This is a genomic window from Shewanella sp. 10N.286.52.A9, assembly GCF_041468985.1.
GTDB lineage: Bacteria > Pseudomonadota > Gammaproteobacteria > Enterobacterales > Shewanellaceae > Shewanella > Shewanella japonica.
In genome coordinates, this window is record NZ_JBFRJQ010000005.1 from 66,884 (window position 1) to 252,517 (window position 185,634).

Consider the following 185,634-nt stretch of genomic DNA (forward strand, 5'->3'; position numbering starts at 1 on the left):
GACATGGTTTTTTTATGTGCGAATGTCATTGAAAACATGCGACGTCATAGGCTGATGATGAGATGAGCCGTGAGTGATACAGGTTTAATAGCGCTCAGTTAATCTGAATTGAAACCATGTCTAATGACATGGTTTTTTTATGTGCTAATGTCATTGAAAACATGCGACGTCAGAGGCTGATGATGAGATGAGCCGTGAGTGATACTGGCTTAATAAAGCTCAGTTAATCTGAATTGAAACCATGTCTAATGACATTTTTTATGTGCTAATGTCATTGAAAACATGCGAAGTCAGAGGCTGATGATGAGATGAGTCGTGAGTGATACTGGCTTAATAAAGCTCAGTTAATCTGAATTGAAACCATGTCTAATGACATTTTTTATGTGCTAATGTCATTGAAAATATGAGGTGTCAGAGACTGGTAACGACACTACTCGTGAGTGATACAGTTGAGATCAGCTTGCTCAAACTGACTGAAAATGGCTTCCCCTTGGTGAGTCCAAAAACTAAAATTTTGTCCTTGGTATTTGGCACCTGATGCGGTGCGAGTTAACAAAGCAAAATTGGTCGTTTTAAGGTATTGGCTCTTGGGGGAAACCGTCAGCATCGCTGCTGGTATTGCGGTGTCATTATAAAAATAAGCGGTAATTTTGGTAAGGTTGCCATTGGCTGTTTCGCCACATAGATATTGAATTGGCTCAGGTATTTCAAACTCGCCAGCAGCAATTTGTAGCTCTGTGAGTCGAGACTCATAAGAATCTTGCACGCATGACTTTATATTCTCTGCTTTCCAACAATCGTTACGGCCTTTAATCCAACCTCGCTGAAAGGCTTTTAACTGAGATAATTCATCATTACTGGTTTGAGATTTAAGTTTGGTAAACATCTCGTTAATTTCAACATCTAAACTGGCTAAGTGACTATCTTGGCAGATGAGTTCTTCAACTTGGCCTTGAGCTTGTTGGCAATCAAATGATGGCATGACAGGCTCTTCAGCTAGAGCTGACTGATATGGGAGTAATAATAAGAGGCAAATGATCGAAGCTGAAATCTGAATACGCATAATGATAAACATCCTGTTTTATAAGGTCGTATAAATCAAATCATAGCGTATTCAGTTTAAATATGAAGCGTTTTTAGCCGTTGTTCAACGTTGGCTGAACTATCGAATTAAGCTTTTGTGCTAATAATATGACCGCTATTACCTACTGGCTGTGGTGCTGATTGCTGTGGTAATGCAGCTTCAATTAGCTGTAAAGCCATTTGGCCTTCAACTTTTTGCTGATCTTTTGCCATTACGGCGACTTTTAAACTAGTACCAGAATCAATATTAGTAGGCATTGCTGATGGTGAATTAATAGATAAAGACATAGTTTCTCACTTTATTGACGTTACGGCTTAAAATACGACGTTGATACCCTTGCTCGGTATCGGTGATATGTCATTATCGGCTTCTCATTAGCAAACTTTAATTATTTGATATAAAAGTTCTTCAAACTAAACGGCCTATGAAGCGATTAACTTGTGCGCAATTAAAGTGTGGTAAGATGGGCCAAATTATAGTTAATCATAGTGTTATATTGCCAAAAAACATGGAGCATTTGCCATGAGTAAATTACCTGCAACCGAAACCCTAGACCCATTAGCACTAGAAAACCAAGTCTGTTTTGCAATGTATAGTGCCACCAATGCGTTAATTCGTGCTTATAGACCGCTACTTGATGAACTTTCACTGACCTACCCGCAATACCTTGTGATGATGGTACTTTGGAAAGAGTCTGGCATTAGCGTAAAAATTCTAGGCGAAAAGCTACATTTAGATTCAGGCACATTAACCCCGCTATTAAAACGACTTGAAACCAAGGGGTTGGTTATCCGTGATCGTAATAAAGATGATGAGCGAGTTAGAGTGTTGCACCTTACTGGGGACGGCAAAGCTTTGCAGCAGAAGGCCAAAAAAATACCAGAATTAATGCGTTGTAAGGTCGGCGGTGATAGTGAAGAGTTACGTGAATTAAAGCGCTTGAGTGAAAAGGCTTTAACGCATTTACAGGGATAAACTAATTTCACAGCTTGTCATAAAAGTTAAATTAAACTGTCATATACTCAAAAGTTAACATACCCATCAATTTCAACATTGGGTTGAGCACTATTGATGTGAGCACTATTGGTTGAGTCAATCGATTTGAGTGCAATCGGTTTGAGTACAATCGATTTAAGTACAATCCTTATATAAATGGAATTGGAAGTCGTTTGATTATGTGGCAAATTTTTACTCGCTTTTTGGCATTAGGCTTTATTAGTTTTGGTGGGCCAGCAGCGCACATTGGTTATTTCAGACAAACCTTTGTGAACGAACTAAACTGGCTTGATGATAAACGTTATGGCAGTTTGGTTGCATTAAGCCAATTCATGCCTGGCCCTGGCTCTAGTCAAGTTGGCTTTGCCATTGGGTATCACCGTGGCGGTTTAATGGGCGCAATTGCTGCGTTTGTTGGTTTTACCTTACCTTCATTTTTCTTGCTGTTCTTATTAGCAGTGACCAGTGCTCACTGGCTTGAAACCACAGCGGTATCGGGCGCTATACATGGATTAAAGTTACTCGCTGTTGTCGTCGTTGCTGATGCCACATTGGCGATGTTTGGTCAATTTTGTCAACGTAAAACCGCACGGGTATTAATGGTTGCAACCGCAGCAAGTATAATGTTGTTTCCATCTTTACTGACCCAAATAGTTGTTTTGTTACTTGCTGCAATTGTTGGCTTTGTCGTACTGACAAAAGGGGAAAATATTACCCCAGAAAATACGCCAATAACCTTGAGTTATGGCTGGCTTGCGGTATTTATCCTAGGTTTGCTCAGTAGTTTTTATTTGATTAATCAAACCGGCACATTAGGTCAAGTTTTTGCTCAGTTCTATCAAGTGGGTAGTTTAGTTTTTGGTGGCGGTCATGTGGTACTGCCACTGCTTGAAGCTAATGTTGGTGAGTTGGTAGATTCAGATCGATTCTTAACGGGTTATGCGTTAGCGCAAGCTGTGCCAGGTCCTATGTTCACCCTAGCCACATTCTTAGGGGCAGATTTGTGGCTGGAGCAACCGATTTTAGGTGCTATTGTGGCAACACTTGCTATCTTCATTCCAGGATTTTTATTGATGCTGGTGGGGCTTAAAAGCTGGCATGCTATCAGTGAACGCCCAGCTATATCAGGTGCTATTGCTGGCGTTAACGCTGCGGTAGTCGGACTGTTACTCGCTGCTTTGTATAGTCCCGTGTTTACTTCAGCGGTTATTGAACCGATTGATATGGCACTTGTGTTAATCGGTTTTGCGGTGCTTAAAATTGCCAAGCCTAACATCGTATTATTGGTAATGGGCTTTGCCGCGACAGGTGCTTTAATCAGTCTGGTAAATTAAACCGTTAAGCATACAAAAGGCAGCGATTACGCTGCCTTTTTTGTTTATCTGAAGTGATATCGAGGGTTAAGCTAATGCGGGTTCAGCTTGATTGCTGCTCACTTTCTGGCTGAGAACAGGTTTGGAAACACGCTCCGCTTTTACCGCGCACACCTTGAACTCAGGGATTTTTGCCACGGGGTCAATGGCATTGATGGTGAGTTTATTTGCCGCAGATTCAGCAAAATGGAACGGCAAAAATAACACGCCAACTTGAGCTCGTTTGGTTACAAAGGCGTTGATTTCAATTTCACCTCGGCGAGTTGACAGTTTCAAGGTATCACCATTTTTAACGCCCAATTGTTCTGCATCAAACACCGATATCATGACTCTTGGTGAGCCCAGTTTATCCAAACCTTGGGTTTTACGGCTCAAAGTGCCCGTATGGAATTGTTCCAACAAGCGACCTGTAGATAACACTAATGGGTATTCATCATCAACTGGCTCCGCAGGACTTCGATGTTCAACCGCAGTAAATAAGCCTTTGCCTTTTATTGGTCCATATTGATGTAATACCGCGGTGCCCGAGTCTTGCTCATTGACACATGGCCATTGAATACCTTTGCTAGGTTTGCCTTGTGCATCATTGTTGAGCCTGTCCCAAGTGATGCCTTGATATTGCGGCGTCACTAGGTTTATCTCATTAGTAATGGCTTGCTCATTAGCATAATCCCAATTAGCCCCCATTTTGTTGGCAATAGCGTGAACTATTTTCCAGTCTTGCTTAGCAAGACCGGGTGGTGGGAGCACGGGTTGCAACCGCTGCACACGGCGCTCTGTATTGGTGAAGTGGCCGAGCTTTTCAGCAAACGATGCAGCTGGTAACACGATATCGGCCATTTTAGCTGTTTCTGTCAAAAAGATATCTTGCACAACAAGAAGCGGTATTTTCTCTAGTGCAGCTAACACATGAGCTTGATCGGGATCGCTAAGTACAGGGTTTTCACCCATCACGTAAAGCGCATCGACTTTATTTTCAGTGATTGCATGCATCACCTCTGTCGCTGTGAGTCCTACATTTGGCGATAAAGAAGTATCCCAATACTGCTCAAATTTCGCTTGAACGACAGGATTATCGACCTTTTGATAGCCAGTGTAGTACTGAGGCAGTGCGCCCATATCGCAAGCACCTTGCACATTACTTTGGCCACGAAGTGGGTTAATCCCCGCGCCAGATTGACCTAAGTTACCGCATAGCATTTGCAGATTGGAAATGGCAGTGACATTGTCATGGCCAGAAGTATGTTGCGTAATGCCCATTGCATAGTAAATCGCAGTCTTTTTAGCAGTGCCGATCAACCTTGCCATCTGGGCAATTTTTTCTGCATGAATACCACAGACTTTAGAGGCATTTTCTAATGAGTATTTAGGTTGCATTACCGTATGGATAACTGCGTCAAAGCCATCGGTATGCTTGGCAATATAATCTTTATCATGCCAATCATTGCGGATGATTTCGGCCATAATGGCATTGATTAAGGCAACATCGGTTCCAGGCTTTTGCGCCACATAGAGTTCGGCTTCGTCTGCAATAGTTACGTGTTTAGGATCGGCGACCATCAAGCGTGCACCGTGATGACGGATCGCTTGTTTGATTTTAGATGCAATGATTGGGTGAGCATTACAAGTATCTGAGCCTAAAATAAAGATCAAATCCGAATCTTTAATTCCCGGAATATCGCCTGTCATCGCGCCACTACCTAAACTTTGCTGCAGCGCTGATACGGTACTGGCATGACATAGGCGGGCGCAGTGATCAATATTGTTGGTACCGAGCACACTACGAACGAACTTTTGTAGCAAATAGTTATCTTCGTTGGTGGCTTTAGCAGAAGCTAAGGTGGCAATCGCATCACCGCCTTTTTGGGCTTTAATTGCGGAAAGCTTTTGTGCGATTGTGTCTATGGCTTCATCCCAGCCGCAAGGAATTAGTTCGCCATTTTTACGAATAAGCGGCGTGGTAAGACGTTGCTCACTTTGAATAAAGTCATAACCAAAACGACCTTTAACGCACAACATACCTTCGTTTACGTCTGAATCATTGCTGCCTTCTACATGGCATATTCTACCAGTGGATGGTGATACGCTGACGTTAATTCGACAGCCCACACCGCAGTAAGTACATATGGTTGATGTGGTGTTAAGTTGTTCATTACTGCCTTGACGCTTATCACGTGCATCAACCAATGCACCCGTTGGGCAAACTTGCACGCAGTTACCACATTGAACGCAATCACTGTCTGCCATCGTTGCTTTAAAGCCCACTCGAGGGGCTTGACGAGTGCGTTCTGTTTCAGCGATGACATCAGTGGGTAGTGCTTGAAAGCTGTTTTTTTCAAAGCTAATCGCATTATGGCCACTTTGCTGACCACACACATCGACGCATTTGCCGCAGCTGATGCAGCGGTTGGCATCAAACTGAATAAACGGGCTGGTCTTATCGACGGCAAACTGCTGCATTTGTGTGGTATCGAGCGCTTTAGCATCCACATGATATTCAGTGGCGTAGTCTCGCAGTTTACAATCAGTGTTAGCCTGACAAGCACACTCTAAACAGCGAGCCGCTTCTTTCATCGCCTCACTATGTTCAAAACCTTGTTCCACTTCATTAAAGTTAAGTTGGCGTTCAATGGCTGTGAGTTCAGCCATTTTATAACGAGCCTCAGGCTTGGTACTCGGGTAAAGGTCTGCTCCAAGTCCTGTACTTAGTGACGCTGTTTTTGGGGCTTTAGTGGCATTAAACTGTTGTGGCGTTAGCTCACAGCTCAAACCTTGATTGAGTAGTTTATCGATTGCAACAGCTGCCTTGCGGCCATCACCAATCGCAGCAACAGCGGTGGCAGGACCTGTGCGAGAATCACCAATCACAAACAATTTATCAACCCCTGCAGACATGGTGTGCTCGCAGCCTATAAAGGTATTCCAGCGACTCAAGGCAATTTCACCACTGGTTAAGTAACTGTCAGGGTGTTCTAAAAAGCTCATATCTGGGGTTTGTGATACGGCGGCAATCACAGTATCAAAGGCTTCGATAAAGGTTTCGCCAGTTGCTTTAGGTGAACGCCTGCCTGATGAGTCTGGTTCACCTAATGCCATTTTAGCTAAATTAATTGCTGTGACTTGACCATTTTCATCGCTGATGTTTTCAACGGGATTAGTCAGAAAGTGAAACTTAACTCCTTCAACTTCCGCCTCGTGGATTTCATAAGGCTCAGCTGGCATGGCATCACGAGTACGACGATAGATAATAGTGACATCATGGCCAGCGCGTACTGCGGTGCGAGCACAGTCAATGGCCGTATTACCACCACCAATAACAGCGACTTTTTTACCAATGACAAAACGCTTATCGGTGCAATAATCACGTAGGTAATCAACGCCTAAGTAACAGCCTGTTAAGTCGCTACCGGGATAATTCATTGGCACGGCTTTTTGTGCGCCAATGGCTAAACAAACCGCATCATACTCATCGGTTAGCTGCTTTAAGTGTACATCCTCGCCAAGGCGGGTTTGAGTTTGGATCTCAAGACCATTTTCAGTCAGTAAGGCAATTTCTTTATCAAGGATTGCTTTAGGTAAGCGGTATTCAGGAATGCCGTAACGCAGCCAACCGCCAGCTTGCGGCATTGATTCAATAATGCGGACTTCATGGCCTTGATTTGCTAAAAAATAGCCTGCGCTTAATCCAGCAGGACCACTGCCAATGATGGCGACTTTCTTACCGGTATCTGGTTGACGTTCAATTTGGTAACTGTGCTCATCAGCTAAATCTAAATCTGCCGCGTGGCGCTTTAATTGGCGAATCGCTACGGGCTCATCAACTAAACCACGGCGGCACTCAGCCTCACAAAATGCTGGGCAAACTCGGCCAATAGATAACGGCAGTGGTAAGGTTTGTTTAATTATTTTTACCGCTTCAGTGTGATTACCTTGGGCGATATGAAATAAGTAACTTTGAATATCCACACCTGCTGGGCAAGCTTTCTGGCAGGGCGCTTCACAGTCAGCAAAATGATCAGACAAAATATGGGTTAATGCATCACGGCGAAGTTCACTTAATTCTGCGCTCTGGGTGGTGACGTGCATATTGTCGGTAACTTGGGTCTTACAAGCCTTAGCTTTGCGGCAACTACCGTCATTATTATTGATATCGACTACACACAAATTGCAGTCTTGTTTGTGCGCTGACTGTGGCGAGGTTGAGTCACACAAACTCGGAATAAGGATGCCTGCTTCCTGTGCAGCTTGGAGAAGATTCCTTCCACTATTAACCGACAATGATTTGCCGTCTATTTTGAGTGTAATCATCTTGTAGGCCTTGTTTGATTCTTTGTTGGCTTTACATGCCTTTTATTAGTTCTACAAAATATACCGATTTTTATTAGATCTACATTAACTGAGGAATATGGGGCTAGGTTTTGTTGTGTTGCTCACATCACGCTGTATTTATGTGCGCTTGCTAATATTTAAACTGAAAGGCTTGCTTGTGCTTCGCAAAAAAAGGGTTTGTTTGATCTTGATCTCAGGTGGGATCAAGGCGGCTTAATGGTGCCTGACGCTAACTAACCAATTAATCAGCCTTTTAATGGAAAGTAGTTACTATTCAGATGAATGTGCATGTGTATGGTGCTAATTAAGCTTTATTTGATCTAGCTCACGAGTTGTTTACTAAAAAGTTACATGTGTATCAGAATGAATGCTTTTTTGTAACTATAATTATGCCATAACAAGAATCGAGAGAGAGTTACAACATGATGTCAAACTTGTCCCTGCGTAATAAATTATTAGGTTTAGCATTAATTCCCCTTACTTTCATTTTAGCAGTGATGCTGAGCATTTATTATTTTACTGAGAAGAGCGCACTAGAAGAAGACATTCAACATTTTCGCTCTGAATTGATAGCAGAACGCAACAATCAAATGAAAGAGCAGTTAGAAATTGCCACAGCAGTTTATGAATATCAGCGTAGCCTAGGTGATAACGGAAACTTTAAAGCGGCACTTCGTACACTGAGATTTGGCAGTGCTGGCTACTTCTACATTTATGACGATAGCGGTTTGAGTATTTTTCATGGCGTTAACGATTCGTTGGAAGGGCAAAATAAAATTGATATGGCAGACCCTAATGGCACCAAAATTGTTGTGGGGTTATTAGATGCGGCTAAATCAGGTAAGGGCAGTTTTACTTACTTTTATCGTAAACCAGGAAGTAACGAGTTAGTTGAAAAGCTTGGTTATGCTGTGATGATCCCTAACTCCAACTGGATGCTGGGTACTGGTGCATACATTGATGATATTGAAGCATCCATCACTGAATATCGTCAGTACACACAAGAGAAGATGAACGAACAAGTAGGGATGTTTCTACTTCTTGCCATCATATTAGCGTTAGTCACAGGCATGATTGTCGTATTCGCCTCACACAAAATGGTATCACCAATCCAGAACATGGCAGAGTCTTTAAACGACATTGCAAAAGGTGAAGGTGACTTAACTAAGCGGTTAACGGTGAGCGGTAAAGATGAGATTGCACAACTTGGCCTTGCTTTTAACCTATTTGTTGAAAAATTGCAGGCGATCATTACCGAGGTTTCAGGCGCAACTGATGAGGTTAAAGGCGCAGCAAAAACCATCAACGATCAAACGGTAACCATTTCAAATCAGCTATATAGCCACAACAGCGAAGTCGATCAAATCGTTACCGCGATTACCGAAATGTCGGCGACTGCTAATGATGTTGCGCAAAATACCAATAGTGTGGCCGAAGCAACCGATGATGCTTCAGACTATGTGTTAAAGGCTCAAGAGTGTGTGGATATTTCATTAAATGAAGTGTCGCAATTAATGAATCAAATCGACAGCGCCGCTGATAATATTTCTTCACTTAGTGAGCAGTCTAAAAAGATTAATTCAGTGTTATCTGTGATTGGCGGTATTGCGGAGCAAACCAACTTATTGGCATTGAACGCGGCTATTGAAGCTGCAAGGGCAGGAGAGCAAGGTCGTGGTTTTGCAGTGGTTGCTGATGAGGTACGTAGCTTGGCAAGTCGTACTCAGGCCAGCACGGTCGAGATTAATGAAATGCTATCTGAACTACATAAGTTAGTGGGGCAAGCCGTTGATGCAATGGAGCAAAGCCAAAAAAGTGGTGTGCGCTCAGTGGATTCATCCAAAGCGATTTCAGAAAGTTTAGGTGCGGTGACATCGTCTGTGACCAGTATTAATGACATGAGTACCCAGATTGCGACAGCTGCGACAGAGCAAAGCTCAGTAACAGAGGAAATTAATCGCAATATCACCTCAGTACAAGAAATCGTTAATGAGCTGCTGTCATCTAGCCAGCAAGCGGCTGAGGTCAGTACTTCTGTTGCAAGCTCTGGCGATTACTTATCGACATTGGTGAGTCAATTTAAGGTGTAAATCCATTATTGAATTATAAAGCCCAACAGTGAGTTAATTTCATTGTATTTACTGAGATAAAAGAGCCATTGCAACGTTTGTTGCTTGGCTCTTTTTTATGTCTAATTAATTCATAAATGGTCAGTTAATGTGTTCATCAAACTTATTCAACTTACTTGATTGTAATCATGGCCAACTAAAGTGACAAAAAGTCATTAAAACGACCTAGGTTTAGCGCTAGCGATAGGTTAGAATACTCGGTTTGCAGCAATCTAAATTTCCATAAAGTAGAAATCATCATGTTTGAAGTAAATCCAGTTAAATTCAAGATCAAGGAACTCGCTGACCGCACCGAACTTCTTCGGGGGTATCTTTGACTACGCTGCTAAGCAAGAGCGTTTAGAAGAAGTTACCCGAGAGTTAGAAAGTGCCGAAGTATGGAACGATCCTGATAACGCCCAAGCACTGGGTAAAGAGCGTTCATCTTTAGAGGCAGTGGTCAAAACCATTGATGATATGGACAGTGGCCTTGAAGATATTGAAGGACTGGTTGAACTTGCCGTTGAAGAAGACGACGAAGAAACCTTTAACGATGCGAGTTCTGAGCTAGAAGATCTTGAGAAACGTTTAGAGGAACTTGAGTTTCGTCGTATGTTCTCTGGCCCACATGATGCATCAGATTGCTATTTAGATATTCAATCAGGTTCAGGCGGCACCGAAGCGCAAGATTGGGCAAACATGGTGTTGCGTATGTACCTGCGTTGGGGTGAAGCTCACGATTACAAACCAGAATTAATGGAAGTAACCGACGGTGATGTTGCCGGTATTAAAGGCGCAACCATCAAGTTTACTGGCGAATACGCTTTTGGTTCACTACGTACAGAAACTGGTGTTCATCGTTTAGTGCGTAAGTCACCGTTTGATTCGTCTGGTAAGCGTCATACTTCTTTCTGCTCGGTATTCGTTTACCCAGAAATTGATGATTCGATTGAGATTGATATCAATCCAGCAGATTTACGTGTCGATACCTACCGCGCATCTGGTGCGGGTGGACAGCACGTTAACAAAACAGAATCTGCAATTCGTATTACCCATTTACCGACCAACACGGTCGTGCAGTGTCAAAATGACCGTTCGCAACATAAGAACCGCGACGCTGCAATGAAACAGTTAAAAGCAAAACTGTATGAGTTAGAAATGCTCAAACAAAATGCTGATAAGCAAGCCGCGGAAGACGCCAAATCAGATATTGGTTGGGGCAGTCAAATCCGTTCGTACGTGCTTGATGATGCCCGTATTAAAGATTTACGTACAGGTGTTGAAAACCGAAATACCCAAAGCGTCTTAGATGGCGACTTGGACAAGTTTATTGAAGCTAGCCTGAAATCTGGCCTTTAACGAGAGAAGAAGATGACTGAACAAACCCAAGACGAAAACAAGTTAATTGCAGAACGTCGCGCGAAACTAGATCACATCCGCGAAAACTGCCCTGCTAATGGTCACCCGAACAACTTCGATCGAAAACACAAGGCTGCTGATATTCAAAAAGAATACGGCCACTACACTAAGCCTGAGCTAGAAGAAATGGGCGTTCAACGTTCTATTGCGGGTCGTGTTATGGCTAAACGTGGTCCATTCTTGGTTATTCAAGATGTATCTGGCCGCATTCAAGCTTATGCAGGTAAAGATGTTCAAAAAGATTTAAAAGCGACTTACCAAGGTTTAGACATTGGTGACATCGTCGGCGTAACCGGTCAACTTCACCTTTCAGGTAAAGGCGATTTATACGTGAACATGGAAGAGTACCAATTGCTAACAAAAGCATTGCGTCCACTACCAGAAAAATTCCACGGTTTATCAGATCAAGAAACGCGCTACCGTCAGCGCTACGTTGATTTAATCGTTAACGAAGACTCACGTGAAGCCTTCATCATGCGCTCTAAAGTCGTTACTGCTATTCGTAACTTCATGGTGAAAAAAGAGTTCATGGAAGTTGAAACCCCAATGATGCACAGCATCCCAGGTGGCGCTTCAGCTCGTCCATTTATTACACATCACAATGCGTTAGACATCGAAATGTACTTACGTATTGCGCCAGAACTTTACCTAAAACGTCTTGTTGTTGGTGGTTTTGAGCGTGTGTTTGAAGTTAACCGTAACTTCCGTAACGAAGGTTTATCGCCACGTCATAACCCAGAATTCACTATGATGGAATTCTATATGGCGTATGCTGATTACAACGACCTAATGGACTTAACAGAAGAAATGCTAAGTTCAATCGCAACTGAGCTTTGTGGTTCACCACAACTGCCATACGGCGAGCACACCGTTGATTTTGGCGATCCATACGCACGTATGAGCATGCTAGATGCGATTAAGAAGTACAACCCAGACAACGAAACAATTCAGTCTATGACTTATGAAGAAGTTAAAGACGTTGAGTTTATGCGTAACCTTGCGAAAAGCATTGGTATGAGCATCGAGAAATTCTGGACTTGTGGTCAACTACTTGAAGAAATCTTCGGTGAAACGGCAGAGCCACAATTAATGCAACCTACGTTCATTACGGGTTACCCAGCTGACATCTCACCACTTGCACGTCGCAATGACGAAAACCACTTCATCACCGACCGTTTCGAGTTCTTCATCGGCGGCCGTGAAGTCGCGAATGGTTTCTCTGAGCTTAACGATGCAGAAGATCAAGACAACCGCTTTAAAGCGCAAGTTGATGCTAAAGATGCAGGTGATGACGAAGCAATGTTTTACGATGCTGATTACATCACAGCACTAGAGCACGGTTTACCACCAACTGCTGGTCAAGGTATTGGTATCGATCGTTTAGTGATGTTATTCACTAACACTCACACCATCCGTGACGTGATTTTATTCCCAGCAATGCGCCCACAAGGGTAATTGTTGATTAAGCCGTTGGCTTAATAATCACTACTAATAAACCAGCCATTTGAGAGAATGGCTGGTTTTTTTATGGGTGATATATAAGCCTATTAAGTAGGAAAAAACAAATTACATTTACTTAGAAAGTTTTATTATGTGCTTTTTTGATTTTTAAGTTGAATGAACTGATTTGCGAAATCTTCAGCTATTTCTCTGTTTTCAACAATAGTAATGCTTTCATTATTGTACTGTGCGTTGCTTGTCCAGTTATACGAACCATGAATTACTTTATTTAAGTCAATAATACAAAACTTGTTATGCATTAATTTTTTCCCCATACTGAATTGGGTGATATTTTTGCGTATTCAATTCCTTTTTTATCAAATGAAAGTCCATGCTGCTCAGTTGTTTTATCATCGTTTACAATGACTCTTACATTGATACCTTTTCGGTGTTTTATTCTTAGTTCATTAGCTAAGTCTTTATCTGTAAACCATGCTACAGCGACCCAAATGCTGAACTTTGCACTTTGGATGCTTTCTAGTATTTGAACTTTTATTTGTTGGAAGTGAGCTTCAATTAAAATTGGGCTTTCTAAACCTTGACCACTTATTTTATAAACACCTATATCATTTTCATTTAGTACATACCCATCGTGTTTAATTATTTCATTTAATTGATGAGCAATGTCATCAGGGTTATCAACTTTTCGGCTATCAGTTAATGCTTCAACTAATGCTTTAAATTCAACATTTCCATTTATTTTCTTTAAGGTCTCAAATGCATACTCTTTTCGAGACCAAGCATTTGGCAGACCACCTTGCCTTTGTAAGTATTGATCATTCATTCCAAACGAATTGAAAAACTTGATTAGTTCTGAGCCTGATAGGTAAGGACTTTGCCCATTATCACCTGTAACAAAGGGAGTCAGTGCATTGACTGTTAATTCAGATAATTTCAACTGTGAATATTTCCTAAAACTATAAGTGTAGTAAATGTGATTTCTAGGCTTATTCTAGACACTTTTTCAAATTATTTATTAACTTACACCATGTAATTGGTTGAAGCTATCGAGCTTTATGCTTGAGTTATCTTCAATTTAAATTGATAAAGTAAGTAGTTTCAAAGTCGTGGCGCTTCACCCACACCCGAGCAAGAGGGGGGATCAACAGCAATCCCCCTCTTGCATCTCCCTATGCCGCTCCCGCGAAGTGTTGTTCCGCATGCTACAGAGCGAATTTGCTATCGCCTCAGATTCTCCATCGCTTGTAAATGGATTTACTGATGTCACGATGGCTGGGATGCTAAGGAGTGACCATGGCTCTCTTTGAGGCTATGTCGGCGTCGATAGGCAGGAAGCCTGAATGTCATGTAGTGCATGGATGCACGAGAATGACCTGCCTCCATCACGCAAATTAGCTCAACGCATTCGGACACTTCCAACGGAGTCTATTGTGCCCGCAAATTCTTTTGTTGTTACATAACCCATTTTTTATAGCTTTAAACTGATTTTTATTCTCTATGAAGCTGCAATTGAATTGAGGAAAGCAAGAAAATTGCGTGAGTCTGGCCATGGCCTTTCTCGCACATCCATGTGCTTCAAGGCATTTAGTACATCCTGTACTTCAGATTCTGGCTAGCTTTCGAGGGAAAGGGACGCCCCATCGAATGCGTTAGTGATTTTTGTAGATTACCGAAGCAGCCTACAAACGAGGTTTAAAGCTATTGATTCCTCCATTGGAAGTTTCGCATTTTAAAACTTCGTTGGAGCGGGTGGGTGTTCCAAGAGGGAGTTGCCGTTCACTCCCTTTTGGTCTGGTGTGGGCGAAGCGCCACGACTTTGACTTTAATCCAAACGGAGTTTGGAAAAGGATAACCCACGATGTTAATCCAAACGGAGTTTGGAAATATCATCCCCATCAACTTGATGAACATTCGTGGTGTAATACGCACTGCTATATTCAATATTTAACGAAAAATACAAACTTTGTTTTAGATGGCGCTTAATCGCCAGTTCAAGCTCTGCGCTTAACTCCAAGGTAAATTGCTCATCTCGGTGAGGTTTAGTGAGCAAGGATAGGGTAATCAGCATATGGGTATGTTTATATTCAGAACAAGGGTAAGCTCTTGATTTACAAACGCCAGCACTGGCGTCTTTTTGATTAATGATGCCTTCTATATCATCAAAAATATCTTGTGTGTTGATAGTGAGGTTATCTGAATACTTAATTTCTACGTGGGGCATTTATCCCTCCTGTGTTGAGTTTGCTAGTCAGTCGTTTATACCTACTTTGTAATCAATACTCGAGGCCCTAATGTCATTTATGCCATACCAATAAAATACATTGAGGCTATGGTTTCGAATTCGATTTAAACACTGAAGTAAAGTTTTTGCTGTTACGGACATTAACCAGCATATTTTAAACGAATTCTAACTATGTCTTTGCGAGGCAGGATAGAGTGAGGCTTTTTAAGCCTTAATCAGTGCCCAGACTTTTTTAAGACCATTTAATACACTGTTTCTTTTATTTTTTAAAAATTCAGCTTCAAAATCGGCCGCTTTATCCATTGCTGCGACACAGGTATTAAATTGGGTTAGTAACTCATCGTTATCGCATTCGAAAGTGTCACCGTCATAGGTGATGTGTTGCTGATTATTTTCAAGGATATTCAGCATTGTTCTTGTATTGTAAATCCAAGACTCTCTGGCTTTAAAGAATAACCCTTGTTCAAATATTTTTTGATTCAGAGTGGTAGCGCTTGAGTCTAACGCTGTTTGAAAACTGACTTTATCTAGCTCAGAAATGATGCTTAACATTTCTTTGCTAGAACCTGTGATAACTTGAGCGTAATAGTGTTTGTATTGCGCTAATAGCTGTTCCAGCTTGTCTAATCTCTTGTGAGCATCAAGGCGAAAATCACTTAAGTTTAGATTGTTAGAGTTAATTATCTCTTCCAGTTTCAAGGCATTTTGCTGATTTGTAAAGTAACGAGTGGCTTCAGCAATAGAGGTAAAAGCAAGCGTGTCCTGTTGATTTTTATTGACCATTTATATGATTTCTGATTAAAACTGCATATTCAAACCGGGTAAAGCCAGCATTGCTAGCTGACAGCATGGCTCACCCATTTCTGTTTAAAGTGAAGAGTAAGCGATTATCTATAGGTTAGTTGTCGAGCTGTTTTTAGACGCTTTTATCGTTACCTTTGGCGTAAAAAAAGGTTGCGTACCATTTAATGCTTTCGCAGTGTTTGCAGCGTAGCGAGTAATTTTACTGTGCAAAGGTTTTTGAGCCAGTGTACTAAGCATTTCTTTGTAGCGACCATTTTGACTCTTGCTTAATACTTTACAAAGCCAAGCGAGTGAGTCAGCAAAATCTGAATCCTCTGTTTGCTGGTTATCCCATATGTATTGGGCAACATGATCCAACGTTGCTGTATCCGTTAATGGAAGCTTAATTGCCTCTCGTGCAGCGGTGCGAATTTGGGTGACATCGTTGCTTACAAGGCGAGATAACAAGTCTCGGTATTCTGGCGCAATGTCTGAAATATCAACGCTAGTTTGTTTAGACTTTAAATCAACGATCCAATGGTTTTTTTCGTACTTTAACTCCATGGAGCCAAGGTTGATGTATGATAAACGTAAGTTTTGAAAGGTTTGGCGACCAATGAAGGGCCTTCTGTAGCTGCGAATATACTGCCCTACACCATCCGGTTTACCTAGTTTCTCTATTACAGAATCTAAGCTGTCTCCTTGTGCTATTTGATCAAACTTTTTTAAGGTTGGGGTCGTGGTGGCGTTAATAACGTTAATTGCTTCAAGATTAAATTCTTGAGCTCTAAACTGAGGACGGTCTTCTTTGGTTAAGTTTCTAATTGCACTTTTGAAATACTTCTTCACCTTTCGTGACGCTTCATTGCTATTTTGTTCGGTTAACAGTGTCCGATACCTTGGGTTTTGGCTTTCACCAATAGCTTTTGCTAACCATGATATTGTGTCGTCAAATTCATCATCTTCTTTATCGCCATTTTGGTTCATTGACCAAAGTGTAAAGGCTGCTAAATCCCATAGCTGAACATTTTCAGGCAAGCTGTGGTGCAAAGCTTTTGCACCTAATTTTACTTCTTGTAGGTTTTTGCTGGTGAGTAATTCAACGTAGATGGTGTCTTTAGTATCAAAGTCAGCTTGAGTGGCAAACGGCAATAACACTAACAATAAAGTGAGTAGTTTTTTCATTATAAATCCATTTAAAAGACCTCACTGAGCGAAGCCTTAGATAATTCCCTTTTCTTGATTGATGCCATTATGTTAACAGCTAAGCGATGATATTCGAAATGTCTTTCTGCGTTTTTCGTTTTAAAAGGAAGTAATACAATATGTGAACAATGAATTTATAGGTAGTAAAAAACATAAATGCGAATTAATTAATGTTTGATTTTATTAGCTAAAATATTTTTTAGTTGCGTTAGTCAATGGTGTTAGTAACTGTGAATACAGTTGTATTCTTAAAAAAGGGCTAGAGCCTAAAGTAAGTAGGACTCTGGAATAAGTCATGACGTTACTCAAAACCAAGTTTGGTCATTAAGTTTACTTAGCAATCTAAGGCAATACCATCAACTTGATGAACATTCGTCGTGTAATACGCATTGCTGTATTCAATATTTAAAGAAAAATACAGGCTCTGTTGCAGATGACTTTTAATCGCTGACTCAATCTCAGCACTCAATTCCAAGGTAAATTGTTCATCTCGGTGCGGTTTAGTAAGCAAGGATACGGTAACTAGAATATGGGGATGCTTATATTCAGAACAAGGGTAAGCTCTTGATTTACAAACGCCAGCACTGGCATCTTTTTGATTAATGATGCCTTCTATATCATCAAAAATATCTTGTGTGTCGAAAGTGAGGTTATCTGAATACTTAATTTCTACATGAGTCATTTACCAACTCCTTAGAGACACTGACAAAAATGGAGTTAAACAACCACTTTTGAATACGTTTCTCGGTCAATATCGACCACTTCTACTGACAAAGAGCAATCCACTTTAATCAAGGTTTGTAATTGCATTAACACTCGCTGAGTTAACATGGTTTTTTGCTCATCATTTCTGCCCGATAAAATCCTCATCGTTACATGGATAAAACTGATATCAACACTACCGGTTTTAAACTCTGAGTAGGGTATTGCTCTGACTTTTATGTCACTGCCTTGTGCTTGAAATAACTCAGATGCCAGTGCACCTTGATGTACCAAATCGACCAAAGCTTGGCCGTTAAGATTAGCTGAATATTCGACGATACAATGGGGCATTTATCCCTCCTGTGTTGAGTTGGTTTTACTGTCTTCGTTAGTCAGCAGCTTACGCCAGAGTCGACCGTCAATGGCCGATAGCCCTACTGCAATTAATGTCATTCCAATAAAGTGAACTGGGGCTAAGGTTTCGTTTAAAAACACTGACCCGAGTAAAATAGCTGATACTGGCACTAATAAGGTTACCAATAACACATTAGTGGCGCCTGCTGTGGCTAAAATTTTAAAATACAAGATGTAAGCGATAGCGGTACACAGTATTGCTAAGGCACTCATTGCAGCCCACGTACTAAAGGCGACAGTATTGATATCCAAAGGACCTTCAACGAATAAAGTGATAGGAATTAACACTAATGTTGATGCAGTCACTTGACCTGCAGCGGTAATAATAGGATTGATTTTTAACGCGTTAAAACGGCGGCCATAAACGCCTGCAAATGCATAAGACAGTGCCGCAGCGATAATGGCTAATTGAGCAAATAAACTGACTTCGCCACTAAAAGCAGGTAGGCCTATCATTATTACCACACCAATAAAGCCCACTGCGACACCTGTAAGTTTGAGCGATGTGATCCGTTCATCTGGCAGTAATGCTCCTGCAACGATTACAGCAAATATGGGAGTGGCAGCATTTAAGATTGATGCAAGCCCCGAGGCTATTTGAGTTTGTCCCCACACGATAAGGGCAAAAGGGATAACGTTATTGAGCAGTCCCATTCCTAAAAACACTAACCAAACCTTGAGATCTTTAGGCGGCTTTAAGCCAATGGCTAAGGCAAAAATCCACAGCGTGATTGCCGCTATTGCAACTCGAAGAGTCACAATTGTTAGAGGAGGTAAATCGCTCACAACAACCCCGATTAAGAAGAATGAACCGCCCCAAAGGATTGATAGTAACAATAGCATTGCCCAGCCTTTAGCTGACATTGAGGTATTAATCGTCGCATTCATAGGCGTAGACTCAACAAGGTGTAATTTACGAAAGTTAACTATGTCATTGTTAAGCTACATAAGGCTAGCTTTATCAGCAGTAAATTAGCTTTGCCTAAGTTAACTTACTGCTGAAGCATAAGTGTTAAGTTGCCGATTTTATTAACTTTAACCCGAACATGGCTCTGAAGACATTAAAGGGTCTTATCAGCCAAGCACAGATGGCACTGGTCAAGGTGAATGAGGCTGTAAACAGTAGGATTATTTTAATTGAGATAGAGGCTTCAAGTGAAATAACAAAATATCCAATCACGACAATGACAGTTTGGTGGAGAATGTAAAACGGATAGATTAATTGATTACTCTCTTTGAGCCAATTAGGAGTAACGGTTAAATAATGTTGTGCATAACCGAGCATGGACAATAGAGCAGACCATGCGACTAAACAGCACACTAGCCACCATATCCCCCAACGCACATTTAATGACAAATACTCACTTAAATCAGGAGAATAATAGTAAGCATAAAATAAGGCACTAAACACGACTAAAGCGAATAAGTTAATCCTTCTTTGATCGCGTATTGCTTGCCAAATAGTGGTGCTGCGAATAAATAGCATGCCAGTAACAAAGAAGAAAAAGTAATAGCTGGAAGAAGATAAATTTTCGATTTTGTGGCCATCACTTGGGAAGTAAATTGAGAAAAATATCTTGATAAAAATAAGTATAACAACCAAACAAAGTAGCCCGATTTTAAGTTGACTGATTTTAGCTACTATCGATACAACGCCTTGCCCTAATCGACTTTGAAACATGGCGTTGATTGGAATTGAGATGACTGAAAAGACAATAAGGTATTCAATAAACCATAGGTGATTGAGTTCCAATTTCAAAGCTAATGCAGGATATGCCTGCCAAAAAGAAGCAAGTTCGTTGATATTTTCAATATAGGTTTGGGGAGGAATGATTAAAACCGAACCCGCTAACAACGGGATGAATAACCGAGTGAATTTATCTTTGAAAAATTGTTTAACGGAAATTTTGGATAATAGAATAACGCAGCCTGCACCGGAGATGAAAAATAAAGTGGGCAATCTGAATTGTTCAAAATACACCATAATATCATCGAGTAACTTACTCGATTCGGTATTCATAATATGCCAGTCATCACCGTTAAATGGCATCAAAACATGGTGTAAAAAAACTGCAAAAATCAAAATGACTCTAAGCCAATCTAGTTCAGAATATCTACTGTCGTAATTCAAATCAATTTGTCCTTAAATTGAGCTAATTAGTAGGTTTATAAGTAACCTATATTAGCTTGTACTAAATGGCAAAGATTAAGAATAAAGGAAGTTGATTCATAAAGTATTTAGTCATTTTTCTATTTAAAACTGTCACTAAACAGTTTTTATTGATACTTTGCAGTGGCTTATTTTCAAGGATGAAGTTAAATGAAAAAGTGGTTTCTAGCTCTATTTATATTTCTTATTGTTCTTTCCTATTATTTTTATCATTCAGAAATTATTGCTATCACTTCTGAATCAACGCTAAATCAACATTCAGAAACACCTTCTATTTTATCTAGCTCTAAACCTATTGATATAGCGGTAAATATAAAGCTAACCGAGACAGAAAGAGAGCTTACTCCTAGGCAATGTAAACGGTTTAATGGAAACTTCAGTGCACATATCAGAGATTCTCATCAGATACTCATTGATGCTTTAGCGCTTGAGTTACGAGGTGGAGCAACGCGTGATGATTTAATGCAATATTCGTATATGTATACCACATCTTATAAATCTTATGAGGACTTGATACATCTTGCGAAGGTAAAAATCGCCAAAGAGAGCATAGAATATACCAATAAAGTCGGGCATGTAGCAGAGTGGAAAGGGTTTGATAGCTATTTGGGAATGAATAAAACTGAGCTTACAGTATTAGCCAATTCATTAGAGCCAGTTGGTGACACAACTAGTATATATATGCCCATCAATACCAAAGATATTAAGGGTGTTAGCCGCGAGGCTTTAATCAGTTTACATGAAAATGATAAGAGCTTTAATACCTATGTAGCGTCGCCGCTTAGGTTTGATGACCGTTCCGTTGTTTCACCTTCCATTCTCTCCGTTACTCATGCTCAGTTATTTACTGCTGAAGAATATCAAGGCTTAATCGCTGAACATCGTTTCACTGCTCATGAACTTGCAGTGGCTATCAATGGTCAACTTCCAATTGAATATATAAAGCTCATCATCGCACAGTCGGACAACATTGATGGTTATCCTGCATTTGAGCAGGGTGACTTTGCACGTTATGAAAATATAGCCGACATCGCAGTTGCTCAGTTTAATACTGACGTTTTGAAATTACTTGCTGCTAGAGGTGTGACGCCAACGAGTAGCGAAAATACATCAGGTTTAAATCTTGCTTTTAGTCGTTTACCTGACGATCCTAATTCGCAAATAACGCCAAAACAGAGTGAAATGATTGAGTATCTACACCAATCAGGACAAAAGTTGAAAGGGCGCTATTCCGATGACGGTAAGGCTTTTTATTCTTCAGGGGTTAATCGGTTTTATATTGATTTTACTGTTCTAGATAAAACGCTAACGTCGAAATTAAACTTTCAAGAAGTTGATTCGATTGAAGATGAAATGAATGTACCTATTGAACTGAGTAAAGCGTTTGCTGAATACGGTGAATTGAAGCAAGTCATTAGCCAGCAGTCTGAACAATGTGCAGACATAACGAGGAAAGAAAAAAATAAAGAAGGGTTCGAACCTGCTAAAAAAATGCATGACTTAATTTCTGAAATTAAAAACAACTCAAAGCACATTGCTGAAGAATTACATCAAATAGATCCTTTGCTTTATCAAAAGTGGAATCATCAAAATCGTGTACGAGAAAATGGAAAGCAAATCGAATTAATCAATCTATTAAGAAATAAACAATATTCCGAGGCCGCAGATTTTGTGAGTGCCAATAGTTTATCTCAAGATGAAACTAACTATCTGTTTTTACTCGTTCTACAAGAAGCAGACGTTTATATTGATATATGGAATGCTAGAACGGATTCAACTCCTCCGAATAATTTTTATTATTTTAACTCGGTGACGATAGAGCAGGCGAAAGGCCTTTATGACAGAGGTTTCGATTTTAATTTAAAAGACCATGAAGGAAGCAGCTTATTGGCTGTATCGTTAAAATCTGAAGAAGTATTTAAAATGTTAATAGGTCTAGAGGTTACTGAAGACTTCACTCGGTTAGGCCGAGACTTGTTTGATAGGGTGCTGGATAAAAGTTACAAAGAAGGGAAGTTGTTTAGTTACATTAACGAAGTTGCCCAAATGGTTGAAGTCATTGAGCCTAGTCACTTTGCGAGAATTGAAAGACTTAAACGGTTTTATCCCGAGGAGTATCAAACGCTGATTGAAATTGACAAACGTTTGATTCCAGCAGAGGGTACTGAAATGAATAAATACCGTTAATCATCTTTAGGTTTCGATGTGCAAAAGGCGACCTTTTAAAACCCCGTACCGACATTGATATACCATGCGGTATCTTCGGGGCCTTTTGCTACATCAATTCCCATATGCAGCCCATATCGACGGGCGATGGTGTAACGAAAACCAGCGCCATAGGCGGTTTGCTCGTCGCTGTCCCACATATCACTATTACTGTCGCCAGCAAGGCCGCTACCCACAAACGACAGTACCATCCAGCGTGGAGTTATTCGCCACATTAGCTCAACTTCTCCGGTCGATACCGCTTCACCTTGATAGCGGTTTCGCGGGATGCCTCGCATTTCAATGTAGGGATAGGTAAAGACGGGCAGGCGAGTATCGCTGCTGATGGTTTGATAATTAAGTTTGACCCCAAGGGTGACGGATTGTGTCATTGGCCAGTAATTAATGCCGGTGGCTTTAATCGTTTGGTAATCATAGTCGCTGCCTATTGCGGTATTAAACCAGTCGTATTCGATGGTGTAGTCATAGCCTTTGGTGGGCATAAAAAAGTTATTAAGACTGTCGTATTGCAACACGGCGCCAAGGGATGAAACTGCGGGCGATGGGTCAAGTATGTCGGTGAGCCTGTCAACTAACTCAGGTGGCAGTAGTGATAGCTCTTTATTGCTTGCTAAATCCACTTTGGCGTATTTTTGAGTGACACCTAAAAATAATGGGCTGTCGAATAATCTGAACTGCAGTTTTTGCATGAGACCATAGCCTTGCATATTCAAGTCTAAGGCTATGTCTTGTGCAAAGTCTGATTGGCTGTAAAAGTTCATATTCACATCACCGTAGCCGCCACCGATAAGGTAGCGAATATGATCTTGTTGCCATGCTTCTCTATGGCCTAAAAAGCCGAACTTTGAGCCATTATCAGTCGCGCCAATACCTGCTGCTGAAATACCTGGGGTTAGCAATTGGGCGCCGCCGTCAACGGAGTCTTTGGCTACTTGCTGACGCTTGGCAGTTTGCTCAGGACTTTCATGCAGGAAAATCCCCATAAGTAAGAGCCCTGTGCCAACTGAGGGTTCAGTAATGATGCTAGGTACAGGAAGAAAACCATAAGCATTTTCTGCAAGGTATTCGCCAGCATCAAAATAGCCGTCAATTGGGTCAATAAAACTGGTGCTGGCCAATGCGGTATGTCCAAGTAACAGCGAGCTTGTAATAGCAAGGCGAAACGTCGATTTCATCGTAGTGATTTCCCTATAGCGCAACGATAGTCATAACAGTGTTATGGTTCAAGTATTTGGATAATTAGTCTGGTTGATAGCTGATACGATAAATGGCATCGGCCGCATCATCTGACACCAATAATGCACCATCAGGCATTGTAAGCACGGCAACAGGTCGCCCCCAACTTTGTTCGCCTTGCAGCCAGCCGGTGGCAAACGGCTGGTAATCTTTAACTTTGTTACCATCAAGCACCACCTGCATCACACGGTAGCCTACTTTACTACTGCGGTTCCAAGAGCCGTGCTGGGCGATAAAAATACTGCCTTGGTATTCAGCAGGGAACTGCTTTCCAAGATAAAACTCCATCCCTAATGCGGCCACATGAGCGCCAAGGTTGAGTTCAGGCGGTGTATTGAGTTTGGCTTTTTCTGCATCATAAAATTCAGGGTCTTTAATGTCAGCGTTATGAACGTAAGGGAAACCAAAATGCTGACCTTCTTTACTGACACGGTTTAGTTCATCATCAGGTAAGTCATCACCCATCATGTCGCGGCCATTATCAGTAAACCATAGCTCACCTGTGTCGGGGTGAAAATCAAACCCGACACTGTTACGCACGCCTTGGGCAATTGTAGCGGTTTGTTTGGTTTCTATATCGAGGGCTAAAATTGATGAGTATGGCAGGGGATCATCACACACATTACAAGGTGCGCCGATAGGGATATAAAGCTTACCGTCGGGGCCGAATTTGATGTTCTTCCAGCCGTGATGGGCTTTATTTGGCAATTTATCATAAACAAGTTCTGGCTTTGGGATAGTGGGTAAACTGGTTTCGATAGAGTTATAGCGCCAAATTTTATCGACTTCGGCGACATATAAGTCACCATCATGGAAGGCAAGTCCTGATGGTAAGAACAAGTCTTTGGCAAGGGTGATTTGCTGGTCAGCTCGGTTATCTTTATTGCTATCAATAAGTGCATAAACATTACCAGCGCGGCGACTGCCCACAAATAAGGTGCCATTGTCGCCTAAAGCCATTTGGCGGGCGTTTTTAACATTATCGGCATAGAGTTCAATGCTAAAGCCATCAGGCAATTGAATTTTTTCTAACGGTAGGGCGTAGGCTGTAACTGACATGCCCAGGTTAAGCCCTAAGCCGCATATTAGTGATTTAACCAAAACGGATATATTGTTCATGTTATTCATCCCTGTACTGAAAAAGCCAACTCAATTTATTCAATCCAATCTAAGCTATTTAAACCAAACTATTCAATTCAATCATAGTGGCGTTATTATTAAGACTATTGTTATAAAATGATTGAAAAATAAACTCTATATTAGCGGATCTCGTTAGATAAGGAAGTGAAATAAGGGGGCTTTTTTGTCTCTGTAAAACTCAGCGTTTAAGGATTGCATCTATTAAGAAAACCGCTTTTGAGGCACAATAGCGCCCAATTATCCGCAATCGACTTTTTAGGAACCCTAAATGACGCAAATCACTATTACTACGCCTGACGATTGGCACTTACATTTCCGTGATGGAGACATGTTAGAAGAAACGGTTCCGGCGACTGCTCGCTTATTTAAACGTGCGATTGTGATGCCAAATCTAGTGCCACCAGTAACCGATGCGACAATGGTGTCTGCTTACCGTGAGCGTATTTTAGCGGCTCGTCCTGCTGGCAGTTCATTCGAGCCATTAATGACATTGTTTTTAACCAATAACACCACAGCCCAAGACATCATCGATGCTAAAGCGGCAGGTGTGGTTGCAGCAAAGCTTTATCCTGCTGGTGCTACGACTAACTCTGATGCAGCAGTGAAAGCATTGGATGCGTTATTTCCGATTTTTGAAGTCATGGCCGAGCAAGGCATGTTATTGCTCATTCACGGTGAAGTGACTGAGTCGCACATTGATATTTTCGATCGCGAAAAGGTATTTATCGATCGCTACATGGCGCGCATTGTTGCGGCGATGCCAAACCTTAAAGTGGTATTCGAGCACATCACCACTAAAGATGCGGCTGAGTTTGTGGCTGATGCACCAAGCAACATTGCTGCGACGATTACACCACAGCATTTATTGTTAAACCGTAACGACCTATTGGTAGGCGGCGTGCGCCCACATAACTTCTGCTTACCAGTGCTTAAGCGCAATATTCACCAGCAAGCATTGCAAGCTGCAGTGGCAACAGGCTCAAGTAAGTTCTTCTTAGGTACAGATTCTGCGCCACATGAAAAGCACCGCAAAGAATCAGCGTGTGGTTGTGCAGGTTGTTACAGCGCATGGAGTGCACTAGAGCTATACGCACAAGTATTTGATGACTTAGGCGCGCTGGATAAATTAGAAGGTTTTGCCAGCTTCCATGGTGCCGACTTTTACGGCCTACCTCGTAACACAGGCACAGTGACATTAGTGAAAGAAGAGTGGACTGTGCCAGAGCAAATCATCTTGCCAAACGATAATCCAATCGTGCCATTTTTTGCGGGTGAAACGGTTAACTGGAAAGTGAAAACAGCTTAATAAGTCTCGGTTGTTTTTATTTAAATAAGAAAAAAGCCAGCTTAATGCTGGCTTTTTTGTGGCTTTGTATCAACTTAACTATATTGGTACTTAGAAGCAAAGCACTGAGCAGTGTTTTTTATGCCATTCTATGTTTAGGTTTTAGGGGCAGAGTTTTAATTATTATTGAAGTGGGGTACTTTCATTAATGGTAAAAGGAAAGGAGGTGAAAGGAAATGAATATGATTGTGTCATGCAATGAGTGCTTTCAAAAGCTAGCAGTGAAACCTAAACAGAATAATATTAGGTTAGTAATACTAGCTTGCGTTGCAATGATAGCTTTTTCGGTTAATTCAGAAGAAGCTAAAGAGCATCATGATGTCTTTATTTCCCAAGTACCTCATGTCAGCCAAGGAACGTTAAAAAGGCTTGATGGCAATAGTCTGCAATTTACCCATATAAAACCACGCCCTATTGATGTGTGGTTACCTGAAGATTACCCTGCTAAGGCTCCTTATGCCGTGGTGTATATGCATGATGGTAAGGTGCTATTTGATGCCACTCAGTCGTGGAATGGTACAGCGTGGGAAGTGGATGAAACCGCTGCAAACCTTAATAAAAATAAAGATATTAAGCCTTTTATCGTGGTGGGTATTCATAATGCTGAGCAGTCTCGCCATAGCGAATATTTTCCGCAAAAGCCGTTTGAGTCGTTAAGTGAAGATACCCAAACCAGTTTGTATCAAACCCAGCGCAATGAAACTGAAAAGCTATTAGCGCAGGCGGTGTATTCTGATAAGTATGCTGAGTTTATCGTTACTGAGCTAAAACCCTATATCGATACTCACTTCAAGGTCGCAACAGATAAGCAAAATACCTTTATTATGGGCTCAAGTATGGGAGGGTTAATCTCTTGGTATACGGCGTTAGAGTACCCGAATATATTTGGCGGTGCCGCTTGTTTATCGACTCATTGGCCAGGCTCTTTTGCTACAGAAAATAACCCGATACCACAGGTGTTTAATCAGTATTTAGCTAAGCAAATTGCCACTAAGCCTCAAGTGAAATTGTATTTTGATTATGGCGATCAAACCCTTGATGCTATGTATCCGCCACTTCAAGCTGATGTGGATAAACTGTTTGAGGCTGCTGAGTATGATAAAGAGCTATGGCAAAGCCACTTTTTTAAAGGTAAGGCTCATACTGAGGATGACTGGGCTGAGCGACTAGCAATTCCAATGACGTTTTTATTGAATAAATGAGTCAGTTTGTAAGTTGAGCCGCTGTTGGCGAGAGTGCAAAAACAGGTTTTATCATTGATGCTTTCGCTTTACTGTTTTAAGTACCGTTTTACCTTGGCTTTTTGGAAAATGGTCATGGGGGGATATTATTCATTTTAAGCTGTTAACCTACCTTATATAACTAGCCTATTTATTCATCTATTTGTAATACTCATTAGGGTAAGCCTCTTGCCTTTAATATGTAAATTCATACCTATATAGTTAATTGTGATAATACAATCCACATTTTAAATTCTTTATAATTAGCGCCTTGAATCAGAATATGACGCCATTGCAAGGGGCATTAAATACATGAAAAAATTCACTGTATTTGCGGCATTAGTCAGCTGTTTACTGATGCTGGTGGTCAGCAGTCACTCGGAGGGAACTGTGTTGGGTATATTCAAAAAAGCAGTTGATGTTGAAGTTTTTCCTGCAGTTTCAGGAAGAATTACACTGCACGGTAAGCCTGTTGAAGGCCTTAAATTACGTCGAGGCTACCTCTATATCAATGTCATGGAAGATGGTGTTTATGATTACACTACGACAGGCAGCAATGGTGAGTTTAGCTTTCCTGAGATTGTCATTCAGTCAACGCACCCAAATGGTTTATTTTCTACCAATATTATCTCTCAAATTATTCGTGTTGAAGACGATCGCTATGAGGAATATCAAGATCCTTATATATGGGCTACAAAATCCAGAGGGATAAAACACAGTCCCTATTTTCAAGAACGTCTGGCTTCGCTGAATTGTGAGCTTACAGAGGAAGAAATGGTTCATCATGTTATTAACGACAGCTACGAGCAAGGTGTCGTTAGATATGAAATTGACAGCATTTGTCGCTGGCCTGAACTAGAAAAAATTGAAGTAGAAAAACGTAAAATTCATGGTAAGTATTAAACCCTTAAATTAGTTAAATTAAACATTTACAAGGATTGTTAAATGCCTATTTTATCTCCAAAACTTGCGGCAGAATTATCGCAAGCGACGTACTCTCTCATTGATATGCAATCTGAATTTGGCGGTAGAACTAAATTCGGAAATGCCTACATTAATAATCATTATGACTTTCAAGCTAAAGGTATTGGTAAAACGGGAGGATTTGTAATGAATCGCCATTCCGGTTTTGCTGCTATGGGAGTGGGTAAAGGTCAGTATCAAGGAGATGCTGTAATTGCAATACGAGGTACTCAGTTTAACTCTATTGCTGATTGGTCTACCAATGCTCAAATAGGCTTAACATCGAGTGAAGGGGGGCAAATTGTCCATGCAGGATTTAATAATGCATTTAACTCTTTACGTCCTCAATTCAAAACCTTTTTAGACCAATGGCGTACGGCAAATCCTGGAAAAGCTGTTCATTGTGTCGGGCACAGTTTAGGTGGTGCCTTAGCATCGTTAACGGCGGATTGGGCAGCTTTAAGCAACTATTCATCGAACGTTAACTTATACACTTTTGGTGCGCCGAGAGTGGGTCAGCAAAGCTTTGCCAACAAAAACACTAATCGATTAAATAAAATCCACCGTTGTACCCATGGTGCAGACTTGGTTCCAAAGGTACCGCTTTGGCCATTTATTCATGCACCTTACAAAGGTTTTGAATATCGACTTGATAACAGCCAAGGCCTGAAAATTAGTGCGCATGGTATGGATCCGGATGAAGGTGCAGTGCCTGGGTATCTTGTCTCTGCAGATACCGAAAGCTGGGCTCATTTAAGCACTAAAGCTAATGAATACTTACAGCCTGTAAAGCTGAAATATGAAAACCGTAACCAAGCAAGTTACAGTGACTACTGGAGTGATAGGTTAAGTGCTGCGTTAATTACTATTTTAAAAGAAACGGGTTATTACGCTGCAGTTGCAGCTCAAGCGACAATTTCTGCAGGGCTAACTTTCTATGATTTGGTGGCAAAAACCTTAGAAAAAATTGCATCAGCAGCTAGTGCTGCAGCTGAGGAAGTCAGAGGTCTGTTAGGGCATATGCTCGCCTTTGCCGGTTCTGTGGTTACCGTGGTTACCGATCTAACTTATGCAACTATTCGAATGATTTTCGATAAGATGCTTAAGCGTTTGTATGAAGGTGTGAGGCAGGCTATTAAGTCGGTATATAAGTAACTTTCACCTTAGTTGAACTATTAACTAAGAAATAAGAAATAAAAACACCGTTTAATGTTTATGTTAAACGGTGTTTTTGTGATTTTTAGTAGAAAAATGCCATTAAGTGCTAAGATTTTTTGTTTCTTATGATGACAAACTACTTAGCGTTTAGGTTTACGACTTGCACCTGGTTTGCCTTTACCACCTTTAGCATTACCTTTCCCTTTGGCTTGTCCCTTAGTTTGTCCTTTACCACCGCCCTTTGCTTGGCCTTTATGTTTGCTACTGCGGTTGTGCTGCATAAAGTGTTCAGGGCCTTCGATTTTATCACGCAGTGATTGCGTTTTGGGTTTAGGCTTAGGCTTCTTTTTTGGGGCTGATTTTTTATCTTCTGATGATGAGTCTTTGATCATATCAAATAGCACATCTAATTCTTGTTTATCTAAGTCACGCCATTCGCCAATCGGTAAACCTTTAAGGCTAACGTTCATAATCTGTTGACGCTCAAGTTTAGTGACTTCAAAGTTAAAGTATTCACACATACGGCGAATTTGACGGTTAAGTCCTTGGACTAATACAATTTTAAATGCATAAGGCGAGACTTGTTCGACCTTACACTTTTTAGTCACAACGCCAAGAATAGGCACACCTGCGCCCATTCCTTTGATAAAGTCATCAGTAATCGGTTTATTCACGGTCACGACATATTCTTTATCGTGATTATTACCCGCACGAAGAATTTTATTGACTAAATCACCGTTGTTAGTCAGGAAAATTAACCCTTGGGAGTCTTTATCTAAACGTCCAATAGGGAAAATTCGCGTTGAATGGTTAACAAAATCGACGATGTTATCGCGTTCAGTGCCTTCGGTTGTGCTGACGATACCAACGGGTTTATTAAGGGCGATAAAGACTAAGTCTTCAGCATCTCGTGGCTCAATATCTTGGCCATTCACTTTGACCTTATCGCCAAATGAAACTTGATCACCCACTTGTGCTCGTTTGCCATTGATAAAAACATTACCTTGCTCAATAAATCGATCGGCATCGCGTCTTGAGCATATGCCACTTTCACTGATGTATTTATTTAGGCGGATGGCTGAGTCTGTCACTGTGGTTTTCCTGTGAATAGAGATTACGCTGTAAAAAGGTTAAGTTTAACAGGCAGAGTTTATCAATTTTTGGCAATTTTGCCTAAGCTTACTGACTGACTAATTGGGATTGGCAACCAGTAAAGCCAAGATTATGGATAGAAATCAATTAAAGGATGTTTAATGCACTTACAACTTAGAGGTGTTAAATCTGAAGATTTAGAGCACTTATTTCAATTTCAATGTGAGCCCGAGGCCAATGAAATGGCTGATTTTCCTGCTAGAGATCGTAATGCATTTTTTGAACATTGGTATCAGAATATTTTGAGTAATCCTGCAATCGCTGCACAAGCGATCATTGTTGACGATGTCGTAATTGGTAGCATTGTGCTGTGGCAAAGCGAGAACCAATGGCTTTTGGGTTATTGGGTTGGTCGTGAGTATTGGGGAAAAGGCTATGCGACTAATGCATTACGGCTATTTTTATCAGCGCACTCAACTCGGCCTATTTTTGCTGAAGTGGCTCAACATAATGTAGGCTCAATAGCAGTCTTGAATAAAAATGGTTTTACGCCAATGGGTGTTGTAGAAGAAGCTGACTGCGATAAACCATTGCTGGCTTTTGTACTAAAAAATTAGGGTAGAAAGCGCTTTTTAGGTTCGGTAAATTGATTGATGATCACAACAATAAACGCCTGTGAGGGCTAATATTAAATGACTTAATCGATAAGGTGGTTAGTACTCACTATCGCCTTGGCCATTATTTAATGTTGCGCTTAATACATAACGTTTTGACTTGGAGGTGCTATGTTCAATAACCCTTCTCTTATTACTCGTACAGCCATAGGCAAGCTGATTGGTTTAGTGATTGGTTTACTGTGCTTTTGGATAATTCCTCTGTTTTCGCCCGATACAAACACACAATTTTTGTGGGGCATACTGTTATGGTATATCACCTTTGGTGCGATTATCGGACTTGTTGGTGTGTTTGATTATCATCCCATTTTAAAGATTTCATTACCTTGGTGGCTTACCGCTATTGTGATGGGCTGCTGGTTAAATCTGGTATTAACATTGTTAGCATACGATCAAATACAAGCGATGATGGTGGCTATATTTGGCTTTAATGGGGTGTTTCAATCACCATTTTGGTTTGTGGCTGATGGCCTAATCGCAGGCTTTATTATTGGTTTAGCCGCCACTAAATGGGGTGGGTATGGCGCGATGACTGCTGGCAAATAATAAATATCAGCTAAGGTGCTAAAAAGATAATGAATTGGGTAATATTTAGCTGTCTACAAAGGTGATTAAATACTTGCCGATAACTGCTGTGTGGCTGGCTTTCATTGTTAGGCGTGATAAACTTTGCGGCTTAATTATTGGGAGTGGTTATGTCTTTTTCGTCGTTGCAGTTATTGCCTTTGTTAGTTAAGCAGTTAACTCGGTTAGGCTACGAGCAGCCTACGCCTATTCAACAGCAGGCGATACCAGTGGTATTGTCTGGTAAAGATGTATTAGCTTGCGCGCAAACGGGCACAGGAAAAACAGCCGCTTTTACATTACCAATCATTCAAATGTTGTTGCAATCAAAAGCAACAGCACCTCAAGTCAATGACAGTGTTGATGACAAGCAAGATTCGTTAGCGAATGACACCCAAACGTTAATTTTGGTGCCTACCCGAGAGCTTGCTCAGCAAGTGCATCAACATGTTGAAAAATATGCATCTGGCACCGATATTCGCTCTGTGATTGTTTATGGCGGAGTCAGTATCAAAGCTCAAGCTAATGCGATCCAAGCAGGCGTTGATATTATCGTTGCCACACCAGGGCGCTTACTCGATCATTTACGTAATCGAGTGATGTCATTATCCAAGCTTAAACATTTAGTATTTGATGAAGCCGATCGCATGCTGGATATGGGCTTTAGAGATGAAATCATCGAAGTGTTGAAACGTGTACCAAAAGAGCGTCAAACACTCCTGTTTTCAGCCACCTTGGATGAACGCATTTTTAAATTCAGTAAACGCTTATTAGATTCACCTCAAGTGATTGAAACTCATCAACGAAACAGCACTGCAGCGAGTATTGTTGAGCGAGTATATAACGTTGATAGCAAGAGAAAGTTATCACTATTAAGTCATCTCATTAAAAAAGAAGATTGGCAACAAGCGTTAATTTTTAGCCGCACTAAACAGGGCGCAGATAAAGTCGCTGCGCAATTACAGCAAGCCGGCGTTAATGCTGCAGCCTTTCATGCGGATCTTTCACAAGCTGTGCGTGAGAGTGTGTTAACTCATTTTAAATCAGGTGAAATTAACGCGTTAGTTGCGACAGATGTTGCCGCCAGAGGATTAGATATTAACGAACTAAATTATGTGGTTAATATTGAGCTTCCTTTCCAGAATGAAGACTATATTCATCGTATTGGCCGAACAGGCCGTGCAGGTAACACAGGCCAAGCAATTACATTATTAAGTGTTGATGACGAGCCACAACTGATCAAGCTAGAAGCTTTTTTAGATAGGCGACTACCACAGCAATGGTTACCAGGGTTTGAGCCTGATTTAACCCAGGTTGCTCCTGTGACGCGTAAAACGAAGAAAGGCTCGCTAAAGCAACAAGCTCGACAAAAAGCGCTTGCAAAATCGAAACGAAAGTAGCAAATATGTATTAACCTTTTCAAAGTGTTACGTGTTTTTCTTTAACTATTTTTAATGTTACTACATCTATTGTGGTCACCATCACACTTTATTCTCTGTTCATTATTTTGCTATAAAAGCGTCATCTTGCTGTCATCAAGATGGCGTGAATTTGTCACAAAGCCTGCTTATCTTATGTTCACTAATTTAGCCCCCAATTAATGATGTGAGCAAACTTAAGGATAGATTATGAGCAAGGCGACATTCGACCCAACCAAATATAACAAAAGCAATAATGTGCCATTTGCCACCGTGATGGAAAACCATTTATCACGTCGTGACTTTGTAAAACGTGGCTTAGGGTTAAGTGCTATGACAGCGTTTGCTGGAACAGGATTAGCAGCATGTAGTTCTGATAACGATTCAAGCACACCGCCGCCAACCACCACGCCACCACCAGCAGAAACTCCGCCGACTAAAAGCTCTGCGGTACTAGGTTTTGACTCTATTACTGGCTCAAAACTTGATGCAGTTGCAGTACCTGCAGGATATTCTGCTTATGTACTTGCTCCATGGGGTACGCCTCTCAACAGTAAAGCAAATGCGTGGAAAGAAGACGGCTCAAATACTGCTGTAGATCAAGAAAACGCTGTAGGAATGCATCATGATGGGATGCATTTCTTTCCGTTAAATGACGCAGCAGATGATGGTTTGCTTTGTATTAACCATGAATATATTAATCAAAATGCCTTACACCCAATGGGGCCAACGCTTGATGCTAATGGTAAGCGAACTGTCATTGATGAAGTGCGTAAAGAGATTAATGCCCATGGTATTTCTGTTGTGCGTATTCAGTTAAAAGACAACATGTGGCAAGTGGTTGAAAACGACTCACATAATCGCCGTTTTACTGGTGCAACAGTCATGGATGTTGCCGGCCCATTAGCTTATACATCTTATTTAGAAACTCGTTATTCGCCAGATGGCAGCCAAGCTCGTGGTACATTGAATAACTGCGGTAATGGCTACACGCCTTGGGGAACATACCTGACTTGTGAAGAAAACTGGCCTGGTTATTTCGTCAGTCATGGCACTTTAACTGAAGATCAAAGCCGTATTGGGATTTCAACTTCAGATACTCGCTACGGTTGGAACCACTTAGCAGGGAATGATGAAGAGCGTTTAGATGAATTTGCTCGTTTTGATATTACACCGACAGGTTCAAGTGCTGCTAATGATTACCGCAATGAAGCTAATGGCCACGGTTATATTGTAGAAATCGACCCATATAACCCTCACTCTCGTGCTGTTAAACGTACCGCTTTAGGGCGTTTTCGTCACGAAGGCTGTACTTTTGGTAAGCTAGAGGCTGGTAAGCCAATTACATTTTATTCTGGCCATGATTCACGTTTTGAGTACTTATATAAATTTGTTTCAGATGCCGTTTGGGATGAAGCGGATGCCAATGCGACTAATCGTTTAGCAATGGGCGATAAGTACATGAATTCAGGTACGTTATATGTGGCTAAATTCAGTGAAGATGGCGTGGGTGCTTGGTTACCATTAACACTTGATAGCACGACAACTGATGGCAACACATTAGCCGATAGCTTCGATTCGGTGGCTGCGATTATCTTAAATACGGCAGGTGCTGCTGACTTAGTAGGGGCAACACCAATGGATCGTCCTGAGTGGGCTGCAGTTGACCCATTTACTGGCAGTGTATATCTGACTTTGACCAACAACACAAAACGCACAGATGATACCAATCCAGCTAATCCACGTTTGAATAATAGCTTTGGTCATATTATCCGTTGGGATGAAGGTGAAGAAGCAACGGAGTTTAACTGGGATATTTTTGTCTTTGGTGCACCTACTGATGCAGATGAAGAGACTAACATCTCTGGCTTGAATGACTTAAATCAGTTTGCAAGTCCTGATGGCTTGGCTTTCGATCAGCGCGGCATTATGTGGGTTCAAACTGATAATGGTGCAGATGAAGTTGAAGAGTACACCAATGATCAAATGCTAGCGATTGTGCCATCAACTTTGGTTGATGAGGACGACAATCAGCAAGTGGTTTCTGCGGACAATCAAAGTGAGCTAAAACGCTTCTTTGTTGGGCCAAATGGTTGTGAGGTGACTGGTTTTGCGATTACATCTGATTACAGCACGGTATTTGCCAATATTCAGCATCCAAGCAATTGGCCTTATTCAAGCAATGCAGCAGAAGAAACTCCTGCAGGTATGACATTACGCCCTCGTGATGCAACTGTTGTTATTCGTAAAAATGATGGCGGTGAAGTCGGCGTTTAAAGGCTTACGATGATTGATTAAAACTTCTGATTAAGATTTTTGATTGATTATCACTCAGTGTCATGATTAAAACCCTGATAGACTCTCTATCAGGGTTTTATTTTTATCATAGGTTTAAAGGGGCGTTATGTTTAATGGTATTCATCATGTAGCGATTATCGCAAGTGACTATGTACGCTCGAAGTATTTCTACACTCAAGTATTAGGCTTTACAGTACTCGCTGAAAATTATCGTCAAGAACGTGACTCGTATAAGCTGGATTTACAGCTGAAGGACGGCACGCAAATTGAGCTTTTTTCTCTTCCTCATTCGCCGAAAAGACTCAGTTATCCTGAGGCGCAAGGCTTACGTCATTTAGCTTTTAAAGTGGATGATATCCATCAGGCTGTTGCACATTTACAGCAACACAATATTGATGTTGAACCGATTAGAGTCGACGAATATACAGGCAAGTCATTTACCTTTTTTAGCGATCCTGACGATCTACCGTTAGAGATCTATGCCATTGGCGAACAAGATTAATCAATTTTCAGTAGATGGGCCTTTTGACTGCTGTATGTAAACAATTCATTATTTGATTTAATGGCTAGATAAATCCTGTTTTGATTGAGTTCATTGGCTCAGATGCAGCATGTAGGTCTTATGTGACTTCTCGCGATTCCCTACTCACTACAAGCTTCAAGCTACGTTTCTAAACACTTTTCTCTTTTATTCTATTCCTCTTTAAATACCTTTAGCGATCGCAGGACGTTATTTATTCGTTTTCTCTACTGAATCATTTTAATGTAAATCTAAATGATAATGATTTACATTATTGTTGTTAGTTTGTTACCATCCGCGCGAATATTAGGAATATGTTAACAAAGGACAGTGTGTAACATGAAACAAGCCAACCAAAAACATTTATCACTAGGCGCACAAGCCGTAGCAGCCGCTCTCGTTTTCTCTTCTCCTATCGTCTCTGCAGATCAAGAAGTTAAAGAGACCTGTAACCCGGAAGTTAGCGGAATTGAGTGCGATAAAAACCAAACTGCTGAAGCCATTGAGCGTATTAAAGTTCACGGTGTAAAGAACGCCGTTTACTTATCTGAAGCCTCTGGCGATTTGCGCCGTGTTGCAGATCTTGTTGATACACCACAAGTCATCACTGTATTAACCCAAGATCAAATACAAGAATCAGGTAAAACAGATTTAAAGGATATCTTGTCAGCACAAGCAGGTATTACTTTAGGTACTGGTGAAAACGGTAACGCCTTTGGCGATCGCTACATTATTCGTGGTCATGAAGCGCGTAGTGATGTTTTTGTTGATGGTCTGCGCGATCCAGGTATGACAACCCGTGAAAGTTTTGCCACAGAAGTTGTTGAAATCACTAAAGGTCCGAGTTCGACATTTGCAGGTCGTGGTTCTTCAGGTGGTGCGATTAACAGTGTGACTAAAAAAGCGTCAACATCGTACAACTTGGGCCGTGTTGATTTGGCATTAGGTACTGACGATCATCGCCGCTTAACTTTAGATTATAACTATGCCGTGTCAGATACTGTCGGTTTACGTGTCAATGGTTTACTTGCTGATGAAGATAAGCCTGGCAGGGAAGGCATTAGCCGTGAGCGCAATGGTGTGCAACTTTCAGCAGTATTTGAGCCAACAAACGATTTGTCTTTCATTGCTGATGGGTATTATTTAGATGCAAAAGATGTGGCTGATTTAGGTAGCTACTTTGATCAATCTACCCGTGAGCCCATTTCTGATATCCCTGTATATGCACAAGAATCAGATTTTCTAAATTCAGAAGTGCTGACTTTTACCCTGCGCACTCAATATGACATTAACGATAATCTGACCTTTTATAATGCGACTCGTATTGGTAAAACTGAAAACGGTTATATCACCACAGGTGCTCGTGGAACGACACGCAGTGAATCAGATCCTGTCGCACCAGGTGTTGATACTCTGACTTTAAGTACTCATCAAGGTAACCAAGAAGTTGATTACATCAGCACCCAATTTAATTTGTTTTGGAATACACAAATTCTAGGCATGGAGAACAAGTTTGTTTTTGGCCTAGAGTATACCGATCAGCAAGTTGATAACGGTGTTTATGATATTGAATTTGCCAACGAAACTAACTGTATAACAGCAGGGAGGCGTGGTGACTCTGGTGCTTACTGTATGTTAGATGGTGACGGTAACCCTGTCGACAATATCGATAAACTTATGGGCCGAACTTACACTAAAGGCATCAATGATGCTGAGTATCAAATAGAGACCATTTCAGCTTACTTTATGGATACAGTAGCGCTTACAGACGATCTAGAGCTGTTCTTTGGTGTTAGACAAGATAGCTTTGATTATCAGAACGATACATCGAGCAGTCGAAATGGAGATGTGTTGTACGAATATGATGACAGCATGTTTAACGGACACCTTGGGTTAGTGTATAGCATCACTGATGAAGGGAATATATATGCTAATTACAGTACTGCAACCAATATCAATGGTGGTGAGTCAGACTTAGGCGCAAGCTGTGGTTATGGTGGGGTATGTGGTACTGCTGAACAAGCGCGTGCAGCCGATCCAGAATTAGTTGAAAACATTGAACTTGGTACTAAATGGATGCTATTTGATGACAGTGTGATGTTTTCGGCGTCAGTTTTCCAAATCACCAAGAGTGACGTAATGGAAAGTGTGGGCGACAGCTACTCAACACTTGGCACATTAAATACAGGTAAAAATCGAGTTCAAGGTGTCGAGTTTGGCATGGTGGGTAATATCACTGAAGCATTAAGCGTGCAATTTTCAGCAGCGATTATGGATTCAGAGGTGCTTGAATCATTCAATGAAGAAAGCGTAGGCCTTGCGTTGAGTAACTTTGCTGATGAAAGTGCATATCTACAATTACGTTATCAAATTAATGAAGCGTTTGTAGTTGGCGCAGGTTATACCTATCAAAGCGAAATGTACGGCGGGCAACCTGATACTGCAGCGGGTTATGATGATGAAAACGGCCGATACAGCATTGTTGTTCCAGATTACCAAGTGGTTGATTTATTTGCTAACTACAACGCAACTGAGTCATTAACTTTCCGCTTGAATGTGGGTAACGTGCTAGATGAAGAGTATTTTACAGCCGCTTATCGCTCGGGCGCATTTATGTACCTTGGCGATGCTAGAAATGCTAAATTGTCAGCGACCTATGAATTCTAAGGATTGAGTTGAGTTAACTAATGATTGTAATTGAGCAAATACTGTCTAAAGAAGACGTAAAAGCATATCGACAAACTTTGCAGTCAGTCCCTTGGGATGACGGTAAAAATACGGCAATGGGAATGGCTGCGGCAGTCAAGCAAAACAGCCAAGCACTGGCCAGTGACGCTAAGGTTCAACAGTTGGCAAACCAGTTGTTGAATAAAATAGGTGAAACACCCAAAGTGGTTTCTGCTGCATTACCGCATCAGATATTTCCGCCGTGTTTTAACCGCTATTCAGAGTCTGAAGAATATGGCTTTCATGTTGATGCAGCAGTGATGCGGGTACCCAATACTCAGGTTGTGCTGCGTAGTGATGTATCGATGACAGTATTTCTCTCTGAACCCGATGAATATGATGGCGGTGAGTTGATTATCGCCACTGAATTTGGCGAGCAGTCCATTAAATTGCCTGCGGGCTATGCGGTTGTTTACCCGTCCAGTAGTTTGCATAAAGTGACAGCGGTGACACGTGGTGAGCGAGTTGCTGCAATCACTTGGATGCAAAGTATGGTGTCAGAATCGGTTTTAAGAGAAAATTTATATCAACTTGATCAGTCAATTCAATCGCTTATTGCTGCAGGCAATACGCCGCGAGCAGAATTGGATAGACTGCATAATGTTTACCACAATTTGATACGCCAATTTGCTCATTTATAATCGGCATGAATCACTGTTAACGATACTCAGTATGAGCAGTTAATACTGACAAATCTGAGCAATAAACAAACCTAAGAAAGCGAACGTTTTCTTAGGTTTTTTGTTTTTTAACATAAGTTAATTAGTGAAAGAAACCATCAGCTTGTATATTAGCGGCCATTAACGGATAGCGATATGCACTTTACTGTGTTGATCGTTGCATTTAATTCTATTTTAATCTTGGTTAAGTAGGCTCTCGTGTCCTCAAAACCGAGGGGTTTATTTTTGGAGAGAACAACCCACCATGCAAGCTACTGGTATCCTCAATACCCTTAAAAAAGTTGATCAAAGTAAAACCTTCCAAGGTTTTGTTATCTTTGTGATTATTGTTTCTGCATTATCTATTGGTGCCCACACTTACCATTTACCGCCTTGGCTTGAGCAAAGCTTATGGGTATTGGATATTGCGATCACTGGCTTTTTCTTATTTGAGTTGATCATTCGATTTATGGCCAGTGATGGTATTAAGTCTTTCTTTTCCAAAGGCTGGAATATTTTCGATACCATTATCGTCATTGGCAGCTTAGTACCACTCGGTGGCTCGACCATTTTATTGGCAAGATTGCTGCGCATATTTAGGGTACTGAGATTAGTTTCTATGGTGCCAGAGTTAAGAATGCTGATTAATGCACTATTAAAAGCGATCCCAAGAATGGGTTATATCGCACTGCTCATGTTCGTAATTTTCTATATCTATGGCGCTATTGGCAGCATGTTTTTTGCCAATGTGAATGACTTTTTATGGGGCGATGTATCGATTGCGATGCTGACCTTGTTCCGAATTTCGACGTTCGAATCATGGACATCGATCATGTATGAAACCATGGAAGTATACCCATTAAGCTGGCTGTATTATTTAAGCTTTATTTTCTTAACCACCTTTGTTTTCCTCAATATGATGGTAGGCGCCGTGCTTGATGTCATGGGCGAAGAAACCAAAATCATGCGAGAAGAGCAGGGCGAGAATGAAGCTGAGTCAGGAGCTGAAAATAGAGCTGAAGTGGCGACTGCAGAAGATATTAAACAGCTTAATGCCAAGATAGATAGGTTAACTGAGTTGTTGGCTAAGAAAAGCTAACCGTTATTTAGCAACAAAAAAGGCTTCCAAGTGGAAGCCTTTTTTAAATGGTTTTAAAATTATGGATTAACAGTAAAGCGGTTTACTGTCACTTCACTACCTGCGATAGCAGCTGGATTACGTAAAAAGAAATTACCGATTAACAACCCATTCATGTATTTACGAACTTTATAATCGCCGTATGCAGTAACTAAGTCTTCAAAGCTATTGTAGCTTTCAAATCCACCAGTTGGACAAGAGTAACTCTCTGAGTTATCACAAATAAACTTTCCGGCATAAGTGCCAGACATATGGTAATCAAAACGAGAGTTCACTTTTTTACCCGCTTCGTCAGTTGTTTGAAGGTAAATATTCATCCAGCCACTTTCAAAGCCGGTTACATCGATATCAAAAGAGTGTTCTTTTAAAGTTGTGTTACCTGTCGTTTTTGCAAAAACATATGCGTTATCATCTTTTTTTACCACAGCTTTTACAGCACCAGAATCACCGTCAATGCTTTCAACCGTTAAGTTACTTAGGTTTTCTTCATTTACAACACCCGGAACTGGTTCAATAGGATTTAGATCAATTTTTTCAACCGTAAAATCATGAATGGTAAATTCAAACTCTTCTGTATTATCGTCTGCAACTCTTACGATAAAATTAGTTTGTAACTTTACGCCATCTATTCTTGACTCTAACGGATATCCACCAAAGGTTGCTATAAAGCTAGCTGTTGCGCCTTCACCTTCAAATTTTTGAATTTCTTTATATTTTCCGTTTTCTTTTTGTTTAACTGTGACTTCACCATTTGGGTAAATAACAGCATTTAGTGACTCACCATCAGTATCTAATAAATAGATATTCATATACATAGCGCTGGCTTCAAGTGAGGTTTCAACATTAAAACTAAAGTCAAATTGCTCAAGAGTGAATTCGCCAGAGCTAATTTTGAAATCTGGGTAGATCCATGGCTCTGCTGCTCCCCTCACTGGTGTAGCAATAAATGTTGCCGCACCTGTTACTGGATCATAAGATTGTAATTCTGCACCAGTAACCTGCTCTGGTTCTACTACTCTGTCTGTTGGTGTTGGAATGATGACAATTGGCTCACCAAATTTTGGTGGGTTGATAATGATTCCGCCAGTATTAGGATCGATTTGTAGCAAACCAAAATCAAAGTGTTTTTTAGGTTCAAAATCAATTGATGAAAATGCAGTGTCGTAGTTTCTCGCTGTAAATACTAAATCTGCATCTTGCTTAATATAACGATATGCAATTAACTCATTTTTAGTTCTGTTTTCTTGGGCTGTTAAACCGAAATGAAATGCCTTAGTGGTTGTGATAGTCGTTTCATCAAATAAGATGTCATCATTATGAGACTGGAAGGTAACAAAGCTATATGCTTCATTATCTACTGCAACTAACACTTCTGTCTCTGAACGATTAACTGTTTGACCATTCGAAGGCGTTTCTACAGTATAGTATGAGTAAGTATCAGTATATTTACCTTCAAGCTCACCTACAAAGTTAACTGCGATATTGGCTTCACCCACGACATCAAATTCAAAGTCAAAATTTGTTATATCACCAATTTCTTCTTGAAATTTCTGGCCGTTTTCATCTGTAACAGTGATTTGATAATCATTGGTACGCACAAAATGCACATTACCTTTGTTATCTTGAATAGCACAAACAGGGTGTTCAAATCCTACTGGGACATTCACATCACCATTTAACTTAACGCTTTCACCAACAGGGAGGCATTCTGAACTCAGTGCATTCATTTCTGAAACATTTTTCAATGCTGTACTCACTTCAATAGTACGGATTTCTGGGCTTGGTTCAGGTGTTGGGTCTGGCGAACTACTATCATCATCTGAATTACAACCTGCAAGAAATAATGCAGAAATGACTGATAATGCTAATACTGATTTTTTCATGTTTCTCCCTCAATGACAAAATTATAACGGTACTCGGTACGAATTGGGTGTAGATTATTCGTATTTAATACGTAATGCAAGTGTTTTTTCGTATTTAATACCTAATATTGATTTTATGTGAGATTCGTGCACAATGATCAGCAGTTGAAAGGGCACTTAATTAAAGAGTTAAAAGTAATGGCGAAGATTTCTAAAGAAGAGAAAGAAGCTAACTTTCAGAAGTATAACCAAATTATTTTGGATATCTTTTTTGAAAGTGGCTGGCATTGTGTGACGTATGACAACATTGCCAAAGTTGCAGGGGTGCGAAAGAGTACCTTACAAGGCTATTACGAATCGAATAAAGAGTTTGCTCATGCATTAAGAGGCAAAGTATTTCCGATTTTTGCTGAGCAATTAGATTTTAATTCGAAAGAGGCATTAACTGAGAGCTGGCATAAAGCGCTATCGGTTAAGCGCTTCCGTTATATTTTGAATATGCTTATTGCTAATTCAACTTTACCTGAGCCTTCTGACATGACCGTTAATGGTATGTCTAACCTGATCAAAATGGTTGATGGGCATTTTCCTGGCGAAGGTAGGGAAGTGGTTGAAGGTTTACTCGGTAAAACGATTTTGACGTTACTGGATGTGTAACCGGATAATTGATCGTCATTCAGTTTAATAACTCAATGGTGAGAAAATGAAAGCGGCCTTGGAAATGTTATTCCAAGGCCGCTTTTTTATCGGCTGGCATTTCTAAATAAATATGTTTGGGTTAATTTTCCTGATTAACCAGCGCCGCTAACATATACACCAAAGGGGCATTCCAGTTAATGGCGATTTCGTTGCTGGCATAACTGCAATCATGATCGAGGTAAGACTTTGCAGCTTGTTTTGATGGGTAAATGCCGCCTTGTTTTTTACAATCTTTGGCGTCCTGTTGCCCTGGTTGTGGCCCGCCAGCTAAAAAACCAGGAATAGGCGCTTTAATACCATCAGCCATAGAAGCACGGTGGTGAATATGCATCGGAGTTTGTTGGCCGATCCCTGTGACATAAGAGATACCCATTGGATTACGACCAAAAATGTAATCGACGATAGCTATAGCGTGCTTCTCATACAAACTGTTCGGCTTATCTTTATTGTTTATGATTTGGTTTACACGCAATAACGTTACCGCTTTATTGAGCATGTTTGAGTTACTGCCCCATACAAAATCATTTGGACTAATCGCAAGGCCGTAAGCTGAATTTTGCCCCACTTCAATCCAACGCTCTGTTAATGCCGTGAGTTGCTTTTTAGCTTCTTTTGCGATGGTGTTAGGCGTATCAGAGTGTGATGCTAGTGTGATTAAGGCTAACGTTTCGACTTTATCCCACTCAGGGTTACGCGGCTTTTTCGGTATTTCAACTTTACTGAGGTATTCACTATCGCCTGTTGCAGCAAAAAGCTCGGCAGCTGCCCATAACCACTCATCTTTTAAGTCATCACCTGCTGTGGCATATGTCCCAGTGTGGATATCACTCGGCTGTTGATAATGGATGGCTGGATTTTTCAATGACCATTGCCATGCTTGCTTTGCTGCCATTAATAATTGCTGGCTATAGCTATGACCATTTGTAGGGTTAATTGATAAGTGTTGATCATACTGGGCAAGGATCTGGCTGGCTTTGGCCATTGTAGCAGCGAACCCTAAGCTGGCTGCTGTGGATTTGGCAACAAGGTAACGAGGTTGGTCCATCTTATGGGGCATTTCTGTGTCGCCAGTAAACCGCTTAGTCGTGAGCTTATGGTACAAGCCACCATCATTGGGATCTTGCATGGTCAGCATCCAGTCAATATTCCACATTACTTCGTCAATGATGTCTGGTAATGCATTACCTGATTCAGGAATATTCAAGTTAAGGTTAATGACGGCATTGGACTGTTCTGATACCGCTGCAAGTAAGGTATACACTGTGATATTTGAGTTCACTATGTACTTATTATAATCGCCAGCATCGTACCAACCTTTAGGAGATGAAATGACGGTGCCAACAGGGCGCGCTTTAGATGCCGCTGATTCGTGCACATACACAATAGTGTCTGGATGAGCAGCAGGTCTCGCATATTGGCCAGCAAATTCTTTTTGAATCACAGCGCCGCTGCGATTATAAAAATAGGCTTTAATGGCCGCAGCTAATGGTTTGTTATAACGCTCATCTGAAATAGTAAATGGCAGTGATTGCGGTATTGAGTCAACTTTTATGAAGTACTCACCTTGCTGAGTCACTTCGTCAAAATGCGCAAGCTTTACGTTGTCACCAGATGCTTCCCATGTTTTGGCTTCAGATAACTTTCCTTGAAAAACCGTTTTACCTGTTTGCCGCTCAATCACGCTAAAATTATCCGCATCAGTTTCAGGTACCACAGCTGTTTTTGTACCATTAACGCCAAAACCTAATTGATTAAACTGAATGGCGTAATTTTTATTGGGGGCTGCATGGCTAATGCCAATGCTGAGTAATATAGCAGTAACAATCAGGGGGCATATTCGGGCGACAAGCTTAATCATTATCAATCCTTGTTAACGTAATTAGCCTGTTCATTATTACGGCTTTTTTAGCAAGAAAGAAACCCGAATGAGTCGAAATGACTATGCAAAAATATCAACAATGGGCCGTTCTGCCCAGTTGAATGGGATGCAAGATTAAAGCTTGTTATTGTCACCTGACAATTACAGTCACAATGCTTTAGAATAAGCCATTAATTTTTTCACAAGAGCAACAACATGCACGTACATATTCTTGGGATCTGTGGCACTTTTATGGGCGGCCTTGCGTTATTAGCCCGTGCTATGGGGCACAAAGTGACAGGCAGTGATGCCAATGTTTATCCGCCAATGAGTACCCAACTTGAAGAGCAAGGAATTGAACTTATCCAAGGTTTTGATCCGGTGCAATTGGGCAAAGAGGGTGAAAACCAGCCCGATGTTGTTGTGATTGGTAATGCGATGAGCCGCGGTAACCCGTGTGTCGAAGCGGTATTGAATCGAGGTATTAACTATACTTCTGGACCGCAATTCTTATCTGAATATATTTTGCCAAATCGCTGGGTGCTGGCGGTATCTGGCACGCACGGCAAAACATCAACCTCAAGTATGCTTGCATGGGTGCTTGAATATTGTGGTTACGAACCGGGCTTTTTAATTGGTGGCGTACCGCAAAACTTTGGTGTGTCAGCAAGGCTAGGTCATTCACCTTTTTTCGTGGTTGAAGCAGATGAATATGACAGTGCTTTTTTTGATAAACGCTCTAAGTTTGTCCACTACCGACCTCGCACATTGGTGATTAATAACCTTGAATTTGACCATGCAGATATTTTTGCCGATTTAGGGGCGATTCAGCGCCAGTTTAATCACGTTATTCGCACAGTACCTGGTGAAGGCAAAGTCATTTGGCCAGCTGAAGTTGAGGCTGTAAAAGACGTCATTGAGTTAGGCTGCTGGAGTGAGCAAGAGCTATTTTATGCGACTAGTATAGCGGGTAAACAAGCAGGTAAAGGTTGGTATGCAAATACCATTGCAGCAGATGGTCACGAGTTTGAAGTGATGTTTGATGGTGAATCTCAAGGTATTTTGAATTGGGACTTACTGGGACAGCATAATATTGAAAATGCCGTGATGGCAATTGCTGCAGCGCGTCATGTTGGTGTGTTACCAGCACAAGCTATTGAAGCGTTAGCTCAATTTGCGCCGCCTAAACGCCGTCTGGAGCTACTGGATACGGTGAGTGGTATTGCTGTTTATGATGACTTTGCTCATCATCCCACAGCCATTGCTACCACGTTGCAAGGGTTGCGAGCTAAAGTGGGTGAAGCGGATAACGCCAGTGGTAAATTGATTGTGGTTTTAGAACCTCGCTCAAATACCATGAAAAGCGGGGTACATAAAGACACCTTAGCCGCTTCAATGGCACTGGCAGATTGTGCGTTTTTGTACCAAGCTGACAATATTGGTTGGGACATGAGTGCCAATATGAATCATGCCAGTATTCCTGTCACTGTGATGACTGAGATTACAGATATTATTAACGCAGTCTCGTCACTGGCTCGATCGGGTGACACCATTGTGATTATGAGTAATGGCGGCTTTAATGGTATTCATCAGAAATTAATTAGCGCTTTAGCTTAAATAACCATTTTAAGGCATCCATAAGCGTGCACTGAACGTATAAATAGCGAGATACACTTAGCTATATTTAGAGAGTTTATGAGTAATACAACGCAGTACAACAAAAGACCCAAAGCCATTAGCCTTGCATGGACTGGAGCCTCAGGTGCGCCATATGGTTTAAAGCTATTGCAATGCTTGCTTGAGGCCGATTATCAAGTATTTTTGATGATTTCAAGCGCAGCACGAGTGGTACTTGCTACTGAAGAAGCGCTGCAATTAAGTGCCAACCCTGAAAAAGCACGTGAGCAGTTATTAGCGCATTTTAAAATGACAGATTCTGTGATTGGTGAGCTGGTGGTGTTAGGTAAAGATGAGTGGTTTTCACCACCCGCATCCGGTAGCGCTGCACCTAAACAAATGGTGATTTGTCCTTGTTCTACTGGCACCCTAGCAGCTGTCGCTACCGGAATGAGCAATAATTTATTAGAAAGAGCAGCTGATGTGGTCATTAAAGAGCGTGGTCAATTAATCCTTGTGCCACGGGAAACTCCTTTTAGTGCCATACACTTAGAGCATATGTTAAGCCTTACACGTCATGGCGCGACTATCATGCCTGCTGCGCCGGGTTTTTATCACCATCCCCAATCGATAGAAGATCTGGTAAACTTCATGGTTTCCCGAATTCTAGATCATTTGGGTATTGAACATGGGCTGACAAATCGTTGGGGTTATGCCACACAAAAGTCTCGCGACGAAGCCAATGATTAAGTCCGAAAGTCACGACAATTGAGAGTAATATGAAACACACAACCGAAGTGATGATTTCTGCAGAAGAAATCAACGAAAAACTGGATATATTAGCTGAAAGGATTAATGCCCATTACGCAGACAGCGAGCGTTTGTTAATGGTCGGCTTATTGAAAGGGTCTGTGGTTTTTATGGCTGACTTATGTCGCCGTATTAAAGGCCATGTTGAAATCGACTTTATGTCAGTTTCAAGTTATGGCAACGCAATGACAAGCTCACGTGACGTTAAAATCTTAAAAGATGTTTCTTCTGAGATTGCTGATCGCGATGTATTGATTGTTGAAGATTTGATTGATTCAGGTAACACCCTAAATAAAGTGCGTGACATGTTATTATTGCGTGAGCCTAAAAGCCTAGCACTATGTACATTATTGGATAAACCTGAACGTCGTGAAGTTGATGTTCCTGTCGACTTTATCGGCTTTACCATTCCTGATGAGTTTATTGTTGGCTATGGTATCGATTATGCTGAGCAGTATCGTAACCTGCCTTATATCGCAAAAGTGGTTCCATTAGATTAATGTAACCCTTTGTGTGCAAACTCCCGCTTTAGGCGGGAGTTTTATTTTGGGCGTTAGAAAATATTTGCACCTTTTTCAGTTACATTACGTCATAGATAATACAATGCCAGTGTAATCACTCGTCTTAACAAACAGCTTAGAGGTATAGCAATGAGTAACAGCACCAATGCTTTGGTGATCGAAAACCTGCAAAAAACTTATAAAAGCGGTGTCCAAGCCGTTAAAGGAATTAGTTTAACCGTTGAACAAGGTGATTTTTTTGCTTTGTTAGGGCCCAATGGTGCCGGTAAGTCGACCACCATCGGGGTGATTAGCTCGTTAGTGCAAAAAACCGCTGGCAGCGTCAAGGTGTTTGGGTTTGATATCGATAAAACACTTGAACAAGCCAAAATGTGTATTGGCCTTGTACCGCAAGAGTTTAATTTTAATCAGTTCGAAACAGTGCTGCAAATTGTGGTGAATCAAGCGGGTTACTATGGCGTTACCCGTGCCGTCGCGTTACAGCGCGCCGAGAAATACCTTTCACAACTGGATTTGTGGGAAAAGCGTGACAGTCAAGCTAGAGCCTTATCTGGTGGCATGAAGCGCCGCTTAATGATTGCCAGAGCATTAATGCATGAGCCGAAGTTACTGATTTTAGATGAACCTACAGCTGGAGTTGATATCGAGCTACGCCGCTCTATGTGGCAGTTTTTAAAAGATATTAACAACCAAGGTGTGACGATTATTTTAACCACGCACTATCTTGAAGAAGCTGAAATGTTATGCCGCAATATTGGTATTATTGACAAAGGTTTGCTGGTGGAAAACACCAGTATGAAAAGCTTACTAAGCAAATTGGATGTTGAAACCTTCATTTTAGATTTACGTAATGATATTGAAGCCGCGCCGCAAATCCCCAATATGAACTGCCGCCTTGTTGACGGGCACACGTTAGAAGTGGATGTGGCAAAGGCACACAACCTTAATGATTTATTTGCCAAACTCTCAGAGGCAAACATCGAGGTCTCATCGATGCGAAATAAGGCCAACCGTCTTGAAGAGTTATTCGTAGAGCTTGTTGAAAAAGCCAAGGAGGCAAAATAATGAAGCACCTATATTGGATTGCCTTTAAAAGTATATTAACGAAAGAAATTAATCGTTTTACTCGTATTTGGGTACAAACACTAGTGCCGCCAGCGATTACCATGACATTATATTTTCTGATTTTTGGTAACTTAATTGGTAACCGCATTGGTGAAATGGGCGGCGTATCTTATATGGAATTCATCGCGCCAGGCCTCATTATGATGTCGGTGATAACCAACTCATACTCTAATGTTGCGTCTTCATTTTTTAGTGCCAAAATGCATGGCAGTATCGAAGAGCTAATGGTTGCTCCTGTGCCTCATTACGTGATGATTGCTGGCTACGTGGGAGGCGGAGTTGCTCGTGGTTTAAGTGTTGGTTTGATTGTGACATTAGTGGCCATGTTTTTTGTTAACCTGAGCCTGCATCATGTTGGTCTTGTGATAATGACGGTATTTTTAACTTCTGTGCTATTTGCATTAGGCGGGTTAATTAATGCAGTATTTGCAAAAAGTTTTGATGATATCAGCATTATTCCCACGTTTATCTTAACGCCGCTGACCTATTTGGGCGGGGTGTTTTACTCACTCTCTTTATTACCCGATTTTTGGCAAGGTGTGTCGGCATTAAATCCGGTTGTGTATATGATTAACGTATTCCGTTACGGCTTTTTAGGCTTTGCAGATATTAGTGTGCCATTATCAATTGGCATCATGGTAGGCTTTTGTGCATCGCTTTGGTTTGTGGCTTACTACTTAATATCTCGTGGTATTGGCTTGCGTAGTTAAGCTAAGTTAACCATCAAATATTATGCTAAAAGGGCTCATTATGAGTCCTTTTTTTATGACGAATGCATTACAGTGGTTTGATAGTTAACCATTTCCATGGTGATGATTTTGATGTGATGCCAAGGTTTTGATGTCACGGTAAAGACAAAAGGATATAACACACGGATGAAACCAATAGATATTGGTAAGGCTTATGATCAAATAACGCATCGCTGGACAAGCGATACATTTAATCTTGAAAATGGCATAACGCAGCATAAAAAAGCGCTGAACTTTGTTAAGCACAAGGGTAAAGCACTTGATATTGGTTGTGGCTGCACAGGGCGTTTTATCGAACTATTAAAAGCAGAGGGGTTTGCTCCTGAAGGTTTAGATGTGTCGGCTGAAATGATTAATATTGCGAAAGCCCGTCAGCCTGATGTTCGTTTTATTCATGCTGATATTTGCCAGTATCCATTGGATGAACAATACATGTTCATCACTGCTTGGGACAGTATTTGGCATATTCCGTTGACTGAGCAAACACAAGTATTGACCAACATTGTCAATGGATTATGTTCTGGCGGTGTGTTGATATTCTCGTTTGGTGGGACAACAGAAGCTGGCTCGCATACCAATTCGGTGATGGGGCCTGAGGTGTATTATTCATCATTAGGTACCAATGGTTTTTTATCATTATTTCAGTCTTTAGGTTGTGTAGTCAGGCATCTTGAATTCGATCAATATCCTGAAATTCATACCTATCTTATAATTGAAAAGCCTTAAATCACTCAGTAAGGCTTATTACGCTATATTCATCTTAACTGCGACGATTCATGGCATTTTTTAGTGTCTAGAGTGACTTTTATTTCTACATAGAGAGATATAGTTCGATTTAATCGACTAATAGGTGTGTTTTATTGCAATTTTTATTCTAAATTTTAGTTGCTAAAGTGGCTTTAACGTTTTTAATAGAGACACTTAAGATGAAAGTAAAAAGCAAATTTACTGCAAGACCAGCAATGGATGGTGATGGGGTTAATATCAAGCGAGTGGCTGACTTTATGAATACTCGCTTTGATCCTTACTTAATGATCGATGAAATTAAGTCAAACGACAAGCAGGATTTTATTGGTGGATTTCCACCTCACCCTCATCGTGGTATTGAAACGTTTACCTACTTAATAAAAGGCGGCTTTGAGCATCGTGATCAGCTAGGGAATGTTAAAGCGATTCGCAGTGGTGACGTGCAGTGGATGAGTACCGGCAGCGGCGTTATTCATTCTGAAATGCCACTCGCTGATGCCAATGAAGGGCTGCATGGTTTTCAAATTTGGCTCAATATGCCAGCTAAAGACAAGATGCGCCCAGCGATATATCAAGACACGGCAGGTAACCCTAATCCTATGGTGAGCAACAGACATGGCGCTTCACTCAAAGCGCTCGCTGGAAACTGGCAATTTATAGACTCGAAGGAAACAATAGAGGCCAGTATTCAAGGTTTAGCGGGTCAAGGTGCTATTGCTGATGTGACGTTATCGAGAAATGGCCAAGCCAATATTGATTTGTCCGCACACCACAGTGTCAGTGCTTATATCTATCAAGGTGAACTTACCTATATTGATACCAAGGGCGAACAAGCAGTGGCTAAACAAGGTCAGTTAGTGGTCATTGAGCCGGAGAGAAATACTCATTTACAGGCGGGAAACCTGGATAGTGGCTTATTATTATTGGCTGGTCGTCCAATCAATGAAGAAATTGTGCACATGGGACCATTTGTGATGAACACTCAAGCAGAAATCAATCAAGCCATTGATGATTATCAGCAAGGGCGATTTGGTGAAATAGTGTCATCTTTTTGAGTGGTTCATGACGTAATATTCAAATAAATGTCAGCGATTAGCGGATAAAATTGCTACAATAGCTATTCTAACATTTGGCCAAGGTATTTTTCCTTGGCCGAGTTGTTTCTATTATCCCAATTTTGCTTTGATATCAGAGGATATTCACCTTGAGTCAGTCTACTGAACAGGCCGCTAATACGGCTTTCGCATCACTTAATCTGAAACCAGATTTGCTTGATAACCTAAAAACCATGGGCTATGAGTCTATGACTCAAATTCAAGCAGAAAGCTTACCCGCGATTATTGCTGGTGATGACGTAATTGGCCAAGGAAAGACCGGCTCAGGTAAAACTGCTGCGTTTGGTTTGGGCTTACTCAATAAGTTGAATGTGAAACGTTTTCGTATTCAAACTATGGTGTTATGCCCAACTCGTGAGTTGGCAGATCAAGTTGCCAAGGATATTCGTACGCTAGCTCGTGGCATACATAACGTGAAAGTACTGACGTTATGCGGTGGCGTGCCTATGGGGCCTCAAATCGGCTCGCTTGAGCATGGCGCACATATTATTGTTGGTACGCCAGGGCGTATTGTTGATCATTTAGATCGCAACCGTTTAGATCTTAGCAATGTGAATATGTTGGTATTAGACGAAGCCGATCGCATGTTAGAAATGGGCTTTCAAGATCATATTGATCAAATTATTGCTGAAACGCCGCATGAAAGACAAACACTGCTTTTCAGTGCAACCTTCCCTGAGCAAATTCAGCAAATTGTTGAGCAAATCATGTATAAGCCACTGATGGTTAAAGTCGAGGCTACTCATGATAATCATACGATTGAACAGCATTTCTATCACACAGAAGACAACCAAGCCCGTTTAGAAGCGTTACGTTTATTGTTATTAGAGAAACAGCCTGAAAGTGCAGTGGTTTTTTGTAATACCAAACGTGAAACGCAAAAAGTGGCCGACACATTAGCTGAGCAAGGTTTCAGTGTTTTAGCCTTGCATGGCGATTTAGAACAGCGCGATCGCGATCAAATGCTACTGCGTTTTGCTAACCGTAGTGCGCGTATTTTAGTGGCGACTGATGTGGCATCGCGTGGGTTAGATATCGAAGATTTAGAAGCGGTGTTTAATTATCACATTGCTTACGACACTGAAGTGCACATTCACCGTATTGGCCGTACAGGCCGTGCTGGTAGTAAAGGCGCAGCATACACTTTCTTTAGTCATTCTGATGGCCATAGAATGATTGAAATTGAAGAGCTTATCGGCAAAGAAATTGATGGTGAAACACTGCCTTCAATGAACGTGCTTAACAAGCAGCCGCAAGAAGCGGAAATGATCACCATTCAAATCGATGCCGGTAAAAAGCATAAAATTCGCCCTGGCGATATTGTGGGTGGCTTAACGGGTGAGAACGGTATTAATGGTGCTGATATTGGCAAGATTAAAGTGACTGATATCCGCTCATTTGTTGCTGTGAAGCGTGATGCATCGAAAAAAGCGTTGAATAAAATAACCAAAGGACGATTAAAAGGTAAGACTTACCGTGCTTGGTTTTTATAATTAATGGTCACGATTAATTGTGACTAACAACAAGCGAGAATGAGTCATATCATCCTCGCTTTTTTATGTTTCAGCTTATCTGTTTCATGCCAAAAATAGCATCAACCCGAGCTTAATACTGGTGATGACAGCCACATAGCTGCATAGGATAATGCTGCGCCTATGTCGACGTGGGAGTAGCTCTGAAATGCTCACGGTTGATTGATTAGCATCAACGAGTGAATTTGTTTGAAAAAGGCTTGATCGCCAAATCATAAACCAGCTCACACTAACGAGATAATCTATACCATTAAGTCGAAACACCATGTGGGAAAACGGATTAAAAAAGATATTCTTGGTACTCAGTACCCGTTTAATGTTGACTGGAGCGAGTGGGCGGTTTTTTGTGGAAGTCGGCGAGTTGCACATATCATCACGATGATTGGCATTGGTTTGAATAAGATCAGTTGTGAGAGTAAACCGACCTGTCCATCGATCGTAACTCACATTAATAACGCTAGCATTAAGCTGATGCGACTGTGTATCGAAGCGAGTAATGTTCATCTTGGTGACATCCTTTCAACCAATTAATTTCTAATCATTTATATAATCTTATTAGGATGTTAGTCATCGAACTAGCTATTATGAAGTAAGTTTAATTTCATCATCGATATGAGATTGTCCTAGTAAAGACGAATTACGAACACATAAGGTCATTAGAGCTTGATCAAAGGTAGTCACTGCTTAGGCGACACTAAAAAATGAGTTGATTGAGGTGCGGTTATTTGGCGCTTTTTTATCAAATTCAACTTTGTTGGTGATATTGGCGCTGTGTAAAATATTGCCCGAATAAATCACTAATCTATTGGGTTTGGCTTCAATGCTGAATACCTTCTCAAATAGCTCATCTGAGTCATTAATATATCCATTACGTGTCACAGCTGCTTGCTTCACTTCATCGACCATTTTTAAAATTATGTCTTTGTCATCTTGAGATAAATGCAGTGTGTCAGCACCTTTGTAGCGGTAAAAGTTAGTGCCACCTAATTGCTGATCGTTTAGGTAGTGAACTGCAGCCATGTCATGTGCTGATAATGAATCAAAGTGCGGCATTGTTTGAGTCGCATTTAGCTGCAAAGGACTAAGAGTGACTTTTGAAAGCCAGCATTTGGCTATTTTATGTTGCTTAAATTGTTCGCCATTAGGTTGCTGTGAGAGCTTGTCTATGAGCAATGATAAGCTTTCATAATAGGGTTTGGGCATTTCATCACGCACCCCTGGAAACAAAGTACCGTCAGCACCTACTGGATTAAAATAGGCTTTTTCTTTGCTGTAACGGACTAGGGCATTAAAATCAGCGATAAAGTTATCGATAACCCATACAAGATGGTTTGAATGTGGAATCGGGTTTACTTGTATCTGTAAGTCTGTATTGATCTGATGCATGGTCAGTGTGTTCCTTCACATTGTTGACGTCCCGCTAACGCATGAATATTGACGTACTAAGATCGCGGTATGGTTAATTTTACTTGAATTGGGTATTTAACTTAGTAGTAAAACGGCATCAAAATCACTCACAGCTTTGCTGTCATCTGTTGAGCATTGCTCAATTCACTTGTTTGTACGTCAATGACGTTTTATTGGATCATGATTGAAGCAACGTTGAGTGAGTTAGTCATCAGCGCCATGAGAGTGGTTTTGACCATAAGGTTTCAAATCAAGTTGAGTGGAGGTTATTGGTTTTAATTGGTTTTTTATATTGGGCTTTAGTCTGATTTCAACGAGCTAAGCCCTTATTGTTCAAGAGACTAGGCTCGCTTAATTCAACGTGGGTATATTTTATTGTGATTGCTCGCCTTCGCTGCCTGCTTCTTTAGCTTCTGAGAGCATATAAATCAGAGTTTCACCGTCATTAGCACTGGCAAGGTAAGACCAAGAACTCACATTATTGCCGAGTTCACTTCCTTGCAGTTGTTGACTTGCGAGCATCCAACCATTGGGTTTCAGTTCAATACCTCTTATTTCGCAAGTGGTGGTTTTACAATTCACTGCACTGATGTTCACCATATCGGCATATTCACTTAAAGCAAAAGAATCTAACAAGGCTTGCTCTCTTTCACTCGCCCAATTGGGATCGATTTCTGCTTGATGATGGCGTTTAAATAAGGAAACCATTTCCCCTTGTTGCGAGGAGACGATATCGGCATAGGCTGCAGGTACCCATACACTGGCTTGCTCGGCTGTGATGGCGTCAGGTTCTTGGTGAAAAGGAGATGTCGCTTGTCCTGCTTCATCGATCTCATTATAGGCAAGTTCAACTTGCTGCTCTAATAAACCAAGTGAGGCATTCATTGAATCAATAAGCGTTTTTTTTTCATCGAGTTGTTGTTTCAGGTGCTCGATTTCTTGTTTTAGCTCCGCAACCAAATCAATTGAGCTAGAATCAATCACTTTTGCTACCGAAGCTGAATTATTTTGCTCAGCGTCTTCATCGCTATTATGCGCTGTAGGTGGCTTTGTTTGAACTTGATTCAGCTGACTTTTACCCATTTGTAAGCCAACAAATAGGCTGCCTATTGCTAAAAGCAATACCACAATGAATAAACCTGTATGTTTCATAAATCTTCCATGAATGAAATTGTTTAATTTATCATTATTTATGATGGACGAAGAGCGTTAATCTGGCAACTTTATTGAGGGGGAAGCTTATGAATCAAATGCTGGAACAGGCAAATAAAAAAGGCATGAAAGGTTTATTTTCATGCCTTTAAGACAAAGTGTTAGTGACTGATTAAGTTAAATGTTTAACGTCTAGCATTCGCGTAAGGGTCGACTTTGCCTTGAGTTGCCGTTTGGTCATTACGGCCTTGGCGTCTTCTTTGTGGCTTTTTAGTGCCTTCCGCTTGAGCTGTTTCAGCTTCAGCTCGAGCACGGGCGCGTTGGCGCTGACTTGGCTTATCTGTATTGCCTTTTGGCGCAGGACGTTGTCCTTGTTTTTGCCCTTGTCCTTGCTTTGATTTGTCAGCTTGGTTGGCATGCTTACGGCGATTTGGGTTTGGCTTCTTATGATTCGCTGTGCGATGTCCGCCTTTTAAACTTGCTTCAGGTAAATCGTGACAAGCTTCGTAACCTTCAATGAGCTTACGTTCAACAGTACGCTTGATGAGCCTTTCAATGTCATGGAGTAACTTCACTTCTTCGTCACTCACAAGTGATACTGCTAAGCCTGTTGCACCCGCACGACCTGTACGACCGATACGATGAACGTAATCCTCTGGTACATTCGGCAAATCAAAGTTCACCACAAATGGCAATTGATCGATATCGATACCACGTGCTGCAATATCAGTTGCAACCATGACTTGTGCTTTGCCTGCTTTAAAATCGGCTAGGGCTTTTGTTCTCGCGCCTTGGCTTTTATTACCGTGAATGGCAACGGCATTAATACCTTCGGCATCGAGGTTTTTAGCTAAACGGTTAGCGCCGTGTTTCGTACGTGAAAACACTAACACTTGATGCCAATCATTTTCTTTAATTAGCTTAGTTAGAATACGAGCTTTACGGCTTTTATCGACTGCGTAAACACATTGTTCAACCGTGTTGGCTGTGGCGTTGCGTGGGGTCACTGAGATTTCAACTGGGTTGTTAACTAAGCCTTTAGCAAGTTCACGAATTTCATCAGAAAAGGTTGCTGAGAACATTAAGTTTTGACGTTGCTTTGGCAACATGGCCAATACTTTTTTAATGTCTCGGATAAAGCCCATGTCTAGCATGCGGTCAGCTTCATCTAAAATCAGTACTTCAAGTTGGCTAAAGCTCAACGCTTTTTGTTGGCATAAATCCAATAAACGACCTGGGGTGGCTACTAAAATATCAACACCGTTTCTTAGTGTTGAGATTTGAGGGTTAATGGATACGCCACCAAACACCACGGCCGATTTTAGCGGTAAGTTAGTGCCATATGTTGAGACGCTTTCAGCAACTTGGGCTGCCAGTTCGCGTGTTGGAGTAAGCACTAAAGCACGAACTTGGCCGCGCTTTGCTCGTTGACCTTTAGAGAGTAATTCTAACAAAGGTAAGGTAAATCCAGCGGTTTTACCTGTCCCCGTTTGCGCAGCAGCCATGACATCTTTGCCTTCTAATACGGCTGGAATAGCTTGCTCTTGAATTGCAGATGGAGTGTCGTAACCTTGTTTTTCAACAGCTTTTAAAATTGCTGTACTTAAGCCTAGTGAGGCAAAACTCATAGAATGATCTCTTTGGGCAACACTGATGTTGCTATGACTAAATAGGGTGCCACTAAATGGCGGCCGTGAAGCTTACCTGAAACACTGCTAGAGCGCCATTAAATCGATTAAATATTCTTCTTTTATTGTCGCTTATAGGTAAATATTCGATTATGGGGTTTTCAGCCTATTTTTTAATGAATTAGTTTTAATCTTAAGTGCTAAAGCAGATTATTTTACATACAATGAAATACAATAACTTAGCAGGTTGTTTCTCATCATTGTCAACGACATCAAATGCAAGGGAGGTGCAGGTATGAATCGAAAATCAGCAGCACAATCCCATATCGAAAGCACCATTGCCAGCCTTCGTGAGCATTCGAGCTCAGTGATTAAAAATGTTTTGTTAATGTCGAATATTCCTACATTCGATGTGCAACAGGCTATGTACTCGTTACATCAGCATGGCCGAGTAGCACTTCACTTTCACCCAGACCGTCTTGATAGCCGAGGTATATCCGTCGCTGCAGGACTGCTTAAAGATGGGGTGTATAAAAGCCAATTTGAAACGCATATATCCAATGGTCAGTTATCACCTGAACTAGGTGGACCGCGTGATCATTGGGAGAATCAGCTTTTTGGCCAGTGTTACTCAGGCGTGAAACAGCGACCTAAATATGGTGCGTTAGATATTGGTTTGTGCCCTATGGGGCCAGCGCCTCGATTTGGTAGCTGCTATTTTCTTACACATGCTCAATTACTGTCTCGCTGCACTTTTAGTTATATGGATTCATATCGCTTACCTAAGGAAAAAGGCACATTAGCGAATTTTGAAGTGGTGTTGGCTGCGTTATTGAGTGAATGTTTTGAGCGTCAATATGCGTTAGGTGTTAATAACATTAAGCCTGCAGATATTGTGGATCATGTTAAGCAGCAATTACCACTCGGGATTCAGAGGCGCTTTTTAAGACCAGCATCGGCTAATTTGGATCATTACATCGAAGCGCAGATTCATGGTGATGTTTCTTTAGATGACGATATTGCTTATTTGGTGGCGGATCCAAGCTTTAAAGCAACAGATACTGGCGATGTAATGCAATTGCTTTGCGATGAATATGATATTGAGCTGCTTTGGCACCCTGGTTACCAACTTGAGGTGGCGCAAGTACCCATCGATTTTCGTGGAGCGACTATGCCTGAATTGGCTAAGGTAATAGCCCGTGATAATAAGATTAATGCAGAAGTGATTGGCCGTGCTGCGCAAGTATTAACCGAAACCCCAGTTGCATGGAGTGAACGTGGTAAGCAGGCACAGCAGCTACAACAGCTAAAATTGATGTGGCATGTATTGGTTAAATTTGGTGCTCAACCACCTCAAATATAATGGTTAATTAAGCCCATTTCTATGATTGAGTTTTGACTATTATCAGAGTCAGAGTGTTAGCCAAAGCGGTATGTTGCTCCTCCTTGACGTTTAGATTTATACATAGCGAAATCAGCTGCTTTGATAAGTTTATCAAAATCTTCACCTGAATCTGGATAGGTGGCGATGCCGACACTGCAGTTGAGAAATAATGATTGGTCATTCAGGATAAATGGGGTATCAAGCGTTGCAATTAATACCTCTGCCATCTGAGAAATATCATTATTGTCAGTAACATCTTCAAGTAATAATAAGAATTCGTCAGCCCCAATTCTGGCTAACGTATCTGACTCTCTAATGACCCGTTGTAACCTTGAAGTGATCTCTACTAACACTTTGTCAGCTTGCAGGTGGCCAACAGCATCATTCACTTTTTTAAATTCATCTAAGTCAATGTATAACAGGCTGAATCGAGTTCGTGTGCGTTTGCAACGCTCGATAGATTGCTGCACTCGATCCATTAATAAATAGCGGTTAGGTAGCGAAGTGAGTTGATCATAGCAGGCTTGGTTCAATTGCAGCTGCGACTGATTGACCCGTTGAGTGATGTCACGATTGACGATCAATGCGCCAATAAACATCTGGTTGTCATCAAATAAAGGCACACAAGTTGACGCTTGCCAACCAATTGAGCCGTCTTGATGTAAAAAGCGCAATTCACCGGACCATTTGCCATGTTGCTCTAACGCATTATTGACCAACTCTGTCATCGTGGCGCTATCTTCTTGCAGAAGCAGTTGGGCAATGGGTTTCTCAATAATGTCTTTTTTAGCGTAGCCATACAAATCCTGTGCGCCATCATTCCAATCGATAATGAATCCAGCGGCATCTGTAATTATGACGGCGTCAAATAAGTGATTAAAGGCGTGCGCTCTGCGTACTAAAAGATCAACATCCATATTAATGTACCTTCTTTATCCCTATTAGAAGAAAGTGGACTGGCAACATAGGTTATATCGTTTTCATCATGGCAATAATTGAAGGGGTAATATACTTTTCCTCTCCAATTAGGGTTCAAATCGCACTAATATTAACGGCAAAGATGAACAAATATTTAGCTTATTTTTACTGTGCTAATAACGACTATGGCTTAGAATTATAGTTCATCATTAACACAGTGTTTATTAGCAATGTGTGAATCAGTTAACACTTCTCTGTAAACGGCTGTTATCTCGGCCGTTAGCTTGCGATACTGCGGCAATTTTCCTCATTAGTGCTGTCATTTTCAGGAATAGAATGGATAAAAATCTAGAAAAATCTCTCGGCCAATGGCTTAAAAAGCAAAAGTCTTCTTGTGGCATATTCTTGAAACTCAGCATTTTTACTGGGGCACTAAACGGTGTCGCAATAGTAATACAAGCCTATTTGTTGGCTCATGTTTTACACGGTGTGATCATGCTTGAAGCGCCAATGAGTCAATTCACTAATCAATTTATCGCACTGGTTGTACTCATTTTAGTGCGTGCTGGACTTGCATATGCTCGTGAGCGATTGAGTTTTGAGGCTGGTAAGCGATTACGTCGAGATATTCGTGAGGCGGTTTTAAACAAGCTCACAGATTTAGGCCCAGCATTTATCAAAGGGAAACCCGCTGGGGCTTGGGCCAGTATTGTGCTAGAGCAGGTAGAAGACTTACATGACTTTTACGCCCGCTACTTACCGCAAATGATGCTCGCAGGTTTTATTCCACTGATTATCTTGGTGTCAGTATTTCCGATGAACTGGGCTGCTGGGGTTATTTTATTTGCAACAGCGCCATTAATTCCTATGTTTATGATTTTGGTGGGAATGGGCGCTGCTGATGCTAACCGTAAAAATTTCAGCGCGCTATCTCGTTTAAGTGGCCATTTTATGGATCGGTTAAAAGGGTTAAGTACCCTTAAATTGTTCCACCGTGGCGATACGGAAGTGAATAAAATTGAAGCCGCGTCAGAGGACTTTAGACAACGAACCATGTCTGTACTGCGAATGGCTTTTTTAAGTTCGGCGGTGTTGGAGTTTTTTGCGGCATTATCTATTGCAGTATTAGCTGTGTATTTTGGCTTTAGTTATTTAGATCATCTTAACTTCGGTCATTACGGTGCAGGAATTAGCCTGTTCACCGGCTTGTTTATTTTGATATTAGCCCCAGAGTTTTTTCAACCATTACGTGATTTAGGGACTCATTATCATGCCAAAGCTCAGGCTATTGGGGCGGCAGAGGCGTTAGTTGAATTGCTTGAACACCCCAACCCGTTGAAGCAAGTTGATGGTAAGTTTAGTGAGCAAACCGCACAGCACCATCAAGTGTCGTTATCAAAAATCGCTATCACAGCCACAGACTTTGAGGTGCTCACCTTGTCAGGAGAGCGGCTACTCGGCCCAATTTCATTTGAGATCCAATCGGGTCAAAAAGTTGCTGTTGTTGGCCCAAGCGGAGCTGGCAAAACCAGTTTATTGAATGCGTTGCTCGGTTTTTTACCTTACAAAGGCTCACTCAATGTTAATGGCGTTGAATTGAGTGTGATAGATAAGCAGCAATGGCGAACGCATCTTGCTTGGCTTGGGCAAGATCCTCAGCTATTTCATGGTTCAATCCGTGACAATGTGTGCCTAGTAAATCCAGAGTTGAACGACAATCAAGTGATGGGGTTGTTGGAAAAAGCCAATATTGCAGAGTTTGTCTCCAGTCAGCAACAAGGGCTCGATACCATCATTAGCGATCAAGCATCAGGGGTTTCAGTTGGGCAAGCGCAACGTATTGCACTGGCTAGAGCCTTAGCTCAACCCGCAAGCTTATTCTTGCTTGATGAGCCAACAGCAAGCTTAGATAGCCATAGCGAGCAGTTAGTATCAAGTGCCCTGAGCGATGCGATGACATCGCAAACTTGTATTATGGTGACGCACCGCTTAGAGCAATTACAACATATGGACAATATTTTAGTGATTGATAATGGCTCGCTGGTTCAGCAGGGGCATTATGCAGAACTTAGCCAACACAGTGGGTTATTCAGCAGCATGCAACAGCAAGATGATAAAGATGTTTTGCTCAGTCTTTCAGAGCCTGCTGATAATGAAAAGGAGGGCGTGTAATGAAGTCATTATTGCCTTTCATTAAGCTGTTTAAGCGTCAGTGGTTCATGATGCTGATTGGCCTTTTTCTCACTTGCACTACGATTATTGCAGGCATCGGCCTCTTGTCATTATCGGGCTGGTTTTTATCGGCGACTGCGATAGCGGGCTTAACGGCGGCCACGGCGTTAGCGTTTAACTTTTTTACCCCCGCTGGTGGTGTACGTTTTTTATCTATCGCCCGCACAGCAAGCCGCTATGGTGAACGATTAGCAACACATGAAGCGACCTTTAAATTACTCACCGAGTTACGTGTATGGTCTTGGAAAAAGCTATTCCCATTAAGTGCTAGCAACCTACAAGGTTTGAGGCAAGGGGATATGCTTAATCGGTTAGTGGCCGATATCGATACTTTGGATCATTTATACTTGCGATTATTAGTACCAATGTCTGCATCATTGCTGACGGTCGGTGCACTATATGCCTTTATCGCTTGGTTTGATGCCACACTCGCTATCAGTTTAACGGTTTGGTTATTGGCTGCATGGTTAATTTTACCGTTAGTGTTCTATCGTTTGGGTAGAAAACCCGGTGAAGCGGTTGTTGATAATAAGCGCCGTTTTCGGGTGCTGGTGCTTGATGTGATTCAAGGTCAGGCAGAGTTGACGCTGTTTTCGGCCAATGCTCGCTACCGTGAAAAGCTACATCAAGCAGAGCTAGCGCTCTTCAATAGCCAAGCTGCAATGGCGCATATTACTGGTTTGAGCCAAGCCTTATTGATCATGGTCAATGGCGCAGCTGTGGTGATGATGATGTATCTTGCTGGTCAAGGTGTGGGGGAAAGCGTACCGCCAGGTCCATTAATGGCTATGATGGTGTTTGCCACCATGGCGACCATTGAAATGATGATGCCGATTGCTGGCGCATTTCAACACTTATCTGGTTGTGTATTAGCGGCAAAACGGATCTCTGAAGTGACTGAGCAAACTGCAGATATTAATTTCGGAGATGTTGGCAAGTTACCACAAAGTGAGCTTATTCTTAACGATATTCAGTTTGGTTATCAAGCAAACAGCCCAGTATTGTCGGCACTCAACCTGCACATACCTCAAGGGAGTAAAGTCGCGTTATTGGGCGCAACAGGCTGTGGCAAGTCGAGTTTATTAAGCTTGATCACACGTGAGTGGCAGCCGCAGCAAGGGCAAATTACCTTAGGCGGTCTAGATATTGCTGAATATGATGAAGCCACACTGCGAGCATCTATGACTGTCGTCAGTCAACGCATTCATTTATTTGCGGGCACAGTGAGAGATAACCTCTCGATTGCCTTACCCCATGTCCCTGGTCAAAAAAGGCGTGCGAATGATGAACGCTTAACTGAGGTACTGAAGCAGGTTGGACTTGAAACCTTATTAACCTCTAAAACGGTTACCGATCGAGGTGAAGAGATTGGCCTAGATAGCTGGATTGGTGAAGGCGGCAGACAGTTATCAGGCGGAGAGCAGCGCCGAATCGGGGTTGCCAGAGCCTTACTACGTGATGCGCCCATTTTATTACTAGATGAGCCAACAGAAGGACTTGATAAGCGAACAGAACGTGAAATCTTACGTTTATTATTTACCTTAGCAAAAGGCAAAACCATGTTGATGATAAGCCACCGTTTAACCGCCATGGCTGAAATGGATTGTATTCATATGATGGAAAACGGCAAAATCAAAGCCAGTGGCCGTCATCAACAATTAATGTCAGACAATACTGATTATCAGCGCTTGTATCAGCATTTAGGCAAAGAAGCATAATAGGACTGTTCTTGTTTTTTTTATCGTTTAAGAAGCTGTTGGAAAGCACTTTTTGAAAGGTTAATGGCAATAAAAAACGCTAATCGATTTGGGTAACAACCAAGCGGTTAGCGTTTTTTAGTTTCAGTTCAAGTTAGGTTGGATAACGTTCAACGTCGTGGCGCTTCGCCCACACCCGACGAAAGGGAAACAACAGCATTTCCCTTCTCGACATCCCTTGCCGCCCCAACGAAATTGCTCTTAAAAGCGAGCAAGCCTCATGCTTATTCGAAAATAGCTAACGCTTTAGAGAGGCCATCCATGGCCAACTAAAGCTAGCCTGACGTCCTGTCAGGCTTTCGCTATTACTTTAAATAAAGAGTCTTCAACGCATTTCAGCAATTTCAATGGGGGAATATTGAGCCTGCAGGTTAATTGGTTTCTTCTAATCCTTAGGAAGTTATTTTGTAGCTTGCCGAAGCAGACTCAAAATGAAGTTTGAAGCTGGATTATTCTCCGTTGGAAATTTTGCTTTTTAAATTTCGCCGGAGCTGCCGGGGAGATGCAAGAGGGGTGAGCAGTTTCACCCTTCTTGCTTGGGTGTGGGCGAAGCGCCACGATGTAGATTTTATTTTAAAAATAGTAAAATAAACCTTGGTGGAAGCCAGTTTATTGAGAATGACGGATTCAGTTCACCATTTGATGCATCTGCTTATTATCAATAATCCTTACAGCTTTTGTCGCTAACGATGGCTCAGTTACTAACTCAGTATTTGATTTAACAGCAGCTGCCAACATGTTGTCTGCCACAAGTTTCCCTGTAATGGGTTTGTACTTGGCTAAGGGGCCAATAAATACCCCTGATGCAATAGCAAAAAACTTCTGGCCAATATCTTCTAAAGTGCGCTTATCAGCACGACTCCCTAATAACAAACTTGGCTGAAAATAGTGAATGCTGGTTATAGGTAGTAGCGCTAAATCACGCTGTATTTCACCTTTAATACGATTATAAAATACCTTTGAATTGGGATTAGCATTCAGTGCGGTAACAACGAATAACGCTGTGCCATTATCACTTTGATGCGCCACAACTAATCTGCCAAAATCGAGTACAGCTTGGTAATCGACTTTTATGAAGTTAGCCTGACTACCAGCTTGCTTCATCGTGGTACCTAAACAGCAAAAAGCATGGTCGATTTTTACGGGTAAACTAAGTGTAGGTATTTGATCTAACTGGGCTTGCATAAAGCACAGCTTGGCAGCGCCTTGTTGAGTGGTGTTGATAGTGGGCCGACGACGGCCAATCACAACCACTTGCTCATAAGCCTCATTAACCAGTAGCTCTTGTAATAGCTGCTGACCAATTAATCCTGTTGCGCCAATGATGACAGCGTTCATTTTATTCCCAGATCATGTAATCGCGTAAGACTTATTTTAACAGGTTTTAATTTTTAATAGCTTCCATTGATAAACCAGATGTTGTTTGAATATTGGTGATATCTAACTTGAATTAGTCAAAAGGCGCGTTTAACTTGTGTATTAATCTCAGATACCGCACTATTTTAGTTGCTGGTTTAAGCTACCCCAAGGAGAACATAATGGGACTTTTTGATGCGATTTTAGGTAATTCATCTGAAATGGATTTAACAGAACTTCAGCAAGAGCTGTCACCGATTTTAGCTGATAATGAATCTGTGCATATGGGCTACAAATTAATCCGTGACATGTTTGTATTTACCGACAAGCGTTTGATTTTAATTGATAAGCAAGGCATGACTGGCAAAAAAGTCAGTTATCACTCTGTTCCATATAAATCTATGACTCATTTTATTGTTGAAACTGCTGGTACATTCGACATGGATGCTGAGTTAAAAATTTATATCTCTGGTACTGAACACCCGATAGTAAAAGAGCTTAAAAAAGGAACGGATGTTGTGGGAATTCAAAAGGCAATTGCCAACTTTTCATTGTAATGCCTGTTCACTACTTTTAGTAAAATGACAGTGATGTCGCTTACCTAGTTTGGGCGTTTCAACAATTGCTTGCTAGGAAACGCAGTGACATGACACAGCATTAATATCGGATGGCTTTGTAAATAATGACCGACAAACAGCACGCATCATTAAATGACGCACCTAAATCGATTCAACTTGCAGTCGATTTAATTCAATTACTTGAAGAAAACAATATAGATACAGTGACCGCAATTGAAGCATTACAAATTACGTTAGATGATTTTAAAAAGAAGTTAGAGAAGCAATAGTTTGTGTGTCGTATGGCTTAGGAGTATGTGAGTAGCAATAAGCCAAGTGTGATTAAGCAAGATCGAACTAAAATAATAAGGAACATTTATGACTGAAGCGCACCTGCCATTAACAGACTTTATCGAATACCCTCAAGATGAAATGCTTGAGCGGGCTAAGTCCAATTATCAAAATGTGAAACGTCGTCATTCTATTCGAAAATTTTCTGATAGACCTGTGCCACAAGCGATTATCGAACAATGTATTTTAGCTGCAGGGACAGCGCCAAATGGTGCGAATCATCAACCTTGGCATTTTGTCGCTATCAGTAACCCTGAAGTGAAAGCACAAATTCGTGAGCAAGCAGAAGCCATCGAACAAGCATTTTATGCAGGGCGAGGTGGCGAGGAATGGCTAGATAATTTAAAGCCATTAGGTACCAATGCCAGCAAGCCTTACCTTGAAACAGCTCCTTGGTTGATTGCCGTTTTTACTAAAAAACGTAGCGAGGATAATGGCGAGCAGAAGCAAAATTACTATGTGCATGAATCGGTTGGTATTGCGACTGGTTTTTTACTGCAAGCGTTGCACAATGCAGGCCTTGGTACTTTAACGCATACTCCTAAACCTATGTCATTTTTAAGTAAAGTGTGCGGTCGAGATAACGATAATGAGCGACCATATATGTTGATTGTTGCTGGCTATCCTGATGAAAATGCCACGGTGCCACAACATGCTCTTGATAAGAAAAGTTTGCCTGAGATAAGTGATTTTATTGATTAATTCACTTAATGGGCCTGTTCACAGGCCCATTAAAGGCGATCATAAGCATCAAATATTAACGTTTACAGGAGAGCAAACATGGGGTTTCAGCGAATAATGGGTTTGCATGTGAGTGATGCCGCTGAGTATCAGTGTTATCGAGAAGCTATGATGCCGATTTTGACGCGTTATGGTGGCAGTTTCGGTTACGATTTTGAAGTCTCAAAAGTGCTAAAAAGTAAAACGGATCATCATATTAATAGGGTATTTACCATCGAGTTTCCCTCGCAGACGGTAATGGACACATTTTTTAATGATCCTGAGTACTTAGTTGTAAAACAGCGTCACTTTATGCATTCAGTGTCTCATGCAACTGTGATTGGTTTACACGAAACGACGCTATGATGAAGATTACGTATTGATAGGAGAAATGATCTGCTATGGCATTATGCAGGTGATAATGACGTGTTTTATTTCTTGCTAATGATGTCGACTTACCATTTTAAACCTTGCACCTTTTACATCTTACACATTTTAATTTTTACACATTTTAATTCTTACATAAGTTATCTAGCATCAGTCACTAATCACTTTCGACTCGCTTCTGGGGCTCACTTCAATGTGCTGATATCTATGTGTTAATACCAAGTCTTATGACTGTGTATTTGTCCTTCCTTTGTTTTTGTTATCTTTGAATAGCTTGTATTCAATAATTTCTATAAGCCGCGACTTCTAACGTTTTTTGGTTAACAAAACCCATTTTTTATACGTCATTCTATTCAATAATTTGATGGCGATAAATAAAGTGATATATGAGTTAATGAATTGTTTTTACAATTATTTATTTAATTTTTGATGGTTTTTTAGAGCTGGGCAACGGTTATTTATAGTGGTGGTCGCTATAGTTTTGGGTGATGGGTTTTTAGCGCAGCTTCTTAATGTCGTTCACGATAAATTAGCGAGTAACCCCTATATCGATTAACTGTAAATGACTTTACTGTGCTGATTAGTATGGCGCAGAACAATATCATATTGCCTAGGGCGTTCATGGAAAACTTATATTTGACGTTGGGAATAAGCCAAGATGCAGATGCTGAGGAAATATCAGCAGCCTACGAAAGCTTATATTTATTTTATCATTCTGACGATTATCAAAGTGAATATGCTGATACCGATGTCAAACTTGCCAACATTGCAGTGTCCTATGACATCCTAAAGTCCGTTACCAAACGCCGTGCCTACGATGAATTATGGCAACACTATCAGCAGAATAAATCTTCTGATCTGTTAGTCGATGTGCCTGATATGGACTATGAGTTTGAAGTTGATGGCGACCACATGGCTCAATGGACTGAACGGGTTGAGCAATACCCTCAATTACAAGAGCTTTTTGATAATCTCTCTGGTTTGTCTATGGTATTAGCAATTTCTTTTAAGGCTTACTTAATTGAAAGTCAGCGTTTTGAAGAGGCGGAACGCTTGGCATACATCATGTGTGCCCAATATATACGACGCTTCTTTGATGAGGAGCAAAATATCAAACCGTTGGCTGAAGGCTTACTTAGTGCAACGAGTGTGTCAGAAAAAGTGACTGTCGATGAGTTATTTAAGCTACAAGGGATAGAGGTCAACATTGAAAATGAAGTCATTGATTTAACTGAATCTATTTTTAAGCATAATCAAAATGACTTCGATTCGAGTCATCATCGACGCAGAAAAACGACTCAAAAAGAGGGGGGGACTGCGCCGATCTCTTCCCAAGCGTCAACAGAAGACATATCTACACAGATTGAAGGCGAACATCGCTTGTCTCAGGTAACACCAAGGGCAAAAAGTGCAACGAAGCTAAATGAGCCCCTTTTGAGCGTAACAAAAAAAGGAGTATGTAAAGGCGCTGCCGTCATCGTGGTGAGTTTATGCTTGCTTGTGAGTGTTTCCATTGTTGCTTTTTAAGGTGCATAAGCACTGGTTAGGCTTATTTTCAGGGCTTACTTCCAGCCTTGGAGCCATTGACGATTGTCCTTTAAATCTCGCCAATTAATAGAAAACTCTTGTGCATTCATTTCAGCGCGAATAATGCACTCTGTGACATTCTGATCTTCGTCCTTACTCACCTTAATCACCGAAAAGTGTTTAAGTTTTTGGGTGACATTTACTTTAGTCCACTTGCTGTGTAATAGCTTTTTAGGGTGTAAAGGGTTCATCATTTTCCTTAATAGTTAATGCTAAGGACAGTAATTTGCTAGGCATATTAACTTCATACGTAGACATTTCTAATAAAGTTCATTGCCCAATGGCTGCGATTAACGTTTTAGTTAACGCTTTAGTTAAGAATGCTGAAAGCCGCTTATGGGGTTCACTATTTCTTATTCGTGAATGCTGAACTCAGTGCAAAGGGATATGATATTGGGCATTTTGTTGAAATGAATAAATGCGTCACTAGCAACCAAGCCAGATGATGAGTGTTGAGGGCTTTAGGAGCTTACCTACTTTGACAGCAGTTAAGTCATGATTCATGGGGAAAATAACAACACGTAGCTTAGCAAAAAGCTAGCTACGTGTTTAATTTCGCTTGTTAAATAAAGCGTTGGTTTATTCAGCTGTAGGCTGTTTCATGTTATCGCATACTAGGCAAACGATTGATAAGCAAAGTGCATAAAAACCAACCATTCCTAACACCATCGCTCCACTCTCGCTCCACAACATGTCAAGAAACACTTCTACTTCGCTCATTTGTTTACCTCTTAGTCATTACAATGGGATTAAGTGACATCTATAGGTCACTTGATATCAACTAACGAAAAATTAATTTTCAGTGGCTAGCTGATTAAGGGGCGCGAATATTAGCAAGAACAGATTAATAAACCATCAAAACTTAAAGTTATTACTCTAATTTTGGCTTTTGTGAGATAAAACTTAACAACCTAGAATCAGTTTTGTTAAGAGTTTGGTGTTTTTTTAACGCATTGGTTGGCAATGTTACTGCGTAAGGTAGGCTTTATTTTTGGTTGTTTTTGATTTGAATTGTCATTTGAGTGGTTAGTTAATATGGGTATGTACACTAAGTTAGGCAAGGCCTCTTCGTTAAAATATTCCTTTCGTTGAAATACATTTATCGAAAATAATGGTCTCATTCGCTTTTTTAGGTTGATGCAGGGTTCGAAGCTTGTATTGCCTGTTGTAATTGGGCGAGATTATTGACGATGACATCAGCCTGTGTTTGATAATCGGGTTGCTTATGATGATTGATAAACACAGATGTCATGCCAGCATTTTTAGCCGCTTGAATATCATAGAGGTAATCACCTACATAAATGAGCGTCTTAGCGGGTAATTGCCATTGTTTAGCTATCGCCAGTAGCGCATCGGGAGCGGGTTTTGCAGGATAACATTCTCGGGTTAAGACTAAATCAATATCAATATTATTTTGGGTAAGCTTAGTGGCTGTGGCTGCTTTGCTGTTTCGAGTGACTATGGCACAAGGCAATGACAAGGCTTTAAGGGTGTTGAGTAACGGGTGCATATTGGGTAAGGCTTTAGCATTTAGAGCATCATTGGTTTCATGTTGAATGATGATATCGTGTGCTCGTTGTCTTTCAATATGAGTTGGTAATGCATCAATAAAATCTAAGATATCGATATTAAGCGGGCATGCTAACTCTTGTTTTATATGGGTAAAGTTAAGCTCCGACTCTACTAATGTTCCATCTAAATCAAATATAACACCCTGAATGCCTGTTAATGGGCTCATTAGTGGTCCTTATTCCTACTTTACATTCACTTTACAAAGTGACTTCAGCTGATTTTTTAGCACATATTGGTGCTAACTCCCACAGCATAGAAGCACCTATTAATCATGCTCTTCAAATTCAATACTGTCTAGCTGTAATGAGAATGCACCAGCTTGTTTATTCGCAATCAAAAATCCCACTCGATTAACGTTATTAAATTCGATTGTTGGTGCGTTTATACTTCTTCCACGAAATTGGGCAGTAAAATCGGTCTGGCTAAATAAATGCTCGGTGACTTGGCCCTTTGTGGTTTCAAAGTTGGCTACATAGGCTTCGCCAAATGAAAGCTCCGAGGTTTTAAATCTTAGCTGATACTGCTTCCCGTCCCCCAGTACCGTTAATTTGACTTGTTTTGTTGCGGGAATGGATGAAGTGATTTGATATTCCATTGAGGCAAAGCCGCCATTATTTTCTAAAGACACTTGACCGCTAAAGTGCACATGGCCTGAGGAGTTAATATCGGCTTTTGTCGTGGCACTATGGTTAATTTCAATTTGGCTAGAGGATATGCCGCCCATGACAGAGTCATTGCTTATCCTTGCGGGGGTTAATTTATCTGAAGAGGCAAACTGTATTTCCATGGCACGGCTCCCAAAGCTGGAGAGTAAAAAACCGTAAACGGCTATAGCAAACAAGCATTTAACAACAAGTGCAAATAAGCCACCTGACGAAGTAAAATGTTGGTTTGATTTTATGGACAAGCCTATCATATCTGGCTCCTTTTGCTTAATCGGACAACATTGATGAGTGTAAAGCAACACGTAAAAACAGGATAAAAGAGCGACTTATCTCGGGTGAAAGATAAGCCGCAAAAGGGTCGGACGGAGATTAGTAATGAAAAGTCATTTCAGTGTTGGGTGCCTATTCTTCGGCAACAAAGTCGTCCATTAAAATGACAGAGAACATTGAAGTGTCATTTTCTGCATCAACGGCAGCTACGCTGTATAACCCATTTCCTGCTAATGATACGGCAAGTGGGCCTATGGCGACGGTTTTGGTTCCTGTTACTGTTACACTTACGGTGTAATCACCTGGTGCAACACTTAAACTGCCTGATGCTGCTTTAAATGGCACATCTGTTAGCGCTGGATCAGCATCACTGATATCGGCTGTTGGTGTTAGGTAGACATCAACATTACCAGCAGAATAAGATGCGTGAATAACATTTAGTCTTGCTTCAGTGGCAATACGTCGAGTGTGCTCTGCAAAAGCCCATGGGCTAATATCATTGTCAGCAAGAGAGCCAACAGCGAGGACTGAATAGCTGGCGCCTTGCATCAGATCGACAGCTGCATCTGTAATCACCTCGACCGAATTGTCAGCATCTGCTGCTACCGTCACAGTGTGCATGCCTTCTGGAATATTGACGTAGCCTGCGAAATTACCAAATGACAGCATATCAATAGCTGGTGTTGTGCTGCCGTCTAAGAATACATCTACAGCAGGGGCATCAGCTACTGCATGTACGACACGAATATCGCTACCACTATTAACGTCATTCAGAAGGACTTGCCCTTCTGGTAGTGCAACAAGTAGGGCGACTGGTGAGTCTCCTGACCATTCATTTGGAATAGCAGAGATAAAGTAATCCATTCCAGCAGCTAAATTGACCGTTCCTGAGTCGAAAACAACCGTTTTGTCTCCTGCTGGAGTAATTCTAATTTGGTAGTCGCTTGTGGGGACTTCTAATTGATCGCTGTTGTCCATGTAGTTGGCTGACAGGGTAGGATCCATCATGGTGATATCGGACATTGGTTCTGTCACATATATATCAACAAGTCCTACGCTTGGTGTTGCATGTAACACTTGTACCCGAGCGTTATCAGCAGTGATGTCAGACTCTTCATTTGCAATGAGTTTGAGCATTAAGGTTTCGTCACTTACCTTACCCAGAGCAACGGCGGTATATTCCATATCTTCAGCCACTGCAAGTTCTGCTTCAAGTACTGTAAGCGTTGTGCCGTCAGCAAGTTGTGCGTCAACTGCGATTGCATAGGTGTTGGTGGCGACTTCTAACAAGCCGCTAGACATTGCATAGTCTACGTCACTGAGTAACGCTGCGCCGTCTGCGGTGACATTGACCATTGGCGCATCACTGCCAGCGTGGATTACACGAATGTCTGCATAGGTAACAACTGGAGCTTCGGAATCAGCTGCTGTGATCGTATCATCGTCATCATCTGAACAAGCGGTTAAACCAATCAGTGAAAAGCATAGTGCAAGAGAGTAGATCCTTTTCATCGTTCTTTCCTCAAAATGTGTTTCTTAAACGAGCTATTTAATTTCTGTTTGATTGCTGAATTCAGGCGCTGATTTCGAGGGGTAATACGGCAATTGCTAATTTAGGATCATTTTTTTCTGCTGAAATTGTTCAGTTGAGATAAGTAAGACCATGCTGCATGGAAGCATAATTATCATCGACACTCGATCTTTTTAGTTTTAATCTGTAAGTAGAATAGGGTTCTTAAGGCATTTTTCGTGACTCAAAAAAGCAGTAACAATGAGCAAAAAAAATCACCAATGTTTAAAGTGGTTTCGTTTAATTTATTTAATTTTATTGAACCGCCATCAGCGTATTATGACTTTGAAAATATCTATTCTCATCAACAATGGCAGAAAAAATGCGGTTGGATTTGCGATTATTTAGCTGCGCATCAACCCGACATTATTGGTTTTCAGGAAGTGTTTAGTCCGGATGCATTAAAAGCGTTATTGGCACCATTAGGGTATCAATATTTTGTCGCTTTAGATGAGCCTAGTTTAATCAGTGATTATGTTTATCAAAGCCCTGTGGTAGCGATTGCATCCAAATATCCCATTATTGAATCCGCATTAGTGACACCTGATGCAGCCTTGTTTCCGCTTATGGGGATTGCTAATGACTTTAACTTTAGTCGTAAACCTTTACGGGCAAAAATTGCATTAGCTGAGTTTGGTGAGTGCGAGTGTTATGTGGTGCATTTAAAATCTAAACGCAGCGGCATGGGAGTCGATACTCTGGCCGAGTCAGGTATGCAAGGTGGTGCCGATTTAATGGCTCGCCAAGCACTTGGTAGTTGGGCGTCTAATATGCAACGTGGGAGTGAAGCGGCTTTATTGTTTAATGAAATCACCAAGCAGCGCACTGAAACTCAGCTGCCAGTAATATTAATGGGTGACTTTAATGACACGTTGCAAAGCACAGCATTAGAGGCTTTTAGAGCGAACGGTAAGCGGGTATTTCGTAATGATATTATCGATCCTAGCTTGAGATTATTGAACGATAAAATGTTAGCTGACGCTTTTGCTGAGTTTAGTTTGTTCGATACATATGAGCTGTTTCAGACCAAAAAAAAATTGAATGCTACTTTAGCGCAGGATGAGTATGAGTCAGGTTTGCATGATGAAGATTCCGATATTGCAGAAGACGTTTTACCACCTGTAGACCCTCTTAAATATGCACGCCAAGCAACTCACTATTTTGGCAATACTGGTTCAGTATTGGATTATATTTTGGCTTCATGTGAATTCGATGCTAGCCATCCTAAAAACCTTGCCGAAGTCAGTGATTATCAAACCCATGATCGTCACCTTGTGAGACCTGAATACGAGCGGGACAGTGACAGCACAGATCATGCGCCTATTATGATGACATTCACATTGCGAAGCTAACTCAGCTTGTCCAATACAACCTGTTTATTCTCATCTATCTCTATAAGTAACTTATTTATTTTTAAATAAAAATATTTTGCTGCGACAGATTTTGTCGCAGGTTAGTATTAAGCTAAATACTCTAGAAATGGAGATGATGCTTTATGCAGACCAATATTCAGCGGCAACTTGCCATGCTCGAACAAATACCTAATCACCCTAGGCGTATAACGGCGAATGAGTTGACAGATAGGCTCAATAGCCGAGATTTTGATGTCGGTTTAAGAACTGTGCAGCGCGAACTGAAAGCAATGTGTGACATGGGGTTATTTGGTCTTGAATTGGACGATCGCAATAAACCATTTGGTTGGTCAATTGCAGCTTGCTGGCGTGGGCTAAACCTGACCTTGATGGATCAACATATGGCGCTCGCATTTCATACGCTTAAGCACAGCGCCAGTCAGTTATTGCCTCCGCAAAGTTTAAAACAGCTTACGCCATATTTTGAACGAGCTGATCAAGTGTTGGCGAGCGATCCTAATAATCCATGGTTGTATTGGGCTTGCCGAGTTGCTCAGTTACCCAAGCCCTTTCCGCTTATTTACGCAGAGCAAGATCCAAAAGCGTTTGAGACGGTTCAGTATGCATTACTGCATAAGCGCCAGCTGGCTTGCCAAATTCAAAAAATGATTAAAGGTCAAAGTTATTGGATTAACTACGAACCGATAAATCCCGAAGGTATCACCATTTCAGAGGGGGTCGCTTTACTGGCTTTTACTGTTGGGTCTGCTCATGAAAAACGCTATGTTCAGTCTATCGAGCAATTAAGAGATATTCGCCTGCTTGAGACGCCAGCAATTACTCGAGATGATTTTGATATTGCTCGAACTGGTATTGATAATTCATCGACGTTAATTGATATAGAGTTACACGTATCGCCAAAAGCTAATTTCATCTTCCATCAATCTAAACTCAGCGAAAACCAAACCATTGAGTATTTATCAAGTGGACAATATAAGGTAAATGCCAGTGTGAGTGATACACCAAGACTAAGAGCTTTCTTATGGGAGATGGCTGACAACGTTGAAGTTATTGCTCCAGAAAGGCTCAGGGATCACTTTGTCCGTTTAATTAATAAAATGTCCAGGCAGTATCAAAACGTTACGACTTAGTTTGTCGCACCTTGAGGTTAGGCTATTGATAACATCGTAAGGAGAGTGACTTATGTTAGATATTAAGCCTAAACATCCCCAAGCCCCTTGTATTGCGGTCTTTGGCGTCGGAGGTTGTGGATGCAATACCATTAATCAATTAAGCCAGTCTTCATTAAGTGACAATGTCGTGCTGATTGCTGTGAATACCGATGCGCAATCACTGGCCGTATCAGCGTGCAGCTCACGCCTACAAATCGGCACCGAAGTGACAAAAGGTTTGGGTGCCGGCGCCGATCCTCAAAAGGGATATGCAGCGGCGCAAGAGTCTGAAGAACAATTAAGAGAGCATATCCAGCAAGCTGATGTCATTTTCATCACCGGTGGTATGGGAGGCGGAACAGGAACGGGTGCGGTTCCTTTTATTGCCTCCTTAGCAGCAGAATTAAATAAGCCTTTGGTTGCTGTGGTTACCACGCCATTTAGCTTTGAGGGGCTGCAACGAAACCAACTGGCAAAAGAAGGCATAGATAGTTTGATGCAGCACGCATCGGCAGTGATTGTGTTGCCTAATGATAAGCTTGCTAAAACCTTGGATAAAAAGATTACTTTAGTGAATGCTTTTTTCGAAAGTAATCGAATTTTGCAGGATGTTTTAGCGGGATTAACGACCATTATTAGTCAGTCTGGACTGATTAATATCGATTTAAATGATTTTATTACCGTAGTTAGCCATCGAGGCCGCGCGGCGATGGGGGTGGCAAGGCAAGCTGCTGATGAAGAGTTACAGCACACCATCAAAAAGTCGCTGAAAAATCCATTATTGGAAGATATTGATTTAACTTCTGCAAAAGGTGCCATTGTCAGTGTCATGGCTACAGAGCAAATCGAGCTTAGTCAGTACCATAAAATAGGTGAAGTATTACAACAAGCGTTAGCTGATAAAGCGGTGGTCATTATTGGGCTGACTATTGTCCCTGAACTTGAATCTGAGCTTGAGTTAATGGTGATTGCAACAGGTATTGGAGACAAAGAGGCAAATAAAGAGGAAAAGGAAGCGGCAGGTGGAATAGGAGATACAGTAGCAAGCAATACTGATGAGAGGTTCGGCCAATCAGAATTATTGAACCTACATGATTTTTTAGCCGAAAAATCACAAAATCCTCAAACGACATCATATTCATCTTCTGAGTTTGATACCCCGACGATAACCCGTCGCTCCCCAAACAGGGTTTTTAAGCGATGCCTTAATGATGGTGCAGCTTAGTTATTTTTTAGTTAGTAATAAATGACAAGAAAATGGTTTGAATGGCTTTAATGGTTTTTTGCCATAGATTACAAGAGGTTTCGCCTCAATAAAACAATGCCGTTTCTATGAAGAAACGGCATTTGATATGTTAGCGATTTCAACAATAACTTATTGATTCAGCATTTCACTGATTTTCACGCACCCTTGTTCTTTTTGGCGTACCTCAAGTAGTGCGCGACGCGTCATTTGAGATAAGCCCGTTTCGGTGTCTAATACTCGGTTGATGGCTGCAATATTGGCATTGTTGCAAGCTGTTGGGATTAACGCGCGATTGTAAGCCCGCATAAATACTGGGCCCTTTTTATCTGTTTCTGCAATATTGGCTAAGCGCTCTTCTGCCGTTGCTGCACTGAGTAGCTTTTGTTCACTTGGGTATAAATAATTCATCGCCACCCGTAACTTAGAGAAAGGCATGTCTGTATCGTGTTCAATATTGTGCAGCCATTGGCGCTTTATTTGCGCTTGTGGCCGACTGACTTCTGCCGCTATTGCAGATTTTTGGCCGCTATCAGAACTGTCTGCTTGCTTCTCTCTTGTAAGTAGTTTGGCACTATTTGGGTAATCATAACGGTTAAGTTGGATAATGATTTTCCAGCGTAGATCTTGGTTAATATTCAAGCCTCTTATCGCACTATGGCCGCTAAGAAGATCGGCTAAATGATCTAATGCGTCACGACTGTTCGCCATGGCGATATAACTATCAAACCAGCGACGTTGGAAGTCAGGGTTATCATGATGCTGCATAGCCATACGTAAGCTCATTTGGCTCAGCGCGCGGTTAACTTTTTGTGCATAGGCTTGATGATTCGGCGCCATACTGTTCAGGTATCGTTGTGCTTGTTTCAAGTTGCCGATAACTTGCCCTAAAATAGTGTAATCCTGCTCCTTAGGAGCATTAACCAGTGCAACATTGATAAATTGTTTTAAAGACGCTTTTCCATCAGCAACACTATCCCACATGCTCTGCCATAACATTGACCTAAGCAACGGATCGTTGACTTTACTTAGCTGCTCTTTAGCGGTTTGAAATGACTGCTCATCGAGAGTCACCTTAACGTAGCCCCAATCATCAAAGTTTGGGTAAACCAAATTAGGACAGTGCTTACCAATAAGCTCTGGCACTGCAGTTTTCTCACCTTTATAAGTCACGGCAACTTTAGGACCTGAGTGGACAGAATAACGACTAACATTGAATAGGGCGACTTGAACTCGTTGCTCTCGTAAAGTTGGTAGCTCGTTGCTTGGCGCAGTTTGCAGTAAATTGAATTGGCTTATGTGGCCATTTTCACAACGAAAATCTGCTTCAAGTGTGTTAACACCAGCTTGATATAGCCACGCTTGAGTCCATTGAGATAAATCTCGGTTACTGGCTTGTGCCAAGCTGCCAATAAAGTCATCGAGCTCAGCATTTTGGTAACTGTATTTTTCTAGGTACTGCTGAACCCCTTGCTGAAAAGTGTCCTCACCCAGTAAGTGACGTAATTGCTTTAGTGTTGATGCCCCTTTGTAATAGGTAATTGCATCAATATTATCAAATGCATTCATGCTGGTGGGGACTGGGACTTCTATTGGGTGAGTCGTCACTAAGCTATCTTGACGATAAGCGCTTTGTTTTCCATGGGCGTAAAATGTACGCCATGCATGGGTAAACTCAGTGGCTTCACTGGTTGCTAAGGTACCCATAAATGATGCAAAGCTTTCATTTAACCATAAGCCATTCCACCATTTCATCGTGACTAAATCACCAAACCATTGGTGAGCCATTTCATGCATAATAACCCCAGCAAGTCGCTGCTTTTGCGCTGCGGTCATCGTGTCTTTATACATGAATCGGTTTTCTGCAAAGGTGACTGCTGCTGCATTCTCCATTGCACCATATAAAAAGTCTGGCACTAATAATTGGTCATATTTTTTGAAAGGGTATTCGATGCCAAAGTAGTCATCAAAAAAGGTTAGGCCTTGCTTAGTGTAGGTAAACCAGTCCTTCGCGGTGACTTGCTCGGCGACAGACTGCCTAGCAAATAATCGCATCGGGTATTTGCCACTATTATCTTCCCAAACATGGTAAGGCCCTGCGTGCATAGAAAAGTTATATGGGCTTAATTTAGGGGTAACTGGAAAACTCCAAACATTGCTATCTGCTTGTTCGTCGATTTGTGTTTCACGCATGGTACTAATGACATGCCAATCTTTAGGCGCTGTGACGCTAATCTTATAGGTGGCTTTTAAGTCTGGTTGGTCAAATACGGCAAACATTTGTTGAGCTGCTGCTGGTTCAAAGTGTGAATAGAGATAAACTTTGTTATCTACAGGGTCAACAAAACGGTGTAAGCCTTCACCGTTGGTGCTATGTTCACGGCTATATTCCACTTCAATGGTATTGCGCCCCGTACTTAATAGCTGAGGGTTAATGGTGAGGTAAGCATCATTGTAGTTGGGGTAGATTGCTTTGCCATTCACCACAAATTTACTGATGTTGGCTTTGTTTAAGTCCAGTGTAAGCGGCTCTTTATTATTGCTGAGGATAAAGTCTACTGTTGTATTTGCATTAAAATGAGTGTCGCCAGTTAATGTAAATTGAAGTTGGTAGTTGACTTCAGAAATGATAGTTGAGCGAGCCATCGCTTGTTGCTGACTAATATTAGCGCTGCCATCTCGCTCAGTAAGACCGATATTGGATGTACTTGAGCAAGCAAACAGGCCGGCACAAGTTAGCGCGACGATTGACGACTTAAACAATTTCACTTTTTCTTCCCTAAATTTATTATTGTTATATTCACGGTTATAAAAAAGCCGACTCAAGGTCGGCTAAATTTTATGGTATCAGAGGTTTATAGACCTAAGAAAGACTTAGATTTTACTTTACGAATTTCTTTTTCATCAGACCACTCGATTAGACCTGTTTCTAGATCCATTAGGCGCATAGTCATTTTGTAGTAAACATCTTTTGTGCTGCCATCTTGTTTTACGATGCTAGATAAGTTGCCGTAAAGCATGTATTGCGCACCAACTTGGCGACCAAACTTTATCGCTGTTGATGGGTCAACCATACCAGCATTGTTTTGGTAATCTAGCTGCTTACGCACAGCATCCACTTTCGTCATATCGATAAAACGGAACTTGCCTGAGCGAAGTAACTTGTTGCTGATAGTGTCAGTAACAGATTCTGTATCAATATGCTCTGAGGTTTTATTTTTAATTTTGTCGACGAAGATAATTGGGCGATCGTTTTGAGTCATTACAATCACTGGTGGGAAGGTCAACATGCTATCAACCATTTTAGCAGCAATAGCTTGCAAATCCGTTGAGCCAAAGTTTTCATTGACGGTTTCTACTTCAGTTGCGTCGCCATACTCAACCTTAGATTGACAAGCTGATAGCCCGATTGCAGCGGCTAAAACAAAAATCAGTTTAAAATGTTTCATAGTAAGTTCCATATTGAATATGACTTATAAATAGTCGAGTTAGATAATTATTGAATAAAAACGGGTTTGATTTCCAGTCTCTATCACCCAAATTAATGTTGCACGGTTTGGTTTTACATCAATTTTAGCCGCAGGACTGTTGCCTAAACGGATTTGATACTCGCCTGGCTCTATGTACTGGCGGGCAATTTGTGCTTGTCGAGGCAAGGTTAACCAACTTCGTCTGTCAGCTTGCTCTGTCACAACGTTAAAAATTTGCATTAATATTGCCGCCGCATCTGCTTCGTTATTACGGCGTTTACTGCCACTTTCGACGCTTCGAGTCATTTCAGACTTAGTATAGACCCGCGCAGCTTGACGCACCAAGGCTGCAGGTAAATCTTCTTTTAATGCATTAATTGCTAAGGCATCGATATTGGCAATAGGTTCCGCTTTTAATACGGTTCCGAGCCCTTGGATTGTGGATGGTGCAATTTGTTGCCTATGGGGCTGGTAAGTTGCAAGTGACACGGTTTGCCAGTTGCCATCGATAGTGAAGGGGACCGTTAGGCTTTGTTTTTCTGGTACAAAGCCTTTTTCAACCACCATAACCACTTGGCCTTGACCTTTTTTAGGTAAAATAGCATCACCCCAACGACGTTTAAATTCATCATATTGCGGCATGGAAAGTTGCTTGGCGAGTCTAACTAGGTCTTGTTGCAAGTACTTATTATTGGGAGTGATTTGAGCGGCTTTTCGGTAGTCAATGTACGCATCGTTAGGCTCACCTAATAACTCATGCAACAAGCCAGTGGTGTAATAACTGTAAGCATTCAAAAACGAGCTAGTGACAGTACCTGTCGCTTGGTCTAGTTTGTTAATTTCGCTATCAATCGTACCGTTAGCCATTGCTCTAACTGACTTTTGAGATTTTTGGTAGCGTGCTTGTTCACTGCTTTGCAGTTGGTTACTGCGGCGAACTTCGACTAATGCACCCTGTGCATCGCCAGAAAAGAGATAATTAAAGGCTTGATATTGATGCACCATAATGCGCTCATAACCCGGTCCACGATAAGGGATGGCATTATCGTTTAATACTAAACTACTGGCGGTGGCAGTCAGATCAGAGGCGCTAATTGTGGCTCTGTCATCAAAGGCTTTATAAGCGCTAATCGCTTGTTCATAGTAGGTTTTACTGGCTTCAAAGTTACCAGAGACTTGAGCGACTCTCCCCGCTTCTTGTGCATACAACAAGCCATCGTTACTGTCGATTTGTGCTGCTAGCTCAGGCAGTTTGGCTGCAGGTGAGGGACTGGCTAGGTTTTGTTTTATCGGCGCAATTTGAGATGGATAATTAATTAAAACGCTATTATATGCGCAGCCAGTTAAGCTGAAACAGATTAAGGCAATACTGAGCAATTTATTCATTGGCTCACACCTTGCCCGTCGAGTGATGGAGAATGTAAGTTATTGTATGACTGGTTGGGTATCGGAAAGTCAGCTTGATTGACATATTGCAGTTCTGGCATCTTGACCCGTTCAAGCAAGGTAATACCTTGCAAATGGTCAAACTCATGTTGAAAAATTCGTGCGATAAAACCGTCCAATTGCTGCTCGATACTATCGCCTTGAAGTGACTGATAACGAACAGTGATGCTTTTATGACGTGTTACTTCAAGACGTTGTCCCGCTATAGATAAACAGCCTTCATTCTCTGTTTCCATTTCATCAGACACCGCAATAATTTGCGGGTTAATCACCACAGTCGCTTGGGTGAGTGGCGCGCCAGGATAACGAGAGTTAGGTTTAGAATGCATGATGAAGATAGCTAAATTACTGAAAACTTGTGGGGCTGCAATCCCCACTCCATGAGCCGCGTTCATTGTTGCTATCATATTGTTAGCAAGCTGAACCAAAGCTTGATCAAATGTCACCACAGCTTGTGTTTGGCGGGTTAAAATTGTTTCGCCAGTTTGGGCTATTGTCATGATGTCACTTGCAGGCATAACGTTCCTTAAATGTTTGCAGTTAATCTTGTATAACTTAGGTGTAGCACAAGCTTACATCTCGTTTTGCTTAGGACACCTTAGTTTTTGATTTCATGAGTAATCAATGTAACAAATAAAATGCAATGACACATTAATAGTGTGGCGGCGGTGTTTCTTCTGCTTGGGTTGCCATATTGCTTGGCTCCATCGCTTGCAGTTTATTGACGATTAATGACATTTGATGTTGTTGGAACGCAACTAAATCATTTAATTTAATGACTTCTTGGTTTAGCTCTTCGATTGTTGAATCTTGAAAAGCGATTTTCATTTCTAAATCATCAATTTTTTGTTGCATATCTTGCATGTTTTTCTCTCACATTGATGGGGATGAATTGCTTTAAGGTAGAGGTCCCCATGACTCAACTAAACCTTGATTACTGATACTGACTAAATTTTGCTGAGCATCACTTGCAATAGAGTATACAACGGCGCCTCTATTTTGACTGTTTTTAGTTAACTGAATTTGTCTATTGGCCAGTTTTTTACCCGATTGCACCTGCCAAAGGATAATTTCTTTTGAGGGTGACCCTGTGACGAGTATTTTATCCTGATGAATAAATCTAGCACTGCTGAAGGTCATTTGACGGCGGTTAATGGCTAATGAAGTGACTTCTTTGCCATCGCTGTTGTTATAGATATTTCCATTTCCGGTAATATCACTCGCGAAACTGAGTGAGCCACTTTGATTTAATTGCACTTTGCCGATACGAGAGCTGAACTGCCATTGGTGAATCGGTTGCCCTGTAGTGGCTTGCCATAAAATGACTTGTCCGTCATTAGAGCCTGTTAATGCACGTTGGCCATCTGCCGAAATAGAGACACTCGAGACGCGCTCATTATGGCCTAAAAACTTAATGAGACTTTGCTCAGGTGCTAGTGACATGACAGAACCATCAATTAATCCCACTAACGTTTGGGCGTTGTTGGCAATCGCAACAGACTGTGCCGATGCTGGCAGTGACCACCAACCGATAGATTGACCAGTTTCGACATTCCAAATGGCTAATGAATCGGTTGTGAGTGTTGCTGCATAGTGAGCATTGGCTGAAAATGCAGTATCAAACACATTATTGATAGTATTATCGGCCTTGTTACTGTGTTGCCAGCGATATTTTAAGCTTTCTTCCTTGAGATCCCATAATTGAACCCCATTACTTGAAGTACTGACGAGGGCAAGCTGCGCATCTTGAGACAAGCTCGCACTATAACTCGAGTCAGTCGTAATACTAAAGACGTTATCAGCCTTGGGCTGACAGGCTGTCAGTGAGCAAATGCATAAAATCAGCATAATTAGTCGAAACATGAACTTGCTCCTATAAAAGTTGTCTTAATGGCTGCGTTATCATTCAGGCCATTGCTAAAAACACTTTATTTAGTATAAAGTGGCCAAATATATACAAAATTTTTACCTACCGGTTATTGTAACCGCTAAAGGACGCTGAGGAAGCTTTAATGAAATCTATTTACAAATTATCGTTAGTTGCATTGGCTGTTGTTGGTCTTACTGCATGTAACCAAGAACAAGAAGTTGTTGCCAAGAAAGTTGAATTAACAACTGATGCACAAAAAGAAGCTTACAGTGTTGGTGGCTCAATTGGTCGTTACATGGCAGGTCATATTACTGAACAAGAAGAACTAGGTTTTGCTGTTGATCGTGCTCTTGTTATTCAAGGTTTCAGTGATGGACTAGCTGATACGCTTGAGTTAACTGAAGAAGAAATGCAAACAGTACTTCAAGGACTTGATGCTAAGCTAAGTGAAAAACGTACAGAGCAAGCAGAGTTAATGGCGAGCAAAGCAGTTGAGGAAGGTAAAAAGTTCCTAGAAACTAACAAGGCGAAAGAAGGCGTTGTTACAACTGAATCTGGTTTACAATACGAAGTATTAGAAGCGGGTGAAGGCGAAACGCCAGTTGCTGAAGATACGGTTGAAGTACATTACAAAGGTACGTTAATTGATGGTACTGAGTTCGATAGCTCATACAGCCGTGGCGAACCAGCTAAATTCCCATTAAACCGTGTTATTCCTGGTTGGACTGAAGGTGTTCAGTTAATGCCTGTTGGCGCTAAGTACAAGTTCGTTATCCCATCAGAACTTGCTTACGGCGAACGTGATACTGGTACTATTCCAGCTAATTCAACTTTAGTATTTGAAGTTGAGTTACTTTCAATCGAGAAAGCACAAACTGAAGAAGCGCCAGCTGCTCAGTAATTGTGATTAAAAGAAAAGGACGCTGAGCGCGTCCTTTTTTATGCCTAAATACTGGCTGAACATTTATCTACATTGGCTTTATAACCACTTGAGGCGATAAAAAAGCCACATTTGCAGCGCAATAAGAACAATTAATCCCGCACAAAATGCCGAGAAAGCCCAAGGGATGTCAGTGCCTGGAATACCACCAATATTGACCCCTAGTAACCCAGTTAAAAAACCTAATGGTAGAAACACCGCAGAGATTAACGAAAGAAAATATAACCGTTTATTAAGCTGCTCTGACTGCTGAGATTGTAATTGCTCTTGAGTTACGCTCGCTCTATCACGCACAGCATCAAGATCTTCAATGACTCTGATTAAGGTTTCATTTATCTCACGTATGCGTAATTTGTGCTCATTATCAAACAGGAAATGACTATCATTGAGCAGTCGCGATAATGCGTCTCTTTGAGGTGAGAAGTAACGCCTTAGGGTCACTGTTTGTTTTCTTAATTCAGCAATATCCACTCGCAGCGTTGCCGCGCTAGGTAAGGTGATTTGATCGTCTAAGGTGTCGAGTTCATCTTCAAGGTTATGGATTAACTCCATTTTTCTTTCGGTTAATCGTTCGCACAAAGACACTAAAAAGTTAGCACTCGAGTTAATACTATTAGGGTGGTTAATGATCTGCTCGGCAATATCTTTAACCGATTGCAGTTGGCGCTCACAGGTGGAGATAATACGATGTTGCTGGGCATAGATTCGCATCGATACCATATCTTCAGGCGCTGAATTAGGATTAAGGTTTATGCCGCGCAGTGCCATTAAAATACCATCAGGAGAGCTCAATGTACGAGGGCGAGTGTGCTCTGCTAATAATGTGTCAGTTTCGGTTTGAGGCAACTGGGCGTTAATGATCCATTGTTGAGCGTCAGGATGGCTATAACGAAGATGCACCCAAAGTAATCCGTCATTAGGTTGCCATTGTTCAAGCTCACTTGCTGATAAACTTTTACCCGCATTCGATCCCGTTAACAATAAGCAATATATAAAGCCTGTATCCATAGGTATCCTTGTATCCTATTGTTGTAGCATTATTTATTTGGGGTTTAATCCTTAATGAAAATAATATTAGCATTGAAGGTGAAATACAGTGAATTTATTCAGTCAGGACATTTTCATTATTTACATGTCTTAACTAAGCAGGTTTCCGGAATTTCGGTTAAAATAGAACAAAGCCTTATAGTTGAGTTTTATCATGGAATACGAGTTTCGCCGTAACAGTTTAGACGGCACTGTGTTTGCTGAATTTAGCATGGAGCATGCCATATTAGGGCGTTTTTTTGCTGAGCAATTGGCTACTGATGTTAATCGTTGCGAAGCGATATTAGCTCAAATCGAGCTTATTCGTGCGAGTAAGAAAAATGAATGGTTAATGCAAAGCGAAGACTTAGCTATGGTCATTGATAGTGAACAGGTTAGAGTGTTTGTTAACGCAATTGATTTTGACGAAGACTTTGAGCTAGAAGAGGCGATGAGCATGTATGATGCGGAGTCAGAATCGTTTTGCGGGCTTGAGGATTTTGAAACAGCGCTAAAAAGCTGGATTTCGTTTATTAAGCAATAGCGGTTTGCTTACACGAGCAACAGATAAAGTATTCAATGTTTACATTTCAATAAAAAGGCGAACCTAAGGGTTCGCCTTTTTTGAGTCAGTTTGAAGGCTAATGGTTTAAATATCTTACTGCCATTTCTGTACGGGATTTTGCATTTGCTTTACGGAGTAAGTTTTTAACATGCACTTTTACTGTGCCTTCACTGATGTGTAGCGCCTCTGCGACAACACGATTACTCTTGCCTTCTGCTAACTCTTTAAGGATTTGCAGCTCACGTGGTGTGAGCGATGCTATCCACGTTTCATCATTGTCAGCATTTTTCAGCTCGTAAATATACTCTTCAACTTCGTCGCTGATCACACGATGACCTAGCATGGCTTTTTTAAGTTGCTCAAGTAATAAATCAGGCTCAGTGTCTTTGAGTAAGTATCCGTCAGCGCCAGCTCGCAGCAGACGAACAACATCTTGTTTGGCATCTGATACAGTTAAAATAACAATGCGGGCTGTTACTCCTTCTTGGCGCATTGCATTAAGTGTATCTAAGCCTGACATGCCCTTCATATTTAAGTCGAGCAGAATAATATCCGGCTCGTCTTCACCGATGGCGGTTAACGCATCCAATCCCGTTCCTGCTTCACCAAACAGTTTAAAATCACCGTCTGAGGTTATTAACTGACAAATACCACGTCGAAGAAGCGGGTGGTCATCTACTACTAATACTGAATAAGGTTTACCCATTTAGAGGCTCCTGCTGGGGTGGAAATACGAGAGAGACTGTTGTGCCGCCCTTCGGATTATTATCAAACTTGACGCTGCCATGCAGTTTAGTTGCACGTTCATGCATGATCCCAATACCAAAATGCTGATCTCGTTCTTTTAGATGCGACACGCCAATTCCATCATCCTTGATATTGATGTGTATCATATCAGAATCTGCCAAAAAACAATCAATTTCTATTTTTGAAGGTTTTGCATGCTTGATCGCGTTGATTGTTGCTTCACGTGTCAGTTGTAAAACATGGATATGTTGTTTCGCTGCTAGTAAGTGTGGTGAGAGCTGATAGTTAAGATTAATTTCAATACCAGACTGCTTACGCAATTGGCTTAACATCACTTCAATTGCTTGGCCTAAATTAGGATCTTTGATGGTTAATCTAAAGGTTGATAAAAGTTCTCTAAGCTGGCCGTATGCGGTGCTGACTCCATCATTAATATCTATCAGCTGGGTTTCAACTTTGTCAGTAATACAATTGGGGTCCATTTGTTTGCGTAACAAACTGACTTGAATTTTTAAATAGGAGAGAAGTTGTCCTAATGAATCATGGAGTTCTCTGGCTATTACCGCTCGTTCTTCCATTAATGCTAGCTGCTGTCTTTCCTCTGTCGCATTATGAATAACAATTGAACGGGTTAGCATCATAGCAAAATTAACAAATAGCATATTATTGAGTGGTTTATGCGAAATCACCTCAATATAACCTAAGCTTTTATCTTCTAATTGTAGGTTATATTTTACCGGTTTAATTTGTGCTTCTTGGGTTGTATCAGCAGTGTGTTCTTGCTTGTTGGTATCAATCCAGCCGTTGTCTGCTTCAATACAATCGACCGAGTTATCAACATGTTCAATAACCAGTCTGACATAATCTAAATCTTCAAACTGTTGTAAATGAGTGAGTGCTGAACTGAGTGATTTATAATCTAAGCTGTCGGCGTGAAGTCGAATAAGGTTGTCGTATAAGAAGCTTAATTCATTATTTGCACGGGTTAACGCAATGGTTTTGTCATTCACTTGTCCCTCAAGATCTTGATATAGAGTATCGAGCTCAGAGGCGGTTTTTTTGAAAGCTTCCCCTAGTGCATGCAGCTCTACATATTCTGTCTGAGGTACATCAACCTTGAAATTGCCCTTAGATATCGCGTTGGCGACATCCATCAATTGGAGTATAGGCTCTACCATTCTGATACGAGTGTATCGGGTAGCTGCGGTGGCAACAATCAACATTAAAAATAACCCGATGATTTGGCCTATGACCAAAATACGCAGTTTGAGGGCTGCAAAGCGCTCCATTTCAAGCACTAATAAATCAATCGTATCAACGAAATTTTTTAACGAAGCTGAGTACAAATCTTGTCGATTATTTTCAATGTGGGAGCGCATTTGTTCCCACTTATTGATGACCAATAAATATTGCTGTGACAAGTCATCAGGACTGTACCAAGTTAATGAGCGTTCTAACGCTTCAGAGTGGAGTGTTGCTTCGAATAAACTTATCTTTTCATTCAGTAATTTCTCATCTCTGTCTAAAAATAATTTTAACCGATAACTTTGCATACGGAGCGAGCCTGATGCATTGATTGCTCGGGCATCACCAATACTGAAAGTAAGGTTGATAATTGAATACACCGCCAAGCTGGAAGAAATGAAAATTAGGACTAACATTAGTCTAAGAATAGTGGAGGTTAGGCTGCCTCGTTTTGTCATTTTAAATCCAACTTTGGTTTGTTTTTAATGCTCATAATAGCCAAATATTACTTTAGCGATGACTGTTTTATATTAACAGATAATCAAAAATGTGATGTACAACATATTAACATGTTGATCTAGCGCAAGCTTATTGTTCAATACTCATAAAGGGGTATTCTTAATTTAACCTTAAATGGATAAGTTTGTTCATGGAGATGTCGTGAATATTTAAAATAAAATGTAACACGGAGATGAACGGTGATGAAGATGAAAGGAAGAGTTATTGCGCTTAGCGCATTGATGGCAACCAGTTTTATGATGACTAGTGCAATGGCTAGTGATAAGACTGAACCTCGTAACGATGTTTACAAGGACAAGTATAAGCAGCAATTTGAAAGCTGGCACGCAACGTCAGAAAGTACTGAAATTGTTGATGTGCTAGAAGAAGATCCAAACCTAGTTGTGTTATGGGCAGGTTACGGGTTTGCTAAAGATTACAATAAAGCACGTGGTCACCACTATGCTGTAACTGATGTGCGTAACACTTTACGTACTGGTGCACCAACTGGACCAGATGATGGCCCAATGCCTATGGCTTGTTGGAGCTGTAAAAGCCCTGACGTACCTCGCATGATTGAAGAGCAAGGTGAAGACGGTTACTTCAAAGGTAAATGGGCTAAAGGCGGTCCTGAAATCGTTAACACTATCGGTTGTAGTGATTGTCACGTAAAAGGTTCACCAAAATTACGTATTTCTCGTCCATATGTTGACCGTGCTTTAGAAGCCATTGATAAGCCATTTGATAAAGCTTCTCGTAAAGACAAGCAATCAATGGTTTGTGGTCAGTGTCACGTTGAATACTACTTTGAGAAAACAGCTGACCGTAAAGGTTATGTGAAATTCCCATGGGATAACGGTACCACTGTTGAAGAAATGGAAGTGTACTATGACGCAATCAACTTTGCTGATTGGACTCACGCAATTTCTAAAACACCTATGTTAAAAGCACAGCACCCTGGTTATGAAACTTGGATGTTAGGTATGCACGGTAAAAACAACGTAAGTTGTACTGACTGTCACATGCCACGTGTTGCTAAAGCAAACGGTAAAGGTAAGTTCACAGACCATAAAGTGGGTAACCCATTTGATCGTTTCGACGAAACTTGTGCAACTTGTCATGAAGGCAAAACAAAAGAGTTCATGATGGAAGTAACACATGAGAATCAAAAAAGTGTTACTGAAATTAAGCTAAGAGCTGAAACTCAGCTTGTACACGCTCACTTCGAAGCGGGTGCAGCTTGGGATGCTGGTGCGACTGAAGCGGAAATGAAACCTATCTTAACTGATATCCGTCATAGTCAATGGCGTTGGGACTTTGCAACTGCATCTCACGGTGTTGCTGCTCATGCTCCAGCTGAAGCATTACGTATTCTAGGTGGCGCAGTTGATAAAGCAGCTGATGCGCGTATTAAGTTAGCGCAATTACTTGCAGCTAAAGGCGTTAAAATGCCAATCGCTATTCCAGATATCTCGACTAAAGCTAAAGCACAAAAAGCCTTAGGTATGGACATGGATAAGATGAATGCTGATAAGCAAAAATTCTTAAAAGACCTTGTTCCACAATGGGATGCTGAAGCTAAAAAGCGTGAAGCAACTTACTAATAACACGATGTAATTAACATTAGTGTTGAGATAAAAAGCCCTCTTAGAGGGCTTTTTTTTGGGCTTTAAAACCATTCATTATCATGTTACTACTATCTGATAGAGCATAAGGAATGACGACAACGCGGGGGCGTAACATGAGTGATAATCACACCAATACTGAAGAAAAGGAAACTCCAAGCAGTCAAGATGTTACTGGATCTGAGCTGAGCCGCGGCTCTGATGATTTTATACATCAAGGAGGATGTTTATGCGGTGCAATTCGCTATCAGATTACACATCGACCTTTTGACGCGGATTATTGCCATTGCAGTCAATGTCAAAAATCTTCCGGTGCTGTGTTTCAAGCGTGGATGGATTTTAAGGTTGAGCAGGTCGAGTGGATTGCGGGCAAGCCCGTCGAATTTGCCTCTTCTGAACATGTTCGCCGAGGTTTTTGTCAGCAATGTGGCTGTACAATAAGTTTTAGAGATACTCGCCACCCAGGCTACTATACTTTGACCATTGGCTCGCTAGACAACCCAAACCTTATTCACCCGAATTACCATATTTATACAGCGAACCAAGTGAGTTGGCTTAATATTCTTGATACCTGCGAGCGCTACCCGCTGGATCGCAGTTAATTACTCAAAAAGCTGCCTTGTTAGGCTTATCGGCGCATTGCTTGCTGGCTAGGTTACAACGTCTCTAATTAGAGGCTATAACGCTAAGCTTGTTATGGTGAGACTGTTACGGAGAGATAGTTATCACTTGCCAGTGTGGTAGCTTCTCATTTAGATCTGGGATGATTTTATCGGCATCGCCACGCAAAACAATAACGGGATTACCTTCAAAAACATGGTTAGCCATGGTTGTTATTGCTTTTGGTGTCAGTGAGTTAAGGGTTTCATGTTGTAATTGCTCAAAGCTAGCCGTTCTACCTAAAAGTAAGTTGTTAATATAACGGCTTTCTTTGCCGTATTTATGGTCGCTTGCCAATTGTTGTTTACCCATTAAGTAAGTGATCACTGCATTAATTTCAGTCTGTTTAGCTGCTTGTTCTTTTAACAACTGAGTATGATCGATTATTCCTTTTAGGAATGCGCCAGAGTTCTCTAATGAAGTGCTGCCATAAAAATACAGGTATTGACTTAATGGCGCATCGACACACCGACCGTAAATACCATATGTGAGCCCACGTGTTTCACGTAAATCATAAAATAGCCGCCCTGAGTAACTTCGACCGAGTAATGCTGCGATGGTTTTGCAATCGGTACTATTTTGATTGTGATTTGTGGTGTTAACCAGATCAGGTTTTGCTAACACAAAGCCCACTCGAGCTTGGGTTTGAACAGTATCTTTAGCGTCAATGATAAGAATTGTCTGTGTTGATTGTTTTGTTGCTGAACCAGTGCTGTTGATAATGATATTTGGTTGTACTTCAGTCAAATTAGGCTGAGTTGTGGCTAACCAAGTTGGCACAAAAATATCAGAGCTGGTTATGACTGCGTTTTGCTTGTTGGCAGAGCTAGTTGAAGTGCTATTCGAAAGGCTATTCAATTGACTATCCAATGGGCTATTCAATTGACTATTCAATGGGCTATTCAATGGGCTATTCAATTGACTATCCAATGGGCTATTCAAAGAGCTCTGAGCAACACCATGTGTAGCCGAAGTTATTGGAGAGGGGATAAATAAATGCCATTGAAGTTGCTGACGTATTTTGTTGTGTAAAGTTTGCAGTGTCGTGTTATCTAGCTCATTGATTGCTGACTCATTGCGAACATTGAGATTGTAAGGGTGCTGTTGTCCTAATAGCTGCTGGCGAAATGTCGTGTCGATTTCAGAACCAGTAAAAGCACCAATGTGTTTATTAAGTTTCAAGTTGCGTTTGACGGTTGCAATATTGATGTCGCTTAGCGCACCTTTTTCCCAAAACTGCCAGAGCTGTTGCTGCAATTGTTGATCGGTTGCGGTGCATTCAATGGTCATTCCTACGCTATGAAGACTGGCTCTTATCTTAATGCTGCTCAAGCAGCTTGCCATTTGTGGTGAGTAGGCGGTTGTATTGGCCATTTCTTCAAGTTTTTGCTTGAAAGCTTCAACTAAAATATCGGGGTGAGTTATAGGTTGCTGGGCTGAAATGCCGATTACGTATAGTCGATTTAACCCAGAGTCATTAACCTCACTTGTTGGCCACTGATGAGCGTGAAACTGCTTTGTTAAGGTTATGGTGTGCGGTAACTGATAAGCAACTGGTTTTATAGCTTTAGATTGTGCTTGTTGAGTAGCGGCCAATAACTGGGATAAATTGGTTGACGTATTGCTAGCAGAGGTGTGGTTTTCTGGAACGTCAAATGACGGAATGTTAGGCGCTTGTGCTTCGGTAAAGTGAATGGGTGAGTGCTGACAACCTAATGTCATTAATGCCAACATTATCATGCTGCTGATAATAATGAGTTTGGGATGTTTGTTTTTTGGTATCAACATTATAGCGCCCAGCCTTCTAGCGTCTCAGCCATTCCTTGGGGTAATGCTTCAAGTACGCTTTTACCCCATCGAATGTACCAAGGTGGTAGCAAGTCCACTCGAACTGTTTTATCAATAAAATATGCTTGGGTAACTCGCGATATATCATCAGGAAGTACTGCTTGAATACGCTGCCATGGCTGCGTTAATGGCGCATATTTATCTCTATTGGCTGTATTTGATAAGTGTTTAGCAAGTGTTTGCGAGTGGGAAAACTGCTGTAACTGTTGAGATAGTGCTAAGGTTTTAAGTTCACATAATTGTTGCTCTGTCATCCCATTGGTCACGATGTCGGCAAATAGTGAATCAGTTAATTTTTGTAGCTCATTCAGTGAGGTGTTTGCCCGCGGGACGAGAACCAAATTGGTGACGCCGTGATTCTCCATTGTTAACGGAATTGAATAACTGAGCATGTGAGATGGCGATGCTAATGTTTGCTTAGCGAGAGCGCTGCGTAGGTTTTGAAATAAATATCCTTGCAGTAAAGAAATAGCTTCATAATCAGCATGCTCTCTTCCAACAGTATGCCAAGCCATAAGGATTGCTGGCCATGGACCACGCTCATCGACGATTTCTGTTTGAATTGCTTTGGCATTAATACTGAATTGTTCGAAGCTATCATGAGGAATATTTGGTGATGTCCAGCCTGAAAAGTGCTGTTTTACAAGGGCAAGACTGTCCTCTTCTAAATGGCCTACTAAGGATAATTGCATTGCGTCAGGGCGATAGTAACGTTGATGAAATGTCTGTAATGCTGAGGCGGTAGCACTGGTGACGTCCTGTTTACTGCCAATAATCGCATGTGCATAGGGACTGCCTTTTACTTGCGATAATAAAAACTCCATAGCGGGACGTATGTAGGGTTGATTATCAATGTTGGTTGCCATTTCCTCTAAGACAGCACCTTGTTGATTGTTGACTGTTTCAGCTGATAACACTGGGTTAATAAAGCGATCAGCCTCTAAAAATAAACTTAAAGCCAAGGCTTGAGCTGGGATAGTGGCGTAGTAATTGGTGTAATCAAAATGGGTACTGGCATTAAACTGAGCTCCTATTGCACTCATGGTTCTTGGGTAGCTATCTGCTGGTGCATTAAGGCTGCCTTTAAACAGAAGGTGCTCAAATAAGTGTGCATAACCTGATTGTCCACTGGGTTCGTTCCTAGAACCAACATTAAATTGACTGGCAATGGAGACTGTGGCCTGTTCGGGTCTGTGTACTTGTCTCAATATTAATCCGTTATCGAGCTCTGTTAGCGCTATTTGGTTTTCAATATGTTGTAGTTGGTTGATTTGCGACTGAAGCAGACATTGGGAATTGGCTTGCAGTTGAGGGCTGAGCACGACACTGATAAAAGACATCCCATAAGCAATATATTGTTTAAAACTAGAGCGCTTAGGCGGAATGAAGTCAGGTTGTGTCACTATGTCACCAGCATATTCGTAAATGATGTTGATTAGATTACTTTTATAGCGCTTGTTACTCAAGTTTACTTATTAAGATGGGGAAATAGCAAAAAGCCCAAACGCACTTGAGTGGCACTTGGGCTTTAATCGAAATAACTGCTGATTTGCTAGTGTTAGTCAGCGCTTAATCACTATTGTTGTTCACACTAACTGTTTAAACACCGTGTCTAATCAGAGTTTTTTGGACTCAATTGTTGCTCATTATGAGCTTGCTGAGCTGTATTGATGCGGGTCGGAATACCAGTACGTTGCTCTAATAAGCGTTTAAGCGTAAATGAATCGGTATCAGCATGCGCCACAATCGCAGTAATTTGTTTGTTTAGGGTTAAAGGGAGTTGCTCATTCGACTCAAACTGCTCAATGGTTTCAGACAGTGGTTGATGAACTTCTAAATAACGATTTCCGTCAGGTTCAACAGTAGCCTTAATCGGTTGGTTAACAAACTCGACTCGTGTGCCTACAGGTACGCTATTAAACAGGTGCTCGATGTCATCTTCTCGAAGTCTGACACAGCCTTGGCTGACTCTCAGACCAATGCCGAACGAGGCATTAGTGCCATGGACAGCGAATAAATTACCAACGTAGAGCGCAAAAAGCCCCATTGGGTTATCAGGCCCAGCTGGCCAAACATCGGGTAATTCAACGCCTTTTGCTGCGTATATTTCACGTGTTTTTTGAGTAGGAGTCCATGTCGGATTCGCACGCTTGCGGTACACTTGAGTGACCCAATTCTCTGGTGTATCTCGTCCAACTTGACCTATGCCTATAGGTAATACTTCAACAGTGTTGGTCCCTTTAGGGTAGTAATATAAACGCATTTCAGCGCTATTAATCACAATTCCTTTACGAGGCGCATCTGGCAAAATTAACTGATGAGGAATAACCAGTGTGCTACCAGGCTTAGGTAGATATGGATCGACACCTGGGTTGGCTTCCATCATGTTGCTCAAGCCTAACTGAAACTCAGCAGCAATGGCTTCTAGGGTAAGTTTACCCTCTGGAACCACGTAATACTGGTTTTCACCAATTAATCGACTTTCTTTAGCTGGCAGACGGTATTCAACAGCTGCAGCATTGAGACTCGTCAATAAGGCTGATATAGCAATTAAACTGACGCAAAACGACTTAATCATATGGGCGACGGATTCCTAATTTTGTTTACAGTGGTCAATTATTATTAAGTATTAATTTTATACCAAATATATATTAACTAATACTTAATAATTAACCCTTAAAGGGTAACAAGTTTGGCATCCTTGATCATTCTTATACTGATTTCAAGCTAGGTGGTGTTTGAAATCAGTTTTACCCTTACGTTTCTTGTTAATATTAATCACTGATTAAATCCCTTTTTATGAGTGATTAATCTTTAATTATTTTATTTAAAAGCCTTCCGAGTTTTTATTGATATAAGGAAGGGGTTTCTTTAGTCGGTCTAGTTTTGAATCTTCTATGTAACCACATGTATTGGCTACGGTTTCTATCAATAATATTTTCAATAATCTTGTTACCACGAATCGCATCTTCGAGTTCATTCTCACCAGGGAAATTATCCAGTGGTGGCATTATTTCCATGTGATAACCGCTATCGTCAGCGTTTCGTTCAACGAAAAAAGGCAATACCTTGGCTTTACCAAGTTTCGCCAGGGTCGTTGCACCAGTAATTGTGGCGGCATCTGGTACTGCGTAAAGCGGAATAAATACCGCACTAGAGCGACCAAAGTCTTGATCTGCTGTATACCAAATCACATCGGGATTTCGCAGACTTCTGACCATATTACGAAGATCACGTTTAGGTACAAGACCTTTATTCGAACGTAAGCGGCCATTGACCTGTAAGTACTCCATCACAGGGTTATCATGCGGGCGATAAACCCCGATTCCTGGCTGGAATTGGCCAAACATTCTTGCGCCCATTTCTAATGGTAAACAGTGCACTGCAAACAAGATGACACCATTGCCATTATCTAAGGTGTCACGCACGTGCTGATCGCCTTTCATGGTCATATGACGTTGCACTTTATCATTAGACCACCACCATGCGTTGATGGTATCAAATAAGGCTTTGCCGGTTTCTTCAAAGTTGCGTGTTAATAAAGCTGCTCTTTCTTGCTCTGGCATATCAGGAAAACACAAACTTAAATTTCGCTCTGCTGTGTGCTTTCTACTGCCTGCAAATTTCAACACTAAACGGCCTAACCCTTTACCCATTGCCATTTGCCAACGCAGAGGTAATAGTTGAGTTAGCCTCATTAATCCAACACCTAACCATAGTGGCCAATGTTTAGGATGTAATAAATGAGAACCAAATTGCGCTTTTTCTACCACGGAACACTCACTTTTAAATCAAATTAGTTTCTATTCTAACTTAATTTTATAGCAAAATTAGGTACAATCACCGTTTAATGTCAGCAAAAGAAAAAGTTTACTATGAAGGTATCTCTCCCAGCATTCGAAAAAGCCCGTGTACTAGTTGTCGGTGATGTCATGCTTGACCGCTATTGGGTAGGGCCTACAGGGCGAATTTCACCAGAAGCGCCCGTGCCAGTAGTTAACATTAAAGACATAGAAGACCGTCCAGGTGGTGCTGCAAACGTGGCATTGAATATTGCCGCATTAGGTGGACAAGTTCAGCTTGCAGGCATTGTTGGTGCCGATGAAACAGCTCAAGCATTGACCGTAGGTGTTCAAGCTCAAGGTGTAGAACCTCGTTGGTTAACTGTTGCCGACAAACCAACCATCACTAAATTACGTATTTTTTCACGTAACCAACAATTAATTCGCCTAGATTTTGAAGAGAAATATAGTCGCGCTGACAGTGATAACTTATTAAACACCAGTGAACCTATCTTAGATAATGTCGATGTACTGGTCTTGTCCGATTATGCTAAAGGCGCAATTGATTCCCCTGTTGATTTTATTGCCAAAGCACGTGCTAAAGGCGTGACCGTATTAGTTGACCCGAAAGGCAGTGATTTTTCTCGTTATCGAGGTGCATCATTATTGACGCCAAACATGAGCGAATTTGAAGCCGTAGTCGGCCCTGTCGTAGATGAGGCGGATCTCATTGCCAAAGCTAAAGGCTTAATTGAACAATTTGAGCTAGGGGCTATTCTAGTCACTCGTTCAGAAAAAGGCATGACGTTAATTAGCCAAGATGAAGCTGAACTACATATCCCTACGGTTGCCCGTGAAGTTTATGATGTGACTGGTGCAGGCGATACAGTGATTTCTGCGTTAGCTAGTTCATTAGCTGCCGGCAGTTCAATGGCACAAGCTTGTTCTATTGCCAATATGGCTGCAGGTGTTGTGGTTGCAAAATTAGGTACTGCAACGGTAAGCCGAATTGAATTGATTGAAGCTCTTGCATTAAATCAAGGCGAGTCAGGCTTTGGTGTGGTCTCAGAAGATCAGTTAATGTATGCCCTTGAGCAAGCCAGACTACGTGGTGAAAAAGTGGTCATGACCAATGGTTGTTTTGATATTTTACATGCTGGGCATGTGAGTTATTTACAACAAGCCAAAGCTTTAGGCGATCGTTTAATTGTAGCCGTGAATGACGATGCTTCAGTTAAACGCTTAAAAGGTGAGGGAAGACCTGTCAACCAAGAGGACCGCCGTATGGCAGTGCTTGCAGGTTTAGCGTCTGTTGATTGGGTGATTCCGTTTAGTGAGGACACACCACAACGTGTCATTAGTCGTTTATTACCTGATGCGTTGGTTAAAGGCGGTGATTATAAAGTCGAAGAGATTGCTGGCGGAGCTGAAGTTATGGCAGCTGGTGGCACGGTTGAAATCTTAGGATTTGAAGATGGCGTATCAACCACAGCGATTATCGAAAATATTATGGCTAAAAAGTAGTGAAATTTCTGGCCCTAATTATTGGGCTTAGTTTTTTCAGCGCTATTATTGTTGGCGTTAGTCCTAAACAGGCTAACGCTAGTTCATTAAGTCGTGAGAGCCACCCCCTTTCTTACCCCAGTTATTCTTCTCTATATTCAACCGGCCAAATACATCAACTGACTGATAAACAAGCGCTGATTTGTCCAATTGCTCATTATGTTTCTTGCATAAAACAGCTACCTGCGAGAGTGTCTGCACAATTGCCTTTACGTCAGTCGGTATCACAAAGCTTGGGTCTTAAAACTGCGATGGTAATGCCAGTTGTTGATCAAGATATTGCAGGTATCGTGGTGATAAATGACAAGCTGCCAGTGATTAATCAAAGTGTGGCACTTAACGGTCAAGCGTATCAATTTAACCTTGAGCAACAAACTCAACTGACTTTGTGGCATGAGCTAGGGCACCTTGAAAATATTTCGCTGCAAGAGAGTCATTTATTGCTGCCATTAACCCCTTACCAGCACGAATGGCTAGCTGATTACTACTTAGCGTGGCGCTTAGCTCATGAGTCTGGAAGTGTGTCACTGATTTGGCAGCAGTTGCATAGACGCAATATTGCTGTGATGAATACCACTGGTAATATTGGCCATTGGAGCTCTCCACAATTATTGTGGCTACTAAATCGCTATGAAGTTGATGATATTATTGCTTTTGAACAATATGCTGACTTCATCGCTGATGCTTATCCCCACGCGCCGCAAATCAATGACACCGAAATGGATGAAATATCAAGCCTGATGCAACGCACATTTGGCCGTGGCGCCGTTCAAGCTTTGCCGCATTATATGTTTTGGCAACAGCAGCGTTTAATTGAAGTATTACATCCGACGTTAGTGCACCTGATGGGAGCTGAACTTGCTAATGCATGGCTTATTCAGCAGTTCTCAGAAGCCGAAAAGGTTATAAGCACTGATGAGTAAAACTCTCAGGTTTGAACCATGATGAAAATGTTTCAGTTAGCGTAGACTGTTGTCATGAATATTTACATTTCAATCTGAAACGCTTTTAAATAGTGTTTACCGCTAGCTAATTTGTTAAAAGCCTTATTATTGACTGACGCAGCAGCTATTTCTGTAAGATTAATTGGTGATATGTTTGCTCTTTAGCCAATGTTAAAATCCATAGTTAAAGTGCGTGTTAATAAATTGTACTTTTTAAAAAGACAAGCTAGATAAACATTTGATAGGCTATGCAAAATTTCATTTCATTGAGGTAGTTACTAGAAATAGTAACGATATTTTTGTATGGCAAAGCGTTCTAGAATCGATACTGAAATCACCATAAAATTGATTTTAGATGAGGCGTTTGAGCAAATCCTGACAATTGGGTTTGAAAACATGTCTTATACATCGTTATCAAATGCTACAGGTATCAGCCGTACAGGAATTAGCCATCATTTTCCCCGAAAGGCAGACTTTCTTTCGTGTTTAGATTCACGTATTTCAGCTCGTTTTTGCGAAGGGTTAGACTTTAGCTCTGTGCAATTACTTGAGTCTTCATGGCGACATTTTATTAGTCAAGATCACGCTAAAGCCGTCCTTAAATTGTTTTTTAGCTTGTGTGCTTCTAACCAGCAAATTCAGGGGCGCTTCAATACAGTTAACGATATTCGTTATAAAGCGCTGATGAGATTAGGTGATGATGGTGGCTTTTGCATTGATAGGTTAATTGGTCAAAGCGCTGTGACCATGTTTAGTGCACAAACTGAAGAAGCTGTAGCGGCTTAAAACCTCATAAAGGCTAGTTATTGTCTTTTCCCTGCGCCATAAAGCTGCGCAGGGTTAGGTCATCAAAAAACTCAGAAATGCCACTGTACATAGATGGTGTTGTAGTTACTGCCACCTTTAATGCGCCCGAAAGCTGAGCTTGTTTCGAAAATTCCTGAACGATGATGAATACTGTAACCTAGCCATGCATTTTTTAATGGCGCATGGTTAAATACATCGCCTAGATTGACGTCAAATGAGAAGTCTAAATAATTAAGTAACTTTGATGGTCGGTAATCTTTTTCATCTAACTCACTGCCTTCAATGTAGGTGACATCAGACACATAAGACAAGCCTTCTGCAACACCAAGGCGGAAGCGCCAGCCTAAATCAAAGGTATAAAATGCTTTAACTCCGATGACACCTTCAGCTAAATTGTCCTGCACTTCAGAGTCATGATGCCAAACACCACCCGCTGTAAAATAAAGATCAATTGGGAGTGTGAATAAATTGTCTGTTAAGGGTATGCCATAAAATAACGACGTCATTTGGTTGTTATAACGGTCACCTTTTGCATTGCCTGTTAGGATATCATTTAAGTTTGAAGGCGTGGCCCAACCGTGCGCGACCCTTAAAAACTCACCACTTTCCTTAGGTATTGGGTTGGTATTAGGCCGTTTAGCATCGGGGTAAAAACCAAAACCGAAGAAGGATTCTAATTGATATTGGTTTTCGATTGTCGGTAAATCATAAATATCATCTTCAAGGCGCGTGACGCCAAAGTTGGCAAGCAAGTATAGGTTACTGGCAAGGTGGTAACGGGTATTTAACCCTGCAGAAAACGCTAGACCTGCACCAGGATCAATTTGATCTAGCCCGTAATAGTGCTCATTAAATGAATCACCTTTCCATTGAAATTCTGCATATGGGTTTAATTGCCAATCACCCGCCGTCCAGTGATATTGTGTTCGAGTATAGGCGTAATAGCGTTTATCTCCATCACTTAAAAAGGCAACATCTGCTTCTAGTCCATCTTTTTGAAAGCGATATTGCACACCAAAATCAAACGCATCTGATTGAGTTTGATTTTGATATTCTTGGGGAATATCGACAAAACGAAATCGAGTATATAAATTGACTTGATGTTCTTGATGACTCCACAAATGGACACCGGCTTCTAAACCATCAATAAAAAAGTAATCATTTTCAAACTCGATTAATGGCATGACATCCGTAACAACATCTGCTTCAGTTGCGTAAGGAATATCAGCGCGACGCATGCCAATGCCGACTCCCCATGTTGAAGGAAAGTATTTTTCTGACTCGCTTTCTTGTGTCTTGCTCGTTTGAGTTGTATTTGACGTAGATGTAGCCGTTGAAGGGCTATTATCACTGGCATAAGACATTAAAGGGCTAGTGCATAATAAGATCGCACATAAGCGAGAGAAGTTAGACATAGTTCTTTAATACCAATAATAATGGAGTAATGGACTTTACAAACCACTTACAAATTGTTTAGTGGCTAACAGATGTATTTTATTGAATATTAGTGGATTATAGCATGACGTTTTTTAAAGTAATCAGTCCCCGGCTTTTTTTGTAGCAAACTGTTAACTTCTTTTGTTACTGATGAAATTGATTAGCGAATCGATTGAATAAGGGTTTTGGGTTGTTGCCAAAAAGAATAGTTATGTTTTCCTGCTTGTTTAATGCCGTACATGGCATTATCAGCTTGCTCACAAACTTCAGCAAAAGTGTCGTGTTTTGCAAAGCAACTAATGCCGATACTTAAGCCTAATGATACCGACTTTTCTTCTATAGTGACGTTCTGCTTGTAATGATTCACTAATGACCCTGCCAAAATACTAATGAGTTCATATTCTGAAATCGCGGTGATAATGACAAACTCATCTCCACCAATTCTAGCAATGCTCACTTGTTTACTCGCTAATAGCTTATCAGCATAGTGTTGCAGGGTTTGGCTGATATTGATTAGCGCTAGGTCACCAAATCGGTGGCCATGATGATCATTGATCATTTTAAAATTATCAACGTCAATAAATAACAAGGTTCCAGAGTCAAAGTTGGCATCGTGTTGTAAGGATTTGAACGCTTTTTTAGCTGCGTTTCGATTGAGTAAATCAGTAAGCGGATCGCGATGCGCCAGTCTGGCTAAATCGAGTTGGTAACGTTTTTCTTGGGTGATATCGATGTGGGTGCCGAGGATTTTTAACGGTTTACCATCTGATGTGTATTCTACAATTCTGCCACGATCAGAAACCCATCGTACGCTTCCATCTTTGTGGATCATTCGATGTACTGCTTGGTACACGTCTTCTTTGCCTTCAATATGATCTTCAAAAGCTTTAATGACCCAGTCTTTATCATCTGGATGCAAACTTCCTTTCCAACTTTCCATATTCGCAGCATATTCTTCACGGGTGTAACCCAGTAATGACCCCCACTCTTGATTATAGATAAGTAAATCACCAGAAGGGACGTGTTGCTCCCACAAACACAACCCTGTGCCGTCAAGCGTTGCTGAAAGCTGCTGTTGCAAGTGAATGTTATGTTGTTTTAGGGCTTCATTTTCGCGCGTTAACCGCTCTATTTCTGCTGCTAATGCACTGAGTTGCGAAGCTTGGGTATCCATATGGGTCAATCATCCGTGTTCGTCAGAAAAGAACTCAATCTACTTTTGTACTTTTTTTAGCCTAAATAGTCAATTGTGTAATTTTGTAAGCTAAAGATTGATGAATCGATAATGCTATCGCATTTATTGTACTCTTCAAGGTGTGTGTTTTAGGTGTTTTATTGAGCATGTTGAAAATAACTCAAGATAATAATGGCTTATAAACTGTCTTAATCTAAAGTTTCAGGTGTGGAGTGCCATTGTTGGCAAGTATTTAACGAATTAAAGCGAATGAGTTTTACTGTTATTGTTTTAGGAAATACTCATTTATTGTCGTTATTTTAAGCTTTGATTTTATTTCAGCCATAAAAAAAGGCCACATCGTGGCCTTTTTATTGGAGAGGTTGGTTAATCAGCTTCTTTTAAGCTCGCTGTTAACTCAACGATGCCTTTTTTACCATCGCCGAATAACATTAATGAGTTATCCATAGCGAACAGTGGGTTAGGTAACCCAGCGAAACCTGGACTTAATGAACGCTTAATCACCACAACGGTTCTGGCTTTATCAACGTTTAGAATCGGCATGCCATAAATCGGGCTTCCTTTATCTTCACGCGCCATAGGGTTGGTGACGTCGTTTGCACCGATGACGATGGCCACATCAGTTTGTTCAAACTGTGGGTTAATTTCGTCCATTTCGATTAGCTGATCGTAAGGTACTTCAGCTTCTGCAAGCAATACGTTCATGTGACCTGGCATTCGGCCAGCAACTGGGTGAATTGCATACTTCACATCGGTTCCGCGGCTTTGGAGAACATTGGCAAGTTCTCTTACAGCATGCTGCGCTTGCGCCATAGCTAAGCCGTAGCCAGGAACAATGACCACACGCTCAGCAGTTTCTAACATCATGGCGATTTCATCTGGCGAAGTTGATTTGACTTTACCTGCGTAGATTTCATCTGCATCAACTTTTTCACCGCCTTCAGCCATGACACCAAATAACACGTTAAACAATGAACGGTTCATTGCTTTACACATAATTTGAGTCAAGATTATGCCAGAAGCCCCGACTAAAGAACCTGACACAATCAATACTGTATTACCGGTGATGAAACCGGTTGTGGCAGCAGCAATACCAGAGTAAGAGTTTAATAGTGCAATGACGACTGGCATATCTGCGCCGCCAATAGGAACAACAAGCAGCACACCTAGCACAACCGCAACAGCAACTAATGCATACATTAAACTAGTGTTAGTTGGGTCCATTACAATGGCAACAGCGAGTGCAAGTGCACTGATCAGCAAGATGACATTTAATGGTTTATTACCTGGGACTTTAATTGGGTTACCCGAAATCAGTTCTTGTAACTTTGCAAAAGCGACAAATGAACCCGACAGGGTGACAGAGCCAATAATAATTGTTGCACCAATTGAAATTAGTGCCACGGTATTGGTCGCTGCTGCAGGATCTAGGAAGCTTGCCGCAGCGATTGCTAGTGAGGCTCCACCACCAAAACCATTCAGTAAAGCAACCATTTGAGGCATGTCAGTGACTTTAATTTTAGTTGCCATCACTGCGCCGATTGTTCCACCTAATAACACCCCTGCGATGATCCACTCATAGCTAAGAATGCTTTGATCAAATAAGGTGACTACAACGGCAATAAACATCCCCATTGCCGAGAGCTGATTACCACGTACTGCAGTACGTGGTTTAGTTAACCCTTTAATACCTAAGATAAATAAGACTGCGGCAACAAGGTAAGCTAAATATATAAATGTTGTCATTGAGTCTATTTCCTTTTGAACATGGCAAGCATACGGTTAGTGACCATATAGCCGCCTACCACGTTAATTGTTGCTAATACCACGGCAATAAAACCAAGGACATTAACCATAATTCCTGCCCCAGAACCAGCAGAAAGTAACGCACCAACTAAAGAGATACCAGAAATGGCATTGGAACCTGACATTAAAGGAGTATGTAAGGTTGGTGGCACTTTAGTGATGAGTTCTACACCTAAAAATACTGCGACGACGAATAGTGTCAGTAAAAGCAATAGTGTCATATCCATTATGCTGTCTCCTCAGACGGTGACTCAGGCGCTGTGAGTGGAGCTAAATTCAGTAACTCTCTCAGGCGAGCGCTACTCACATCATTACCATGAGCAACAACCGTATCTCGTACAATTTCATCTTCAAAATCAAGAACCAATTCACCTTCATTATTAATCAGTAAATTCAGTAGGTTCTCAACGTTTTTGCCGTACATTTGACTCGCATGATTTGCCGCAGTGCTTGGTACATTTGAAGGGCCTAAAATCATTACGCCGTTATGCATAATCACTTCATCAACCTGGGTTAACTCGCAGTTACCACCACTTTCAGCGGCGAGATCTACAATGATAGTTCCGCTTTTCATGCCATCGACCATTTCTTTAGTGATGAGCACAGGGGCTTTACGACCAGGAATGGCAGCTGTGGTGATGACGATATCTTGCTGGGCAAGTACATTAGCCATGGCTTGTTGCTGACGTTTTAAGAAGTCATCACTTTGCTCTGTGGCATACCCGCCTTTGGTTTCAGTGTTTTCTGCTTCGATATCCAGCTCAACAGGCTTTGCACCAACAGAGATAATTTGCTCTCTAGCTGCAGGGCGAATATCGTAAGCTTCAACAACTGCACCTAAACGTTTTGCCGTCGCACAAGCTTGAAGACCTGCCACGCCCACACCCATAATGAATGCACGAGACGGCTTTAATGTGCCTGCTGCTGTCATCATCATAGGAAATAAACGCGGCGCTTTATGGGCTGCAAGTAATACAGCTTTGTAACCTGAAATGGTTGCCATTGATGATAATACATCCATGCTTTGAGCACGGGTAATACGTGGGATCAGTTCAAGTGCGATTGCACTGCCACCTGTATTTGCAATCGTTTGGGCGTTTTGTGGATTTACCAGTGGATCCATCATCCCTATAACCAATTGATGTGGTTTTAATACCGCACTAATTTCATCAAATTGATCACCCTTACAGTTTACCACTGTAATGATATCGGCTTCAGTGAGTAAGGCTTCTCGTGAAGAAGCTATCGTGGCTCCAACCTTGACGTAATCGTCATCGGTAAAGCCTGCTTGTAGTCCAGCGCCTGATTCTACGATCACTTGTAGCTGTTTTTTCATTAAAATGGTCACGTTGGCAGGGATTAACGCAACACGTTGCTCACCTGAGTGACTCTCTTTCGGTAGACCTAATTTCAAAAGGACAACCTCTTAGTTATATGTAGGGAAGGGTCGGGTCGTTTTAGTACTTCATCGTGCTTAACACTGCCATCGCTAACAGTGATGAGTAAGAAACAATTTTAGTACCATAATTTTTAACGTGCATCATTCTGGCAAGTCTTAGGTTTGATACAAGTAAAGAATGCGTGAAATCTCATTTTTACGGAGGTCTGACCTAAAAGTTTGCGCTACACCACACTTTTGTAGCTTAAAAAATCGCCTTTGCATATTCCTTAATGGAATAAAAAAGCAATTTTTATTATTTTTTGGTTGTAAGGATTAGGAGTAGTCTGATGACATTAAACTGTTATAGGGCCATCTTCTAATGTTGTTAAAAGAACTTTCTTCATTTGCTTCACCATTGTCTGAAGGACAAGTGGATAAGCTAAAGCAGCTCACTTCTGAGTTATCTGCGACACAATTAGCTTGGGTAAGTGGCTATTTAGCAGCGACCGCTAATCAAGGACAGGTTGCACAAATACCAGAGGCTGCTCCTGCTCAAACGGTCACAATTTTATATGGTAGCCAAACTGGTAACGGCAAAGGCATCGCAACGACATTGGCTGCGCAAGCTAGCGCAAAAGGTTTTGCTGTTAACCTAGCCTCTATGGCTGACTACAAAGTTCGTCAACTTAAACAAGAAACCATTTTGATTGCAGTGGTCAGCACCCATGGTGAAGGTGAAGCGCCAGATGATGCCATTGAGTTGCATAAATTCTTAGCATCGAAGCGTGCGCCAAAGCTAGAGCAATTGAATTTTTCTGTGCTTGCTTTAGGTGATACCAGTTATGAATTTTTCTGCCAGACAGGTAAGGACTTCAGTGAGCGTTTAACTGCATTAGGCGCCAAAGAGTTATTGCCTATTGTTGAGTGTGATGTGGACTATGAAGACGCTGCTGAAAACTGGCAAGAGCAAGTATTAACTGCCGTTGAACCCTTAGTACAAGCAAGTGGCGCAAGTGTCGTATCAATTGATACTGCAAAATCTTCTGCAGAAAGTGAATACACCAAGCAGCAGCCTTATGAAGCAGAAATACTGGTTAGTCAAAAATTAACCGGACGAGATTCTGATAGAGATGTTCGTCATGTAGAGATTGATTTAGGTGAATCGGGTATACGTTATGAAGCTGGTGATGCACTAGGTATCTGGTTTACCAATAGCTCAGGTTTAGTCAACGAGGTCATAACGGGCCTTTCGTTAGATGCTAACGCTGAAGTGACAGTAAGCAAGCAAACGCTAACCCTTGAGCAAGCTTTACTTGAAAAGAAAGAGCTGACGCAACTTTATCCTGGACTTGTTACCGCATGGGCAGAGTTAGCTGGCAATGACGCATTAACAGCTATTGCAGCAGATAAAGAACAAACACGACAGTTTGTATTAGGTCATCAATTAGCCGATTTAATTACCCAATATCCAGTGACCATTGATGCTGACAAATTGGTTGCCTTATTGCGTCCTTTAACGCCTCGTTTGTATTCAATTGCTTCTAGCCAAGCTGAAGTTGAAAGTGAAGTGCATTTAACTGTGGCGTTAGTTGAGGATGAAAGAGAAGGACAAACTCGTTTTGGCGGTGCATCTCACTTCTTAGCGTCTGCTGAAGAAGGACAAACAGTTAAGGTTTATGTCGAGCCTAACAAGCACTTTAGATTGCCTGAAAACAATGACACTCCCGTTATTATGGTGGGCCCTGGAACAGGTGTTGCGCCTTTCAGAGCATTTATGCAACAGCGTGCTGCTGACGGTGTTGGAAGCGATAGCTGGTTATTCTTTGGTAATCCGCATTTTGAGCAAGACTTCTTATATCAAGTTGAATGGCAACAATACCTTAAGTCTGGTGAGCTAAGCCGATTAGATGTGGCATTTTCTCGCGACCAAGCTGAAAAAGTATATGTGCAGCATCGTATTGCTGAGCAAGGTGAAACCCTATGGAACTGGTTACAAAATGGTGCCCATTTCTATATTTGTGGTGATGCTGAGCGTATGGCCAAAGATGTTCATCAAGCCTTGATAAACCTTGCAATTGAGCACGGTGGTTTAGATGAAGCTGGTGCCGAAAATTATTTAGAAGAATTACGTAGCGCCAAACGTTATCAAAAAGACGTTTACTAATTGCCATAAAAACATAACAAGATATGCGCTAGAAAGAAGAACGCTGGCGTGAGCAAAGCATTGATAGAGGCCACATGATGAGTGAGCAAAAATTAGCAGTAAACGAGTACTTAAAAACCGACAGTGATTATTTACGTGGCACGATTAAAGAAGGTTTAGATACCCAAGTCACGGGATCATTTAGTGATGGCGATCAGCAATTAATTAAGTTTCATGGTTTTTATCAGCAGGATGATCGTGATTTAAGGAATGAGCGTAAAGAGCAAAAGCTAGAGCCTTTATATAGTTTCATGCTGCGTGCTCGTGTGCCAGGTGGTATTTGTTCGCCTGAACAATGGTTAGATGTTGATCGTATTTCATCAACATTAACAACCTCGAATAGTATTCGTTTAACGACACGTCAAACTTTTCAATATCACGGCATTCCTAAGCGTAATTTGAAAACCCTGATCCAAGGTTTAGATAGGGCAGCATTAGATTCGATTGCAGCTTGTGGTGATGTTAACCGTAACGTGATGTGTAACCCAAATCCTGTTGAGTCCAAACTACATCAACAGGCTTATGCTGTAGCAAAAGAGTTGTCAGATCATTTATTGCCTCATACTCGCGCTTATGCCGAGATTTGGTTAGATGAAGAAAAGTTATTAGACACTGAAACTAATGAACCTGTTTACGGTAAAACCTACCTACCACGTAAATTCAAAATGGCCGTTGCTGTACCACCAGATAATGACGTGGACGTGTATACCAACGATTTAGGTTTTGTTGCAGTGGCCGAAGCAGGTGAGCTTGTTGGCTTTAATTTAGTTGCTGGCGGTGGCATGGGCTCAACGCATGGTGAAGTGGAAACGTTCCCAAGATTAGCTGATGATTTTGGATTTATTAAAACTGCAGATGTGATCAAGTTTGCAGAAGCCGTCATGACAGTTCAACGCGATTGGGGTAATCGTGTTAATCGTAAGCGTTCACGTTTAAAGTACACCATAGTTGATCATGGCGTTGCTGAATTTAAAGCTGAAGTTGAAAAACGTGCAGGTGTCAATTTTGAACCCAAACGCGATGTCATGATTGGCGATCGAGGCGATCGATATGGTTGGGTTAAAGGTGTTGATAATAAATGGCACTTGACCTTATTTATCGAAAGCGGTCGTATTAAAGATGTTGAAGGTCAAACACTACAAACGGGTTTACGTGAAATTGCCAAAATTCATAAAGGCGATTTTAGAATGACATCTAATCAAAATATGATTATTGCTGGTGTTGCAGAAGAAGATAAAGCAGCGATTGAAGATCTTGCTCGCCAACATGGCTTTTTTGGTAAGTTAATCAGTCAGACCCGTGGTCATTCAATTGCCTGTGTTGCTTTGCCTACATGTCCTTTAGCGATGGCGGAAGCTGAGCGTTACTTTCCTGAGTTTATTGACCATATTGATGCTTTACAGACGAAACATGGTATTAGCGAACAAGCCATCGTGGTGCGTATGACAGGCTGCCCTAATGGCTGTGCAAGACCCTTTGCGGCCGAGATTGGTTTAGTTGGCAAAGCTCCTGGGCGATATAACTTATACCTAGGCGCAAGCTTTGAAGGTACGCGATTAAATAAAATGTACAAAGAAAACATTCAAGAAGCTGAGATTTTAGCTGAATTAGATAACTTGTTTGGTTTGTATGTACAAGAGCGTGATGCTGGCGAAACTTTTGGTAACTTTACCGTTCGTCATGGCATCGTGAAAGCAGTGAATGATGCTGCGAAAGATTTTCATGGTTAAGGCTCTAATTGAGTCTTACCAATGAGGGATTAATGATGATTAATCAAAATGAATTGCTTGCGCTACTGACTGCTCCTAAAGAGGAGCAGGCTATTGTATTAGCGCAAGTGAATGAGTTTTTAGCTGGATTAACAGCACAAGAACGTGTGACTTGGGGCTTAGCACTGTTGCCGGGCGAACATGCATTATCATCTAGCTTTGGTATACAAGCTGCGGTTATGTTGCATATGGTAAGCCAAGCACAAGCTGATATTCCTGTCTTGTTGACTGATACTGGTTATTTGTTTCCTGAAACTTATCAATTTATTGATCAGCTCACAGAACGATTGGAGCTAAATCTTATCGTTTATAAAGCAAGCGAATCGTCTGCTTGGCAAGAAGCGCGTTACGGAAAGCTGTGGGAACAAGGACTTGATGGTTTAGAGAAATACAACCGTATCAATAAAGTTGAGCCTATGCAGCGCGCTTTAAACGAACTCAATGTTGGTACTTGGTTTGCTGGACTTCGTCGCTCACAGGCAAGCACCCGTGAAGCGTTACCTATTTTAGCCATTCACGGAAATCGTTTTAAATTACTGCCGATTATTGAATGGACTAATAAAGACGTGCATGAATATTTAACCAAACATGATTTGCCTTATCATCCTTTATGGGACCAAGGGTATGTTTCGGTGGGTGATACTCACTCTAGTAAGCCGTTAGAGCTTGGAATGAGCGAAGAAGAAACACGTTTCAACGGTTTAAAGCGTGAGTGTGGTTTACACTACGAAATATAGTTGTGTATTCAAGCGTGATTGACCGGCTTAAAATATCAGCATCCGTGCTGATATTTTTTATTTTGCATAAAATAGTTTGGTTAAGCTTTATTTATCTAGCGTTTAACCTCATTCAATTGGGGTATATTGTTCGCTCAATTAAGACTATTGACTGATTTTATATCTGGTGACATTTTTTCGTCAAAAATCGACTTTAAAATTATGCACAAGTTAATTTTATAGTCTAAATTAGAAAGTTCCCGTAGATGGTTTTTGTCGACACTTTAGGTGGGTTGTTGCTCACCCAGTACCTCCAAAAGCCTCACTCGATTTATCGAGTGCCCAGTGATTGGCTTGCTAGCGTAAGTGCAATCAACTTTGATTTCTCGGTAAGTCACTTTTGGGTGACTTACCGAGAAATTTCCCTTCGTTTATCGTTTATCGTTTACTCGATGTCATCGACTTGTCAGCCATTAAACATTTTTGGCAAATATTTTGTAAATGATGGCTTATCCTGCCCGTTTTCTGTGATTAATTAAAAAATAATGCTAAGTTATTGCGCTAGCTATTAAAAATTGATGTTGATGTGTCGCATTAACCTAATTGAACTCAAAACTAAACCAATAACTCTCAAGGAAGAGTGACTTGTTTTAATGTGCATGTAATTTATGGAGCAAAAAATGAAAAAACTCGCAATTGCTGCGGCTGTTATTGCAGTTGGTGCTGGTGCTTATGTACTCACAAGTAAAGAAGATAACGCTGTTTCAGCGAATGAAATGTTGCAATACATTCCGGCTGACACCTTACTATTTTCAGGTCAGCTAACGCCATTTCCTCTGGAAGATTATTTATATTCCATGCCAATGGGATTAAATAGCAAAGCTTCACTTGAGCAGTTAGAGCAAGCAGGCCCTTTTAGCACTGAACAAGAGCGTTTTTTTGTTAGCTTATATAAGAGCTATCTAACCAGTTTTGAAAACCCAGATTTATTCTTAAAAACGTTTGGTTTTCCTTCTCAAATTGAATCTTATACATACACTTTAGGTGCATTACCGGTATTCAAAATTCAGGTTGAGAATGAGGCGGCAATTTGGGCTTTATTAGATAAGGCGTCTGAAGAGAGTGGCTTAGTGCATAAAGCTGAGTCGATTAAAGGCCTTGAATATCGTGCTTATCCTCTGATTGCAGAAGATGAAACCATTGATATGGTTTTTGCACAACAAGACGGCTGGTTGACGATTACATTAAACACTTCGTTTAACCAAGCTTCGTTGTTAGAAACCGCTTTAGGGCTAACGAAAGTCGATAACCCTATCAGTGATACTAATGTCATCGAAAACATTACGTCTACACATGGCTTCTTACAAGACAGCATCAGCTTTGTTAACCATGTGGAGTTAGTGAAAGGATTAACTTCCTCTGATGGTAATATGTTGGCGAAGCAACTGACTAAACTGGTTGAGATGGATGGTACTCAAAGTGATCCATTCGCTGAATTCAAAACTCCAGAATGTAAAGCTGAGTTTGGTGCTATTGCTGCTAATTGGCCAAAAACGGTGATGGGATTAACGTCTTTCTCCGTTGATAGAAAGCAAACTAATTTTGATGCAAAAGTCGTGATTGAGTCTAATAACCAAGTGATACTAGGTGCATTGACTAAAATGCGTGGCTTTATTCCTGGTTTTGCCCAAAACCTCAATGACAATGTAGCTTCTGTAGGCATTGGTTTGAATGTGATGCAATTGGCGCCGGCATTGACTGAAATTTGGCAAGATCTGCAAACTCCGAGTTATCAGTGTGAAGCGCTAGCGCAAATGCAATATGGCTTAAGCGAACAAAATCCGGCGATGCTCGGCATGATGACTGGTATGGCGAATGGCGTGCAAGGCGTTAGTGCATCTATCATCGACTTCACCTTAACTGATGAAAATGGTGAGCCTGGATTTAAGCAGTTAGATTCGTTAATTGCTCTTTCTGCCAATGATCCTGATATGTTACTCAACATGGTTAAGCCTTTTGTACCTCAGTTAGCGAATGTTGAACTCACTAAGAATGGTGATGCGGTCGATGTCACTCCATACCTAATGTTACCGCCTGAGCTTGGCGTCACTGCTAAAATGGCGGTTAAAGACCAGCATATTGTGATTTATAGCGGTGAAAAAGGTGAAGCATTAGCGAATCAGCTAAATGATGAGCAAGTGGTCGCTAACGGCTTAACAGCAATGTCGTTAGACTATCAGAAACTTCTCACGCCAGTGTTGAAACTGATTGAAGACAGTGGTGAACCTATTCCTGAAGAGATTTCTGCTTTGAAAGATTATGATATGCGCATGCAGTTTACTTTCGATGTCACCGATAAAGGCCTTGCTATCTCTACCAAAGCGAATAGCAAAGCAAAATAAATCATTATGATTACTAATAAAAAAAGGTGAACCTTTGCGGTTCACCTTTTTTATTTACTTATTCGTCAGCGTTATAAGATGTCGTTAATTGATACGCCAATACCGATACGTTGGTTATGGTGGTTATAATCAATCATGCTCTCGCCATAACCGTTAAAGTATTGTGTATATAATCTAAGGTTACCTAGTATAGGGTAACTCCAAGTTGCTTCTATTGCGCCTTTATTGGGGCTATCTAAATTGTTACGTCCCATTAAGGTAAAGCGATGTTCACCTAGACCATAAATCGCCGTCACTTCAAAATTCCCCATGTAATCGCCGATATCTGGGTTGTCATCACCATCTGCTGATGTTGGAGTTTCTTTCTCATCTTCAGGAATGCGATACCAAGCTTTAAATCCGAGTGCAAAAGGACCACGATCAAAAACCATTTCGCCATAAATACGATTCCAGCTACGAGATAAACTTCCTGACTTCCCATTTGATTGATGGACTGCACCAAGGCCCCAAAATGAGTTTCTTAGGCCTGCAACTTCCCAGTCATTGTTGAATAACATAAAAATTTCAGGTTCGTGATTAGTTTCTCTGAAAGGAGATGAGATGTCTTTGTTATATACCTGCCAATAAGATTGGTTGGTATAAGCAAAAAATAAATGACCATTATCACCAAAAACATTATACCAAAGAGGAAATTTGAAGCTTATTTGAAACTTAGCTTCAGCATTATCAACGTGCTCATCAGCGTCGTCGTTACCCGTCTTAAAGTCGACGTATGGAGCAGTATTCGGGGTGTCATTGTAAGTGTAAGGCAGGATGTAATTCACCTTATGAGGTGTGATCACGAAGCGTTTTTCAGATGTCTCTGTCTCACTCTTTACTCGTTCATCAACTAATGACTCATTTGCGAATGCGAGTTGAGAAACGTCATAGAGCATGCATATCGTCAAAGCGATGCCAAAAAATGTTCTCATTGAATTCCCTTTTTACTTAATTTTCGTCATAGGTTATCACCGCGAATACAAAGGTGAAACAAAACTTGCGCATTTATAAAACAAATATAAGACAACAAAGTGCAAATACTAGCAGCGTAATATGTACTGAAAAAAGATTAATAGATAACTCTGTATATAACTAAAAGGAATAAAAGCTAATCAATACATATTATATGTGGAATATATAAACCGCTATATTTACCCTTAATTAATTATCGAAAGGTAAGTAGGTCATGGAATTAGTATCAATGCCTGGTCAGCAGGCTAAAGGCAAAGTATGGTTGGTCGGTGCTGGTCCCGGTGATGTTGAACTACTCACGTTAAAAGCTTATCGCGTTATTAAACAAGCTGATGCGGTACTTTATGATGCACTTGTTAGCCAAGAAATTCTGGATCTTATTCCTGCTGCAGCAGAAAAAATCGCTGTAGGTAAGCGTGTTGGTAAACACAGTGCTGCACAAGATGAGATTAATCAATTATTAGTGACTAAAGCGTATACCCGTAAAAATGTGGTTCGTTTAAAGGGTGGCGACCCATTTATTTTTGGTCGTGGTGGAGAAGAGCTCCAAACTTTAGTTAAAAGTGATGTTGAATTTGAAGTCGTCCCTGGTATTACAGCCGCTAGTGGTACAGCAGCTTATGCTGGAATTCCGCTCACTCACCGAGATTATGCTCAAGGAGTGTCGTTTATTACTGGGCATTGCCAGTTGGAGAGTCGACCGATGGATTGGCAAGGCTATGCTAATTCATCCAACACCTTAGTGGTGTATATGGGTATTTTGAATGCCAATATTATCAGCGAAGGCTTAATGAGCCATGGCCGACATCCTGATACACCAGTGGCTATTGTGTCTAAAGCAACCACGGCTTTACAACAAAGATTTATCGGTAAGTTAAGTGACTTACCCCAATTAGCGGCAGATGCAGCACTTGAAATGCCTGCGCTGATGATTATCGGTGAAGTAGTTGAGCTTGCGGAAACGTTAAACTGGTTTACACCAGCATCCGCAACGACTTCCCAAATACATTCAGAAATTACAGCCCTTGGATTGTAATTTACCCAATTTATTAATTTCTAACTGTTTTGCAGTCTTGGTAATGGAGAGTAATCATGGCAAGTCGTTCATTAAGCCATTTAGAACAACTGGAAGCTGAGAGTATCCAGATCATTCGTGAAGTCGCAGCTGAGTTTGATAACCCAGTGATGCTGTATTCAATTGGTAAAGACTCTTCGGTAATGCTACATCTGGCCCGTAAAGCTTTCTACCCTGGCAAGATCCCATTTCCTTTATTGCATGTTGATACAGGCTGGAAGTTTAAAGAGATGATTAAGTTCCGTGATGAACAAGCCAAAAAATTTGGTTTTGAATTACTGACACATCAAAACCCAGAGGGCGTTGCTCAAGGCATTAACCCTTTTGACCATGGTAGTTCTAAGCACACTGATATCATGAAAACGCAAGGCTTAAAGCAAGCTCTTAACCAATATGGGTTTGATGCTGCTTTTGGTGGAGCACGTCGTGATGAAGAAAAGTCTCGTGCTAAAGAGCGTGTTTATTCGTTTAGGGATAAACATCACCGTTGGGATCCTAAAAATCAACGACCTGAGTTATGGCGTACATACAATGGCGCAGTCAATAAAGGCGAAAGCATTCGCGTATTTCCATTATCAAATTGGACAGAGTTAGATATTTGGCAATATATCTATCAAGAAAACATTGAGCTTGTTCCGTTATATTTTGCGGCTGAACGTCCTGTAGTACAAAAAGGAAGCCAGTTGATCCTTAAAGACGATGACAGAATGCCATTAGAGCCAAATGAAGAAGTGACTTATCAGAAGGTGCGTTTTAGAACCTTAGGCTGTTACCCATTAACTGCGGCAATGAATTCTGAAGCAGACACCTTAGAAAAGATTATTGAAGAAATGCTGCTAACCCGCTCAAGTGAGCGAGAAGGGCGTCTTATTGACTCTGATCAAAGTGCCTCTATGGAACTTAAAAAGCGTCAAGGGTATTTCTAATTTTCTGTGGTGAATGGTTTTCGAGAATTGAATTGATACGAATGTCATCGTAAAGAATGTAAGTGAGAAAAATTATGGATCAAGCAGTGAATAATACCACCAAAATGGCAGCTGAAATCGAGCAGCATGGTGTGAAGGAATATTTAGCGCTTCAGCAGAATAAAGGCTTATTACGCTTTTTGACTTGTGGCAGTGTGGATGACGGTAAAAGTACTTTAATTGGCCGTTTATTACACGATAGTGCGCAAATCTATGAAGATCAGTTAGCAAGTATTAAAAATGATAGCGCCAAAATGGGAACGACAGGCGATGAAATTGATCTAGCGCTATTAGTTGATGGTTTACAGGCTGAACGAGAGCAGGGTATTACGATTGATGTAGCGTATCGCTACTTCTCGAGTGAAAAACGTAAATTTATTATTTCAGATACCCCAGGCCACGAGCAGTACACCCGTAACATGGCAACAGGTGCATCAACCTGTGATTTAGCTGTAATTCTAGTGGATGCTCGTTACGGCGTGCAAACACAAACTAAACGTCATGCATTTATTGCATCGTTAGTGGGCATTAAGCATTTTGTTGTCGCTGTAAACAAGATGGATTTAATGGCATTTGATGAGTCAGTATTCAATAAAATAGAAGCCGACTTTAAAGAGTTCGTTAAAGATTTTGGTGAGCTTGACCTTCACTTTGTGCCACTGTCAGCGCTTAAAGGTGACAATGTTGTTGACCGCAGTTCGCAAACTGACTGGTATCAAGGTGGCACTTTATTAGAGCTATTAGAAACCATTGATACACAGCGTGAATTAGCCGACTTGCCAGCTCGATTCCCTGTGCAGTATGTTCAGCGCCCAAATCTAGACTTTAGAGGTTTCTCCGGTACTTTAGCTTCTGGTTCATTTAAAGTCGGTGATGAGGTCGTTGCTCTACCTTCTGGTAAGCGTAGCAAGGTTGCTCGCTTGGTCACTTTTGACGGTGATTTAGAAGAAGCGGTTGCAGGTCAAGCCATTACAATTACATTAGAAGATGAAATTGATATTTCCCGTGGCGACTTAATTGCAAAGCCCGACAGTGCACCTGCACTAGCAAACCAAATTCAGGCTGACATTGTGTGGATGGATGAAAAACCTCTACAGATTGGTGTGCAGTATGACGTTAAAGTGGCAGGTAAAAAGACTCAAGCAAGTGTTAATTCAATCGAATATGTGGTTGATGTGAATACACTAGCAAAAAGTGATGCTGACAGTCTGCCATTGAATGCAATTGCAAGAGTCCATTTAGAGCTCACTGAATCGATTATTTTAGATCCTTATACATTAGTGCGTGACACTGGCGGCATGATCGTTATCGATCGTCTAACCAATGCAACTGTTGGGGCTGCGATGGTTGTTACAGGTCAGCAAGGTAGTTTGCAAGCTGACTCTCAATTTACTCCATTTGAAGTTGAGTTAAATGCACTAATACGTAAGCATTACCCTCATTGGGAAGCGAAAGATATTAGTGTCTTTGGAAAATAATCAATGAGTGAAGTGTGGCAGCTGGCTATTATATTAATTGCCTTGGTTGGCGGGTTAGTCGCTGGTCTTGCGTCGCCTGCCGCACTGTTCTTTTTTGCACTGTTAACCACTTACTTATTCGGGTTGGTTGATATATCGAGTGCACTTGTTGGCTTTACCAATAACGGCTTAATTACCTTAATCTTGCTCGTGTTAGCAGCGATTGCCTTAGAGAAGACCTCTCTCTTGGCTAGGCTGAGTCAAATGATAGGCAATAGTTCACTGCCAATGACGTTAGCTAAGTTGGGTGTTTCTACTGCTTTATTATCATCATTTACAAACAATACGGCTGTTGTTGCTTCACTGATTGGTGTTGTTCGCCGCAATCAAACCCATGCGCCAGCTAAGCTTCTACTACCGCTAAATTATGCTGCGATATTAGGGGGCACGCTCACATTAATTGGCACCTCAACTAACTTAATCGTTAATTCGTTTGTTGAAAATGCCAACTTGAAACCGCTTGGTTTTTTTGAATTTACATTGGTTGGTATCGTACTGGTTGTAAGCGGCATCGTGTTGTTAATGTTAATCGCCAATACACTTCCTGATAGGCGGGTAGATACGGCAGAAGAGTCATTACCTTATTTGTTAGAAGCGCATGTCGCCGATACATCTGCCTTGGTGGGTAAAAGTGTTGTCGATAACCGTTTACGCGCGCTTAAAAAATTGTATTTAGTCGAGTTAGAGCGCAGTGGTATTCGAATCTGTCCAGTGCCACCTCAGTTAGTGCTGCAAGCTGGCGATGTACTGCGTTTTAGTGGTGCTGTTGAGTCAGTTGAACTATTGCATCAATTTGATGGTTTGGAGTGGTTCGGCAAGCAACAAGCTAAAGGTCAAAACCTTGTAGAAGCAGTGCTGTCTCCTGCGTCTAAATTAGTGGGAACTAGCTTAAAGGATGCGCGTTTTCGTGAAGAGTACGATGCGGCTGTAATGGCAATTAGGCGTGGTCACCTTCCGTTAAAAGGGGGGCTTGGCGATATTGAATTACAACCAGGTGATGTTTTATTGATTACGCCTGGCGATAGCTTTTCGACTAATCCGAGGTTAACTACGGATTTTGCTGCCATTAGCGGCCTAGATCTTAGCGTTAGGTTAGATAGCAAACGCAGTAATTTAGTTTTGTTTGGCTTTGCTATAACCATATTAGCCAGTATTGCAAATATCTTACCCTTAGCTAAAGGCTTGGTGTTGTTGCTATTAGGCTTGCTGGCGATTGGTGCTGTGAATATGACCGAAATTAAACGTCGATTTCCTATTGAGCTGGTGGTGATTGTTGGTAGTGCACTGGGTCTAGCAAATTTAATGCTTGAAACAGGGCTTGCGGATGTCATGGCGCAAGGAATGCTTGGCGTGTTGAATGGATATGGCTATTTTGCGGCTTTTGTGGGGATTTACTTTGTTACTTTGATTCTCACTGAGTTGATAACCAACAATGCTGCAGCTGCGCTGTCTTTTCCTGTTGCCTATGCCGTAGCAGTTAATTATGGACTGGATCCAAGACCTTTCATCATGGCGGTAGTTTTTGGGGCAAGTGCCAGTTTTATTTCGCCTTATAGTTATCAAACTAATCTCATGGTATTTAACGCAGGCAATTATAAGTTTAGTGATTTTGTTCGTTTAGGGTTACCGATGTCGGTGCTTTATTCTGCGGTTGTGATTTCTGTTGTACCAATCGTATTTCCTTTTAAGTAATCAGCAAATTAGGCTGAATTTGGAGTCTTTATGACAGACATAGTATGGCATCAACATGTAATTGACCAAGCCGCCAGAGGTGACCAGAAAGGTCAAAGTCCAGTGTTGCTTTGGTTTACAGGGCTTTCAGGTTCAGGTAAGTCAACGTTAGCAGGAGCACTTGAACGAGCTTTATTTGAATCTGGCTTCCATACCTATCTACTTGATGGTGACAATGTTCGTCATGGTTTGTGTAAAGATTTAGGCTTTAGCTTGGAAGATCGAGACGAAAATCTACGTCGTGTCGGTGAAGTTGCTAAGTTAATGGTTGATGCAGGTTTAGTGGTGCTATCAGCTTTTATTTCACCGACTTTGGCAGAAAGAGAACGCGTGAGAGCATTATTTCCTGAGGGGAAGTTCATTGAAATTCATGTATCAACGCCTTTGAGTGTCTGTGAAGCTCGCGATCCTAAAGGGCTTTATGCCAAAGCAAGAAGTGGAGAAATAGCGAATTTTACTGGCATATCTTCGCCTTATGAGCAGCCCCTTGCAGCTGAATTGACCATTGATACCAGTAAAGGTGATTTAACCACTCAAGTAAATACCTTGCTGGATTACTTAAGCGCCATTCAAGTGATCGATGGGAAGCAGCTTTCTGCACTAGCTTAACCATTCCTCACTATTTTTGACACGGTATAAGTGCTTTGCTTGTGCCGTGTTTTACTTTTAGACTATTTTTAGTCTTCAATGTTAACATTTGCGTTTTTCATCAAGAAGAACGTTAACATCCTCCAAGAAATTTCATTTCATTGTCATACAGATATTGTTGAGTTTACTGTGATCTAGGTCTATGTTGTTTGGTAGTATGTTGTGCTACATCAACAGCGCTTGGTGAGTTTTTGTGCTTATAGGGCCGTTTTTTAGTTTCATAATTGAAATTTTATCTCGGACTCAGTTCAAAGTTTTAGCTCAAATTCGTTTTTTATCGTACATTTATTTCACATTATATTTAAAAGGTGTGACTTCAATAGCGGATTTAGCTCACAAATTTATTTAATATGTGGTATCTGAATTTTAAAGGTTACAAGTAATGGCTGGATCCTCAAATCAGGTTATAACAATTAAACGAGGCCTTGATGTGCCTATCGCGGGGGAACCGCAACAAGTCATCGAATCAATAAAAGCGACGTCGAGAGTAGCAATTCTTGGTGAAGAGTACGTTGGTTTAAAACCGACTATGCTGGTTGAAGAAGGGGATATGGTCAAAAAAGGCCAGGTACTTTTTGAAGACAAAAAAACACCAGGAGTAAAATTCACAGCACCAGCAAGTGGTGAAGTCATCAGCATTAATCGCGGTGAAAAACGCGTATTATTATCTGTTGTTATTCGCTGTGAAGGCGACGAGTCGGTGAGTTTTGACATTGCTGATGATGTGCTGGCTTTATCTCGGGATAAGGTAAAGAGTAATCTCGTCAATAGCGGTTTGTGGACTGCACTTCGCACCCGTCCTTTTTCACGTATTCCTGCCCTTGATGCAACTCCGAGTGCAATTTTTGTCACTGCGATGGATACCAATCCATTAGCGGCGGATCCACGCATTGTGATTGCAGAGCATGAGGCAGCATTCAGTCAAGGCTTACAAGTACTGTCTCGGTTAACTGATGGCAAAGTCATGCTCTGTCATGATGAAGGCGCGAGTTTACCCGGCAGTGATGCTCAGCAAGTAGATTCACACCAGTTTGGTGGGGTACATCCTGCAGGTCTTGTGGGCACGCATATTCATTTTCTTCATCCTGTAAACATTGAAAATGTGGTTTGGCATATTGGTTACCAAGATGTCATTGCGTTTGGCAAACTATTTCAAACTGGTGAGTTATTCAACGAACGTGTTGTCGCGTTAGCGGGCCCCAATGTGTTAAACCCACGATTGATTCGTACCCAGCTTGGTGCCGATTTAGGTGAAATGGTAGAGAAAGAAATCAAAGATATTCAGTCTCGAGTCGTGTCGGGATCTGTGCTCTCAGGTCATACTGCTGTAGGGGTTTATAACTACTTAGGTCGTTATCACACCCAAGTTAGCGTGTTAACTGAAAATGCTCGCCATGAGCTTTTGCCGTGGGTGAGACGCAATAAAGAAAAGTTCTCCCTTACTGGCATTATGATGTCGGGTTTTAGCCGCACGAAAAAGCTATTCGATTTCACCACTCATGCGGGGGGCTCACCACGGGCAATGATGGCGTTTGGCCAATTAGCACGTGTGATGCCTTTGGATATTTTACCTACCTTACTCGTCAGAGATTTAGTGGTTCGTGATACTGATGAAGCTCAGCTATTAGGCGCATTAGAATTAGACGAAGAAGACTTAGCGTTATGCACTTTTGTTTGTCCCGGAAAGTATGACTTCGGTAAAGAGTTACGTGCTTGCTTGGATATTATCGAGAGGGAAGGTTAATGGGTCAGCAACAAAATAAACCGGGTAAGCAAGAGCAGTATTACGCTCACGGGCACTCGATGAAAAGCTATTTGCGCTCTTTATGGATTGCACGTGGCCGAAGCACCAAGGGTAAAGTACATGTACGTGATGCTATTGACGTCAAACGTACTATGCACATTGTGGGTATGTGTTTACTGCCTGTGCTGCTTTTTGGCATGTACAACTTAGGGCTTCAAGCTCAAATCGCCATAGCGGCAGGTGCTACTCAACCTGATAGTTGGCAATTAGTTATTTTTAATGCGGTTTTTGGACCACTGACAAGTGAATCAGGCTTACTGAGTTTGTTTGCTTATGGTGCCAGCTACTATGTACCAATTTATCTCGCCACATTAATCGTTTGCTTATTTTGGGAAGTGATTTTTGCCAAAATGCGTAAGCAAGAACTTCACGAAGGCTTTTTCATCACAGCCTTGTTGTTCTCGATTATTGTGCCAGTCTCAACACCGTTGTGGATTATTGCTATTGGCGTGTGCTTTGGGGTGATTGTCGCGAAAGAGATGTTTGGCGGCATGGGGTATAACTTCTTAAATCCTGCCTTAGCGGGTTACGCCTTTATTTATTTTGCATATCCGACAGAAGTGGCTGCAATTAGTCAGTTTGTTGCGGTAGACGGCTTCGCTGGCGCTACCACATTAACCGAAGCTGCAGCGAGTCGCGCAAACCTTTACACTGATGTCAGTTGGTTAGGTGCGCTGTCAGATCCTAAATGGATGGATGCTTTTTTAGGCTTTACTCCTGGTTCGATTGGGGAAACAAGCACCTTAGCCATTTTGATTGGTGGTGGCGTGTTATTACTGACTCGTGTTGCTGATTGGCGAGTGGTCGCTGGTGTGTTGTTAGGTATGATTGCCACGGCGATTTTATTCAATCTTGTTGGCCCTAGCAAAAACTCTATCGCTGCAATGCCGTGGACATGGCACCTTGTGACAGGTGGCTTTGCCTTAGGCATGATGTTTATGGCAACGGACCCTGTGACCGCTTCATACACGCGCAATGCCAAATATGCCTACGGCGCATTAATTGGTTTTATGACTGTGCTGATACGAGTACTAAACGTAAAACTTCCTGAAGGCATTATGTTAGCGATTTTGTTTGCGAATTTATGGGCACCGCTATTCGATTATCTGGTGGCTCAAGCCAACATTAAACGGAGACTAAAACGTCATGGCCTTTAAGAAAGATACTGTCGCAGGCACGATGATATTTATCATCAGTTTGAGTTTAGTGTGTTCGTTTATGATTACCGGGACCGCTGAAATTCTCAAAGAACGTAAGTTGGCCAAAAAACGAGATGAAATACAGCAATTTGTGTTGCGCGCAGCCAATGTTGATATCAGTAATGGCGATTTTCGCGAACTCTTTGCCGAGCGAGTGACACCTAAGATGGTGAATCTGGATTCTGGTGAATATGTCGCACAAGAAAACCTACTTGATTTCGATGACCGCATGGCGGCAATCAATCCTGATAGTTCATCTAAGCCTAAAAAAGATACCGCCAAGATTAAGACTCGTGCGGATAACATCCGAATTTTTGAAGTTCGAGATGAATCAGGCAGCTTATCGAGCGTCGTTATGCCTATATATGGCAAAGGTTTATGGTCGATGATTTATGGCTATTTAGCCGTCAAGCCTGATTTGAATACGGTTGAAAATATCATTTTCTACGAACATGGTGAAACACCTGGTATTGCTGACTTTGTTACCGATCCACAATGGACTGACTTATGGAAAGGCAAACAGCTATTTGATGAACAAGGCAAGATTGCTATCAAGGTCGTCAAAGGTGGCGCTAAAGAAGGTGACATTCATGGGGTTGATGGCGTGAGTGGAGCGACTCGAACTGGTGTCGGTATTCAGCGCGCGGTTGAGTTTTGGTTTGGAGTAGAAGGTTTCCAAACCTTTCTTAAGCAGTTTGCTCAAGCGGAGGCTAAGTCATGAGTAGTGCTATTTCTACTAAGCAGATTTTAACATCGCCTATTTTTGCTAATAACCCTGTTGCGATGCAAGTATTGGGTGTCTGTTCTGCTCTAGCTGTCAGTAACTCTATGCAAACGGCATTAGTGATGACGCTTGCGGTGACATTTGTACTGGTGTCATCTAACTTAATCATTTCGACCATTCGCAACTTTATCCCAAACAGTGTGCGGATCATTGCGCAGATGACTGTGATTGCTTCTTTGGTCATCATTGTCGACATGGTACTTCAAGATGTGGCATACGAGTTGTCTAAGCAGTTATCTGTTTTTGTCAGCTTGATTATCACTAACTGTATCATCATGGGACGTGCTGAAGCATTTGCGATGAAGTACCCACCGCATCTCGCCTTGGTTGATGCCCTCGGTAATGCTATGGGATATGGCGTTATCTTACTGGGTGTCGCATTTGTTCGTGAACTGTTGGGGCGTGGGACCTTATTTGGTCATGAAATATTTACCACCATTGAAAACGGTGGTTGGTATTTGGCAAATGAAATGTTCACCTTACCGCCTAGCGCATTCTTTTTGATCGGCGTGATGATTTGGGCCATCAATGTTGTGCAGCGTAAGAGAGGGTAATGGCAATGGAACATTATATTAATTTATTTATTCAAGCTGCGTTTATCGACAATATGGCGCTGTCTTTTTTCTTAGGTATGTGTACGTTTCTTGCTGTATCTAAGAAAGTGTCGACTTCTTTCGGTTTAGGGATTGCCGTTATCGTGGTGATGATGTTGGCTGTGCCGTTAAACCAGGTCATATACGTTAACGTACTTGCGCCAGGTGCATTAGCTTGGGCTGGCTTTCCTGAGTTAAACCTTAGTTACTTACAGTTGATTACCTTTATTGGGGTTATTGCAGCGTTAGTACAAATTTTGGAAATGTTTTTAGAGCGCTATATTCCAACCTTGTACCAGTCTCTGGGGATTTTCTTACCACTTTTAACAGTAAACTGTGCCATTTTTGCTGGGGTAATTTTTATGGCGAACCGCGATTACAACTTAGTTGAATCTATGGTGTTTGCTGGTGGTAGTGCTGTGGGCTGGGCAATGGCGATTATCTTGTTAGCGGGCTTACGTGAGCGGATGAAATTCCATGCGATTCCACTTGGCTTACAAGGTATCGGTATTACCTTTATTACCACTGGATTAATGGCGCTAGGGTTTATGTCATTTGCTGGTATCACGCTGTAATGCTGGCAAAAAAGATAGTGACAAAAGTGAACTCGAATTCTCTGAGTAATGACACATTGTTGAGAAGGTACATTTAATGGAAATGGCAATCGGCATAGGCATGTTTACCATCGTGGTAAGTTTGCTGGTAATGGTAATTTTATTCGCCAAAAGTAAGTTAGTTAACACTGGCGATGTCACCATTGGGATTAATGGTGAGGCTGATAAGAGTGTTCGCACTCCAGCTGGTGACAAATTGTTAGGCGCCCTTGCTGGACAGAATATTTTTATTCCGTCTGCATGCGGCGGTGGTGGCACATGTGGCCAATGTCGTGTGACAGTTAAGTCTGGTGGCGGAGATATTCTGGCTACTGAACTTGACCACATAACGAAAAAAGAAGCTAAAGAAGGTTGTCGTTTAGCTTGTCAGGTTGCTGTGCGAACTGACATGGAACTAGAAGTAGACGAAGAGATATTTGGTGTTAAAAAGTGGCAATGTGAAGTCGTCTCAAACAATAACCAAGCCACCTTTATTAAAGAGTTACTGCTAAAGGTACCTGAAGGTGAAGAGGTTCACTTTAAAGCTGGAGGCTACATTCAAATTGAAGCACCAGCTCACGAAGTGAAATATGCTGATTTCGATATACCTGACCAATATCGAGATGACTGGGAGCGTTTTGATCTATTTAGCTTAGTATCAAAAGTCGATGAAGATGTTTTACGTGCGTATTCAATGGCCAACTACCCTGATGAAAAGGGAACCATTATGTTGAACGTACGTATTGCTACTCCGCCAACAAATGATTTACCACCTGGGCAAATGTCTTCGTACATTTTTAATCTGAAAGCGGGTGATAAAGTCACGATTTCAGGACCATTTGGTGAGTTTTTTGTTAAAGAGACCGATGCTGAAATGGTGTTTATTGGTGGTGGTGCTGGTATGGCACCCATGCGTTCACATATCTTTGATCAGCTCAAAAGTAAGCAGACCAAACGTAAGATGTCATTCTGGTATGGTGCACGTTCTGCGAGAGAAATTTTCTATCAAGATGATTTTGATACATTAGCAGCTGAAAATGAAAACTTTGAATGGCATGTCGCACTGTCAGATCCTTTACCGGAAGATAATTGGCAAGGTTACACAGGCTTTATTCATACGGTGCTGCTTGAGAATTACCTTAAAGACCACAAAGCCCCAGAAGATTGTGAATTCTATATGTGTGGCCCTCCAATCATGAACTCTTCTGTCATTAACATGCTAGAAAGTTTAGGTGTTGAAGAAGAAAATATTCTACTTGATGACTTTGGTGATTAACCATTAAGTTACAAAGTAAAATCAAAAGCTGAAACTGAGGTTTCAGCTTTTTTATGTCTCATACTTGGCTGAAGTGATAATTATGTCTAATGGGTAACATCGGATTTGCTTAAGCTTCTTATTTAAGCCTTTCACTTAAGCCTTCCATTTAAGTTCTTCAATACAGCTTTTTAATGTAGTTCCTCGATATAGCACTTCGGTTGAGTCTCTTGAATGAGATTTTTACGTGAGTTTCTCGCATGATTTTTTTGCATGAGTCTCTTGCGTGAGTTTCTGGCATAGATCTGTTGATTCAATTGTCGGTTTGAAAGCCACTACAAAATGGCTTTTAACGACATGCTATTTAATAGCGTATCAGGGAGTAAATTAACGACGTTGTGAAGAGGCTACAAAGCGTGGTTGGTAAAAGCTCAGCACGTACTTGTACACATAAAAAAGCGCTTCTGAGGGAGTGACAGAAGCGCTTACAGTAACGATATATATTGTAATCGTATTACTTTGGGTTATTAACCTAGTGGAATAATGCCATCAACTTTAATAACCAGTGAACATGCACCTACTTTTGTCCAATCAACATCTGATGGAGTAAAGTCTTCGCCAGCACCTAGACCAGGAACTTCAGTGACCCAATCAAAGCCTTTAAGTGCAGTACGCTCGTAATCAATCGTACCTAAGATACGTGCACCCATGTTGCGCTCAAATTTGGCTGAAAGCATCGGAGAGTATTCATAGTAAGCTAAACGAGTTTCACCTTCAGTGACAGCGTTATAACAAGTATTGTTTTTACCGATACTCATTGAAACATAATAGTTTCCGTCGTCTTCAAGCTTCATACCGTAGCCGAAAATCGCCACGTTTGGTGTTTCTACCATTTCAGCTGTTTCATCATCAGTAAACTTGTTTACTGTAGTGACTAATTTAGCGCCCATTTGGTTTTTGATTGCGCTTAATTGGTATTCTTTACCATCGTTCGGGAACATGTCTGCCATGTATTCACGGTTTTGAAGGCCACAAGCTGTTTTCAGTGTTTTAGCGCCGCTACCATCTGACACTTCTTTCCACTCGTAGTTGTAAATGCTGCCATTTAAGCGTTGAGCTAGGTAATCGGCATTTAAGAATGAGCCAGTGCCGTAGTAGAACGAACCTGATGCACCTGTTTTACCATCGACTAATGTGTCATCTGGCTCAGGTTGTGGGAACGTTGGATCTTGTGGATCGCCTGGATCTACCGGCGGCGTTTCATCATGTGGATTATCATGACAGTTACTACAAGTACCGTAATCGCCATGTGGAACATTAGCAGGGTCGCTACCTTCATAGTTATGGCAGCTCATACAGTCATCAGATGCCATTGCAGAAGCGAATGCCGCTACAAGTGGCTCTTCATCTGCTGGTGCATTTGGGTCGATATAATCAAAGTTAACGCCTTCTTCAGCACATTGGTGTGCAAAAGTAGAAATATAACCAACGGCCTTAGTTTGTAATTCATCCGCTTTAGTCACTAAGTTTGCATTGTCTTCTACTAAAGAATCATTTGCTGCTGTTAGTTCTGTATTTTTAGTATTTAGCTCAGCGTTTTGAGCTTCTAATTGCTCAATTTGGTTTTCAAGACCTGACGTATCAGTGTCATCATCACTACACGCAGTTAGGCCAAGCATAGCGATACAAAGAACGCTTAATTTAAAAGTTTTTTTCATCGTTTTTCCCCTATTAATAGTTTGATAACTATTCTTTTATATATTTTTTAAAGCTCTCAGAATGGTGAGTAATCAACTTGCCAAACTTATCCTCAATGATCATGATTGGGATTTGGTGTTCATTGGCGATAGCCAATGATTCTTCGACAGAGAGCACCATAAATGCTGTTGCTAATGCATCTGCTGTCATAGAATATTTTTCAATTACTGTGGCTGAAACCACAGTGTGAGCAACGGGTCTACCTGAGCGTGGATCAATTAAATGAGAGAAGTGGTGGCCGTTTTTCTCGAAGTACTTACGGTAATCACCCGAGGTGGCGACGGCTGCATTTCCTGGATTAATAATTTCCATTTGCCCCGTTGAGTAAGCAAAAGGTTTATCGATTCCGACTTTCCATGCTTGTTGCTCAGCGTTAAGTCCTTTTATTCGTAATTCACCACCGATATCGACAAGGTAATTGTGAATACCATTCAGCTCCATTACATCGGCAACGACATCGACTCCAAAGCCTTTGGCAATTGAAGACAGATCAATCTCTAAGCCATCAATTGTTTTTGTCAGTTGATTGTTTTCGATTTTAATATGTTGGATCCCAACGTATTGCTTGGCATTGTCGATGGCTTTTTGAGTCGGGACTTCGGTTGCTTTACCGTCTGGCCCAAACCCCCATAAATTAACTAATGGCGCAACGGTTACGTCCAATGTATGGTTTGTTAATTCAGCAATGCGCAGTGCCTCTGTCATGACGTATTTCATGTCTCGACTGATAGTGATAGGCGTATTTTTAGGTGTTTGGTTAATTTGGCTGATTTCAGAATCTTCACGCCAAGTAGACATTGATTGATTGACGCTTTCGAGACGAGTTTCTATTTGTGCTCGAATGTTTGCCATATGAGCTGGTGTGATTTTTTCTGCTGTCCAAGAGACCTTATACTTATTTCCCATGGTTTTTCCATGAACAGTTCTCATCTCTTGAGCATTAACTTGTGTGATTAAAATGCTATATAAAAATAGCCCAAAGATTGTTTTTAAAGTACTTGAATTCATATTCATAACAAGTTTTTGTAAATAATAACTTTTGTTTTATTAGAATATGAGACAGTCATTTTTATGTAAATTTATACACAGAAAATCCATTTTTTGATGTTTAAATTTGCGCTTTGCATCATTTTGTTATGTGATTTTTTGAGCTAGGTCTATGTTTTATAATGTTAAATTAGTAACTGGTGCTATATGCCTTGCTATGTTCGTTTTTTATATCGTTTAGGTATAAAAATTCAAAGAAAACAATATTTAATCTATTAAAAACTGCTATTAATGTGATGTAAGTATAAATTTTATTGTTATTATTTAAACCAATGAAAAATGTTGCAATATAAAATGAATTTCAAAAAATGAAATGATTGTTTTTGATATTTAGAATTGTCAATAATTAATACAGAGGCATTTGAAAGTAGATTCTTTTTGAAAGGAAAAAATATAGATGACTGTTTCAACTCGCGTTTTATTAACGTTGAGGGTTGCTATTTTAACGTTATTCTAAAGGGGGATTCTTGGAATAAAGAAATTTACTTATTTAGCCTATTAGTCATTTAGTCAGAAAGTAAATAGCCTATTAGGCAAAATGGTGGGGGATGATGCTGGGGATTAACCCAGCATTGGGTATGTATTAGCGCATTTTTGAACATCGATTAAGGGGGTTAGATCAACACCTGATTAAGCACGCGTTGCCAGTTGCCTCCTAAAAAGCGGTCACGATCGCTAGATTTATAGCGAGCTTTAGCTAAGGCATCATCGATTCGACTCATTCTGTCTATATGGTTCAGTTCCGGTATCACGACATGCTGAGGCAGGTTCTCAAAACCCAAGACATTTTTTGCTGCTAAACTTTGCCACCATTCGTGGTATTGCTTTACACCTTCTTCGTTATTGTTATCTAACGCTAACAGGTTTTCTTGACCTCGCAGCGGATAATCATTGGCAATCGCAACAGCGTTCACCCCGCCGATTCTGGCAACTCTATCTAATTGACGTACATAATCATCAATTGTGGGCACAGGATCGTTGGTTAGCCAAAAGCTCATCATAAATACCCCAAATACGCCGCCAGTATCTGCAATGGCTCTAATAACCTCATCAGGTGAACAGCGGGCGTTATTTACAATAGAGCGTACAGCGCCGTGACTTTGTACTATGGGCATTTGGCTCGCTTTGGCTGTATCTAACGCTGTTTGCGGACTGGAATGACTAACATCTATAAGAATATTACGCTGGTTGAGTGCACTAATGAGCTGTTTACCGTCATCAGTTAGCGGTTTGTTTAACCCTTGGTTGCCGTCATTATCTAATGCGCCCCCCGCAAAACGATTTCCGTAATGGTGGGTTAATTGTAATACCCGTAATCCGTGCTGATGAAACTCATTTAAGCGCTGCCACTGCTGACCTTCACCTGAAAAGTTATCATCTTCAACACAATCGGCACCTTGTATTTGAAAGTAAACCGCAGTGCGTTTTTCAGCCCTGGCGCTAGCAATATCACGCCCACTGAGACCCTGTAATAAAATATCTGGATTGTCTATTACTCGTTGCTGAGCTTCTTTAATGCTGGCAATGCAGGCTTTATAACTGCGTTTATAGTTTGTGGTGCCATCGGGCTGAGTAATCGCTTCAATATCAGAAATATCACAAATGTACGCATCTAGTTTTGATGCGCGCACATCATCAAGGTTATCAGGAAGAAAACTAAGTCCATCGATATAAAGGCGCTTATTTGATTGCGCAAGTACAGAAGAGCTGTAAAGCGGGCAGAGAAGACTGGCGGCGGCAATGCCCTTGAGAAGTTGTCGTCGGCTTTGGTTACAAGCGCTTGTTGTCATGTGGTTTCCTTTTTAGACGCTTGTAATCATGTGAAGCTGATTATGTTGCGGCAAATTGCTTTATAGCATTGGCTAAGGCGGTTACGCCATTGGTACGCGACGGGCTTAATTGGCCACTTAGCCCTAAATGTGAAAAATAACGCTCTAAATCAAATGAAGTAATTTCAGCAGAGGTTTTTCCGTGAGTCGCATCGAGCAGTATAGCAATAAGACCCTTAACTATACGTGAATCGCTGTCAGCACAAAAAAAGTGTTTATCTGCATCTTGATAGTGATATAGCCAAGCTTGGCTTTCACATCCTTTCACTTGAGCGGCTTCTACTTTAAACGTTTCATTTAATGGAGCAAGTACCTTACCTACCAGCATAATTTGGCGATATTTATCTTGCCAGTTTGTTGCCTGTTGTATGGCGAGAACAGCCTGAGAAACCTTGTCATCTAATGGTATAAAACAGCTTTTATCTGGCGTATCAACGAGTATGTTTTCTGATGCTGCGTGATTCAAAATAGGCCTCAATGGGAATGACTAAATACTATTACGGTTAAGCTGTAAAGGTTTAAGCGAGTTAAGGTTAAGTTATAACAGTAATTCTTTAACTTTACGAAGTGCATCGATAAATAGGTCAATATCTTGCTTATTATTGTATAAACCAATGGATGCACGACAACAGCCTTTAAGGTTTAGATGCTGCATTAATGGCATGGCGCAATGGTGGCCACACCGTACGGCAATACCTTGCTGATCGAGTAATATGCCCACATCTTGATGATGCTCGCCAGCAAGGTTAAAAGCGACAACTCCAACATTATTAGGACCAGCGCCATAGAGGCTTATGTCACCCAACTGAGCCAGTTGTTGCTGTAAGTAGTGCAGTAAAGTTTGCTCATGTTGCTCAACCAAATCACTGGGTAAGTCACTCATAAAACTAATTGCAGCGCCTAAACCGATGACGGCAGAAATAGCTGGGGTGCCAGCTTCTAATTTGTTAGGCAAACTACCAAACTCTGTACCGTTAAAGCTGACCGTTTTGATCATTTCGCCACCCGTTAACATCGGGGTTAAGGCATTTAATATCTGGTAGCGACCATAGAGGATGCCAACCCCTGTTGGACCATACATTTTATGGCCTGAAAATACATAAAAATCACAACCAATTTGTTGAACATCAATAGCAAAGTGAGCGATGGCTTGCGCGCCATCAACTAAGGTGATGGCACCTACGTGTTTGGCTTTTTGAGTTAATTCTATGATCGGGTTAACTGTGCCTAATGCATTAGTCACATGGGTTAGGGCGACTAATTTGGGTGCTAATGACAGCAACTGCTCATACGCATCAACATCGATCGTTAAATCATCATTGAGTGGGATTGGCTTAATGATGGCGCCAGTTTGCTTTGCTAGTTGTTGCCACGGGACAATATTGGCATGATGGGCGGCTGTATCGACCAAGATAATATCGTCTTTATCAAATTGTGCAGTTAATCCATGCGCCACCATATTGATTGACTCAGTAGTTCCATGAGTAAAGATGATTTCATCGACTCGATTGCTATTGATAAACCCTTGAACTTGGCTACGTACAGCCTCATAGTCGCGCGTTGCTCGAGCTGATAATTGATGAGCTGCGCGGTGAACATTGGCATTATTTAGTTGATAATACTGATTCACAGCATTGATGACGGACTGAGGCTTTTGGCTCGTCGCCGCAGTATCTAGATAACATAACGGTTGCCCATCAATCTGTTGAGACAGGGTGGGAAATTGGGCTCTAATCGCATCATGTTCAAAAGCTTTCGTCATTGCAAACTCACTTTATTAACGCCAACCTTAAATAACTCGCGCGGATTCAAGCATTGTCGATAAATAGAAATTGGGCTAAGCCCTAAATAGAAACGCCACGATCTTCATAGAAAGTGGCGCTTATTGCAAGTCTAGCATGAACGATTAAGCAGTTTATTAAGGGCAAGGCATTCGGTAACGTAAAGACAATTCATCAATTCTTGCCAATAATTCAGGGCTAAGGGTTACATCAAGACTGTCGATGTTTTCTTTAAGCTGATCTAGCGTCGTTGCGCCAATAATATTAGAGGCAACAAAGCGTCGACTATTTACAAAAGCCAGTGACATTTGTGTTGGACTTAGATTGAACTCTCGAGCTAACTCAATATAAGCTTGGGTTGCTTCAAGTGCCATTGAGGTGGCATTGTAGCGAGCAAATCGTTTGAACAAGGTCAGTCTGGCTTTTTCTGGCCACTGGTTATTTTCATATTTACCGGTTAGCGCACCAAAAGCGAGCGGTGAATATGCCAGTAAAGGCAGCTCTTCTCGGTGACTAATTTCTGACATTCCGACTTCAAAACTACGATTCAGTAAATTATAAGGATTTTGCACGCTAACGATTCGAGGTAAGTCGTGTTTCTCTGCAAGGCGAAGGTATTGCATCAGCCCCCAAGGCGTCTCATTTGATACTCCGATATAACGCACTTTTCCTTGGCGAACGACTTCAGCTAACGCTTCTAATGTTTCAAGAATGGGCGTTTGATTTTCTTCTTCATCATGGTTATATAAAAGCTCGCCGAAATAGTTACAATTTCTGTCTGGCCAATGTACCTGATACAAATCAATCGTATCGACCTGTAATCGCTCAAGCGATGCATCAACTGCTTGATGAATATTTACCCAATCTAACGCCATATTAGGTCGGATAAAGTCGCTTTTTACACCGGCTGCAGACACTTTTGTGGCAATCACTAGGTTATCGCGGTTACCACGCTGAGATAAATATTGGCCAATAATTCGTTCAGTTTCGCCTTGAGATTCAGCTTTTGGCGGAACGGGATACATTTCGGCAGTATCAATAAAGTTAATACCGCGACTTAGGGCGTAATCGAGTTGTTCAAAAGCATCTTGTTGTGAGTTCTGTTCTCCCCAGGTCATAGTGCCTAGGCAAATTTTACTGACATCAAGACTGGTATGAGGAATGCGTTGATATTCCATTTATTTCTCCTATGGAATGCAGTTACTTTGAAGTTATCAAGCTTTTGCGTTAAACAAAAGCTTGATATTCCGTTAGCAAATTAACTGTTGAATATCTCGGCATTTATAAAGGGGGCCATTGCTAAAATAATGGCTTGGGTATAAATACTTTCTCGTGTTGCTAACCCTTGTGTTAGCAGACCAATTGCACCACCTTTTTGCTTGATGTTGTCAGTATTAAATAAACGATCCATCACATGGCCAAGCTCTTCACCTTGTTGTAATGATTGATACACTTGAGCTGGTAATGGCAGTAGTGCACTGCGTCCAATAGATATTTGCTGCTGATGAATGATGGCCATATAGGCAAAGGTGGCTGGGCCATGATCAAAATGCTCAACCCCGCCTTCCATAGCGATGTAAAAGTCGGCTTTTGTTTCTGCCATTGTGTTTGCTAAGTCTTCAGACTGGCAAAATTGAACACGATTAATTGCCCCCTGTTTTGTTTCTTGCTCGGTCATGGGTTGATCTGCAACAAGAGAGGGAGCATGTTTGCCAATGCAATGTATTTGGTGATGGGGGAAATATTGGCTGAAGGCGACTTTGGCGGCATTCACTTTTACTGGATTTTTAGAACCAACAATAATGGTCAGTTGTGCAATTGTTTGCTCGCCAATTGATTTTTTATCATGCAGAGGCTGCGTTTCAAGCTGAGTAGGATTTGACATAGTTTTATATTCAATTAGTTATTTTAGTAGCGGCATAAGCTACACTGATGCGCATTAAGTATCTTACGCTATTTTACAGAGAGTCATCATGGCAAAGAAGTTTTATGTTGTCTGGTCAGGTCGAGAGACAGGTATTTTTACCAGTTGGGATTACACCAAGAAGTTGGTGGATAAGTTTCCTCAAGCCAAATACAAGTCGTTTCCCACTGAGGCGCAAGCTAAAGCGGCATTTGCGGGGGCAGCCTCAAGTAGTATTGGAAAGCCAGCTAGCAAAAAAGCGAGCGGTAAAAGTATCAGCCAAAGTACCAGTAAAGTAGAGTCAATTAAGACGACGAATATTGATCTTTTCAGCCATGATGTCATGGTTTTTACTGATGGTGGTTGTGAGCCAAATCCTGGTAAGGCGGGTTCAGGAATGGCGGTTTATCGCCAAGGTGAAGTGAGTGAGCTTTGGTATGGGTTATTTAATCCTAATGGCACTAACAATAGTGCGGAACTAAATGCCTTGTATCAAGCGTTATTGGTGGCTGAAAAAGCCTTAAACGATAAGCAAACCGTTAAAATATTGAGTGACTCGCAATATTCCATTAATTGTATTACCAACTGGGCCTATGGTTGGAAAGCCAAAGGTTGGAAGCGAAAAGTTGCTGGTGATATTGCTAACCTTGAAGTGATACAACAAGCACACGAATTATATGACGCAATTAAAGGCCAGATTGATATTGCTCATGTGGCTGCTCATATCGGCATTGAAGGTAATGAACTGGCTGATCGCATGTCGATTTACGCTATCGATCAAAAAAATACTGAATTTAGCCAATATGATGAACCTATCAATTTAACTGAGATTCTGGCTCTTAGGACAGGGTAGTCGTCATTTCCTTTCTTTGAGAGATGATAGTTGAGGCATTATGTTAAGCATGGCAATCGTTATATGGGTTATTGATTGTATAACCTAAGCCGTGCTTGTGTGTGAGCTGCTGGTTTATTAGGTGTTATTGTATTAGATGTTTTGTTGAGCAATTTATCTTAAAGTGTTACCAGTTAGAATAACTGATCGTACCAGTTGTGTGCTTTGCTCTCAAATAGCGTTAAAATTTTTGTGAGTCGGGGTAAAAAATGACCTAGATCATATTTCACAATTTAGAATTCTATATTCTCCGCTGTGAAATTAGATACCTAATAGGGTCATTATTATGCAAAGAGATTCAATCAATGCGCAGGACGTTGCAGTTTCAGCTCACGATGAGCAAACTTCAGTAAAAGGCTGGACACGCCAAGATACGACTTGGATGCTTAGCTTGTTTGGTACCGCGGTTGGTGCAGGCATTTTATTTTTGCCTATCAATGCAGGAATGGGCGGATTTTGGCCGTTAGTGTTAATGGCCATTATCATTGGCCCAATGACATACCTTGCTCATCGTGGTTTATCTCGTTTTGTATGTTCTTCTAAAAATCCAGGTAGCGATATCACCCAAGTGGTTGAAGAACATTTCGGTGTGAGTGCAGGTAAAGCCATTACAGTGCTTTATTTCTTTGCTATTTTCCCTATTGTGCTTATTTATGGTGTTGGCATTACCAACACTGTTGATAGTTTTATTGTTAATCAACTTGGCTTTGCTTCACCGCCACGTATTCTTTTATCTGCAGTGTTAATTATTGGCATGATGTCTGTGATGGTTGCGGGTGAAAAATTCATGCTGAAAGTGACTCAGTTTTTGGTTTACCCGTTAGTTGCTATTTTAGCTTTCATGTCATTTTACCTGATGCCAGATTGGAAGATGGACGCACTGCAAGTTGTGCCTTCTACCGGTGAGTTCTTAGGAACTGTGTGGCTGACGATTCCTGTATTAGTGTTTGCATTTAACCATTCTCCTGCTATTTCACAGTTCTCTGTTTCATTGAAACGTGAGCATGGCAATAATGCCTCGAAAAAAGCGGATGTGATTTTACGTAACACCTCCATGATGCTGGTTGGGTTCGTGATGTTATTTGTATTCTCGTGCGTATTGTCTTTAAGCCCTGCTCAATTAGCTGAAGCGAAAGATCAAAACTTAGCGATTCTGTCTTACCTTGCCAACGTTCACTCAAGCGGATTTGTTAGTTACTTTGGTCCTATTATTGCGTTCATTGCGATTATTTCTTCATTCTTTGGTCATTACTTAGGGGCAACTGAAGGTTTAAAAGGCATGATCACTAAGCAACTTCGTAGTAGCAATAAAGAAGTATCAGACGCCAAACTCAACAAATTTATTCTTGGCTTTATGTTTTTCAGTATTTGGATTGTTGCGGTTATTAACCCAAGTATTCTTGGCATGATTGAAGCGTTGGGCGGCCCTATTATTGCGGCGATTTTATACCTAATGCCAATGTATGCCGTTTATAAAGTTCCTGCATTAAAAGCTTACCGTGGCCGCATCAGTAATGTGTTTGTTGTGATTGCTGGTTTATTGGCAATGACAGCCATTTTATTCGGCCTAATGAGCTAACACTCTGATAATTAAGGCTGTTGTGTAGCATGGTTAGAGGAACAATAACGGTTCCTCTTTCTTACGGTTTTTAGTTTGCTGATAGGGTCAGTAAACGTTGAGGCAAATTATATGTTTAGTGCATTTGAAATCTTTAAGATTGGTATTGGTCCGTCGAGTTCACATACCGTTGGGCCGATGAAAGCGGCAAATTGTTTTATTGATGACTTGATTGAGCAAGGCAAGCTAACTCAAATTACTAAATTCACGGTTGATGTATACGGATCATTATCATTAACGGGTAAAGGTCATCATACTGATATTGCGATCATCATGGGATTGGCGGGTAATGAACCTGAAACGGTTGATATTGATAGTATTGAGCCTTTTATTACCCAAGTTGAGAAAACCCAAGAAATCATTATAGGTGATGCGATTCACCATGTTGATTTTCCTCGTGATGCCTTGATTTTCCATCGCTCAACCTTATCATTGCACGAAAATGGCATGACGTTACATGCTTGGATTGGCGATGAGTGTGTTTATTCCAATACTTATTACTCTATCGGCGGTGGTTTCATCGTTGAGGAAAGTGAGTTTACTCAAAGTCATTCCAGTGGCGTTAAGGTGCCTTATCACTTTAATTATGCTGATGAGCTAGTGGCACACTGCAAAGATTCAGGTTTAAGCATCAGCGGATTAATGAAGCAAAACGAGCTGTGCTTCCGTTCGGAAGAAGCTATGTATAGTGGGTTTAATCTTGTATGGAAAACCATGCAAGATGCGATTGTAAAAGGTTGTCATACAGAAGGCGTGTTATCTGGCCCATTAAAAGTGTCACGTCGTGCGCCAGCCTTGCACCGTGAATTACTTCGCTGTGAGCGAACCAGTACCGATCCTATGGAAATCATTGATTGGGTCAATTTATTTGCGTTGGCTGTTAGTGAAGAAAATGCTGCTGGTGGTCGTGTTGTGACCTCGCCAACCAATGGTGCAGCAGGGATTATTCCTGCGGTGTTGGCCTACTATGACAAATTCATACAGAAGGTCGGTGAAAAAGAATGTAGCCGTTACTTTTTAGCCGCAGCTGCTGTGGGATCGCTATACAAACGGAATGCTTCGATATCTGGGGCGGAAGTTGGCTGTCAGGGTGAAGTGGGTGTTGCTTGTTCTATGGCGGCTGCGGGTTTAGCTGAGTTAATGGGCGGTTCACCTGCGCAAGTTTGTATGGCTGCTGAAATTGGTATGGAACATAACTTAGGCTTAACGTGCGATCCTGTAGCGGGCCAAGTTCAAGTCCCTTGTATTGAACGAAATGCAATCGCATCGGTGAAGGCGATTAATTCGTCACGTATGGCATTACGTCGTAATTCTGAACCAAGAGTGAGCTTAGATAAAGTGATTGCGACTATGTATGAAACGGGTAAAGACATGCATGTGAAATATCGTGAAACCAGCCAAGGTGGTCTTGCAATAAAAGTCACCAATTTGTGTGCTTAATCGGGTTTGATTAAAAGGCTTTCTTACGAAAGCCTTTTTTGTATTTTGTACACATTGACAACAGCGTGTAGAGAACCCTACTCTTCAGCACCTTCTGCAATCTCTTCATACATCAGATAATGGCTTTGCTCCATACCTAGTGATTGATAGGTTTTTTGGGCAATGTGGTTGTCGTGCTCAACATACAATCTAAAACTCGCAGCGCCGCCTATTTCCTCTGCAAGTGATTTTACAGCTTGATAAAGCTTGGCATAAATTCCTTGGCGGCGATTTTGCGGGCGAATATACACACTTTGGATCCAGCAGTAGTTAGTTGCGCGCCAATCACTCCATTCAAGGGTGACCATTAACGATCCCGCTATTTGACCATCAACTTCAGCGACAAGATAAAAGCCTTTTTCTGGGCTATTAAGCATCGTGCTCACGCCTTTTGTAAGACGTTCATTATCTAATGTGAGGTTTTCGGTTTCCAATGCCATCGCTTGGTTAAAATCAACTAATGCTGCTAAATCTGATGCTTGGCCTTTTCTTATTATCATTGTCCTTCCTATATCGGGAATCGTAAAAATGTTGCTGATTTTTTATTCGACTAAAGTCTAAGCTGCTATGCTTATTATTCAATGTGACAGTGCAAGAGGTTGTGATGATAAAGTCAAAATATCAATTCAGAGTTTACCGATATATCAAACATCCCAGTCGAATTAATCGAGTCAATAATCCTTGTCATAGTGTTTATCCTACTACAGTCAATGGGGCTGCACAGCCCAATATTAACCATCCGTTACACTTCCTGCTAACCTTAGCCACTTTAGGCTTATGGGCAATGGTGTGGTGGTGGCTGATTTTAAAGTCGAGAGGCGAGGAGTCAAACTGGCTTGCAGGTTTTGATGATGACTATTGGAGTTATTTAATCGAACGGGAATGTCCCCCTGCAGCTTTATATCCTGTCAAAATCGGCAATAAAGAAACGACATTTATATTTGAAGCCTAATAGTGAATTTTGAATAGAAGCTCAGTGTAAACTGACCTAGATCATCTATTAAACCTAAATAGGTATGCTAGTATGCGGCGCCGAATTTTGTCGGCCGAGTTTATTGATGGTGTCATTGTTTAACGTTGATAACGACATCATCTAGATATTCATACATCGTGACTACTAGTCAGTTACATCAATCGCAAACAAGCAAGGTTTACTCCATGTCAAAACATGCACCGTCATTTCCAAGTCGAGTTTGGTCTCGTTGGATGTCAGTTCCTTTATGGTTACAAATCCTCATCGGTATGGTTCTAGGTATTATTGCAGGGATCACCTTAGGGGATGATGCTAGTTACCTAAAACCTATTGGTACCTTGTTTGTTAATACCATTAAAATGCTTATCGTTCCTTTGGTGTTTTGCTCATTGATTGTAGGTGTTACATCAATGCAAGACACGGCAAAAATGGGCCGTATTGGCTTTAAATCATTTGGATTTTACCTAGGCACTACGTCAATTGCGATAAGCATTGGTTTACTTGTCGGCTACGTCATGCAACCTGGCGCAGGTCTTGGACTTGAAGGTGCAAAAATTGTCAGCGAAGTAAAAGAAGCGCCGACATTGATGGATACGTTAATTAATATCGTACCTACCAACCCAGTGGCGGCATTGGCCAGCGGTCAAATTTTGCAAGTGATTGTGTTTGCAGTGGCACTCGGTATTTCGTTAGTGCTTATTGGTGAGCACGGCAAACCCGCTATTCGTGTTTTTGAAAGTCTAGCTGAAGCAATGTACAAACTTACTGATATGGTGATGAAGTTAGCGCCTTACGGTGTATTTGGTTTAATGGCTTGGGTCGCAGGTGAGTATGGCTTAGATATGTTATTGCCTTTGATAAAAGTCATTGTGGCGGTTTATATCGGCTGTGCGTTACACATTCTTGGTTTTTACAGTGTAGTACTGACGGTGTTTGGTAAGCTAAATCCGATGCAGTTCTTTAAAGGAATTGGCAATGCAATGGCGGTTGCATTTACAACGTCAAGCTCAGCCGGCACCCTACCAGCAAGTATGAAATGTGCCAGTGAAAACTTAGGGGTTAATAAGAAGATTTCTAGCTTTGTATTACCACTAGGAACCACCATTAACATGGATGGCACCGCGCTTTACCAAGGGGTAACGGCGCTATTTGTGGCACAGGCTTTTGGTATTGATTTAACTTGGGTGGATTACATTACTATTGTGCTAACTGCTACCCTTGCATCGATTGGCACAGCAGGTGTTCCAGGTGCAGGTCTAGTGATGTTAACTTTAGTACTGACCACTGTGGGCTTACCATTGGAAGGCGTTGCTATTATTGCGGGTATTGACCGTATTTTAGATATGGCTCGTACAGTAGTGAATGTATCAGGCGATTTAGTTGCTACGACGGTGATTGCTCGCTCAGAAGATGAGCTAGACGTTGAGCATTACAATGCGGATATGGAGCAATCAGCTCTTATTGCTCAGCATAACGAAGTCGATATTCAGCAAAAAGTTGCTGAAAATGTGAAAAGCAATTCATAAGTCATTATTTGAGTGTATCGAAATAAAAAAGAGTGAAGCCATGGCTTCACTCTTTTTGTATGGACTCAGCTTAATTAGCCAAGTCATGGTGCATTAGCGGATAGCAACTAGTCTTGCTGCTGGCTCAATACTAATAAATTAGCACCTTGTTCTGATTTTAGCAGTAATTTTCCCGATTTTGATAAAGCCACATTTGTGATCATTGGCATGGCTTTCATGACTCTAGCTTCTTGTTTCATTAATACTTCAACACAGGCCATCATACTTGTACCAGCAGGGGAAAGGGTAAGTTGTGTATCGTCTTGCTGATACTCTCCAAAGAACTGATTACAACTATTATTACCCGATAATTTACCGTCTTCTGCAAACGTAATTTGTGCTGGACTATGATTAATTACAGCTTCAGAAAGAGCAGATTCAATATACCAGCTACCTAACAAGTTAATTTCTTCAGCCTGGTGGCTGTTGCTTTGACAAGCACTAAGACCGAAAATAACCAAACAAGCGGTAATAGCGGGTTTTATCATGATGGTTTCCAATGAGATCGATAATCATCATAGTATATACTGTGTTTCAGCTAAATTTTCATGATGAAGTAGATTTAATTGTTATTCATTCTTTAAAGTCAGTGCATTAGTTAAGGTTATCGTAAAAATAGACATCTTGATATGTCATTCAGTTAATAAGAGCTATTTAATGAGCAAAATATTTAAAGTCATGCATCTGGTCGGATTATTTATGGTTGGCTGTGGCGCATATTTCTATTTATTGACAGACATGGCCAACGAAATAAATGGCATGTTATTAGTGGCGAGTCTGATTGGTATTGGGCTTTTAATTATGGCGCCTTATCCTGTTGCATTAGTTTTCGATTGGGCACAAAAGCAGCCGCAGTCCCAAGTAAAACAAGAAAGTGATAATAAAACTGAATGAAAATCCAATACCGATTAGCAACACAAGAAGACTCAGCGGAACTGGCTCGACTTGAAAAGAGCTACATGAATGATGAGCTGTCATCACCCGCAGAAAGTATGTCAGGGCAGTGTTTTTCAAAGACCGATATTAGCGAGTTAATTCGCCTCGGTTGGATTATGTTAGCTGAGAACAGTGAAAAACAAACGAGTGCAGCACAAAGTCAGGCAAGTATTATTGGTTATGTGATTGCTGGGCCTTGGTCATGGTTTAAATCATGGGGTATATACGCACTTGTTATGCGAAAACTATCTGATATAGAAGCGGGGTTTAGTAAGATAACGGCGCAAAATAGTTGTCAATATGGCCCCATTTGGATTCATCCTGATTTTCGTGGCCTAGGGATATTTGCGAAGTTAGTTGAAAAGCTTAGTTGTAATGTGGCCAAAAAATACCCTTATATGGTGACTTTTATCGCAGAAGAAAATCAAGCTTCTTTCGCCGCTCATACTGGTAAATCTGCCATGGAAGTAGTGGATTACTTTAGTTTTCAGCAGCGTGATTACTATTTGCTGCTAATGAAAAATTAATAGTGACAAGCAGGTATGGACAAGGTTATTAATGAAGTGGTTAACCGAAGAATTTAATGTATGGCATAACAAGAGGTAAATGATGAGTGTTGAAAACTCGCTAAATCAATTTGAACAGTTATTTCAGCCGTATTTGCATTTACGTTTGTCCGCTTATGATAATGCCAAAATTGTGGTGGCAGTATTAGCATCACAAAATAAAACATATCGTGTGGTTGAGTGTGTAAGTTCAGCGCAGTTAGATACTGAGCAAGCTGTAAGCCAACATGGCCACTATCTTGTTGAAACTGACTTCGGCAATATTGGTTGTGGCCGAGCTAATGGCTATCAAGAGGCTATTCAATTAATCGATGCGCTGCAAGACGTAGATCTAAGCTCTGCAAGAGAGCTGACTGTGCCAGTATTGAATATGCAACAAGTGGCGTTTATGTGCGTCGAAACGGCGCACTTTGATCACTGCTGATACGTATTACTCTAAATTTTTTTACTGTTTCTAACTCAACTTAACTTAACTCGACTTAAGTAATGCCAAAGGTCTATTTTGGTTGTTATGCTTTTTAAATAACTGATTTATATTATTGTCTACCTCATGGGGCTTAATAAAACCGTGCTGCTGATAGAAATCGGTGAGCGCAGCTATTGCAAAAACATAACACTCAGATTCAAGCAAATTTGATTGAATAACAGACATCAATTGATGAGCGATTCCTTGGCCTCTAGCACTTTTTTTAACGACTAACCCTGTGACTAATTGAACCTCGCCAATTTTTTTTATCCTCACAGCAGCTAATATATTATCGATTTGAAGCTGGTTCGTGTGGTTAGCTATTGGTTTATCATCAGCTTTTTCTTGGCAGCAGAGGATGACAGTGTCTTTAAACGTTGGCTTGGAGTAGTGCAAGTGTTGGCGATAGAAAAGTTTGATTACGGACCATAATTGTTGCTGCTCGCTCAAAGTTGTTTGGTAGTACTCGCCCTGAATATTGTCCGACGCTCTGACTGGCAAAGGCACTGATGACAGGCTAGAAAAGTCAGATTTACTTGCTTTGAACATATAATAGGAGTGCATTCATTTTCCTGAGTTTTATCATTGAGTCTCTTTGCCTAAGCCTAGCAACCTAAGCCTAGCAACCTAAGCCTCGCAACCTAAGCAGCGCAACCTAAGCCTGTTAGCCAAAGTCGGTATGGCTTAACATCATATTGAGCATTCAGATCATAGCCTATTGCTTCAATGGGTTCGACTTATCACCTTATTTCCAATTGGTAAATTATTGCTCATTTTTAGGACGTTTCTATGCTGGTTTCTATGCTGGTTTCTATGCTCGTTTCATTGCCAGTTTAACGGTTGTTATATTATTTGTTTCTTAGCTGCTTCCTTATTTTCACATATTGAAAGTGTCATTGTAGAAATTCTATCCACTTTGAGTCTTTAAAGTGCTTATTTGTGAATGTTAACAAGTTGTTTGCTGGTTAGGGCTTGTTTGAATAATTATACGGTGATAGCTTAATAACTATCTTATTTAGTTTATGATTTTCATACTATTATTTGTATCGGTTTTGTTTGAATAGGTATGTTAACTAAACGTTGAAAGCAAGTTTGAGATTTCGATGGAATTTTTGCCGCATACGTTAACCGCACAGCAAATGTATAAATTATTGATTGGTGGTATCACCCCAAGACCAATCGCTTGGGTGTCTACGGTATCGGCAAAAGGAGTACCTAATTTAGCGCCATTTTCATTTTTTACAGTGGCAAGTGCTAATCCTCCAGTGTTGTGCTTTAACCCAATGAGTACCGATAAAGGCGCAGAAAAAGACACGCTAGTTAATATACGTGAGCAGCAAGAATTTGTGATCAACACTGTCAGTTATCAAGACTTATCGGTAATGAATCAAACGTGCCATTCATTACCGCCAGAACAAAATGAGTTTGAATATGCTGGAATAGAAACCTTAGACTCAACGATTGTGAAACCAAGTCGCGTTAAGCAAGCTGTGGTCAGTTTTGAATGTCGACTCAATCAAATTGTCGATTTAGGTAATCAGCCATTAGCAGGGCATTTGATATTAGGGGACGTCGTTGCTGTTCATGTTAACGATGACGCGATAGATAATTTTAAAATAGATGCAGATCAACTTGATGCCATTGGCAGAATGGCTGGCAGTGACTATTGTTTAACGAGAGATAAAGTACAATTGATGCGCGAATAAAGCGATGTAAACGAGTTAAATAAAAGGACTATTTAATTCACACCCTTAGGGTAAGAAAATCTACTGATGAGCATTAAGTACAGGGAGAGATAATGCCACTTTTAGAACAATTTAAAAATAAACTATCATCAAAACAAAGCGATGTCTCTTTGAGCGTCGTGATAGGGGTAATCGTCTCTTTTTTAGTTGTCGCCTATGGTGCTTTAGCCAATCCGCTTGAATACACAGAGCCACAATCTTTGGTCGAAAGGCTAACAATATATGCTTATGGCTTAATCTTGCCTGCATTGGCATTTATATTTGCTGCAGGGCGCGTGCTACTAAGACGATTCAATACCACACAAACTCATATTCGCTCGGCTTTTGAGGAGTCGGAAAAAACCAGGCATTTGCAAAATGTTTTACAAAATACCTTAGAGCAATTTTGTATTGTTTTGAGCGTGTATTTTTTATGGACCTTTATTATGCCTGCTGAGTTCATGTCACTGATTGCGTTATTATCGATAGTCTTTTTTATCGGCAGAATTATATTTATCAGTGGTTATGAAAAAGGCTCCGCCACAAGAGCGTTAGGGTTTAGTTTGACATTTTATCCTTCAGTGCTCTCTGTAGGCGCTATTATTATTTATCTTTTTTATCGTACGTTCTCTTAGCCGTTTTAGTGAATTTTACCCATAAAAAAACCGTCATAAGACGGTTTTTTTGATTCTACTTTATGCGCTAGGCTATGTTGAAAACTTATAAGCCTGCATCTGCACGTAAGATTTCAGCTTTATCAGTCGCTTCCCAAGGGAACTCATTACGGCCGAAGTGACCGTATGCAGCTGTACCTTGGTAAATTGGACGAGCCAAATCTAACATAGCTGTTAAGCCATATGGACGTAATTCAAAGTGCTGGCGAACTAGCTTGATAAGTACGTCTTCAGAAACTTTACCTGTACCAAATGTTTCAATACTGATTGACGTTGGTTCTGCAACACCAATAGCGTAAGACACTTGGATTTCACAGCGATCAGCAAGACCTGCTGCAACGATATTTTTAGCAACGTAACGTGCAGCATAAGCAGCACTACGATCCACTTTTGATGGGTCTTTACCTGAGAAAGCCCCGCCACCGTGACGTGCCATACCGCCGTAGGTATCTACGATAATTTTACGACCGGTCAGACCACAATCGCCTACTGGGCCACCAATAACAAAACGGCCAGTTGGGTTAATGAAGTACTTAGTGTCTTTGTTTAACCATTGTGATGGTAAAACAGGCTTAATGATGGTTTCCATCACGCCTTCGATTAAGTCTTCTTGCGTCACATCTTCACGATGTTGAGTCGACAGGACAATGGCGTCGATACCTTTGATTTGACCATTTTCATAGGCAAAAGTAACCTGACTTTTCGCATCAGGACGTAGCCAAGGTAATGTACCGTCTTTACGGACTTCAGACTGACGTTTAACCAGCTTGTGTGCGTAAGTAATAGGTGCAGGCATTAATACATCAGTTTCATTGCTTGCATAACCAAACATTAATCCTTGGTCACCCGCGCCTTGCTCAGCAGGATCGCTACGATCAACACCTTGGTTAATATCTGGAGACTGTTTACCAATCGCATTTAAAATCGCACAAGAGTCAGCATCAAAACCCATATCTGAATGAGTGTAGCCAATTTCACGTACTGTTTTACGTGTGATTTCTTCGATATCAACCCAAGCTGAAGTCGTAACTTCACCACCGACTAATACCATGCCAGTTTTAACGTAAGTTTCACATGCAACACGCGCTTTAGGATCTTGCTCTAAAATTGCGTCTAGTACCGCATCAGAAATCTGATCGGCGATTTTATCTGGATGACCTTCTGAGACTGACTCAGAGGTGAACAAGTGGTTTGCCATAGTTGGTAAATCTCGTCTTTTGGAATTTGAACGTGTAGAAGCATCTACATCTAGACGTCTATAATAATTCAAATTAGGTTTGATAACACCCCTTAGAATCAATATAAGTTAAAAATTGTGCAACCATTCAAAGATTTATAAAAACTGTAATTGCTCTGTTTTATAAATTTATTAAATTAATCTTATGAATTTTATGCTAATTCTTGCCTTTATACTGTATTGGGTAGGGATGCTAAGGTTAAAAATAAAACAATAACTTTAGTTGATGTTTATCACTTTGTTGGTTTTTTTATTCGCCGGTGGCAACAAATATTCACGGTACTTTTAATGTGACAAAAAATGTCTTAGGGCAATTTAAAATAGAAAATGTAATAGCTTAGTGGGAAAAAGTTATACAAATGTTATCGGTAACATGGTATAAAGTTGGCTAATTAATCTACGCGTTTAGTTTGCAATAGATTGTTAGATGAAAAAAAGTGGCTAATACCGCTAATAAAAATTTGCGTCACATCGCCTAGTAGGGGAAAATATGCCCCACAATTGCCCGCTAGACCTCACAAACAAGCAGGAGAGAGCATGTCATCTCGTAAAGAACTCGCAAACGCTATCCGCGCATTAACTATGGATGCCGTTCAAAAAGCCAATTCTGGACACCCAGGTGCACCAATGGGGATGGCAGATATTGCCGAAGTGCTATGGAATGACTTCCTAAAGCATAATCCAACTAACCCAGAGTGGGTTGATCGCGATCGTTTCATTTTATCAAACGGTCATGGTTCAATGCTGATTTACTCTTTACTTCACCTGTCAGGCTACGCGCTGCCAATTGAAGAAATCAAAAACTTCCGTCAATTACATTCTAAAACACCAGGTCATCCTGAATACGGTTACACCCCAGGTGTTGAAACCACAACCGGTCCTTTAGGTGCTGGTATCAGTAATGCTGTGGGTATGGCTATTGCTGAAAAAACCTTAGCAGCACAATTTAATAAGCCTGGTCACGATATCGTAGATCACTTCACTTACTGTTTCTTAGGTGATGGCTGTTTAATGGAAGGTATTTCGCATGAAGCTTGTTCTTTAGCGGGTACATTAGGCCTAGGCAAATTAGTGGCATTTTGGGATGACAACGGTATTTCTATCGATGGTCATGTTGAAGGCTGGTTCACAGATGATACGCCTAAGCGTTTTGAATCATACGGCTGGCATGTTATTGCAAATGTTGATGGTCACGATAGCGATGCTATCCGCGCTGCAATTGAAGAAGCAAAATCAGTGACAGATAAGCCAACGATGATTTGTTGTAAAACCACTATTGGTTTTGGTTCTCCAAACAAATCAGGCAGCCATGATTGTCATGGTGCACCATTAGGTGATGCTGAAATTGCAGCAGCTCGTGAGTTCCTTGGTTGGGAACACGCGGCATTTGAAATTCCTGAAACCGTTTATCAAGGTTGGGATGCTAAAGATGCTGGCGCAAACAACGAATCTGCATGGGATAAGAAATTTGCAGCTTATCAAGCAGCATTCCCAGCAGAAGCAGCTGAATTTACACGTCGTGTATTAACCGGTGAATTGCCTGCAGAATTTGAAGCCAAAGCGAATGCATTTATTCAAGAGTGCCAAGATAAAGCAGAAGGCATTGCAAGTCGTAAAGCTTCTCAAAATGCGATTGGCTTCTTCGGTGAAATGTTACCAGAGTTATTAGGCGGTAGTGCTGACCTTGCAGGTTCTAACTTAACATTATGGTCTGGCTCTAAAGGTATTCAAGACGACCCAGCGGGTAACTATATCTTCCACGGTGTTCGTGAATTTGGTATGAGCGGTATCATGAATGGTATCTCGCTTCATGGTGGTTTCATTAACTACGGTGCGACTTTCATGATGTTCATGGAATATGCGCGTAATGCTGTACGTATGTCGGCGCTAATGGGGATTCAAAATATCTTTGTTTATACCCACGACTCAATCGGTCAAGGTGAAGATGGTCCAACTCACCAACCAGTAGAGCAATTAGCTAACTTACGTATGACACCAAACATGACAGTATGGCGTCCTTGTGATGCTGCTGAAACAGCCGTTGCTTGGAAAGCTGCGATTGAAAACAGCAAAGCGCCAACCTCATTAATTTTCAGCCGCCAAGGCTTAAAAGCCCAGTCTCGTAATGCTGAGCAATTAGCAAATGTGGCTAAAGGTGGTTACGTACTGTCTGATTGTGCAGGTACACCTGATGTTATTTTGATTGCAACAGGTAGTGAAGTGCAATTAGCTCTTGATTCTGCTGCAGCGTTAACTGAGCAAGGTCAAAAGGTTCGTGTTGTATCTATGCCTTCTACGAATGTATTTGATAAGCAAGATGCAGCTTATAAAGAGTCTGTATTACCTGCCTCAGTAACAAAACGTGTGGCGATTGAAGCTGCGCATGTTGATTTCTGGCATAAGTATGTTGGCTTTAGCGGCGGTGTTGTTGGTATGAGCACATTTGGTGAGTCTGCACCAGGTGGCGAGCTACTTAAGTACTTCGGCTTTACCGTTGAAAATGTGGTTAAAACAGTAAATTCACTGGGTTAATCCAAAACGGACGCAATTAAAAGGGTAAACTTTTACCCATGAAGTCTGTATAATGACGGCCTGCAATCACTTGCAGGCCGTTTTTTTATCTGCTTTTTACTGAGTACTGTTAAGAGGAAGCTTAACCCTCAATGATCCGAGTCGCTATTAATGGTTATGGCCGTATAGGTCGATCTATCCTTCGTGCACTTTACGAGTCGGGTAAACGTCAGCAAATCCAGATTGTGGCAATCAATGAACTTGCCAAGCCTGCAGCAATTAGCCATCTCACTCAATATGATACAACTCATGGTCGATTCCAAAATACAGTTAAGCTGAAGGATGATCAGTTAGTTATTGGTGATGATGTTATTCAACTATTACATCAAGCTGATGCGACTAAGCTTCCTTGGGCTGAGCTTGATATCGATATTGTCTATGAATGTAGTGGCAGCCTAATAGAGCGTGATGCTTGTGAAGCGCATATTCAAGCTGGCGCCAAACAAGTTCTGATAAGCCACCCTTCTTCAGCTGATGTGGATGCCACCATAGTGTATGGCGTCAATGACAGTTTACTTAAAGCTGATCATACCGTGGTATCGAATGCATCGTGTACCACTAACTGTATTGTGCCTGTCATTGATGTACTAGATAATCATTTTGGGGTTAAAAGTGGCGCAATCACGACGATACATTCTTCGATGAATGATCAACAAGTGATTGATGCTTACCATGATGATTTACGCAGAACGCGTGCAGCAGGTCAGTCAATTATTCCTGTCGATACTAAGCTTGCACGGGGCATTGAGCGCATTCTGCCGCACATGAAAGATAAGTTTGAAGCGATATCAGTGCGTGTGCCAACGATTAACGTTACCGCCATAGATTTATCGGTAACAGTTAATGAACGAGTTGATATTGATAAAATAAATAATGTATTAGAGCATGCTGCGAGCGGCCTATTTAATGCTGTGTTGGGCTATACTGATGCACCATTGGTGTCATGTGATTTTAACCATGATCCTCGTTCCAGTATTGTTGATGGCACACAAACCAGAGTAAGCGACGGGCATCTCGTTAAGCTCTTACTCTGGTGCGATAATGAATGGGGCTTCGCAAATCGAATGCTCGACACCAGTTTAGCGATGATTCACGCTAAAGATTCTGGTCACTAATTTACGTCTATAGAGCGCTTTACCTTCATCGGGTAAAGCGCTCTATAGCAAAAGCAGTTTTGTTTTTAAATTAAAAGGAAGGTCTCAATGGCTATTATCAATATGAGTGAGTTAGATTTAACCAATAAGCGTGTGCTTATTCGTGAAGATCTAAACGTTCCCGTCAGTGACGGCGTCGTCACCAGTGATGCAAGACTGCGTGCGGCTTTACCGACAATTAAACTTGCCCTTGAAAAAGGGGCTGCAGTGATGGTGATGTCTCACCTAGGCCGCCCAACTGAAGGTGAGTTTAATGCTGAGTTTTCAATGCAGCCAGTGGTGAATTACTTAAACGATGCGCTAGATTGTCCAGTCACTTTAGCTTCTGATTACCTAGATGGTGTTAACGCTAATGTAGGCGAAGTGGTTGTATTTGAAAACGTTCGCTTTAACGTTGGCGAGAAGAAAAACGATGAAGTATTAGCTAAAAAACTGGCTGCTTTATGTGATGTATACGTGATGGATGCATTTGGTACTGCGCACCGTGCTCAAGCTTCTACACACGGTGTAGGTATGCATGCTGCAGTTGCTTGTGCTGGGCCTTTATTAGCAGGTGAATTATCTGCTCTGGGTAAAGCTTTAGATAATCCTGCTCGCCCAATGGTGGCGATTGTCGGTGGTTCAAAGGTTTCAACTAAATTAACCGTACTAGAAAGCTTATCTACTAAAGTTGACCAACTAGTTGTTGGTGGTGGTATTGCGAATACCTTTATCGCTGCAGCTGGCCATCAAGTGGGTAAATCTTTGTTTGAAGCAGATTTAGTTGATGAGGCTAAACGTTTAGTCGCTAACGCCCAAAGCCGTGGTGGAGATATCCCTGTTCCAACTGATGTTGTTGTTGCTGGGGAGTTTAGCCCAACTGCGGAAGCGACATTAAAGCCTGTTAGCGACGTTGCTGATACCGATATGATTTTTGATATTGGTCCAGACAGCGCAGAAGCATTAGCAAAAATCATTGAAGCTGCAGGGACTGTTGTTTGGAATGGTCCAGTAGGCGTATTTGAATTTGATCAATTTGGTGCTGGCACCAAACGTATCGCTCAAGCGATTGCTGATTCAAGTGCATTTTCAATCGCCGGTGGCGGAGATACATTAGCTGCTGTAGATAAATACGATATCGCAGATAACGTTTCTTATATTTCGACAGGTGGCGGTGCTTTCCTTGAGTTCCTTGAAGGAAAAGAGTTACCTGCTGTCGCGATGCTTGAAAAGCGTGGCGCATAATCGTCAAATTAACGATTAAGTTAGACCCTTTAGCGAACGTCTCACAGCTTAAAACCAAAGAGTTAACGCTGTGAAGACGCGCTGAAGTGAGTAAGAATTGCAATAAGAAAAATATAATTATTAGAAAAAAACCGCCCATGTTTATAAATTTTAGCTGAGCTACTTTGTTATCAAGGCTAAGAATTATGTGCATAGGGTATAAAAATCAATCCAAAGCGATAGCGACCTAGGTGAGAAATCACCCTATTTTTGGAGTAAAAAATGGCCTTAATATCTCTACGTCAAATGTTAGATCATGCTGCAGAACACGATTATGGTGTACCTGCATTCAACGTCAATAACCTTGAGCAAATGCGTGCAATTATGCAAGCTGCTGAAGCTACTGACAGCCCTGTAATTGTTCAGGCATCTGCGGGAGCACGTAAATATGCTCGTCCACAGTTTCTTAAGTACCTGATGGCAGCGGCACTAGAGCAGTACCCAGATATTCCAGTTTGTATTCATCAAGATCACGGTACTGACCCTGATATTTGTCAACGTTCAATTCAATTAGGTATGTCATCAGTTATGATGGACGGCTCATTAATGGCTGACGGTAAAACACCTGCGTCATACGAGTATAACGTTGATGTGACTCGTCGTACTGTTGCTTTCGCTCATGCTTGTGGTGTATCAGTTGAAGGTGAAATCGGTTGTTTAGGCAGTTTAGAAACTGGCCAAGCAGGCGAAGAAGATGGTATTGGTGCCGTAGGTACTTTAAGCATGGATCAAATGCTAACGACTCCGGAAGAAGCGGCACGTTTTGTTGCTGATACCCATGTTGATGCATTAGCAATTGCAATCGGTACCAGCCATGGTGCATACAAGTTTAGCCGCAAACCTACCGGTGACGTTTTACGTATCGATCGTATCAAAGAGATCCACGCACGTATTCCAAACACCCACTTAGTGATGCACGGTTCATCTTCTGTACCACAAGAGTGGTTAGAAGTGATTAACCAATACGGCGGCGCAATCCCTGAAACTTACGGTGTACCATTAGAAGAAATCGTTGAAGGTATTAAGCATGGTGTACGTAAAGTTAACATCGATACCGATTTACGCTTAGCGTCAACTGGTGCTGTTCGTAAGTTCCTTGCTGAAAACCCTTCAGAGTTTGACCCTCGTAAATTCTTAAAAGCGTCAATGGAAGCAATGGCTGACATTTGTACGACACGTTATGAAGCATTTGGTTGTGCTGGCATGGGTTCTAAAATTAAGCCTAAGTCACTTCAAGCTATGTATAAAGCGTACCAATCAGGTGAATTAGACCCACAAATCAACTAAAGCTTGATTTGTCCTAGGTCAATTCTATGATGATGGCCAGAAAGCTATACGTTATAGTCATCATAACTAATTGATTGTTAAAGCTTCGATAAAGCCAGCAGAATTTGCTGGCTTTTTTATTGGATTATTTTCAATAAAATGACTTGTGCATAAGCGTTTTATGCCGCATTATCCCCGCCCTTAAATTTGAGTTCAGATGAACTTGGCGGCGCTACTTGACCCATTAATGTCATTCTTGGCCGTTATGCTTGTAATGGAATATGTCACCTTTAACCATTATTGAAGTACTGCAATGCACGTAAAAAACACTGCTCCCTTATCGCTTTTCTCACTGACTTGGCCACTCTTTTTTGATTTTGCGCTGCACTTTTTAACAGCCGCATTAAATACACTAATGATTAGCCGAGTATCTTACCAGGGTGTTGCTGCACTATCGGTCGGTAACATGGTATTTGAGCTTTCAATTACGCTATTTAGTTTCGTCAGTATCGGCGCGAGTGTGGTGATAACGCAATATTTGGGCGCCAAGAATAGAGCCACTGCGAGTGACGTGGTTTACTCTTCTATTGGTTTTAACCTCATGGTTGGCGTGGCTGCGGCTTTGGGTGTGTTTTTTGGGGCAGGTTTGATTTTGCACCTAATGAATTTACCCGTAGAGCTAATTCCTGATGCAAAGCTATACCTTCAAATTGTTGGTATCTGTTTAATTCCTGAAGCAATGGCAATGTGTTTAGCTGCAGGGATGCGTGCCCATGGATTTACCCAACAAGCGATGTGGGTGACTTTACTCATGAATGTCATCACATTCGCAGGTAATTTGTTGTTACTTTATGGTTGGTTCGGAATCCCGCAAATGGGGGTGGCAGGTGTTGCCATTAGTACGGTTGTTGGGCGCTTAATCGGGATGACATTAATGGCATACTTGTTTGTTAAGTACACCCAAATCCCAATTAAGTTGTCTGAAATCATTAAACCGAAAAAGCACTTACTTGCTAAGGTTTTCCATATCGGTTTACCGGCTGCTGGCGAGAACGTTTCTTGGATGTTGCAGTTTATGGTTGTGACTGCATTCGTTGGCTTAATGGGTGATAAAGCGCTTGCTGCCCAATCCTTATATTTTCAAATCTGTATGTTCATATTATTGTTCGGTTTATCCATAGGGATTGGTAACGAAATTATGATTGGTCACATGATTGGTGCCAAACAATTTAAATCAGCAGAAACACAGATGTATCGTGCATTAAAAATTGGCTTAATTTTAACGACGATTGTAGCAGCTTTAGCGGCGATATTTGGCGAAAAGTTAGTGGCGTTTTTTACTCAAGATGAAGATATCTTATTGATGGTAGGCCAGTTATTCTTATTAACTTTACTGATGGAACCCGGTAGAACATTTAATCTTGTTGTGATTAATGCGCTACGTGCAAGTGGTGACGCTCGGTTCCCATTTTTTGCTGGCATGATTTCTATGTGGTGTATTGCTGTGCCGTTAGCTTATCTATTCGGTATTCATTGGGATATGGGGTTAGTAGGGGTTTGGTGTGCGTTAGCGATTGATGAATGGACTCGAGGTTTAACAATGTTATGGCGTTGGCGAAGTGGGCGTTGGCGGACAAAGAGTCTAATTCTTGCCTAAATATACTTTTTAGTGGGTTTAAGCTGTAAAAATGCAGTTGTTTTTTCAATTTTGCTACCAAAGTGTTAGTATGCGGTTCAATTTCTGGGGTGATTTTGATTTTATTGTAAATAAAGGATTTGATGACATGAAAAAACTGCTACTGACTGCAGCTGTTACGCTTGCCATGCCATTTGCTGCTCAAGCGGGTGCGGACTTTGTTGAAGGCGATAAGACCTTTGCTGGTGAAGCAGAATTGGGTGCAACACTGACCACAGGTAACACGGATACTTCTTCTTTTAAAGCCCGTCTAGGCCTTAAACAAGAACTAGGTAACTGGGAAAACGCATACTTACTAGAAGGCTTATACAAAGAAGATTCTGGTGAGAATACTGCAAAGCGTTACTACGCAGGTATTCAAGGTGACTACAAGTTCGACGAAAAGAACTACATGTATGTTACAGCAAACTATGAAGTCGATCCTTTTACTGGTTTTGATTATAAAGCGGTTGGTTCAGCAGGTTATGGTCATAAATTTATTGATAATGGCCGTACATTTTTAAGTGCTGAAATCGGTCCTGGTTATATTTATAAAAAATTAGATGACGAGCAGTCTTTGGCCTTAGGTTATGACACTGAGGACAGTGTTGTTGCTCACGGTGCGTTAAACTTTTCATATGAAATTACTGAAAGCTCTAAGTTCACTCAGCTGTTTGTTGCAGATTATGGTGATTCTTTAGAAGGGCGTTCAGAGTCTGCTTTGACTGCAAATATTATTGGCGCTTTAGCAATGAAGTTTGCTGTAATTGTTCGTTATAACAGCGAGCCGTTAGAAGACTTTAAGAGCACTGATACTGAAACCAACATGACACTTCTCTACGCATTTTAATTGTTAGTCAATTGGGTTTAAAGCCGAGCTATGCTCGGCTTTTTTGTGTCTAAAATAATCATTTTAAAGCATGGGTATCTCAATTTTATGACTGTTACCAATGTTACATTTTCTCATGTTAATTCAGCTTGAAAATGAACTTGTTTTTATGTCATAGGTTCGCTAGGGCGTAAATAGTGATGTTTGTTTAATCGATTATCCAAATAAAAATAAACATCTACATAACAGGTGTAACTTTTTGGGGTGTTTTATTAAGCCTAAATATTGAAATTTCGGGGTATAGCTCACGAATTTAGATGCCGAGACTTTATCAGTTATTTTGATCACAATTATACCCTTTTGCCTAGCGTATAATGATTTCCCATATTGACAGAAGAGACGAAAAAGGCATGCAAATCGGTTGTTGTTGGTTTGATGATGAGCGTAAGGTGCTTATCAACCAATCTACTGCTACTAAATGGCAACTCAACCATAGTGAGTATTGGGTGTTAAGCATTTTAGCTAAACATCGTGGCCAAGTCGTGCCTATTGAAACCTTAGCATTTCTTGAAGAAGAACAAGGATGCCATCAAAAGTTATCCGTCGATGAGATGGAGCAGTTGGTTGAAAACTTTAAAGATTATTTTGGCGATTCGCATCGAGGCTTAATTGAGCTGATTGCTGATCAAGGGGTGATTTTATACAACAGAGTCGTCGGTCATCACAGCAGTTTACTCGATACTCCCAATAAAGCGATTTCAAATGCCCATTACATACTGATTATTCTAATGACGTTGTTGGCGTGTAATTTTGTTTATTCAAATCTCAGCGCTCCTGAGTTTGTCATTCCGGATGTGAGCCGTACTTTTGAATCGCAAAGTGGTGCTAGTGTCGTTTTTAAACTCTATGGTGACGACAAAAGTGAACGTGATTTTTCTGAGGTCGCGGATACAAGTATCGCAGCGTTAAAACAGTGTGACACGATTTTGTGGGATTCAATATCTGCCACATTAGCCAAGGGTGATAATTCGGTGAGTATCTTGCTGAAAAAACAAGTCGATAAAGGTGTGCGATTCCATAACATAAAAGTGTTGCGTGATAATCCTGAACTTTTATTTGTCTCCACCGCGTGGCTTAAAAAGGTGCGAATCTGTGGTGAATAAACTCACTAAATTTTTATCGACAACATTTGGACGTATCGTTTTTTTGTTTATTTCAATGAGCATATTTTGCCTTGTTATTTTGACATTAGAACGTTTTGCCGACACCAGAGAGGTGTGGTCATTTGATTGTCAAAGTGATGTCTATCGTTTTGAAACGACAAGTGCTGAGCCAAAAGAGATTGATGAAGGCGAATTATTTTTATCACTCACAGTTGAAGATGGGCAGATCCGCTTAGATTATTACAATGCTGATAAACCGTCCGACAGAGAGTTTATTTCGTTAGCGGGCGAACTGAAAGAGTTAGAAGTGGGAAGCGTAAGTTATCAATTAGATTTAGCGGTCACTGACGTACAATTTGAAAACGATAGTTCTTATTTAAAAACGTATCTTGCAAAAGAGCTTGACGAGCTTCAGGCTAACTTGTCGATAGGTAGTCAGGTTAATGTCACTGTAAAAGTGTTAGAAATGAGTATGAATAAAAACTATATTTCTATTAAATTTACTCCAAATAGTAGTTCTTGGATCTGCCGATTACACGAATAAAGTTTGATTTGATAAGGTCGGGCTTTCGCTTTGTTATTTAAATTCGCTATAGTATGGTAATTCCCTCGTTGTTGAGTTCTCCTCAGTGGCAAAAGTCAAAGTAAAACAAGAAGAAGCATTATCAATTAAGTTCAGCCACCAAATGGAGGTTGGGCATCAACGCACGTTTGATTTATTCTTTTACCTCCCCACTGAAATGGGGGTTGGTGAAAAAACCTTAGATGAAGAAGAGTACTACCACAGTGCGATGTTAGGTAGGCGTTCCTATTACTCGAAAGGTCTACATTTACCTTTAGTTCAAAACCGCTTTGTGAGTATCAATAAGCGCACCAAAGAAGAGTTTCGTTTTTATCTTAATTTGTTCGCATATCAATTTGCAGTTGCGATTGAAACCGATGCCAAAGAAGTTCGCCAACTTACCGAAGCAGAAGAGTTTTACCCCGCTTTAACCGAACTCGGTCAGTCGGTTGCGCAGCTATTAAAAAAGTTTCGTCGTAATGAACCGAGTGAAGAAAAATGGCAATCTTACTTTGCTAATGCCGATAATTATCTTTCGTGGTTTTGCGAGCAGCAATTACTGAAAACCTTAGCTTATCGCCCAAGGAATGCGGCTTATAAAGAAGAAAAAGAGCAGATTATTGCCTTATGCCGAGCAGAGCATCATTACCGCGAAGAAGAGCGTAAATACAACTCTGCGGGAACTAAGCAAGATGCCAATCGTATCTCTAATAAAATGCTGTTACTTCGCCGCCTGATTCAGCAAGGGGTCGTCCTTAAAGAAGAGTTAAAACCTCTTGGTATAGGGCTTAAAAAGTTTGTGACAGGTTTAGCAACGACTTTGGTGATGCTTGTGGTATCGGCATTGATTATTAAGGCACAGGGGGTATTCAGTGGTTTAACCATGAGCCTTATTGTTACCTTGGCCATTATTTATGGCTTTAGGGAAATTTTTAAAGAAGATGTTCGTAATGCCCTATGGCGATTTATACAAAGAGGCCGACCTCGCTGGAGCCGAGTACTAAAAGATACCACTACACAAACGGTCATTGCTAAACAACTTGTCTGGCTAGATTTCACTCGTCCTCAAGATATTCCTAAAGCTGTGGCAGAAATAATGAAGCAACGGCATAGTCAAAATAAGGTGGATGCAGAAGTATTGCATTATCGAATTGCGACCAAGGTGACCAATAAAGAGTTCGAAGCAGGTTACTCACAAATACAAGAACAGGTTAACTTTAGCTTGGTTCCATTTGCGCGTCATTTAGAGCGCGGTAAAGCTAAAATTTATAAAGAACAAGACGGAAAGGTGAGTAATGAATCTGTAGAGCGGCGTTATCAAGTCAACCTAGTCGCTGTGCTTAAAGATGGTAAAGGCCCGCTAGAATATGCGCGTTATAAGGTGGTGATGAGCCGCTCTAATATTATTGAAATTACTCGCAGTAAATTACCCGGCGATTTACTTGAAATGGGTGATTAAGCGAAGAAAGCAGGCTTTATAAATAGTATAAAAAAGCGGGATAAATCTTGTCATTTATCCCGCTTTTTTGTTTTATGCTTTTCGAGTAAACGCTTGGCAAATGTTCTGATTACCCGTTTGCTTTGCTCTTTTTAACGCGACTTCAGCATTACTCAAGTAATGTTCAAACGACTGAGGCTCAGGGTAGCCTGCGATGCCAATGTTTATGCCTTCATTGAGCTCATTTTGCTCTAACCTGTCCATGATGCTCATTGCATATTTATGGGCTTGAACAGAATCACTGGATGTTAACAGTATGACCAACGAACCTAAACGCCAATGGGCGATTTGAAACCCTATTGGTAAATCAATCAATAATTGCATTTCAATATCTTTTTGACGCTTCTCAAGATGATCGATATCGCTAATGTGGCTGATTAACCCTTCAGGGTTGATATCCATAATCAGTAAACAGGTTTGCTCTCTATTGGGCTCTGTTAACGTACTAAAATGCACTTCGAGTTCAGATAATGGCACCACCATCGAACTTAACGGCGCTTGCTGGCTAGGAAGTTGTTGTAATGATTTTTGTAATTTGAGTATTTGCAGTGTCACCACTAAATATTCAATCTCGCCATCAAGATTATGCTCAGCTTGAATACTGGCTTTCAAACTATTGGCAAAACGAGTATCAGCATCAGCAAATATTTGCCCCTTCCATTTACCTTGTAAACTTAATCTGCTGTTGATATCGGCCCATTGCTGAGAGAACTCTTTTCCGAGTAGTTCCATCACATTGTCTTGACTGTCGGCTTCGATATCTAAAAGTTTTTTGAACTTGTGATTAAACTTGAGCAACTGACCGTTGGTATCAGTTAATGCTGTCGCGACATTACTTTCTGATAGCAGTTGATAAAAATAACCTTGCTGTTTAGCTGAGGTTAGTTCGGTAATATTTTCAAAGGTTACAACCCAGTAGCGCTCGCTTTTTAATTGGGTTTTACCTGGTTGAGCCGACACGGTAATAGTACAACTATCTTCATCTATGCTAACGATTTCTTGCCAATGCTTACCATTTCCCATGGCATCAGTGAGGGATTGATAAACATCATCTTCAAGTTGCAGTACTCGTTGCAAACGTCTTTCTAATAATGCTTCAATTTCAACAGATAGCGTTTTTGCTGCCTGACGGTTTGCTTTTAATACTCGGCCGCTACTATTAACAATTAAGCAGCTTTGCTGGTTTCTAAATAAACTACTGGCTAAATTAATGCTATTCACATTGGCATTTTTCTCTAGCTGGTATCGATGTCTTGTATATAACAGCGCAGTGGCAAGCGAGCCTATCAGGACGCCGAAAAAGATTAATATATAACGCCATTGTTCAAACCTAGCGGCAATGTCTTCGTGGCGAATATATGACATTAAATAGTATTCTCTAATCGCTGAATTATTTGCTGCTAACTCCACTTTTAAGAATACGAAAGTACCCAGTTCGTTATGATATTGGCCAAAATTGGTATTGGCCATTTGTTGCCACAGTTCTGGGTAGGTTTGTTGTATGCTACTGCCTAAGGTTGTGGGAATTTTTTTGAGGGGCTGCTCTTGTGATGCGCCCGCATATAACATGCCTTGTGAGCCAAATAATAACAACGGTGAATGATGATTAAAAAAGGCTGGTTTAATTGTCTGTAATACTTCAGAGATGGAGTTATAAGTGACCAAATACCCTCGAATACTTTGGTCTGGGTTTTCAATCCAAGCGAGTTGGTAAACGTAGGGAATTAGCTTGCCATTGATTGACACAAATTGAATTTGTGACGAATAAATGTCGTTGCCGCCCATGGTTTTATCATGGCTAACCACCACTGTAGGTAAGGCAACATTATCAAAAGCATTAGTGGTTTTAAGTCTTGGATTGCCTTGTGGATCAAATAAGCTTAACCCCAATAATTCTGGAATATGGGTCAATAAGCCATCCCAGTTTTTAAGTAACTTTTCTTTTTGTAACTCAGAAGGGTTACTCAAATACTGATTCATCAATTCAGCTTTAGAAAATGCTTGGGTGCGAAACTGCAGGAAGTTAACTTTATCAGAGGCGAGTGTTCCAACGGTTTGCAGTTCGCTGTAGCGCTTAGCTGCCCAATCTTCTTGTAGTCTGCGTTCACCTAAACTTAATAACAGGGTGGTAAAAATGACAATACTAATGAGCATCACAGAAACTTGGCTTAATAATGCCAGTACTTGTTGACGACTCCATTGAATATCTTGCGCAGAAATGAGCAGAAATTTTGAGACATTTTTGTTGGTTTGTCTTTTAAACATTCGCTTACTTAGGTTCACAATCTTGATAAGGTGATGTTATCACGAAAGCGTGAATAGGTTGACCTCAGTAAAGCTTTTTTAACTAATTTATTAATAACATAAATCAGCACTAACCGACGACATCTAACTCACGTTGTTTGAACTCACAACCTCGTTGTTCAACAAGCTGCCTGCATTGCTCAATATCGACATTTTCAAGCCCATTAATTGCAGATACTTGCACTTGTCCAATGTAATCTGGCGCTAGGCTAATAAATTCCAGTAACGCTTCATAAGCCCCTTTAAGTTTAGGCTTACAGTGTTGAATATACAGGGCTTCAGTGTTGGCATTCAGCGAGATGGATAAACTATCAACACAGTGAGCAAGCTCAGGCAAAATATTTCTGCGATGAAATAAGTTACCTAATCCATCGGTGTTCACTCTTACGTTACCGCCTGCGGCTTTGATATGGGTTGCGACAACAATTAAGGTGTGCAAATTAAGGGTGGGTTCACCGTAGCCACAAAACACATACTCATCAAAGGACGTTACATTACCAAGCAAAGGGATGATGTCTTCTGGCTTCACTTGTGCACTAAGCGACAACTCATACTGATGAACTTGCTTTGAACCATTATGCTTAGGGCAAAATTGACATCGTAATGTACAGCGACCAGTGATATTGAGGTAGCGGCTATCGCGGATGTCATAAACCAATGTGGCTATTGGGTGAGTGTCTTCAGTGGTGATATGAGGTTCAGCTTCAACAGTCATCGATTTTGCTCGGTACAGAAGTAAGTGATTTATTGTAATGGAATCACTAAGGGATAACTGTTTCACAGCTCGCAAATCATCAAGATACTGGCTATGGCTATGATGCTGAAGAGGCTTGATGGTTGACTAGTTTTATCCCAATCATCTCGCAAAAAAATTGACAATAAAAAAGGAGCCTAGGCTCCTTTTTGTTGTTAACAGTTGAATTGCTAAATTATTTTCGTTCAGAGGCTATCTATTACGAGACTATCTATTAAGAAACTATCCATTAAGAGATTATCCATTAAGAGATTATCCATTAAGAGATTATCTATGAAACGAGTCTCATTAAAGGGGCCCTAATAGATAGTCAGTTAACGATAAACCTCATCATCGTTTTTAGGTTGCCACCACCAATTGAAAATGCGTCTAACTAAACATTTCGCATCATCAAGAATAATGTAAAGCACGGGTACTAAAATTAGCGTGACCACGGTCGAGAATAAAATCCCGAATGCTAGTGATGCGGCCATTGGGATAACAATTTGTGCCTGTAAGCTTCGTTCAAGCAAAATAGGCACTAAGCCGACAAAGGTCGTCATAGAGGTTAAAATGATGGCCCTAAATCGATAGCACCCTGAGTTTATTGCTGATTCAAGTAATGAATAGCCTTCTTTACGAGAGCGGTTAACAAAGTCGACTAAAATCAATGAGTCATTGACCACAACCCCCGCCAGTGCCACGATACCGCACAGACTCAATACACTCATTGAGATGCCTAAAATGAAATGCCCGAATAAGGCGCCAATCATACCAAAGGGGATCACTGACATAATGATCATGGGTTGGGTGTATGATTTAAGCGGAATTGCCATTAGTGCATAAATGGTAAACATCGCAAAAAAGAAGCCTTGTACTAGACCTAACATAGCATCTTGCTCATCCTGGCTTCCGCCATCGAGTGATGCATTCACATCTCGATATTTCTCGGTTAACTCAGGTAAAAACTCCCCTTGGATCTCGCCCACCACTTTTGATGGCTCGACAGTGTTTTTATTCACATTAGCACTGATGGTGATGGCTCGTTTTCCATCAACACGGGTAATAGAAGCAAAAGATTGCCCTAATTCAATATCTGCAACAGTAGAGAAGGGTACAGCGACACCTTGAGGGGTACGAATCAGCATGTTTTCAAGATGGCCAATGGTGCGACGTTGCTCTAATGGATAGCGCACCATCACTTTAACTTCTTCTTTATTTCGCAAGATACGTTGGGCTTCATAGCCATAAAATCCATAACGAACTTGGCGAGCTAAATCAGAAAGCGTCAGTCCTTGAGCTTCTGCTTCAGGGCGAATATTCAAGCGTATTTCTTGGCTACCAGATGAGAAATTGTCTGAAATATCATAGACACCTTCATATGTTGCGAGCTCTTGCTTGAGCTCTTTCGAGGCTTCAGAGAGCTGAGCTAAGTCATTTGAGGTTAATCTAAATGAAATGTCACCACCTGACTCGTTCGTGCTCGCAGCAATATTGAGTTTTTTGACAGACAATAGCTCTGGCAGCTGTTTGCGCCACTCTTCAGCAATGGTAACGCCATCGATTTCTCGGTCTTCCCCTTTAGATAACTCAGCAAAGATAAAAGCTGAGCTTCGAGAACTCATATTGATAAAACTGTGTTTAACCACATCTTCACCCGTTTCTCGGGCATATTTATCATTCATGGCGTACAAGGCTTCTTCCACTTTTTGCACGACATCAAGGGTATTGAGTTCAGAGCTGCCTTCTTCCATTTCAAGCTGTACTTGAATGAAATCTGACGGTAAATCGGGGAAGAAAACCCAACGTACTTTACCACTAGCAAGCAAAGCTAAGGACAGAATAAGTACCCCAATAAATACCGCTACCACGTTATAACGCTGCTCAATACAGCGGCCTAAAAAGTGACGGTATTTATGTTGAATAAAGTACTGCAGCTTTTCGTTAAGGCTGACTTTAAATTTAGACAGGAAATTGGTGGGAGGGCGCTTCTTTTTCACTTTCATGTGAGCCAAATGCGCAGGCAAAATTAATTTAGATTCCACTAAAGAAAAAGCCAAAGCCAAAATAACCACCATGCCAATGGACTTCCATATCACTCCCATTGGACCCGACACCATAATCATAGGAATAAATGCCGCAATGGTGGTTAAAACGCCAAAGGTTGCTGGCATTGCTACGCGCTGCACGCCAGTAATGACATTATCAAGTGACTGACCATGCTTTTCGATTTCAGTATAGGCACTTTCGCCGATGACAATGGCATCATCAACCACAATGCCCAGCACCAAAATAAAGGCAAATAAGGTGAGCATGTTAACCGACATATTAAACGGCTCAATTGGCATGAGCAGTATCGTACCTAAGAAACAAACGGGTAAACCGAGCATGACCCAAAACGCCAGTTTAAGATCTAGAAATAACGCTAAAATGAGAAATACTAATAAGGCACCATAAAACATGTTTGATAGCATCATGTTTAAGCGGCCTTCAAGGTAATGGGTTAAATCTCCCCATGTATCTAATTTGATGTTAGCGGGTAAGGTTTCTTTACGCTCGGCAATATAGGCTTTGACTTGCTCAGAAATAGCCAAAGCATTTTGATCGTCAATACTGGTAATTTCAATAATGGCTGCGGGCTTACCATTAAAGCGGGTGTATTCTAATCGCTCTTCAAAATCATCTTTAATCGTAGCAACCTCTGGAAGCATAATTCTGCTGCCGTCAGGTCGTGTGGTCACTACAATCTGAGAAAAGTCTTCGCCAGTATAAGCTTGGCCTTTAGTTCGCAACAGGATGTCACCATCTTGTGCTCGTATTGAGCCCCCAGGCAAATCAATCGATGAGTTTTGAACCGCCTGCGCAACTTGAGAGAAAGTTAAACCATATTCTCGTAATTTGTTTTCTGACAGTTCAATGCCAATTTCGTAATCACGAACCCCTGTCACTTGGGCACGTGTTACAGCAGGTAAGCCTGTGATGTCATCTCGAATAACTTTAGCCATTTCCTTCATTTCATGAAGACTGATATCACCATAAACTGACACCCATATGACGTTGTTTTCAGGCTTTATTTGATAAATGTTAGGTTTTTCAATGTTATCTGGAAATGTAGCAATTGCATCAAGACGCAACTTAGCTTCATCAAGTACTTGCTGCACTTCGTAGCCATCATCGACTTCAATGGTTACTGTTCCAACGCTATCGCTGGCAACTGAAGTGACTTTTTTGATACCACTAATATCTTGAATGGCTTCTTCAATCTTGATGTTAATCCCTTCTTCAATTTCTTGAGGAGCTGCGCCAGGGTAGGCTACAGAGATATTGAGAAGATTAAGCTCAAAACTAGGGAAGACCTCTTTGTTGATCAAAAAAGAGCTGAATAAACCGCCAATAAGTAAGGCAAACATCAATAGGTTGGCGGCAACACTGTTGCGGGCAAACCAAGAAATAATTCCTTTTTTATTATCCATTTTGCTCACCTGCTAATGATATTTCATCAATATTGTCAGGTGCATCTTGTGGCGCAAGGTCATCATTATCTGAGTTTTCACCAAGTAGTTTTACTTTTTGGCCAGACACTAGGTTACTAATGTCAGTAATCGAAACACGCTCACCAGTTGCAAGACTATCTTTAATAAACACATTTTCGATATCAGTTCGTACAATGTTTACTTTTCTAATCTCAATGGTGTTGTCCGATTTGACAATGGCAACTTGATCTTGGCGAACCACATAACGCGGCAGTTTAACAATGCCGTCTACTGTTCTGCCTTTGATAATTGCGGTGACGAAACTGCCGTATTTGAGTGGGAGTTCATCGGAAGATTGGTTATTTCGCAGGTATGGATCTTTCACTTCTGCGACGAGATAAACCATTCGATTTTGCTCGTCAATCACGTTTTCGCTTCTGACAATATTACCTTGCCATTCAAAAGATTTACCCGCAAGTGACGCGCTTAACGTCACTAACGTGTCAGGGTTATCAACCGACTCTAAGTAAGCTAAATCATTATTGGTTAGCGGCAAACGCACTTCTGCGATACTGATATCGTAGAGCTCGCCTAAATTAGTACCTAGAGAAACATATTGGCCTAAATCAACGTTACGCGCTTTGATAATGCCATCAAATGGTGCGCGAATAACGGTTCTTTCTAAATTGCGCTGAGCTCGAGCTAATGCGGCTTTAGCATATTTGACATTTGCTTGTTCTTTTTTCAATTGCGGGATACGCAAACCTAACTCAGGCGGTAAACCGTTATCAAAATCTTTAAATTCAATTTTTGCTACTTCACCACGAGCGATTTCTTCATTTAGCGCAGCGTTAGCTTGTGCCAATGTGGCTTCAGCTTGAATAAAGTCTGCTTGATAATCTGAAGGTTCTATTTGTGCTAAAGCTTGACCTTGTCTAACAATGCCGCCAGCAACAAAACTGGGATCAAGGCTGATTAATCGACCTTGTACTTCAGTGACGAGTTGGGTTTTATATTTGGGGCTAACAACACCATAGGAAGGCAAGTTGAGAGACACGGTCTTTTGTTCAACAGTGAGCACATCGACTACAGGGATTTTTTGTTGATCTTCTTTTTGCTCAGGAGCCTGACGAGTACTGAATAAAACAACGGCGAGGCCAATAAAAACAAATAAAATGATGAATGGAGAAAGAATTCTTAACAGTCTTTTCATTGATGGGCGTATCCATACTTATCTATCGAAAATGGTGACTTTATATAACTCAATCTCGAACAGTCATTTTAAAAAGAGATTTTTGTGAGTTATTAGAGTGCTATAGGCTCTAAATTAACAGAGTTACCAGTAGAGAAAAAGTGTTAGATGTAAATTAAATGTTTCATAAAGTTTATTTCACTTTGAGGCTAGTTTAATGCGCTATCAAATGGATTTTTTGCCATAAAAAAGCCCTGAATATAGAAAATATTCAGGGCTTTAGCATTAAGGCTTCGTTAATTAAAATTTATTTTTTCTTCTTTTTAGGCTTTTTAGATTTCTTCGCTGCAGACTTATTTTTGTCTTTTTTCTTGCCTGGTACTTTGGCCTCTTTATGGGTAGGTCTTAAGCCATCAATAAAGCGACGTTTTAACGGTTGTTCGATATAACGTTCAATTTTACTCACAATACGCATGTCGTGGGCTTCAACTAACGAAATAGCTGTACCTTTTGCGCCTGCACGTGCTGTACGACCAATTCGGTGTACGTAAGCATCAGCAGAGCGAGGCATATCGAAGTTAATTACATGAGTGATACCGTCAATATCGATTCCCCGTGCTGCAACGTCAGTCGCAAGAAGAATATTCACGTCACCTTTACTGAACTTACTTAACGCTTGGAAACGTTTCTTTTGTTCCATATCACCACGTAAGAAAGCGCAAGGGATACCTGCTTTTAATAGCAAGCCTTCTAAGCTAGCAACAACTTCACGGGTTTTAACAAATACGATGGTGCGCTTAACAGACTCTTGTTGGAGCAAATTACACAACAAGGCAAACTTGTGGGCGTTGTTATCCGCTAAATGTATCCATTGATGAATTTTCGCTTTTTCACTGCGAGGTGAATCAACATCAATGGTTACAGGATCTTCAAGTAAAACATGTGCAAAACGAGCAACACCACTGCCTTCAAGCGTGGCGGAGAACAGCATGTTTTGCTTGCGGCCCTGCGCTTCAATAGCAATGGTTTCAACCACTGAAGAAAAGCCCATATCAAGCATACGGTCTGCTTCATCAATGATGAGCATTTCAACTTCTGTCGCTTCGAATTGACCTTTATCTAAATATTCCATCAAGCGACCAGGCGTCGCAATTAATAGATCGATATTCTCTTCAAGTTGCTCTTCTTGAGGACCGTAAGGTACGCCGCCGGTAATAATACCGATATCTAAATCAAGATCGGTCGCTAAATGAGACGCATAACGATGAATTTGGCTAGCCAGCTCACGAGTAGGCGTCAGAATTAAAATTCTAGCTTGACCGTTAAAGCGGCGAGGGAAGTCAATCAAGTGTTGTAATGCCGGCAATAAAAAGCTTGCCGTTTTACCTGTACCTGTAGGCGCTTTAGCTAAAATATCCCGTTGTTCCATCGCCATTGGCAATGTTTGTTGTTGAACGGTAGTAGGGCTTAAATGTCCCATAGCCTTTAGAGAGTCTAATAGGCGTGGGTCTAGATCAAAATCTTCAAATAGCATGCGCTTTGGGTCTCACTGATTGATAGCCGAACATTATAACCTAAGTTCTGGATCTCAGCGAGCAAGGAATCGGTTTTAAATGACTTTTATATGATGAAACTCTCGTTAAAGTTTTAGATAAAAGTCGCGACACAACTGGCTCATCTCTGGAGTGTATTGACCTTGTTTATCCGCAATTATCAAATCAGAGTGAAATAAGCGATGGGAACTAGCTTGGTGGCTAAGTTGCAATAAAATCCGGCTAGGACTTTTGTTTTCAACGGTGCGAATACTCGTTCGCTTTGACAGCGACAGTTGCGTGCCATCTAACGCTTGCATAAAACCAGCCTCGCTTTGCTGAGGAATAATCAAGCTCGCTTGTCCAGATGGTGTCATTAATTGTTGAATATGGTTGAGCAAGGTTTTAAAACTGAGCTGGTTTGTGTGCCTTGCTGTAGCACGCTGACTTGAGTCTGATTGAGGTCCATGTTCAAAGTAAGGCGGGTTACAAATAATTGTATCGAACAGAGCGCAGCGCTTTTGCTGATGTTCAAGCAAAAATTGCTGGATACTCATGTGATGTAACGAAAGCTGCTCTGACCAAGGGCTTTGACTAAAGTTTTGCTGGCAATCAACAGCAGCGCCATCTTCTAACTCTACCGCGCTGATTTTACAATCTTGGTTATTCATACGCTGAGCGAGCATTAAGCTGAGCAAGCCACTCCCTGCACCAATATCTAATAGTTGTGCTGCAGGTATTTTTTGCGTATCAGGCAATGCAGCCCAAGCACCTAATATGACCCCATCTGTGCTAACGGGCATACCACAATGACTATCATCAATATGAAACTGTTTAAATGTAAAAGGCATGAATACTTCGCTTATATGGCTGACGGCTTATGGTAACGGTTTTACGGTTTTTTCCCAATTTTATTGGTGTTGCTTTTTTGTTGTGCTTTTAGCTTGATGTGGTTGCTCTGTAGCGGGAATGTTTTGTGGGCTTTACGCTTCGTTTCTGATAACAGCTAATTTGCTATTCTGCTGGGTTTGCGCTTGTTTATCGATAGATGTTTTGCTATTAGTTCCTACCCGTTTAGTCGTGTTTAACGCGTTTAAATGGCAAAAAATGAAATACGACTCACAAATGGGTATTCGAAAAATTGAAAAATGGCTTTTTTATAACCATTTGTGAGTAGTTTTTAATGAGATAAAGTGTATTTATAAGTTTACATTCTTACAGGTCGTTTTTGATTAGCAGTAGCTAATTAGCAGTGAATCACTTAAGTTTGTTAAAAAACAAAACAACAAGATGGGGCGTTTAGTGCAAAACAATAATATGAGTATTGGCGATACATTAGGCTTAGGCTTTATGACATTCGCATTTTTCTTAGGTGCAGGTAACTTAATTTTTCCACCTTTTGCAGGCATGTTAGCTGGCGAGAATATGACGCTAGCGATGATTGGGTTTCTGGTCACTGCTGTAGGTTTACCTCTAGCAGGTCTTATCGCTGTCGCTAAAGCGAATGGTAAAGTCATGGCGATGCTACCTGCTTTTGCTGCTACAGCACTTGCTGTCTCAATTTACATTATCATCGGCCCTGCGTTTGCCGCTCCTCGCACAGGTTTAGTTGCATTTGAAATTGGTGCTCGCCCATTTTTAGATAATGCTGATGCGATGATCCAGCTAGGTGCATTGACACTGAACAAAGCACAGTTGCTTTATACAGTAGCCTTTTTTGTCATCGCAATGGTGCTATCACTTTACCCTGGTAAATTACTCGATAGTGTCGGTAAAGTGTTAACCCCAATCTTAATCTTTTTACTTGTTGGTTTAGCCGTTTCAGTGATTGCTACGCCAAGCGCTGCGATCGGTGCGGCTACTGGTGACTATATTGACAGCCCACTTTCTAAAGGCATTTTAGAAGGTTACAACACCATGGATACACTTGCCTCAGTGATCTTTGGTATGTTGATTATTGATATTTTACGTAAGAAAGGTGTCACAGAATCTAAAGCCCAGACTCGCTATCTTGTGCGTGCTGCTATCATTGCAGCATCAGGGTTAGCGTTTGTGTATATTTCACTATTTTATTTAGGTGCTACAGCGGGTGATATTGCTAAAGGTGCTGAAAACGGTGGCCAAATTCTGACAAATTATGTGACCCATGAGTTTGGCACTATGGGTACAGTATTATTAGCAGCGGTAGTCAGTATCGCTTGTTTAACCACTGCAGTTGGCCTAATTACAGCGTGTTCTGAATACTTTAACGAACTCATGCCTAAAGTGTCTTACAAATCTTTCGTTATCTTTTTCAGTGTTGTATGTGCAACCGTTGCGAACGTGGGACTCACTCAGCTAATTAACATCAGTATTCCTGTGTTGATGACCATCTACCCTGTGGCAATTGCATTAGTGGCAATCACCTTTTTAACTGAACGTTTTGCTCGCCCAGAATTTTCGCATCGTCTTGTGTTATCCGTTGCACTATTCTTTGGTATTTTCGACGGTTTAAAAGCGGCAGGAATGAACACTGACTTTTTAAGCTTTATGCCACTGCATAGCGAAGGTATGGCTTGGTTGCTGCCAGTTGGTATTGCCATGGTTGCATGTTTATTTGTCCCAGCGAAAAACGCAACGGCAGCTACAAGCTAATAAAGATGACAGACAAATCTTTATGGTGATGATTAGATTATCCCTATGAGCTTAGTTTTGTCTTTGTAAACTAAATTTAGTTACACTAGAGCGGCGTTACTTCAGGTGAAGTGGCGCCGTTTTTTTAGGAATTTTTGTGACTGATAATTACCAAGCAGATCCCCTTATTGATGCATTTTTAGATGACCTTTGGTCGGCTAAAGGGTTAAGTGATAACACGTTAGGCTCTTATCGAACTGACTTACGTCATTTTGAGCGATATGTGTTAAGTCAGCAACATCAACTCATTAATGTTGATCAGTTAGTGATTCGAGATTATTTAGCTTATCGAGTGGCAGAAAATTTTGCTAAAACCTCAACGGCAAGATTGCTGAGCAGTTTACGGCGATTTTATGGTTATTTGATAGTAAAACAACTGATTGATATCGACCCAACTAGCTTAATTGAGTCACCTAAGTTAGCGCGTAAACTACCTAATGCATTAAGCGAAACCCAAATAGATGCTTTACTCGCAGAGCCCGATATTGACGACCCAATAGAGTGCCGTGATAAAGCCATGCTGGAGTTATTGTATGCCACAGGCCTTCGGGTTACTGAACTGGTCAGCTTAACCTTAGAGCAAATTAGCCTTAGACAAGGTTTAGTGCGCATTGTCGGTAAGGGCGGCAAAGAACGTTTAGTGCCGCTTGGTGAATTAGCCATTTCCGAAATAGAGCAGTATTTGTTAGCTGCACGCCCTACATTACTGAACAATAAACAAAGCGATGTTTTATTTCCTTCCAAACGTGGACAAATGATGACAAGACAGACTTTTTGGCATCGTATTAAACATTATGCAGTGCGAGCTGGCATTAATAGTCATTTATCTCCGCATACCCTAAGGCATGCATTTGCTACCCATTTACTCAATCATGGCGCTGACTTACGGGTAGTTCAGCTGTTATTAGGACACAGCGACTTATCTACCACGCAAATATACACCCACGTTGCCAAGGCTCGACTACAGCAGTTACATAGTGAGCATCATCCAAGGGGCTAATGCGTTGTGCATGATGTCTCTTGTTACATAAAAATTGATACATATCGCCAGCAATGAGCGGGATATAGTTGCTTTAATATGACATTCTCTGTAACTTTTGCCGTCAAACTCTGGTCTATGTAATTAGCTGACTCATCAGTTTTATCAAATAGGATTTTTTAATGAAGTTAACAAAAGCATTCTCTTTTGCTATGACCCTTGCTGTTGCGCCACTATTACATGCCGCATCAGCCTCAGATATTCCCAATGAAGCAGAGCTGAAACAGCAGGTTTCTGATGTGCTTGGCGTTAATGTATTGAAAATTCAATCATCACCGATTGACGGATTGTATCAAGCCTTGACTGACCGTGGCATTTTGTACGTTTCTCCAGATGGTACTAAGTTACTACATGGCAATATGTATGATTTAAAGAATGGTATGCAAAACTTAACCGAGGCTGCATTAGCGGGCCCTCGTGTTGATATGCTCAAGCCATTTGAAGACGACATGTTGGTGTACAAAGCGAAAAATGAAAAACATGTCGTAACCATCTTTACTGATGTGGATTGTGGTTACTGTCGTAAGTTACACCAAGAAATGGACGGTTATAACGATTTAGGCATTACAGTTCGTTATTTAGCTTACCCTCGTGCAGGTATTCCATCAGCAAATGCCCAAGAAATGGAAGCGGTATGGTGTGCTAAAGATCCGCTACAAGCTATGACTGATGCTAAAACGGGTGGCAATGTAAAAGCTGCAAGCTGCGATGCAAACATTGAGGAGCAATACCGCCTCGGTCAAGCATTTGGTATCAATGGAACACCTGCAATCGTTTTAGAAAACGGGGTGTTAGTGCCGGGTTACCAACCACCGTCAGCATTATTAAATACCATTAAAACTAATCTCTAATACCGACAGGTTTAGAATAATCGTTTTAACCGAAAAAGGTGAGCCATTGGCTCGCCTTTTTTGTTATCTTAACGTGTCGATTACTCCACTAAAATAAGGTGTGTTTGTGGCCCACAAAATTGTTCGCCGAACTCAGGTAGATGACAGTCATTTACCGCAATCTATGCATCCATTACTAAAACAGTTATATGCTCGACGTGGAGTCGATTTAGCTGGCTGCGAACTGAGTTTGTCGAAGTTACTTAGACCTGAAACCATGCTCGGCATTGACACTGCGGCGAAGATTATTGCTGACGCGATAGCTGCTGATAAGTCGATTTTGATAGTGGGAGATTTTGATGCTGATGGCGCAACCTCGACCAGTGTGTGTTTGATTGCATTAAGAATGATGGGAGCCAAGCATGTTGACTACCTTATTCCAAATCGCTTCGATTATGGTTATGGGTTAAGTCCTGAAATTGTTGCCGTTGCTCAGTCTAGAGGGGCGCAGTTATTGATTACGGTCGATAACGGCATCTCATCCATTGAAGGTGTTGCAGCCGCTAAACAATTAGGTATGCAGGTGGTTGTAACTGATCACCATTTACCTGGACAAACCCTCCCCGATGCAGATGCGATAGTTAATCCTAACCAAAACGGTTGTGAATTTGCCAGTAAGTCTATTGCTGGGGTTGGCGTTGCGTTTTATTTGATGTCAGTGCTTAGAAAAGAGCTGCGCCAAAGAGACTGGTATCAGCAGCAACACATTGCTGAGCCTAACCTTGGTTCCTTACTTGATATTGTTGCTTTGGGCACGGTTGCTGATGTGGTGTCGCTTGACAGTAACAATCGTATTTTGGTGCAAGCGGGTTTACAACGAGTTAAGACGGGGCGTTGTCGTGTTGGCATTACAGCATTACTGGAAGTCGCAAAAAGAAGCCCACAACGTATTGTTGCATCAGATTTTGGATTTGCTGTCGGGCCAAGATTAAACGCTGCCGGTCGTTTAGATGAGATGGCGCTGGGTGTTGAGACATTGTTATGTGAAGACATGATGTTAGCAAGGAGAATGGCTGATGAGCTTGATGGCTTAAATGGTGAGCGTCGCGAGCTTGAAGCGGGAATGCAACAAGAAGCGTTAAAAAGTCTGCAAACATTAAGCCTTGATGAATCAGATTTACCTTGGGGACTTGCTTTGTTTCAGGATGACTGGCATCAAGGTGTGATTGGTATTTTAGCTTCAAGAATCAAAGATAAATATCATCGCCCTGTGATTGCATTTGCTGATGCTGGCGAGGGTGAAATTAAAGGCTCTGCGCGTTCAATAAAAGGCTTGCATATGCGAGACCTGTTAGAGCTTATTAATAGCCGCCACCCTGGGATGATTATCAAATTTGGTGGTCATGCGATGGCGGCGGGATTATCACTTCGTGCAGATGCATTTGAATTATTTCAGTCAGCATACGATAAAGCCGTACGTGAATTGTTAAAGCCTGAACAGTTAACGGGTGAGATCTTATCTGATGGTGAGTTGCCGATAGCGTTGATGAACCTAGAAACGGCTTTCTTACTGCGTGAATCTGGTCCTTGGGGACAGTCTTTTGAAGAGCCATTATTTGATGGTTATTTCAGCGTGATTCAACAACGTATCGTGGGGGAGAAACATTTGAAATTGGTGTTAGAAACCGACTGCGGCTCAGTGATGATGGATGCTATTGCATTCAATGTTGATTTACAAACTTGGCCTGACGCCACAATTAAGCACGCTAGACTTGCGTACAAACTGGATGTAAATGAGTTTAGGGGAAACCAAACTGTGCAGATGTTGGTTGATTATATTGAACCTGCATAGCTAACAACCAGTTATTAAGAAGCACTCTAACAAGACGTTTCTAACAGGTAATTCGCTAACAGAGAATCTCAACAAAGACGAGCTTGTTTCACGCACCTATAGTGTTAGGTGAGTAGATGATTAACTCACTCATCACCAAACTTTAGGCAGCTTAATGGTTGCCTAGGGTTATTATGACTAAAGCCGGCGAGGGTAGTTGTCAGTTTTACTGCAATTTATAACAGATACAAAAAAGCCTCGCATTGCGAGGCTTTTTTGTTATTTGGTCGCTTTCGCCACCAAATCTAAATATGGTGCCCGAACCCGGAATCGAACCAGGGACACGAGGATTTTCAATCCTCTGCTCTACCGACTGAGCTATTCGGGCGACGGACGCAATTAAACGTTTTTTGTGGTCTGGAGTCAACTTTTTTTTATTGATAACTGTTTTTTTTAGCTTGTTTGAGCAAGATTTCCACAAAAGGCCTAAATCATAAGCTATTTGTTAAGAAAGCAGCTATGAATAAGTCTATCCGGAAAACGCTACGTATGGGTTCATTGGGGAGAGTATCGAGGCTTTATGCTGACTAGCGTTAAGGTAGTGGTGCTGAATACTCCTGCTAGCATGTTTGGAAATATCAGTTTATCGCATTAACTATTAACTTTTTTGTAACTTGCTGAACAATAAAACAAGATTATAAGGTCTATTAAGGTAACTGAATAGAAAACTTAATAGCAGTATGAGGAAATAGTCATTTGAATTGGCAATTGTCATTAATCGCTGGCTCGCAAAAACACCCTTTAGGGGTGTGGGCTACCGTATTGCTATTGGTGCTGCTCAGTATCATTGGGGCAACGAAGATTGATCTTGATGTTAATTTTAACGACTATTTTGCCCATGATGACGCAGGATTTGTTGGACTAAATCAACTTCAGCAAACATTTGTCCGCGAAGATGGTTTACTGCTTTTATTGGAAAATGAGCAAGACTGGCGACAACCTGAGCAGCAAAGTCGATTACTTGATTATATTGAATATTTACAATCTGATCAGCATATCAGCGCGATAGGGGGGTATGCTGCATTTATTGAACGTCTGCCAGTTGTAAACGAGTCTTCTGTGGTTACGGGGCAGAAGCAAGCGCTCACTCAATCACTCACTCAATCATTAACTCACTCGCAATCTTCAAGTCAAAATCAATCAATAAGCGATAGCCTGCTTTTAAGTTATAAACAACATCCTCGCTTACCTTTGGTGTTATCTGACAATGGTAAAGCTATTATCCTGAGTATTGAGTTTAGTCAAAACGATATGCAGCAATATTCAACAGAGGCGCTGTGGCGCCTGGAAAGTATTGATCGTTTGCAAGGTATCTCTGAGTCATTTTGGTCAGTTAAGGCTGCGGCAGCGAGCCTTGTGCCTAAATTCAATCAAGCTCAAAGTGCTGTGAAGGTTTTGTTGTCAGGTGAACAGGCGCTCAATTGGCAATATGCTAAGGTGTTACGCCATGACCTAAGTTGGTTTGCACCCAGCCTATTTGTCATTATCGGTCTAATGGCATTAATTTTTATTCAAGCTAGATTATGGCTTTTTGCTATCGCACTTAACTGTGCAGTGACCTTAGCTATAGTACTTGGAGTCGCAGGTTGGTTTAATCTTACTATTGCAGCGATAAGTGCATTTATACCAGTGATAATTATTACCTTATCACTGGCTTACTCCGCGCATTTATACCTTGGCTGGCAAGCTGGAATAAAAGCGGGTGACAATAATCCGCTAATTTTTAGCTTCTCACATAATAAACAACCCCTACTGTACGCAACACTGACGACCATATTGGGTTTTGGCTTACTCGCTTTTAGTCCTTCACCACCGATACAAGTTTTTGGGATATTAGTGGCCATTGCCGTGGCTTGCCATTATCTACTTTGTCACAGTTTATTGGTGACTATCGTGAGCAAGGCTAATCAGAACTATTCTGATGGCAAGTTACATGTCTTTGTTAATCCTGTGGTGACGCTAGCCAAACGAGCGGCGTTATTGCCAAAGTCAATTCTCATGGTGGTAGGACTCGTTTCAGTATTGGCCTTATTAAGTGCCAGTAAACTTGAGCTTAATGATGATCCGCTTAATTACTTTCCTGACGATAACCCCTTTACTCAATCTAAACTCACTATGCAGCAAGATTTTTTTGGCATAAATCCATTGTATTTTGAGGTGGGGACTGGTTCTGTCCCTATGTATGACAAGCAATATCTGGGCTTTTTATTCCAATTTGCTCGCTTTTTGCAACAACAGCCAGAAGTTAACCATGTCACCCATATTGGTGATTGGGTAAAAAGTGCCGGATTATCGCAAAGTCAGCTTAAACGGATCATGACACAACATAGCGTCAGTGATATCGGGCTTGAAGCAGAAATCTCATCACAATATCAATCGAGTTTAATCACCGTTTATTTAACCTCCCTCACTGCGCAGCAAATGTTAGCGTTCGAAGCCAAAACAACTGCATGGCTTGCTGCAAATAAAACCGCTTTATCAGTAAGCCCAGCATTAGGCAGTAGTTTATTGTTCGCTCATTTATCCATTCATAACGCAAACAGTATGTTGTGGTCATTTGGTATTGCGTTAGTGGCCCTAAGCCTAGTGTTAGGCTTTTTGAAAAAAAGCCCATACTTTGCTTTGGCGGGGTTAATGGTTAACTTTTTGCCCTTGCTTTGGGTGTTCGCTATTTGGCAACTGGTTGGTGGGTATATCAGTATTGGCAGTGCGGTCGTATTAGGCATCATGCTTGGGATTATTGTTGATGATACTTTGCATTTGCTGTTGAAGTTACCTGAGCCACAAACATCTGATATCGACAGTCGTGCAACTTATCTGCAATTATTTTGGACGCATTATGCGGGCGTTATTCCGGTGATTTGTTTTACCAGTTTAACTTTAGTACTGGGTTTTGGCATTGGATTAGCGTCCGATTTTGCGCCTATTGCACAGCTAAGTTTGTTGTCTTGTATGGTGATTCTATTGGCATGGCTCTTTGATGTTTTCGTATTGCCTGTTATTTATCAACTGCGGAGACAAAGCATTAATGACAATTAAGATTAAACGTTGTTTTGGCAAGCAAGCTTTGCCAAAGGTTACTCAAGGCAATAATGCACTTAGGCTTCAAGATTGGATAAATCTTCAGGCTCAAACCCCACTTTTATTTTCTGATAACCAAACGGAATCAATGGCACGTTTATTACCCCTATTATTGTGTGGTGAACAGTCGGCTCAGTTGGTCTTTAATCAAGAAATTATTAGATTACATGTTCAAGACTTAGAAAAAAAATTATCAACACAGACATCACAAAGGAATGGCAAGATAGTGACATCACTAATGGAAGTCGAGTCTGACGAGTGTCGTCATGATATAGCCTTGCAAACAGTATCGGATAAGCTTCCATACATAGAAGATACCCGCCAAGTTCAACGGTTGGCAAAAAGGTTTTATAGCGGTTTAGGTCGAGTAAATGATTACAGTCAACACTTTGTTCGTATTGCTATTTTAGATACATGTGTCACCCAAATTATGCAAGCATTTGAAACCAGCAAACTTGGAGGAGAGCACCCTTTTAGTGTGTTATGTGGCTTGATTAAAAAAGACGAAGCCAAGCATGTATACATTAGCCGTCATCATGCCATCGAATTAGGGGCGACAAATGACGACTTTTATCAGCAACAATCCTTAATCACACATGAGCTTTTTCAATTACTCACCAGCCAACATCACTCATTTGAAAATATGGGGATTTGCTTAGATGCTATCCAACATAAATTGGAGGAAAAATGGCAGTAAAATTTGCGCAGCATGACCTATCATTATTAGGCATTTCTCATCAATTGCCTAATGCAAATATCAATAATGAAGCGCTACTAAATGCCTTGTCTCAACAGTGCAGTAGACTTGCAGCGCGAAAAGCTAAAACCATTGCGAAGCGTTTGGGTATTGAGGGGCGCCATTTAGTCAGAGATCTATCGACCCCAACCAGTTCAACATCTCCTTCGAGTATTGAGCTTAGTCAGCAAGTACTGACTCAAGCTTTAGTGAATGCAAACCTTGATATTGAAGCGTTAGATTATTTACTCAGCCACACATGCACACCTCATACACAAGTCCCCCCTAATGCAGCATGGCTTGCAGATGCAATGGCATTTCATGGTCCCTATTTAGAACTTAGACAGGCTTGTACGGGATTTGCCAACGGATTACAAATTGCGTCGGCCTTTTGCGCTGTTAATCAGCAACCCGTTTCAATAGTAGGGGTAGAAACAGGCTCGGTTTATTTTGATATGGATAACGACTTTATCGATACCGAGCAATTGGTTAATTATGTACAAATGGGGGATGGCGCAGCTGCAGTAGTACTAGGGCCTCAAGATGAACAGGCTGCCAAAATATCTGATATTTATTTAGGTCAAATTGGACATCAAAAACCACCAGGGTTTTATCTTGATGGCGGGGCTAATGATGTCGGGACAAAACAAATGGCTCGATTCCATCACAACACCCAAGCTGTACGAGAGCAAGGTAGTCAGTTGTTTGAGCTAGGTTGGCAAGCACTGCAAAGCCGAGGCTATCAGCTAGATGATTTTGCATATATTTTGCCTCATCAGGCCAATGGACATATTGATGTGCTAATGGCAAAAGCATTAGGCATTTCACCAGAGCGAGTGATCAATGATGCCAAGCATCTTGGTAATTTAGGTTCAGCCGCTATTTGGGTCAGTTTATCGAGGTTGATTCATTCAGGACGATTAAAAGCAGGTGACAAGGTGGCGGTACTCGGTGCCGAAGCCACTAAATACCTTTATGGCGGTTTTGTTTATCATCATGTGTAATCTTCAAAACAAAAAAGCCTGCGATATATAGCAGGCTTTTTATATTAACGTAGAATCAGCAATATGATTCTTGACTGTTATTTGAGTAAGTCACTATCTGGATAGTTAGCAGCGATAACCGTTAATGTATTCTGTTGAAGTTGCTCTTGGCCTAATTCACCATAAGCTTGCGCCATAATTTCTAAAGCTTGCTCGGTTGCTGGTGTGCCAGGGAACTGCTCCATCACAGATTGTGCACGAACAGCTGCTGCACTCCATGCTTCCATTTTGATATAATACTCAGCCACTTTAATCGAGTATTGTGCTAAACGGTTTTTAAGGTATTGCATACGTTGCTGAGCATCAGCCGTATACTTACTGTTTGGGTAGCTTTTGATTAAACGATCAAAATCTTTAAAGGCGTCTTGTGCATTTTTAGGATCACGATCAGTTCGATCGATATTCATCATATCGTGAAATAGGTAATTATCTGCCTGCATATTAGTTAAACCACGCATATAATAGACATAATCAATATCTGGATGCGTTGGGTTTAAACGAATAAAACGATCGATATTTGCAATACCTGATGCGACGTCATCCATTTTGTAATAAGCAAAAATCATGTCCAATTGAACTTGAGTTTTATGTGGGCCAAATGGGTAACGAGAGTCTAATGCTTCAAGTGTTCTAACTGCTTTAGAGTAGTTTCCTAGCTCCATTGAGGTTCTAGATTGAGCATAAAGTCCCTCTGGAGACTTGCCACTGAGGTCTTCATCTTCAAAACCTTTAGAGGTACTACATGCTGTTAAAGCTAATGAAAACAATACTAGGGCGGCGCCTTTGGCTAATTTATACATATGTAAATTCAATTCTTTTATAAGTTGTTGTTAAGAATTTTTCCATTTCACTGTAAAATAGAAAACAATCCGATTGTAACAGATAGCACATTCACTTTGGACCCCAAAAAAGGGGTACGGTTCCTATGACACAAGAGATTAACCTAAAAAGCGAGATCACAGCAATCCAAACCGGTTTAAGATTAGACCAAGCTTTGGCTGAATTGTTCCCTGATTATTCCCGTACACGCATCAAAGAATGGATCCTATCTGGTGCAGTTTCAGTCGATGGCGTTGTTGTCGATAAGCCTCGTGAGAAAGTACTAGAATCGCAGTTAATTGCGGTAGAAGCAACGCTCGAAGAAGAAGTAAAAGACAAAGCACAAAAAATTGACCTAAATATTGTCTACGAAGACGATCATATTTTAGTGGTAAATAAGCAAGCTGGCTTGGTTGTTCACCCTGGAGCTGGTAATGCTGATGGCACATTGTTAAATGCGCTATTACATCATTGCCCTGAGATTGAACATGTTCCTCGTGCTGGTATTGTGCATCGTTTAGATAAAGATACCACTGGTTTAATGGTAGTTGCTAAAACGGTTGAAGCACAAACTCATTTAGTTGCAGCACTTCAGGCGCGCGATATTGTACGTGAATACGAAGCGATTGTGATTGGGATGATGACCGCTGGCGGAACAGTAGACGAACCGATTGATCGTCATGAAACGCGCCGTACACAAATGGCAGTTGTTATGGGCGGTCGTCCTTCTGTTACTCATTATCGTGTTGCTGAAAAATTCCGTGCTCATACGCGTTTAAGATTGCGCTTAGAAACGGGGCGTACTCACCAAATTCGTGTTCACATGTCATACATAGGTCATGTGTTGGTTGGCGATCCTGTATACGGTGGTCGCCCACGTCCGCCTAAAAAAGCTAGCCCAGAGTTTTTTGATATTTTGAAAAACTTTGAACGTCAGGCGCTACATGCAGTACGTTTGGAGCTTGCTCATCCATTTACCCATGAAATCATGTCATGGCAAGCGCCTATCCCTGAAGATATGCAAATGCTGACCAGAGCGTTACGTCAAGATACTGAAGAAAACCCAATCGAGTATTTATAAGTATTCGCTGCGAAGGGGATAGCGTGTATCACGTAAATTGGCCAATACCTGACAATATCGGCATCGCCATGACAGACCGTCATGGCGGTGTGAGTCAATCGCCTTTTGATAGCTTAAATTTAGGCTTACATGTAGGCGATGACCCTCAAGATGTATTGGCTAATAGAGCTTTAATTCAGCAAACTTTAGCGATTAATGTGCCAGTCACTTGGTTAGATCAAGTTCATGGCACTACTATTATCGATTACTCAAAAGTAAGTTCTGCCAATGTAAGTCCTGCCAATATTTCACCTCAGTCTATTCCTCCCAAAGCTGACGGAAGCTATGTTGATCATGCCAAAGTGGCGTTAGCCGTCATGACCGCCGACTGTTTGCCTGTGTTGCTATGTAATAAAGTAGGAACTGAAATTGCTGCTGTGCATGCAGGGTGGCGTGGATTGTGTGATGGGGTTATCGAGTCTGCAATAAAGCGCTTTAATGCAGAAGCCTGTGACATAATTGCTTATTTGGGACCAGCAATTGGTCCAAATGCTTTTGAAGTGGGCGCAGAGGTAAAGCAACAATTTGTTGAACAAGATATTGAAGCTAAGCAATGCTTTAAACCACATGGCGTGAAATACTTAGCCGATTTATGTGGGCTTGCAACCATGCGTTTATCTAAACAAGGAATAAAACACATTTATAGTGCAAATGTGTGTACTTTTACTAACCCTGATTATTTCTCTTACCGCCGAGATCAACAAACAGGACGAATGGCTTCTTTTATTTGGTTAAAATCTTAATCTGTTTTATCGATTTGATCTTAATCAATTAATCTAACAATAATGTGCAGAATTTTATTCCCACGATTGAAAATTTCATAAACATCCCCATATTTTAATTATCAAATCTTTCGTTTTTATTAAATCGATTAGGAGGACGTATGAGACTTGATCGTATGACCAACAAATTTCAAATTGCTATTTCAGATGCGCAATCATTAGCATTAGGGCGTGATCATCAGTTCATTGAACCTACTCATTTGATGATGGCGTTATTAAACCAAGATTCTGGCTCAATTCACCCTTTACTAACACAAGCGGGTATAAATGTTAGTGCACTGCGTTCTTCTTTGAGCCAAGAGTTAGAAAAATTGCCACAAGTGGAAGGTACTGGGGGAGATGTTCAGTTATCTCAGGGCCTAATTCGTTTACTTAACCTTTGTGACAAGCTAGCTCAAAAACGTAAAGATAAATATATCTCATCTGAACTATTTGTGATGGCCGCGCTTGAAGGAAGTGATGCATTAACCAAGTGCTTGAAAGATGCAGGTGCCAGTAAAGAGTTATTGGAAACCACCATTGAACAAATTCGTGGTGGACAAAAAGTTGATGATCCTAATGCGGAAGATCAACGCCAAGCCTTAAATAAATATACAGTGGATCTTACTGAGCGTGCCGAGCAAGGCAAACTCGATCCCGTGATTGGTCGTGATGAAGAAATTCGTCGCACAATTCAAGTGTTACAGCGTCGTAGTAAAAATAACCCTGTGCTCATTGGTGAGCCAGGCGTCGGTAAAACCGCCATTGTTGAAGGTTTAGCTCAACGAATTGTTAATGGTGAGGTTCCTGAAGGCATTAAGAATAAGCGTGTACTGTCATTAGATATGGGCGCGTTAATTGCTGGTGCTAAATATCGTGGTGAGTTTGAAGAGCGATTAAAAGCGGTATTAAATGAGTTAGCTCAAGAAGAAGGTCAAGTCATTCTGTTCATCGATGAACTGCATACCATGGTTGGTGCAGGTAAAGGCGAAGGAGCAATGGATGCAGGTAACATGTTAAAACCTGCACTTGCTCGTGGTGATTTACATTGTGTTGGCGCAACAACGTTAGATGAGTACCGCCAATATATTGAAAAAGATGCAGCACTTGAACGTCGTTTTCAAAAAGTGCTGGTGGAAGAGCCTAACGTTGAAGATACCATTGCAATATTACGTGGATTAAAAGAGCGTTATGAATTGCACCACCATGTAGAGATAACCGATCCTGCTATTGTTGCCGCCGCAAGTATGTCGCATCGTTATATCTCTGATAGAAAGCTACCAGATAAAGCTATCGACTTGATCGATGAAGCGGCATCAAGTATCAGAATGCAAATAGATTCAAAACCTGAAGCGTTAGACAGATTAGATCGCCGTGCTATCCAGCTTAAGCTAGAAGAGCAAGCACTTGCCAAAGAAGAAGATGAAGCAAGTCGTAAACGATTAACGCATTTACAAGTTGAGCTGAAGCAAGTTGAAGAAAAAGCCAGCGAACTGAATGAAATTTGGCATACAGAAAAAGCAGCCTTAGCTGGTACGCAACATATTAAAGCCGATCTCGAACAATCAAGAATGGATATGGAAGTCGCAAAACGTGCGGGAGATTTAACTCGCATGTCAGAATTACAATACGGCCGTATTCCTGAGTTAGAAAAGCAGCTCGATTTGGCTTCGCAAGCAGAAATGCAAGATATGACGTTATTGCGTAACAAGGTCACAGATATAGAAATCGCCGAAGTACTTTCAAAGGCAACAGGAATACCTGTTTCTAAGATGCTAGAAGGTGAGCGTGATAAGTTACTGCAAATGGAAGATGCACTACATCAGCGAGTGATAGGTCAAAATGAAGCTGTAGAAGCGGTATCAAATGCAATTAGACGTAGCCGAGCTGGACTTGCCGATCCGAATCGCCCAATTGGTTCATTCCTATTCTTAGGGCCAACCGGTGTGGGTAAAACTGAACTGTGTAAATCATTAGCTAACTTCTTATTTGATACCGAATCAGCAATGGTTCGCATCGATATGTCAGAGTTTATGGAAAAGCATACTGTCTCAAGATTAGTCGGCGCACCTCCTGGCTACGTGGGGTACGAAGAAGGTGGATACTTAACTGAGGCTGTTCGCCGTAAACCCTACTCAGTCATCTTGTTAGATGAAGTAGAAAAAGCGCACCCTGATGTATTCAACATTTTGCTGCAAGTGCTAGATGATGGTCGCTTAACGGATGGCCAAGGCCGTACTGTTGATTTTAGAAATACCGTTATCATCATGACGTCTAATTTGGGTTCTGACATTATTCAGGAAGGTTCAGCCTCTCAAGACTATATGCAGATGAAATCGGCCGTAATGAATGTGGTGACGCAGAGCTTTAGACCAGAGTTTTTAAACCGTATTGATGAGACCGTGGTATTCCATCCGTTAGCTGCAGAGCATATAGCGCATATTGCAGAGATACAGTTGCAGAACTTGAAACAACGCTTGGCTGAAAAGGATTTCACCATGGAAATCTCTAAAAATGCATTGGTGTTAATTGCCGAAGCTGGCTTTGATCCAACGTATGGTGCAAGACCGCTTAAACGAGCACTGCAACAAGAAATTGAAAACCCATTAGCACAACACTTATTAAAAGGTGAACTACTCCCAGGTAAACCGATTATGATTGATGTCAACGATGGACTACTGACGTTTACCCAATAAATAGTCAGCGACAGTAATAAAAGGAATGGTAAATACCATTCCTTTTTTATTGGATTATAACTTTACAGTAGGCATTGAACCCATAAGCTTGCGACAAGTGAATTGATCTACTAACTTCAATATGTTCCCTTATGAATAGCAACCTGATTTCAAGTAGAAGGATATAACATGAATAAATCAGTCGTATTAGGCTTTGCTTTACTCTCAATAGCTGCAACCGGATGTTCTAGTTCACCAGAAAAACAAGAAGGTGAAATTATCGAAGTCGGTAATGTTGAATATAATAGCTTATACCACTTTGGCTACAACACAGGTTGCACCAGCGCATTAGCACAAAAGAAATCAAATGAGACACTCGAGTCCATGAAGGATAAAACACTTGATGGCATTGATGCATTTGATAATGGTTGGAAGTCAGGAACTGAGACATGTAATAGTGGCACGTTTAAATCGATGTATACAGTTGGTAAAGCAGAATAACCTGCTCACGTAAACTGAACTAGTGCAGCAGGTAGAGATGATATATACCTTGAATAGGTGTCATGAATAGTTAATTAAAAAGGAGCCATTGGCTCCTTTTATTATTGCAGCTAATAAACTTGATATATTATTGACAAAAAAGCTGCTTACGTTCTTCGTTCTTTTCAATTTGAGCCAAGCGTTCTTCTTCAGTTATGACTATCTCTTCACCTGTATCAGCATCTTTGCGATGTAAGTGTTGATATGTGTTTAATACATTTAAGCTGTGTTTGGCACTTTCACAAATTGAAGCCGCCTGTTCAGCATCTCGCTCTTTGATTAATGCAGCTTTTTGAGCTAAATCCATTTCACTAGTACTAGACTGTGAAGAAGAACCGACAGATTTTACGGGCACATAACCTACTTGAGCGGGCTCAATGTCCTCGCTGTATACTTTTTTAGAGTCAACATCTGCTGGTGGTTGCTGGCTATAATGAGAAACACCGTCTTTATCTACCCAAGTATAAATAACAGTTGCTAAAGCTGACTGCGAAAAACAAACAAACGAAACTAAATACAGCAAACGTAAACTAAGCATAAACATTCCTAGATGGTGGAGCCTAAAATCCTTTAATCAAAATAAAATAGGCTAATTGACTGATAAAACCAATAGCTAAATCAATATACTTGACCATAAAAGCGTAAAGATAGCCTTATAGAAAGGGAACTAGATTATAAAAACCGTTTTCTATTTCGTAATAGAAAGAGGCAAACTAAGCCTTTAAACTGCAAAATTGAAGATAATTAAATCATAGTGGTTAATTAATAAACGCTTAACCCCCATTTGTCATAAAAGTTTAAAAAAGCCCTTGCACGGTTTCATAATCTCCCTATAATGCGCATCCACTGACACGGCAACAGGCACTAGCCAACACTGAGTCAGCTTGATTTGAAGCGGTTTTAACCACCTTAAATCAACGGCGAAAAGAAGTTTGAAAAAACACTTGACGCTGACAACGGGAAGTGTAGAATACGCATCCCTGACCAACACGGTCAACGCTCTTTAACAATCAAACAAGTAAATCTGTGTGGACACTCACAGGTGTTGAGTTAATCGAAATTG

The 185,634-nt window shown here is 41.2% G+C and carries 156 protein-coding genes and 1 tRNA gene; 91 read left to right on the forward strand and 66 right to left on the reverse strand.

The genetic code is table 11. The features are described 5' to 3' along the window. Positions 1-430 precede the first annotated feature (430 nt). Both AB4128_RS04385 and AB4128_RS04390 read right to left on the reverse strand, forming a co-directional pair. Entirely contained in the window at positions 431-1,063 is a 633-nt protein-coding gene (locus AB4128_RS04385; RefSeq protein ID WP_372037022.1) for an MliC family protein, read from the reverse strand. A gap of 107 nt (positions 1,064-1,170) precedes the next feature. Continuing rightward, the gene (locus tag AB4128_RS04390) at positions 1,171-1,371 is read right to left on the reverse strand and encodes a hypothetical protein (RefSeq protein WP_055024913.1); all 201 of its coding nucleotides are present in this window, start codon (positions 1,369-1,371) and stop codon (positions 1,171-1,173) included. Between the two features lie 235 nt (positions 1,372-1,606). Between AB4128_RS04390 and AB4128_RS04395 the strand changes: the two genes are divergently transcribed. Together AB4128_RS04395 and chrA are read left to right on the forward strand one after the other, a co-directional pair. Further along, a complete protein-coding gene (locus AB4128_RS04395) occupies positions 1,607-2,059 on the forward strand; it encodes a MarR family winged helix-turn-helix transcriptional regulator (protein ID WP_080916752.1) in 453 nt (150 codons plus the stop codon). Positions 2,060-2,259: 200 nt separating this feature from the next. Beyond that, entirely contained in the window at positions 2,260-3,414 is a 1,155-nt protein-coding gene (gene chrA, locus AB4128_RS04400; protein WP_372037024.1) for a chromate efflux transporter, read from the forward strand. A gap of 66 nt (positions 3,415-3,480) precedes the next feature. Here the strand turns inward: chrA and fdhF are convergent, their stop codons facing one another. After that, a complete protein-coding gene (gene fdhF, locus AB4128_RS04405) occupies positions 3,481-7,761 on the reverse strand; it encodes a formate dehydrogenase subunit alpha (RefSeq protein ID WP_372037026.1) in 4,281 nt (1,426 codons plus the stop codon). 446 nt (positions 7,762-8,207) lie between these two features. Here fdhF and AB4128_RS04410 point away from each other — a divergent pair, with 446 nt between their 5' ends. The 3 genes from AB4128_RS04410 to lysS all read left to right on the forward strand — a co-directional run bounded on the left by AB4128_RS04410 (position 8,208) and on the right by lysS (position 12,764). Further along, positions 8,208-9,872, forward strand: a complete 1,665-nt coding sequence (locus AB4128_RS04410) for a methyl-accepting chemotaxis protein (RefSeq protein ID WP_055024968.1) — start codon at positions 8,208-8,210, stop codon at positions 9,870-9,872. Between the two features lie 278 nt (positions 9,873-10,150). Then, positions 10,151-11,249, forward strand: a protein-coding gene (gene prfB, locus AB4128_RS04415) for a peptide chain release factor 2 (RefSeq protein WP_162491212.1) whose coding sequence is annotated in 2 segments (ribosomal slippage) — positions 10,151-10,225 and positions 10,227-11,249 — 1,098 coding nt in all. Because the reading frame shifts where the segments join, the coding sequence is not laid out codon by codon here. 12 nt (positions 11,250-11,261) lie between these two features. Continuing rightward, positions 11,262-12,764: a lysine--tRNA ligase gene (gene lysS, locus AB4128_RS04420; protein WP_372037028.1), complete on the forward strand. Its 1,503-nt coding sequence runs from the start codon at positions 11,262-11,264 to the stop codon at positions 12,762-12,764. A 134-nt stretch (positions 12,765-12,898) separates the two neighbouring features. Here lysS and AB4128_RS04425 read toward each other — a convergent pair whose 3' ends face one another. From AB4128_RS04425 to AB4128_RS04465, 9 genes are all read right to left on the reverse strand, one after another. Further along, a complete protein-coding gene (locus AB4128_RS04425; protein ID WP_372037030.1) occupies positions 12,899-13,084 on the reverse strand; it encodes a phospholipase D-like domain-containing protein in 186 nt (61 codons plus the stop codon). Continuing rightward, positions 13,069-13,707 (reverse strand): phospholipase D-like domain-containing protein, encoded by a 639-nt coding sequence (locus AB4128_RS04430; protein ID WP_372037032.1) that lies wholly within the window; start codon positions 13,705-13,707, stop codon positions 13,069-13,071. Before AB4128_RS04430 ends, AB4128_RS04425 begins: the two co-directional genes overlap by 16 nt. A 924-nt stretch (positions 13,708-14,631) precedes the next feature. After that, on the reverse strand, positions 14,632-14,991 hold the full coding sequence (locus AB4128_RS04435; protein ID WP_372037034.1) for a hypothetical protein: 360 nt from the start codon (positions 14,989-14,991) through the stop codon (positions 14,632-14,634). Between the two features lie 225 nt (positions 14,992-15,216). Continuing rightward, positions 15,217-15,795 (reverse strand): hypothetical protein, encoded by a 579-nt coding sequence (locus tag AB4128_RS04440; protein WP_372037036.1) that lies wholly within the window; start codon positions 15,793-15,795, stop codon positions 15,217-15,219. Between the two features lie 108 nt (positions 15,796-15,903). Then, on the reverse strand, positions 15,904-16,980 hold the full coding sequence (locus AB4128_RS04445) for a hypothetical protein (RefSeq protein ID WP_372037038.1): 1,077 nt from the start codon (positions 16,978-16,980) through the stop codon (positions 15,904-15,906). A 355-nt stretch (positions 16,981-17,335) separates the two neighbouring features. Then, entirely contained in the window at positions 17,336-17,683 is a 348-nt protein-coding gene (locus AB4128_RS04450) for a hypothetical protein (RefSeq protein WP_372037040.1), read from the reverse strand. 35 nt (positions 17,684-17,718) lie between these two features. Next, positions 17,719-18,054, reverse strand: coding sequence for a 5-carboxymethyl-2-hydroxymuconate Delta-isomerase (locus AB4128_RS04455; protein ID WP_055024901.1), 336 nt, complete (start codon positions 18,052-18,054; stop codon positions 17,719-17,721). Continuing rightward, entirely contained in the window at positions 18,055-19,005 is a 951-nt protein-coding gene (locus AB4128_RS04460) for a DMT family transporter (protein ID WP_372037042.1), read from the reverse strand. Positions 19,006-19,129: 124 nt separating this feature from the next. Next, entirely contained in the window at positions 19,130-20,248 is a 1,119-nt protein-coding gene (locus AB4128_RS04465) for an acyltransferase family protein (protein WP_244899721.1), read from the reverse strand. Between the two features lie 189 nt (positions 20,249-20,437). On the opposite strand from AB4128_RS04465, the gene AB4128_RS04470 reads away from it, so the two are divergent. Continuing rightward, positions 20,438-22,474, forward strand: coding sequence for a hypothetical protein (locus AB4128_RS04470; RefSeq protein WP_372037045.1), 2,037 nt, complete (start codon positions 20,438-20,440; stop codon positions 22,472-22,474). A gap of 35 nt (positions 22,475-22,509) precedes the next feature. Here the strand turns inward: AB4128_RS04470 and AB4128_RS04475 are convergent, their stop codons facing one another. Together AB4128_RS04475 and AB4128_RS04480 are read right to left on the reverse strand one after the other, a co-directional pair. Continuing rightward, positions 22,510-23,688 carry a BamA/TamA family outer membrane protein gene (locus AB4128_RS04475; RefSeq protein ID WP_372037047.1) on the reverse strand — a complete coding sequence of 393 codons (1,179 nt, stop codon included), beginning with the start codon at positions 23,686-23,688 and terminating at the stop codon, positions 22,510-22,512. A gap of 64 nt (positions 23,689-23,752) precedes the next feature. Beyond that, on the reverse strand, positions 23,753-24,808 hold the full coding sequence (locus AB4128_RS04480; protein ID WP_372037176.1) for a sorbosone dehydrogenase family protein: 1,056 nt from the start codon (positions 24,806-24,808) through the stop codon (positions 23,753-23,755). A 349-nt stretch (positions 24,809-25,157) separates the two neighbouring features. Between AB4128_RS04480 and pyrC the strand changes: the two genes are divergently transcribed. The 4 genes from pyrC (at position 25,158) to AB4128_RS04500 (ending at position 29,572) form a co-directional block, all read left to right on the forward strand. Further along, complete coding sequence (pyrC, locus tag AB4128_RS04485; RefSeq protein ID WP_372037049.1) at positions 25,158-26,195, forward strand: dihydroorotase; 1,038 nt, start codon at positions 25,158-25,160, stop codon at positions 26,193-26,195. Between the two features lie 221 nt (positions 26,196-26,416). Then, on the forward strand, positions 26,417-27,436 hold the full coding sequence (locus tag AB4128_RS04490; protein WP_372037051.1) for an alpha/beta hydrolase: 1,020 nt from the start codon (positions 26,417-26,419) through the stop codon (positions 27,434-27,436). 330 nt (positions 27,437-27,766) lie between these two features. Then, positions 27,767-28,357 (forward strand): DUF6795 domain-containing protein, encoded by a 591-nt coding sequence (locus AB4128_RS04495; RefSeq protein WP_372037053.1) that lies wholly within the window; start codon positions 27,767-27,769, stop codon positions 28,355-28,357. Between the two features lie 42 nt (positions 28,358-28,399). Beyond that, positions 28,400-29,572: a lipase family protein gene (locus AB4128_RS04500; RefSeq protein ID WP_119967977.1), complete on the forward strand. Its 1,173-nt coding sequence runs from the start codon at positions 28,400-28,402 to the stop codon at positions 29,570-29,572. A gap of 143 nt (positions 29,573-29,715) precedes the next feature. On the opposite strand, the gene rluF is transcribed toward AB4128_RS04500, so the two are convergent. After that, positions 29,716-30,666, reverse strand: coding sequence for a 23S rRNA pseudouridine(2604) synthase RluF (gene rluF / locus AB4128_RS04505; RefSeq protein WP_372037055.1), 951 nt, complete (start codon positions 30,664-30,666; stop codon positions 29,716-29,718). A gap of 162 nt (positions 30,667-30,828) precedes the next feature. Here rluF and AB4128_RS04510 point away from each other — a divergent pair, with 162 nt between their 5' ends. The 8 genes from AB4128_RS04510 to AB4128_RS04545 all read left to right on the forward strand — a co-directional run bounded on the left by AB4128_RS04510 (position 30,829) and on the right by AB4128_RS04545 (position 40,626). Then, positions 30,829-31,284, forward strand: coding sequence for a GNAT family N-acetyltransferase (locus tag AB4128_RS04510; RefSeq protein ID WP_372037057.1), 456 nt, complete (start codon positions 30,829-30,831; stop codon positions 31,282-31,284). A 168-nt stretch (positions 31,285-31,452) separates the two neighbouring features. Then, positions 31,453-31,887: a hypothetical protein gene (locus tag AB4128_RS04515; protein WP_372037059.1), complete on the forward strand. Its 435-nt coding sequence runs from the start codon at positions 31,453-31,455 to the stop codon at positions 31,885-31,887. Between the two features lie 149 nt (positions 31,888-32,036). Continuing rightward, the gene (locus AB4128_RS04520; protein ID WP_372037061.1) at positions 32,037-33,305 is read left to right on the forward strand and encodes a DEAD/DEAH box helicase; all 1,269 of its coding nucleotides are present in this window, start codon (positions 32,037-32,039) and stop codon (positions 33,303-33,305) included. Between the two features lie 228 nt (positions 33,306-33,533). Next, entirely contained in the window at positions 33,534-35,600 is a 2,067-nt protein-coding gene (locus AB4128_RS04525) for a PhoX family phosphatase (RefSeq protein WP_372037063.1), read from the forward strand. A gap of 127 nt (positions 35,601-35,727) precedes the next feature. Further along, entirely contained in the window at positions 35,728-36,123 is a 396-nt protein-coding gene (locus tag AB4128_RS04530) for a VOC family protein (RefSeq protein WP_372037065.1), read from the forward strand. Positions 36,124-36,480: 357 nt separating this feature from the next. Further along, a complete protein-coding gene (locus AB4128_RS04535; RefSeq protein ID WP_055024885.1) occupies positions 36,481-38,808 on the forward strand; it encodes a TonB-dependent siderophore receptor in 2,328 nt (775 codons plus the stop codon). Between the two features lie 20 nt (positions 38,809-38,828). Continuing rightward, complete coding sequence (locus AB4128_RS04540) at positions 38,829-39,509, forward strand: Fe2+-dependent dioxygenase (protein WP_372037067.1); 681 nt, start codon at positions 38,829-38,831, stop codon at positions 39,507-39,509. 283 nt (positions 39,510-39,792) lie between these two features. Further along, complete coding sequence (locus tag AB4128_RS04545; RefSeq protein ID WP_372037069.1) at positions 39,793-40,626, forward strand: ion transporter; 834 nt, start codon at positions 39,793-39,795, stop codon at positions 40,624-40,626. 59 nt (positions 40,627-40,685) lie between these two features. Here AB4128_RS04545 and AB4128_RS04550 read toward each other — a convergent pair whose 3' ends face one another. Then, complete coding sequence (locus AB4128_RS04550) at positions 40,686-42,548, reverse strand: hypothetical protein (RefSeq protein WP_372037071.1); 1,863 nt, start codon at positions 42,546-42,548, stop codon at positions 40,686-40,688. Positions 42,549-42,725: 177 nt separating this feature from the next. Between AB4128_RS04550 and AB4128_RS04555 the strand changes: the two genes are divergently transcribed. Next, positions 42,726-43,184, forward strand: a complete 459-nt coding sequence (locus tag AB4128_RS04555) for a TetR/AcrR family transcriptional regulator (RefSeq protein WP_144430187.1) — start codon at positions 42,726-42,728, stop codon at positions 43,182-43,184. Between the two features lie 121 nt (positions 43,185-43,305). Here the strand turns inward: AB4128_RS04555 and AB4128_RS04560 are convergent, their stop codons facing one another. After that, positions 43,306-45,084, reverse strand: coding sequence for a glycoside hydrolase family 9 protein (locus tag AB4128_RS04560; RefSeq protein WP_372037072.1), 1,779 nt, complete (start codon positions 45,082-45,084; stop codon positions 43,306-43,308). Positions 45,085-45,300: 216 nt separating this feature from the next. Between AB4128_RS04560 and mpl the strand changes: the two genes are divergently transcribed. The 9 genes from mpl to AB4128_RS04605 all read left to right on the forward strand — a co-directional run bounded on the left by mpl (position 45,301) and on the right by AB4128_RS04605 (position 53,831). Next, on the forward strand, positions 45,301-46,701 hold the full coding sequence (mpl, locus tag AB4128_RS04565; RefSeq protein ID WP_372037074.1) for a UDP-N-acetylmuramate:L-alanyl-gamma-D-glutamyl-meso-diaminopimelate ligase: 1,401 nt from the start codon (positions 45,301-45,303) through the stop codon (positions 46,699-46,701). 78 nt (positions 46,702-46,779) lie between these two features. Then, positions 46,780-47,451 (forward strand): flavin prenyltransferase UbiX, encoded by a 672-nt coding sequence (locus AB4128_RS04570; protein ID WP_282167047.1) that lies wholly within the window; start codon positions 46,780-46,782, stop codon positions 47,449-47,451. Positions 47,452-47,480: 29 nt separating this feature from the next. Beyond that, positions 47,481-48,011, forward strand: coding sequence for a hypoxanthine phosphoribosyltransferase (gene hpt, locus AB4128_RS04575; protein WP_055024877.1), 531 nt, complete (start codon positions 47,481-47,483; stop codon positions 48,009-48,011). Positions 48,012-48,161: 150 nt separating this feature from the next. Continuing rightward, on the forward strand, positions 48,162-49,097 hold the full coding sequence (locus AB4128_RS04580) for an ABC transporter ATP-binding protein (RefSeq protein WP_055024876.1): 936 nt from the start codon (positions 48,162-48,164) through the stop codon (positions 49,095-49,097). Continuing rightward, entirely contained in the window at positions 49,097-49,867 is a 771-nt protein-coding gene (locus AB4128_RS04585) for an ABC transporter permease (RefSeq protein ID WP_055024875.1), read from the forward strand. The genes AB4128_RS04580 and AB4128_RS04585 overlap by 1 nt, the downstream gene beginning before the upstream one ends. Before the next feature lie 165 nt (positions 49,868-50,032). Further along, the gene (locus AB4128_RS04590) at positions 50,033-50,632 is read left to right on the forward strand and encodes a trans-aconitate 2-methyltransferase (RefSeq protein WP_372037078.1); all 600 of its coding nucleotides are present in this window, start codon (positions 50,033-50,035) and stop codon (positions 50,630-50,632) included. A gap of 200 nt (positions 50,633-50,832) precedes the next feature. After that, positions 50,833-51,708 (forward strand): pirin family protein, encoded by an 876-nt coding sequence (locus tag AB4128_RS04595; protein WP_372037080.1) that lies wholly within the window; start codon positions 50,833-50,835, stop codon positions 51,706-51,708. Positions 51,709-51,857: 149 nt separating this feature from the next. Further along, positions 51,858-53,261, forward strand: coding sequence for an ATP-dependent RNA helicase DbpA (gene dbpA, locus AB4128_RS04600; RefSeq protein ID WP_372037082.1), 1,404 nt, complete (start codon positions 51,858-51,860; stop codon positions 53,259-53,261). 306 nt (positions 53,262-53,567) lie between these two features. Next, positions 53,568-53,831, forward strand: coding sequence for a hypothetical protein (locus AB4128_RS04605; protein ID WP_372037084.1), 264 nt, complete (start codon positions 53,568-53,570; stop codon positions 53,829-53,831). 153 nt (positions 53,832-53,984) lie between these two features. On the opposite strand, the gene AB4128_RS04610 is transcribed toward AB4128_RS04605, so the two are convergent. The 3 genes from AB4128_RS04610 to AB4128_RS04620 form a co-directional block, all read right to left on the reverse strand. Next, a complete protein-coding gene (locus AB4128_RS04610) occupies positions 53,985-54,686 on the reverse strand; it encodes a DUF6445 family protein (RefSeq protein ID WP_372037086.1) in 702 nt (233 codons plus the stop codon). A 393-nt stretch (positions 54,687-55,079) separates the two neighbouring features. Beyond that, positions 55,080-55,859: a hypothetical protein gene (locus AB4128_RS04615; RefSeq protein WP_372037088.1), complete on the reverse strand. Its 780-nt coding sequence runs from the start codon at positions 55,857-55,859 to the stop codon at positions 55,080-55,082. 185 nt (positions 55,860-56,044) lie between these two features. After that, positions 56,045-57,487: a DEAD/DEAH box helicase gene (locus AB4128_RS04620; RefSeq protein ID WP_372037090.1), complete on the reverse strand. Its 1,443-nt coding sequence runs from the start codon at positions 57,485-57,487 to the stop codon at positions 56,045-56,047. 295 nt (positions 57,488-57,782) lie between these two features. On the opposite strand from AB4128_RS04620, the gene AB4128_RS04625 reads away from it, so the two are divergent. Next, the gene (locus AB4128_RS04625) at positions 57,783-58,850 is read left to right on the forward strand and encodes a DUF3626 domain-containing protein (protein ID WP_372037092.1); all 1,068 of its coding nucleotides are present in this window, start codon (positions 57,783-57,785) and stop codon (positions 58,848-58,850) included. 56 nt (positions 58,851-58,906) lie between these two features. Here AB4128_RS04625 and AB4128_RS04630 read toward each other — a convergent pair whose 3' ends face one another. Further along, positions 58,907-59,788, reverse strand: a complete 882-nt coding sequence (locus tag AB4128_RS04630; RefSeq protein WP_372037094.1) for a diguanylate cyclase domain-containing protein — start codon at positions 59,786-59,788, stop codon at positions 58,907-58,909. A 337-nt stretch (positions 59,789-60,125) separates the two neighbouring features. Between AB4128_RS04630 and cydD the strand changes: the two genes are divergently transcribed. After that, positions 60,126-61,961: a heme ABC transporter permease/ATP-binding protein CydD gene (gene cydD, locus AB4128_RS04635; protein WP_372037096.1), complete on the forward strand. Its 1,836-nt coding sequence runs from the start codon at positions 60,126-60,128 to the stop codon at positions 61,959-61,961. After that, complete coding sequence (cydC, locus tag AB4128_RS04640) at positions 61,961-63,739, forward strand: heme ABC transporter ATP-binding protein/permease CydC (RefSeq protein ID WP_372037098.1); 1,779 nt, start codon at positions 61,961-61,963, stop codon at positions 63,737-63,739. The genes cydD and cydC overlap by 1 nt, the downstream gene beginning before the upstream one ends. A 666-nt stretch (positions 63,740-64,405) precedes the next feature. On the opposite strand, the gene AB4128_RS04645 is transcribed toward cydC, so the two are convergent. Beyond that, the gene (locus tag AB4128_RS04645) at positions 64,406-65,116 is read right to left on the reverse strand and encodes an NAD-dependent epimerase/dehydratase family protein (RefSeq protein WP_372037100.1); all 711 of its coding nucleotides are present in this window, start codon (positions 65,114-65,116) and stop codon (positions 64,406-64,408) included. A 200-nt stretch (positions 65,117-65,316) separates the two neighbouring features. On the opposite strand from AB4128_RS04645, the gene AB4128_RS04650 reads away from it, so the two are divergent. From AB4128_RS04650 to AB4128_RS04670, 5 genes are all read left to right on the forward strand, one after another. Continuing rightward, complete coding sequence (locus AB4128_RS04650; protein WP_055025099.1) at positions 65,317-65,691, forward strand: PH domain-containing protein; 375 nt, start codon at positions 65,317-65,319, stop codon at positions 65,689-65,691. A gap of 125 nt (positions 65,692-65,816) precedes the next feature. Then, positions 65,817-65,981 (forward strand): YbaM family protein, encoded by a 165-nt coding sequence (locus tag AB4128_RS04655; RefSeq protein ID WP_080916659.1) that lies wholly within the window; start codon positions 65,817-65,819, stop codon positions 65,979-65,981. 88 nt (positions 65,982-66,069) lie between these two features. After that, a complete protein-coding gene (locus tag AB4128_RS04660) occupies positions 66,070-66,744 on the forward strand; it encodes a nitroreductase family protein (protein WP_055025100.1) in 675 nt (224 codons plus the stop codon). Positions 66,745-66,822: 78 nt separating this feature from the next. After that, on the forward strand, positions 66,823-67,128 hold the full coding sequence (locus tag AB4128_RS04665; RefSeq protein WP_055025101.1) for a DUF1330 domain-containing protein: 306 nt from the start codon (positions 66,823-66,825) through the stop codon (positions 67,126-67,128). A 642-nt stretch (positions 67,129-67,770) separates the two neighbouring features. Then, positions 67,771-68,676, forward strand: a complete 906-nt coding sequence (locus tag AB4128_RS04670; protein WP_372037103.1) for a J domain-containing protein — start codon at positions 67,771-67,773, stop codon at positions 68,674-68,676. Positions 68,677-68,711: 35 nt separating this feature from the next. Here AB4128_RS04670 and AB4128_RS04675 read toward each other — a convergent pair whose 3' ends face one another. From AB4128_RS04675 to AB4128_RS04695, 5 genes are all read right to left on the reverse strand, one after another. Next, positions 68,712-68,927: a TIGR02450 family Trp-rich protein gene (locus tag AB4128_RS04675; RefSeq protein WP_055025103.1), complete on the reverse strand. Its 216-nt coding sequence runs from the start codon at positions 68,925-68,927 to the stop codon at positions 68,712-68,714. A 388-nt stretch (positions 68,928-69,315) separates the two neighbouring features. Beyond that, on the reverse strand, positions 69,316-69,456 hold the full coding sequence (locus AB4128_RS04680) for a hypothetical protein (RefSeq protein WP_160319087.1): 141 nt from the start codon (positions 69,454-69,456) through the stop codon (positions 69,316-69,318). A gap of 409 nt (positions 69,457-69,865) precedes the next feature. Then, positions 69,866-70,474 (reverse strand): HAD family hydrolase, encoded by a 609-nt coding sequence (locus AB4128_RS04685; RefSeq protein ID WP_065109511.1) that lies wholly within the window; start codon positions 70,472-70,474, stop codon positions 69,866-69,868. Between the two features lie 99 nt (positions 70,475-70,573). After that, positions 70,574-71,224, reverse strand: a complete 651-nt coding sequence (locus tag AB4128_RS04690; protein WP_372037106.1) for a CIA30 family protein — start codon at positions 71,222-71,224, stop codon at positions 70,574-70,576. Positions 71,225-71,375: 151 nt separating this feature from the next. Next, positions 71,376-72,755 carry a DUF4397 domain-containing protein gene (locus tag AB4128_RS04695; protein WP_372037108.1) on the reverse strand — a complete coding sequence of 460 codons (1,380 nt, stop codon included), beginning with the start codon at positions 72,753-72,755 and terminating at the stop codon, positions 71,376-71,378. 237 nt (positions 72,756-72,992) lie between these two features. Between AB4128_RS04695 and AB4128_RS04700 the strand changes: the two genes are divergently transcribed. The 3 genes from AB4128_RS04700 (at position 72,993) to ftsZ (ending at position 76,562) form a co-directional block, all read left to right on the forward strand. Further along, positions 72,993-74,165 carry an endonuclease/exonuclease/phosphatase family protein gene (locus tag AB4128_RS04700; protein WP_372037110.1) on the forward strand — a complete coding sequence of 391 codons (1,173 nt, stop codon included), beginning with the start codon at positions 72,993-72,995 and terminating at the stop codon, positions 74,163-74,165. 143 nt (positions 74,166-74,308) lie between these two features. Next, positions 74,309-75,316, forward strand: coding sequence for a helix-turn-helix transcriptional regulator (locus AB4128_RS04705; protein ID WP_372037112.1), 1,008 nt, complete (start codon positions 74,309-74,311; stop codon positions 75,314-75,316). 52 nt (positions 75,317-75,368) lie between these two features. After that, positions 75,369-76,562, forward strand: a complete 1,194-nt coding sequence (gene ftsZ, locus AB4128_RS04710; RefSeq protein WP_372037114.1) for a cell division protein FtsZ — start codon at positions 75,369-75,371, stop codon at positions 76,560-76,562. Positions 76,563-76,712: 150 nt separating this feature from the next. Here ftsZ and pepN read toward each other — a convergent pair whose 3' ends face one another. The 6 genes from pepN to AB4128_RS04740 form a co-directional block, all read right to left on the reverse strand. Beyond that, a complete protein-coding gene (gene pepN, locus AB4128_RS04715) occupies positions 76,713-79,349 on the reverse strand; it encodes an aminopeptidase N (RefSeq protein ID WP_372037116.1) in 2,637 nt (878 codons plus the stop codon). A gap of 86 nt (positions 79,350-79,435) precedes the next feature. Beyond that, entirely contained in the window at positions 79,436-80,029 is a 594-nt protein-coding gene (gene lpoB, locus AB4128_RS04720) for a penicillin-binding protein activator LpoB (protein WP_174567611.1), read from the reverse strand. A 39-nt stretch (positions 80,030-80,068) separates the two neighbouring features. Beyond that, positions 80,069-81,436: a COG3014 family protein gene (locus AB4128_RS04725; protein WP_055025111.1), complete on the reverse strand. Its 1,368-nt coding sequence runs from the start codon at positions 81,434-81,436 to the stop codon at positions 80,069-80,071. Next, a complete protein-coding gene (gene def, locus AB4128_RS04730; protein ID WP_080916645.1) occupies positions 81,433-82,014 on the reverse strand; it encodes a peptide deformylase in 582 nt (193 codons plus the stop codon). Before def ends, AB4128_RS04725 begins: the two co-directional genes overlap by 4 nt. Positions 82,015-82,147: 133 nt before the next feature. Then, entirely contained in the window at positions 82,148-82,360 is a 213-nt protein-coding gene (locus tag AB4128_RS04735; protein ID WP_055025112.1) for a SlyX family protein, read from the reverse strand. Positions 82,361-82,393: 33 nt separating this feature from the next. Then, entirely contained in the window at positions 82,394-83,359 is a 966-nt protein-coding gene (locus AB4128_RS04740; protein WP_065109518.1) for a WD40 repeat domain-containing protein, read from the reverse strand. Positions 83,360-83,508: 149 nt separating this feature from the next. On the opposite strand from AB4128_RS04740, the gene fkpA reads away from it, so the two are divergent. Beyond that, complete coding sequence (gene fkpA, locus AB4128_RS04745) at positions 83,509-84,267, forward strand: FKBP-type peptidyl-prolyl cis-trans isomerase (protein ID WP_055025114.1); 759 nt, start codon at positions 83,509-83,511, stop codon at positions 84,265-84,267. Positions 84,268-84,345: 78 nt separating this feature from the next. Here the strand turns inward: fkpA and AB4128_RS04750 are convergent, their stop codons facing one another. Further along, positions 84,346-85,314, reverse strand: coding sequence for a zinc transporter ZntB (locus tag AB4128_RS04750; RefSeq protein WP_080916640.1), 969 nt, complete (start codon positions 85,312-85,314; stop codon positions 84,346-84,348). A 193-nt stretch (positions 85,315-85,507) separates the two neighbouring features. On the opposite strand from AB4128_RS04750, the gene AB4128_RS04755 reads away from it, so the two are divergent. Further along, the gene (locus AB4128_RS04755) at positions 85,508-85,876 is read left to right on the forward strand and encodes a YacL family protein (protein ID WP_055025116.1); all 369 of its coding nucleotides are present in this window, start codon (positions 85,508-85,510) and stop codon (positions 85,874-85,876) included. Positions 85,877-85,973: 97 nt separating this feature from the next. Here AB4128_RS04755 and AB4128_RS04760 read toward each other — a convergent pair whose 3' ends face one another. Then, the gene (locus tag AB4128_RS04760; protein ID WP_055025117.1) at positions 85,974-86,603 is read right to left on the reverse strand and encodes a response regulator; all 630 of its coding nucleotides are present in this window, start codon (positions 86,601-86,603) and stop codon (positions 85,974-85,976) included. Continuing rightward, the gene (narQ, locus tag AB4128_RS04765; protein WP_055025118.1) at positions 86,596-88,347 is read right to left on the reverse strand and encodes a nitrate/nitrite two-component system sensor histidine kinase NarQ; all 1,752 of its coding nucleotides are present in this window, start codon (positions 88,345-88,347) and stop codon (positions 86,596-86,598) included. The genes AB4128_RS04760 and narQ overlap by 8 nt, the downstream gene beginning before the upstream one ends. Before the next feature lie 243 nt (positions 88,348-88,590). Between narQ and nrfA the strand changes: the two genes are divergently transcribed. Together nrfA and AB4128_RS04775 are read left to right on the forward strand one after the other, a co-directional pair. Further along, positions 88,591-89,991 carry an ammonia-forming nitrite reductase cytochrome c552 subunit gene (gene nrfA, locus AB4128_RS04770; RefSeq protein ID WP_055025119.1) on the forward strand — a complete coding sequence of 467 codons (1,401 nt, stop codon included), beginning with the start codon at positions 88,591-88,593 and terminating at the stop codon, positions 89,989-89,991. Between the two features lie 137 nt (positions 89,992-90,128). Beyond that, positions 90,129-90,614, forward strand: a complete 486-nt coding sequence (locus tag AB4128_RS04775) for a GFA family protein (RefSeq protein ID WP_372037118.1) — start codon at positions 90,129-90,131, stop codon at positions 90,612-90,614. 106 nt (positions 90,615-90,720) lie between these two features. On the opposite strand, the gene AB4128_RS04780 is transcribed toward AB4128_RS04775, so the two are convergent. The 4 genes from AB4128_RS04780 to AB4128_RS04795 all read right to left on the reverse strand — a co-directional run bounded on the left by AB4128_RS04780 (position 90,721) and on the right by AB4128_RS04795 (position 96,293). After that, positions 90,721-92,460 carry an insulinase family protein gene (locus tag AB4128_RS04780; protein ID WP_372037120.1) on the reverse strand — a complete coding sequence of 580 codons (1,740 nt, stop codon included), beginning with the start codon at positions 92,458-92,460 and terminating at the stop codon, positions 90,721-90,723. Then, on the reverse strand, positions 92,460-93,923 hold the full coding sequence (locus AB4128_RS04785; RefSeq protein WP_235530906.1) for a pitrilysin family protein: 1,464 nt from the start codon (positions 93,921-93,923) through the stop codon (positions 92,460-92,462). Before AB4128_RS04785 ends, AB4128_RS04780 begins: the two co-directional genes overlap by 1 nt. A gap of 209 nt (positions 93,924-94,132) precedes the next feature. Next, complete coding sequence (locus AB4128_RS04790; RefSeq protein WP_055025121.1) at positions 94,133-95,098, reverse strand: L,D-transpeptidase family protein; 966 nt, start codon at positions 95,096-95,098, stop codon at positions 94,133-94,135. A 268-nt stretch (positions 95,099-95,366) separates the two neighbouring features. Beyond that, positions 95,367-96,293 carry an LpxL/LpxP family Kdo(2)-lipid IV(A) lauroyl/palmitoleoyl acyltransferase gene (locus AB4128_RS04795; RefSeq protein WP_372037122.1) on the reverse strand — a complete coding sequence of 309 codons (927 nt, stop codon included), beginning with the start codon at positions 96,291-96,293 and terminating at the stop codon, positions 95,367-95,369. Positions 96,294-96,395: 102 nt separating this feature from the next. Between AB4128_RS04795 and hldE the strand changes: the two genes are divergently transcribed. The 3 genes from hldE (at position 96,396) to AB4128_RS04810 (ending at position 99,595) form a co-directional block, all read left to right on the forward strand. Next, positions 96,396-97,826 (forward strand): bifunctional D-glycero-beta-D-manno-heptose-7-phosphate kinase/D-glycero-beta-D-manno-heptose 1-phosphate adenylyltransferase HldE, encoded by a 1,431-nt coding sequence (hldE, locus tag AB4128_RS04800; RefSeq protein ID WP_065109522.1) that lies wholly within the window; start codon positions 96,396-96,398, stop codon positions 97,824-97,826. Next, entirely contained in the window at positions 97,826-98,788 is a 963-nt protein-coding gene (locus tag AB4128_RS04805; RefSeq protein WP_082420017.1) for a hypothetical protein, read from the forward strand. Before hldE ends, AB4128_RS04805 begins: the two co-directional genes overlap by 1 nt. 324 nt (positions 98,789-99,112) lie before the next feature. After that, the gene (locus AB4128_RS04810) at positions 99,113-99,595 is read left to right on the forward strand and encodes a TetR/AcrR family transcriptional regulator (RefSeq protein WP_372037124.1); all 483 of its coding nucleotides are present in this window, start codon (positions 99,113-99,115) and stop codon (positions 99,593-99,595) included. Between the two features lie 71 nt (positions 99,596-99,666). On the opposite strand, the gene AB4128_RS04815 is transcribed toward AB4128_RS04810, so the two are convergent. The 5 genes from AB4128_RS04815 to AB4128_RS04835 form a co-directional block, all read right to left on the reverse strand. Then, positions 99,667-101,031, reverse strand: a complete 1,365-nt coding sequence (locus tag AB4128_RS04815) for a MipA/OmpV family protein (protein ID WP_225442098.1) — start codon at positions 101,029-101,031, stop codon at positions 99,667-99,669. Positions 101,032-101,213: 182 nt separating this feature from the next. Beyond that, a complete protein-coding gene (locus tag AB4128_RS04820) occupies positions 101,214-102,227 on the reverse strand; it encodes a sensor domain-containing diguanylate cyclase (protein ID WP_080916627.1) in 1,014 nt (337 codons plus the stop codon). 387 nt (positions 102,228-102,614) lie between these two features. After that, the gene (locus tag AB4128_RS04825) at positions 102,615-103,994 is read right to left on the reverse strand and encodes an NAD(P)(+) transhydrogenase (Re/Si-specific) subunit beta (RefSeq protein ID WP_055025127.1); all 1,380 of its coding nucleotides are present in this window, start codon (positions 103,992-103,994) and stop codon (positions 102,615-102,617) included. Positions 103,995-103,999: 5 nt separating this feature from the next. Then, entirely contained in the window at positions 104,000-104,275 is a 276-nt protein-coding gene (locus AB4128_RS04830) for an NAD(P) transhydrogenase subunit alpha (protein WP_055025191.1), read from the reverse strand. 5 nt (positions 104,276-104,280) lie between these two features. Continuing rightward, positions 104,281-105,468, reverse strand: coding sequence for a Re/Si-specific NAD(P)(+) transhydrogenase subunit alpha (locus AB4128_RS04835; protein ID WP_055025128.1), 1,188 nt, complete (start codon positions 105,466-105,468; stop codon positions 104,281-104,283). Positions 105,469-105,814: 346 nt separating this feature from the next. Between AB4128_RS04835 and AB4128_RS04840 the strand changes: the two genes are divergently transcribed. The 4 genes from AB4128_RS04840 (at position 105,815) to AB4128_RS04855 (ending at position 112,525) form a co-directional block, all read left to right on the forward strand. After that, on the forward strand, positions 105,815-107,599 hold the full coding sequence (locus AB4128_RS04840) for an assimilatory sulfite reductase (NADPH) flavoprotein subunit (protein ID WP_055025129.1): 1,785 nt from the start codon (positions 105,815-105,817) through the stop codon (positions 107,597-107,599). A 77-nt stretch (positions 107,600-107,676) separates the two neighbouring features. Continuing rightward, the gene (gene cysI, locus AB4128_RS04845; protein WP_119968053.1) at positions 107,677-109,368 is read left to right on the forward strand and encodes an assimilatory sulfite reductase (NADPH) hemoprotein subunit; all 1,692 of its coding nucleotides are present in this window, start codon (positions 107,677-107,679) and stop codon (positions 109,366-109,368) included. Between the two features lie 32 nt (positions 109,369-109,400). Next, positions 109,401-110,144, forward strand: a complete 744-nt coding sequence (locus tag AB4128_RS04850; RefSeq protein ID WP_372037126.1) for a phosphoadenylyl-sulfate reductase — start codon at positions 109,401-109,403, stop codon at positions 110,142-110,144. 659 nt (positions 110,145-110,803) lie between these two features. After that, positions 110,804-112,525, forward strand: coding sequence for a hypothetical protein (locus AB4128_RS04855; RefSeq protein ID WP_065109594.1), 1,722 nt, complete (start codon positions 110,804-110,806; stop codon positions 112,523-112,525). Between the two features lie 71 nt (positions 112,526-112,596). Here the strand turns inward: AB4128_RS04855 and AB4128_RS04860 are convergent, their stop codons facing one another. Beyond that, complete coding sequence (locus AB4128_RS04860; protein ID WP_055025194.1) at positions 112,597-113,460, reverse strand: phospholipase A; 864 nt, start codon at positions 113,458-113,460, stop codon at positions 112,597-112,599. A 290-nt stretch (positions 113,461-113,750) separates the two neighbouring features. Here AB4128_RS04860 and cobA point away from each other — a divergent pair, with 290 nt between their 5' ends. The 11 genes from cobA to nqrF all read left to right on the forward strand — a co-directional run bounded on the left by cobA (position 113,751) and on the right by nqrF (position 125,721). Then, positions 113,751-114,572, forward strand: a complete 822-nt coding sequence (cobA, locus tag AB4128_RS04865; RefSeq protein WP_055025131.1) for a uroporphyrinogen-III C-methyltransferase — start codon at positions 113,751-113,753, stop codon at positions 114,570-114,572. A gap of 56 nt (positions 114,573-114,628) precedes the next feature. Further along, a complete protein-coding gene (cysD, locus tag AB4128_RS04870; protein WP_055025132.1) occupies positions 114,629-115,537 on the forward strand; it encodes a sulfate adenylyltransferase subunit CysD in 909 nt (302 codons plus the stop codon). 74 nt (positions 115,538-115,611) lie between these two features. Next, the gene (gene cysN / locus AB4128_RS04875; protein ID WP_372037177.1) at positions 115,612-117,054 is read left to right on the forward strand and encodes a sulfate adenylyltransferase subunit CysN; all 1,443 of its coding nucleotides are present in this window, start codon (positions 115,612-115,614) and stop codon (positions 117,052-117,054) included. 3 nt (positions 117,055-117,057) lie between these two features. After that, positions 117,058-118,785 carry an SLC13 family permease gene (locus tag AB4128_RS04880; RefSeq protein ID WP_055025134.1) on the forward strand — a complete coding sequence of 576 codons (1,728 nt, stop codon included), beginning with the start codon at positions 117,058-117,060 and terminating at the stop codon, positions 118,783-118,785. Between the two features lie 30 nt (positions 118,786-118,815). Further along, the gene (gene cysC / locus AB4128_RS04885) at positions 118,816-119,433 is read left to right on the forward strand and encodes an adenylyl-sulfate kinase (protein WP_055025135.1); all 618 of its coding nucleotides are present in this window, start codon (positions 118,816-118,818) and stop codon (positions 119,431-119,433) included. Between the two features lie 421 nt (positions 119,434-119,854). Then, on the forward strand, positions 119,855-121,216 hold the full coding sequence (locus tag AB4128_RS04890; protein WP_055025136.1) for a Na(+)-translocating NADH-quinone reductase subunit A: 1,362 nt from the start codon (positions 119,855-119,857) through the stop codon (positions 121,214-121,216). Beyond that, on the forward strand, positions 121,216-122,433 hold the full coding sequence (locus AB4128_RS04895) for an NADH:ubiquinone reductase (Na(+)-transporting) subunit B (RefSeq protein WP_372037129.1): 1,218 nt from the start codon (positions 121,216-121,218) through the stop codon (positions 122,431-122,433). Before AB4128_RS04890 ends, AB4128_RS04895 begins: the two co-directional genes overlap by 1 nt. Continuing rightward, positions 122,423-123,196: a Na(+)-translocating NADH-quinone reductase subunit C gene (locus AB4128_RS04900; protein WP_211029540.1), complete on the forward strand. Its 774-nt coding sequence runs from the start codon at positions 122,423-122,425 to the stop codon at positions 123,194-123,196. The genes AB4128_RS04895 and AB4128_RS04900 overlap by 11 nt, the downstream gene beginning before the upstream one ends. Next, complete coding sequence (locus tag AB4128_RS04905) at positions 123,193-123,813, forward strand: NADH:ubiquinone reductase (Na(+)-transporting) subunit D (protein WP_055025139.1); 621 nt, start codon at positions 123,193-123,195, stop codon at positions 123,811-123,813. The genes AB4128_RS04900 and AB4128_RS04905 overlap by 4 nt, the downstream gene beginning before the upstream one ends. Before the next feature lie 5 nt (positions 123,814-123,818). After that, positions 123,819-124,427: an NADH:ubiquinone reductase (Na(+)-transporting) subunit E gene (nqrE, locus tag AB4128_RS04910; RefSeq protein WP_055025195.1), complete on the forward strand. Its 609-nt coding sequence runs from the start codon at positions 123,819-123,821 to the stop codon at positions 124,425-124,427. 76 nt (positions 124,428-124,503) lie between these two features. After that, a complete protein-coding gene (gene nqrF / locus AB4128_RS04915; protein WP_065109533.1) occupies positions 124,504-125,721 on the forward strand; it encodes an NADH:ubiquinone reductase (Na(+)-transporting) subunit F in 1,218 nt (405 codons plus the stop codon). Positions 125,722-126,227: 506 nt separating this feature from the next. On the opposite strand, the gene AB4128_RS04920 is transcribed toward nqrF, so the two are convergent. From AB4128_RS04920 to yjjX, 7 genes are all read right to left on the reverse strand, one after another. Continuing rightward, positions 126,228-127,418 carry a hypothetical protein gene (locus AB4128_RS04920; RefSeq protein ID WP_055025141.1) on the reverse strand — a complete coding sequence of 397 codons (1,191 nt, stop codon included), beginning with the start codon at positions 127,416-127,418 and terminating at the stop codon, positions 126,228-126,230. A gap of 28 nt (positions 127,419-127,446) precedes the next feature. Next, positions 127,447-128,364: an FAD:protein FMN transferase gene (locus tag AB4128_RS04925; protein WP_372037131.1), complete on the reverse strand. Its 918-nt coding sequence runs from the start codon at positions 128,362-128,364 to the stop codon at positions 127,447-127,449. 755 nt (positions 128,365-129,119) lie between these two features. Then, a complete protein-coding gene (locus AB4128_RS04930) occupies positions 129,120-130,295 on the reverse strand; it encodes a membrane dipeptidase (protein WP_055025143.1) in 1,176 nt (391 codons plus the stop codon). A 40-nt stretch (positions 130,296-130,335) separates the two neighbouring features. Beyond that, positions 130,336-130,743 (reverse strand): SufE family protein, encoded by a 408-nt coding sequence (locus tag AB4128_RS04935; RefSeq protein WP_372037178.1) that lies wholly within the window; start codon positions 130,741-130,743, stop codon positions 130,336-130,338. A 129-nt stretch (positions 130,744-130,872) separates the two neighbouring features. Beyond that, positions 130,873-132,096 (reverse strand): cysteine desulfurase, encoded by a 1,224-nt coding sequence (locus AB4128_RS04940; protein WP_372037133.1) that lies wholly within the window; start codon positions 132,094-132,096, stop codon positions 130,873-130,875. Positions 132,097-132,252: 156 nt separating this feature from the next. After that, positions 132,253-133,293, reverse strand: coding sequence for an NADP(H)-dependent aldo-keto reductase (locus AB4128_RS04945; protein ID WP_372037134.1), 1,041 nt, complete (start codon positions 133,291-133,293; stop codon positions 132,253-132,255). Positions 133,294-133,373: 80 nt separating this feature from the next. Then, a complete protein-coding gene (gene yjjX, locus AB4128_RS04950; RefSeq protein WP_080916608.1) occupies positions 133,374-134,000 on the reverse strand; it encodes an inosine/xanthosine triphosphatase in 627 nt (208 codons plus the stop codon). A gap of 88 nt (positions 134,001-134,088) precedes the next feature. Between yjjX and AB4128_RS04955 the strand changes: the two genes are divergently transcribed. The 3 genes from AB4128_RS04955 to AB4128_RS04965 all read left to right on the forward strand — a co-directional run bounded on the left by AB4128_RS04955 (position 134,089) and on the right by AB4128_RS04965 (position 137,968). After that, positions 134,089-134,871, forward strand: coding sequence for a ribonuclease H family protein (locus AB4128_RS04955; protein ID WP_192021502.1), 783 nt, complete (start codon positions 134,089-134,091; stop codon positions 134,869-134,871). Positions 134,872-135,196: 325 nt separating this feature from the next. After that, a complete protein-coding gene (locus AB4128_RS04960) occupies positions 135,197-136,489 on the forward strand; it encodes a serine/threonine transporter (protein ID WP_055025148.1) in 1,293 nt (430 codons plus the stop codon). Positions 136,490-136,600: 111 nt separating this feature from the next. After that, the gene (locus tag AB4128_RS04965; protein WP_372037137.1) at positions 136,601-137,968 is read left to right on the forward strand and encodes an L-serine ammonia-lyase; all 1,368 of its coding nucleotides are present in this window, start codon (positions 136,601-136,603) and stop codon (positions 137,966-137,968) included. Positions 137,969-138,045: 77 nt separating this feature from the next. On the opposite strand, the gene AB4128_RS04970 is transcribed toward AB4128_RS04965, so the two are convergent. Continuing rightward, positions 138,046-138,507, reverse strand: coding sequence for a GNAT family N-acetyltransferase (locus AB4128_RS04970; RefSeq protein ID WP_055025150.1), 462 nt, complete (start codon positions 138,505-138,507; stop codon positions 138,046-138,048). Between the two features lie 104 nt (positions 138,508-138,611). On the opposite strand from AB4128_RS04970, the gene AB4128_RS04975 reads away from it, so the two are divergent. Continuing rightward, entirely contained in the window at positions 138,612-138,959 is a 348-nt protein-coding gene (locus AB4128_RS04975) for a hypothetical protein (protein WP_174567610.1), read from the forward strand. A gap of 206 nt (positions 138,960-139,165) precedes the next feature. Further along, positions 139,166-140,506, forward strand: coding sequence for a dicarboxylate/amino acid:cation symporter (locus tag AB4128_RS04980; RefSeq protein ID WP_055025151.1), 1,341 nt, complete (start codon positions 139,166-139,168; stop codon positions 140,504-140,506). A 107-nt stretch (positions 140,507-140,613) separates the two neighbouring features. Here AB4128_RS04980 and AB4128_RS04985 read toward each other — a convergent pair whose 3' ends face one another. After that, on the reverse strand, positions 140,614-141,033 hold the full coding sequence (locus AB4128_RS04985; RefSeq protein ID WP_372037140.1) for an META domain-containing protein: 420 nt from the start codon (positions 141,031-141,033) through the stop codon (positions 140,614-140,616). A 169-nt stretch (positions 141,034-141,202) separates the two neighbouring features. Between AB4128_RS04985 and AB4128_RS04990 the strand changes: the two genes are divergently transcribed. The 3 genes from AB4128_RS04990 (at position 141,203) to AB4128_RS05000 (ending at position 142,471) form a co-directional block, all read left to right on the forward strand. Then, entirely contained in the window at positions 141,203-141,439 is a 237-nt protein-coding gene (locus tag AB4128_RS04990) for a hypothetical protein (RefSeq protein WP_055025153.1), read from the forward strand. Then, entirely contained in the window at positions 141,436-142,008 is a 573-nt protein-coding gene (locus tag AB4128_RS04995; RefSeq protein WP_372037142.1) for an N-acetyltransferase family protein, read from the forward strand. The genes AB4128_RS04990 and AB4128_RS04995 overlap by 4 nt, the downstream gene beginning before the upstream one ends. Before the next feature lie 79 nt (positions 142,009-142,087). Beyond that, entirely contained in the window at positions 142,088-142,471 is a 384-nt protein-coding gene (locus AB4128_RS05000; RefSeq protein ID WP_372037143.1) for a hypothetical protein, read from the forward strand. Positions 142,472-142,516: 45 nt separating this feature from the next. Here AB4128_RS05000 and AB4128_RS05005 read toward each other — a convergent pair whose 3' ends face one another. Beyond that, on the reverse strand, positions 142,517-143,077 hold the full coding sequence (locus tag AB4128_RS05005) for a GNAT family N-acetyltransferase (protein ID WP_372037145.1): 561 nt from the start codon (positions 143,075-143,077) through the stop codon (positions 142,517-142,519). A 539-nt stretch (positions 143,078-143,616) separates the two neighbouring features. Between AB4128_RS05005 and AB4128_RS05010 the strand changes: the two genes are divergently transcribed. Further along, the gene (locus AB4128_RS05010; RefSeq protein WP_055025157.1) at positions 143,617-144,219 is read left to right on the forward strand and encodes a flavin reductase family protein; all 603 of its coding nucleotides are present in this window, start codon (positions 143,617-143,619) and stop codon (positions 144,217-144,219) included. Between the two features lie 92 nt (positions 144,220-144,311). Next, complete coding sequence (locus tag AB4128_RS05015; protein WP_055025158.1) at positions 144,312-144,872, forward strand: MAPEG family protein; 561 nt, start codon at positions 144,312-144,314, stop codon at positions 144,870-144,872. An 85-nt stretch (positions 144,873-144,957) separates the two neighbouring features. Here AB4128_RS05015 and metK read toward each other — a convergent pair whose 3' ends face one another. Continuing rightward, a complete protein-coding gene (metK, locus tag AB4128_RS05020) occupies positions 144,958-146,109 on the reverse strand; it encodes a methionine adenosyltransferase (RefSeq protein WP_055025159.1) in 1,152 nt (383 codons plus the stop codon). A 576-nt stretch (positions 146,110-146,685) separates the two neighbouring features. Here metK and tkt point away from each other — a divergent pair. From tkt to AB4128_RS05065, 9 genes are all read left to right on the forward strand, one after another. Then, positions 146,686-148,680, forward strand: coding sequence for a transketolase (gene tkt, locus AB4128_RS05025; RefSeq protein ID WP_055025160.1), 1,995 nt, complete (start codon positions 146,686-146,688; stop codon positions 148,678-148,680). A 131-nt stretch (positions 148,681-148,811) separates the two neighbouring features. Continuing rightward, positions 148,812-149,834 carry an erythrose-4-phosphate dehydrogenase gene (gene epd, locus AB4128_RS05030; RefSeq protein WP_055025161.1) on the forward strand — a complete coding sequence of 341 codons (1,023 nt, stop codon included), beginning with the start codon at positions 148,812-148,814 and terminating at the stop codon, positions 149,832-149,834. Positions 149,835-149,921: 87 nt separating this feature from the next. Continuing rightward, a complete protein-coding gene (locus tag AB4128_RS05035) occupies positions 149,922-151,097 on the forward strand; it encodes a phosphoglycerate kinase (RefSeq protein WP_055025162.1) in 1,176 nt (391 codons plus the stop codon). A gap of 261 nt (positions 151,098-151,358) precedes the next feature. Continuing rightward, complete coding sequence (gene fba / locus AB4128_RS05040) at positions 151,359-152,423, forward strand: class II fructose-bisphosphate aldolase (RefSeq protein WP_055025163.1); 1,065 nt, start codon at positions 151,359-151,361, stop codon at positions 152,421-152,423. Between the two features lie 292 nt (positions 152,424-152,715). Continuing rightward, on the forward strand, positions 152,716-154,059 hold the full coding sequence (locus AB4128_RS05045) for an MATE family efflux transporter (RefSeq protein ID WP_055025164.1): 1,344 nt from the start codon (positions 152,716-152,718) through the stop codon (positions 154,057-154,059). A gap of 127 nt (positions 154,060-154,186) precedes the next feature. Continuing rightward, a complete protein-coding gene (locus tag AB4128_RS05050; protein ID WP_065109597.1) occupies positions 154,187-154,927 on the forward strand; it encodes a YdiY family protein in 741 nt (246 codons plus the stop codon). 353 nt (positions 154,928-155,280) lie between these two features. Continuing rightward, positions 155,281-156,069: a hypothetical protein gene (locus tag AB4128_RS05055; protein WP_144430194.1), complete on the forward strand. Its 789-nt coding sequence runs from the start codon at positions 155,281-155,283 to the stop codon at positions 156,067-156,069. After that, complete coding sequence (locus tag AB4128_RS05060) at positions 156,059-156,613, forward strand: hypothetical protein (protein WP_372037148.1); 555 nt, start codon at positions 156,059-156,061, stop codon at positions 156,611-156,613. The genes AB4128_RS05055 and AB4128_RS05060 overlap by 11 nt, the downstream gene beginning before the upstream one ends. Positions 156,614-156,698: 85 nt before the next feature. Then, positions 156,699-158,090, forward strand: a complete 1,392-nt coding sequence (locus AB4128_RS05065; protein ID WP_119968023.1) for a hypothetical protein — start codon at positions 156,699-156,701, stop codon at positions 158,088-158,090. A 72-nt stretch (positions 158,091-158,162) separates the two neighbouring features. On the opposite strand, the gene AB4128_RS05070 is transcribed toward AB4128_RS05065, so the two are convergent. The 6 genes from AB4128_RS05070 to AB4128_RS05095 all read right to left on the reverse strand — a co-directional run bounded on the left by AB4128_RS05070 (position 158,163) and on the right by AB4128_RS05095 (position 168,214). Next, positions 158,163-160,394 carry a PAS domain-containing protein gene (locus tag AB4128_RS05070; RefSeq protein WP_372037150.1) on the reverse strand — a complete coding sequence of 744 codons (2,232 nt, stop codon included), beginning with the start codon at positions 160,392-160,394 and terminating at the stop codon, positions 158,163-158,165. 109 nt (positions 160,395-160,503) lie between these two features. Beyond that, positions 160,504-161,148, reverse strand: a complete 645-nt coding sequence (locus AB4128_RS05075; protein ID WP_282167001.1) for a TatD family nuclease-associated radical SAM protein — start codon at positions 161,146-161,148, stop codon at positions 160,504-160,506. Positions 161,149-161,501: 353 nt separating this feature from the next. Beyond that, complete coding sequence (locus AB4128_RS05080; RefSeq protein ID WP_372037151.1) at positions 161,502-164,639, reverse strand: efflux RND transporter permease subunit; 3,138 nt, start codon at positions 164,637-164,639, stop codon at positions 161,502-161,504. Continuing rightward, the gene (locus tag AB4128_RS05085) at positions 164,632-165,852 is read right to left on the reverse strand and encodes an efflux RND transporter periplasmic adaptor subunit (protein ID WP_372037152.1); all 1,221 of its coding nucleotides are present in this window, start codon (positions 165,850-165,852) and stop codon (positions 164,632-164,634) included. Before AB4128_RS05085 ends, AB4128_RS05080 begins: the two co-directional genes overlap by 8 nt. Before the next feature lie 286 nt (positions 165,853-166,138). Next, positions 166,139-167,365, reverse strand: coding sequence for an ATP-dependent RNA helicase SrmB (gene srmB, locus AB4128_RS05090; RefSeq protein WP_055025172.1), 1,227 nt, complete (start codon positions 167,363-167,365; stop codon positions 166,139-166,141). A gap of 105 nt (positions 167,366-167,470) precedes the next feature. Continuing rightward, positions 167,471-168,214 (reverse strand): tRNA1(Val) (adenine(37)-N6)-methyltransferase, encoded by a 744-nt coding sequence (locus tag AB4128_RS05095; RefSeq protein WP_372037154.1) that lies wholly within the window; start codon positions 168,212-168,214, stop codon positions 167,471-167,473. A gap of 439 nt (positions 168,215-168,653) precedes the next feature. Here AB4128_RS05095 and brnQ point away from each other — a divergent pair, with 439 nt between their 5' ends. The 4 genes from brnQ (at position 168,654) to recJ (ending at position 173,757) form a co-directional block, all read left to right on the forward strand. Then, on the forward strand, positions 168,654-169,997 hold the full coding sequence (gene brnQ, locus AB4128_RS05100; protein WP_372037156.1) for a branched-chain amino acid transport system II carrier protein: 1,344 nt from the start codon (positions 168,654-168,656) through the stop codon (positions 169,995-169,997). A gap of 136 nt (positions 169,998-170,133) precedes the next feature. After that, the gene (xerD, locus tag AB4128_RS05105; RefSeq protein ID WP_372037158.1) at positions 170,134-171,036 is read left to right on the forward strand and encodes a site-specific tyrosine recombinase XerD; all 903 of its coding nucleotides are present in this window, start codon (positions 170,134-170,136) and stop codon (positions 171,034-171,036) included. A gap of 161 nt (positions 171,037-171,197) precedes the next feature. Next, on the forward strand, positions 171,198-171,926 hold the full coding sequence (gene dsbC / locus AB4128_RS05110; RefSeq protein ID WP_055025176.1) for a bifunctional protein-disulfide isomerase/oxidoreductase DsbC: 729 nt from the start codon (positions 171,198-171,200) through the stop codon (positions 171,924-171,926). Positions 171,927-172,032: 106 nt separating this feature from the next. Beyond that, on the forward strand, positions 172,033-173,757 hold the full coding sequence (recJ, locus tag AB4128_RS05115; RefSeq protein ID WP_372037160.1) for a single-stranded-DNA-specific exonuclease RecJ: 1,725 nt from the start codon (positions 172,033-172,035) through the stop codon (positions 173,755-173,757). 291 nt (positions 173,758-174,048) lie between these two features. Here recJ and AB4128_RS05120 read toward each other — a convergent pair. Then, positions 174,049-174,124 (reverse strand) — tRNA-Phe (locus AB4128_RS05120). Positions 174,125-174,492: 368 nt separating this feature from the next. Here AB4128_RS05120 and AB4128_RS05125 point away from each other — a divergent pair. The 3 genes from AB4128_RS05125 to AB4128_RS05135 are packed head-to-tail and all read left to right on the forward strand — an operon-like array spanning position 174,493 to position 178,617. Next, complete coding sequence (locus tag AB4128_RS05125) at positions 174,493-176,835, forward strand: RND family transporter (protein WP_372037162.1); 2,343 nt, start codon at positions 174,493-174,495, stop codon at positions 176,833-176,835. Beyond that, positions 176,825-177,574, forward strand: a complete 750-nt coding sequence (locus AB4128_RS05130) for a hypothetical protein (RefSeq protein ID WP_372037164.1) — start codon at positions 176,825-176,827, stop codon at positions 177,572-177,574. Before AB4128_RS05125 ends, AB4128_RS05130 begins: the two co-directional genes overlap by 11 nt. Next, a complete protein-coding gene (locus tag AB4128_RS05135) occupies positions 177,565-178,617 on the forward strand; it encodes a 3-oxoacyl-ACP synthase III family protein (RefSeq protein WP_372037166.1) in 1,053 nt (350 codons plus the stop codon). Before AB4128_RS05130 ends, AB4128_RS05135 begins: the two co-directional genes overlap by 10 nt. Before the next feature lie 77 nt (positions 178,618-178,694). Here the strand turns inward: AB4128_RS05135 and AB4128_RS05140 are convergent, their stop codons facing one another. Further along, positions 178,695-179,456, reverse strand: coding sequence for an outer membrane protein assembly factor BamD (locus AB4128_RS05140; RefSeq protein ID WP_055025181.1), 762 nt, complete (start codon positions 179,454-179,456; stop codon positions 178,695-178,697). A gap of 125 nt (positions 179,457-179,581) precedes the next feature. Here AB4128_RS05140 and rluD point away from each other — a divergent pair, with 125 nt between their 5' ends. The 4 genes from rluD to AB4128_RS05160 all read left to right on the forward strand — a co-directional run bounded on the left by rluD (position 179,582) and on the right by AB4128_RS05160 (position 184,532). Beyond that, positions 179,582-180,556 (forward strand): 23S rRNA pseudouridine(1911/1915/1917) synthase RluD, encoded by a 975-nt coding sequence (gene rluD, locus AB4128_RS05145; RefSeq protein ID WP_055025182.1) that lies wholly within the window; start codon positions 179,582-179,584, stop codon positions 180,554-180,556. 23 nt (positions 180,557-180,579) lie between these two features. Continuing rightward, a complete protein-coding gene (pgeF, locus tag AB4128_RS05150; protein ID WP_372037168.1) occupies positions 180,580-181,338 on the forward strand; it encodes a peptidoglycan editing factor PgeF in 759 nt (252 codons plus the stop codon). 140 nt (positions 181,339-181,478) lie between these two features. Continuing rightward, positions 181,479-184,052: an ATP-dependent chaperone ClpB gene (gene clpB, locus AB4128_RS05155; RefSeq protein WP_372037170.1), complete on the forward strand. Its 2,574-nt coding sequence runs from the start codon at positions 181,479-181,481 to the stop codon at positions 184,050-184,052. 168 nt (positions 184,053-184,220) lie between these two features. Beyond that, on the forward strand, positions 184,221-184,532 hold the full coding sequence (locus AB4128_RS05160) for a hypothetical protein (protein ID WP_055025185.1): 312 nt from the start codon (positions 184,221-184,223) through the stop codon (positions 184,530-184,532). A 127-nt stretch (positions 184,533-184,659) separates the two neighbouring features. Here the strand turns inward: AB4128_RS05160 and AB4128_RS05165 are convergent, their stop codons facing one another. Further along, a complete protein-coding gene (locus AB4128_RS05165; RefSeq protein WP_119968038.1) occupies positions 184,660-185,109 on the reverse strand; it encodes a DUF4124 domain-containing protein in 450 nt (149 codons plus the stop codon). Between the last annotated feature and the right edge of the window lie 525 nt (positions 185,110-185,634).

Bases quoted from the DNA above. Each gene is read 5' to 3' on its own strand.
- AB4128_RS04645 (WP_372037100.1), bottom strand. From the start codon at position 65,116: ATGAACGCTGTCATCATTGGCGCAACAGGATTAATTGGTCAGCAGCTA.
- AB4128_RS04705 (WP_372037112.1), top strand. From the start codon at position 74,309: ATGCAGACCAATATTCAGCGGCAACTTGCCATGCTCGAACAAATACCT.
- AB4128_RS04490 (WP_372037051.1), top strand. From the start codon at position 26,417: ATGATTGTGTCATGCAATGAGTGCTTTCAAAAGCTAGCAGTGAAACCT.
- AB4128_RS04660 (WP_055025100.1), top strand. From the start codon at position 66,070: ATGACTGAAGCGCACCTGCCATTAACAGACTTTATCGAATACCCTCAA.
- AB4128_RS04585 (WP_055024875.1), top strand. From the start codon at position 49,097: ATGAAGCACCTATATTGGATTGCCTTTAAAAGTATATTAACGAAAGAA.
- AB4128_RS04500 (WP_119967977.1), top strand. From the start codon at position 28,400: ATGCCTATTTTATCTCCAAAACTTGCGGCAGAATTATCGCAAGCGACG.
- AB4128_RS05165 (WP_119968038.1), bottom strand. From the start codon at position 185,109: ATGCTTAGTTTACGTTTGCTGTATTTAGTTTCGTTTGTTTGTTTTTCG.
- AB4128_RS05095 (WP_372037154.1), bottom strand. From the start codon at position 168,214: ATGCCTTTTACATTTAAACAGTTTCATATTGATGATAGTCATTGTGGT.
- ftsZ (WP_372037114.1), top strand. From the start codon at position 75,369: ATGTTAGATATTAAGCCTAAACATCCCCAAGCCCCTTGTATTGCGGTC.
- AB4128_RS04735 (WP_055025112.1), bottom strand. From the start codon at position 82,360: ATGCAAGATATGCAACAAAAAATTGATGATTTAGAAATGAAAATCGCT.
- AB4128_RS04455 (WP_055024901.1), bottom strand. From the start codon at position 18,054: ATGCCCCATTGTATCGTCGAATATTCAGCTAATCTTAACGGCCAAGCT.
- AB4128_RS04810 (WP_372037124.1), top strand. From the start codon at position 99,113: ATGGCAAAGCGTTCTAGAATCGATACTGAAATCACCATAAAATTGATT.
- AB4128_RS04840 (WP_055025129.1), top strand. From the start codon at position 105,815: ATGTTGTTAAAAGAACTTTCTTCATTTGCTTCACCATTGTCTGAAGGA.
- AB4128_RS04930 (WP_055025143.1), bottom strand. From the start codon at position 130,295: ATGACAACAAGCGCTTGTAACCAAAGCCGACGACAACTTCTCAAGGGC.
- AB4128_RS04560 (WP_372037072.1), bottom strand. From the start codon at position 45,084: ATGATTAAGCTTGTCGCCCGAATATGCCCCCTGATTGTTACTGCTATA.
- AB4128_RS04680 (WP_160319087.1), bottom strand. From the start codon at position 69,456: ATGAGCGAAGTAGAAGTGTTTCTTGACATGTTGTGGAGCGAGAGTGGA.
- AB4128_RS04960 (WP_055025148.1), top strand. From the start codon at position 135,197: ATGCAAAGAGATTCAATCAATGCGCAGGACGTTGCAGTTTCAGCTCAC.
- cysI (WP_119968053.1), top strand. From the start codon at position 107,677: ATGAGTGAGCAAAAATTAGCAGTAAACGAGTACTTAAAAACCGACAGT.
- AB4128_RS04395 (WP_080916752.1), top strand. From the start codon at position 1,607: ATGAGTAAATTACCTGCAACCGAAACCCTAGACCCATTAGCACTAGAA.
- AB4128_RS04615 (WP_372037088.1), bottom strand. From the start codon at position 55,859: ATGAAACATACAGGTTTATTCATTGTGGTATTGCTTTTAGCAATAGGC.
- AB4128_RS04410 (WP_055024968.1), top strand. From the start codon at position 8,208: ATGTCAAACTTGTCCCTGCGTAATAAATTATTAGGTTTAGCATTAATT.
- AB4128_RS04850 (WP_372037126.1), top strand. From the start codon at position 109,401: ATGATGATTAATCAAAATGAATTGCTTGCGCTACTGACTGCTCCTAAA.
- AB4128_RS04445 (WP_372037038.1), bottom strand. From the start codon at position 16,980: ATGAAAAAACTACTCACTTTATTGTTAGTGTTATTGCCGTTTGCCACT.
- AB4128_RS04695 (WP_372037108.1), bottom strand. From the start codon at position 72,755: ATGAAAAGGATCTACTCTCTTGCACTATGCTTTTCACTGATTGGTTTA.
- AB4128_RS04750 (WP_080916640.1), bottom strand. From the start codon at position 85,314: ATGGATACAGGCTTTATATATTGCTTATTGTTAACGGGATCGAATGCG.
- AB4128_RS04655 (WP_080916659.1), top strand. From the start codon at position 65,817: ATGACCGACAAACAGCACGCATCATTAAATGACGCACCTAAATCGATT.
- AB4128_RS04825 (WP_055025127.1), bottom strand. From the start codon at position 103,994: ATGACAACATTTATATATTTAGCTTACCTTGTTGCCGCAGTCTTATTT.
- AB4128_RS04390 (WP_055024913.1), bottom strand. From the start codon at position 1,371: ATGTCTTTATCTATTAATTCACCATCAGCAATGCCTACTAATATTGAT.
- cydD (WP_372037096.1), top strand. From the start codon at position 60,126: ATGGATAAAAATCTAGAAAAATCTCTCGGCCAATGGCTTAAAAAGCAA.
- metK (WP_055025159.1), bottom strand. From the start codon at position 146,109: ATGGCAAACCACTTGTTCACCTCTGAGTCAGTCTCAGAAGGTCATCCA.
- AB4128_RS04895 (WP_372037129.1), top strand. From the start codon at position 121,216: ATGGGTCAGCAACAAAATAAACCGGGTAAGCAAGAGCAGTATTACGCT.
- AB4128_RS04570 (WP_282167047.1), top strand. From the start codon at position 46,780: ATGAGTAATACAACGCAGTACAACAAAAGACCCAAAGCCATTAGCCTT.
- AB4128_RS04435 (WP_372037034.1), bottom strand. From the start codon at position 14,991: ATGCCCCACGTAGAAATTAAGTATTCAGATAACCTCACTATCAACACA.
- yjjX (WP_080916608.1), bottom strand. From the start codon at position 134,000: ATGTCAAATCCTACTCAGCTTGAAACGCAGCCTCTGCATGATAAAAAA.
- AB4128_RS04925 (WP_372037131.1), bottom strand. From the start codon at position 128,364: ATGGGAAATAAGTATAAGGTCTCTTGGACAGCAGAAAAAATCACACCA.
- AB4128_RS04670 (WP_372037103.1), top strand. From the start codon at position 67,771: ATGGAAAACTTATATTTGACGTTGGGAATAAGCCAAGATGCAGATGCT.
- AB4128_RS05010 (WP_055025157.1), top strand. From the start codon at position 143,617: ATGGAATTTTTGCCGCATACGTTAACCGCACAGCAAATGTATAAATTA.
- AB4128_RS04520 (WP_372037061.1), top strand. From the start codon at position 32,037: ATGTCTTTTTCGTCGTTGCAGTTATTGCCTTTGTTAGTTAAGCAGTTA.
- cysN (WP_372037177.1), top strand. From the start codon at position 115,612: ATGGATCAAGCAGTGAATAATACCACCAAAATGGCAGCTGAAATCGAG.
- AB4128_RS04905 (WP_055025139.1), top strand. From the start codon at position 123,193: ATGAGTAGTGCTATTTCTACTAAGCAGATTTTAACATCGCCTATTTTT.
- AB4128_RS04425 (WP_372037030.1), bottom strand. From the start codon at position 13,084: ATGGGGAAAAAATTAATGCATAACAAGTTTTGTATTATTGACTTAAAT.
- AB4128_RS04900 (WP_211029540.1), top strand. From the start codon at position 122,423: ATGGCCTTTAAGAAAGATACTGTCGCAGGCACGATGATATTTATCATC.
- AB4128_RS05080 (WP_372037151.1), bottom strand. From the start codon at position 164,639: ATGGATAATAAAAAAGGAATTATTTCTTGGTTTGCCCGCAACAGTGTT.
- AB4128_RS04440 (WP_372037036.1), bottom strand. From the start codon at position 15,795: ATGGTCAATAAAAATCAACAGGACACGCTTGCTTTTACCTCTATTGCT.
- AB4128_RS05140 (WP_055025181.1), bottom strand. From the start codon at position 179,456: ATGTATAAATTAGCCAAAGGCGCCGCCCTAGTATTGTTTTCATTAGCT.
- AB4128_RS04675 (WP_055025103.1), bottom strand. From the start codon at position 68,927: ATGAACCCTTTACACCCTAAAAAGCTATTACACAGCAAGTGGACTAAA.
- AB4128_RS05160 (WP_055025185.1), top strand. From the start codon at position 184,221: ATGAATAAATCAGTCGTATTAGGCTTTGCTTTACTCTCAATAGCTGCA.
- AB4128_RS04890 (WP_055025136.1), top strand. From the start codon at position 119,855: ATGGCTGGATCCTCAAATCAGGTTATAACAATTAAACGAGGCCTTGAT.
- AB4128_RS04545 (WP_372037069.1), top strand. From the start codon at position 39,793: ATGCAAGCTACTGGTATCCTCAATACCCTTAAAAAAGTTGATCAAAGT.
- AB4128_RS04760 (WP_055025117.1), bottom strand. From the start codon at position 86,603: ATGGGTAAACCTTATTCAGTATTAGTAGTAGATGACCACCCGCTTCTT.
- AB4128_RS04535 (WP_055024885.1), top strand. From the start codon at position 36,481: ATGAAACAAGCCAACCAAAAACATTTATCACTAGGCGCACAAGCCGTA.
- hldE (WP_065109522.1), top strand. From the start codon at position 96,396: ATGAAGGTATCTCTCCCAGCATTCGAAAAAGCCCGTGTACTAGTTGTC.
- fba (WP_055025163.1), top strand. From the start codon at position 151,359: ATGGCCTTAATATCTCTACGTCAAATGTTAGATCATGCTGCAGAACAC.
- AB4128_RS04830 (WP_055025191.1), bottom strand. From the start codon at position 104,275: ATGACACTATTGCTTTTACTGACACTATTCGTCGTCGCAGTATTTTTA.
- lpoB (WP_174567611.1), bottom strand. From the start codon at position 80,029: ATGAAACATTTTAAACTGATTTTTGTTTTAGCCGCTGCAATCGGGCTA.
- AB4128_RS04955 (WP_192021502.1), top strand. From the start codon at position 134,089: ATGGCAAAGAAGTTTTATGTTGTCTGGTCAGGTCGAGAGACAGGTATT.
- AB4128_RS04470 (WP_372037045.1), top strand. From the start codon at position 20,438: ATGAAAAAGTGGTTTCTAGCTCTATTTATATTTCTTATTGTTCTTTCC.
- rluD (WP_055025182.1), top strand. From the start codon at position 179,582: ATGACACAAGAGATTAACCTAAAAAGCGAGATCACAGCAATCCAAACC.
- lysS (WP_372037028.1), top strand. From the start codon at position 11,262: ATGACTGAACAAACCCAAGACGAAAACAAGTTAATTGCAGAACGTCGC.
- AB4128_RS05035 (WP_055025162.1), top strand. From the start codon at position 149,922: ATGGCTATTATCAATATGAGTGAGTTAGATTTAACCAATAAGCGTGTG.
- AB4128_RS04510 (WP_372037057.1), top strand. From the start codon at position 30,829: ATGCACTTACAACTTAGAGGTGTTAAATCTGAAGATTTAGAGCACTTA.
- AB4128_RS04460 (WP_372037042.1), bottom strand. From the start codon at position 19,005: ATGAATGCGACGATTAATACCTCAATGTCAGCTAAAGGCTGGGCAATG.
- nqrF (WP_065109533.1), top strand. From the start codon at position 124,504: ATGGAAATGGCAATCGGCATAGGCATGTTTACCATCGTGGTAAGTTTG.
- AB4128_RS04580 (WP_055024876.1), top strand. From the start codon at position 48,162: ATGAGTAACAGCACCAATGCTTTGGTGATCGAAAACCTGCAAAAAACT.
- AB4128_RS04990 (WP_055025153.1), top strand. From the start codon at position 141,203: ATGAGCAAAATATTTAAAGTCATGCATCTGGTCGGATTATTTATGGTT.
- AB4128_RS04880 (WP_055025134.1), top strand. From the start codon at position 117,058: ATGAGTGAAGTGTGGCAGCTGGCTATTATATTAATTGCCTTGGTTGGC.
- cysD (WP_055025132.1), top strand. From the start codon at position 114,629: ATGGCAAGTCGTTCATTAAGCCATTTAGAACAACTGGAAGCTGAGAGT.
- AB4128_RS04475 (WP_372037047.1), bottom strand. From the start codon at position 23,688: ATGAAATCGACGTTTCGCCTTGCTATTACAAGCTCGCTGTTACTTGGA.
- AB4128_RS04630 (WP_372037094.1), bottom strand. From the start codon at position 59,788: ATGGATGTTGATCTTTTAGTACGCAGAGCGCACGCCTTTAATCACTTA.
- AB4128_RS04665 (WP_055025101.1), top strand. From the start codon at position 66,823: ATGGGGTTTCAGCGAATAATGGGTTTGCATGTGAGTGATGCCGCTGAG.
- AB4128_RS05070 (WP_372037150.1), bottom strand. From the start codon at position 160,394: ATGTTTAAAAGACAAACCAACAAAAATGTCTCAAAATTTCTGCTCATT.
- AB4128_RS04685 (WP_065109511.1), bottom strand. From the start codon at position 70,474: ATGAGCCCATTAACAGGCATTCAGGGTGTTATATTTGATTTAGATGGA.
- AB4128_RS04820 (WP_080916627.1), bottom strand. From the start codon at position 102,227: ATGGATACCCAAGCTTCGCAACTCAGTGCATTAGCAGCAGAAATAGAG.
- AB4128_RS05005 (WP_372037145.1), bottom strand. From the start codon at position 143,077: ATGCACTCCTATTATATGTTCAAAGCAAGTAAATCTGACTTTTCTAGC.
- AB4128_RS04725 (WP_055025111.1), bottom strand. From the start codon at position 81,436: ATGAATAAATTGCTCAGTATTGCCTTAATCTGTTTCAGCTTAACTGGC.
- AB4128_RS04855 (WP_065109594.1), top strand. From the start codon at position 110,804: ATGAAAAAACTCGCAATTGCTGCGGCTGTTATTGCAGTTGGTGCTGGT.
- srmB (WP_055025172.1), bottom strand. From the start codon at position 167,365: ATGCTATTTGAAGATTTTGATCTAGACCCACGCCTATTAGACTCTCTA.
- AB4128_RS04610 (WP_372037086.1), bottom strand. From the start codon at position 54,686: ATGCATCAGATCAATACAGACTTACAGATACAAGTAAACCCGATTCCA.
- AB4128_RS05000 (WP_372037143.1), top strand. From the start codon at position 142,088: ATGATGAGTGTTGAAAACTCGCTAAATCAATTTGAACAGTTATTTCAG.
- nqrE (WP_055025195.1), top strand. From the start codon at position 123,819: ATGGAACATTATATTAATTTATTTATTCAAGCTGCGTTTATCGACAAT.
- def (WP_080916645.1), bottom strand. From the start codon at position 82,014: ATGCCTGCAAGTGACATCATGACAATAGCCCAAACTGGCGAAACAATT.
- AB4128_RS04945 (WP_372037134.1), bottom strand. From the start codon at position 133,293: ATGGAATATCAACGCATTCCTCATACCAGTCTTGATGTCAGTAAAATT.
- brnQ (WP_372037156.1), top strand. From the start codon at position 168,654: ATGGGGCGTTTAGTGCAAAACAATAATATGAGTATTGGCGATACATTA.
- AB4128_RS05015 (WP_055025158.1), top strand. From the start codon at position 144,312: ATGCCACTTTTAGAACAATTTAAAAATAAACTATCATCAAAACAAAGC.
- AB4128_RS04995 (WP_372037142.1), top strand. From the start codon at position 141,436: ATGAAAATCCAATACCGATTAGCAACACAAGAAGACTCAGCGGAACTG.
- AB4128_RS04985 (WP_372037140.1), bottom strand. From the start codon at position 141,033: ATGATAAAACCCGCTATTACCGCTTGTTTGGTTATTTTCGGTCTTAGT.
- AB4128_RS04980 (WP_055025151.1), top strand. From the start codon at position 139,166: ATGTCAAAACATGCACCGTCATTTCCAAGTCGAGTTTGGTCTCGTTGG.
- nrfA (WP_055025119.1), top strand. From the start codon at position 88,591: ATGAAGATGAAAGGAAGAGTTATTGCGCTTAGCGCATTGATGGCAACC.
- AB4128_RS05045 (WP_055025164.1), top strand. From the start codon at position 152,716: ATGCACGTAAAAAACACTGCTCCCTTATCGCTTTTCTCACTGACTTGG.
- AB4128_RS04780 (WP_372037120.1), bottom strand. From the start codon at position 92,460: ATGTTGATACCAAAAAACAAACATCCCAAACTCATTATTATCAGCAGC.
- narQ (WP_055025118.1), bottom strand. From the start codon at position 88,347: ATGACAAAACGAGGCAGCCTAACCTCCACTATTCTTAGACTAATGTTA.
- AB4128_RS04480 (WP_372037176.1), bottom strand. From the start codon at position 24,808: ATGTCAGTTACAGCCTACGCCCTACCGTTAGAAAAAATTCAATTGCCT.
- AB4128_RS05055 (WP_144430194.1), top strand. From the start codon at position 155,281: ATGATTTCCCATATTGACAGAAGAGACGAAAAAGGCATGCAAATCGGT.
- AB4128_RS04625 (WP_372037092.1), top strand. From the start codon at position 57,783: ATGAATCGAAAATCAGCAGCACAATCCCATATCGAAAGCACCATTGCC.
- AB4128_RS04550 (WP_372037071.1), bottom strand. From the start codon at position 42,548: ATGAAAAAATCAGTATTAGCATTATCAGTCATTTCTGCATTATTTCTT.
- fdhF (WP_372037026.1), bottom strand. From the start codon at position 7,761: ATGATTACACTCAAAATAGACGGCAAATCATTGTCGGTTAATAGTGGA.
- AB4128_RS04940 (WP_372037133.1), bottom strand. From the start codon at position 132,096: ATGACGAAAGCTTTTGAACATGATGCGATTAGAGCCCAATTTCCCACC.
- AB4128_RS05085 (WP_372037152.1), bottom strand. From the start codon at position 165,852: ATGAAAAGACTGTTAAGAATTCTTTCTCCATTCATCATTTTATTTGTT.
- AB4128_RS04920 (WP_055025141.1), bottom strand. From the start codon at position 127,418: ATGAAAAAAACTTTTAAATTAAGCGTTCTTTGTATCGCTATGCTTGGC.
- AB4128_RS04620 (WP_372037090.1), bottom strand. From the start codon at position 57,487: ATGAGTTTTGCCTCACTAGGCTTAAGTACAGCAATTTTAAAAGCTGTT.
- AB4128_RS04775 (WP_372037118.1), top strand. From the start codon at position 90,129: ATGAGTGATAATCACACCAATACTGAAGAAAAGGAAACTCCAAGCAGT.
- AB4128_RS04815 (WP_225442098.1), bottom strand. From the start codon at position 101,031: ATGTCTAACTTCTCTCGCTTATGTGCGATCTTATTATGCACTAGCCCT.
- pyrC (WP_372037049.1), top strand. From the start codon at position 25,158: ATGACGCAAATCACTATTACTACGCCTGACGATTGGCACTTACATTTC.
- AB4128_RS04970 (WP_055025150.1), bottom strand. From the start codon at position 138,507: ATGATAATAAGAAAAGGCCAAGCATCAGATTTAGCAGCATTAGTTGAT.
- AB4128_RS04755 (WP_055025116.1), top strand. From the start codon at position 85,508: ATGGAATACGAGTTTCGCCGTAACAGTTTAGACGGCACTGTGTTTGCT.
- AB4128_RS04975 (WP_174567610.1), top strand. From the start codon at position 138,612: ATGATAAAGTCAAAATATCAATTCAGAGTTTACCGATATATCAAACAT.
- AB4128_RS04450 (WP_372037040.1), bottom strand. From the start codon at position 17,683: ATGACTCATGTAGAAATTAAGTATTCAGATAACCTCACTTTCGACACA.
- AB4128_RS04595 (WP_372037080.1), top strand. From the start codon at position 50,833: ATGAAAGTAAAAAGCAAATTTACTGCAAGACCAGCAATGGATGGTGAT.
- AB4128_RS04530 (WP_372037065.1), top strand. From the start codon at position 35,728: ATGTTTAATGGTATTCATCATGTAGCGATTATCGCAAGTGACTATGTA.
- mpl (WP_372037074.1), top strand. From the start codon at position 45,301: ATGCACGTACATATTCTTGGGATCTGTGGCACTTTTATGGGCGGCCTT.
- AB4128_RS05050 (WP_065109597.1), top strand. From the start codon at position 154,187: ATGAAAAAACTGCTACTGACTGCAGCTGTTACGCTTGCCATGCCATTT.
- cydC (WP_372037098.1), top strand. From the start codon at position 61,961: ATGAAGTCATTATTGCCTTTCATTAAGCTGTTTAAGCGTCAGTGGTTC.
- chrA (WP_372037024.1), top strand. From the start codon at position 2,260: ATGTGGCAAATTTTTACTCGCTTTTTGGCATTAGGCTTTATTAGTTTT.
- AB4128_RS04385 (WP_372037022.1), bottom strand. From the start codon at position 1,063: ATGCGTATTCAGATTTCAGCTTCGATCATTTGCCTCTTATTATTACTC.
- AB4128_RS05075 (WP_282167001.1), bottom strand. From the start codon at position 161,148: ATGACTGTTGAAGCTGAACCTCATATCACCACTGAAGACACTCACCCA.
- hpt (WP_055024877.1), top strand. From the start codon at position 47,481: ATGAAACACACAACCGAAGTGATGATTTCTGCAGAAGAAATCAACGAA.
- cobA (WP_055025131.1), top strand. From the start codon at position 113,751: ATGGAATTAGTATCAATGCCTGGTCAGCAGGCTAAAGGCAAAGTATGG.
- AB4128_RS04515 (WP_372037059.1), top strand. From the start codon at position 31,453: ATGTTCAATAACCCTTCTCTTATTACTCGTACAGCCATAGGCAAGCTG.
- cysC (WP_055025135.1), top strand. From the start codon at position 118,816: ATGACAGACATAGTATGGCATCAACATGTAATTGACCAAGCCGCCAGA.
- AB4128_RS04965 (WP_372037137.1), top strand. From the start codon at position 136,601: ATGTTTAGTGCATTTGAAATCTTTAAGATTGGTATTGGTCCGTCGAGT.
- clpB (WP_372037170.1), top strand. From the start codon at position 181,479: ATGAGACTTGATCGTATGACCAACAAATTTCAAATTGCTATTTCAGAT.
- AB4128_RS04650 (WP_055025099.1), top strand. From the start codon at position 65,317: ATGGGACTTTTTGATGCGATTTTAGGTAATTCATCTGAAATGGATTTA.
- dsbC (WP_055025176.1), top strand. From the start codon at position 171,198: ATGAAGTTAACAAAAGCATTCTCTTTTGCTATGACCCTTGCTGTTGCG.
- AB4128_RS05135 (WP_372037166.1), top strand. From the start codon at position 177,565: ATGGCAGTAAAATTTGCGCAGCATGACCTATCATTATTAGGCATTTCT.
- epd (WP_055025161.1), top strand. From the start codon at position 148,812: ATGATCCGAGTCGCTATTAATGGTTATGGCCGTATAGGTCGATCTATC.
- AB4128_RS04495 (WP_372037053.1), top strand. From the start codon at position 27,767: ATGAAAAAATTCACTGTATTTGCGGCATTAGTCAGCTGTTTACTGATG.
- AB4128_RS04690 (WP_372037106.1), bottom strand. From the start codon at position 71,224: ATGATAGGCTTGTCCATAAAATCAAACCAACATTTTACTTCGTCAGGT.
- AB4128_RS04860 (WP_055025194.1), bottom strand. From the start codon at position 113,460: ATGCTCTATGACGTTTCTCAACTCGCATTCGCAAATGAGTCATTAGTT.
- tkt (WP_055025160.1), top strand. From the start codon at position 146,686: ATGTCATCTCGTAAAGAACTCGCAAACGCTATCCGCGCATTAACTATG.
- fkpA (WP_055025114.1), top strand. From the start codon at position 83,509: ATGAAATCTATTTACAAATTATCGTTAGTTGCATTGGCTGTTGTTGGT.
- AB4128_RS04590 (WP_372037078.1), top strand. From the start codon at position 50,033: ATGAAACCAATAGATATTGGTAAGGCTTATGATCAAATAACGCATCGC.
- AB4128_RS04555 (WP_144430187.1), top strand. From the start codon at position 42,726: ATGGCGAAGATTTCTAAAGAAGAGAAAGAAGCTAACTTTCAGAAGTAT.
- AB4128_RS05130 (WP_372037164.1), top strand. From the start codon at position 176,825: ATGACAATTAAGATTAAACGTTGTTTTGGCAAGCAAGCTTTGCCAAAG.
- AB4128_RS04525 (WP_372037063.1), top strand. From the start codon at position 33,534: ATGAGCAAGGCGACATTCGACCCAACCAAATATAACAAAAGCAATAAT.
- AB4128_RS04740 (WP_065109518.1), bottom strand. From the start codon at position 83,359: ATGTTTCGACTAATTATGCTGATTTTATGCATTTGCTCACTGACAGCC.
- AB4128_RS04540 (WP_372037067.1), top strand. From the start codon at position 38,829: ATGATTGTAATTGAGCAAATACTGTCTAAAGAAGACGTAAAAGCATAT.
- AB4128_RS04790 (WP_055025121.1), bottom strand. From the start codon at position 95,098: ATGATTAAGTCGTTTTGCGTCAGTTTAATTGCTATATCAGCCTTATTG.